The sequence below is a fragment of the Agrobacterium sp. Azo12 genome, assembly GCF_029193765.2.
In the GTDB taxonomy this organism is placed as follows: domain Bacteria; phylum Pseudomonadota; class Alphaproteobacteria; order Rhizobiales; family Rhizobiaceae; genus Agrobacterium.
The window spans coordinates 620,159-850,844 of sequence record NZ_JARFYO020000001.1 but is presented as its reverse complement, the minus strand read 5'-3'; the positions used below and the strand labels follow the sequence as shown (position 1 = coordinate 850,844).

The 230,686-nt window shown below is 55.1% G+C and carries 210 protein-coding genes, 5 tRNA genes, 1 pseudogene and 1 riboswitch (2 of these 217 cut by a window edge); of the genes and pseudogenes, 107 read left to right on the top strand and 109 right to left on the bottom strand.

What is annotated here, in order from left to right:
• From PYL13_RS03840 to PYL13_RS03825, 4 genes are all read right to left on the bottom strand, one after another.
• Positions 1 to 1,197 carry the 5' portion of an ABC transporter ATP-binding protein gene (locus PYL13_RS03840; protein WP_275640528.1) on the bottom strand. 315 nt of this gene lie to the left of the window's left edge, so the window shows 1,197 of its 1,512 coding nt (coding positions 1-1,197); the start codon lies at positions 1,195 to 1,197; its stop codon lies off the left edge, out of view.
• 71 nt (positions 1,198 to 1,268) lie between these two features.
• Entirely contained in the window at positions 1,269 to 2,261 is a 993-nt protein-coding gene (locus tag PYL13_RS03835) for a BMP family lipoprotein (protein WP_192486948.1), read from the bottom strand.
• 210 nt (positions 2,262 to 2,471) lie between these two features.
• Entirely contained in the window at positions 2,472 to 3,122 is a 651-nt protein-coding gene (gene msrA, locus PYL13_RS03830; RefSeq protein WP_275640527.1) for a peptide-methionine (S)-S-oxide reductase MsrA, read from the bottom strand.
• A gap of 67 nt (positions 3,123 to 3,189) precedes the next feature.
• A complete protein-coding gene (locus PYL13_RS03825) occupies positions 3,190 to 3,504 on the bottom strand; it encodes a hypothetical protein (protein ID WP_275640526.1) in 315 nt (104 codons plus the stop codon).
• A 215-nt stretch (positions 3,505 to 3,719) separates the two neighbouring features.
• Here PYL13_RS03825 and PYL13_RS03820 point away from each other — a divergent pair.
• Positions 3,720 to 3,809: transfer RNA gene (locus PYL13_RS03820), tRNA-Ser, on the top strand.
• 97 nt (positions 3,810 to 3,906) lie between these two features.
• Here the strand turns inward: PYL13_RS03820 and PYL13_RS03815 are convergent.
• A complete protein-coding gene (locus PYL13_RS03815) occupies positions 3,907 to 4,818 on the bottom strand; it encodes a LysR substrate-binding domain-containing protein (protein ID WP_275640525.1) in 912 nt (303 codons plus the stop codon).
• Positions 4,819 to 4,913: 95 nt separating this feature from the next.
• On the opposite strand from PYL13_RS03815, the gene PYL13_RS03810 reads away from it, so the two are divergent.
• The gene (locus PYL13_RS03810; RefSeq protein WP_275640524.1) at positions 4,914 to 6,200 is read left to right on the top strand and encodes an MFS transporter; all 1,287 of its coding nucleotides are present in this window, start codon (positions 4,914 to 4,916) and stop codon (positions 6,198 to 6,200) included.
• Here PYL13_RS03810 and PYL13_RS03805 read toward each other — a convergent pair.
• On the bottom strand, positions 6,192 to 6,641 hold the full coding sequence (locus PYL13_RS03805; RefSeq protein ID WP_275640523.1) for a GNAT family N-acetyltransferase: 450 nt from the start codon (positions 6,639 to 6,641) through the stop codon (positions 6,192 to 6,194). The two genes, PYL13_RS03810 and PYL13_RS03805, sit on opposite strands and share 9 nt — an antisense overlap.
• A gap of 165 nt (positions 6,642 to 6,806) precedes the next feature.
• Between PYL13_RS03805 and PYL13_RS03800 the strand changes: the two genes are divergently transcribed.
• The 3 genes from PYL13_RS03800 to glf all read left to right on the top strand — a co-directional run bounded on the left by PYL13_RS03800 (position 6,807) and on the right by glf (position 17,100).
• A complete protein-coding gene (locus PYL13_RS03800) occupies positions 6,807 to 8,849 on the top strand; it encodes an O-linked N-acetylglucosamine transferase, SPINDLY family protein (RefSeq protein ID WP_275640522.1) in 2,043 nt (680 codons plus the stop codon).
• A 329-nt stretch (positions 8,850 to 9,178) separates the two neighbouring features.
• Positions 9,179 to 15,724: a beta strand repeat-containing protein gene (locus PYL13_RS03795; protein WP_275640521.1), complete on the top strand. Its 6,546-nt coding sequence runs from the start codon at positions 9,179 to 9,181 to the stop codon at positions 15,722 to 15,724.
• A gap of 194 nt (positions 15,725 to 15,918) precedes the next feature.
• A complete protein-coding gene (gene glf, locus PYL13_RS03790) occupies positions 15,919 to 17,100 on the top strand; it encodes a UDP-galactopyranose mutase (protein WP_275640520.1) in 1,182 nt (393 codons plus the stop codon).
• A gap of 123 nt (positions 17,101 to 17,223) precedes the next feature.
• Here the strand turns inward: glf and PYL13_RS03785 are convergent, their stop codons facing one another.
• Entirely contained in the window at positions 17,224 to 19,152 is a 1,929-nt protein-coding gene (locus PYL13_RS03785; protein ID WP_275640519.1) for an O-linked N-acetylglucosamine transferase, SPINDLY family protein, read from the bottom strand.
• A gap of 318 nt (positions 19,153 to 19,470) precedes the next feature.
• On the opposite strand from PYL13_RS03785, the gene PYL13_RS03780 reads away from it, so the two are divergent.
• Entirely contained in the window at positions 19,471 to 20,382 is a 912-nt protein-coding gene (locus PYL13_RS03780) for a flagellin N-terminal helical domain-containing protein (protein ID WP_192486938.1), read from the top strand.
• 263 nt (positions 20,383 to 20,645) lie between these two features.
• The gene (locus tag PYL13_RS03775) at positions 20,646 to 21,566 is read left to right on the top strand and encodes a flagellin N-terminal helical domain-containing protein (protein ID WP_250983524.1); all 921 of its coding nucleotides are present in this window, start codon (positions 20,646 to 20,648) and stop codon (positions 21,564 to 21,566) included.
• A gap of 94 nt (positions 21,567 to 21,660) precedes the next feature.
• On the opposite strand, the gene PYL13_RS03770 is transcribed toward PYL13_RS03775, so the two are convergent.
• The 17 genes from PYL13_RS03770 to PYL13_RS03690 form a co-directional block, all read right to left on the bottom strand.
• Positions 21,661 to 22,113: a hypothetical protein gene (locus PYL13_RS03770; RefSeq protein WP_250983523.1), complete on the bottom strand. Its 453-nt coding sequence runs from the start codon at positions 22,111 to 22,113 to the stop codon at positions 21,661 to 21,663.
• Positions 22,114 to 22,250: 137 nt separating this feature from the next.
• Positions 22,251 to 22,931: a GntR family transcriptional regulator gene (locus tag PYL13_RS03765; RefSeq protein WP_275640518.1), complete on the bottom strand. Its 681-nt coding sequence runs from the start codon at positions 22,929 to 22,931 to the stop codon at positions 22,251 to 22,253.
• A gap of 152 nt (positions 22,932 to 23,083) precedes the next feature.
• Positions 23,084 to 23,803 (bottom strand): GntR family transcriptional regulator, encoded by a 720-nt coding sequence (locus PYL13_RS03760; protein ID WP_250983521.1) that lies wholly within the window; start codon positions 23,801 to 23,803, stop codon positions 23,084 to 23,086.
• Positions 23,804 to 23,938: 135 nt separating this feature from the next.
• Positions 23,939 to 24,676, bottom strand: coding sequence for a flagellar type III secretion system pore protein FliP (gene fliP / locus PYL13_RS03755; protein WP_250983520.1), 738 nt, complete (start codon positions 24,674 to 24,676; stop codon positions 23,939 to 23,941).
• Positions 24,673 to 25,176, bottom strand: coding sequence for a flagellar basal body-associated FliL family protein (locus PYL13_RS03750; RefSeq protein WP_259147625.1), 504 nt, complete (start codon positions 25,174 to 25,176; stop codon positions 24,673 to 24,675). Before PYL13_RS03750 ends, fliP begins: the two co-directional genes overlap by 4 nt.
• An 81-nt stretch (positions 25,177 to 25,257) precedes the next feature.
• The gene (gene flgH / locus PYL13_RS03745) at positions 25,258 to 25,974 is read right to left on the bottom strand and encodes a flagellar basal body L-ring protein FlgH (protein WP_192486931.1); all 717 of its coding nucleotides are present in this window, start codon (positions 25,972 to 25,974) and stop codon (positions 25,258 to 25,260) included.
• A complete protein-coding gene (locus PYL13_RS03740) occupies positions 25,971 to 26,507 on the bottom strand; it encodes a MotE family protein (protein WP_250983707.1) in 537 nt (178 codons plus the stop codon). Before PYL13_RS03740 ends, flgH begins: the two co-directional genes overlap by 4 nt.
• Before the next feature lie 2 nt (positions 26,508 to 26,509).
• Positions 26,510 to 27,589: a flagellar basal body P-ring protein FlgI gene (locus PYL13_RS03735; RefSeq protein ID WP_246787675.1), complete on the bottom strand. Its 1,080-nt coding sequence runs from the start codon at positions 27,587 to 27,589 to the stop codon at positions 26,510 to 26,512.
• A 38-nt stretch (positions 27,590 to 27,627) separates the two neighbouring features.
• On the bottom strand, positions 27,628 to 28,113 hold the full coding sequence (gene flgA, locus PYL13_RS03730) for a flagellar basal body P-ring formation chaperone FlgA (RefSeq protein ID WP_192486928.1): 486 nt from the start codon (positions 28,111 to 28,113) through the stop codon (positions 27,628 to 27,630).
• A 22-nt stretch (positions 28,114 to 28,135) separates the two neighbouring features.
• Entirely contained in the window at positions 28,136 to 28,924 is a 789-nt protein-coding gene (flgG, locus tag PYL13_RS03725) for a flagellar basal-body rod protein FlgG (RefSeq protein WP_192486927.1), read from the bottom strand.
• Between the two features lie 21 nt (positions 28,925 to 28,945).
• Positions 28,946 to 29,284, bottom strand: a complete 339-nt coding sequence (locus tag PYL13_RS03720; RefSeq protein ID WP_192486926.1) for a flagellar hook-basal body complex protein FliE — start codon at positions 29,282 to 29,284, stop codon at positions 28,946 to 28,948.
• Positions 29,281 to 29,700 carry a flagellar basal body rod protein FlgC gene (gene flgC, locus PYL13_RS03715; RefSeq protein WP_192486925.1) on the bottom strand — a complete coding sequence of 140 codons (420 nt, stop codon included), beginning with the start codon at positions 29,698 to 29,700 and terminating at the stop codon, positions 29,281 to 29,283. Before flgC ends, PYL13_RS03720 begins: the two co-directional genes overlap by 4 nt.
• Positions 29,701 to 29,705: 5 nt before the next feature.
• Positions 29,706 to 30,098 (bottom strand): flagellar basal body rod protein FlgB, encoded by a 393-nt coding sequence (flgB, locus tag PYL13_RS03710; RefSeq protein ID WP_250983518.1) that lies wholly within the window; start codon positions 30,096 to 30,098, stop codon positions 29,706 to 29,708.
• A 186-nt stretch (positions 30,099 to 30,284) separates the two neighbouring features.
• Positions 30,285 to 30,854 (bottom strand): hypothetical protein, encoded by a 570-nt coding sequence (locus PYL13_RS03705; protein WP_405049432.1) that lies wholly within the window; start codon positions 30,852 to 30,854, stop codon positions 30,285 to 30,287.
• A gap of 2 nt (positions 30,855 to 30,856) precedes the next feature.
• Positions 30,857 to 32,263, bottom strand: a complete 1,407-nt coding sequence (fliI, locus tag PYL13_RS03700; RefSeq protein ID WP_250983705.1) for a flagellar protein export ATPase FliI — start codon at positions 32,261 to 32,263, stop codon at positions 30,857 to 30,859.
• Between the two features lie 14 nt (positions 32,264 to 32,277).
• Positions 32,278 to 33,012, bottom strand: coding sequence for a flagellar basal-body rod protein FlgF (gene flgF, locus PYL13_RS03695; RefSeq protein WP_192486923.1), 735 nt, complete (start codon positions 33,010 to 33,012; stop codon positions 32,278 to 32,280).
• A 1-nt stretch (position 33,013) separates the two neighbouring features.
• Positions 33,014 to 33,793, bottom strand: coding sequence for a DUF1217 domain-containing protein (locus PYL13_RS03690; protein WP_192486922.1), 780 nt, complete (start codon positions 33,791 to 33,793; stop codon positions 33,014 to 33,016).
• A gap of 179 nt (positions 33,794 to 33,972) precedes the next feature.
• Here PYL13_RS03690 and motA point away from each other — a divergent pair, with 179 nt between their 5' ends.
• The 6 genes from motA to PYL13_RS03660 all read left to right on the top strand — a co-directional run bounded on the left by motA (position 33,973) and on the right by PYL13_RS03660 (position 39,107).
• Positions 33,973 to 34,845, top strand: coding sequence for a flagellar motor stator protein MotA (gene motA / locus PYL13_RS03685; protein WP_192486921.1), 873 nt, complete (start codon positions 33,973 to 33,975; stop codon positions 34,843 to 34,845).
• A 6-nt stretch (positions 34,846 to 34,851) separates the two neighbouring features.
• Positions 34,852 to 35,799: a FliM/FliN family flagellar motor switch protein gene (locus tag PYL13_RS03680; RefSeq protein ID WP_250983516.1), complete on the top strand. Its 948-nt coding sequence runs from the start codon at positions 34,852 to 34,854 to the stop codon at positions 35,797 to 35,799.
• Positions 35,800 to 35,863: 64 nt separating this feature from the next.
• Positions 35,864 to 36,385, top strand: coding sequence for a flagellar motor switch protein FliN (gene fliN, locus PYL13_RS03675; RefSeq protein ID WP_275640517.1), 522 nt, complete (start codon positions 35,864 to 35,866; stop codon positions 36,383 to 36,385).
• Positions 36,386 to 36,414: 29 nt separating this feature from the next.
• Positions 36,415 to 37,452 carry a flagellar motor switch protein FliG gene (fliG, locus tag PYL13_RS03670; RefSeq protein WP_192486918.1) on the top strand — a complete coding sequence of 346 codons (1,038 nt, stop codon included), beginning with the start codon at positions 36,415 to 36,417 and terminating at the stop codon, positions 37,450 to 37,452.
• A 111-nt stretch (positions 37,453 to 37,563) separates the two neighbouring features.
• Positions 37,564 to 38,661, top strand: coding sequence for a flagellar biosynthesis protein FlhB (gene flhB / locus PYL13_RS03665; protein WP_441296620.1), 1,098 nt, complete (start codon positions 37,564 to 37,566; stop codon positions 38,659 to 38,661).
• Between the two features lie 8 nt (positions 38,662 to 38,669).
• On the top strand, positions 38,670 to 39,107 hold the full coding sequence (locus tag PYL13_RS03660; protein ID WP_192486916.1) for a hypothetical protein: 438 nt from the start codon (positions 38,670 to 38,672) through the stop codon (positions 39,105 to 39,107).
• A 221-nt stretch (positions 39,108 to 39,328) separates the two neighbouring features.
• Here PYL13_RS03660 and PYL13_RS03655 read toward each other — a convergent pair whose 3' ends face one another.
• A complete protein-coding gene (locus PYL13_RS03655; RefSeq protein ID WP_259147638.1) occupies positions 39,329 to 40,543 on the bottom strand; it encodes a glycosyltransferase family 2 protein in 1,215 nt (404 codons plus the stop codon).
• Positions 40,544 to 40,792: 249 nt separating this feature from the next.
• On the opposite strand from PYL13_RS03655, the gene PYL13_RS03650 reads away from it, so the two are divergent.
• Positions 40,793 to 41,932: a M24 family metallopeptidase gene (locus PYL13_RS03650; protein ID WP_275640516.1), complete on the top strand. Its 1,140-nt coding sequence runs from the start codon at positions 40,793 to 40,795 to the stop codon at positions 41,930 to 41,932.
• 107 nt (positions 41,933 to 42,039) lie between these two features.
• Positions 42,040 to 43,080, top strand: coding sequence for an Ldh family oxidoreductase (locus PYL13_RS03645; RefSeq protein ID WP_192486913.1), 1,041 nt, complete (start codon positions 42,040 to 42,042; stop codon positions 43,078 to 43,080).
• Positions 43,081 to 43,125: 45 nt separating this feature from the next.
• On the opposite strand, the gene PYL13_RS03640 is transcribed toward PYL13_RS03645, so the two are convergent.
• From PYL13_RS03640 to PYL13_RS03605, 8 genes are all read right to left on the bottom strand, one after another.
• Positions 43,126 to 44,742, bottom strand: a complete 1,617-nt coding sequence (locus PYL13_RS03640) for a glycoside hydrolase family 43 protein (RefSeq protein ID WP_275640515.1) — start codon at positions 44,740 to 44,742, stop codon at positions 43,126 to 43,128.
• Positions 44,743 to 44,760: 18 nt separating this feature from the next.
• Positions 44,761 to 45,894: a Gfo/Idh/MocA family protein gene (locus tag PYL13_RS03635; protein WP_275640514.1), complete on the bottom strand. Its 1,134-nt coding sequence runs from the start codon at positions 45,892 to 45,894 to the stop codon at positions 44,761 to 44,763.
• Positions 45,895 to 45,915: 21 nt separating this feature from the next.
• Entirely contained in the window at positions 45,916 to 46,677 is a 762-nt protein-coding gene (locus PYL13_RS03630; RefSeq protein WP_275640513.1) for a sugar phosphate isomerase/epimerase family protein, read from the bottom strand.
• Positions 46,678 to 46,726: 49 nt separating this feature from the next.
• Complete coding sequence (locus tag PYL13_RS03625) at positions 46,727 to 47,815, bottom strand: ABC transporter ATP-binding protein (RefSeq protein WP_192486909.1); 1,089 nt, start codon at positions 47,813 to 47,815, stop codon at positions 46,727 to 46,729.
• A gap of 5 nt (positions 47,816 to 47,820) precedes the next feature.
• Positions 47,821 to 48,762, bottom strand: coding sequence for a carbohydrate ABC transporter permease (locus PYL13_RS03620; RefSeq protein WP_192486908.1), 942 nt, complete (start codon positions 48,760 to 48,762; stop codon positions 47,821 to 47,823).
• Complete coding sequence (locus tag PYL13_RS03615) at positions 48,755 to 49,657, bottom strand: carbohydrate ABC transporter permease (RefSeq protein WP_192486907.1); 903 nt, start codon at positions 49,655 to 49,657, stop codon at positions 48,755 to 48,757. Before PYL13_RS03615 ends, PYL13_RS03620 begins: the two co-directional genes overlap by 8 nt.
• A 164-nt stretch (positions 49,658 to 49,821) precedes the next feature.
• Positions 49,822 to 51,057: an ABC transporter substrate-binding protein gene (locus PYL13_RS03610; RefSeq protein WP_259147647.1), complete on the bottom strand. Its 1,236-nt coding sequence runs from the start codon at positions 51,055 to 51,057 to the stop codon at positions 49,822 to 49,824.
• A gap of 222 nt (positions 51,058 to 51,279) precedes the next feature.
• Positions 51,280 to 52,110 (bottom strand): tetratricopeptide repeat protein, encoded by an 831-nt coding sequence (locus PYL13_RS03605; protein ID WP_259147649.1) that lies wholly within the window; start codon positions 52,108 to 52,110, stop codon positions 51,280 to 51,282.
• Positions 52,111 to 52,237: 127 nt separating this feature from the next.
• Between PYL13_RS03605 and PYL13_RS03600 the strand changes: the two genes are divergently transcribed.
• A complete protein-coding gene (locus tag PYL13_RS03600; RefSeq protein WP_259147650.1) occupies positions 52,238 to 53,629 on the top strand; it encodes a leucyl aminopeptidase family protein in 1,392 nt (463 codons plus the stop codon).
• Between the two features lie 108 nt (positions 53,630 to 53,737).
• Here the strand turns inward: PYL13_RS03600 and PYL13_RS03595 are convergent, their stop codons facing one another.
• On the bottom strand, positions 53,738 to 55,225 hold the full coding sequence (locus PYL13_RS03595; protein ID WP_275640512.1) for an MFS transporter: 1,488 nt from the start codon (positions 55,223 to 55,225) through the stop codon (positions 53,738 to 53,740).
• 86 nt (positions 55,226 to 55,311) lie between these two features.
• Here PYL13_RS03595 and PYL13_RS03590 point away from each other — a divergent pair, with 86 nt between their 5' ends.
• Both PYL13_RS03590 and PYL13_RS03585 read left to right on the top strand, forming a co-directional pair.
• A complete protein-coding gene (locus PYL13_RS03590; RefSeq protein WP_275640511.1) occupies positions 55,312 to 55,866 on the top strand; it encodes a TetR/AcrR family transcriptional regulator in 555 nt (184 codons plus the stop codon).
• Positions 55,867 to 55,918: 52 nt separating this feature from the next.
• Positions 55,919 to 56,323: a RidA family protein gene (locus PYL13_RS03585; protein WP_275640510.1), complete on the top strand. Its 405-nt coding sequence runs from the start codon at positions 55,919 to 55,921 to the stop codon at positions 56,321 to 56,323.
• 163 nt (positions 56,324 to 56,486) lie between these two features.
• Here the strand turns inward: PYL13_RS03585 and PYL13_RS03580 are convergent.
• The 8 genes and pseudogenes from PYL13_RS03580 to PYL13_RS03545 all read right to left on the bottom strand — a co-directional run bounded on the left by PYL13_RS03580 (position 56,487) and on the right by PYL13_RS03545 (position 64,258).
• Positions 56,487 to 57,172 (bottom strand): annotated as a pseudogene (locus PYL13_RS03580) (class I SAM-dependent methyltransferase).
• Positions 57,173 to 57,297: 125 nt separating this feature from the next.
• On the bottom strand, positions 57,298 to 58,602 hold the full coding sequence (gene pncB / locus PYL13_RS03575) for a nicotinate phosphoribosyltransferase (protein WP_250983501.1): 1,305 nt from the start codon (positions 58,600 to 58,602) through the stop codon (positions 57,298 to 57,300).
• A 154-nt stretch (positions 58,603 to 58,756) separates the two neighbouring features.
• Positions 58,757 to 59,122 (bottom strand): hypothetical protein, encoded by a 366-nt coding sequence (locus PYL13_RS03570; RefSeq protein ID WP_250983500.1) that lies wholly within the window; start codon positions 59,120 to 59,122, stop codon positions 58,757 to 58,759.
• 105 nt (positions 59,123 to 59,227) lie between these two features.
• The gene (locus tag PYL13_RS03565) at positions 59,228 to 60,073 is read right to left on the bottom strand and encodes a C40 family peptidase (RefSeq protein WP_275640509.1); all 846 of its coding nucleotides are present in this window, start codon (positions 60,071 to 60,073) and stop codon (positions 59,228 to 59,230) included.
• The gene (locus tag PYL13_RS03560) at positions 60,070 to 60,435 is read right to left on the bottom strand and encodes a MarR family winged helix-turn-helix transcriptional regulator (RefSeq protein ID WP_275640508.1); all 366 of its coding nucleotides are present in this window, start codon (positions 60,433 to 60,435) and stop codon (positions 60,070 to 60,072) included. Before PYL13_RS03560 ends, PYL13_RS03565 begins: the two co-directional genes overlap by 4 nt.
• A 368-nt stretch (positions 60,436 to 60,803) precedes the next feature.
• Complete coding sequence (locus tag PYL13_RS03555) at positions 60,804 to 61,919, bottom strand: DUF475 domain-containing protein (protein ID WP_275640507.1); 1,116 nt, start codon at positions 61,917 to 61,919, stop codon at positions 60,804 to 60,806.
• A gap of 367 nt (positions 61,920 to 62,286) precedes the next feature.
• Positions 62,287 to 63,210, bottom strand: coding sequence for a DMT family transporter (locus PYL13_RS03550; protein WP_275640506.1), 924 nt, complete (start codon positions 63,208 to 63,210; stop codon positions 62,287 to 62,289).
• Between the two features lie 166 nt (positions 63,211 to 63,376).
• Complete coding sequence (locus PYL13_RS03545; RefSeq protein WP_250983495.1) at positions 63,377 to 64,258, bottom strand: LysR family transcriptional regulator; 882 nt, start codon at positions 64,256 to 64,258, stop codon at positions 63,377 to 63,379.
• Between the two features lie 106 nt (positions 64,259 to 64,364).
• Here PYL13_RS03545 and PYL13_RS03540 point away from each other — a divergent pair, with 106 nt between their 5' ends.
• The 3 genes from PYL13_RS03540 to PYL13_RS03530 all read left to right on the top strand — a co-directional run bounded on the left by PYL13_RS03540 (position 64,365) and on the right by PYL13_RS03530 (position 68,828).
• Positions 64,365 to 65,861 (top strand): CoA-acylating methylmalonate-semialdehyde dehydrogenase, encoded by a 1,497-nt coding sequence (locus tag PYL13_RS03540; RefSeq protein WP_275640505.1) that lies wholly within the window; start codon positions 64,365 to 64,367, stop codon positions 65,859 to 65,861.
• A 302-nt stretch (positions 65,862 to 66,163) separates the two neighbouring features.
• Positions 66,164 to 67,522 (top strand): glutamine synthetase family protein, encoded by a 1,359-nt coding sequence (locus tag PYL13_RS03535; protein ID WP_275640504.1) that lies wholly within the window; start codon positions 66,164 to 66,166, stop codon positions 67,520 to 67,522.
• 7 nt (positions 67,523 to 67,529) lie between these two features.
• The gene (locus PYL13_RS03530) at positions 67,530 to 68,828 is read left to right on the top strand and encodes an NAD(P)/FAD-dependent oxidoreductase (RefSeq protein ID WP_441296655.1); all 1,299 of its coding nucleotides are present in this window, start codon (positions 67,530 to 67,532) and stop codon (positions 68,826 to 68,828) included.
• Between the two features lie 96 nt (positions 68,829 to 68,924).
• On the opposite strand, the gene PYL13_RS03525 is transcribed toward PYL13_RS03530, so the two are convergent.
• Complete coding sequence (locus tag PYL13_RS03525) at positions 68,925 to 69,428, bottom strand: gluconokinase (protein WP_259147666.1); 504 nt, start codon at positions 69,426 to 69,428, stop codon at positions 68,925 to 68,927.
• 203 nt (positions 69,429 to 69,631) lie between these two features.
• Between PYL13_RS03525 and PYL13_RS03520 the strand changes: the two genes are divergently transcribed.
• Complete coding sequence (locus PYL13_RS03520) at positions 69,632 to 70,930, top strand: TadE/TadG family type IV pilus assembly protein (RefSeq protein WP_441296619.1); 1,299 nt, start codon at positions 69,632 to 69,634, stop codon at positions 70,928 to 70,930.
• 90 nt (positions 70,931 to 71,020) lie between these two features.
• Here the strand turns inward: PYL13_RS03520 and PYL13_RS03515 are convergent, their stop codons facing one another.
• Entirely contained in the window at positions 71,021 to 72,073 is a 1,053-nt protein-coding gene (locus PYL13_RS03515; RefSeq protein ID WP_275640502.1) for an AbrB family transcriptional regulator, read from the bottom strand.
• A 154-nt stretch (positions 72,074 to 72,227) separates the two neighbouring features.
• Positions 72,228 to 72,725, bottom strand: coding sequence for an iron-responsive transcriptional regulator RirA (gene rirA / locus PYL13_RS03510; RefSeq protein ID WP_250983489.1), 498 nt, complete (start codon positions 72,723 to 72,725; stop codon positions 72,228 to 72,230).
• A 159-nt stretch (positions 72,726 to 72,884) separates the two neighbouring features.
• Here rirA and PYL13_RS03505 point away from each other — a divergent pair, with 159 nt between their 5' ends.
• A complete protein-coding gene (locus PYL13_RS03505) occupies positions 72,885 to 73,949 on the top strand; it encodes a Fe(3+) ABC transporter substrate-binding protein (RefSeq protein WP_441296654.1) in 1,065 nt (354 codons plus the stop codon).
• 33 nt (positions 73,950 to 73,982) lie between these two features.
• On the opposite strand, the gene PYL13_RS03500 is transcribed toward PYL13_RS03505, so the two are convergent.
• The 7 genes from PYL13_RS03500 to PYL13_RS03470 form a co-directional block, all read right to left on the bottom strand.
• Positions 73,983 to 75,041, bottom strand: coding sequence for a M48 family metallopeptidase (locus tag PYL13_RS03500; protein WP_275641365.1), 1,059 nt, complete (start codon positions 75,039 to 75,041; stop codon positions 73,983 to 73,985).
• Positions 75,031 to 76,098, bottom strand: a complete 1,068-nt coding sequence (locus tag PYL13_RS03495; protein ID WP_275640500.1) for a YjgN family protein — start codon at positions 76,096 to 76,098, stop codon at positions 75,031 to 75,033. The genes PYL13_RS03500 and PYL13_RS03495 overlap by 11 nt, the downstream gene beginning before the upstream one ends.
• Positions 76,099 to 76,457: 359 nt before the next feature.
• Positions 76,458 to 77,705 (bottom strand): NAD(P)/FAD-dependent oxidoreductase, encoded by a 1,248-nt coding sequence (locus PYL13_RS03490; protein WP_250983485.1) that lies wholly within the window; start codon positions 77,703 to 77,705, stop codon positions 76,458 to 76,460.
• A 146-nt stretch (positions 77,706 to 77,851) separates the two neighbouring features.
• Positions 77,852 to 79,480, bottom strand: a complete 1,629-nt coding sequence (locus PYL13_RS03485; RefSeq protein ID WP_192487824.1) for an ABC transporter ATP-binding protein — start codon at positions 79,478 to 79,480, stop codon at positions 77,852 to 77,854.
• Between the two features lie 29 nt (positions 79,481 to 79,509).
• Positions 79,510 to 80,655, bottom strand: coding sequence for an ABC transporter permease (locus PYL13_RS03480; protein WP_275640499.1), 1,146 nt, complete (start codon positions 80,653 to 80,655; stop codon positions 79,510 to 79,512).
• Entirely contained in the window at positions 80,655 to 81,749 is a 1,095-nt protein-coding gene (locus PYL13_RS03475; RefSeq protein WP_250983483.1) for a microcin C ABC transporter permease YejB, read from the bottom strand. The genes PYL13_RS03480 and PYL13_RS03475 overlap by 1 nt, the downstream gene beginning before the upstream one ends.
• Positions 81,750 to 81,894: 145 nt before the next feature.
• Positions 81,895 to 83,739 carry an extracellular solute-binding protein gene (locus PYL13_RS03470; RefSeq protein ID WP_275641364.1) on the bottom strand — a complete coding sequence of 615 codons (1,845 nt, stop codon included), beginning with the start codon at positions 83,737 to 83,739 and terminating at the stop codon, positions 81,895 to 81,897.
• 203 nt (positions 83,740 to 83,942) lie between these two features.
• On the opposite strand from PYL13_RS03470, the gene mepA reads away from it, so the two are divergent.
• The 6 genes from mepA (at position 83,943) to PYL13_RS03440 (ending at position 89,940) form a co-directional block, all read left to right on the top strand.
• Positions 83,943 to 84,995 carry a penicillin-insensitive murein endopeptidase gene (gene mepA / locus PYL13_RS03465; RefSeq protein ID WP_441296618.1) on the top strand — a complete coding sequence of 351 codons (1,053 nt, stop codon included), beginning with the start codon at positions 83,943 to 83,945 and terminating at the stop codon, positions 84,993 to 84,995.
• 95 nt (positions 84,996 to 85,090) lie between these two features.
• Positions 85,091 to 85,468: a methylglyoxal synthase gene (locus PYL13_RS03460; RefSeq protein ID WP_192486880.1), complete on the top strand. Its 378-nt coding sequence runs from the start codon at positions 85,091 to 85,093 to the stop codon at positions 85,466 to 85,468.
• Positions 85,469 to 85,520: 52 nt separating this feature from the next.
• Positions 85,521 to 86,543, top strand: coding sequence for a glucokinase (locus tag PYL13_RS03455; RefSeq protein ID WP_275640498.1), 1,023 nt, complete (start codon positions 85,521 to 85,523; stop codon positions 86,541 to 86,543).
• A 125-nt stretch (positions 86,544 to 86,668) separates the two neighbouring features.
• Positions 86,669 to 88,441 (top strand): ABC transporter ATP-binding protein, encoded by a 1,773-nt coding sequence (locus PYL13_RS03450; protein WP_409515567.1) that lies wholly within the window; start codon positions 86,669 to 86,671, stop codon positions 88,439 to 88,441.
• A gap of 8 nt (positions 88,442 to 88,449) precedes the next feature.
• Entirely contained in the window at positions 88,450 to 89,274 is an 825-nt protein-coding gene (gene dapB, locus PYL13_RS03445; RefSeq protein ID WP_275640496.1) for a 4-hydroxy-tetrahydrodipicolinate reductase, read from the top strand.
• 30 nt (positions 89,275 to 89,304) lie between these two features.
• Positions 89,305 to 89,940: a 2,3-bisphosphoglycerate-dependent phosphoglycerate mutase gene (locus PYL13_RS03440; RefSeq protein WP_259147682.1), complete on the top strand. Its 636-nt coding sequence runs from the start codon at positions 89,305 to 89,307 to the stop codon at positions 89,938 to 89,940.
• An 88-nt stretch (positions 89,941 to 90,028) separates the two neighbouring features.
• On the opposite strand, the gene phnF is transcribed toward PYL13_RS03440, so the two are convergent.
• Positions 90,029 to 90,760 (bottom strand): phosphonate metabolism transcriptional regulator PhnF, encoded by a 732-nt coding sequence (gene phnF / locus PYL13_RS03435; protein WP_275641362.1) that lies wholly within the window; start codon positions 90,758 to 90,760, stop codon positions 90,029 to 90,031.
• A gap of 100 nt (positions 90,761 to 90,860) precedes the next feature.
• Between phnF and phnG the strand changes: the two genes are divergently transcribed.
• The 16 genes from phnG to PYL13_RS03355 all read left to right on the top strand — a co-directional run bounded on the left by phnG (position 90,861) and on the right by PYL13_RS03355 (position 104,904).
• The gene (gene phnG, locus PYL13_RS03430; RefSeq protein WP_250983478.1) at positions 90,861 to 91,322 is read left to right on the top strand and encodes a phosphonate C-P lyase system protein PhnG; all 462 of its coding nucleotides are present in this window, start codon (positions 90,861 to 90,863) and stop codon (positions 91,320 to 91,322) included.
• Positions 91,322 to 91,930 carry a phosphonate C-P lyase system protein PhnH gene (phnH, locus tag PYL13_RS03425; RefSeq protein WP_275640495.1) on the top strand — a complete coding sequence of 203 codons (609 nt, stop codon included), beginning with the start codon at positions 91,322 to 91,324 and terminating at the stop codon, positions 91,928 to 91,930. The genes phnG and phnH overlap by 1 nt, the downstream gene beginning before the upstream one ends.
• Before the next feature lie 3 nt (positions 91,931 to 91,933).
• Complete coding sequence (locus tag PYL13_RS03420; protein WP_275640494.1) at positions 91,934 to 93,055, top strand: carbon-phosphorus lyase complex subunit PhnI; 1,122 nt, start codon at positions 91,934 to 91,936, stop codon at positions 93,053 to 93,055.
• Between the two features lie 140 nt (positions 93,056 to 93,195).
• On the top strand, positions 93,196 to 94,098 hold the full coding sequence (locus PYL13_RS03415) for an alpha-D-ribose 1-methylphosphonate 5-phosphate C-P-lyase PhnJ (protein ID WP_192486872.1): 903 nt from the start codon (positions 93,196 to 93,198) through the stop codon (positions 94,096 to 94,098).
• Complete coding sequence (gene phnK / locus PYL13_RS03410) at positions 94,095 to 94,874, top strand: phosphonate C-P lyase system protein PhnK (RefSeq protein WP_275640493.1); 780 nt, start codon at positions 94,095 to 94,097, stop codon at positions 94,872 to 94,874. Before PYL13_RS03415 ends, phnK begins: the two co-directional genes overlap by 4 nt.
• Before the next feature lie 13 nt (positions 94,875 to 94,887).
• Positions 94,888 to 95,595, top strand: coding sequence for a phosphonate C-P lyase system protein PhnL (gene phnL, locus PYL13_RS03405; protein WP_275640492.1), 708 nt, complete (start codon positions 94,888 to 94,890; stop codon positions 95,593 to 95,595).
• Positions 95,592 to 96,221: a transferase hexapeptide repeat family protein gene (locus tag PYL13_RS03400; protein ID WP_275640491.1), complete on the top strand. Its 630-nt coding sequence runs from the start codon at positions 95,592 to 95,594 to the stop codon at positions 96,219 to 96,221. The genes phnL and PYL13_RS03400 overlap by 4 nt, the downstream gene beginning before the upstream one ends.
• Positions 96,222 to 96,318: 97 nt before the next feature.
• Positions 96,319 to 97,176: a phosphonate ABC transporter ATP-binding protein gene (phnC, locus tag PYL13_RS03395; RefSeq protein WP_192486868.1), complete on the top strand. Its 858-nt coding sequence runs from the start codon at positions 96,319 to 96,321 to the stop codon at positions 97,174 to 97,176.
• Positions 97,177 to 97,258: 82 nt separating this feature from the next.
• The gene (gene phnD, locus PYL13_RS03390; protein WP_192486867.1) at positions 97,259 to 98,164 is read left to right on the top strand and encodes a phosphonate ABC transporter substrate-binding protein; all 906 of its coding nucleotides are present in this window, start codon (positions 97,259 to 97,261) and stop codon (positions 98,162 to 98,164) included.
• A gap of 128 nt (positions 98,165 to 98,292) precedes the next feature.
• On the top strand, positions 98,293 to 99,213 hold the full coding sequence (phnE, locus tag PYL13_RS03385; RefSeq protein ID WP_192487822.1) for a phosphonate ABC transporter, permease protein PhnE: 921 nt from the start codon (positions 98,293 to 98,295) through the stop codon (positions 99,211 to 99,213).
• Positions 99,213 to 100,562, top strand: coding sequence for a phosphonate ABC transporter, permease protein PhnE (gene phnE / locus PYL13_RS03380; protein ID WP_275640490.1), 1,350 nt, complete (start codon positions 99,213 to 99,215; stop codon positions 100,560 to 100,562). The genes phnE (PYL13_RS03385) and phnE (PYL13_RS03380) overlap by 1 nt, the downstream gene beginning before the upstream one ends.
• 132 nt (positions 100,563 to 100,694) lie before the next feature.
• Positions 100,695 to 101,363, top strand: coding sequence for a DUF1045 domain-containing protein (locus PYL13_RS03375; RefSeq protein ID WP_275640489.1), 669 nt, complete (start codon positions 100,695 to 100,697; stop codon positions 101,361 to 101,363).
• A gap of 13 nt (positions 101,364 to 101,376) precedes the next feature.
• Positions 101,377 to 102,516: an alpha-D-ribose 1-methylphosphonate 5-triphosphate diphosphatase gene (locus tag PYL13_RS03370; RefSeq protein ID WP_275640488.1), complete on the top strand. Its 1,140-nt coding sequence runs from the start codon at positions 101,377 to 101,379 to the stop codon at positions 102,514 to 102,516.
• Positions 102,516 to 103,109, top strand: a complete 594-nt coding sequence (phnN, locus tag PYL13_RS03365) for a phosphonate metabolism protein/1,5-bisphosphokinase (PRPP-forming) PhnN (protein WP_250983468.1) — start codon at positions 102,516 to 102,518, stop codon at positions 103,107 to 103,109. The genes PYL13_RS03370 and phnN overlap by 1 nt, the downstream gene beginning before the upstream one ends.
• 156 nt (positions 103,110 to 103,265) lie before the next feature.
• On the top strand, positions 103,266 to 104,303 hold the full coding sequence (locus tag PYL13_RS03360; RefSeq protein WP_250983467.1) for an AraC family transcriptional regulator: 1,038 nt from the start codon (positions 103,266 to 103,268) through the stop codon (positions 104,301 to 104,303).
• A 262-nt stretch (positions 104,304 to 104,565) separates the two neighbouring features.
• Positions 104,566 to 104,904 carry a helix-turn-helix transcriptional regulator gene (locus PYL13_RS03355; RefSeq protein WP_250983466.1) on the top strand — a complete coding sequence of 113 codons (339 nt, stop codon included), beginning with the start codon at positions 104,566 to 104,568 and terminating at the stop codon, positions 104,902 to 104,904.
• Positions 104,905 to 105,273: 369 nt separating this feature from the next.
• Here the strand turns inward: PYL13_RS03355 and PYL13_RS03350 are convergent, their stop codons facing one another.
• From PYL13_RS03350 to exbB, 4 genes are all read right to left on the bottom strand, one after another.
• Positions 105,274 to 106,263 (bottom strand): Ldh family oxidoreductase, encoded by a 990-nt coding sequence (locus tag PYL13_RS03350; RefSeq protein ID WP_275640487.1) that lies wholly within the window; start codon positions 106,261 to 106,263, stop codon positions 105,274 to 105,276.
• Between the two features lie 135 nt (positions 106,264 to 106,398).
• The gene (locus PYL13_RS03345; protein WP_275640486.1) at positions 106,399 to 107,340 is read right to left on the bottom strand and encodes an energy transducer TonB family protein; all 942 of its coding nucleotides are present in this window, start codon (positions 107,338 to 107,340) and stop codon (positions 106,399 to 106,401) included.
• Complete coding sequence (gene exbD / locus PYL13_RS03340) at positions 107,337 to 107,831, bottom strand: TonB system transport protein ExbD (RefSeq protein ID WP_275640485.1); 495 nt, start codon at positions 107,829 to 107,831, stop codon at positions 107,337 to 107,339. The genes PYL13_RS03345 and exbD overlap by 4 nt, the downstream gene beginning before the upstream one ends.
• Before the next feature lie 5 nt (positions 107,832 to 107,836).
• Positions 107,837 to 108,973, bottom strand: coding sequence for a tonB-system energizer ExbB (exbB, locus tag PYL13_RS03335; protein WP_275640484.1), 1,137 nt, complete (start codon positions 108,971 to 108,973; stop codon positions 107,837 to 107,839).
• Positions 108,974 to 109,521: 548 nt separating this feature from the next.
• On the opposite strand from exbB, the gene PYL13_RS03330 reads away from it, so the two are divergent.
• Entirely contained in the window at positions 109,522 to 110,235 is a 714-nt protein-coding gene (locus PYL13_RS03330; RefSeq protein WP_275640483.1) for a YoaK family protein, read from the top strand.
• A gap of 16 nt (positions 110,236 to 110,251) precedes the next feature.
• Here the strand turns inward: PYL13_RS03330 and PYL13_RS03325 are convergent, their stop codons facing one another.
• On the bottom strand, positions 110,252 to 110,728 hold the full coding sequence (locus PYL13_RS03325) for a hypothetical protein (protein ID WP_441296617.1): 477 nt from the start codon (positions 110,726 to 110,728) through the stop codon (positions 110,252 to 110,254).
• 116 nt (positions 110,729 to 110,844) lie between these two features.
• Here PYL13_RS03325 and PYL13_RS03320 point away from each other — a divergent pair, with 116 nt between their 5' ends.
• Positions 110,845 to 111,480 carry a trimeric intracellular cation channel family protein gene (locus PYL13_RS03320; protein ID WP_250983461.1) on the top strand — a complete coding sequence of 212 codons (636 nt, stop codon included), beginning with the start codon at positions 110,845 to 110,847 and terminating at the stop codon, positions 111,478 to 111,480.
• A 29-nt stretch (positions 111,481 to 111,509) separates the two neighbouring features.
• Here the strand turns inward: PYL13_RS03320 and irrA are convergent, their stop codons facing one another.
• Positions 111,510 to 111,929 carry an iron response transcriptional regulator IrrA gene (gene irrA / locus PYL13_RS03315; protein WP_192486855.1) on the bottom strand — a complete coding sequence of 140 codons (420 nt, stop codon included), beginning with the start codon at positions 111,927 to 111,929 and terminating at the stop codon, positions 111,510 to 111,512.
• 305 nt (positions 111,930 to 112,234) lie between these two features.
• Between irrA and fabA the strand changes: the two genes are divergently transcribed.
• The 5 genes from fabA to PYL13_RS03290 all read left to right on the top strand — a co-directional run bounded on the left by fabA (position 112,235) and on the right by PYL13_RS03290 (position 116,258).
• Entirely contained in the window at positions 112,235 to 112,750 is a 516-nt protein-coding gene (gene fabA / locus PYL13_RS03310) for a 3-hydroxyacyl-[acyl-carrier-protein] dehydratase FabA (RefSeq protein ID WP_259147709.1), read from the top strand.
• Between the two features lie 78 nt (positions 112,751 to 112,828).
• Entirely contained in the window at positions 112,829 to 114,052 is a 1,224-nt protein-coding gene (fabB, locus tag PYL13_RS03305) for a beta-ketoacyl-ACP synthase I (protein WP_275640482.1), read from the top strand.
• Positions 114,053 to 114,057: 5 nt separating this feature from the next.
• On the top strand, positions 114,058 to 114,864 hold the full coding sequence (fabI, locus tag PYL13_RS03300) for an enoyl-ACP reductase FabI (protein ID WP_192486852.1): 807 nt from the start codon (positions 114,058 to 114,060) through the stop codon (positions 114,862 to 114,864).
• A gap of 223 nt (positions 114,865 to 115,087) precedes the next feature.
• Positions 115,088 to 115,681 carry a TadE/TadG family type IV pilus assembly protein gene (locus PYL13_RS03295; protein ID WP_192486851.1) on the top strand — a complete coding sequence of 198 codons (594 nt, stop codon included), beginning with the start codon at positions 115,088 to 115,090 and terminating at the stop codon, positions 115,679 to 115,681.
• 7 nt (positions 115,682 to 115,688) lie between these two features.
• A complete protein-coding gene (locus PYL13_RS03290; RefSeq protein ID WP_275640481.1) occupies positions 115,689 to 116,258 on the top strand; it encodes a TadE/TadG family type IV pilus assembly protein in 570 nt (189 codons plus the stop codon).
• A 76-nt stretch (positions 116,259 to 116,334) separates the two neighbouring features.
• On the opposite strand, the gene PYL13_RS03285 is transcribed toward PYL13_RS03290, so the two are convergent.
• The 3 genes from PYL13_RS03285 to PYL13_RS03275 all read right to left on the bottom strand — a co-directional run bounded on the left by PYL13_RS03285 (position 116,335) and on the right by PYL13_RS03275 (position 125,339).
• The gene (locus tag PYL13_RS03285) at positions 116,335 to 118,110 is read right to left on the bottom strand and encodes a sulfite reductase subunit alpha (protein WP_275640480.1); all 1,776 of its coding nucleotides are present in this window, start codon (positions 118,108 to 118,110) and stop codon (positions 116,335 to 116,337) included.
• A gap of 28 nt (positions 118,111 to 118,138) precedes the next feature.
• The gene (locus tag PYL13_RS03280) at positions 118,139 to 123,649 is read right to left on the bottom strand and encodes a glutamate synthase-related protein (RefSeq protein WP_275640479.1); all 5,511 of its coding nucleotides are present in this window, start codon (positions 123,647 to 123,649) and stop codon (positions 118,139 to 118,141) included.
• A gap of 394 nt (positions 123,650 to 124,043) precedes the next feature.
• Positions 124,044 to 125,339, bottom strand: coding sequence for an MFS transporter (locus PYL13_RS03275; protein ID WP_250983455.1), 1,296 nt, complete (start codon positions 125,337 to 125,339; stop codon positions 124,044 to 124,046).
• Between the two features lie 311 nt (positions 125,340 to 125,650).
• On the opposite strand from PYL13_RS03275, the gene cyoA reads away from it, so the two are divergent.
• From cyoA to PYL13_RS03245, 6 genes are all read left to right on the top strand, one after another.
• Positions 125,651 to 126,718 carry a ubiquinol oxidase subunit II gene (gene cyoA, locus PYL13_RS03270; protein ID WP_275641360.1) on the top strand — a complete coding sequence of 356 codons (1,068 nt, stop codon included), beginning with the start codon at positions 125,651 to 125,653 and terminating at the stop codon, positions 126,716 to 126,718.
• A gap of 70 nt (positions 126,719 to 126,788) precedes the next feature.
• Positions 126,789 to 128,792 carry a cytochrome o ubiquinol oxidase subunit I gene (cyoB, locus tag PYL13_RS03265; protein ID WP_250983454.1) on the top strand — a complete coding sequence of 668 codons (2,004 nt, stop codon included), beginning with the start codon at positions 126,789 to 126,791 and terminating at the stop codon, positions 128,790 to 128,792.
• A gap of 4 nt (positions 128,793 to 128,796) precedes the next feature.
• The gene (cyoC, locus tag PYL13_RS03260) at positions 128,797 to 129,423 is read left to right on the top strand and encodes a cytochrome o ubiquinol oxidase subunit III (protein ID WP_250983453.1); all 627 of its coding nucleotides are present in this window, start codon (positions 128,797 to 128,799) and stop codon (positions 129,421 to 129,423) included.
• Positions 129,423 to 129,815 (top strand): cytochrome o ubiquinol oxidase subunit IV, encoded by a 393-nt coding sequence (cyoD, locus tag PYL13_RS03255; RefSeq protein WP_250983452.1) that lies wholly within the window; start codon positions 129,423 to 129,425, stop codon positions 129,813 to 129,815. Before cyoC ends, cyoD begins: the two co-directional genes overlap by 1 nt.
• Before the next feature lie 105 nt (positions 129,816 to 129,920).
• On the top strand, positions 129,921 to 130,700 hold the full coding sequence (locus PYL13_RS03250) for an SURF1 family protein (RefSeq protein WP_275640478.1): 780 nt from the start codon (positions 129,921 to 129,923) through the stop codon (positions 130,698 to 130,700).
• Between the two features lie 202 nt (positions 130,701 to 130,902).
• A tRNA-Phe gene (locus PYL13_RS03245) sits at positions 130,903 to 130,978 on the top strand.
• 170 nt (positions 130,979 to 131,148) lie between these two features.
• On the opposite strand, the gene PYL13_RS03240 is transcribed toward PYL13_RS03245, so the two are convergent.
• Both PYL13_RS03240 and PYL13_RS03235 read right to left on the bottom strand, forming a co-directional pair.
• Positions 131,149 to 131,224, bottom strand: a tRNA-Thr gene (locus PYL13_RS03240).
• A gap of 245 nt (positions 131,225 to 131,469) precedes the next feature.
• Positions 131,470 to 132,426 carry an NAD(P)H-dependent flavin oxidoreductase gene (locus PYL13_RS03235; protein WP_275640477.1) on the bottom strand — a complete coding sequence of 319 codons (957 nt, stop codon included), beginning with the start codon at positions 132,424 to 132,426 and terminating at the stop codon, positions 131,470 to 131,472.
• Between the two features lie 228 nt (positions 132,427 to 132,654).
• Between PYL13_RS03235 and PYL13_RS03230 the strand changes: the two genes are divergently transcribed.
• Positions 132,655 to 133,827 carry a hypothetical protein gene (locus tag PYL13_RS03230; protein ID WP_275640476.1) on the top strand — a complete coding sequence of 391 codons (1,173 nt, stop codon included), beginning with the start codon at positions 132,655 to 132,657 and terminating at the stop codon, positions 133,825 to 133,827.
• 141 nt (positions 133,828 to 133,968) lie between these two features.
• Here the strand turns inward: PYL13_RS03230 and PYL13_RS03225 are convergent.
• Positions 133,969 to 134,043 (bottom strand) — tRNA-Thr (locus PYL13_RS03225).
• A 154-nt stretch (positions 134,044 to 134,197) separates the two neighbouring features.
• Here PYL13_RS03225 and PYL13_RS03220 point away from each other — a divergent pair.
• From PYL13_RS03220 to PYL13_RS03175, 10 genes are all read left to right on the top strand, one after another.
• Complete coding sequence (locus PYL13_RS03220) at positions 134,198 to 134,461, top strand: hypothetical protein (RefSeq protein ID WP_250983446.1); 264 nt, start codon at positions 134,198 to 134,200, stop codon at positions 134,459 to 134,461.
• A 104-nt stretch (positions 134,462 to 134,565) separates the two neighbouring features.
• Positions 134,566 to 135,858, top strand: a complete 1,293-nt coding sequence (gene murA / locus PYL13_RS03215) for a UDP-N-acetylglucosamine 1-carboxyvinyltransferase (protein ID WP_192486840.1) — start codon at positions 134,566 to 134,568, stop codon at positions 135,856 to 135,858.
• A 200-nt stretch (positions 135,859 to 136,058) separates the two neighbouring features.
• Positions 136,059 to 136,496 (top strand): DUF2948 family protein, encoded by a 438-nt coding sequence (locus PYL13_RS03210; RefSeq protein WP_275640475.1) that lies wholly within the window; start codon positions 136,059 to 136,061, stop codon positions 136,494 to 136,496.
• Positions 136,497 to 136,635: 139 nt separating this feature from the next.
• A complete protein-coding gene (gene hisD, locus PYL13_RS03205) occupies positions 136,636 to 137,934 on the top strand; it encodes a histidinol dehydrogenase (protein ID WP_259148028.1) in 1,299 nt (432 codons plus the stop codon).
• A 3-nt stretch (positions 137,935 to 137,937) separates the two neighbouring features.
• A complete protein-coding gene (locus tag PYL13_RS03200) occupies positions 137,938 to 138,411 on the top strand; it encodes a UPF0262 family protein (RefSeq protein WP_259147728.1) in 474 nt (157 codons plus the stop codon).
• Positions 138,412 to 138,419: 8 nt separating this feature from the next.
• Positions 138,420 to 138,899 (top strand): arsenate-mycothiol transferase ArsC, encoded by a 480-nt coding sequence (locus tag PYL13_RS03195; protein WP_275640474.1) that lies wholly within the window; start codon positions 138,420 to 138,422, stop codon positions 138,897 to 138,899.
• 118 nt (positions 138,900 to 139,017) lie between these two features.
• Positions 139,018 to 139,236, top strand: coding sequence for a translation initiation factor IF-1 (gene infA, locus PYL13_RS03190; protein ID WP_027673809.1), 219 nt, complete (start codon positions 139,018 to 139,020; stop codon positions 139,234 to 139,236).
• 120 nt (positions 139,237 to 139,356) lie between these two features.
• The gene (locus PYL13_RS03185; RefSeq protein ID WP_250983443.1) at positions 139,357 to 139,980 is read left to right on the top strand and encodes a Maf-like protein; all 624 of its coding nucleotides are present in this window, start codon (positions 139,357 to 139,359) and stop codon (positions 139,978 to 139,980) included.
• Positions 139,981 to 139,985: 5 nt separating this feature from the next.
• Complete coding sequence (gene yacG, locus PYL13_RS03180) at positions 139,986 to 140,189, top strand: DNA gyrase inhibitor YacG (protein WP_259147736.1); 204 nt, start codon at positions 139,986 to 139,988, stop codon at positions 140,187 to 140,189.
• Between the two features lie 27 nt (positions 140,190 to 140,216).
• Complete coding sequence (locus PYL13_RS03175) at positions 140,217 to 141,050, top strand: DUF6030 family protein (protein WP_275640473.1); 834 nt, start codon at positions 140,217 to 140,219, stop codon at positions 141,048 to 141,050.
• Between the two features lie 28 nt (positions 141,051 to 141,078).
• Here PYL13_RS03175 and galE read toward each other — a convergent pair whose 3' ends face one another.
• The 3 genes from galE to mscL all read right to left on the bottom strand — a co-directional run bounded on the left by galE (position 141,079) and on the right by mscL (position 144,023).
• Entirely contained in the window at positions 141,079 to 142,116 is a 1,038-nt protein-coding gene (gene galE / locus PYL13_RS03170) for a UDP-glucose 4-epimerase GalE (RefSeq protein ID WP_275640472.1), read from the bottom strand.
• 155 nt (positions 142,117 to 142,271) lie between these two features.
• A complete protein-coding gene (locus tag PYL13_RS03165) occupies positions 142,272 to 143,438 on the bottom strand; it encodes a pyridoxal phosphate-dependent aminotransferase (protein ID WP_275640471.1) in 1,167 nt (388 codons plus the stop codon).
• A gap of 156 nt (positions 143,439 to 143,594) precedes the next feature.
• Entirely contained in the window at positions 143,595 to 144,023 is a 429-nt protein-coding gene (mscL, locus tag PYL13_RS03160; protein WP_250983438.1) for a large conductance mechanosensitive channel protein MscL, read from the bottom strand.
• A gap of 220 nt (positions 144,024 to 144,243) precedes the next feature.
• Here mscL and PYL13_RS03155 point away from each other — a divergent pair, with 220 nt between their 5' ends.
• On the top strand, positions 144,244 to 147,753 hold the full coding sequence (locus tag PYL13_RS03155) for a PAS domain-containing hybrid sensor histidine kinase/response regulator (RefSeq protein WP_275640470.1): 3,510 nt from the start codon (positions 144,244 to 144,246) through the stop codon (positions 147,751 to 147,753).
• An 82-nt stretch (positions 147,754 to 147,835) separates the two neighbouring features.
• On the opposite strand, the gene PYL13_RS03150 is transcribed toward PYL13_RS03155, so the two are convergent.
• The 13 genes from PYL13_RS03150 to PYL13_RS03090 all read right to left on the bottom strand — a co-directional run bounded on the left by PYL13_RS03150 (position 147,836) and on the right by PYL13_RS03090 (position 161,464).
• The gene (locus PYL13_RS03150; RefSeq protein WP_275640469.1) at positions 147,836 to 149,686 is read right to left on the bottom strand and encodes a methyl-accepting chemotaxis protein; all 1,851 of its coding nucleotides are present in this window, start codon (positions 149,684 to 149,686) and stop codon (positions 147,836 to 147,838) included.
• 168 nt (positions 149,687 to 149,854) lie between these two features.
• Positions 149,855 to 150,601: a transcriptional regulator VisR gene (gene visR, locus PYL13_RS03145; protein ID WP_192486828.1), complete on the bottom strand. Its 747-nt coding sequence runs from the start codon at positions 150,599 to 150,601 to the stop codon at positions 149,855 to 149,857.
• Between the two features lie 10 nt (positions 150,602 to 150,611).
• Positions 150,612 to 151,391 (bottom strand): transcriptional regulator VisN, encoded by a 780-nt coding sequence (visN, locus tag PYL13_RS03140; protein WP_405049437.1) that lies wholly within the window; start codon positions 151,389 to 151,391, stop codon positions 150,612 to 150,614.
• A gap of 433 nt (positions 151,392 to 151,824) precedes the next feature.
• A complete protein-coding gene (gene fliF, locus PYL13_RS03135) occupies positions 151,825 to 153,507 on the bottom strand; it encodes a flagellar basal-body MS-ring/collar protein FliF (protein ID WP_250983435.1) in 1,683 nt (560 codons plus the stop codon).
• A 135-nt stretch (positions 153,508 to 153,642) separates the two neighbouring features.
• The gene (gene cheT, locus PYL13_RS03130) at positions 153,643 to 154,026 is read right to left on the bottom strand and encodes a chemotaxis protein CheT (RefSeq protein ID WP_275640468.1); all 384 of its coding nucleotides are present in this window, start codon (positions 154,024 to 154,026) and stop codon (positions 153,643 to 153,645) included.
• Between the two features lie 14 nt (positions 154,027 to 154,040).
• Entirely contained in the window at positions 154,041 to 154,586 is a 546-nt protein-coding gene (gene cheD, locus PYL13_RS03125) for a chemoreceptor glutamine deamidase CheD (protein WP_192486824.1), read from the bottom strand.
• Positions 154,583 to 154,972 (bottom strand): response regulator, encoded by a 390-nt coding sequence (locus tag PYL13_RS03120; RefSeq protein WP_192486823.1) that lies wholly within the window; start codon positions 154,970 to 154,972, stop codon positions 154,583 to 154,585. Before PYL13_RS03120 ends, cheD begins: the two co-directional genes overlap by 4 nt.
• Complete coding sequence (gene cheB, locus PYL13_RS03115) at positions 154,972 to 156,036, bottom strand: protein-glutamate O-methylesterase CheB (RefSeq protein ID WP_192486822.1); 1,065 nt, start codon at positions 156,034 to 156,036, stop codon at positions 154,972 to 154,974. Before cheB ends, PYL13_RS03120 begins: the two co-directional genes overlap by 1 nt.
• The gene (cheR, locus tag PYL13_RS03110) at positions 156,036 to 156,935 is read right to left on the bottom strand and encodes a protein-glutamate O-methyltransferase CheR (RefSeq protein ID WP_192486821.1); all 900 of its coding nucleotides are present in this window, start codon (positions 156,933 to 156,935) and stop codon (positions 156,036 to 156,038) included. Before cheR ends, cheB begins: the two co-directional genes overlap by 1 nt.
• Positions 156,936 to 156,947: 12 nt before the next feature.
• On the bottom strand, positions 156,948 to 159,179 hold the full coding sequence (locus PYL13_RS03105; protein WP_275640467.1) for a chemotaxis protein CheA: 2,232 nt from the start codon (positions 159,177 to 159,179) through the stop codon (positions 156,948 to 156,950).
• Positions 159,180 to 159,195: 16 nt separating this feature from the next.
• Entirely contained in the window at positions 159,196 to 159,561 is a 366-nt protein-coding gene (cheY1, locus tag PYL13_RS03100; protein ID WP_250983432.1) for a chemotaxis response regulator CheY1, read from the bottom strand.
• Complete coding sequence (locus PYL13_RS03095; RefSeq protein ID WP_192486818.1) at positions 159,558 to 159,857, bottom strand: STAS domain-containing protein; 300 nt, start codon at positions 159,855 to 159,857, stop codon at positions 159,558 to 159,560. Before PYL13_RS03095 ends, cheY1 begins: the two co-directional genes overlap by 4 nt.
• Positions 159,857 to 161,464, bottom strand: coding sequence for a methyl-accepting chemotaxis protein (locus PYL13_RS03090; RefSeq protein WP_275640466.1), 1,608 nt, complete (start codon positions 161,462 to 161,464; stop codon positions 159,857 to 159,859). The genes PYL13_RS03095 and PYL13_RS03090 overlap by 1 nt, the downstream gene beginning before the upstream one ends.
• 330 nt (positions 161,465 to 161,794) lie before the next feature.
• On the opposite strand from PYL13_RS03090, the gene PYL13_RS03085 reads away from it, so the two are divergent.
• The 9 genes from PYL13_RS03085 (at position 161,795) to pdeM (ending at position 171,818) form a co-directional block, all read left to right on the top strand.
• Positions 161,795 to 162,325 (top strand): hypothetical protein, encoded by a 531-nt coding sequence (locus PYL13_RS03085; protein ID WP_275640465.1) that lies wholly within the window; start codon positions 161,795 to 161,797, stop codon positions 162,323 to 162,325.
• Positions 162,326 to 162,440: 115 nt separating this feature from the next.
• Positions 162,441 to 165,356, top strand: coding sequence for a monovalent cation/H+ antiporter subunit A (locus tag PYL13_RS03080; protein ID WP_275640464.1), 2,916 nt, complete (start codon positions 162,441 to 162,443; stop codon positions 165,354 to 165,356).
• Positions 165,357 to 165,695: a Na+/H+ antiporter subunit C gene (locus PYL13_RS03075; RefSeq protein ID WP_192486815.1), complete on the top strand. Its 339-nt coding sequence runs from the start codon at positions 165,357 to 165,359 to the stop codon at positions 165,693 to 165,695.
• Positions 165,692 to 167,341 (top strand): monovalent cation/H+ antiporter subunit D, encoded by a 1,650-nt coding sequence (locus PYL13_RS03070; RefSeq protein WP_192486814.1) that lies wholly within the window; start codon positions 165,692 to 165,694, stop codon positions 167,339 to 167,341. Before PYL13_RS03075 ends, PYL13_RS03070 begins: the two co-directional genes overlap by 4 nt.
• On the top strand, positions 167,338 to 167,826 hold the full coding sequence (locus PYL13_RS03065) for a Na+/H+ antiporter subunit E (protein WP_250983428.1): 489 nt from the start codon (positions 167,338 to 167,340) through the stop codon (positions 167,824 to 167,826). The genes PYL13_RS03070 and PYL13_RS03065 overlap by 4 nt, the downstream gene beginning before the upstream one ends.
• A complete protein-coding gene (locus tag PYL13_RS03060) occupies positions 167,823 to 168,104 on the top strand; it encodes a K+/H+ antiporter subunit F (protein ID WP_192486812.1) in 282 nt (93 codons plus the stop codon). Before PYL13_RS03065 ends, PYL13_RS03060 begins: the two co-directional genes overlap by 4 nt.
• On the top strand, positions 168,101 to 168,460 hold the full coding sequence (gene mnhG, locus PYL13_RS03055; protein WP_192486811.1) for a monovalent cation/H(+) antiporter subunit G: 360 nt from the start codon (positions 168,101 to 168,103) through the stop codon (positions 168,458 to 168,460). The genes PYL13_RS03060 and mnhG overlap by 4 nt, the downstream gene beginning before the upstream one ends.
• Before the next feature lie 112 nt (positions 168,461 to 168,572).
• The gene (locus tag PYL13_RS03050; protein WP_275640463.1) at positions 168,573 to 171,083 is read left to right on the top strand and encodes a ligase-associated DNA damage response DEXH box helicase; all 2,511 of its coding nucleotides are present in this window, start codon (positions 168,573 to 168,575) and stop codon (positions 171,081 to 171,083) included.
• A 9-nt stretch (positions 171,084 to 171,092) separates the two neighbouring features.
• Positions 171,093 to 171,818, top strand: a complete 726-nt coding sequence (gene pdeM / locus PYL13_RS03045) for a ligase-associated DNA damage response endonuclease PdeM (protein WP_275640462.1) — start codon at positions 171,093 to 171,095, stop codon at positions 171,816 to 171,818.
• Between the two features lie 8 nt (positions 171,819 to 171,826).
• On the opposite strand, the gene PYL13_RS03040 is transcribed toward pdeM, so the two are convergent.
• The 4 genes from PYL13_RS03040 to PYL13_RS03025 form a co-directional block, all read right to left on the bottom strand.
• Complete coding sequence (locus tag PYL13_RS03040) at positions 171,827 to 172,267, bottom strand: universal stress protein (protein WP_250983426.1); 441 nt, start codon at positions 172,265 to 172,267, stop codon at positions 171,827 to 171,829.
• A 176-nt stretch (positions 172,268 to 172,443) separates the two neighbouring features.
• Positions 172,444 to 173,238: a TIGR02186 family protein gene (locus PYL13_RS03035; protein ID WP_192487815.1), complete on the bottom strand. Its 795-nt coding sequence runs from the start codon at positions 173,236 to 173,238 to the stop codon at positions 172,444 to 172,446.
• Between the two features lie 32 nt (positions 173,239 to 173,270).
• Positions 173,271 to 174,197, bottom strand: a complete 927-nt coding sequence (locus tag PYL13_RS03030) for a sulfite exporter TauE/SafE family protein (RefSeq protein WP_192486807.1) — start codon at positions 174,195 to 174,197, stop codon at positions 173,271 to 173,273.
• Between the two features lie 197 nt (positions 174,198 to 174,394).
• Entirely contained in the window at positions 174,395 to 178,267 is a 3,873-nt protein-coding gene (locus tag PYL13_RS03025) for an SEL1-like repeat protein (protein WP_275640461.1), read from the bottom strand.
• Between the two features lie 370 nt (positions 178,268 to 178,637).
• Here PYL13_RS03025 and PYL13_RS03020 point away from each other — a divergent pair, with 370 nt between their 5' ends.
• From PYL13_RS03020 to PYL13_RS03005, 4 genes are all read left to right on the top strand, one after another.
• Positions 178,638 to 180,434 carry an acyl-CoA dehydrogenase C-terminal domain-containing protein gene (locus PYL13_RS03020; RefSeq protein ID WP_275640460.1) on the top strand — a complete coding sequence of 599 codons (1,797 nt, stop codon included), beginning with the start codon at positions 178,638 to 178,640 and terminating at the stop codon, positions 180,432 to 180,434.
• Positions 180,435 to 180,502: 68 nt separating this feature from the next.
• The gene (locus PYL13_RS03015) at positions 180,503 to 181,711 is read left to right on the top strand and encodes an acetyl-CoA C-acetyltransferase (protein WP_259147759.1); all 1,209 of its coding nucleotides are present in this window, start codon (positions 180,503 to 180,505) and stop codon (positions 181,709 to 181,711) included.
• Positions 181,712 to 181,727: 16 nt separating this feature from the next.
• A complete protein-coding gene (locus tag PYL13_RS03010) occupies positions 181,728 to 183,941 on the top strand; it encodes an FAD-dependent oxidoreductase (protein WP_275640459.1) in 2,214 nt (737 codons plus the stop codon).
• A 131-nt stretch (positions 183,942 to 184,072) separates the two neighbouring features.
• Positions 184,073 to 184,279 carry a hypothetical protein gene (locus PYL13_RS03005; RefSeq protein ID WP_275640458.1) on the top strand — a complete coding sequence of 69 codons (207 nt, stop codon included), beginning with the start codon at positions 184,073 to 184,075 and terminating at the stop codon, positions 184,277 to 184,279.
• Between the two features lie 11 nt (positions 184,280 to 184,290).
• Here PYL13_RS03005 and PYL13_RS03000 read toward each other — a convergent pair whose 3' ends face one another.
• Positions 184,291 to 184,608 carry a BA14K family protein gene (locus tag PYL13_RS03000; RefSeq protein WP_275640457.1) on the bottom strand — a complete coding sequence of 106 codons (318 nt, stop codon included), beginning with the start codon at positions 184,606 to 184,608 and terminating at the stop codon, positions 184,291 to 184,293.
• Between the two features lie 387 nt (positions 184,609 to 184,995).
• Between PYL13_RS03000 and PYL13_RS02995 the strand changes: the two genes are divergently transcribed.
• The 6 genes from PYL13_RS02995 (at position 184,996) to PYL13_RS02970 (ending at position 188,901) form a co-directional block, all read left to right on the top strand.
• A complete protein-coding gene (locus PYL13_RS02995; protein ID WP_275640456.1) occupies positions 184,996 to 185,241 on the top strand; it encodes a hypothetical protein in 246 nt (81 codons plus the stop codon).
• On the top strand, positions 185,238 to 185,798 hold the full coding sequence (locus tag PYL13_RS02990; protein WP_275640455.1) for a DJ-1/PfpI/YhbO family deglycase/protease: 561 nt from the start codon (positions 185,238 to 185,240) through the stop codon (positions 185,796 to 185,798). The genes PYL13_RS02995 and PYL13_RS02990 overlap by 4 nt, the downstream gene beginning before the upstream one ends.
• 91 nt (positions 185,799 to 185,889) lie before the next feature.
• Positions 185,890 to 186,330 carry a PPC domain-containing DNA-binding protein gene (locus PYL13_RS02985; protein ID WP_275640454.1) on the top strand — a complete coding sequence of 147 codons (441 nt, stop codon included), beginning with the start codon at positions 185,890 to 185,892 and terminating at the stop codon, positions 186,328 to 186,330.
• A 57-nt stretch (positions 186,331 to 186,387) separates the two neighbouring features.
• A complete protein-coding gene (locus tag PYL13_RS02980; RefSeq protein WP_275640453.1) occupies positions 186,388 to 187,239 on the top strand; it encodes a TIGR02587 family membrane protein in 852 nt (283 codons plus the stop codon).
• A 6-nt stretch (positions 187,240 to 187,245) separates the two neighbouring features.
• Positions 187,246 to 187,653, top strand: coding sequence for a TIGR02588 family protein (locus PYL13_RS02975; protein ID WP_275640452.1), 408 nt, complete (start codon positions 187,246 to 187,248; stop codon positions 187,651 to 187,653).
• Between the two features lie 21 nt (positions 187,654 to 187,674).
• The gene (locus tag PYL13_RS02970; RefSeq protein WP_275640451.1) at positions 187,675 to 188,901 is read left to right on the top strand and encodes an NAD(P)/FAD-dependent oxidoreductase; all 1,227 of its coding nucleotides are present in this window, start codon (positions 187,675 to 187,677) and stop codon (positions 188,899 to 188,901) included.
• 39 nt (positions 188,902 to 188,940) lie between these two features.
• On the opposite strand, the gene PYL13_RS02965 is transcribed toward PYL13_RS02970, so the two are convergent.
• Positions 188,941 to 189,234 (bottom strand): hypothetical protein, encoded by a 294-nt coding sequence (locus PYL13_RS02965; protein WP_275640450.1) that lies wholly within the window; start codon positions 189,232 to 189,234, stop codon positions 188,941 to 188,943.
• A 186-nt stretch (positions 189,235 to 189,420) separates the two neighbouring features.
• Here PYL13_RS02965 and PYL13_RS02960 point away from each other — a divergent pair, with 186 nt between their 5' ends.
• The 6 genes from PYL13_RS02960 (at position 189,421) to PYL13_RS02935 (ending at position 194,871) form a co-directional block, all read left to right on the top strand.
• Entirely contained in the window at positions 189,421 to 189,825 is a 405-nt protein-coding gene (locus tag PYL13_RS02960; RefSeq protein ID WP_275640449.1) for a hypothetical protein, read from the top strand.
• Positions 189,826 to 189,843: 18 nt separating this feature from the next.
• On the top strand, positions 189,844 to 190,866 hold the full coding sequence (locus PYL13_RS02955) for a DNA topoisomerase IB (protein WP_275640448.1): 1,023 nt from the start codon (positions 189,844 to 189,846) through the stop codon (positions 190,864 to 190,866).
• 99 nt (positions 190,867 to 190,965) lie between these two features.
• Complete coding sequence (locus PYL13_RS02950) at positions 190,966 to 191,277, top strand: PepSY domain-containing protein (protein ID WP_192486793.1); 312 nt, start codon at positions 190,966 to 190,968, stop codon at positions 191,275 to 191,277.
• Between the two features lie 28 nt (positions 191,278 to 191,305).
• Positions 191,306 to 191,908 (top strand): general stress protein, encoded by a 603-nt coding sequence (locus PYL13_RS02945; RefSeq protein ID WP_259147771.1) that lies wholly within the window; start codon positions 191,306 to 191,308, stop codon positions 191,906 to 191,908.
• An 80-nt stretch (positions 191,909 to 191,988) separates the two neighbouring features.
• Positions 191,989 to 192,882, top strand: coding sequence for an SDR family oxidoreductase (locus tag PYL13_RS02940; RefSeq protein ID WP_250983410.1), 894 nt, complete (start codon positions 191,989 to 191,991; stop codon positions 192,880 to 192,882).
• A gap of 228 nt (positions 192,883 to 193,110) precedes the next feature.
• Complete coding sequence (locus PYL13_RS02935; protein WP_275640447.1) at positions 193,111 to 194,871, top strand: peptidoglycan D,D-transpeptidase FtsI family protein; 1,761 nt, start codon at positions 193,111 to 193,113, stop codon at positions 194,869 to 194,871.
• A gap of 6 nt (positions 194,872 to 194,877) precedes the next feature.
• On the opposite strand, the gene PYL13_RS02930 is transcribed toward PYL13_RS02935, so the two are convergent.
• Together PYL13_RS02930 and PYL13_RS02925 are read right to left on the bottom strand one after the other, a co-directional pair.
• Positions 194,878 to 194,951: transfer RNA gene (locus PYL13_RS02930), tRNA-Gly, on the bottom strand.
• 72 nt (positions 194,952 to 195,023) lie between these two features.
• Positions 195,024 to 196,118: a 2'-deoxycytidine 5'-triphosphate deaminase gene (locus PYL13_RS02925; RefSeq protein ID WP_250983408.1), complete on the bottom strand. Its 1,095-nt coding sequence runs from the start codon at positions 196,116 to 196,118 to the stop codon at positions 195,024 to 195,026.
• A gap of 77 nt (positions 196,119 to 196,195) precedes the next feature.
• A riboswitch (SAM riboswitch) is annotated at positions 196,196 to 196,274 on the top strand.
• Between the two features lie 43 nt (positions 196,275 to 196,317).
• On the opposite strand from PYL13_RS02925, the gene PYL13_RS02920 reads away from it, so the two are divergent.
• Complete coding sequence (locus PYL13_RS02920) at positions 196,318 to 197,502, top strand: O-succinylhomoserine sulfhydrylase (protein ID WP_192486788.1); 1,185 nt, start codon at positions 196,318 to 196,320, stop codon at positions 197,500 to 197,502.
• Positions 197,503 to 197,687: 185 nt separating this feature from the next.
• Positions 197,688 to 198,080, top strand: a complete 393-nt coding sequence (gene apaG, locus PYL13_RS02915; protein WP_192486787.1) for a Co2+/Mg2+ efflux protein ApaG — start codon at positions 197,688 to 197,690, stop codon at positions 198,078 to 198,080.
• Between the two features lie 68 nt (positions 198,081 to 198,148).
• Here apaG and PYL13_RS02910 read toward each other — a convergent pair whose 3' ends face one another.
• From PYL13_RS02910 to PYL13_RS02900, 3 genes are all read right to left on the bottom strand, one after another.
• Positions 198,149 to 199,153 (bottom strand): Hsp33 family molecular chaperone, encoded by a 1,005-nt coding sequence (locus PYL13_RS02910; protein WP_275640446.1) that lies wholly within the window; start codon positions 199,151 to 199,153, stop codon positions 198,149 to 198,151.
• Between the two features lie 396 nt (positions 199,154 to 199,549).
• A complete protein-coding gene (gene argF, locus PYL13_RS02905) occupies positions 199,550 to 200,467 on the bottom strand; it encodes an ornithine carbamoyltransferase (RefSeq protein ID WP_192486785.1) in 918 nt (305 codons plus the stop codon).
• Positions 200,468 to 200,519: 52 nt separating this feature from the next.
• Complete coding sequence (locus PYL13_RS02900; RefSeq protein WP_250983405.1) at positions 200,520 to 201,719, bottom strand: aspartate aminotransferase family protein; 1,200 nt, start codon at positions 201,717 to 201,719, stop codon at positions 200,520 to 200,522.
• A 440-nt stretch (positions 201,720 to 202,159) separates the two neighbouring features.
• Between PYL13_RS02900 and PYL13_RS02895 the strand changes: the two genes are divergently transcribed.
• Positions 202,160 to 202,681 carry a GcrA family cell cycle regulator gene (locus PYL13_RS02895; RefSeq protein ID WP_192486783.1) on the top strand — a complete coding sequence of 174 codons (522 nt, stop codon included), beginning with the start codon at positions 202,160 to 202,162 and terminating at the stop codon, positions 202,679 to 202,681.
• Between the two features lie 88 nt (positions 202,682 to 202,769).
• On the opposite strand, the gene PYL13_RS02890 is transcribed toward PYL13_RS02895, so the two are convergent.
• Positions 202,770 to 203,363, bottom strand: a complete 594-nt coding sequence (locus tag PYL13_RS02890; RefSeq protein ID WP_275640445.1) for an NUDIX domain-containing protein — start codon at positions 203,361 to 203,363, stop codon at positions 202,770 to 202,772.
• Positions 203,364 to 203,428: 65 nt separating this feature from the next.
• Between PYL13_RS02890 and PYL13_RS02885 the strand changes: the two genes are divergently transcribed.
• Positions 203,429 to 204,199 (top strand): DeoR/GlpR family DNA-binding transcription regulator, encoded by a 771-nt coding sequence (locus PYL13_RS02885; protein ID WP_259147776.1) that lies wholly within the window; start codon positions 203,429 to 203,431, stop codon positions 204,197 to 204,199.
• A gap of 66 nt (positions 204,200 to 204,265) precedes the next feature.
• Here the strand turns inward: PYL13_RS02885 and rhaI are convergent, their stop codons facing one another.
• Positions 204,266 to 205,558 (bottom strand): L-rhamnose catabolism isomerase, encoded by a 1,293-nt coding sequence (gene rhaI / locus PYL13_RS02880; RefSeq protein ID WP_275640444.1) that lies wholly within the window; start codon positions 205,556 to 205,558, stop codon positions 204,266 to 204,268.
• Positions 205,559 to 205,640: 82 nt separating this feature from the next.
• Between rhaI and PYL13_RS02875 the strand changes: the two genes are divergently transcribed.
• Positions 205,641 to 205,799: a YqaE/Pmp3 family membrane protein gene (locus tag PYL13_RS02875; RefSeq protein WP_148146741.1), complete on the top strand. Its 159-nt coding sequence runs from the start codon at positions 205,641 to 205,643 to the stop codon at positions 205,797 to 205,799.
• Positions 205,800 to 205,846: 47 nt separating this feature from the next.
• Here the strand turns inward: PYL13_RS02875 and PYL13_RS02870 are convergent, their stop codons facing one another.
• Positions 205,847 to 207,943, bottom strand: coding sequence for a bifunctional rhamnulose-1-phosphate aldolase/short-chain dehydrogenase (locus tag PYL13_RS02870; RefSeq protein ID WP_275640443.1), 2,097 nt, complete (start codon positions 207,941 to 207,943; stop codon positions 205,847 to 205,849).
• A 198-nt stretch (positions 207,944 to 208,141) separates the two neighbouring features.
• On the opposite strand from PYL13_RS02870, the gene PYL13_RS02865 reads away from it, so the two are divergent.
• The 7 genes from PYL13_RS02865 (at position 208,142) to PYL13_RS02835 (ending at position 215,510) form a co-directional block, all read left to right on the top strand.
• Entirely contained in the window at positions 208,142 to 208,972 is an 831-nt protein-coding gene (locus tag PYL13_RS02865) for a DeoR/GlpR family DNA-binding transcription regulator (RefSeq protein WP_275640442.1), read from the top strand.
• Between the two features lie 46 nt (positions 208,973 to 209,018).
• Positions 209,019 to 210,041, top strand: a complete 1,023-nt coding sequence (rhaS, locus tag PYL13_RS02860) for a rhamnose ABC transporter substrate-binding protein (protein ID WP_192486777.1) — start codon at positions 209,019 to 209,021, stop codon at positions 210,039 to 210,041.
• A 208-nt stretch (positions 210,042 to 210,249) separates the two neighbouring features.
• Positions 210,250 to 211,779 (top strand): sugar ABC transporter ATP-binding protein, encoded by a 1,530-nt coding sequence (locus PYL13_RS02855; protein WP_275641359.1) that lies wholly within the window; start codon positions 210,250 to 210,252, stop codon positions 211,777 to 211,779.
• 10 nt (positions 211,780 to 211,789) lie between these two features.
• Positions 211,790 to 212,791 (top strand): ABC transporter permease, encoded by a 1,002-nt coding sequence (locus PYL13_RS02850; RefSeq protein WP_275640441.1) that lies wholly within the window; start codon positions 211,790 to 211,792, stop codon positions 212,789 to 212,791.
• Positions 212,788 to 213,795 carry an ABC transporter permease gene (locus PYL13_RS02845; RefSeq protein WP_275640440.1) on the top strand — a complete coding sequence of 336 codons (1,008 nt, stop codon included), beginning with the start codon at positions 212,788 to 212,790 and terminating at the stop codon, positions 213,793 to 213,795. Before PYL13_RS02850 ends, PYL13_RS02845 begins: the two co-directional genes overlap by 4 nt.
• A gap of 3 nt (positions 213,796 to 213,798) precedes the next feature.
• The gene (rhaM, locus tag PYL13_RS02840) at positions 213,799 to 214,122 is read left to right on the top strand and encodes an L-rhamnose mutarotase (RefSeq protein ID WP_250983398.1); all 324 of its coding nucleotides are present in this window, start codon (positions 213,799 to 213,801) and stop codon (positions 214,120 to 214,122) included.
• Positions 214,119 to 215,510, top strand: a complete 1,392-nt coding sequence (locus PYL13_RS02835) for an FGGY-family carbohydrate kinase (protein ID WP_275640439.1) — start codon at positions 214,119 to 214,121, stop codon at positions 215,508 to 215,510. Before rhaM ends, PYL13_RS02835 begins: the two co-directional genes overlap by 4 nt.
• Before the next feature lie 65 nt (positions 215,511 to 215,575).
• Here PYL13_RS02835 and PYL13_RS02830 read toward each other — a convergent pair whose 3' ends face one another.
• From PYL13_RS02830 to PYL13_RS02765, 14 genes are all read right to left on the bottom strand, one after another.
• Positions 215,576 to 216,655: an ABC transporter ATP-binding protein gene (locus tag PYL13_RS02830; RefSeq protein ID WP_275640438.1), complete on the bottom strand. Its 1,080-nt coding sequence runs from the start codon at positions 216,653 to 216,655 to the stop codon at positions 215,576 to 215,578.
• 10 nt (positions 216,656 to 216,665) lie between these two features.
• The gene (locus PYL13_RS02825) at positions 216,666 to 217,499 is read right to left on the bottom strand and encodes a carbohydrate ABC transporter permease (RefSeq protein ID WP_275640437.1); all 834 of its coding nucleotides are present in this window, start codon (positions 217,497 to 217,499) and stop codon (positions 216,666 to 216,668) included.
• 4 nt (positions 217,500 to 217,503) lie between these two features.
• On the bottom strand, positions 217,504 to 218,439 hold the full coding sequence (locus PYL13_RS02820; RefSeq protein WP_192486770.1) for a carbohydrate ABC transporter permease: 936 nt from the start codon (positions 218,437 to 218,439) through the stop codon (positions 217,504 to 217,506).
• Positions 218,440 to 218,565: 126 nt separating this feature from the next.
• Complete coding sequence (locus PYL13_RS02815) at positions 218,566 to 219,825, bottom strand: ABC transporter substrate-binding protein (protein ID WP_275641358.1); 1,260 nt, start codon at positions 219,823 to 219,825, stop codon at positions 218,566 to 218,568.
• 48 nt (positions 219,826 to 219,873) lie between these two features.
• The gene (locus PYL13_RS02810; RefSeq protein ID WP_250983395.1) at positions 219,874 to 221,040 is read right to left on the bottom strand and encodes a PLP-dependent transferase; all 1,167 of its coding nucleotides are present in this window, start codon (positions 221,038 to 221,040) and stop codon (positions 219,874 to 219,876) included.
• Positions 221,037 to 221,756 carry a FadR/GntR family transcriptional regulator gene (locus tag PYL13_RS02805; RefSeq protein ID WP_250983394.1) on the bottom strand — a complete coding sequence of 240 codons (720 nt, stop codon included), beginning with the start codon at positions 221,754 to 221,756 and terminating at the stop codon, positions 221,037 to 221,039. Before PYL13_RS02805 ends, PYL13_RS02810 begins: the two co-directional genes overlap by 4 nt.
• A 258-nt stretch (positions 221,757 to 222,014) precedes the next feature.
• On the bottom strand, positions 222,015 to 222,998 hold the full coding sequence (locus PYL13_RS02800; protein WP_192486767.1) for a type II secretion system F family protein: 984 nt from the start codon (positions 222,996 to 222,998) through the stop codon (positions 222,015 to 222,017).
• 12 nt (positions 222,999 to 223,010) lie between these two features.
• Positions 223,011 to 224,024, bottom strand: a complete 1,014-nt coding sequence (locus PYL13_RS02795; RefSeq protein WP_192486766.1) for a type II secretion system F family protein — start codon at positions 224,022 to 224,024, stop codon at positions 223,011 to 223,013.
• 14 nt (positions 224,025 to 224,038) lie between these two features.
• Positions 224,039 to 225,523: a CpaF family protein gene (locus PYL13_RS02790; protein ID WP_192486765.1), complete on the bottom strand. Its 1,485-nt coding sequence runs from the start codon at positions 225,521 to 225,523 to the stop codon at positions 224,039 to 224,041.
• A gap of 30 nt (positions 225,524 to 225,553) precedes the next feature.
• On the bottom strand, positions 225,554 to 226,843 hold the full coding sequence (locus PYL13_RS02785; RefSeq protein ID WP_275640436.1) for an AAA family ATPase: 1,290 nt from the start codon (positions 226,841 to 226,843) through the stop codon (positions 225,554 to 225,556).
• Between the two features lie 35 nt (positions 226,844 to 226,878).
• Entirely contained in the window at positions 226,879 to 227,613 is a 735-nt protein-coding gene (locus tag PYL13_RS02780) for a CpaD family pilus assembly protein (RefSeq protein ID WP_259147790.1), read from the bottom strand.
• A gap of 14 nt (positions 227,614 to 227,627) precedes the next feature.
• Positions 227,628 to 229,223, bottom strand: coding sequence for a type II and III secretion system protein family protein (locus PYL13_RS02775; RefSeq protein WP_275640435.1), 1,596 nt, complete (start codon positions 229,221 to 229,223; stop codon positions 227,628 to 227,630).
• A complete protein-coding gene (gene cpaB, locus PYL13_RS02770) occupies positions 229,220 to 230,032 on the bottom strand; it encodes a Flp pilus assembly protein CpaB (protein WP_259147792.1) in 813 nt (270 codons plus the stop codon). The genes PYL13_RS02775 and cpaB overlap by 4 nt, the downstream gene beginning before the upstream one ends.
• Before the next feature lie 142 nt (positions 230,033 to 230,174).
• Positions 230,175 to 230,686 carry the 3' portion of an A24 family peptidase gene (locus tag PYL13_RS02765; RefSeq protein ID WP_259147793.1) on the bottom strand. It continues 1 nt past the right edge of the window, so only the last 512 of its 513 coding nucleotides appear in the window; only part of the start codon is in view: it crosses the right edge, with 2 bases visible at positions 230,685 to 230,686; it ends in the stop codon at positions 230,175 to 230,177.

Here is a 230,686-nt window from a genome sequence, read left to right as displayed (position 1 = left end):
CAGATGGGCATTCGGCGGGCGAATATCGTATCTCTCGATCTTCTCTTCGGCATCCTTGCGCATGGCTTCGGGATTAAGGAACGGGCCTTTGCCGTACCGCTCATCGCGGTGGTAACCGAGGATGGAGTTTTCATATTCCTCGAACTTCAACACCAGACCCATGTGGTGGCGGTCTTCTGGAATATGGGCAAGGCCAAGATCGCGAAGCAATGCCGGATCGGCCTTGTCGATCGTCTTGCCATCAAACAGGATTTCTCCCGAATGCGGTTTGCGAATGCCGGCGATTGCTTCTAGCAATTCCGATTGGCCGTTGCCAGCAACGCCGGCAATGCCGACAATTTCGCCAGCACGAACGTCGAAGGATACGTTCTTGACCATATCGACGCCGCGGCTGTCCTTGACCGTCAGGTTGCGGACCGACATCAGTGTTTGAGCAGGAGATGCCTCGCCTTTTTCTACACGCAGAAGAACGCGGCGGCCAACCATCAGTTCAGCCAATTCCTCGACCGAGGTTTCAGCGGTTTTGCGGGTCGCGACCATTTCGCCCCGACGCATCACGGATACCGTGTCGGTAATGGCCATGATTTCGCGCAGCTTATGGGTGATGAGAATTACGGTTTTGCCCTGATCGCGCAGCACGCCGAGAATCTTGAAGAGATGGTCGGCCTCGGCCGGAGTCAGCACGCCGGTCGGCTCATCGAGAATGAGGATTTCAGCGCCACGGTACATGGCTTTGAGGATTTCAACACGCTGTTGAAGGCCCACCGGCAGTTCTTCGATTACTGCATCGGGGTCGACTTCAAGACCGTAATCCGCCTCAAGACGTTTCAGTTCCGTGCGGGCTGCGTTAACGCCTTGCTTCAGCAGAGCTCCGCTTTCCGCTCCCAGAATAACGTTCTCAAGCACGGTGAAATTTTCGACCAGCATGAAGTGCTGGTGCACCATGCCAATTCCAGCACTGATCGCAGCCTGGCTGTCCTTGATGGACACCGGCGCTCCATTCATTTTTATCTCACCGGAATCGGCCTGATAAAATCCATAGAGGATCGACATGAGTGTGGATTTGCCAGCACCATTCTCACCAATGATGCCGTGGATGGATCCTTTGGCAACCGCAAGATTGATGTTTTTATTGGCGTGAACGGCGCCGAATTTTTTATCGATGCCAACAAGTTCGATTGCAAGCTGCGTGCTCAAATCGGAAAATCTCCAAATCTGGATATGGAAAGGGCGTATGGCACAAAGCCATACGCCCCTCAAATGTCATATCATTTCGGGCAGGAGTTATCCGACATATAGTCGTGGACCTTTACGGTACCGGCAATGATGTCAGCCTTTGCCTTGTCAACGGCCGCAACCATTTCAGGCGTGATGAGCGCCTTGTTGTCGTTGTCGAGCGCATAGCTGACGCCGTCTTGAGCAACGCCGAGCGCCTGAACACCACCGGTGAACTTGTCGTCCTGGGTGTCCTTATAAGCATTGTAGACGGCCAGATCGACGCGCTTGACCATCGAGGTCAGCACGGAGCCCGGATGCAGGTGGTTCTGGTTGGAATCCACACCAATCGAGAACTTGCCATTGTCAGCAGCTGTCTGGAGAACGCCGAGACCGGTTGCACCGGCTGCCGCGTAGATGACGTCCGCACCCTGGTCGATCTGGTTCTTGGTCAATTCACCACCACGAACTGGGTCGTTCCATGCAGCACCGGTGGTTCCGGTCATGTTCTGGAAAACTTCGATCTTGTCGTTGGCAGCCTTTGCACCCTGCACATAACCGCAACCGAACTTGCGGATCAGCGGAATGTCCATACCACCGATGAAGCCGACCTTACCGGTCTTGGAGGCCATGCCGGCCAGCAGGCCAACGAGGTAAGAACCTTCTTCTTCCTTGTAGACAACCGATCGGACGTTCGGCAGCTCGACAACGGAGTCAACGATCACGAACTTCGTGTCAGGATATTCTGCAGCAACCTTTTCCATGGCCGATGTCCATGCAAAGGAAACGGCAACAACAGGGTTGAAGCCCTTGCTTGCAAAGTTGCGAATGGCCTGCTCACCCTGCGTGTCGCTGGTTGGCTCGAAATCGCGGAATTCGATGCCGGTGTCGGCCTTGAACTTCTCAGCGCCGGCAGCGGCAGCTTCGTTGAAGGATTTGTCGAATTTACCGCCGGTACCATAAACCAGCGCCGGCTTGATATCTGCTGCCAATGCAGATGCAGACATCGCAGCCATGGCGAAGAGAGTCAAAATGGATTTTTTCATTCGTGCAGCCCTGTTGTTGCAATTGATCTTATCAGGTCCTCCCGCAAGCCCTTAACAGGCATGTCTGCGGAACCGCCAGCCCTTTTTGGAGGCTGTGCTTGTTTTTATCCTTGCATGCCTGCACGAAAAATTCATCCGGTTTTTTTACCCGGTGGAAAAACTCGTAAACGTCTGTTTTTTGAGCTTTCCGCCGGGCATTTTGATCAAAAACTAGCCGATATTGCAGCTGACGCCAGTGCCGCGAAGCCCGCAATATCCACCAGGATTTTTAGCAAGATATTGCTGATGATAGTCCTCGGCGTAATAAAACGTTTCTAGTGGCTCTATCTCTGTTGTGATAGGCGCCGGTTTTCCCGCATCCGTCAAAGCTTGCTGGAAAACGTCGCGCGCATGCAACGCTTCATCCAGTTGTTCCTGCGTTGTGGCGTAGATCACAGAACGATAGGTCGTGCCGATATCATTGCCCTGACGCATGCCCTGTGTTGGATCATGTTCCTCAAAAAACAGCTTCAACAGCGCGGAAAGCGGAACGACGGACGGGTCATAAACGACCTTTACCACTTCGGCATGACCGGTGCGGCCTGTGGTTGTTTCCTGATAGGTCGGGTTTGGGGTCAAACCGCCGGAATAACCAACAGCCGTTACCCAGACGCCGGGCACTTTCCAGAAAAGACGCTCAGCGCCCCAGAAGCAGCCCATGCCAAGATAAATAACCTGCGTCCCCTCAGGGTATGGTTCTTTCAGTGCATGGCCATTGACGAAATGGGTTTCCGGCACCGGCATAACCGTGTCGCGGCCGGGCATGGCCGAATCAATTGTCGGCATTGTTGTTTTCGATGCATAGCTATCGAACGTGAACATATCTCTTCTCCAGCAGATCAAACGATCCGTTTGCTTGAGGTTTCACATGCAGCGTGGAGCGGGACTGTCAGCCAAAGCGGCTGCGGATTTGCGGTTTGCGATAACCGGCCATCCAAAACAGCAATGCCAAAGCAAGAAACAGTGCGAAGGCAGGAAGACTGTTCAACCAGGCTACCAGCCATCCCCAGGCGTCGGGATGAATATAGTGCGTCACCGTGCCTTCTGCCATGGTCAGCGATGACGGATAAATATCCTTCCAGGCAGCAATTGTGCTGGTCATATCAACCGAAGAAGTGGCGACGGAGCGGATAGAATCAAAGGTCCCCGCAACAATGGCCACACACAGGAGCACGAAACTCAGGATTCTCGCCAAAGATTTCAATGCCGTATATCCTCACAGGCTGCACAGGGAAAATCATCTCGTCAGAACCTTAGAATTAAAGGCCGAAAAGGCGATTTGCAATCGCGCTATACACAGGCTTTTGCACCGCGATAAAAAAAAGTGTCAAATTGCGGTTGATCCTTTGAGATTCATCGGTATATATCGCGCCGTTCCAGTTGATTTGCAGGTTTCCAAAACATGCAGTCTCTCATGAAGGACAGGTGGCCGAGTGGTTTAAGGCGCACGCCTGGAACGCGTGTGTGCGTGAAAGCGTACCGTGGGTTCGAATCCCACCCTGTCCGCCATATGCTCTTCAAAAACTTCCCTTGAATGCATGCCAAGCGATAGATCGCTCTCGCTCCAATCAAGCTGCCGGCAGGATAGATTGGTTTTCTGAAAGCTCTATGACAGACCTTCTCCGTCTCCCGATTTGAGGCTACGCGCCACCCTTGTGAAATTCAGGGCCGATTGCGATGGCCGTGTCTTGAGATGCGCGACCGCAAGATCGACGGTTGGCTGTTCGTTGCGCAGCGTCAGGAATGCCACGCCCACGACATTGAACTGAGCCATGGAAGCCGGGACAAGCGAAAAACCCAACTCAGCGGAAACCAGAGACAGGATAGAAGCAATCTGCGGCGCAAACTGTCCGAGCAGCGGTTCAAACCCGGCGCTACGGCAGGCGGCGATGGCGGCCTCATGCAGGCTGACGCCGATTTCGCGTGGTGTAACAATCAGCGGTATTGTGGACAGTGATGCCAGTTCAACATCGGAACCTGCCGTAACCGCCGGATGCGCGACAGGCAGAACTGCGACCAGCGGCTCACGTTTCAGCAAATATTCGCGAATTTCTGGCGGATCTGCACTGTTGGGTCGCAGAATGGCGGCATCGAGCCTGCCTTCTATCAGGCCTGCGGTCAGGGCCACAGAATTGGCTTCCTCAAGCGTCAACTCCACCTCGGGATAGTTGCGATGAAAGGCACGAATGGTTGCCGAAACGATGGGGCTGAGCGCCGCCGTGCCGGTAAACCCGAGCCGCAACCGTCCGGTTTCCCCTCGGGATGCCCTCTGCGCTGCACGAATAGCAGTGTTTGCCTGCGCCGGCATTGTATGCACCGCGTCCCAAAAAGCCTGGCCCGCCTCGGTCAGTTCGGCACCGTGCGACAGACGATGGAACAACTGAGTGCCGACTTCAGCTTCCAAATCCCTGATCTGGATACTGAGCGGTGGCTGGCCTATGCCCAACTTGGCAGCGGCGCGGGTGAAGTTGCCTTCCTCAGCGACGGCGAGGAAATAGCGGATATGACGAAGCTCCATGGTATTTACATAACATATCACAAACGCCATTTCCATATATTGGACACATGACCGGTAACGTCAGAAAATGACTGCAACAAAGAAAGTTGCATATCATGTCTCAAGCTTCTGCACTCCAACTGGATGTTGGAACCGACCTATCTCCAAGAAATCCACCGGTTGAAATTCCGCCCGCATGGATCCGGCGCGGGACGCGAGACTATCGCAACGCCGGATATGCGCTGTTTTTTCTCGGTTTTGCGAGTTTTTCGCTGATCTACTGTGTGCAACCGTTATTGCCAGAATTTGCGCGATCATTCGGTGTCAGTCCGGCTGAAAGTTCGCTGGCCCTGTCCTTGACCACCGGACTGCTCGCCGTTTCAATCGTGCTGGCTGGTGCATTTTCGCAGGCGCTGGGACGACGTGGCTTGATGTTCGTTTCCATGTCACTGGCCGCATTGCTCAACATCGTGGCCGGACTGGTTCCCAGCTGGCACGGGCTGCTTGTGGCGCGCGCACTGGAAGGTGTGGTGTTGGGTGGCGTACCTGCCGTAGCCATGGCATGGCTGGCCGAAGAAATTGATCCTGCCCATCTTGGCAAGGCGATGGGCCTTTACATTGGCGGTACCGCCTTTGGGGCAATGATGGGCCGTGTCGGAATGGGTCTGGTGACCGATTATGCCTCCTGGCACGTCGCCATGATGGTTCTCGGGGTCTTGTGTCTTGCCGCTGCGGTTGCCTTTCTGAAGTTGTTACCGCCATCACGAAACTTCGTGCGTCAGCCAGGCTTTAATCCTCGCTTTCATATCGAGGCCTGGGGCATACACTTGCGCAATGGACGGTTGCTTAGGGTCTACGCACTTGGCTTCACGCTCACCAGTATCTTCAGCGCCTTGTTCAACTATACGACCTTTCGTCTTTCCGGCACGCCCTATGCACTCAGCCAGTCGCAGGTCAGCCTGATCTTTCTTGCCTTCGCGCTCGGGATAGTCTCATCCTCGGTGGCCGGTGGCCTTGCGGATAAGTTCGGCCGCAAACCATTGTTGCTTGCCGGTTTCGCGATCATTCTGGTCGGAGTGTTGCTGACCGTTTCAACGTCGCTCGTCATCATATCAGCAGGCATTGCGCTTGTCGCAACCGGCTATTTTATCGGCCATTCGGTGGCGAGCGGTGCGGTTGGTCCGGTCGCAGGCCGCCATAAGGGACATGCGGCATCACTTTACCTGCTGTTTTATTATCTCGGCGCCAGTGTTACCGGTTCTGCCGCAGGCTGGTTCTGGCAGCATGGCGGCTGGTCTGCCGTTGCTGCATTGACCGGTGGCTTTGCCTTACTCGGCACGGTGCTCGCTCTGACCCTGCCTCGCGCGAATGTAAAACCCAGGCCGAACCAGTTTTCACAATAAAAGCACCATATCATGGCGGTCGAGACCGGGACCGTAACCGTCCTTCTCGACCTTTTCAACGGAAAAACCAAACCGCGAATAGAAAGCGTGAGTGTGCTGGCTGGTATCGAGGCGAACGCGCTGGACAGATGGCTGTTTGCGGATGGCCTGTAAACGTGAGTCCGTCAGCAACCGGCCAAGTCCTTGGCCATGCATTGATTGATCGACCATGCCCCAGCAGAGGCCAGCGGTTTGGCCTTCATCTTCCATTACATGGCCACCGCAGGCGATGATCACGCCGTCGTTTTCGATTACCAGAAAAGCAGTCCTCAATGAAGGATCCTGCAGGAAAGTTGCAAAAGTCCTCCGCTCGGAAGGGTCGAAAAACTTCGGCACATTGCTGTCGAACAGACGCAGGCACGCCTGCCGGTCCAATGCTGTATAAGGCCGGATATTGGTCATGCGTTTTTTTAACGTTGGCCTGAGCTCGTGTAAACGGCATGCCCTTCCCTGCCGCGTCTTCCGGCAGCCTGTCCAGTCCAACGCAAGCTAGACAAATTAGGGAACGCTGACGACCTGTTACCAAATTCAAGCACTTTCAGTCTGCTTGCCTGTTGTGGAGTACTCATGTCCAACGATCCAGCTCTTGCATCCGCTGGCGCAGTAGCTCTCACAGGCGCTTTGCACAAGGCACGCCACGGGCAGCTTTCACTGCTCGAACTGTTCCAGATTACCGAAGCGTTGAATGCCGCCGGTCATCACGGGGCTGCCGGTGATTTCTACAAGACATGGGTTGCCTTTAACGACACAAACCCGCTGCTTCATCTTGCCTACTTCAACTATTCGGTCACGCAGAGCCAGATGGGCGATATTGCCGGTGCCGTGCAGTCATTGCGCGCCAGCGTCAATTTCAATCCGCAATTCGGCGCAGCCCACATCAATCTGGGCCGTGCGCTGGAAGATTCCGGCCTTGCCCGACAGGCGATTGAACAGTGGCGAACCTTTACCGAAGCCACCAACGACATCACCCCTGAACGGATCAATCATCGCCTGATGTGCCTGCAACATATTGGCCGCGTGATGGAAGGGGCTGGCCTGCTGGAAGATGCAGAAACCACCCTGTGGCAGGCAATGGAATTGAAGCCTGAAAGGACCGAGGCCGGTCAACATTGGTCGTCGCTGCGTCAGCGCCAGTGCAAATGGCCGATCCTTACGCCATCGGAACATGTACCTGTCGACCGACTGATTGATTCCATGTCTCCGCTGACACTGGGTTGTTATTCCGATGACCCACTATTCCAGCTGGCCAAGGCCTACCGTTATCACAAGTCGCTTGTCGGACGCCCCGATACCAGTGGTTTTGTTCGCAAACAGGTAAAGCAGAAAACCGGTACCGGGCAGCGTTTGCGCATCGGTTACGTATCGTCGGATTTGCGGGAACATGCCGTCGGTTTTGCGCTGTGTGAAGTGCTGGAACTTCACAACAAGGACAGTGTCGAAATCTTCGCCTACTATTCCGGCGACGACCGCCCGCTTGATGCCACCCAAAACCGTATCAAGGCAGCAACCGACAACTGGCGCGACATCACAGCCATTGCCGATGTTGACGCAGCGCGGATCATCTACAATGACGATATCGATATTCTCATCGATGTGAACGGCTACACCAAAAACGCCAGAACGAAGATTTTTGCATATCGTCCGGCACCGGTCATTGTCAATTTCTGCGGTTATCCCGGCACGATGGGCAGCCCGTTCCACAACTACATCATCGGTGATGAACACACCGTGCCTCCATCGAGTGAAATCTATTACACCGAGAAGGTTCTGCGCATTGCCTGCAATCAGCCGGTAGACCGCAAGCGCGTTATCGCACAACGTCCGGACCGCGCGTCCACCGGCCTGCCGCAGGATGCCTTTGTCTACGCGTCATTCAACGGCATGCAGAAAATCACCGAAAACTGCTTCGGCAGATGGATGGCCATTCTCAAAGCCACACCGGGAAGCGTATTGTGGTTGCTGGCCGGAGACGAGCCCGTCAATCAGCGCCTGCGCCAATTGGCAGAGCAGCAGGGTGTGGACCCGCAGCGTCTGATCTATGCACCGAAAGCTGCCAATCCTGATCATCTTGCCCGGATCGGTCTTGCCGACCTTTTTCTGGATACGTTCCCTTACGGCGCACATTCCACCGCCGCCGACGCCATCACCATGGGCCTCCCGGTCTTGACCATGCCGGGTAAAACCTTTGCCTCGCGTTTCTGCACAAGCATTATCAGCGCAGCGGGCATTCCAGAACTGGCATGCGCATCTCCCGACGACTACGTGGCGCGCGCCATTGCCTTTGCGCAGGATCCCCAAAGCCTGGCAGCAGTCCAAACATCACTGCAGGAACAGCGCGAAACAAGCACACTGCGCGACATGCCTGCACTGGCCGCACGGCTTGAGGAATTGTACTGGCAGATGCAGGTTGCAGGCGAGCGCGGTGAGACACCGGTTCCGGACCTAACAAATCTCGATCTCTATTATGAGATTGGCAGCGAAATCGTGGCTCAGCATGTGGAATTCGAGGACGACGAAAGCCTCAGGAATCGCTACCTCGAAAAACTGGCAACACGCGACAACTACAGCCCGGTTGCCCATGATTGCCGTTTGTGGCTACAGACGAAATAACGACGGATGGTCCTGCTTTTCAAACACCTTCTGCGGTTGTCGCAATGCGGCAACCGGCCAGTGTCCCATGCCGCCGTCTATCAGCCCCTGTGAATAATAAAACCGTGGGTTTTATCAATCGCCTCAGATCAGCCTCAGGCAAGCATGTTTCAGCATAAATCGCGGCAGTGTGCAGGTGTCAAATCGCATGCATTTTCAGGCTGAACAGGCGGCAGATGATATTGCCAGCCCGAAACTCACGAAAATGACAGTTACTGTTCTGACGTTTTCCTTTCGAAGGCCTGCAAAGCAGCACGTCAAGCGGTGAGATACATCAAAAGGCTTCGTTTATGATTTCGAATATTTCTTCACTGACCGTCAGCCAGATCAAGTTGCTCTCGACTGCCGATATTGCGGCGCTAAAAACAGACGATATTGCCGCCCTGTCGACGACACAGATCAAGGCTCTTTCCTCCACGCAGATTGCTGCGCTGGAGACCGAGGACCTGGCAGCCTTTTCGACAACCCAGGTCAAGGCGATTTCTCCCTCTGCCATTGTTGGATTGACGCTGGACCAGTTGGCTATCCTGTCGTCAGACAAGATCGAAAGTCTCGTTACTGCACAGGTCGCGGCACTTAACACCCAACAGATCGTCGGGCTAGATTCGATCCAGATCAGCGCCCTGACCTCCACACAGATTGCCGCCTTGACGGCGCTCCAGGTTGCCAGCCTGTCGAGTGAAGATATTGCCACATTTACACCGGCGGAAATTGCCGCTCTCAGCACATCGGCGCTTGCCAGCCTTTCAACCGCCAATATTGCCGCTTTGAGCTCCGAGCAGGTTGCTGCCCTCAAGACCAACCAGATTGCGGCGCTCAAGACAACGCAGATTGCCGCCCTGAGTTCAGGCCAGCTTGCAGCCCTTTCGACCACACAGGTCGCCGCATTCGGTTCTGCACAAATCAAGGTTCTTTCCACCGACAATGTGAAGGCTCTTTCCGCCGAGCAGGTTGCGGCGCTGAACGTCAAGACCATTGCGGGCCTAACGACCGACCAGATTGCTGCGTTTTCGACAACGCAGGCAGAGGCGTTGACCTCGGCGCAGGTCGCAGGGCTCAGTTCCGCGCAGATCGCCGCACTTTCCAAGGAAGATTTGGCCACCTTCTCGACGGCCGATATTGCGGCAATCAGCACCGCTGCCATTCTCGGTCTTTCCACGGCAAATATTGCGGCCCTGACAACCGCGCAGCTGGCGGCACTGAAAAAGACACAAGTGACGGCGCTGAGCGCCGCACAGATTGGCGCACTGACCTCAAGCCAGATGTCAGCCCTGTCCTCGACACAGATTGCCGCTCTGACCTCCACGCAGGTTCGCGCGCTGTCGACGGAAAGTGTGGCCGCCCTGTCAACCGACCAGCTGGCCGCGCTCAGTAGCAAAGCAACGCCTGGCTTTACGACTGAGCAGTTGCATGCGCTGTCGACATCCCAGACGGCTGCCATGACAACGCTGCAGATCGCGGCACTGACAACTGCGCAAGTTGCGGTTCTAAGCTCGGCACAGCTTCATGCATTGACCTCCGCCCAGGTGGCCGCGCTGACCGCTGCACAGGTCAAGGCAATTAGCACTGAGAGCCTTTCAGCTTTGTCGACGGACCAGGTCGCTGCACTCGCAACAAAGGCAATCCCTGGCCTGACGTCTTTGCAGATCAAGGCACTGACGACTGCCCAGGTTGAGGCCTTGAATTCGGCACAGATTGCCGCACTGACCAGCACGCAAACAGTTGCGTTGACGGGCGAATATCTGTCGAAATTCACAACGGCTGAAATTGCAGCTCTCAGTACATCTGCCATCTCGGGTCTTTCGACCGAAGCCTTGGCGTCGTTGAGCACGGCTCATACTGAAGCCTTGAAGACCACGCAGATTGCTGCCCTGAAAACATTGCAGATCGCAGCCCTGACATCACATCAGATCGATGCGCTGTCGACCACGCAGATTGCAGCATTGAGTTCCGCTCAGGTGCGTGCACTGACGACGGAAAGCATTGCAGCACTGGATGCCGACCAGATCCTTGCTCTGTCTGCCAAGGCTATTGTCGGCCTGTCGACCGCTCAAATCCAGACACTGTCAACGGCTCAGGCTGCGGCGTTGAACTCGACGCAGATTGCCGCGCTGACGGCTGCGCAGGCTGGCGCCCTGACCGGCGAATATCTGGCCACCTTTACAACAGCCGAAATTGCGGCCCTCAGCACAGCCGCAATTGCTGGCCTGTCGACCTCTGCGGTTGCCAGCTTGCGGCAGGAACATCTCAGCGCACTCAAGGCAACGCAGATTGCAGCGCTGACCTCCGGACAGATCACCGCGCTGACATCAGATCAGGTCGAAGCATTTTCGACGACGCAAATTGCCGCTTTGACATCGACACAGAGCAAAGCCTTGTCGACGGAAAGTGTGGCGGCACTGACTGCCGAACAGATTGCCGCGTTGAATGTAAAAGCCATTGCAGGACTGACATCGACACAGATTGCCGCATTGTCGGCCATTCAGTCGGAAGCGCTGACGTCGTCGCAGGTGGCAAGCCTCACCTCCGCGCAGGTTGCCGTCCTGCCGGGCGAATATCTGGCAACTTTTACCCCGGCCGAAATTGCCGCCCTCACCACCTCAGCCGTGTCAGGTATTTCCACCGACAGTCTTACCGCACTCAGCTCGGAACAAATCGCCGCCCTCAAGACCAGTCAGGTTGCAGCCCTCAATACAAAACAGATGGCTGCGCTGACCACAGGCCAGCTCGCAGCCCTATCTTCTTCCCAGGTCGCAGCCTTCTCCTCGACACAGGTCAAGGCGCTCTCGACAGAAGCCGTCACCACGCTGTCGACGGACCAGATTGCAGCCTTGAGCACCAAGGCACTTCCGGGCTTGAGCTCCGCGCAAATGACCGCGCTGTCGTCCACGCAGCTTTTTGCGTTGGGCACCGCACAGATCAACGCGCTCGGCTCCGCCCAACTGGCCGCATTGGCAACCGAGAAAATCACGGTTCTGTCGACAGACCAAATTGCTGCACTCAACACCAAAGCCATCTCCGGTTTGAGCTCGCAGCAGATAGCGTCACTGTCAACGGCCCAGGCTGAGGCCCTGACATCGGCGCTTGTTGGCGCCATGACATCGACGCAGATCGCCGCACTTTCCAGTGAAGATCTGGCGACCTTCTCGACCGCTGACATTGCCGCCATCAGCGCATCCGGCCTTGCCGGACTGTCGTCGGCCAATATGGCTGCACTCAGCTCTGAGCAGATTGCTGCACTCAAGACCACACAGATTGCCGCACTTAATTCTGCACAGATTACCGCACTGTCTTCGGAGCAGATTGTTGCTCTCGCCACCACCCAGATCAACGCATTAAGTTCGACCCAGATCGCTAACTGGTCGAACAGCATGATTGCGGCCCTGTCGACCGATCAGATTGCGGCGCTTAACACCAAGACGGTTGCTGGCCTTTCAACGGCACAGATTGATACGCTGTCGACCGCCCAGGTCGAAGCGTTGACGGCACTTCAGGTGGCAGCTCTTAGCTCGACACAGATTTCGATACTGACGCCTGAGGATCTCGCAACATTCTCGACGGCGGATATTGCTGCTATTGCCTCGTCGGCATTGGCCGGCCTGTCGACTGCCAATATTGCAGCCTTGAGTGCCGATCAGGTCGCAGTGTTGACCAGCGCGCAGATTGCAGCGCTTAAAACCAACCAGATTACCGCCCTGACCACCGGGCAGTTCAATTCGCTGTCGACCAGCCAGATATCGGCGCTGACCTCGGCGCAGGTTGCGGTTTTGCCAAACGACCGGATTGTCGCCCTGACAACGCAACAAATCGAGGCACTGAACACCAAGGCGATTGCCGGCCTGACAACGGCTCATATTGCCGCCCTGTCGACCAATCAGGCAGAAGCCCTGACATCTGTGCAGGTTGCAGCCTTGAGCTCGACACAGCTGGCAGTGTTGTCGAAAGAAAAGCTGGCAACATTCTCGACCGAAGATATTGCAGCCATCAATACCGGTGCCATTGCAGGCATTCCGACATCCAACATCGCATCGCTGAGCGACGAACATGTCTCTGCGCTGACGAGCGCACAGATCGCCGCACTGGGTTCAACACAAATTTCTGCCTTGTCGACCGGCCAGCTTTCGGCCCTGACCACGGCACAGATCAACGCGTTGAACTCCACGCAGATCAAGGCACTGTCGACGGATAGCATTGCGGCGCTGACCCCGGACCAGATTGCAGCGTTGAACGCCAAGGCAATTCCAGGCCTCACGACCGGCCAGATTACCGCCTTGTCGAGCGAACAGGCTGAAGCTCTGGTATCTTCACAGGTCGCAGCGCTCGGTTCCGCACAGCTGGCAGCGCTTAGCACGGAAAAGCTGGCAACCTTCTCCACAGAAGATATTGCCGCCATCAATGCGAGTGCCATTGCCGGTCTTTCGACCGCCCATATCGCGAAGCTGAGTGGCGACCAGTTGTCGGCTCTAACAAGTGCACAGGTTGGTGCGCTTAGCTCTGCACAGATCACCGCATTGTCTGCAAGTCAGGTCTCTGCCCTGTCGACCGCACAAGTCAACGCACTCGGATCGGCGCAAGTGAAGGTTCTGACCAATGAGAGCATCAGCGCTCTGTCGGCTGACCAGATTGCCGCTTTGAACACCAAAGCGATACCCGGTCTGACAACGGCGCAGATTGCTGCCCTTTCGATTGTTCAGGCCGAAGCGCTGAGTTCTGCGCAAGTGGCAGCACTTGCCTCGACACAACTGGGTGCATTGTCCAAGGAGAAGCTCGCGGTATTTTCGACTGATGACATTGCCGCCATCAACGCCTCTGCTATCCCAGGGCTTTCGACGGCAAATCTTGCGTCACTGTCCAACGACCAGATTGCAGCGCTGATCACCGCACAGGTCGCGGCGATGACCTCGACACAGGTCGGCGCCCTGACCACCGGCCAGCTGGCAACCCTGTCTTCGGCACAGATCGGTGCCCTGACCTCGACCCAGATCAAGGCGCTTTCAACCGAAGGCATCTCCGTATTGACGACGGGGCAGATTGCCGCCTTGAATGCGGCGGCCATTCCGGGTCTCACCACAACCCAGATTGCGTCACTGTCTACCGCACAGGCCGAGGCGCTGACCTCGACCGTTGTGGCGGTCTTGAGTTCGGCACAGATCAACTCACTGTCTACGGACGATATCGTCACGTTCTCGACTGCCGATATTGCCTCGATCAGCACAACAGCCCTTCCCGGCCTGTCGACCGCCAATGTCGCGGCTCTCTCAAGCGAGCAGATTGCGGCACTGACATCTGTGCAGATCTCAGCCATGAGCTCAGCACAGATTGCTGCGTTGACCAGCAGCCAGATCGGCACATTGTCCTCCGCGCAGCTTGGTGCGTTGAGTTCAACGCAGATCAAGGCACTGTCGACGGCGAATATCGCGACACTGTCGACCGATCAGATTGTGGCTCTGGGCACCGGCGCCATTCCGGGCCTGACCACGGCGCAGATTGCGGCGCTGACCACCGCACAGGCAGAGGCACTGACTCCGACGCAGGTCGCGGCCATGGGCTCAACGCAGCTTGGCGCCCTATCAAGCGAGGCACTGGCAACCTTCTCGACAGAAGATATTGCAGCGATCAGTGCGTCCGCACTGCCGGGAATTTCAACCGCCAATACGGCGACACTGAAACACGACCAAGTCGCGGCGCTGACAACCGCACAGATTGCGGCGCTCAGCTCTGCGCAGGTCTCCATCCTCAGCAGTGAGCAAATCGACGCCCTGTCCTCAACGCAAATCAACGCGTTGACCTCGACGCAGGTCAAGGCGCTGACAAGCGAACATCTGTCAGCCTTCTCGACGGCAGATATTGCGGCGATCAATCCGAATGCCATCGCCGGACTGACCTCTTCCAATATTTCCGCCTTGTCATCCGATCAGGTCTCTGCCCTGTCGTCGTCGCAGATCGCTTCGCTGACCTCCTCGCAGATGGAAGCCATTTCGAAAGAAAAGCTGGCAACATTCTCGACAGCGGATATGGCGGCGATCAGTGCCAGCGCAATTTCCGGTCTTTCCACAGCAACGATTGCCTCGCTGTCCAATGAGCAGGTTGCCTCGCTGAGCACCAGTGCCATTTCCGGCCTGACGCCAGCGCAGATTGTTGCACTGTCCACCGCCCAGATCGATGTGCTGTCGTCGGCGCAGATTTCTGCACTGACGGCATCGCAAGTTGCCGCTCTGTCCAGCGAGGATCTGGCAGTGCTTTCAACGGGGGACATTGCAGCGATCAGTGCGTCGGCGATCTCCGGCCTGTCGTCAGCGACAATAGCAACGCTGTCGAACGAACATGTCGCAGCTTTGACCACGGCGCAGATGGCGGCATTGAGCTACCTGCAACTGACATCGGTCACCTCGGCCCAAATCAGCGCCTTGAAGACTGGCCAGATTGCAGCGTTGAATGCCATTCAGGTTGCGGCTTTGGGAACGGCGAACATTGCCCAGTTCTCGACCGAGCAGATCATGGCCATCAGCCCCAAGGCGATTATCGGCCTGACAACAGCACAGATCGGCACATTGAACACCACACAGGTTGAGGCATTGACACCCGAACAAGTGGCTGGATTGAGCGCTGCACAGATTGACGCGCTGAAGACTGCGGATATTGCCACCTTCTCGACTGCAGACATTGCCGCCATCAGCACGGCTGCGCTGGCTGGCCTGTCGACCGGTGATATTTCCAGCCTGTCCACTGACCAGCTCACGGCAATCACCACATCGCAGATCGATGCTCTGGATGCCGGACAGATAGCAGCTGTCGTGTCCGCCTATCACGCCATCCAGTACGGCTTCAAAGCCTGACAAAAGCTCTGGAACTTAGAGTTTTAAGCCCCGCCCACCCGATTAAAGGTGGGCGGGGCTTTGTCATTCTAGACGTGGCGCGGCCCGCAAGCCTGAGAAAAGCTCGGCATGCCACGTGTAGAGCAGCGAAACGGGATTTTTTCGGCTACCTTGAACGCCGCCGAATGACCTTTTGATACGGACAAGCAAAAACCATGCATGATTTTCAGAATGTCGATCTCATCATTGTCGGTGCTGGATTTTACGGAGCAACGATTGCCGAGAGGGTAAGCAACGAGCTTGGAAAGAACGTTCTGATCATTGACCGCCGAAGCCATATCGGCGGCAATGCTTATAGCGAGTTCGATCAGGAAACCGGTATCGAAGTGCATAAATACGGCGCGCATCTTTTCCACACGCCGAATGCAACCGTCTGGAACTACCTCAACCGTTTCACCTCTTTCACCGATTACCGCCACCGGGTCTATTCCAGTTATAAAGATCAGGTCTATGCGATGCCGATCAACCTCGGCACCATCTGCCAGTTTTTCGGCAAGCGCATGTCGCCGGCGGAAGCACGGGCACTGGTCAGTTCGCAGGCTGCGGAACTGGGCGACCGCGTTCCTGAAAATCTGGAAGAAAAGGCAATCTCGCTGATTGGCCGTCCGCTCTATGACGCCTTCATCAAGGGTTATACCGCCAAGCAATGGCAGACCAACCCGAGGGATCTGCCAGCCAGCATCATCACCCGCCTGCCGGTCCGCTACAACTTCGACAACCGTTATTTCAACGACCCCTATGAAGGTTTGCCGACAGACGGTTACACCGCGATTTTCGAACGAATGCTTGATAATCCGCGGATCCAGCTTTTGCTGAACACCGACTTTTTTGAAGTGAAGAGTTCGCTGCCGGCTGGCGTCCCCATCATCTATACCGGACCGATCGACCGCTACTTCGATTACAGCGAAGGTGAACTGGGCTGGCGGACAATCAACTTCGAACAGGAAACGCTCGCCACCGGTGATTTTCAGGGCACCGCCGTCATGAACTATGCAGACGAAACCGTTCCCTATACCCGCATTCTGGAGTTTCGCCACTTCAATCCGGAGCGGCAATACCAGAATGAAAAAACCGTGATCGTGCGGGAATATTCTCGTTTTGCGCAGCGTCAGGACGAGCCTTATTACCCAATCGACACCCGAGGCGATAAGGAACTGTTCCTGCGCTACAAACAGCGTGCAGCGGCCGAAAAGAACATTCATTTCGGCGGACGTCTTGGCACCTATCGTTACCTCGACATGCATCAAGCAATTGGTGCCGCTCTCAAGGCTTACGATACCGTCGTCGTTCCGCATTTCGCATCCGGCAATCCCTTTGAGGCGACGCCAGACGCATGATACGCAAAATCAAAGGGCCAGTGATTTCACAGGCCCTTTTTTTATGGCGATTGTTCCTGATCTCTGGGCATAAAAAAACTGCCGGGAAACCCCGGCAGTTTTTGTCTTCTGTCTCTGATCCTGTCAGATCTTGGCGGGCGGCGCGAAGTCGCCTTCGCGTGCCGGGAATGCCGGTACGTCAAAGTGCTCAGGTGCACGACCTGCCTTGGCTTCTTCGACCATCATTTCGTAAGCGCGTTCCAGATGCTGGCAGAAACGCTCGGCATCGAACAACGGTGCTACAAAACGGTTGTCCATAAGGCGCTGTTTGTATTCAGCAGCCTTCTCGCGGTTTTCGTAGAGAGCAATTGCCTTTTCAAGATATTCGGCATCGTCCTGCGCAACCAGTTCCGGAAGGCCAATTGCATGCAGCAGGCTTTCACTGACGCGCGAGGCAAAGTTGGTGCCGACACGTGTCAGAACCGGCAGGCCAGCCCACAGCTGTTCCGAGGTTGTGGTGTGACCGTTAACCGGGAATGTATCGAGACCGACATCGGCGAGGTTCAGACGGTCAAGGTGCTCTTCGTAGCTTACCTTTGGAGAGAACAGCACGCGCTTGGCACTGATGCCACGGCTGTCCATTTCCTTGAGGATGTTGGTGCGAGCACGTTCATTGTCCACCATGATCCAGAGCAGGCTGTTTTTGCAGCGCTCGAGGATCGTACCCCAGATTTCGATATATTCTGCGGTGATCTTGCGGTTGGCATTGAACGACGCGAAAATGAAGGCATCTTCCGGCAGACCGAAGTCCTTGCGCGTTGCGCCACGCGGCGCAGGGCGATGAACTGGATCGTTCGGCTGATAGGTTTCGGGCAGACGGCAGAATTTTTCGTAGAAGTAAGGCTTGGAATATTCCGGAAGCACAAACCTGTCACCGATGATGTAGTCGATATCCAGATTGATCGATGTACCAGGAAAGCCGAGCCAGGACACATGAACCGGGGCAGTCTCGTGATTCATGATCTGGGTACGGTTACCCTTGGTGTGGCCCTTGAGGTCAACGAGGATATCAATGTTATGCGCGCGAATGGTGTTTGCTGCTTCTTCATCCGTCATATCAACGATACGAACCACATTGCCCCACAGGCTGCGGTCAAACTTGTTGAAGCCGAGGTGTTCTTCCGGTGTGTAGCAGAACAGGGTGATTTCAAAACGGTCACGGTCGTGACGCTCGAGAACGTTGCCCAACAGCTTCATTGTCGCGTGTGCATCCCACAGGTCGTAGGACAGGTAACCAACGCGGATCTTTTCATTCGACCAGTCGTGTGGCCGCGCACGACGGCGCTCTGGTGTACCCGGCTCGTAAGCGCGGGTTGCCATGGCGGCAATCTGGTTCAGCTTTTCATCGCCGCACCACATAAGGCTGTAGAACGGGCTGCCCGCACGGATGATATCGAGGTTACCACCGGCAACTTCGGCGTCCAGAATTGGCTGATGCTTGCGCATGGATTCGAATTCGCAGAACTCACGCGAGTGAATGAGATGCAGCAGGCGCACACCCTGATTGTCCGGGAAGAGTTTCAGCGTGCGGCGGATGGTTTTGAAGTTATCTTCATCATGAGGCGCGTCGGCCAGCAGATGCAGCGCAACGGCAAGATGATTTGGTTTTGCGCTTTCGATCAGAGGCTTTCTCAAGGCGCCCAGAATGTCCTTTTGGCCGCGCTTGATAAAGATGGACGCCATGACAAACGCCACGTCGGCATCCTTGTGAGCCTTGTGAAGGAATTTCTTGGCGATAACGAGCGCTTCATCCTCGTTGCCGCATTCGTAATGCAGCATCATGGCATTGTGCAGATGCCTTTCGGCGTCGGTACCGCCAGCATTGCCAGCAAGCGCGAAAGCAGAGGCAGCCTCTTCCTTCATATCAAGCTTCAGGAATGTCCTGCCCAGCAGCGCGTAGGTTCTGGTGTCCTGTCTGGTGTCCAGCAATCCGTTCAGAACATGCAAGGCGCCGATGTAGTTGCCTTTCTGGTATTCTTGGTTTGCAGTGAGAAAACTTGAATTGATATTCACGTTCAGGACTCCGATGAAGCGATGCTTCGTAAATAGACGGGCGATTCCTTCCAGTTTCCACCATGAAGCTTGCCTGTGGCGGGTGTGATTAACTGTTTACCCTTTGATAACCATAAAGATTGAGTGACCGGCATTTAGCTCAAATTTTAATAACTCAGCAAGTTTTGACTGCCAAATTACTTCCACACACAGCAGGTTTGGTTCTTCTGAGTAAATAGAAAGACCGAGTAGCATGATGTATAACTGCTGTGAACCGGTGAATATTTAAGTCCGGTATGTCCCCAAACTAGTATTTCGTATCAAAGGGACAATTCTACTATGGCAAGCATTCTGACTAACGTTTCCGCAATGTCCGCTCTGCAGACTCTGCGCTCTATCAACAGCAACCTCGAGAACACGCAGAACAACATTTCTACGGGTCAGCGCGTCTCACAGGCTTCCGACAACGCCGCTTACTGGTCGATCGCAACAACCATGCGTTCTGACAACGGTGCTCTTTCTGCCGTTGAGGATGCTATCGGTCTTGGCGCCGCCAAGGTTGATACCGCTTACTCCGGTATGGAATCCGCTATCGAAGTCGTTAAGGAAATCAAGAAGAAGATCGTTACGGCCCAGGAAGGTTCCGTTGACGGCAAGAAGGTTCAGGAAGAAATCGATCAGCTGCAGGATCAGCTGAAGTCGATTGCGGAATCTGCTTCCTTCTCCGGCAAGAACCTGATCGCTGGCGCACGCACTGAATCGGTTGTTTCCGGCTTCGTTCGTGACAGCAGCGGCAACGTAACTGTCAAGAAGACCGACTACGTCATGAAGGACAGCGGCACCGATGCCAACGTTCTGTTCGGCACCAACACTGCCGGCGCTCTGGTCACGACAGCAGGTATTCTCGGCGCAACCAGCGGTTCGCTCGGCATCTCGGTTATCGAACTGGACGTTACCAACACCTCGACTGGCTACCTTGATCAGGCTCTGAGCGCTGTTGAAACTGCTCTGACTGCAATGACAAGCGCCGGTGCTGAACTCGGTTCGATCTCCATGCGTATCGATCTCCAGGAAGACTTCATCTCCAAGCTGAGCGACTCGCTCGAAAGCGGTATCGGCCGTCTGGTTGACGCTGACATGAACGAAGAGTCCACTCGCCTGAAGGCTCTGCAGACACAGCAGCAGCTGGCTATCCAGTCGCTGTCAATTGCAAACTCGGACTCGCAGAACATTCTGTCGCTGTTCCGTTAATAGAAAAAAAGAGCGGCGTACGAAGGCTGATCGTACTGCAACTCTTGAAAGAAGGCCGCTCCGCAAGGGGCGGCTTTTTTTCGTTTTAAACAAATTTTCGCGCAGTTAGGTTTTCTTTAACCATATTGGTGTTTTCTAGCGTCAACGAAACGACAAGTTAACCATAATTATTAATATGTTAGCAAGCATGACGCTGTCTGTCGTTCACCGGTGATACCGGAATGTCCCTTCCTTAAATCAGCCAATTCAAGGGGCAACTTCCAATGACCAGCATTTTGACAAACATCGCAGCCATGTCTGCGCTGCAGACCCTTCGCAACATCAATTCCAACATGGAAACAACCCAGGGCCGCGTTTCGTCCGGCCTGCGTGTTGGTGAAGCATCCGACAACGCTGCTTACTGGTCGATCGCGACCACCATGCGTTCTGACAACATGGCTCTGGACGCCGTTTCCGACGCACTCGGTCTGGGCGCCGCCAAGGTTGACACCGCTTACACCGCGATGGAATCCGCCATCGACGTTGTTAAGGAAATTAAGAAGAAGCTCGTTACCGCGCAGGAAAACTCTGTCGACACCAAGAAGGTGCAGGAAGAGATCGACCAGCTGCAGGACCAGCTGAAGTCGATTGCAGAAGCTGCTTCCTTCAGCGGCGAAAACTGGGTTATCGGCTCCGGTACGCAGTCTGTTGTTTCCGGCTTCGTCCGTGACAGCAACAACAATGTTACCGTCAAGCACACCGAATACGTTCTGGACTCCAGCACATCTGGCACTGCAAACGTTCTGTTCGGCACCAACACAGTTGGTGGCATCGTCACTTCGACCGGTATTCTTGGTAACATTGGCACAGTGGGTGCAGGCACTGCATCTGTCTTCACGCTGGACGTTACCAACACATCTACCGACTATCTGTCCGACGCACTCACAATGGTTGAAACCGCTCTGAAGCAGATGACAAGCGCTGCTGCTGACCTCGGTTCGATCTCCATGCGTATCGACTTGCAGGAAGAGTTCGTTGCCAAGCTCAACGAGTCCATCGAAAGCGGTATCGGTCGTCTGGTTGACGCTGACATGAACGAAGAATCTACCCGCCTGAAGGCTCTGCAGACACAGCAGCAGCTCGGCATCCAGTCGCTGTCGATTGCAAACAGCAACTCGGAAAACATTCTTCAGCTCTTCCGTTAATAAACGGAGCAACGCTCACAAAAAGAAAGCCGCGCCAAAAGCGCGGCTTTTTTCATGGTTCATCCAGCGCTGTAACTACCCTGAAAACATGATGTCATTCAAACTCGGCGGAGTTTACCGTCACAACCCAGTTGAGACTTGCTGGTGACGCGCTTTCGCTACCGCGCATACGGAATGCACGGCATGCACTGTAACTTTCACCGGCCGCTATTCTGACATTGCTGCTCTGATAACCATCATAGGCGACTGAGGCACGGAATGCCGGTTCGAAGCCTTCAAGTGTATAACCTAGTTTCAGGATGGCGGAAGAATTGTCGTTCTTGAACGTGATCCGCAGAGGTAATTTCGGATCGGTACAGGTGGGATCGATTGCCGCCGTCGCGACAATCCTCGTCAGGCGCTCGCTGGCTTTCACAGTTTCCCAATAAATCATTGCCGCACTTGCCACCCAGACGATTACCAAGGCGGTCAGGACAAGTTTCATTCTCTGCGGGAATACGAAGGCAAAACCTGCCAACACAATGCTTGCTATGATTCCGACGATCATCTGGTTCTCCTCATCCGTGTGTTAGTGCCACGAACTAGCCGAAAATCATACCTTCTATCTGCCGAGCAAAGTGGTTGGGTGGGTTTTTCCCCTCAAAACAATGTTAGAACGTCACGTCATTTCGAGCTTTACAAAAGCTATTGCGCAGGTGCTGCTGCCGTCTCATATCTATCAATCACCGTCAGCAGATCTTCGCGTACCGTCTCGATATGCCCGCGCAAGAAATGTGCCGCCTTGTCAAATTCCCTGCTGCGGCAAAGGTTTATCATGTCCCGGTGCTCACGCATGGCGCGGCTCATCGCTTCAGGATTTGAGAGCTGCAAGGTGGTATAGCGCTCACTGGTTTGCAGCAGAGAGGCGACGATTTGTCGGCTTTTGGGCAAATTGGAGCGACGGTAAAGTGCCATATGCAGTTGAGCATTCAACTGGCCATATTGTTGTACGTCACCATTGGCAGTTGCCGTCATGAAAGCTTCGTGGATCTTATCGAGAGTGATGAAATCCTGTTGATCCAATTGTGGCGCCGAACTCAGCAACAGCCTAGGTTCCAGCAACGCCCGCAGTTCAAAAACATCATTGATTTCCGCGACGGACAGTTCCGACACCACCGCGCCCTTTTGTGGCACAATACGAACCAACCCTTCTGCTTCGAGCTGAAAAAGCGCCTCACGCACCGGAATGCGGCTTACGCCATAGGCGTCCGCAAGCGCATCCTGCCGTAACTGGCTTCCGGCGGGATATTGCCCTGCCAGAATTCCCTGGCGTATTTTTTCGACAATAGCACCTGAAAGGGTGCGCGGCTTCAGTGATGTCGGCATCAGGGTTGCCCCCTATCAAGTGAATTAAAAATTATTCAGTCTGACAATGCGTAAAACAGAAATCAGTTGCCGCATAAAACGCAACACAACCAAAAAGATGCAAGAGCTCACGGCCAATTGATACAGGAGGCAATCTTCCCCCTCGTGAAAGATCAGATACCCTGAATTTCGACCGCGTTATTCATATCACGGGCGACGTATTCCTGTATCTGACGGACAATCTGTGCGGCATGGGCAATCGCCAGTTCATCGGCCTTTTCAACATCACCGGCGGCAATAGCTGCAATCATTTCTTCGTGCTCATCAACATATTGGCGCGGCAAGCGGTCATCAAATGTCGAATAATAAAGCCGCAGTATCCGGCGGCCTTCATCCAGCAGCCTGGCAAAAAACGCGGTGTAATAGGCATTGCCGCCGAGCGCTGCAATTGCCACGTGGAATTCACGGTTTGCCTCGATCATCGCGTAGGCATTCCTGGCGTCCACGGCTTCGGCAAACTGTTTCTGGTAATCCAGAATGGTCTTCATGCCTTCAGCATTGGGATGTTTTGCTGCCTGCCGGGTGGTGACGCGGTACATCAAGGTCAGCGCATCGAAGTAAGTCGGCAGCGAGGCGAAATCAATCGTTGACACAATGGTGTTGCGGTTGGGAAGCGTGGTCACCAGACCATCAGCCGCCAGGCGCAACAAGGCTTCGCGCACCGGTGTACGTGACATTCCAAAACGTTCGGACAGACGAACCTCATCCAGCGGACTGCCCGGTGGCAGGGCCATGGAGAGAATTTCATTGCGCAACGTGCTGTAAACCGTCTGCGTGCCTGAACCTCTCACCTTTGCTGTATCGGCTGGCTCTTCAAGGTCTTTGGGCTGCATCGCAATCAAACTCGCCGTTTGCTGGTTGTCCGGGTAATGACTTCATCAAAATATGCTGTTCGACGCCGCTTGGCAGCATCAATCCAGATGTGTTTCCACTCAGACCAGATTGTTACAGCTTTTTCTGGAACGTTTTCAAGAAAACGATCGTATCAGACTGCCGACAAGCAGGTTCCAGCCATCAATCAGAACGAAAAATAATATCTTGAATGGCAGAGAGATCGATGTCGGCGGCAACATCATCATACCCATGGCCATGGTAATCGTCGCCACGATAATATCGATCACCAGAAACGGCACGATAATCAGAAAGCCGATTTCAAAACCGCGTCTGATTTCCGAAAGCATGAAGGCCGGCACCAGAACGCGGTAATCGATCAGGTTTTCGGCCATGACTTCCTGCCCGCGCTCACGGGCGATATCCACGAACAGTTTCAAATCCTTGTCGCGGGTATTGGCTGTCATGAATGTGCGGAAGGGTTCGGCAATCTTCACCACAGCTTCCTGTTCGGTCAGCTGGTTTTGCAGCAATGGCTGCACGCCTTCTGTCCATGCACGGTCAAAGGTCGGCGACATGACGTAGAACGTCATGAACATCGCCATGCTGACAAGGATCATGTTGGAAGGTGTTGTTGCCAATCCCATGCCGGAACGCAGGATGGAGAACGCGATCACGAAGCGCGGAAAGCTCGTGACCATGATCAGGATGCCCGGTGCTACGGACAGAACCGTCAACAGGCCGAATGTTCTGATGATCCATGCTGCGACAGAACCGTCAATCTGCGTATTCAGCAAATCAGTCGGGAATTGCTGGGCGTTAGCAAGGCCCGGCAAAACCAAGAGGACAGCAATGGTCAAAAAAAATCGAATCATTCGATCACAAAGGTTCGGAACATAACCTTCGATACTCGCCCTTCCGAACGCAGGTCAACACGTTCCTGTACGTCATCCCGTAGATATTGAAAGCCACGCGGCCCTTCGAGCTGCTGGAGTGAAACGGTGCGCAGATACGCCATCAGATCCTGATGGATATCTTCAGCCATTTTCACGTCCGGTTCGCCGTTGAACATCAACGCGACTTCAAGCCGGATCCAGTTGGTCGAAGGATAGGCTAGATTTGCCGTGACCGGATCAAGCTGCAGAATACCGTTTACCTTGGGATCGATCTTTGGAAGTCCGGTCTCTTCTTTGCCGCCTTCATGAGCCGCCGCCGCAGCATGTTCTTCCACGACCTTGCCGATTTTCGGCGCGATGAAGCCACCCAGGAACCAGCCCCCACCGGCGCCAACCAGCGTCAGGATTGCAACGCTTGCTATCGTCATGACAAGAGGCGACTTCTTGGGTTTTTCCTCGCCGGTCTGTGCGTTATCCATGACCTTGTCTTACTCCGGACTTTCTATTTGCTTTGAGCAATAACCGGCACCGCCCAAAGGCTATGCCGGTTTAGGACTGCATCAGATTGGCGAGAACAGATCGACGATCTGCTGACCGACCGGTGGCTGTTGTACTTCCGTCAGACGGCCACGGCCACCATACGAGATACGTGCTTCGGCGATGCGCTCATACGAGATCATGTTGTCTGCATCCACATCCTGCGGCCGCACGATACCCGCGACGTTGAGGATACGGATTTCATGGTTCACGCGGACTTCTTGCGAACCGCTGATGATGAGGTTACCGTTTTCGAGAATACCAGTAACCACGGCAGCGACGAGCAGTGTCAGCTTTTCAGAGCGCTTGGTCTTGCCCTTGCTCTGAGTGTCGGTATCGGAACCGTATTTGATGCTGGAGTCCGCGTTCGGCGTCCATCCAAGGATTTCTGCCTGTGCCTTCCAGTTCAGACCGCTGGCATTGGTGCGGTTACGCTCGGTTTCGTTATCGAAATCAGCCTTGTCGTTGATCTGGATATTTACCGTGAGAATGTCACCGATGTTCAGCGCGCGCAGGTCCTTGAACAACGCACCCTGGGAATCGCTCCACAGGGAGTAACCGCTGGCCATATGCTTCGGCTGCTTCGGATACATGCCCATCTGCGGCGTTTGGCTAAATTGCAGGCCGGTGCCAATCGGGCTCATGGCCGGCGCATTGCCAATTTCCTTCAGCGTCTGGCTGTTCTGGCAGCTCGCGAGCAAAATCAGTGGCAAGATCAGGGCCGGAATACGCATTGTCATGACGGATCCTTCGAGGTGTTCGGATCGGTTGCGCTTGACATGATCCCCGCGACAATCGCGGCTTTCTGCGCATCCATTTCACTTAAAATCAGGCCGGACTGACGTGCCGGCAATTGCATGATGATGGCGGCCGCGATTTCGACATGCATTTCGGCAAGCTGAGGAGCAGCGGCATCCGCCTTCATCGTTTTGTAGATATCGACCAGATTGGCCTTTGCCTGGGCCAGGAAGTGGTTACGGCGCGCCAGCCAGTCCTCATATTCCGTCTTGCGGTTTTCGAGGGTGGCGATGCGTTCATTGACTTCCGCCTGCAGCTTTTCCAGTTCTTGCTTCTGCAACAGGTAACGCTGGTCACGGGCAGCATCTGCAATGTTCGTGCAGAATTTCTGGATTTCTTCCTGCGTGCTCATTTCCGTCAGGATGGCCTGCTGGCTTTCGGCATTTGCGACCGGAACGAGCAGGATCAGACCGGCGACGGCGGCAAAGCGACCAAGGGTCTCGAACAGGGAGCGTTTTGGCGTTTCAGATAACATCGTCATTGCAGAACAAGCTCCGCCTGGAGAGCACCAGCCGATTTGATACCTTGCAGGATGGCAATGATACCGTCGGCTTTCAGCCCGATATTGTTGAGACCGGACACCAGCGTGCGCAAATCTGGACCTTCGATGATGGCCACCTGTCCACCTTCCTGCATCGCCATGATGTCAGTCTGGGGCTGGACAGCAGTTTCACCTCGTGAAAACGGCGCTGGCTGAATGATCTGCGGTGTTTCGGTGACCTGAACCGTCAGCGTGCCGTAGCTGACCGCCACTGGCGAGATGCGAACATCCGCGCCGATGACGATGGTGCCGGTGCGCTCGTTGATCACGACCTTTGCAGGCGTATCGGTTTCGACCAGCAGGTTCTCAATTTCGGCCATCAGCCGTGTGAGATCAGCCTCACGCGGCTTCTGCACGATGATTTCCTGAGAATCGCGCGGTTCTGCCACCGTGCCGCCGTAACGAGTGCGGGCAAAAGCGTTGACGACATCGGCCACACGCACGGCGGTCGAAAAGTCAGGATTGCGCAGCTGCAGAACGAGATTGACGCCATCCTTGAACTTGGATGGCAGTTCGCGCTCGATGATTGCGCCATTGGGTACCCGAGCAGCGGTGGTTACACCCTGAGTCAGCGTTGCCGCGTCACCTTGCGCGGAAAAGCCGTTGACGATCACAGCACCCTGCGCCACCGCGTAAATCTGGCCATCGGCACCGGAAAGCGAGGTCATGATCAGCGTACCGCCGCGGAGCGACGTGGAATCACCCAGCGAGCTGACCGTGACATCAACGCGGCTGCCGGGGCTGGCAAATGGTGGCAGGTTGGCAGTGACCATGACGGCAGCAATGTTCTTGGCATTTGCCTGGCCGCCTTGTGTGGTGATGCCGAGGTTCTGCAACATGGCGCGCATCGACTGTTCGGTGAACGGCGAGGAACGCAGGCTGTCACCCGTTCCCTGAAGGCCAACCACAAGACCGTAACCAATCAGCTGGTTGTCACGGCCCGACTGCAAGGACGCGATATCCTTGATGCGCGAAGTATTGGCATGGGCCGGCACGGTGGCAAGCACCTGCGTCATCAAAGCCAGAAAGAGTATCGCAATCGACTGCAAGGCTTTCATTTCGCCATCACCTGAATAGAGCCGTCCCGCATGACCGTGCCGTTGACGATCACGCCGGAATCAATGTTACGCACACGCACCACGTCGCCCACGCCACCGTCCTGCATGGGAGTACCCGCTGCAGAGATCGTCATATGTCCGATCGTAAAGGTCAGACGGACGCTTGCACCGCGGGTCACAGCATAGGGGATACGCAAGGCGGCAACCGGAATGGTGCGGCCTGGAAGCAGTGTCTGCTTGGAGATTAGGCCTTCGATCTGGCCGACTTCACTGGCATAACCGTTCGAAATATTGGGGTTGGTGACCTCAACCTCTTTCAAGGCATCGGCAGAAATCACCTCACCGGGATAGATGATGCGCGTCGGAACCAGCGCAACTGGTGCCTGAGCAACGGAGGATGTGGCGACCACGGACAAGACGGACGCGATGCATAACCGGACAAGTCCGTTATTAAATCTGCTATTTTTCCGGCTAAACCTCATGTTCGCCCATCCTTTCCCGTTTTTACTTCAGGTTCTTACTGACCACCGAGGCCATTTCGTCTGCGGTGGTGATAACCTTGGAGTTCATTTCGTAGGCACGCTGAGCCGTGATCAGGTCAGTGATTTCCTTGACCGGATCGACGTTGGAACCTTCGAGGTAGTTCTGCTTGATGTAGCCGTAGCCTGGATCTTCCGGCACGCCGACGATCGCATCACCGGATGCCGGTGTCTGAGCAAACAGGTTGTCGCCGAGCGGCTTCAAGCCGGCTTCATTGACGAAGTTCGCAATCTGTAGCTGGCCAACTTCGGTGAATTCGGTGGCGTTACCCAGGCGAACTGTCACCTGACCGGTACGGCTGATCACGGTTTCCGTTGCATCGATCGGAATGATGATGTTCGGGATAACGTTGTAACCATCAATGGTAACGAGCTGGCCGTCAGCGTTCTTGTTGAAGGCGCCGGCGCGTGAATACAGTGTCGAACCGTCAGCAGCTTCAATCTGAAACCAGCCGCGACCAACCAGAGCCACATCGAGATCGTTACCGGTTTCGATGAAGTTGCCCTGTGTGTGAATGTTACGTACCGCAGAGGTCTGTACACCGAGACCAATGTTGGCGCCTTCAGGCACGATAGCCTGGTTGGCGCGGTTGGCCACACCCTGCGCACGCTCTGTCTGGTAGAGAAGATCGGTAAACTCTGCGCGGGCGCGCTTGTAACCAGTCGTGTTGATGTTGGCGATGTTGTTCGCGATAACTTCAAGATTTGTCTGCTGCGCATCCATACCCGTCGCGGCGATAGCAAGTGCTCTCATGTCTACGTGTCCTTAATGGTGCTAAATCTGCATCTTCGATACTTCGAGATATGCGCTGACAATCTTGTCACGCAGCGCAATGGCAGTCTGGAGGGACTGCTCGGCACTCAAAACCGCATCGACGACTTCACGTGTGTTGGCTTTGCCCTGAATACCTTCAAAAGAGGCCACTTCGGCCTTCTTGAGGTTGTTCATGGCGTCGACAGACATGTTGCCCAGCACGCTGGCAAAGCTCATGCTGGTCTGTTCGCCAGGGGTCTTTTCACGCGTTGCACCGGTCAGATCGGTCGAGACGGAAGAAATACCGTCGAGATCACGCGTCAGCGAAAGAGAGCTTAATTGATTAATTTTATCGATCATTGCGAAGCTTTCAGAAGGTCAATCGTCGCGCTGACGAGTTCACGCGTTTGTTTGATCATTTGCAGGTTGGCGTCATAGCTGCGGTTTGCTTCGCGCATATCGGCCATTTCGATGAGGATGTTGACGTTCGGCATTTTGACGATGCCGTTGGCGTCTGCCGCAGGGCTGCCGGGATCGTATTCCTCGATGTACTTGCCACGATCCTCGCCGAGCTTCTTCACGGTAACGCGTTCAACGCCCGAAGCGCGGTCCAGCTCGGTCCCGAATGTCACCGTCTTGCGGCGATAAGGGTCAGCACCCGGAGTGTCGCCGGTCGAACGCGCGTTGGCGATGTTTTCCGAAACGATACGCAGGCGGGTGGACTGAACTTCCAGACCGCTTCCTGCGATCTTGCTGGCAGCGCTTAAAGGATCCATGTTCTTTACCTCTTCACAGTCATCAGCATCATGCGATGGAACGTCTTCACCAGATTGGCGTTGAGTTCGTACTGGCGCTTGATTTCACCGGTTTTCGTCATTTCTTCCGCAAGAGCGATCGTGTTTCCGGACTCTTGAACGCCGATTTCGTTGTTCACCTTGGAATTGCGAACCTCGATATTGTCGCTCAGCGTACTTGAGCCGAAGTGCGCAGCATGCGTCTTGGCCATTCCCATCGTGGTTCCGGTCGACTGCATGACTGCTTCGAAAGGACTGACGTCCTTGCCTTGGTATTTAGGAGTGTTGGCATTGGCGATGTTGGTCGCCACGACCTCCTGACGAATGCTGAGCCATTCCGCTTGACGGGATGCCAGTTCGAACAGTTGAATCGGTTCCATAGATTTCTCCATATTTTATGCTCAAAACCTATGCTGCTAATCTTGCGTCAGACTTACGGGAAATCCGTTGCGACAGCGGTTATGGCAAATCTCACGCCTTTGCGATTGGGGTTGCCAAAACGCAACAGGCGCAGCTGGTCAGCCGCGCCTGTATCCGTTGGAGATTATAGGTCTCCAGAATTGTGATCAGTGACTTTCGTTCTCGTAGATCTCGCCATTCGAGGTCACGATGACCCAGCGGCCGTCGCGCTGCTCGATCTTTGCCAGCTTGGTATTATCGGGCAGGACAGAACCAACCTTGACCATATACATGCCAGCACTGTCTTCGATCAGCGCACGACCATTGGCCACATGCAGCAGCCGGTAGTTGGCGCCGTGACCAGGGAATGGTTGTTCCTCACGTGCCGCGATGTTATTCTGCCGTTCCTTACCGGAATCCGATACTGTCGCGGTGGTCAGTGGATCAAACGGCAACGGTGGAATATCCGGACGGTCATCCTTGTTGCGGTTGACCATGGCCAGTGGCGAAACACTAAACACTTCCTTCGGGCCGGTGTGAGGAAGGTCACGGGTCATGTCGAAGTTCGGCGTCGTGACGCCAAACTTGTCTTCATTGAAAAAAACGTACCATGGGAAAAACGCAGCCGCCGCAGCAAGCGTCACACCACAGGTCGCAAGAATGCGATCGGTGCTGGTAATCGATGCCTTTGCCTTCTTGTCCATCTCGATACGTTCTTCTTGTTGCTTGTCGAGCATGGTTATCCTCTTGGTCTTTGATTATTTGCCTGCTGCGGCGCATTGCCGGTAATTGCATTGCGCAAGGCAATCGCAAGGTCGGCATAGGCATCTGCGGCTGGCGGTTCTGACGGCGTCTGTTTCAAGACATCGTAAATGATCGGGACCTGCTTGATCGCCATATCGAGATCAGGGTCTGTGCCGGGTCGATAGCCACCGATCAATCTCAAATCGCGGGTTTCCTCGAAGCGGTGCACCAGTGCTTTGAGACGTGAAACCAGCGTTTCCTGGTCCGGTGTCCATGCTTTTTTGGCAAGACGCGAAATCGAGGCCAGCGGGTTGATTGGAGGGTAACGGCCTTCTTCGGCCAGACTGCGCTCCAGCACGATATGTCCGTCAAGAATACCACGGGTCGAGTCGGCAATCGGGTCGTTATGGTTGTCACCATCGACCAGAATGGAAATGATTGCGGTGATGGTCCCGGTGCCTTCGACGCCCGGCCCTGCCCGCTCCAGCAATTTCGGAAGTTCGGTGAAAACAGATGCGGGATAACCACGTGCCACCGGCAATTCACCCGAGGCAACTGCGACTTCACGGATGGCATGGGCAAAACGGGTCACGCTGTCGATGATCAACAGCACGTTGTCGCCCTGATCGCGGAAATGTTCGGCAATCGTCACCGCAGACAGCGGCGCCATCTTGCGCAACATCGGGCTTTCGTCACTGGTCGCAACAACGGCGATCGACTTGGCCATGTTCTCACCAAGCGTATCTTCAATGAATTCGCGCACTTCGCGTCCGCGCTCGCCAACAAGTGCAATCACAACCTTGTCGAAGGCATCGGCTTTCGCCAGCATCGACAGCAGAGTGGACTTACCGACACCGGAGCCCGCAAAAATGCCAAGGCGCTGACCAAGACACAGCGGTGAGAAAATATCGATGGCGCGCACACCGGTCTTGAAGGCTTTTTCCACACGGCTACGGGTCATCGACGGCGGGGCGGTGTTGGAAATGGAACGCCGATCCGTGCCTGATGACAGTGGACCCAATCCATCGATCGGGTCGCCCAGAGCATTGATCGTACGGCCACACCAGCTGTTCTCGGGCGCCACGCGGAATGCGCCCTTGTAGATGACCGTGTCGTCAATGCCGATCGGTTCACCCGGTTCAATGGGGCACACAAAGATCAGATCGGACTCAACGCGAACGACCTCACCGAGATGAATGCCGGTTTCGCTGCGATGGGCGACAAATTCTCCCAAACGCACGTGCCGGGACAACCCGGACACCGTGTAATGGCCAGCCGCAATAGCCGTCACCCGCCCACCATGTGCAACGGCAACATCTGGGTCGGCATAACGTTCCACCAAGCTGGCAAGTTGTGCCAGCTTGGAGGTCGACGGTTTGGAAGGGGAACCTGCGTCAGCCATCATGGCCTTGATCCTTAACGGCTACCGCCGAGTGTCTTGATTGCTTCACCGAATGTGGATTCGGTTTCGCGCATTACGGAGGAGATGCTGTCGAAGGCCCGGTTGACCTGAATGAGCTGCATCATTTCAGAGATACCGTTGACGTTCGATTGCTCTGTGTAACCCTGCATGATGCCGGCATCACTGCGGTTCACTACCGGCTGCGGCGCGGCCACGGTGGTGATACCACTGTTGTCATGGCGCAGATAACCTTGCGAGATATCAGCGGTATAAAGGCCCATCAGAGCAATCTGGCGGTCATCCTGAACAATCGCACCGTCAGCGCCGATCTTGATTTCACCACCAGCGCGGTTGAGTTCGATCTGGCCACCGCCGGCATCCAATACAGGGTATCCATTCGTCGATACCAGAATACCATCTTCACGGATGGTCAGACGACCGTCACGGGTCAGAACCTGTCCATTCGGCGTGTCGATTGATAGCCAAGCATCGCCCTTTACGGCGACATCAAGCGGGTTGCCGGTTCTGTCGAGGGAACCACTGCGGGTCGAAAGGTAATCGTTACCTTGCGACACGAAGGCAACTTTTGCATTCATGTCGTTGCGGGTCTTGCTCAGCACCTCGTCAAACTTGACTTCCGTCGCACGGTAGCCAGCGGTGTTGATGTTCGCCATGTTGTCAGCGATGGTGGTGATACGACGCTCAAGCGCCATCTGTGACGACAGGGCCACATACAGTCCGGACTGCATATCATTTGCCTCCGAGTTTCAGGGTGTTGATTGAAAGAAGAAGGTCGGAAGAAATTCCAAAACCGGCGGACGAACCAAGAATGGTCGTTGAGGTATTGACCTGTGAGGGGTTTTCCATCTCCCACATGATCGTGAAACGCTCGAGCAGCTTGCCGACTTTGACCGGATCCTGCAGATCCTCCATCTTGATGGCCTTTTCGACCAGCGCTGCCTGCTTGTCGATGTCGGTGCCGGCAAACTCTGCCGGAAGTTGGAATGTGGTGCGGAAAACCTGCGACATCGCGTCGTCGGCAATAATGCCCATGCCGGACGTGATGGATGGCGCCATGCGTTCGAAATACAGCGCCAGACGCACACCGGTATTGTCGGAACCGGCTTCCTGCTCAAGCGTCTGACGGGTGTATTGAGCAACAACATCCTTTTGCGCGCGGTCGAAAGACGTCGCAGCTTCACCGTAAGCGGCAAAGTTCAAAGAGGTTGCCAGTTCCTTGTAACGGGTATCCGACAGCTTGTTGGCAAAGGCGTCATCCTTGGTGACACCTTCCGTCAACACCTTGCGAATAAAGGCTTTTGCGTAAGCCATGTCTTCAAGGCCGTGCGCTTTCAACGCGTAATTATAAAGCCTTGAATCTTCCATGAAGGCGTCGATGGATTTGATCGAGCCGATCTTGGAAAGGTAATATTCCGTCTCCCGCGCAACATCCGGTTGCTTCGATATACGATCAAGAGACTTGCCGATATCCTGGCTGATAAGCCGATAACTGGTATAGGTCGTTGTCACGCTATGTCCGCCGTTGCCGAATCCTGTTGCGCACGGATGTGCCTCGACAGGATGATGACGGTCATTGCTTGCGCGAAACTGTTTGTTCTGAATGTATTTTCCGCGGCTATCCTACAGGTTCACGCAAGCCACATTTTCTACAACTCGGCCACGAGACAACGGTCAGGTGCGAGTGTTCAATGAATATCATTATCGGGTTAATCATCACCTTCGGCTGCGTTATTGGCGGCTACATGGCTATGGGCGGCCACTTGGACGTTCTCGTTCAGCCGTTTGAGCTTGTCATCATCGGGGGTGCAGGTCTCGGTGGCTTCATCATGGCTAACCCCATGAAAGTGGTAAAAGATTCAGGCAAGGCACTGGGCGAAGCCTTCAAACATTCCGTTCCAAAAGAGCGCGATTACCTCGATGTTCTCGGCGTTCTCTACTCTCTGATGCGCGACCTGCGCACGAAGTCCAGAAACGAAATCGAAGCGCACATCGACAACCCGGCTGAATCGAGCATTTTCCAGACGGCGCCTTCTGTTCTGAAGAACAAGGAACTGACTGCATTCATCTGTGATTACGTCCGCCTCATCATCATCGGCAATGCCCGCTCACACGAGATCGAGGCGCTGATGGATGAAGAAATCGACACCATTCTTCACGACAAACTGAAGCCTTATCACTCGATCACGGCGATGGGCGATTCATTCCCTGCTATCGGTATCGTTGCTGCGGTTCTCGGCGTTATCAAGGCGATGGGCAAGATCAACGAATCACCTGCGGTTCTCGGTGGTCTTATCGGTGCGGCGCTCGTGGGCACCATGCTCGGGATTATCCTGTCTTACTCGATTGCCAACCCGCTTGCAGCGCAGGTCAAGATCGTTCGTACCAAGCAGCACCGTCTCTACATCATCGTCAAGCAGACCCTGATTGCTTACATGAACGGTTCTGTGCCGCAGGTTGCTCTCGAATATGGCCGCAAGACCATTTCCAACTACGAGCGCCCGTCGATCGACGCCGTGGAGCAGGAAATGATGAACCCTGGCGGCGAAAACAAGGCGGCTTGATAAATCATGACGACACCAGACACAGCTCCCGCAATGGACCACGCACTTCTTGCCAAGCTCACAGGTGGGCTTGGCGACCAAAAGACGATCCTCAAGATCGGCGCCGATGTCGGGCATCTCTACAGCGAGTTTCTGCCGGACATGTTCCACAGCGAAACCGGCATCCCCATTGAGGTCGATTATATCGGCTGCCAATCCGGCCTGATGACCGAACTCGTTCGCGGCATCGGTCCTGAATTCGCGGTGGCCGATTGCTCATTGCGCAACTGGTCTCCGAATTTCATTCTGGCCTGTGGCAATGCATTCATCATGACTTTGATGGAACGTATGCTTGGCGCGCTGCCAGAGACGATTTCCGAACCGGAAGTGCGCTCGCTGTCACAGATCGAGCTTGATCTTGCAGCTCTCGTCATTGGCCGCATGGCCGGCGTTCTTCGTTCGGGCGTCAACGCACCGGGCGGTTTTGAAGCCGCGATTGACCCGCCCTACAATTCGAAGGGCAAAAGCGGTTTCGATGAACAAATCACCGGTCAGTACGGTGTACTGATTCGTTTGAAAGTGGATCTTGGTAAGGTTTCCTCGGAATTTGCGCTGGTGATCCCGCAACGTGTCATGCTCAAGACGCAGATCGTTGCGCCAAAGGCATCGGCGAGTGCCATCAAGAAGCACGAGGAATGGGTTGCTCTGATCAAGGAACAGGTCAAACGTTCGCAGGTTACACTCGAGGCTCGTATTCGCCTTCAGAAGATGACCCTGCGCAACCTTGCCCGCCTGACAGAAGGTGATGTGGTTCCGTTCCGGGATATCAGCCGCGACGATATCACCGTCGAGGTCAGCGCCAATGGCAGCGACATCTACAATTGCGAGTTTGGAAAGGCGGGAGACCGCTACATGGTTCGCGTGAAAAACAACGTCAGCACAGATGATGAGATATTGAGACATCTGATGGGTTAAATCTTGTCGTGCTCAAATTGAGCGAAGGCAGTTTGACGCAAGTTTCAAAAGGAATAATTACGGCATGGCTACGAAGAAAACACCTTTGACTGAAGATGACGCGCTTTCCATCGGCGAACCTGCCGATCTGGATCAGGCGATTGGCGACCTGCGCGGTGTCCTGAAAACGGATGCAGACGGTGGCTTTGGCGATTTCGGTGATTTTGCCGACACGTCTGCGACAGATGCCGTCGACGCTATGAGCTTCGGTGGTGCTTCCACCGATTTCGGCATGGACGATTTTTCGGCGGCACCAGCTGCTGGCGCACCAATGCAGATCGGCAGCGGCCTTTCCGACAATCTCGACCTGATCATGGATATTCCAATCGATGTTCAGATCGTTCTCGGCACAAGCCGCATGCTGGTTTCCGGTCTTATGGGCCTGGAAGAAGGCGCAACAATTGCTCTGGATCGCAAAATCGGCGAACCAGTTGAAATAATGGTAAATGGCAGACGCATTGCACGCGGTGAAATTACTGTTCTTGAGAATGACGACTCACGTTTTGGTGTTAAACTCATTGAAGTGATGAGCATCAAGAAAGCCTGATCCCGGTTTTGGGGCAGAGAGGAAAGACCATGATGGACTTTGAAGATTTCGGTAACCCCATTGAAGGGAAACCGTTGTCTCAGGCAGATAAAGCTGCCGCCGTGCTGCTCGCCATGGGAAAAGGTGTGGCGGGCAAATTACTTAAATTTTTTACGCAGGCCGAACTGCAGCTTATTATTGCATCTGCGCAGACCCTACGGGTTATCCCACCGGATGAGCTTGCTGCCATCGTGAACGAATTCGAGGATTTGTTCACTGAAGGCACAGGCCTGATGGATAACGCCAAAGCGATTGAAAGCATTCTTGAAGAAGGCCTGACACCGGAAGAGGTTGACGGTCTGCTTGGACGTAGAACTGCCTTCCAGGCTTATGAAGCATCGATCTGGGATCAGCTTCAGGATGCCAGCCCCGAGTTCATCGGCAAGTTCCTTGCCAAGGAACACCCACAGACCATCGCATACATTCTTTCTATGCTGCCGTCCGCTTTCGGTGCCAAGGTATTGTTGACCATCCCGGATGAGCAGCGCGCCGACATCATGAACCGTACCGTCAACATGAAAGACGTCAGCCCAGCCGCTGCGCAGATCATTGAGAAGCGCGTTATGGCCCTGATTGCCGAGATTGAAGCGGAAAGAAACGCAAGTGGTTCTGCGAAGGTTGCAGACCTCATGAACGAACTGGAAAAACCACAGGTCGATACGCTGCTGAGTTCGCTGGAAACCCTCAACAAGGAATCCGCAAACAAGGTCAAGCCGAAGATCTTCCTGTTCGAAGACATGCTGGTCATGCCACAACGCAGCCGCGTCCTTCTGCTCAACGACGTCTCCGGCGATGTTCTCACCATGGCTCTGCGTGGTGCGACCAACGAAATCAAGGAATGTGTCCTTTCGGCGATCAGCCCACGCCAGCGCCGCATGATCGAATCCGACCTGGCCGTTCCGGTTGCAACGCTCAACACACGCGAAGTCGCGATCGCTCGCCGAGCTGTTGCGCAGGAAGCAATTCGTTTGGCAAGCTCCGGTCAGATCCTGCTGAAGGAAGCAGATGCGAATGCCGCAGCGGCGTAATTGCCAAAGCAGCGGTTGAAAACCCTGGCGGGGCAGGCTTGCGCTATTGCCCCGCAACGCACCACAGTCTAGCCTGACCTGACTATCCCGCCATTCTGGCGGGTTTGTTTTATGTCGGGGACCGACGTCTTGTCAGACGATCAGGATAAAGAGAGTAAAACAGAAAGCCCCACGGAGAAAAAACTTCGTGATGCGGTCGAAAAAGGCAATTTGCCTGTCTCGCGTGAAATTCCGCTCTTTGCGTCTGCTCTTGCTTTTTATCTGTATCTCGTCTTTTTCATGCCGACCAGCACGGCCCATATTAGCGAAACCCTGAAGGATCTGTTCGACCAGCCGGAGCAATGGCAATTGCTGAACCGACCGGATGCGTTTTCGCTGTTTACCCATTTGGGTCTGGCCATCGCATATATGCTGCTGCCAGCGATGTTGATGTTCATCATCTTTGGTATTTCATCGTCCGTCTTCCAGAATATGCCGTCTTTTGTGCTTGAGCGTGTGCGCCCGCAGGCCTCCCGCATTTCACCGATGAAGGGTTTCAAGCGGATATTCAGCGTTCCCGGTTTCGTGGAATTCGGCAAATCGATCTTCAAGATCATGATTGTCTCGATCATCATGTTCTTCGCGTTGCGGGGCGAATACTACAAATTGATCGATGCGATGTTCTCGGACCCGCAGACGATTTTTGTGCGACTTGTTACGATCGTCAAAAAAATGATGATCGTCATTTTGATCTGTACCGCGCTTTTGGCTGCCGTCGACCTTTTCTGGACGCGCCATCACTGGTTCTCGCAATTGCGCATGACCAAACAGGAAGTGAAGGACGAACACAAACAGACCCAGGGTGACCCGATCGTCAAGTCACGCCAGCGGTCGATTGCGCGCGACCGCGCTCGCCGCCGCATGATCAACAATGTGCCGCGCGCCACCCTCGTCATTGCAAACCCGACCCACTATGCCGTCGCTCTGCGTTATGTACGCGATGAAAACGACGCGCCGGTTGTTGTGGCAAAAGGACAAGACCTTATCGCGTTGAAAATACGTGAAATTGCAGAAAAAAACGGAATTCCCGTTTTTGAAGACCCACCACTCGCTCGCTCCATGTTTGCGCAAGTCTCGGTAGATAGTGTGATTCCACCAGCCTTTTACAAGGCTGTTGCAGAACTCGTTCATCGGGTCTTTGCACAACGGTCAGCGAAAAAGCGGGTCTAGTAATACGAATGAAAAAATGCCCCTACACAGAACAACGAGAACAAATTGTTGCTGAAGCCCTTAGCCCGGTCGCTTCGGAACTACGGCTCCTCGATCCAGCGGACTTGATCTCTCTGCTGCGTTTCGAATGCTACGGGAGCCTTGCCGATCTGGTTGCTTCTGCGGCTGAACTGTATTTCCATCCAGGCACAGTCAATTTCGGCGCGGGCGGGGAATACAAACTCGAGTGGGACGGCGTTCCTACAGTCGTTCTTGATCTTGAGCTTAAACCGCTCGGTGTGACAATTTACGCGCAACTGCATCTTGCTGATGAGTTTGCGGCGATCGATATCAACCATATATCGTTCCAGAATGCGTCGGATAATCCGGATATCAATACGGAGTTCCTGAAACGCAGCCTGCGTGAGGCACGTTTTGTGACGCGCAAAACCGGTCAATTGGCTTAACGCGGTTAAGCCCCGGTTTATCAACCGTTTGAAAGTGCCCTGACAACGTCTTTTTGGACATGAAACAGCGGCGCCCTCACCTCTAAACCTTTTTACGACCCGGAAATCATAGCGATTTCCGGGTCTTTTCGTTTTCTCTGGATACTCTCCAGACTGCTGGCATAAAAAAACCTGCACGGAGCTTTTCCGCGCAGGTTTTAATGTCTGAAAGATCGAAACGATCAGCCGAATTGGGCGATGTATTCTCGGATATCGAAAATACCGTCCTTTGGGCCGGGATTTTCCGGGAATGCCGGGTTAAAGCGCAGATAGGCGCGTGGCTCCTGCGACTTCGCCGCACCTTCAACCGGGTAGGTCATCCGTGCGCGAATATCCTGCGGCAGCAGGTTCAGCGTCGTGGTTTCGATCATTGGATCAAGAATGATCGGTTCATTCGAAAACTCTGTTGCTTCGCGCGCCGCCGTGACAACGCCGGCCAGTTTGCAGATCTGGCCAAATGCGTCTGGCGACAAAGGCATCTGCTCATGCGCCGCCATGCGGTGGTACATGATGTAGGCTTCCGGCCAGTTTCCTGCCTCGACATGAAGGCGCAGCGCAACGGCCTGACGCATCATCATGAATTTCAGAATACGTGCATTCAGCGATACCTTTTCATCCGGGCTGAACGGATTGACCTGTGCAGCGCGTGACACCAGATATTCGATGCCACCGCGATAGGTATCCCACAGGAACATGCATTCCTTGTTGCCCTGTTGCTGGCGCGGATCATCGGAGACAGCCGTTACGCGCGCAAATGGCTCTGGCACGAACATGATGTCGCCGCCTTCGAGCGCGCGGGTGGTATAGAGGAATGCCCAGAAGATAAATGGCGTCGGGCTGGAAATCGCCTTTGCCAGTACACTGCGACGAATGATCATGAATTCCGGGAAGACATGATAGTTGAGGATCATGTCCAGCATCGACAGGAAGTTGCCCTTGCTGTGGCGGATCGGGCCAGGCAGGCGGTAGAATGGGCCAATGTCGGTGTTGGCGTTGTTACGACCATCAACCAGCATCCACGGTGCCTGAATAACACCGAGCGCTGGATCCTGCTCCATCAGGCGCACATATTCGACAACCTTTTCCGGGATCAACAGATCGTCGTCCCCGAGGAACACGGCATAACGGCCGCGGGCGCGCTGCATGGCGAACGAATAGTTACTGACAAAGCCAGAATTCTTCACACGCCGGAAAGCGTTGATTTCCGGATTGTCGGAAATCGAGGCGATGTAAGCGGGTGTATTATCCGTCGAGCAGTCGTCAACGATGACGATTTCAAACGGAATTCCCAGTCTGCGAAACGAATCCAAATGGAATGTTACGTTGCGCTCAAGCAGAAACTGCCGGTTATATGTGGGGACACAAATCGACAAGATGATAGGTTGTGTCGAGGACATTTTTTTCTCCGCAGTCGCTCACAGTTCCAGCAAACGCAATGCATCCAGATGCAATACGCCCAAAGTTATCATTGTTAGCTACACCTATTCGCTTTCCCGAAACTGTCCTGTTCCATAGCTTGTTATTGAAATTGACCTGCCCCGCGTCTCAAGCAAAGACACTCGTTTGCTGTCGACAAAATGCGCACAACCGTCTAGTCTCCGCTGCATCTAACTACCCACCTGAAAATTCTGCCGGAATGGAATGTCATGTTTCAGAAAAACCCACCCGCCTTCATTCAAGATGACGAACGCCTGTCGAGACTGAAAAAACTTCGTGAAACCATGGGTGCGCACGGCATTTCCGCTACTTTGCTCGGCGCGTCCTATAGCCTGCTATATTTCACCGGTTTGCATTGGCACCAGAGTGAAAGACTGCTCGGCGCATTGGTGACGCGGGACGGGCTTTTCTACATCGTACCGGGCTTTGAAAAGAGCCGTGTTGAAACGCTGCCTCATCTGCCCGGCGAAATCCTGACATGGGAAGAAGACCAATCACCGTCAAAACTTGTTGCTGCACAGCTGAAGCCATCAGAAAAACTGGCACTGGACGATGCTCTGCCGCTGTTCATCTATCACGCACTGGCCAAGGCTGTTGGTGCCGAGCGGCTTGCCGATGGCGGACGGCTGATCCGCAATCTGCGTCTGTGCAAATCGGCCGCTGAAATTGCCATCATCAAATATGCGATGGATCTGACGCTGGACATTCACCGGCAGGCCCATGCGATCATGAAACCGGGCATTCGGGCCTCGGAAGTCATTCGGTTCATCGATGAGCGGCACCGCGAACTGGCCGGCTCGTCGTCTACCTTCTGCATTGTCTCCTTCGGCTTGGCCACCTCGCTGCCGCATGGTGCCGATGGCGACCAGACGCTTGCAGCTGGCGATGTCATTCTTGTTGATACCGGCACGCGCATTGACGGCTATCACTCCGATCTGACACGCACATACATGATCGATGAGCCAACCAAGGAATTTGCCGCGGGCTGGGCAATCGAGCGTGAGGCACAGCAGGCTGTTTTCGATGCGGCGAAGCTTGGCGCTTCCTGTGCAAGCCTTGATGACGCAGCCCGCGCGGTGATGGCCCGCCATGGACTTGGACCAGATTATCAGCTTCCGGGTCTACCGCACCGAGCAGGTCATGGACTTGGGCTTGAAATTCATGAAGAGCCCTACATCGTCAGAGGCAACCAGACCAAACTGGCAACCGGCATGTGTTTCTCCAATGAACCGATGATCGTTTTCCCCGGCAAGTTCGGCATTCGGCTTGAGGATCATATCTACATGGCGGAGGATGGTGCCCACTGGTTTACACAGCCGGCCAAGGGTCCAACAGAACCGTTTGCGTAAACGCAAATCAACAGGGAATGTGTTGCCGCTTCGCTTCCATTTGTGTGGCGAAGCGGTAGTGTACGGGCGCGAAAAACCTACCAAATTTTAGTCTGCAGGAGTGACAGATGACCCAAGCGATCGAGTATATTTCTTTTGAGGAAGCCCGTGCCCTGAGCCTGGAGTTGCTCACCCTTGCAGGCTTTTCGAAAGGTCATGCAGAAACGATTGCTGCTTCTGTCCTGAAAGCGCAGCAGGACGAGTGCCACTCTCATGGCCTCTATCGCCTGATGGGCTGTGTCAAAACCCTTCAGATCGGCAAAGTTGATCCGAATGCCGAGCCAACAGTGGATACGGAAACGCCCGGTATCGTGCGAGTCAATTCCCATTACGGGTATTCATTGATGGGCTTCCATGCCGGCCTGCCGCATTTCATCGAGAAAACCAAAAAGCAGGGCGTTGCCGCCATGGCGATCAACAACTGCTTCCACTTCTCCGCACTTTGGCCAGAGGTTGAAGCGCTGGCTGACGCGGGTCTGGTGTCCTTTGCCGTTACCCCCAGCCACTGCTGGGTGGCGCCGGCTGGCGGCACCAAACCGTCCTTCGGCACCAATCCATTTGCCTTCGGTTGGCCACGGGCTGGCAAACATCCGTTCATTTTCGACTTCGCGACCAGCGCGTCAGCGCGTGGTGAAATCGAATTGCACCGCCGGGCCGGAAAACCGATCCCGCTTGGCTGGGCCATCGACGCAGAAGGCAATCCAACCACGGACGCGGAAGCTGCCCTCAACGGAGCCATGTTGACCTTCGGTGGTCACAAGGGCTCTGCACTTTCGGCGATGGTCGAGCTGTTGGCCGGTCCGTTGATCAACGACATGATGAGTTCGGAATCGATGGAATTTGACGATGGTGCGGGCGTAACCCCGTGCCACGGCGAATTGCTGATTGCGCTTGATCCGCAGTCTTTCCTCGGCGCGAGCATGACGGAAAGCATGGGGCGGGCTGAAAAGCTGTTCAGCTCGATTACCGATCAGGGCGCACGCCTCCCATCGCAGCGTCGTTATGAAGCCCGCGATCGTAACAAGGACAAAGGCCTGCCTGTGCAAGCCGCTCTGTTGGTGGATCTGCGTGCGATGCTTTCCGAGCTGAAAGCCGCCGTTCCGGCCTGACAATGTAACGAGCGGGTAGCCTGTTTCGCAGACTACCTGTCCATGTCATTCCCTGCCGGTGATGCTGTAGGCAAAGCTTTCAAAATCAGCCGGCTGTCCGCGACCAGATGTATCGAAAGCGAACATGCCGACAAAAGCGCCGGTGAACGAGCCATGTTCACCGCGCCCGCCCTCATCCGAGACGACACCGGCATCAAGAACAGGCCCTACCGGCTGCCAGGCAGGAGCCGAATGGCTGCGCCAAAAGAACAGCAGATCGTTGCCTTCCACTTCCATCGCCAGATGAATTGGCCCCTCGGGAACAGTGACACCGCCGCCAATCGGAAAACTCAAGCGACCGTGTGGAAAGTCGCCTGGGCATGACAGGATGGTGACGACCCGTCCAAGCTTTTCATGGAGCGTGACAGCAAGCGCGTGAAACTTGTGGCGATTATAATAATGGGTGAGACCCGCCACCTGCTGGTAGGTATCGGGTGAGAACTCCACCACCGTTTCAGCCCGGAAGGAGTGATGTTGCTGGCGCCGAGCCACCAGCGACTGGTCAAACCAGGAGCCGATGCTTTCACGTCCGAACAATCGCAAATGCCCAGCACGCTCAGTCAGGCTAAAAAGCCGCTCAGGATAGGGCGACCGCAGCCACTGGAAATCCTGTGGCAATTGGGGTGTTTCAAAGCTGTAGTGAATATTGGCCTCTTCCCGCTTGCGGGTGGCTGAAGTGGGAGACGCCACCTCGACAGCGGGTACGACACCGCCCTGTGCGAGATAAAGCCAGTCATCGCGCCACACGCATTTCTGAATTGCTGTCTCACGGCCAAGTGTGCAACGTCGTTTTGGGGGTACAGGTCTGCCGCAGAGATGCGTGTGATAGGCCTCGCCATCTGGTGTTTCGACATATTGCCCGTGCCCTGCCCTTTGCAGCACCGCCTCCGGATTGTCTTTTGAGGTGATCAGATGGACATTCGGGTGCATCTCATAGGGACCATCCAGCGAACGGGACCGCGCCATGGTGACAGCATGATCGTAGCCTGTGCCACCTTCTGCCGTGGTCAAGTAATACCAGCCATTGCGCTTAAAGATGTGCGGCCCTTCCACAAGCCCGAGCGGGCTGCCGGGAAAGATGTTTTTGACCGGGCCGACCAGCTTGCCACTTGCAGCATCCCATTCCTGCAACAGGATGCCATCAAAGGCCGGATGTTTCGGTGCGCCACCGTAACTTTCGGTGCGGTGGTTCCACTGCATATTGAGGAACCATTTGCGCCCGTCATCGTCATGGAACAGCGTCGGGTCAAAACCGGATGAGTTGACGTAGACCGGGTCAGACCATTCGCCCTCAATGGTGTCAGAGGTGACGATATAGTTATGGGCATCCTTGAAGTTGCCGTCGTAACGTTTGACATCGGTGTAGACCAGCCAGAAGCGGCCATCCGCATAGGACAGGCACGGCGCCCAGATGCCGCAACTGTCCGGGTTACCGCGCATGTCGAGCTGGCTGGCGCGTTCCAGCGGTCTGCGTACCAGGGGCCAGTTGACCAGATCGCGTGAGTGGTGGATTTGCACGCCCGGATACCACTCGAAAGTGGATGTCGCGATATAATAATCCTCACCGACACGGCATATGGATGGGTCGGGGTTAAACCCCGACAAAACAGGATTGCGGATCATGTCTTCCTCCCCGCGAATTTAACGCAGCAGCTTTTGCGCTTCCTCGATACCAAGAGCAGCCGGTTGCGTGCATGTCGTTGTCATGTCGATAAAACGACCTTCCTCTCCCGACTTCAGGATAGAGGTCATGACATCGATGCCGTGCAGCGCACGCTCCAGCGAGCAACGGGCATCCCGCCCCTCAATCAGCGCCATGGCCATATCGGCAAGACCTGCGGTGCGATAATTGGCACGTGGCCCCTGCGGACTATCCTGATTGGCTATGCCAAATGGATGCTCCCAGTCATCAAGCGGCTCGATATCCTTGTTCTGGCCGCTGGCTTCCACCACGCCACCAAAGAAGTTGGGGTCCGGCACATAGAGCGAGCCTTCGGTGCCATAAAGCTCCATATTGGCGTGGCGGTGCGACCAGACATCCCAACTGGCCGAGAGCGTGATAGTCGCACCACTACCGAATTCCAGCAGCGCATGAATGTTGGTGGGTGTTTCCACCGGTATCGTCTGTCCGGCCAGCGGCTGGCTGGTGATTGTGCGGGTTTTGTTGGCCATCGATGTCAGGGCGGCAACGCGTTTTACCGGACCAAGCAGGTTGATGAGGTTGGCGATGTAATAAGGGCCAAGATCAAGGATCGGCCCGCCCCCGGCCACAAAGAAAAAGCCGGGATTCGGATGCCACATTTCCATGCCGGGGCTCATGACATGGCATGTGCCTGATGTGATACGCCCGACGCGACCTTCATCGATATATTTACGGGCAAGCTGATGTGAACCGCCCAAGAATGTATCCGGCGCGCAGCCAACAGACAGTTTTTTCTCAGCGGCAACTTTTCGAAGTTCTTCGCCTTCCTCCAGCGTCAAAACCAGCGGCTTTTCGGAATAGACGTGTTTTCCCGCTTCAAGAATGGCCTTGGAGACGGAAAAATGCGCGGCGGGAATGGTGAGGTTGACGATGACATCAATCTCACTGTTGGCAAGCAATTCGGGAATGGACTGTGCCTTCACGCCGTATTCTTCGGCTTTCAGTTCGGCTGCGTTGCGATTCAAATCCGCGCAGGCAAGAATTTTCAGCCCCTTGAACAGCGGAGCGAGAGAAAAATAGGTGGTCGAGATATTACCGCATCCAATGATGCCGACGCCAAGCTCTTTGGCCATGATGATGCTCCAGTATGAAAATCAGTAGGCATTGAAAGATGCAATCGACCGTTCCATCAGGCGGTCGATATCGGACGGATTGTCGTGCTCCAGCACGAAATGTTTGACCGAGGTGTTCTTCAGCGCCGCAATGAGCTTTTGCCATTCCACAGTGCCGTGGCCGAGGTCTGCCCAGCCGTCCTCATTAGCGTTCTGTCCTGACGGCGCAATGTCCTTGACGTGGACAGCCGTGATGCGTTTGCCGTAGCTTTCGATCCACGCAAATGGGTCAGCCCCACCCCTGATAATCCAGGCGATATCGGCCTCCCAGCTCAATTCAGGGCCACCGGCGAGAATCTGTTCCTGCGGTGTCGAACCATCCGCCAGCGTGTGAAACTCGAAATCATGATTGTGCCAGCCGAAGGTCAGGCCAGCATCACGGAATGGTTTGCCAGCTGCCTGCAAACGCTGCCCAAAGGCAAACCAGCCAGCCGCATCACTGGGGCGCTGGTCGGGCAGCAGATAGGGGCAATAAACGGCTTCAATGCCCAGAATGCGGGCAACGGCGAGCGCCCGGTCGGTTTCCTTTTCGAGCATGTCGATGCCGAAATGGCCGGTTGGCATGGTCAGCCCGTTGGCATCCAACTCAGCGCGGAATTGTGTGAGTGCTGCGTCATCCATGCTGGCGTAAATGCCACCATATCCTTCGACTTCACGATAACCGGCCTTGGACAGCTTTTTCAGAATTTCGGAAAGCGGCGGAAAATTGCGGGCGCTGTAAAGCTGAAAGCCAAGTGTTGTCATTTCCAAGTCTCCTCAATGTCATCAATATTTTCGGGTGTCGGGAAAGGGATCAGATGCGGTTTTCAGTGGCCGCGTCGAACAGCGATGCCATCGACATATCCACACCGAGCCGCACCTTGCTGCCCGGTGAATAACGGCGGTGACCACCGATCCGCACCGACAGCGTATGATCGGCAAGTTTCAGCCAGAGCAGATTGTCGGCACCCATCGGCTCCTCGATATCGACAATTGCCTCGTGAACTTCGCCGCCGGATATCTGCTCATCAACACGGATATGTTCAGGGCGAATACCCAGAATGACCGGGCGACCGGCGGCGAGCGGTTCCGATGTCTGATAGCCGGCAAGACTGAAGCTCACGCCGTTGGTGACAAAGGCCGTGCCTCCGTCTTTTGCCACCAGCTCGCCCCGCAGGAAGTTCATAGACGGCGAACCGATGAAACCGGCTACGAACAGGTTTTTGGGCCGGTTATAGATGGCAATTGGATCATCAAGCTGCTGGATAACACCGCTTTTCATGATGGCGATACGATCTGCCAGCGTCAGTGCCTCGATCTGGTCGTGTGTCACGTAGATCATGGTGTTCTTGAGCGACTGGTGCAGGCGTTTGATCTCGACACGCAACTCCGAGCGCAGCTTGGCATCGAGATTGGACAGGGGTTCGTCGAACAGGAACACATCAACATCGCGCACCAATGCACGACCGATCGCCACACGCTGGCGCTGACCGCCTGACAGGGCCGATGGTTTGCGTTTGAGTAGCGGCTGTATCTGCAGAATTTCAGCGGCCCGCGCCACACGCCGGTCGATTTCTGCCTGCGGTACCTTTGCCACTTGCAGACCAAAGGACAGATTCTTTTCAACCGTCATCTGCGGGTAAAGCGCATAGGACTGGAACACCATACCGATGCCGCGATCCTTTGGTTCCTCCCAGGTGACGTTGCGCTCCTTGATGAAAATCTGCCCGTCGGTCGGTTCCAGCAAACCGGCAATGCAGTTCAAAAGGGTTGACTTGCCGCAACCGGAGGAACCAAGCAGCACCAGAAATTCACCCTCGTGAATATCGAGGTTGAGATTTTCCAGCACAGTTACAGCACCGAAGGACAGAGAAAGCTCTTGGATGGAAACACTATAAGTCATGAAAATCACCCTTTGACTGCGCCTGCGGCAATGCCCCGCACAAAAAGCCTGCCTGAAATGAAATAGACGATCAGCGGAACGGCGCCGGTGAGCAGGGTTGCTGCCATGTTGACGTTGTATTCCTTCACGCCCTGCACCGAGTTGACGATGTTGTTGAGCTGAACCGTCATCGGGTAATATTCAGGTCGCGTGAACACGACACCGAACAGGAAGTCGTTCCAGATGCCTGTCACCTGAAGGATCATTGCCACCACAAAGATGGGCAGCGACATGGGCAGCATGATGCGGAAATAAATCTGCCAGAAGCCTGCACCGTCGATGCGGGCGGCCTTGAACAATTCCTCCGGCAGCGACGAGAAGTAATTGCGGAAAAGCAGTGTCAGGATCGGCATGCCGAAGATGGTGTGCACCACGATCAGGCCAGTCAGCGTGCCGTAGATACCGACTTCGCGCAACACGATGACGATGGGATAAATCATCACCTGATAGGGGATGAAGGCACCGATGATCAGGATGGAAAAGAACAGTTCCGATCCCTTGAATTTCCAGTTGGCCATGGCGTATCCGCTGACCGATGCAATAAAGATCGACACGAGTGTTGACGGAACCATGATGCGCACGGAGTTCCAGAAACCTCGCGAAAGCCCGTCACAGTTGAGACCGGTGCAGGCACTTGCCCATGCCTTGGCCCACGGCTCAAAGGTAATTTCCATGGGTGGCGCGAAGATATTGCCCAGACGGATTTCCGGCATGCCCTTCAGCGATGTCACAAGCATCACGTAAAGCGGCAGCAGGTAATAGAGTGCTGCGACAAACAGCGTGCCGTACAACACGATATTGCGGCGTGAGAGGGTTTTTCGCGGCTTCTTGCCACGCGGTCCCGACAATTGCCGGGCAACCGGATCAACGCCAGCAGCGACTGTATTCAAGGTGCTGATATTAGCCACGTTTGCGCCCTCCGAATTCAAGATAGGCCCATGGGATGATGATGATGGCGACGGTCAGCAGCATCATCGACGATGCCGCAAATCCCTGGCCAAGATTTTGCGCTTGGAACATGTAGTCGTAGACATATTTCGCCGGGACTTCGGATGCGATGCCGGGGCCGCCGCTGGTTTGCGCAACCACCAAGTCGTAAACCTTGACGATGCCACTGGCGATAATGACGAGCGTGGTTATGAAGACTGCGCGCATCATCGGGATCACCACAAAAATATATGTGCGCCACATGGGAATGCCGTCGACGCGTGCCGCCTTCCAGATATCTTCATCGATACCGCGCAGACCAGCCAGCATCAGGCACATGACAAGGCCCGTTCCCTGCCATAGACCGGCAATCAGGATGCCATAGATCACGATGTCAGGATTATAGAGCGGGTCGAAAGTAAAGCTGGTCCAGCCAAATGAGCGGACGACGGATTGCACACCAAATTCCGGATTGAGAATCCACTGCCAAACAAGACCAGTGACGATGAATGAAAGTGCAAAAGGATAAAGAAAGATCGTACGGAATGTATTTTCGAAACGGATTTTCTGATCCATCAGCGCGGCAAGCAGAAAGCCGATAACCAGACTGAAAATCAGCGATAGAATGCCGTAAATCGCCAAATTCTGAATAGAGATAATCCAGCGGGGTGCAGCCCACAGCCGTTCATATTGCTCGATGCCGACAAAGGTGGCGCGCGGCAAAAGCTTGGAGTTGGTGAAAGAATAAACAATCGTCCAGATCGTACCGCCGAGGAAGATGACAACCGCAGTGAGGATCATGGGTATGGACGCAATCTTCGAATTAAGATTGCGGAATAGCTGATTGGGGCGCTTTGAACGCGTTTGACCCGCCATGGATCACTCCTCATCAAACGTTGCCGTTGATCGCAAGGCGGGTGGCCCAATGGCCGCCCGCACCCGCGAGGTCACCGGCAATGTCAGAAAAGCACTCACATTACCGGTAGGAGTAAAGCAGCGGCCTGCAGCTCTATACGAAGTTCAACAGACCGCCAGTCAGATCAATCAGCCGAGCTGATGATACTTGCAAACCGCTTCTGCGCATCTTCGGCAGTCATCGACGTGCTGGCGAAAAACTCCGCCATCAAGTCTTCTTTCTGCTTTTGCGTATCGGCGGACACAAGCTGGTCGGTGCTGGTGAGAGCATGATCCTTGGCCAGAATTTCCAGGCCCTTCTTCATGCAATCATTTGCGACGCCGAGGTCCACGTCACCACGGATTGGCAACGAACCCTTTTTCAGGTTGAAAGCAACCTGTGTCTTTGGATCGACAATCGTTTCGGCCAGAACGTCCTGTGCCTTGGTTTTTGCCTCATCCTTCAACAGCGGGAAGTAGAAAGCGTCGCCACCTGTGGTGATGTAGTCGCTGACGCCAAGACCCGGCAGGCAGGAATAATCTGTTCCGGCCGTCTGGCCAGCCAACTGGAATTCACCCTGCGCCCAGTCACCCATGACCTGGCCACCGGCCTTGCCTGTGATGACCATGTTGGTTGCCTGGTTCCAGTCCTGCACATTTGTGCCGCGCGACATGTCGCGTGCCTCTACGGCAGCAGAAAAGATTTTGGCCATGTCAGGGCCGGCAGCGGCTTCCGCATCCTTGTCCTTGTAGACCTTTTCATACAGCTCCTTGCCACCCAGTGACAGGACCAGTGTGTCGAACAGACCGTTGGCCTGCCAGGCCTGGCCACCCAACGCAAGCGGCTGAATACCGGCCGTCTTCAATGCAGGTGCCGCAGCGACAAATTCAGTCCAGTTCTTGGGAACCTCAACACCGGCCTGCTTGAAGGCAGCGTTGGAAAGCCACAGCCATTGCCATGAGTGAATATTGACGGGTGCGCAGTAAATTTTCCCGTCGATAGTGCAGCTGTCGAGCAGGCTTGCGGGTTTGATAACCTCTTTCCAATTGCCTTTTTCAGCAACGTCGGACAGGTCACGCATCAATCCGGACTGAACAAGCTCTTCTGCCTGTCTGCCGTGGTTGAATTGGGTTGCAGCCATCGGGTCGCCACCGGTGATCCGGCTGATCATGATCGGTCGAGCGGTACTGCCGGAACCGGCAATCGCACCATCCACCCATTTGTTACCGGTCGCATCGAACGCCTTTGCCAGTTCGGCAACCGCGGCAGCCTCCCCGCCCGATGTCCACCAGTGTGTCACTTCAAGATCCGTTGCACCAGCCATACCTGCAGGCAACAAAACACTAGCCGCAAATGCAGCCACAATAGCACGCGTACGCATGAGTCTCCTCCCTCACTGAAACGTTGCAGGAGGAACGTAAGCGAATATTTTTAAACACGCAACGGCCTATTGCTTAAAAAGTCCTTACGACTTTTGGCTGTATAAATGCCGCTAAAGGCGGGAGAATATTACCCGAAAACAATCATGAGCAGAATTCAGCAAGTTATTGCTGTGATTTCACTTTCCAGAGAAATTGTCCACGGCCTGGAACACACAACAACCTTAATTGGTTGCGGTTTTTTCCTTGTCGGCAAGCTGCTTCCATGAACTTTGTTGAGACAACATGCCGCGCAGGTAAGCAAGATTTGCTTCTGCCTGCTGCTGGGTCAATTCCTGCCGGGCGATGTTATCGGCCTCGGCGAAACGTCCTTGGAGCCCCACGACCAGCGCCAGATTCTGGCGGATACGGCTGTCAGCGCCCGGTTGCTGCGAGGCTGATCGCAGATAGGTTTCGGCCGTTCTTGGATCACTCGACAGGACGTAGGACATTCCGAGGTTGGACAGAATACTGGGTTCGTTGGGCTGCAAGTCCAACGCCATGCGGTATTTGGTGCGCGCTTCTGGCGAGCGGCCGAGTTGATCCAGCACGGCACCTTCAGCAGAATACAGGCGCCAGTCCGGTCTATCCGGTGTCTGCGCGCGGGCGATTGTCGATAGAGCCTGCTCCAGCTGACCAGCACCGGCCTGCGCCTTGCCATAGGCTGCCAGCACGTTACGGTCTGCCGGGTTGGCAATGGCGATCTGCTGCATCACGGCCAGAGCCTGTGTGCTTTTGCCGGTCATCATAAGAAGATTGGCATAGCTCATGCCCGTGCGCGCATCCTTCGGATTGCGTTCATAGGCTTTGCCAGCTGCTTCTTCGGCCTGCCGCAGTTGAGACTGGTTGAGATTATCGTATGATTGCGCTGGCGCCGTTGTCGGGATAGAGCCTGTTGTCAGCCTGTCATGCTTGTTGGTAGAGGCGCATGCGGTTAATGCTAGCGCCAAAGCAAGCACGGCACCGCCGTTGATTATGGCTTTTCGCGCTGCAGATACAGAGTGAACAGCAGTCATGGCATTGCCCCTGCGTGCGTTGAACGGCTTTTGCACCTATAAGCGGCGCAATCTTCGCTCCAGCAATAATCTGTTAACCCTAACAGAGTGTTAATTTACTGATTCTCCAAGTTTACGAAAGCAGATCATGGCCCCGTATCAGTTCATCGAAAGAGCAACACCGTTCAGTGCCAAAGCGGGCAACACCCTGCCGGTTTTTGCGGTAACGCCAGCTCATATCGAGCAAGGTGCCATCGACCCCATTGCGCTCGATTGGGCGCGCAAGGCCGGTTTCAAAGCGGAAAGCGGCGCCATTCTGCTCATCCCTTCGGCCGATGGTTCGCTGGGTGGGGCGCTTTTCGGACTTGGCAGCAATCCGTCCGAACTTCCTTTCCTGACCGGCAAACTGGCCCGCGAACTGCCAGAGGGTGACTGGCACATTGAAACCGCACCATTGACGGTGAACCGTCTCGCACTGGGTTTCGGTCTTGGCAGCTACAAGTTCGACCGCTATCGCACCGTCAAATCTTCGTCGGCCAAGATGCTCATTCCGCAGGATGCCGACGCAACCGGCATCAAGCGGACACTGGCTGGCGTCTTCCTGGCACGCGACCTCATCAACATGCCAGCAAACGATATGGGGCCGGACCAGCTTGAAGTGGCTTTCCGTGCACTTGCTGCCCACTACAAGGCGGAAGTCACCGCCGTGACTGGCGACAAGCTGTTGAGTGAAAACTTCCCGCTGATTCATGCGGTGGGTCGTGCTAGCGAAGGCGAGCCGCGTCTTCTGGAAATGCGCTGGGGCAAAAAAGGCAATCCTGCGATTACCCTAGTTGGCAAAGGCGTGTGCTTCGATACCGGTGGTCTCGACATTAAACCTGCCTCTTCGATGGCGTTGATGAAAAAAGACATGGGTGGGGCGGCAAATGTGCTTGGCCTTGCATTGATGATCATGGAAGCCAAACTCAAGGTGAACCTGCGCGTCATCGTTCCTGTCGTCGAGAACTCGATTTCCGCCAATGCTTTCCGCCCGGGCGATATCTACCAGAGCCGCAAGGGTCTCACGGTACAGATCGACAATACCGACGCCGAGGGCCGGCTTATTCTGGCCGACGCATTGGCCTACGCCGATGAGGACGAGCCTGACCTGATGATTGACATGGCAACACTGACCGGTGCTGCCCGCGTGGCGCTCGGACCTGACATTGCGCCGTATTACACCGATGACGAAGATCTCGCTCATGACATCGCCGAAGCGGGCATGGACATGGACGACCCGATGTGGCGCATGCCGCTTTACATGGGATATGACAAGGATATCCGCTCCCGCGCTGCCGACATTACCAATGCGCCGGCTGGCGGCATGGCAGGCTCGATCACAGCCGCCTTGTTCCTCAAGCGCTTTGTGTCGAAAACCAAGAAATGGGCCCACTTCGACATTTACGGCTGGTCGCCGAATGAACGTCCGCACTCGTCGGTTGGTGGCGAAGCGCAGGCCATCCGTGCGCTTTATCACTACATTGCCAGAACCTACGGCTGATCAGCAAAAACTAACGGCTCAAAACAGACCTGCACAAACGGCAAAACAGCGGTGCGCAAACACCGTTGTTTTCTTTTGAGCCAGCGTGGCAAGTGTGACTGTCGGTGTTCAGTCGGCGTGTTTGTGCTGTGCCAGCATTCGCACCACGATGCTCGTCGCGCCAAGCAACACCACGGCAGTGATCAACACGGCCGCAAATGCATTGCCAAAGGCCGTTTCTGCGGCACTGCGAACTGCAATGGCAAGAGTGCCGCCAACCCGTTCAGCCAAAAGAAGTGCTGCATCAAGACCATCACGGGCGGAGGCCGCACCGTCGTTGATACCGATAGGCGTTTCAAACGAGGTGCTGTAGACCGCAGCAAGGACACTTCCAAGCGTGGCGATACCGATCGCACCGCCCAGTTCAAACGAGACTTCCTCGATCGACGCTGCCATGCCACCATGATGATCCGGCGCGTTGAGCATGATCGCGGTCGAGGCGGCGGTCATTGTCGCACCGAGACCTATGCCCATCAGAAACAGGGCAGCAACCTGCAAGGCGAGGCCATCGCTGATGACACTGTAGTAAAGCGCGAGGCTGGCTGCCGCGATTGCCATTGACAGCCACATGACGGCCCGTTCGCCCACTTTTGCCACCAATATGCCTGCCAACGGGCCGGCGATAAATGCACCAAGCGGAATGGGCAGCACCATCAGACCTGCCTCCAGAGGCGACATGTCGAGCACAAGCTGGAAACGCTGGGTGACCGCCAACTGAAAGCCCAAAAGAGCAGCCGAGGCGACGGCAGCAGCAATCACGCCGGCCAGGAAATTGCGGTTGGCAAACAGGCTGAAATCAATCAACGGAGATGCGATGTGACGTTGGCGACGGGCAAACAGCACTAGGAAGACCAATCCCAGCAGTGCCGAGCCGGCAAATGACGACAGAGAAATGTCCTGCTTTGCCAGTTCCTTGACGGCATAGGTTGAGGCAACCAGACCGATCATGATCTGTACGGCCGAAATGATATCGAATGATCGCGCCGGATTTCGCAAGCCGGGGCTAACAAACAGGATGGTTGCGACAAAGGCGACCACGACGATGGGCAGGTTGATCAGAAAAACCGAACCCCACCAAAAGTGTTCCAGCAACACGCCCCCGATGACCGGTCCGAAGGCCGCACCGCCGGAGGCAACGGCTGCCCAGACGCCTATCGCGAAGGCCCGTTCACCGGGCTCCGTGAATGTCTGGCGAATAATCGACAGCGTGGCTGGCATCATCATCGCTGCGCCAACGGCAAGCAGCGCCCGTCCGGCAATCAACATCTCAGGGTTCGGTGAAAAGGCGGCGAACAGTGATGCGGCACCAAAAATAATCAGACCGATCAGGAACAACAGACGTGCGCCGAATTTGTCACCAAGCGCGCCGGATGCCGGCAGTAAGCCGGCGACGGTCAGCGCATAGACATTTACGATCCACAATTTTTCCGAGGACGATGCCATGAGATCATGTGTCAGACGCGGCAATGCCGTGTACAACACCGTCATATCGATCACGATCATGAACAAGGCACTCGATACAGTCGCGAGAATACCCCATCGTGCTTTGGCCTGCATAAAAACTCCATGGCCGCTAAGAGCGAGTTGAACGATAGCTGTGAATTATTTAAATACATACGTATGGAATTAAAAAGAGGCAAGGCATGGGACGAAAGAAAACCATCGATCGGGAGATCATTCTGAATGCCGCCGAAGACATTGTGCGCTCACGAGGAGCCGCCGCCCTGACAATTGATGCGCTGGCAAAGTCACTTGGCGTAACGAAGGGCGGTATCCAGTACAGCTTTGCCAGCAAGGATGCGATTATCGACGCGATGGTGTCCCGCTGGTTCGTGACCTACGACCAGAAGTTCCAGGAAATTGCCGGCGAGGCTCCCGACCCGCAGGCCAAGGTCTGGGCGCATGTGGAGGCGACACGGCAGGCTGACGAGCCGGCAAACTACAAGGCCGCCGGATTGATGGCGGCGCTGATGCTGTCGCCCGAATATCTGGCCTCGACCAAAAAATGGTATGAGAGCCGCACGGAAGGTCTTGATGTGACGACGCTTGAAGGGCGCGCCGCACGGCTGGCATTTCTTGCCACCGAAGGGGCTTTCGCATTACGCTGGTTTGGCCTGATGGATATTTCCGATGACGAATGGGCTTCAATCTTTGCCGACATCAAGACAGTCCTGAACAAAGAGCCTAAGGTTTCATAAGGACATCGGCCGACACGTACGACGATCTTCGCTATTACTTGGAAACCCTTACATGTCCTCTTTCATTGATTTTCGTACGCCAAAAACCTTACCGCCGACCGCGAGTTACTCGCACACTGCGATTGTCCCGGCCAGCGCCAAGACAATTTTCATTTCCGGCCAGGTTCCCATGGATGTGACTGGTGCACTGATCGGTGAAGGTGACTTCAAACGTCAGGCCGAAAAGGTGTTCGAGAACATTGAAATTGCCCTTGCTGACGCTGGTACCACCTTCGACAATGTCGTTAAGCTGGGCATGTATCTGACAGATATGAATAACCTCGGCACCCTCAGAGAGGTGCGGGACCGCTTTATTCAGCTAAAGGCACCACCAACCAGCACACTTGTGCAGGTAACGGCATTCTTCAACCCGGCCATTCTGTTCGAAATGGATGCAATTGCCGTCATCGAAGGCTGACATAACACCGCGGACCCGCAACAGTGTGAGTGAGCACCGGACTGCCATTTTCCTGTTATCTCAGCCAGACAAATGAAGACGAACTGCATAAGTTGGCTGATTAAATTGGAAGATTTTTGTGTGCGGCACAGTCACCCCATTGGCAGGCTTGGACCACTGTAGGCTAAGCAGCGTAGGCCACCCAACCCTTGATGCTGAGCCCCGCATAAAACAGCGACACGTTTGAAAACCCCGCCTCCTGCATCATGGCGACGTCGTCGTCCGGCGAAAGGATTGAAAGCCGGGTGCCAATGGCCTGTCGCGCGCTTTCAACCTTTGCCGGGTCGGTGCCGTTTGCCAAACCATAGGCGACGTGACGCGCGATCCATTTCGAGCGCTCAGGTTCGCTTTGCGAAAGCTCAAATGCACCGCGAGGAACGGCGCGCCGGTTTTCAGGCGTTTGCGTATTTGCACGAGTGTTTCGAGACGTTGCTGCTCGGCGATAAAGTGGTAGGTTAGTATAGCCGTGGCTGCATCATAAGCCGCTAGTGGCGCATCTTCGATGTAACCTTCGAACAGGCGGACCCTGTTGTCATGAGCTGCGATCACCGTGTTTGCCAGCTGCAACATGTCGGCCGATGGATCCACACCATCAAAGCACCAACCGGCATGGGCATCGGCCAGAGCCTTGATTTCCTGTCCACCGCCTGCCCCCAGAACCAGCAATCGGCCATCCTGCGGCGTTACTTCCGTCAGTAACAGCGAGATCATCCTGTGCAAATCACTGTAGCCGGGGACCTGCCGTGGTGGCCCTTCATTATAGGAACTTACTGCCTTTCCCTTGAACGGGGGTTCCACTTTCTCATTCATGTCCTCACTCCATTCGCATAATGTTACTTTTGTTGTTACATGAATGGATATAGGCACAGAAAGATGCCTGCCAAGAGCAGGCGTCACGTCATGCGGGTCAATGGAGCAGATGGCAGGTGGCTGGTTTAAACAACCACTTCCTGATTTTTACGGTCTTCCTGACCGAAAAACTTCAGGTAGCGCTGCACTTCAGACGCTTCTCCGGTTGCCTTTTGTGGATTGTCGGAAAGCTTGACCGCAGGCCGGCCATTGGCATCGCTGACCTTGCAGACGATGGAGATCGGCTTCAGTCCGGCAATTTCTTTCGGGGCACAACCGGCAAAGTCGTTGGTCAGGTTGGTACCCCAACCAAAGCTCATACGGGCACGACCTTCAAAATGTTTGTAGGTATCGATAATTGCATCGACATCAAGACCATCGGAAAAGATCAGCAGCTTCTTTTTCGGATCACGGTTCATCTTCTCCCACCAGGCGATGATCCGTTCGCCACCCTCGATGGGTGGTGCGCTGTCCGGACGGAAGCCGGTCCAGTCAGCAACCCATTCAGGCGCATTTTTCAGGAATGCCGCGGTACCAAAGGCGTCTGGAAGAACAATCAGCAGGTTGCCACCATAAAGGCGGTTCCAGTCCTTCATCACCTGATAGGGTGCGGCGGCCAGTTCCTCGTCATTATTGGCAAGCGCTGCGACCACCATCGGCAGTTCATGCGCGTTGGTACCAACCGCTTCCAGATCGGAATCCATCGCCAGCAGAACGTTGCTGGTGCCGGTAAAGGCCGGACCAATGCCTTCCTTCAACGCGTCCACGCACCAGCGTTGCCACAGGAAACTGTGACGGCGGCGGGTGCCGAAGTCGGAAATGCGCAGGCCCGGCAATTCGCGCAGACGTTCGACCTTCGACCACATCTTAGCCTTGGCACGGGCATAAAGAACGTCCAGCGTGAAATAGCCGAGCGATTTCATGGCGCTGCGCGACCGCAGTTCGTTGATAATGGCCAGTGCCGGAATTTCCCACAACGTGGTGTCCATCCAGCGGCCATGGAAATTCAGCTCATACTGGCCGTCACGCTTGGAGAGTTCGTATTCCGGTAATTGGTAGCTGGACAGCCAGGACAGGAATTCCGGCTCAAAAATCTGCGAGCGTCCGTAGAAGGAGTTACCGGCCAGCCAGATTGTTTCCTTCTTGGTCAGACGAAGCGTGCGAGCGTGATCCAACTGATCACGCAGTTCCGCCTCATCGATTTCGTCGGCAAGGCGCACGGTCTTGGTGCGATTGATCAGGGAGAATGTCGCATCGACTTCCGGATAGAGTTTCCAGATCATCTGCAACATCAGAAGTTTATAGAAGTCCGTATCGATTAGGCTACGAATGATCGGATCGAGCTTCCAGGCGTGGTTATGAACGCGGGTGGCGATGTCCGTCATTGTCATGTCTGCGGCTTCCCTCTTCCGGCCGGTGGGCCGGTTTCCCTCTGCACTGTGAAAGCAAAACTGCCATCACAGTCACTACACAGAAACAGACATACTAAAGTCCATGGGCCGGAAACAAGCCACCAGTAAAGATAAATGGCATCAATAAATCATATCAATTGTAGGCGTCGGACGGATTGATGCCGGGGTACCAGTCTTTTGAGGTCGGATTTTGCGATCCCCAATAGGTCAGACCGCCGCCCTCGCAGCGATAACCACTTACCGGAAGGTCCTCTTCGAAAATGCTGCGATAGCGCCGCTTGTCGAATGAGCCGGTCTGCAATTCGCTGCGGCAGGTATAACGTACCTTTGGTTTTGCGGTGGCGGGATCTTTTACACCCGGCAGATCGCGGTAGGCATCCGGCGCACTTAACTCGAAGCCGTCCTGATAGATCGTCTGCGCGCTGGCGCTGCTCGATGAAAATCCAATGGTCGCCACAAGCGGCAGTATCGCCCAAACTTTCATCGATATCCCAGCCACGGCCACCACCTCTTACTGCTACGTCTACATCCGCAATATAGGATAGGCAGCGACCATAAACAGGCCGCCTGCAACAACGATTTCGTGAACGGTATAAGCCGCCTTTTACAGCCGCTTGTAGGAGGTCGGAAATTCGTAAAGCCAGCCAATGCGCTTGACGGCTTCATCGAAATTCTCGCGGGCCACTGTCATGCTGTGGCCGTTGGCGTGCAGCAGCGTTTCAGCATCTTCCATAATGCCGACATGTCCCTTCCAGAACACCAGATCACCACGACCGAGTTCGTCGCGCTCGATCTCAAAGCCCAGTGATTTGACCTGCATGTCGGTATCGCGCAATGAGGTCTTGCCGGTCATCGACAGGGACAGTTGGACAAGGCCAGAACAATCGATGCCAAAGCCCGAGCGACCGCCCCAAAGATATGGCGTCTCGATAAATCTGACAGCGACGGCCACATAATCATCAGACACAATTTCACCGATCGGCAGACAGTGCGCCGCAATGACCCCCTCACCTTTTTCAGTCAGAAGATACCGTGTCCCGCGGGTTTCTGCCTCACCGACAAAACGCAGCGTGTTGCCCATGGACAGAGCTGCTACCGGTGGCTTGCGCAGTTCTGCCTCCGGATAGAGAAAGGTTCTGGGTGCGATGATGCGGTGTGTTGCAGCCTCAAGCTGCCCCAGCGCCGTTTCCAGCAAATAACCGGTGTAACCATCCGTATCGGCCTGCACCCAGGCCCAGCCATTTGCGCGTTCAAAAACCCGCACGGTTTCACCGAGCAGAAGTTCGGTGTCGATACCCTTGGCAAGATCAGGCGATGGGCGCAAGGCACAGACAGGCACCGCGATGCGCGCCGGTTCACCCGCCACAAAACGGGTTGCTTCGACCTGCCCCTCCAGTCTTGTATCGGCGAGGTCCGGGCGAAATGCATGTAGGCGACGATCCAGTATCATGGGCGTTTTTCCGGCGTTGTTTGCAGTCTTGCCTGCTCGATAATCATATCGCCAAATTTTTCAAGGAAAAGAGCACCTGTTACAGTCCTTTTGATGACGACGTTGCGCCGGTCTTTTTCGTCGCGTACGCGGTCGATCAGCCCCATGTCGCCCATCGTATCCAAGGCGCGGGTAATCACCGGTTTGGTGACACCAAGTACTGCCGCCAGACCTCTGACGGTGTGTGGCGGAGGAACAAGATAGACATGCAGGAGAACGGCCATCTGCCTTAGGCTCAAATCACGGGCGTCGGTTTCAACCTGTTTCAGGGTTACCCTGTGCCACAGGCCCAAGGCCTCGGAAGCGGAAAATTCGACCGGCAAATATCCCTCCAACTCTCAGGGGTCATGGCTCTGCGCATCCGTTTTCCTTGATTGTGATGATAAACACAACACGCAAAAGCAAAACCGCCGCCGATGTTCTTGCTGACAGCAAGTATCGACGGCGGTCTATTTCACCCTTTTAGCGGGCGTTTTTCCGTCCCCTCTGGACTTGTTTCTTACAAAGCAGAAACCGTGCCAGTTTTGTATCAAAGTGAAAAGTGCAGTATTTTCAGCATATTGTGCTGATTTACGCCAAACCGACACCGAAATGGCATCGGGCAAAATTTGTGCAGTGCGAAAGCATTTGCCTAAAAAAATCCCGCCGGAGTGCGGCGGGATTTTCATACCAATCCGTTGCTTTTGAAAAATCAGACTTCCGCAGCCTGTTTTTCTTCCGCTGCCTCATGGGCACGTTCATTTCGGTTGTAGCGAATGGAAGACCACAGCGCGATACCGATCAGGGCCGCGCCACCAAGACCGGTGATGACTTCCGGAATGTGGAACAGGCTCTGCATGTACATGATCACCGAAAGGATGAGGATGGCATAGAATGCGCCATGCTCAAGGTAACGGTATTCCGCCAGCGTACCCTTCTCAACCAGCATGATCGTCATGGAGCGCACATACATGGCGCCAATGCCGAGGCCGATGGCAATGATGAACAGGTTCGAAGTCAGCGCGAAGGCGCCGATGACGCCGTCGAAGGAGAAGCTGGCATCCAGGACTTCAAGGTAAAGGAACGCGCCGAAACCGCCCTTTGCCGCACCCTGCATCATCTGCTGGCTACGGTCGAGCACGCCGCCGAGAACTTCCACCAGCAAGAAGGTCAACAGACCCCAGATTGCCGAACTGAAGAAGACGTTTGCTGCTTCAGGACCGAGTTTCGGATCACTGCTGTCAGCGATGATACGCGAAAATATCAGCATGATGACCAGAACGAAGGCGATCTCGATGCCCTTGATGGAAGAGTAGGTGGAAATCTTCTCTTCAACCCAACGCACCCAGTGCACATCTTTTTCGTGATCGAAGAAGAAGCTCAGGCCAACCATCATCAAGAAGGTGCCGCCAAATGCCGCGATTGGCAGATGTGCGTCCTGCATGATCTGCGCATAACGATCCGGTTCAGTCGCGGCCATGACCATGGCAGTCCATGGACCGACATTGGCGGCGATAACCACGATGAGCAGCGGGAAGACGATACGCATGCCGAAAACGGCAATCAGAATACCCCAGGTCAGGAAGCGATGCTGCCATTCCGGCGTCATGTCCTTGAGCTTGTTGGCATTGACGATGGCGTTGTCGAAGGAAAGCGAGATTTCAAGAACAGCCAGAACTGCGCAGATGAAGAAGATCGTTGCAGTGCCGCTGACGGTGCCTGTCATCTCCCAACCGAGATAGCCGCCAAGAATAAGGCCAACAACAGTGACGATGAAGGCCCACTTGAAGTAGGAAAGGGTCGATTTTTGGGTTGTGGAGAGGCTCATGTTCAAATCTCTCCGCGAATTGAGATGCTGACGTGCGCAGCAAGAAACGCCATGCCACAAATGGCACGCGCAGTAAGCGTGGTTGTTGTCTTCATGGGATAAAATCCGCCGGCTGCTTTGCAGGCGGTACCGACATCGCGAGAGCGCCGTAAAACTCTCGCCAGAGGGGCCCGGCACCATTGTTCCTCTTGCCCGATCATAAGTTTGTGATGCGAGCCTCTATGTACTCTGCCAAGTTTGGGATTTCGTCAAGTCCCCCGAGCGAGCGGCATATCATCAAAAACGGGAAACAAGCCGTTTTCCGATCTATTTCCCGTCAAAATTTGTCCGGCATTTCCCGTTTTACGGGTGTGGCTGCCAAATATCCTCACACGAGGTCATTTGGAAATTCGGCAATTGCCTTTTTGCGCTTCAGCGCATTTTCGCGGAAGAAGATGTAGAGGCCCGATACCACGATCAATGCTGCACCAATCACAATCGACATTTGTGGAATGTCGTTGAAGAAAAGCCAACCAAAGAACACCGCCCAGAGCAACAACGTGTATTGCAGCGGTGCAACGGCTGCGGCATCGGCCAGTTTAAGGGCGCGGTTGACGAGCACATGCGCGCCCATGGCGACAATGCCAAGCAGACACAACAACGACATATCGAAGGTGGATTCAAGCGGCACCCACCCATCCGAAGACACCAGCAGTGCTACGGCACCAGCAAGCAACGCTCCGACGATCTGCCAAAATGCCAAAGTGGTATCGGCGGTGTTTCGCAGCTGTCGTCCGGAAATCATCATGAAGGCGAAGGCTGCACTGCCAATAATCGACAAAAACGCAGCCGGCGTCAGGCTTGCCGAGCTTGGCTTGAGGGCAATGATCACACCGACAAAACCGATTGCGATGGCGGTCCAACGGCGCCAGCCGACCTTCTCGCCAAGAATGAATGGGGACAGTGCCGCAACATAGATTGGAGCTGCCAGCCAATAGGTCATCACATCAGCCAGAGGCAGTGAAATGACGGCGTAATAAAAACAGAAAATTTCGATCGTCGAGAAACAGACACGCGCAAACTGCAGGCCGCGCCGCTCGATGTTCACCAGACCGCTGACGCCGACTTTCCAGAGAATAGGCAAGAGTATGACGATTGCAGCGACGCTACGGATAAGGATGACCTGACCGAGAGAATAGGTGGAAACCAGCCATTTCCCCATTGCGTCATTCAGCGCAAACATCAGCATTCCCAGCAACATTACGCATACGCCAAGGCTGGATGGAGACAAACGTTGGAAAAGTGCGGTCATATCAGGGTCTTTTCATGCAGGAATGGTGTTTTTCTGCCCTACAAGTCTCTTTCCCTGTCGGTTGTGTCAAGGCAGTGATGATTGCCATTCGCAACAAAAGTAATATTTTTTATTTTCCGGCCCGTTGAATGCTAACGGACACTGATTTACTGGCAAAATGTCTGGATCAGGTGAAGTTTCTTTTCTCCTGGGCAATCAGTTCCTGCAAAAACTGCACAACAGTGCGCACACGAACCAGTTCACGTGCCGATTCATGATAGGTTGTCCAGTAGGACCGCAAAATGCTGTGCTGCGGAAACAGTCGGACAAGTTCAGGATATTGCCGCGCTATATAATCATGCAGAATGCCAATGCCTGCACCCGAGCGTACCGCTTCCGTCTGGCCAATGGCACTGGAAATTTCAAAGGCGGCATCCCAATCGCGCATGATCTCGCCAGTATAATTGAGCGATGGCGCGAAGATCAGATCTTCCACGTAACCAATGCGGGTATGGTCTTTGAGCGCCTCCAGCTGCGGAGGCGTGCCTTTCGTCTCCAGATAGCTGCGCGAGGCATAAAGGCCGAGTGAATAATCCGTTAGCTTGGCGGACACCAGTCGCCCCTGCTCGGGTCGTTCAATGGTGATGGCAATGTCCGCCTCACGTTGTGACAGCGAAAACGAGCGTGGAACCGGTACAAGCTGTACCCGAAGGGCTGGATAACGGGCGATCAGCGGCCCAAGCCTTGGGGCAAGGAAGGCGACGCCGAAACCGTCAGGCGCACCGATACGCACCGTGCCGGCCACCGCTGCATCCACCCGGCCAAGATCTGCCTGGGCGTTCATCATTTCCACTTCCATGCGTTCGGCAGAAACCAGAAAGCGGGCACCCTGCTCCGTCAGTTCGCATCCATTGGTACTGCGCAGGAACAGCTGGCTACCGAGCGAAGTTTCCAACGCAGATACCCTACGGCTCAGCGTTGCGTGGTTGACACCCAGCCGTTTTGCAGCGGCCAGAAACTGCCCGGAACGGGCCACACTCAGGAAACAGCGCACATCATCCCAATTCATCTGTCAGCCCTTATGTCGAAATTTGCACAACAGATGATTATTCCAGGCCATTGATTTGTGCAATTCAAAGCGTAATGCTGCCGCCAATTCAATTTGGAGGATCATCATGAAGGAAATCGGTCATTTCATTGGCGGCAAACATGTTGCTGGCACCAGTGGGCGCACATCTGATGTTTTCAACCCGGCAACCGGTGAAGTTCAGGCAACCGTGGCACTGGCCAGCGAAGCTGAAATCCGTGCGGCTGTTGAGAACGCCAAGCAGGCACAACCAAAGTGGGCCGCGACCAACCCGCAGCGCCGTGCCCGCGTATTCTTCAAGTTCGTTGAGCTTCTCAACACCCACCTGGACGAACTTGCCGTTCTGCTTTCCAGCGAACACGGCAAGACGGTAGATGATTCCAAGGGCGACATTATCCGCGGTCTTGAGGTCTGCGAATTCGTATGCGGCATTCCGCATCTGTCCAAGGGTGAGTTCACAGAAGGTGCCGGCCCTGCCATTGACATGTATTCCATCCGCCAGCCTGTTGGCGTTGGTGCCGGTATCACACCGTTTAACTTCCCAGGCATGATCCCGATGTGGATGTTTGCACCGGCCATTGCATGTGGTAACGCCTTTATCCTCAAGCCATCTGAGCGGGATCCATCCCTGCCGATCCGCCTTGCAGAACTGATGATCGAAGCTGGTCTGCCGGCAGGCATCCTTAATGTCGTCAATGGCGACAAGGGCGCCGTCGATGCCATTCTGACCGACCCGGATATTGGTGCAGTATCCTTCGTCGGCTCCACGCCGATTGCCCGTTACGTGTATGGTACCGCTGCCATGAACGGCAAGCGTGCCCAGTGCTTCGGTGGTGCGAAGAACCATATGATCATCATGCCGGACGCCGATCTCGATCAGGCTGTCAATGCGCTGATGGGTGCAGGTTACGGCTCTGCTGGCGAACGTTGCATGGCGGTGTCCGTTGCCGTTCCGGTTGGTGAAGAGACAGCAAACCGTCTGGTCGAAAAGCTGATCCCGCAAATCGAAGCCCTGAAGATCGGTCCTTACACTGATGACAAGGCCGACATGGGCCCGCTGGTCACCAAGGAAGCGCAGGCACGCGTCAAGGGTCTCATCGACAGCGGCGTTGAGCAGGGCGCAAACCTCTTGGTTGACGGCCGTAACTTCAAGCTTCAGGGTTATGAAGACGGTTATTTCGTCGGCGGCTGCCTGTTCGACAACGTCACGACCGACATGGATATCTACAAGCAGGAAATTTTCGGACCAGTTCTGTCGGTTGTCCGCGCCAAGAACTACGAAGAAGCTATCGATCTGCCGATGAAGCATGAATATGGCAACGGCGTTGCTATCTTCACCCGCGATGGTGATGCGGCTCGTGACTTTGCATCGCGCATCAACATTGGCATGATTGGCGTCAACGTACCAATCCCTGTTCCGCTGGCTTACCACTCCTTCGGCGGCTGGAAGGCTTCAAGCTTCGGTGACCTCAACCAGCACGGTACAGACTCCATCAAGTTCTGGACCAAAACAAAGACCATCACTGCCCGCTGGCCATCAGGCATCAAGTCTGGCGCCGAGTTCGTCATGCCGACAATGAAGTAAAACAAACGACATCACTGACTTTCCGAGCCCGTAGCATATCAATTGCTGCGGGCGTTGTTTTTGCAGCTGCAATTGCAGAGTTCGTGACCTCTCGCTCTCGTAATGCGCTTTATGGCTGGCCTTCTGCACGCAGTGCACGTAACATGCTCTCAATCAAGAAAGGTTGGGCCTAACCGGACCGGCCGATAATGGGGTGTTTGCGGGTTATGGTGGCGCGTTTTCTGATCTACCAGCAAAGAGATGTTTTTCGTTAGCGACAAGCGGACATGTCGCATGAACGGAAACAGACCTTTGGTGCCTGAATGGATAATATTGAATACGCAAAGACCTTTTTTAACGAAAATCCCGACATTGAAATTCTAGAAGCCTTTGTCATCGACGTGAACGGTGTTCCGCGTGGCAAATGGATTCCGCGCGAGCGCGCGCTGGATATTCTCGAAAAAGGCATGGCCGTGCCGCGCTCCGTTTATGCCCTTGATATCTGGGGCCGGGACGTCAACGCCGCCGGGCTTGCTGAAGGAACAGGTGATCCCGACGGGATTTGTTACGCCGTCCCGGAATCGCTTTCGCGCGTGACATGGCTTGGGCGTCCGACCGCGCAGGTTCTGCTGGCGATGAAAAATGCCGATGGAAATGGCTTTTTCGCCGATCCACGCCACGTGCTGGCGCAGGTGCTGGACCGCTACAAAAAGCTGGGTCTGACACCTGTTGTCGCAACGGAACTTGAGTTTTACCTGATCGACCCTGTGCGCTCTGCCCTTGACCCTGTCCGTCCACCGAAAAGTCGTGAAGGCCGCTGGCATACCGGCCAGACCCAGGTGCTTTCGATTTCGGAATTACAGGATTTCGAAAACGTCTTCCACGAAGTGGCAACGGCGTGTCGCGAACAGAAGGTGGCGGCCGATACGACATTGCGTGAAAATGGCCCCGGCCAATATGAGATCAACCTCAACCATGTCCCGGATGCCCTACGGGCCGCCGATTTTGCGGTGTTTCTGAAGCGTATCGTCAAGGGTGTTGCGCGCAAGCATGACCTTGATGCCACCTTCATGGCCAAACCCTATGGCACACAGGCCGGCAATGGCATGCATGTGCATTTTTCCGTCCTGGACGAAAACGGCAACAACATCTTCATCGGGCCTGATGGTCCGTCCGATGCACTGATGCATTCGGTTGGAGGACTTCTGGAAAACATGGGCGAAAGCATGGCAGTGTTTGCACCACACGCCAACTCCTACCGCCGCCTGCGTCCCAGCGAACACGCACCAACCTATGCCTCATGGGGTTTCGACAACCGCTCTGCTGCAGTGCGGGTAATTACTGCCAGCCGACCTGCCACGCGTATTGAGCACCGTGTTGCTGGGGCTGATACCAACCCCTATCTGGTGCTGGCAATGATCCTCAATGCAGCGTTGACCGGCATGAAGGAAAAGCGTCAGCCCGGCGGCGCTATTGCTGGCGACAGCCACGCAATCAACCACGAACCATTGCCGACGAACTGGGACTATGCGTTGCAGCGCTTTGCACGATCCAGCTTTGCCTACGCGACCTTTGGACAAAGATATCGCACGCTATATTCCGCCTGCAAACAACAGGAGCTTTCCGAGTTTTCGCTCCGCGTAACCGACGTCGAATATGACGCATATATCAGGACGGTGTGACATGAGCATGGTTTCTTCTGCGAGCACAAACCCCGGCCACACATCTTCCTGGTATGCGGCTTCCGCCAATGACAAACATGTCCGCCCTGCCCTTCAAGGCGATGTTGAAGCTGATATCTGCGTGATCGGTGCCGGCTTTACTGGAACGTCGGCTGCCCTTGAATTGAGTGAACGCGGTTACTCCGTTGTCGTGCTTGAGGCCGAGCGAATTGGCTTTGGCGCATCCGGTCGCAATGGTGGCCAGATCGTCAACGGCTACAGCCGCGACCTGCAAACCATTGCGGGGCGTTACGGAAAAGACAAGGCGCTAAAACTGGCAGCCATGTCGCTGGAAGGCGGAGAGATTATCCGCAGCCGTGTGGCAAAATATTCAATCGCCTGCGATCTAATTCATGGCGGGTTCTTCGCCGCCTTTACCGATAAACAAATCCGCGAAATGGAGGCGCACAAGGCGCATTGGGAAAAACACGGGCACACCGGCCTCGAAATGGTTTCAAAGGCAGAAGTGTCGAAATACGTCAAGACCGATCGTTATGCCGGGGGCATGATCGATAAACTCGGTGGACATATTCATCCGCTTAACCTGGTGCTGGGCGAAGCCGCCGCGGTCGAAAGTCTCGGTGGACGTATTTACGAAAACTCACGCGTTACTGCGGTTGAATTCGGTGCAAATCCAATTGTGCGGACGGCAACCGGCAAGGTCACTGCAAAATATGTGCTGGTCTGCGGCAACGCGTATCTCGGTAAATTACTGCCGCAAATTGGCGACAGGATGATGCCGGTGTCGAGCCAGGTCATGGCGACGGAACCGCTGGATGCCGATCTGATCGAGCAGCTTTTGCCTGCCAATTACTGTGTCGAAGACGCCAATTACATTCTCGATTATTACCGCCGCACCTCCGACAACAGGCTGCTTTATGGCGGTGGTATCGGCTATGGCGGGTCAGACCCTGCAGATCTGACCGGCGTTATCCGCCCCAATATGTTGAAGACCTTCCCGCAGCTGGAAAAAACAAAAATCGAGTTTGCGTGGAGTGGTAATTTTGCGCTGACTTTGACGCGTATTCCGCATATGGGCAAACTGGCCGAGAATGTCTACTTCTCGCATGGTGACAGTGGCCATGGGGTGACGACAACCCATCTTCTCGGCAAGATTCTCGGTGAAGCAGTGGCCGGTCACGCCGAACGTTTCGACGTGTGGTCATCCCTGCCAAATCTGCCATTCCCCGGAGGCAAGACATTCCGCGTGCCACTGACGGTCCTTGGCGCATGGTGGTACGGCCTGCGCGACCGTTTGGGCCTGTAAATTAACCCATAAAAAGCGCGTCCTGTTTGCAAGGGCGCGCTTTTCTCATGTCAGGGAATTGAAAGCCGCACCGGACAATGGCCGGGTCGCAAGGCTTTAAGCCTGCTTCAGCCCTTCAAGGGCATTTTCAACAATCACCTCAGGGCTATGGCTGATATCGACGGTCACCACACCCGGTTCACCGGTCGGGTCTTCCAAGGTTGCCAACTGGCTGGTGAGCAATGACAGTGGCATGAAGTGGCCGGTGCGGGCGCCCATGCGCTCAGTCAGCAGCTCAAGCGATCCATTCAGAAACACAAATGCGAGATCACCGTCGCAGGCGTTGCGCAGGCGCTCGCGGTAGGTCTTTTTCAGCGACGAGCACGAAATGACGATGCCGCCTTTGGCAATGCCTTTGCGCAGCTCCTCTCCAATCAAATCCAGCCACGGCCAACGATCGTCGTCGTTTAGCGGAATGCCTGCTGCCATTTTCTCAACATTCGACTGAGGATGAAGGCGATCGCCTTCCTGAAACTCAATGCCAAGCTTTGCAGCGATTGCTTCACCGACCGTGGATTTGCCGCAGCCGCTGACGCCCATGACGACGATTGCTTTTCTCATAACGCACCTGAATGGGAGGAAGGAAAATTTTCAATTTCGCCTAACACGTTCATAAATGATCGCAAACCTAAAAAAGGTCATTGCAGCAATCATTTTACCGCACGCTTTAATTGCTAAAAATGCAAGCGTCGTTTTTACCGTTTGTTGGCCTACACTCTTTTCAAAATATTAAAGCGTTGAAAATACAACAATTTTATAAGCGAATGATTTGTCTCGATATGAAACGACGGTTGAACATGATGTCCCGACTTGAAACAAAAATATTTAAAACAAAACAGATTTTACGTGGCTTGACTTCAGACCGCTCCGGAAATTTTGGTGTTATGGCCGCCGTGATGTTACCTGTTCTGCTGGTTGCAGCAGGTGGTGCCGTTGATATGTCGCATGCTTTTGCAAAAAAGCAGGAATTGCAGGAAAAAATGGATGCGGCCGTTCTGGCTGCCGTTTTGAAATCTGACGCGAAAAGCCAGCGCCAGGAAGTGGAAAACTTCATGGGCGCGTTTCTGCCGGAAGAAACGAAAGACGGCCAACCCGTTGAAATGAGTTCCGCAGCGGTGCTGACGGTCAGCAACAATCCCGATGGCAGCGTAACCGGCACATTCGCAGATAAATTCAAACCATCCTTCCTGGGTCTTGCTGGACTGAATGAACTGAACATTTCAGTCTCGTCCACCGCGATTGCCGACAAGGCAGACACGGGCGGCCCGTGCATTTACGTGATGGGTAAGCAGAGCCAGGCTGTACTCATCAATTCCGGAGCCAATATCAAAGCCACCAAATGTGGTGTCGATGTCCACTCCACCAGCAACCCCGCCTTTATCATGAATAGCGGCTCCACCATCAACACGATGCGGTTCTGCGTGAAGGGCACAAATTACATCAAGAATGGCGGTACGCTGACCAATCTCGAAGTGGGTTGCGCCGCAGCTGACAATCCCTATGCCGGCAAGTTGAGCGAGCCGACCGTTTCCTCCATTTGCACAACAAGCGGCACGCGCGACGGTCAGACGCAGGTGATGAAGCCGGGCGTTCACTGTGCAACGACATTTAACGGCAGCCCGAAAATTACATTTGAGCCGGGATTGCATATCATCAAGGGACGTATGATCATCAACAGCGGCGCGACCGTTGTGGCAGAAGGCGTGACCTTCTACTTCCCCGACGTTAACAGCGAAATTCGCGCCAATGGTGGACTAACCTTTACGGCAACCGCACCAACAAGCGGCACGTACAAGGGCATTCTGATGTTTGAAAACACCAGCAATTCCTCCAACAGCAACAACAAGCAGCAATATATCTTCAACGGCTCCAAGGGCGAGCAGCTGGAGGGCATCATCCATCTGCCGAACCGTGACGTGGTCTATAACTCGACCACCAATCAGTCCAACAAGATATCCATGGTGGTCAATTCGATGATCATCAACTCCGCCAACTGGCAGCTGGAGCCCTACGGCTCTGCCGGTTCCAGCGGCACAGTGGGCTCTGTGCGACTGGTTCGCTAACGCCAATAATCTGACAGTTTGATCCCCGGTCCAGCGCCGGGGATTTTCGTTTGCGACCAACCGGGCAACCGGATGCGACGTCGCAGCCTGTTATTTGCCAGCATCCCTGCCTTCCGGTCTGCTTGTTCTTTTGAGAACAGCCGGCATCAGGAATGATAAAAACAGCAGCCGCAAAATATGGTGCGAGCCAACATAGGTGGCATCGGCATGCATCATGATGGCCATGGCGGCCATGGTCTCCAGTCCACCGGGCGCAAAGGCAATCATCACGGCATTCAGGGGCACGCCAGTGAGATTTGAAATGGTGAGCGCAATGGCACCGGCAATGCCCACTACAACGATGGTCAAAACGCCACCGGCGATAAAGGCGCGTTTCAGTTCGCCAATCGAAACGTTGTAAAATCGTAGACCGATCAGACAGCCGATCAGAATATAGGTCGGCTGGATGGCCCATGGCGGCACAGCACCTGCGGTAAAGCCCGTAATATGGGTAGCAACGGAAACGACCATGCCACCCAAAAGCAGAGCAGCAGGAAAACGCCAGCGGATAAACAGCATGCCGAGCAGCAGTGCGCAGGCAAATGTCACGACAAGCACAACCGGGTTCATGGCGGCGGCCGGTGCGGAAATATCGGTGCTGACGAGATCGAAATATTCAACGATCAGTGGAACGGACAGCGTCAAAGCAAGAACGCGTACACTTTGAATGATGCTGATGCTGGCAAGGTCGCTGCGCGTTTCAGCACTCAGGCTGATGATGTAGCTGAGATGGCCGGGCGATGCGGCAAGCATGGCGGTGGTACGGTCATAACGGAACACGTAATGCAGCAGCCAGTATCCGCAATACAGTAGCAGGACAACGGTAACGACGACCGCGACGAAACTCAAAGGCCAGGATTTTGCGGCGTGGAATATTTCCGGCGTTACGCTGGTGCCCATGGAAATGCCAACAAGCACGAAGCAGGCATCACGGATGCGTTTGGGAATATCAAGTTTGAGGCCGAAAAGTCCGCACATTGTAACGGCAAGTGCGGGGCCGGAAAGAAATGGTGCAGGAATACCTGCAATTGCTGCAAGTGCGGCCCCGGCAGTACCAACGACAACCGTCAGCAGCAGGGTGAGGATCTCTGGTTTGGTAATCACGGCAGGAATACAATCGGTATGTTGCGATGCAAGACAGGCGGATATTCTGATATCAACCTAACGACTATGCCGGAAGATGCGAAGCAGGTTTTGCTTTTCGCCAAAAAAAACCCGCACAAAGTGCGGGTTTTTGAAAATCTCTGTCTACGAATTATCAGGCTGCAGGCGCGACAGGCGCAGAGGCCGTTGTCTTTGCCGCAGGGCGCCTGGCTGGCATGTCATCAAGACCAAGCAGGAAGCCAATCTGTGGACGGGCCTTGACCAGATCATCAATGGAATACTCTGCCAGCACGTCAAAGAAGGCATTCAGAGCCTTACGCAGCGCCGAGTTGAGCCCGCAGCTGTCAACAAGTGGACACTCGACGGCACCATCTTCAAAGCACTCCGCCATGGCAAAGCTGTCTTCGGTGACGCGGACAACGTCAAACAGGCTGATCTTGTCAGCTGGCTTGCCCAGACGCACACCACCGTTACGACCACGAACCGTCTCGACCAGACCTGCCTTGTTCAGTGGCTGGAGGATTTTGAACAGGAACAATTCGGATACGCCATAAGCCTTGGCGATTTCCGGGATACGGCTGAGATTGCCGTCATTCGCTGCGCAATACATCAACATGCGAACGGCGTAATTGGTCTGTTTTGTCAAGCGCATGCTGATCTCCTAACTCTCTTTGTGGAGTTATATAGTCTGTTTTTCAGTTTAGAACAATTCCAAGATTGGAAAAAATTCCATTAAATTTCAGAATTGCTGAAATAGCCGTGTTGACCATTCCCTTGAATCATGAACAAACAACTCAACAATGGCAATGTAATGGAGGCTAGGCCAATGGCAAGCGTGAAACCTCGCGTTTTTTGGGCTGCGTTAACAGGATGCTTATTTTGCTCCGGTGTTTCCACAGCTTTCGCCAACGGTGAAGTCAATGTTTACTCCTACCGCCAACCGGAACTCATTCAGCCGCTGCTGGACGCCTTTACCAAAGAAACCGGCATCGAAACCAATGTGCTGTTTCTGGATAAAGGGCTTGTCGAGCGCATTCAGGCCGAGGGCGTCAATTCGCCTGCCGATATTCTGCTGACGGTTGATATTGCACGTTTGGTCGAGGCCAAGGAGGGCGGCGTTACGCAGCCTGTGCTGAATGATCCGATCATTGAAAAGGACATTCCGGCCAATCTGCGCGACCCGGAGGGCGAGTGGTTCGGCCTGACGACACGTGGCCGTGTTGTTTACGCTTCCAAGGACCGCGTGACACAAAAGGACATCACCTACGAGGAGCTGTCAGACCCGAAGTGGAAAGGCCGCATCTGCATTCGTGATGGCCAGCATTCCTACAATATTGCGCTGTTTGCCTCGATGATTGCCCATCACGGTGTTGACTATACCCGCGAATGGCTGACCGGTCTGAAAAACAATCTGGCCCGCAAGCCTGACGGTACTGACCGCACCCAGGCGAAATCGATCTTTTCCGGCGAGTGCGATATCGCGCTTGGCAATACCTATTACGTCGGCCTGATGCTGACCAATGACAAGGAGCCGGAAGAAAAAGAATGGGCCGGTGCTGTGCGGGTCATTTTCCCCAACGCCAAAGATCGCGGCACACACGTCAATATCTCGGGCGTTGCGATGACGAAATATGCTCCGAACCGCGACAATGCGCTGAAGCTGATGGAGTTCCTGGCCTCTGGTGAGGCGCAGGAAATCTACGCAAAGGAAGTGTTTGAATATCCGGTTCTGCCGGGTGCGCAGCCTTCCGACGTCGTCAAAGATTTTGGCCCGATCAAGCCGGACCCACTGTCCCTGACCGAGATTGCCGCGCACAGAAAAGAAGCTTCGGAACTGGTGGACGAAGTCGGCTTCAACGAAGGCCCGTCGAACTGACAGGAAGCCTTGAGGCACCGCGCCTCAAGGCATTCAGCGGTTCTGTAATTCCTTATCGTAATTGATGATTGCCTCACGCCGTTCCGGTGTACCGGGATGGGTTGAGAGCATGCTTGTCTTGTCGTGATCACCGAACTCTTTTTCCATCAGCGCAAAGAACCGTTCAATCGCCGTGGCATCGAGGCCAGCAGCCCGCATCAATTCCACCGAGCGCCTGTCGGCTTCGGCTTCTGCATCACGTGAATGCGACAGGGCCAGAAGACCACCGCCCTGCGTCAGAATATCTTCCATGGCAGAACCAACGTCACCCGCCACCAGCATGACCAGACCGGCCAAACCGGCTGCGCGGTAAAGCTGGCGCAGACTGTGTTCATATTCGACATGGCCAATCTCGTGGGCCAGAACACCGGTGATCATCTGCAGATCGTCGCCCGCCACTGAAACCAGCTCATCGGTAACGACAAGTGTACCATCGGGCAGCGCAAAGGCATTGGGACCGATGACCCCGCCCTTACGGAAGTTTAGCTTGTAATCTTCAGGCGCCCCCTCGGCATGCGCGGCGATCTTGGCAAAGTCCTGCCGGATTTCATCCTGTTTTTCGTTGGTCAGTTCACTCGGCGAAAAAGCCGTACGATCCAGTGCTGCCATGGTGCTGGACGACATCAACTCCGGCACCATGGGCGGGGTGACGGCAACGGCAAGCTCCACCATGGCGGGCAGTGCCAGCCGATAGGTAGCGTAAGCAAGTAAAACTGCCGCAGCTGTAATACCGATCAGCCGGGGCCGAAACTGTTCCAGCCAATGGACAACGCCGACACCCTTTTTACGGTGATGACGCAGCAATGCGTCAATGCCGTCATTATCCGGTGTTTCAAACAGCGAGCCATCAGGAAAGGCGATTTCCCTGGGAATGGAGCCGACGCGCTGGCTGACCTCGACCAGTTCGATATCAGCCTGCACATAAACCCTGTTGTCGTTGGCACCATAAACCAGCAGCATGTGGCCACTGAGTTTGAGTTGTGCGGGGTTTGAAATGTTCGAGCGAGCGGCATGCCACTCGCCCGAAACCATGTTCCTGATATCAGAAACCAAACTCAAAGCCTTCCATGTCCATATATTCGGCGCTGACCGCAGCGCCCGTTGCTTCAATGGACGATAGAACTTCGCCTACATCGCCGTCAAAACGAATTGCCGTGTGTTCGACACTGTAACGTGCTTCGCGCACCGCCGCCCAAGGGCGCATCAGACCAAGGCTCAACACACTGACGACGAGGTTTGAAATAACGATCCACAAATAACGGCCGCGGCCAAGGTCACTTTGCAGCTGGTGTTTTCCGTCCAGCAACATGGACGACACGACAACATTGCGCACGCCAACGCGGTATATGATACCCGCGAAGCCATAGATGATGAAAGCACCGAACATTGCGAAATAAATCGCACCCAGAATTCCGGCGGCGGGAGGCGCATCGGTACCAGAGTAAACGGCCATAAATAACATTGTTACGAGCACGCCAAATACACTACCACCGACGACGACCATGACGGCAGGAATGATCCATGCCTTGTAAAGCTTGCCGATCTTCGGATCAGCTGTGAACGGACGGTCGCCATAACGCAGGTTGCCGAAAATATAATTGGTGGCCCAACGGCTGCTGAACGGTGCCAGAATGCCAAAAGACAGGAACGCAACCATGCTGCCAAGCAGGATCGATACAAATGCGCCACCTGCGGTGCCCACAAAGTCAAAACGAACATTACGATAGCTGGTGACGCGTGCGTTAAAACGAATGCTGCGCATGATCAGCCACGGCAGGAAAATAAAGATAACGATCGGTGAAATCAGAGCGGCAGGCGGGATAAGATACGCCAGAACGTTCATGACAATGATGAAACCAAAGGCAATCAGACGGCCTTTGAAAATCTGTCCGCCGGTGGCGTGGTAGCCAAAAGCGCGGCCGTGAAGAACGGTGTTACCATTGAAGTAACGTTTGCGGCGCACCTTTGCCCAGGCGGAATAAATGCCAATTGTCACGATCGTCAGGAGAATGTTGACGATCCAGATGCCGAAATATTCCTTGGCGCTGCCAGTGAAGCTGCCGCGTTCAAAAGCTGCCTGCCTTCCGACAGGAACAAAAGCTTCATTCATAAATTTGTCCTCTCATCCTTGTCTACTCATGCATCGGGCCGGAGAACAAAATGCTTCCCGGCGAGCGCGATGCAAAGATCAATCACTCTGAGTGTCGCTGGATAACAGCCATAAGGCTGAACGACGCTGTCATGTGGTTGCCTGACATTTATCGGGCCGGTCCCCACCACCACACGCTTAAGGTTAGTAAAACCCAAGACGGTTGCATTACTTGAGTGCTTCTGTCTTGTTTTCTTGCTGAATGCAAGAGCATTTTCTAAACGATCTTTTTTCAGGTAATCAAGTACAAGCTTAACGAAATCGACCAATCATTTGATTGAAAAATCAATTGATTGGTCAGATATTGATCCGCCCGATCTTCACGGGTTGAAGCGTTCCGGGCGGTAGGCATCGGCGGGAATGACTGTCGTTTCGCCATTCATCATCTCGGCCAGAATACGACCGGTAATTGGCCCAAGCGTCAATCCGTGGTGAGCATGTCCAAACGCAAACCACAGGCTTTTATGGCGCGGCGCTTGACCGATAATCGGCATCATGTCTGTGGTGCAGGGTCGCGCACCCATCCAGGGTTCGGCATCCAGCCTGTCACCAAGCGGCAGGATCGTCCGGGCAACCTTTTCGGCGCGGTCAAGCTGAACAGGCGTTTTCGGCGCATCGCGACGGGCAAACTCTGCGCCTGTTGTCATGCGAATGCCCTTACTCATAGGAGCGAGGAAATATCCGCGTTCACCGTCCAGAAGCCAGTTGTTCAGCTTGGCGCCATCACGCAAATTATAATGCATGTGATAACCGCGTTTTACGCCAAGCGTGAAACGATAACCCAGCTTACGTGTGACCTCACCCGCCCATGGTCCAAGCGCCAAAACCACTTCGGCAGCTTCAACCGCTCCATCCAGCGTGCGCACTTTCCAGCCGGTTGCGGTTTGCGCAAGGGTTGTTGCATCTCCTTTTATGAACTTGCCGCCAAGGCTTTGGAACAGAGCCAGATAAGCCATCGTCAGGCCGCGGGGATCGAGAACCGACCAGGGGTCTTCCCATTTCAACGCGCCGACAAAATCATGGCTGAGATGCGGTTCCGCCTGTTCCAGTTCCCCCTTGCTCAACCGGGTATAACGCACGCCATATTGCGCGGAAATGCGATCAGCCTCTGCATATTCGGCATCGCGCTTTTCAGGTGTTCGATACGCCTCCATCCAGCCATTCTTGGCGATGAGGTGCCCTGCGCCAGCCGCTTCAATCAATATCTGATGTTCGGAAATCGAATGTTCGATCAGCGGCGCATAGGCACGGGCGATCGCCTGATGACGCGATGCATTGGAGTTCCACCAGTATTTGGCCAGGAACGAGACCACCGATGGCAAGGCGGACAGGTGGTAATGCGCGTCGATACTATTGTTTAATGCGTAACGAAGGATTTTTCCCGGGTCCTGCGGAAAACCGTATGGCACAACACCTTCACGCTGGATAAGCCCGGCATTGCCAAATGAGGTTTCTTCACCCGGTTCACGCCGGTCAACAAGGACGACACTCTTGCCCTTGCGTGCCAGTTGCAGCGCCGTGGAAACGCCGACGATACCGGCACCCAATACGATTACATCTGCTGTCATTCCACCAGTCCCATTACCCGCATCATCTTCCCCTGATGAGAGGAACATGCGGCGGCCACGAACTGAAAGCAATGGCAAAATCACGCCCTAACGCGGGAATAACAACCGGCACGGGACAAAGCCCGCACCGTGCCGGGACTTTCCAATTATTGATTGACGGCTGGTGTTTCCACGGCCTCGATATTAAAGGCCGCTGCCATCAGTGCCTTGGTATAATCCTGCTGCGGGGCGTTGAATATCTGGGTGGATGGACCTTTTTCCACCACCTTGCCCTGCCGCATGACGATGACCTCATTGGCCAGTGCCTTGACCACTTTCAGGTCATGGCTGATGAACAGATAAGCAAGATCATGTTTGGCCTGCAGATCACGCAGCAAGTCCACCACCTGCGCCTGCACGCTCATATCAAGCGCTGACGTCGGTTCATCCAGCATCACGAAACGAGGCTTTAACACCATTGCCCGTGCAATGGCGATACGCTGCCGCTGCCCACCGGAAAACTCGTGCGGGTAACGCCAGCGGGTTGCCGGATCAAGACCCACCTCTTCCAGCACTGATGCCACGCGCCGGTCACGCTCTTCCGACGACAGTGCCTTTTCATGCACTTTCAGGCCTTCAGCGACGATCTCACCCACCGACATGCGCGGGCTCAGCGATCCATAGGGATCCTGAAACACCACCTGCAAGCGGTTTCTGAGCGGTTTCATATCTTCGAAGGAATAACCGTCGATCTGGTTTCCGAGAAAACTGATCCGCCCTTGTGACCTTATCAAGCGCGCCAGCGCCAGGCCGAGCGTGGTCTTGCCAGAGCCGGATTCACCGACAACACCGAGTGTCTGCCCTGCCCGTAGCGTCAGATCGATACCATCGACGGCCTTGACGTGATCAACGACCCTGCGCATCAGGCCAGCCTTGATCGGGAACCAGACCTTGATGTCATCGCCCTGCATCACCACCGGTTTGCTGTCATCCGAATGGGGCGGCTCACCCTTCGGTTCGGCAGCTAGGAGATGGCGGGTATAGGCATGTTGCGGTGTGTTGAACACTTGCTCGACAGGACCTGTTTCAACGATCTTGCCCTTGGTCATCACGCAGACACGGTCGGCGAATTTGCGAACAATGCCAAGGTCGTGGGTAATGAACAGCATGGACATGCTGTGCTGTTCTTTCAGATTACGCAACAGTTCCAGAATTTGGGCCTGCACCGTCACATCAAGCGCTGTCGTCGGTTCGTCGGCAATCAGCAACTTTGGCCGGTTGGCTAGCGCCATGGCGATCATTACACGCTGACGTTGGCCGCCGGACAATTCGTGTGGGTAGGCTTTCAGGCGTTTCTCGGGATCACGAATACCCACCTGCAACAACAGTTCCAGGATGCGTGCACGCGCCTGCGTGCCTGTCATGGCCTGATGCAGTTCCAGAATTTCGCCAATCTGCCGCTCAATCGTGTGCAGTGGATTAAGCGAGGTCATCGGCTCCTGGAAAATCATGGTGATGTCGTTGCCGCGCACGGCACGTAATTCGCGCTCCGGCAGCTTCAGCATATCCTTGTCTTCAAACAGGATTTCACCGGAGGGATGGCTGGCGGCCGGATAAGGCAGCAATTTCAAAATCGAGTTTGCTGTCACTGATTTTCCGGACCCGGATTCCCCAACGAGCGCCACCACTTCGCCCGGCATGATATCGAAGGACACGCCGTCGACAGCAATGCTTTGGCTGCCGCCCTGATGAAAGGCTACCGACAGGTTACGGACGGAAAGAATGGGTTTGGTCATTGTATCGGCCACTTTGTTCGACATCGCGCTCACCGGAATGTCTTGCGCGGATCAAAGGCATCGCGCACGGCCTCGCCGACAAAGATCAGCAGTGAAAGCATGATGGACATGGTGAAGAATGCCGTCAGTCCAAGCCACGGTGCCTGCAGGTTGTTTTTACCCTGAGAGATCATTTCCCCCAGTGAAGGCGAGCCCGGCGGCATGCCGAAACCAAGGAAATCCAGCGATGTCAGCGTGGTAATTGATCCCGACAGGATGAACGGCAGGAAGGTCAGTGTGGCCACCATGGCATTGGGCAACAGGTGGCGGAACATGATTGTCCAGTTGCCGACACCCAGTGCGCGCGCGGCATTGACATATTCAAAGTTTCTGGCGCGCAGGAATTCGGCACGCACAATGCCGACAAACCCAACCCATGAAAACAACAGCAGGATACCGAGCAGAATAAAGAAGCCGGGCGGCAAGATCGATGCGATGATCAGCAGGATATAAAGCACCGGCATGGACGACCAGATTTCGATGAAACGTTGCATCAAAAGGTCGGTCCAGCCACCAAAATAACCCTGCACGGCACCGGCCGTCACACCGACGATAGCCGAGGCAATGGTCAGAGCCAGACCAAACAAAACCGAGATACGGAAGCCGTAAATCATACGTGAGGTCACGTCGCGTGCCTGATTATCGGTGCCCAGCCAGTTCATGTTGCCAAGCGCGCAGTCCGGATCCTTGTCACCCAGCGGATAGGCACTGCAACGCTCCGCACTGTCCAGCATCCAGAAAGGTGCCGTGGGTGCCGAACTTGGAATGTTGGAATTCACCGTCTGATAGGAATAGCGGATCGGTGGCCAGATGATCCAGCCATTGTTCTCAATTTCCTCACGGATGAAGGATGACTTGTAATCCGTCTGTGCAAGAAAACCGCCGAACTTTTCTTCAGGATAATCCACCAGAACCGGTACCAGCAATTCGCCTTTGTAGGAGGCGAGGATCGGTTTATCGTTGGCGATGAATTCGGCAAAAAGGCTGCCGATAAACAGAAACAGGAACAACCAGAACGACCAGTATCCGCGTCTGTTGGCTTTAAAATTCTGCCAACGGCGTTTGGTGGTGGGAGAGAACCAAGGTTTGTCCGGCTTTGCAGCTGTAGTTTCGATGCCCGAGGTGACGTCGGCCATTACACGTCCCTCCGTTCGAAATCGATCCGAGGATCAATCCATGTATAGAGGACGTCGGACACCAGCCCGACAACAAGCCCCATCAGCGAAAAGATGAACAGCGTCCCAAAGACGATCGGATAATCGCGCTCGATGACCGCGAGATAACCGAGACGGCCAAGACCATCCAGCGAGAAGATATTCTCGATCAATAGAGATCCGGTGAAGAAGGCTGAAATGAAAGCGCCAGGAAAACCGGCAATCACGATCAGCATGGCGTTGCGGAACACATGGCCGTACAGGACCTTGCGTTCGGACAATCCCTTGGCGCGTGCCGTGACGACATATTGCTTCTTGATCTCGTCAATGAAGGAATTCTTCGTCAACAAGGTCGTTGTCGCAAAGGCCGACAGCGACAGCGCGATCAATGGCAGCGCCAGGTGCCAGAAATAGTCGATGATCTTTTCCCACCATGGAAGGGAATCAAAATTATCCGAGACCAAGCCGCGCAGCGGAAACCAGTCAAAGAACGAGCCACCGGCAAACAACACAATCAGCAGAATACCAAACAGAAAGCTTGGAACAGCGTAACCGATGATGATGATGCCCGACGTCCAGACGTCAAAGGTCGAACCATCCGATACCGCTTTTTTGATGCCGAGCGGAATGGAGATCATGTAGGAAATGATCATTATCCAGATGCCGAGCGAGATGGAGACGGGCATTTTTTCGATGATGAGATCCACCACCGAACGGCCCTTGAAGAAACTTTCGCCGAAATCGAAGCGGATATAATTCCACATCATATCAAGAAAGCGGGTCAAAGGCGGCTTGTCGAAACCGAACTGCTTTTCCAGCTTGGCGATCAGCTCTGGGTCGAGACCCTGAGCACCTCGATAGGTGGCGCCACCCTCATCAAACGCGCCAGCCTGCCCGAGCATGTTGCCACCACCGGAAAGCCTGTCCGCAGCACTGTCACCCGAACCGGAAAGCTGGGCAATAACCTGCTCCACCGGCCCGCCCGGGGCAAACTGGATGACGAGGAAGGAAATGCCCATGATGCCGACAATCGTCGGTATCATCAGGGCCAGACGCCGCAGAATATAAGCTCCCATCAGGTGCTCCGCTTCAGGGAGTTGGGTTCGGCTGTCATCGGCTGCGTCAAACCGTTTCCTTTCCGGAGTGCGGCAGATCCCGCACACTGTATGATTCGTAATTTGCTATGTGAATCAAGGCTTGGCTTATAAAGCAAGACCCGCATCATTTTCCGGCGCTGGCGGACCACCAGGCATTGGGGAAACCAAGCCCATATTCAGGCAGTTCTTTCGGGTGAACCAACGTGTTCCAATAGGCAATGGAACTGAAGCCGCGATAGAACTGCGGCACCACATAGGCGTTTGCCAGCAGAACACGGTCCAGTGCACGGGCAGCAGCCACCTGTTCATCACGGTTTGGCGCAAAAATGACCTTTCGTACCAAGGCGTCCACGGCAGGGTTCTTAATGCCGCCCACGTTCCCCGACCCTGGGCGGTCTGCTGCTGCCGATCCCCAGTAATCAGCCTGCTCATTGCCTGGGCTGGCCGAGGTTCCCCAAAGTTTGACAATCATGTCAAAATCGAAGCTGCGCACGCGGTTGGCGTATTGCGATGCATCTACCGTACGCAGCGTTGCGTTGACGCCGATCCTTTTCAGATTTTGGATGAACGGCGTGACCGTACGCTCCATGCCAACTGAATCGATCAGCAGTTCGATATCAAGCTGTTTGCCGGTTTGCGCATTGACCATCTTGTTGCCGCGCAATTCATAACCGGCCAGTTCCATCAGCTTCTTCGCCTCAAGAAGATTAGTCCGCTGTTTGCCGGGATCACCAGCAACAGGGTTTTGATATTCCGCGGTGAAAACCTCAGGTGGAACCTGATCCTTCAGCTCCGTCAGAATTTCCAACTCCCGGCCTGTCGGCAAACCGGAAGACGCCAGTTCGCTTCCCATGAAGAAACTGTTGATGCGCTGGAACTGACCGAATGCCAGCGTCTTGTTCAAATCCTCGAAATCGAAGGCGTAATTGAGTGCCTTTCGCATATTCGGGTTCTGGAATTTTTCCCGTCGCTGGTTCGGTACAAAGGCCTGCATGATGCCAGCAGCGCGATAGACATTCGGCAGCTCCTCTTTTGTTACGCGCCCATCCTTGACGGCGGGAAAATCATATTGCTTGACCCAACGGCTGGAGGACTGCTCCTGGCGGAAATCAATCGTGCCGGATTTGAAGGCCTGAAATTCCACATCCTGGTCGGTAAAGAAACTGTAGCTGATGGTCTTGAAGTTGTTTTGCCCGACATTGACGTTGAGGTCCTTGCCCCAATAATCGTCGCGCAATTCATAGGTCAACGTAGACCCTGACGAAACGGATGCGACCTTGTATGGACCGGACCCCATAACCGGCTCCAGCGTAACGCGAGAAATATCGCGTGGCTTACCATCCGGGCCGGTACCCTCCCACCAATGTTTGGGCACGATTGCCAATTGCCCGACAATCTGCGGTAATTCCTTGTTGTTTGCCTCATCGAAGGTGAAGGTCACTTCGCGTTCGCCTGTCACTTCGGCTTTGCTGACGTGGGTGTAATAATTCGCCTTACTGGTGCTGAGGTCCTTGGTTTTCTCAAAACTGAAAACGACATCTTCTGGCGTTACAGGCTGGCCATCCGCCCATTTTGCTTCTTTTCGCAGACGAAAAACTGCTTTCGAGATATCATCGGGGAAGCTCACAGCCTCCGCCAGCAGCCCGTAAGAGGCTGACAACTCCTCTTCGGAGCTTACCATCAGCGTATCGTAAACGAGGCCCAAACCGTTGGCAGCCTCACCTTTGTCAAGCAACAGATTAAGCGTATCGAACGTGCCATTAGCCGACAAACGCAACGTGCCACCTTTGGGCGCCTCGGGATTGACATAAGCAAAACGTTCGAACCCCTCGGGATATTTGAGTTCGCCGATCGCGGAAATACCGCTGCGCCACTTGTCGGCGTCCTGCGCCGAGGCTGAAAAAGGTGTCGACAACACCGATAATGCGCTCAAGGTGATGAGGCAGGGTTTCAGCCTGTTAAATAGCATGCAGTCCATCTCCGTTTTGTCATCGCGTGCCAGAAGCATAAGCGAAAGTGCGGCAAAATATAGAGGCGGGTGGCTCACAACCTTATTATCCGGATCGGTCTCCAGAGGCGTCAGAACCATTGTTTCACCAAAATGATGTTTCAGCTTGATGCGCTTTTCAGTTAGACTTGTGGGCAAATCACTTTCACATGCGGCAGACGAGAATGAAAACGACACTTGATGGCATCTGGCGTACCGGCGTTGTCGCGCTGGCGGTCCTCTCATCCAACATTGGCATGGGCGGCACTGCCTACGCTTTAGATGACAAACCTGCCAAGGAATTGTTTGGTGCAGCGCTCCTGCCCAATGCCAACGCCTCGTCGCCTTATGGATCTTATGCCAAGGGTTGCCAGTCGGGTGCCGTTGCCCTGCCCAAGGATGGGCCGGGCTGGCAGGCCATGCGTCCGTCGCGCAATCGCAACTGGGGTCAGCCGCAGTTGATTGCATTGCTGGAGCAGTTTTCACAGGATGCGCAGAAAATCGGCTGGCCGGGATTGCTGGTTGGCGATATTTCGCAGCCACGGGGTGGCCCGATGTTGTCTGGTCACGCATCGCACCAGATCGGCCTTGATGCCGACATCTGGTTTACACCGATGCCAAACCGCGTGATGACCCCGCAGGAGCGTGACAACCTGCCGTTCACCTCGATGCTGGACAAGAACAAGTTCCTGACCGTCAATCCGCATCGCTGGACCTCTACCCACGCACGTCTTGTGATGCAGGCGGCCAGCTATCCGCAGGTGGACCGGGTTTTCGTAAACCCTGCGATCAAAAAGAAGCTTTGTGAAACATGGACGGGTGACCGCTCCGACATGGGCAAGATCAGACCGATTTATGGTCATGACGAACATTTCCATATTCGTATCAAGTGCCCGGCCGGTGCTGTCGGTTGCAAACCGCAGGCGGCTGTTCCAGCCGGCGACGGTTGCGACAAGTCACTCGCCTGGTGGTTCACCAAAGAACCATGGGCTCCGCCGAAAAAAGACCCGAATGCAAAACCGGTCAAACCGCGTCCAATGATGCTGTCGGATTTGCCAAAGGCCTGTTCTTCGGTCTTGGCGGCTCCATCCATTGCGTCGGTCAATTCTGCACTGCCAAGCGCCTATTCCGCGCCATCACAGCCTTCTTCCCAGATCGAGGCGATTATTTCGCAAGATGCCGTAGGCGGCAGTGCGCCTGCCGGTGTCCCGATACCACTTGCCCGTCCGGTGAATTGAATTCAACGGATCGGGCAAACCCGGCTTTTCAAATGGCAACAAGCTGTTATAGAAGAAATCAAATCGATTGAATTCATGACATGAAAGTTGATGGCATGGCATCCGAACAGTGCATCGCCCTGATTGCCCACGATCAGAAAAAGGACGACATGGCGGATTTTGCCCGCCAGCACAGCGCGTCTCTGGCCAAATGGCGCATTGTCGCCACCGGTACCACCGGCGGCCGCGTGCAGGATGCCTGCCCTGACCTCAACGTCACGCGTCTGAAGAGCGGTCCCCTCGGCGGCGACCAACAGATCGGCGCGATGATTGCGCAAGGTGAAGTGCATATGCTGATTTTCTTTGTCGATCCACTGACATCAATGCCTCATGATGTCGATGTAAAAGCGTTGACGCGACTTGCAACCGTCTACGACATTCCCATGGCGCTCAATCGGGCGACTGCGGAAAAACTGGTCGATTTCCAGCTTTAATTAAATTCGTTTCCGGTCACTCCCTGTTTCAAATTCCACGGTGAGAGCATCCATGTCAAAAAATATCGAAAAAGATCATCTCCCGTTTCCTATTCTGATCGGTGATATTGGCGGCACCAATGCCCGTTTTTCCATCCTCCTGGATGCCTTTGCAGAACCTCGGCAGTTCGTCAGCGTCAAGACCGCCGACTTCGCCACCATTGATGACGCAATCCAGACATCGATCCTCGACAAGACCTCAGTGCAGCCGCGTTCGGCCATTCTGGCTGTCGCTGGTCCTATCGAAAGCGATGAAATTCCACTGACCAATTGCGACTGGGTGGTGCGCCCTCAGCAGATGCTGGAAAAGCTTGGCCTTGAAGACATCATCGTCATTAATGACTTTGAAGCGCAGGCGCTGGCGATTTCGGCGCTCGATAATGAAAACCGCGACCTTATCGGCCCTGACAACAAGGACATGATCGCCTCGCGTGTTGTGCTTGGCCCTGGCACCGGGCTCGGCGTTGCCGGCCTCGTCCATGCCCGCAACATGTGGTTCCCGGTTCCCGGTGAAGGCGGCCATGTCGACATTGGCCCAAGAAGCGAGCGCGATTTCCAGGTTTTCCCACATCTCGAGCCCATCGAGGGACGCATTTCTGGCGAGCAGATCCTGTGCGGCCGCGGGCTGGTTTACCTCTATAACGCGGTTTGCGCTGCTGATGGCGTCAAGCCCGCCTTCAAGGACCCGGCTGACATCACCTCGCATGGCCTGGCTGGTGACGACACACAGGCTGCCGAAACATTGACCCTGTTCAGCACCTATCTCGGCCGCCTGGCAGGTGACCTTGCGCTGATCTTCATGGCGCGCGGTGGCGTTTATCTGGCTGGTGGTATTTCCCAGAAAATCATCCCGGCCCTTAAACAGGGAGAGTTCCGCGCAGCCTTTGAAGACAAGGCACCACACAGCGCCCTGCTATCGACGATCCCTACCTACGTGGTAACTCATTCGCAGGCTGCACTCGCAGGGCTTGCGACCTTTGCTCGTTCGCCTGAAAACTATGGCCTTACGCTTGAAGGACGGCGCTGGGTGGTGTGACGGCGCATTAACTTGTCTATGGCCAAAAGCACCTCGACTGGTTATAGAACCGCCTCAAAAGCGGGAGGCCGCACACTAACAGGGCAGATCAGCGTTTGAACTCTACCGTACGCACAAAAAAGCCGATGGATTCCGAAAAGGTTTCGGGAATCCTGAAACGTATTATTGCTGAAAATGGCCGTGCGCATTTGCGCAATTACATTCTTGCCATTTCCTGCCTGCTAGTGGTGGCAGCAACGACGGCTTTTACGGCCTGGATCATGGAATCGGTGATCAACGAAGCCTTCGCCAACAAGCGTGCCGACCTCGTCATCATCATATGCTCCAGCATTTTCGCCGCTTTCGTGCTGCGCGGTTTTGCGACCTATGGCCAGTCAGTGCTGCTGTCAAAGATCGGCAACAACATTGTCGCCGGGTATCAGAAGCGTATCTATTCGCACCTGATGACGCTTTCAGTCGGTTTTTTCAACGAAGCCCGTTCGGCGCATCTTGCCGCACAGATCACCCAGAATGTCAGCGGCGTGCGTGATGTTCTCAACCTGACGGTCACCTCGATTGCCCGTGACCTGCTGACGCTAATCGCGCTGATCGGCGTCATGGTATCCAAGGATGCCCTGCTTTCGCTGGTCATTCTGGTGGTTGCACCACCGCTGCTGATTGGTCTTCGTTACATTTCCAAACGCCTGCGCAGTGCCACGCGTGACGCCATCGTGCTCAACAGCCGCGTTCTGGGCGCGACGCAGGAAACCATTCAGGGCATGGCCATCGTCAAAGCCTTCACGATGGAAAAGCAGCTGGAAGAGAAGGTCAACGAGGTCATCAAATCGGCTGAAGGGCGCGCGAACCGCATTGCCCGGCTGACCGAACGGACTGCACCTCTGACCGAAACATTTGCCGGTCTGGCGATTTCGAGCGTGCTGGCCTATGCCGCCTTCCGGTCGATTTACGGCGGCGTTGCACCCGGTGCATTTTTCTCCTTCGTCACCGCGCTGCTGATGGCGTACGACCCAGCCCGCCGTCTGGCTCGCCTGCAGGTCCAGATGGAACAGGCAACTGTCAACGCCCGTATGATCTACGAGCTCTTGGATTTGCAGCCGCTGCAGCGGGACAAGCCTGATGCCGGTGAGCTGACGGTTGCAAATGCGACAATCGAGCTGCGCAACGTGTCGTTCGGTTACAACAAGGAAAATTCCATTCTCCGTAACGTGTCCTTCGTGGCGGAAGGTGGGAAGACTACCGCGCTGGTTGGTCCTTCAGGCGCTGGCAAGTCGACCATCATCAGCCTCATCCCACGGTTTTACGACCCGCTGGAGGGTGAAATTCTGGTTGATGGGCAGAATATTGCCGATGTGAAAAAGGCATCGCTGCGCCACCACATCGCTTATGTTTCGCAGCAACCTTATCTGTTTGAAGGCACCATTCGCGACAATATCCGTTATGGCCGCCCCGATGCGACTGATGCCGAGATTGAAGATGCGGCAAGACAGGCCTATGCGCATGATTTCATCATGGCTCAGCCGATGGGGTATGACACACCGGTTGGTGAAAATGGCATGAGCCTTTCCGGCGGCCAGCGCCAGCGTCTGTCAATTGCCCGTGCGCTGGTTCGCAACGCGGCGATCCTGCTTCTCGATGAGGCGACCTCGGCGCTGGACACGGAATCGGAATCCTACGTGCAGAAAGCCTTGGAAACGACGATGAACGGACGCACCGTCATCGTGATTGCCCACCGACTTTCCACCGTTGTCCGAGCCGACAAGATCGTTGTGATGCATGACGGCCAAGTGCTTGAGCAAGGCACGCATGAAGAGCTTGCGAAGCAGGAAAACGGGCTTTACGCTCACCTCAATAATCTTCAATCGACCGGCAGCGGTCTGAAGTCATCTGCAGAAGAGTGAACTGACGCATGAGCAGCAACGACATGAAACTGGTGGTGGTCGGCGCTGCCGGTCGTATGGGACAAACCCTGATCCGTCTTATTCACGAGACCCCGGGTGTCACGCTGCATGCTGCCATTGAACGCGAAACCTCTGCCTTCATCGGCAAGGATGCCGGTGAAATTGCCGGCTTAGGCGTGAACGGTGTTGCGATCACCAGCGATCCGCTGGAAGCATTCGTGAATGCAGAAGGCGTTATCGATTTTACCTCCCCTGCCTCAAGCGTCACCTTTGCTGCACTTGCAGCACAGGCTCGTATCGTGCACGTGATCGGCACCACCGGTTGCTCGCCGGAAGACGAGGCCAAGTTTGAAGCAGCGGCCCGTCATGCCCGCGTCGTCAAGTCAGGCAATATGAGCCTTGGTGTTAATCTTCTCGGTGTGCTGGCCCGCCAGACGGCAAAGGCTTTGCCTGCCAATGCCTGGGACATTGAGGTGGTTGAAATGCACCACAAACACAAGGTCGACGCGCCATCCGGTACCGCATTGCTTCTGGGTAATGAAGCAGCAATAGGTCGTGGTATCGATCTGGCATCATCGTCGGTGCGGGTGCGTGACGGCCATACCGGTGCACGCGTCGAAGGCACGATCGGTTTTGCAGCGCTGCGCGGCGGTTCGGTTATTGGCGACCACTCAGTGATTTTTGCCGGCGAAGGCGAGCGTGTAACGCTGTCGCATTATGCCGGCGACCGTTCGATTTTTGCACGCGGCGCACTGGCAGCAGCCATATGGGCACGCGGCCAGAGGCCCGGTCTTTATTCGATGCTTGATGTTTTGGGGCTGTCTGAAGCCTGATAATTTTCATTTTTACGGAGGGAATTGACTATGAGCGGAACTCTCGTGCTTGTTCGCCACGGCCAGAGCGACTGGAACCTGAAGAACCTTTTCACGGGCTGGCGTGACCCCGACCTGACCGAGCTTGGCGTGCAGGAAGCCAATGCAGGTGGCAAGGCACTGGCAGATTACGGCATTAAGTTCGACATAGCTTTTACGTCGGACCTGACTCGTGCGCAGAAGACCTGCCAGATCGTTCTCAACAATGTTGGCCAGCCTGACCTGACAACGATCCGCGACCAGGCGCTGAACGAGCGCGACTATGGCGATCTCTCGGGCCTGAATAAGGACGACGCCCGCGAAAAGTGGGGCGAAGAACAGGTTCATATTTGGCGCCGTTCCTATGACGTACCACCTCCTGGTGGCGAAAGCCTGCGCGACACGGGTGCGCGCGTCTGGCCTTATTACCTCACCGAAATTCTGCCGCGCGTGCTGCGTGGTGAAAACGTGCTGGTTGCCGCTCACGGCAATTCGCTGCGTTCGCTGGTGATGGTTCTGGACCGCCTGAGCAAGGAAGAGATCCTCAAGCTCAACCTCGCGACCGGTGTGCCGATGGTTTACAAGCTGAAAGCGGATTCCACCGTTATCTCCAAGGACGTTCTCGGCGACATGTCCGCCGCGCATTAAGTCCTGGCAACACGCAATTGAAAAGGTCGGAGCGTTCTGCGCTCCGACCTTTTTTATGTGACATCGTTGAATGTGTAAGTCCTGAAAATCAGTTCTCCATCCGGAATTCCACCGTGTCTGCCGGAAAACGGCTGATGGCATATTGCACAGGTTTGCCATCCAGATCGGTGTTCAGCGCATGCGTCACCAAAAGGATCGCCCCCGGTGAAAGCTCAAGTGCGGCGAGATCATCGGCGCTGGCATGCATGGCAGAAATCTTTGTCGAGGCGCGCATATAGTCATTGAGGCCCACCGCCTTGAAAGCCGCAGTAATCGATCCGCTTTTTTCGTAGGCTGCGGCAATGCCTTCAAACCGGCCGGCAGGAAACCAGGTGGTGGAGCGTGATACCGGGCGACGGTCGGCCTTGCGCAACAGTTCGAGACAGATGACGGCCGCACCCTGCACCAGTCCCAGTTGTCGGGCAACTTCGATTGGTGCCGTCTCAATTGATGACGACAACAGCAGCCCCTGCATTTCGCGAACCTGATCGCCAACCCCTTCGGAAAAGCGGGTTCGTTTTGAAATCGGGAAACTCAGCCGATCCTTGCGCACAATCATCGTGCCACGACCTTGCAGTGGCTGAACGATCCCCTCATCCGCCAAGGCCGAGATGGCGCTACGTACCGTGTGCCGGTTGACGCTGAAGGTTTCAGACAGCACCATTTCAGGGGGAAGCATGCCAGCTTCATCATACTCACCGGCCAGAATAGATTGCCGAATGCGGTCGGCAATCTGCCGCCAGAGAGCGACGCCGTTTTTCCTGCGCACATTGGCGCCCATCGAGGCCGTTACAGTCATATGTCACACGCTTGTCATGTCATTCGGATAGCAATATCCTATCTTGTATGGTTGTCTATATCAATAGACATTTGAGGATAAGATGCAAACAAAGAACATACCATCGATTGAAGGTCGTCAGCGGGTCGCAGCCCTGCTTGCACGCGCCAGCATGGAAGAACTGATGAGCGTGTGGGGCGGACTGGAACAGTCGCCCGAAGCTGAAAAGGTGCGTGGGCCGGAAACCGGCCTCGTCATGGTACGCGGCCGCATTGGTGGCGGTGGCGATGCATTCAACCTTGGTGAAGCAACCATGACACGTGCCACGATCCGCCTGGCCTCCGGCACGGTCGGTCACGCACATGCACTTGGCACCAACAAAAAGAAGGCCTGGGTTTCCGCGATCTTCGACGCCCTTTGGCAGGAACCGGCGACGCGGGACATGATTGAAGCCAATCTGCTGTCGCCGGTTGAACAGCGCCTTCAGGCCACCGCCAACCAAAAGAAACAGGAGACCGCGGCAACGCGCGTCAATTTCTTCACCATGGTTCGGGGAGACGACTGATGGACCACAAGGGCGATATTTTGTCGGGCGGTTTTGCCGATCCCGTTTTTGAATCCCAGGGCGTGTTTCGCAAGCTGATGGATGGCATGGCGCAGCCCGGAACCATTCATGTGGCTGACGCCCGTGTCAAACCGCCAGCACCGCTGGGCAAGGCCGCAGGTGCCGTGTTGCTGACGCTTTGCGACCACGACACGCCATTCTGGATGAACGGTGAGCTGGCCAGGTCAGGCGTTCCCGGCTGGCTTTCCTTCCATACCGGTGCCGAACTGGAAACCGACAAAAGTGGAGCCCGTTTCGCGGTGTTTGAAGCAGGCGCGGCCCTGACCTCGCTTGGCTTGTTTTCAGTCGGCACGCAGGAATATCCAGACCGCTCGACGACAGTGTTGATCGAGGTTGCGGCGCTTATCGGTGGTTCACCTTTTCGGTTGACCGGTCCCGGTATTCGCGACGAGCGCCAGATTGCACCGCAAGGATTGCCGCAGGCGTTTCTGCATATGTGGGCGGAAAACCGACTGGCCTTTCCACGCGGTATCGATGTCATCCTGACAAGTGGTGACAGTTTCCTCTGCCTGCCGCGCAGCACGCGCATAGACCTGATGGAGAATTGATCGATGTATGTTGCCGTCAAAGGCGGAGAGACCGCCATTGCCAATGCCCATCGTCTGCTGGCCGACCGTCGTCGCGGCGACCGTTCCTTGCCAGCATTGACCATTGAGCAGATCGTTGCGCAGCTTGGCCTCGCGGTTGACCGCGTTATGGCCGAAGCTTCGCTTCACGATACTGCACTTGCAGCACTGGCCATCAAACAATCGCGCGGCGACATGATCGAGGCGATCTTCCTGCTGCGCGCTTACCGCACGACACTACCGCGCTTCGGCACATCAAAGCCGATTGAGACGGGCACTATGCGGGTCGAACGCCGCGTTTCCGCCACCTATAAGGATTTGCCCGGTGGTCAGTTGCTTGGCCCAACCTTCGACTATACGCACCGTCTGCTTGACCCATCGCTGCTGGAAGACGGCTTTGTTGAAGAAGCGGCGCTCGAAAGCGATGGCATCGACCCTGTTTCTAAAGTATCCGACATTCTGGCAGCCGAAGGCCTGATTGAAACCGATGGCGAAATGCCATTGGATCATAAGGCCGGTGACCTGACGCGCGAGCCGATGGAATTCCCGATGCCGCGCGACTTGCGTCTGCAATCGCTGGCACGTGGCGATGAGGGTTTTCTGCTCGCACTCGCCTACTCCACGCAGCGTGGCTACGGCCGTAACCACCCGTTTGTGGGTGAGGTGCGTATCGGCGAAGTCGAAGTGGAAATCGACGTGCCGGAATTGGGCTTTGCTGTCTCGCTTGGAGAAATCCGCGTCACGGAATGCCAGATGGTCAACCAGTTCAAGGGTTCGTCCAAGGCGCCACCGCAGTTTACCCGCGGTTATGGGCTGGTGTTTGGCCAGAGCGAGCGCAAAGCCATGTCTATGTCACTGGTGGACCGCGCGCTTCGCGCCGAGGAATTTGGCGAGGATATCACTGCCCCCGCGCAGGATGAGGAATTCGTCATTTCCCACGCGGACAATGTTCAGGCAACCGGCTTTGTCGAGCACCTCAAGCTGCCGCATTACGTGGATTTTCAGGCGGAACTCGCGTTGGTGCGAAAAATGCGCTCCGACTATCAAGCGTCAAAAAACAGCGTGGCTGCCAATATTATGGAAAGTATTGCCGATGCTGCTGAATGAGCTTGTTCCTGCTACGCAGGCTTTCCGCATACCAAACTGCACAAACAATGTTCAGCGCAATGAACAGTGCAAAGAACAAACCAATCAGAATGCCAGTATCCATGAGCTTGTACTCCTTTTACATGAAGGGATAACGCACAATGCCGCCTGAAGTTTCATTCAAGGATGATTTGGCCGGTTACAATTTCGCTTATCTGGATGAACAGACCAAGCGAATGATCCGCCGCGCTATTCTCAAAGCCATCGCCGTGCCGGGTTATCAGGTACCGTTTGCATCGCGCGAAATGCCCATGCCTTACGGCTGGGGCACCGGTGGTGTGCAGGTAACAGCCGCCATCATCGGACTGGACGATACGCTGAAAGTTATCGACCAGGGAGCAGACGACACCACCAATGCGGTTTCCATCCGCGCCTTCTTCCAGAAGGTGGCCAATGTCGCTGTCACCACCCATACCAGTGAAGCAACGATCATCCAGACCCGTCACCGCATTCCCGAGGAAAAACTGACGGCAGGTCAGGTGCTCGTCTATCAGGTACCGATTCCCGAACCGTTGCGTTTCCTTGAGCCGCGTGAAACGGAAACCCGTGTCATGCATGCGCTCGAAGAATATGGTCTCATGCATGTACGTCTGTATGAAGACATTGCCCATAATGGCCGTATTTCCCGCACCTATGCCTATCCGGTGAAGGTTGCCGGCCGTTACGTCATGGACCCGTCTCCGACACCAAAGTTCGACAATCCGAAAATGCACATGTCCGATGCCTTGCAGCTGTTTGGTGCCGGTCGTGAAAAACGCATTTACGCGGTCCCGCCCTATACCGAGGTTGTCAGCCTCGATTTCGACGACCACCCGTTTGAGATCCAGACATTCGACAAGCCCTGCGCGCTGTGCGGCGCTGACAATGTCTATCTGGATGAAGTCATTCTGGATGATGCGGGCGGACGTATGTTCGTCTGCTCGGATACCGACCACTGCGAGGACCGTCGTGAACACGGCCATCGCGGTCACCTTTCACCAGACATGCCGGAGGCAGCGGAATGAACAGCGAAACGCCTTTGCTGAAAGTCAGCAATGTCTCCAAGTTTTACGGCGGCCGGATTGGCTGCAAGGATGTGTCTTTCGAACTGTGGCCCGGTGAAGTGCTGGCCATCGTCGGTGAATCCGGTTCGGGCAAGACGACATTGCTCAACTGTATCTCGACGCGCCTTCTGCCGACCGCCGGCACAGTTGAATATCGCATGCGCGACGATGTGACCCGCAATCTCTACCACATCGACGAAGCAGAACGCCGCCTGCTGATGCGTACCGACTGGGGTTTCGTGCACCAGAACCCTGCCGATGGCCTGCGAATGACCGTTTCGGCTGGAGGCAATGTCGGCGAGCGGCTGATGGCGGTTGGCGCACGCCACTACGGCAACATCCGCGATACGGCGTCGGACTGGCTGCAACGGGTAGAAATCGGCATTGATCGCATTGACGACCAGCCTCGCGCCTTTTCTGGCGGCATGCGCCAGCGACTGCAGATTGCCCGCAATCTCGTGACCTCGCCACGTCTTGTGTTCATGGATGAACCAACCGGTGGTCTGGATGTGTCGGTGCAGGCCCGTCTGCTCGATCTGGTTCGCGGACTGGTCAACGATCTCGGGCTTGCGGTTATCGTTGTTACTCACGACCTGGCGGTTGCACGCCTCCTGTCACATCGCATGATGGTGATGAAGGATGGCCACGTCATCGAACATGGTTTGACGGACCGTGTGCTGGATGACCCTCGCCAGCCCTACACACAATTGCTCGTTTCCTCGATCCTGCAAGTCTGAAAGGCATACTCTCATGACAACGCCTCTCGTGGTTTCAGAAGTCTTCAAAAGCTTCACCATGCATCTTCGCGACGGCATCGTTCTGCCCGTGGTCGAGAATGTCAATTTTTCAGTCGCCACCGGCGAATGTGCCGTGCTGGGGGGGCCATCCGGTATCGGCAAAAGCTCGATCCTGAAAATGCTCTACGGCAACTATGCCATCGACAGCGGGCAGATCCTGATCAGCCATCAAGGCCGGGTGATCGATATTGCCATTGCACCGCCACGCACCGTGCTGGAGGTGCGCAAAAGCACCATCGGCTATGTCAGCCAGTTCCTGCGTACCGTGCCGCGTGTTTCCGCACTCGACGTTGTTGCCGAACCATTGCTGGCAAGACAGGTACCATTGGAAGATGCACGTGAACGGGCACGGGCACTGCTGTGCGCCCTCAATCTGCCAGAGGCATTGTGGTTGTTGCCACCTGCCACCTTCTCCGGTGGTGAGCAACAGCGCGTCAACATTGCCCGCGGCTTCATTACCGACCATTCCATCTTGCTGCTGGACGAACCGACGGCTTCACTCGATGCACGCAACCGCCGCGTTGTCATCGACATGATCCAGAAGAAGAAACAGCAGGGCGTCGCACTGCTCGGCATTTTCCATGACGAAGAAGTGCGTGAAGCGGTTGCCGACCGCATCATTGACGTGGCCCAATTCTCACCGAGAAAGATTGCAGCATGAGTGTAAAGGTCGGTCTTCAACCCGTTATCCACCCGACGGCCGATGTACAGAATTCGACCATTGGTCGCTACACGGAAATATCCGAACGCTGCCGCATCCATGAAGTGGAGATGGGCGACTACTCCTATGTGATGCAGGACGGCGCAATCTGGTGCGCAACAATTGGCCGCTTTGCCAATATTGCCGCCTCGGTGCGTATCAACGCCACCAACCATCCGGTGGAACGCGCCACGCTGCACCATTTTACCTACCGCGCCGCCAGTTACTGGGACGATGCCGAAGACGAAACGGAATTCTTTGAAGCCCGGCGACAACGGCGCGTCGTCATCGGCCATGATGTCTGGATTGGTCACGGTGTTACCGTGCTGCCCGGTGTCAAAATCGGCAATGGCGCGGTGATTGGTGCGGGTGCCGTGGTGTCCAAGGATGTCGCACCCTACACCATCGTCGGTGGTATTCCGGCCAAACCGATCCGCGAGCGTTTTTCACAGGAACTGGGTGAGCGCATGGACCGCCTGGCATGGTGGAACTGGGACCACCAGACGCTTCGGTCAGCGCTTGAGGATTTTCGTTCGATGGATGCGCAATCGTTCGTTGATCGATATGAGTACCGCGCGGCGGGCTGATCTGGCGTTTGTAACAATTTCTTCACCAAACTGACACTTCCGCTTCACAGGGTGGTGTTAGGTCCAAGTCCCGAAGCAATAGCGTACGGGACAGACAATGAGCCTTGAACTTCAACACGTCACACGCCGGTTCGGCAATCACGTTGCTGTAAATGCCGTGAACGTGGAAATTCCTCAAGGACAGATGGTCGGCGTCATCGGACGTTCGGGCGCCGGCAAGTCCACGCTGCTGCGCATGATCAACCGTCTGGTCGATCCGACCGACGGTTCCATCCGCTTCAACGGTACGGAAGTATCCAGCCTGCGCGGCTCCTCGCTGCGCAACTGGCAGCGCGACTGCGCAATGATTTTCCAGCAGTTCAACCTTGTGCCACGTCTCGACGTGTTGACCAATGTGATGCTGGGCCGCCTGAACCATCGTTCGACCGTGCTCAGCCTCCTCAGCATTTTTTCCCATGACGAACGCATCATGGCGATTTCCGCACTTGAGCGCCTTGGCATCGAACATGTCGCCCTGCAGGCCGCAGGCACGCTTTCCGGTGGTCAGCAGCAGCGTGTGGCGATTGCCCGCGCCCTGATGCAGTCTCCAAAGATGGTACTGGCCGATGAGCCAATCGCGTCGCTCGATCCGCTTAACGCCAAGATCGTGATGGACGCGCTGCGCGACATCAACGAGCGCGAAGGCATTACCGTACTGACCAACCTGCATACTCTGGATACAGCGCGCAATTATTGCGAACGCATCATCGGCATGTCGGCTGGCCGTGTGGTTTTTGACGGCACACCTTCGGAACTCACGGCTGCCGCCGTCAAGGAAATTTACGGTACGGATTCGCATGGGGCAGGCATCGACGAGAGCATGACCTCCACCAGCATCACCATACCAGGAGCTCGGCTTGAAGCCGATGCAAAGCAATCTGCCGGTCTGGAGCCTCTGGCTGTCGCCGGGGTTTGAAGACCGCACAGTATCGTTACGCCCGCGTCAAGGGCATCACTCATCAGCAAAACCGGGCAACCGGACATCAGGAGATGATCTCATGTTCAAGAAAGCTCTTCTCGCGGCGACTGCCGTTGGTATGCTTGCAAGTGCCGCTATGGCTCAGGACGTCAAGGTTCTGCGCATCGGTCTCGACGGTTCTGAAAACGAAGCCGACCAGATCCGCAACACCCAGTGCCTGGTTGAAGGCCTGAAGGCTGCGACCGGCGTTTCCGAAGTTCAGATCTTCCCATCGCCTGACTACAACGGCGTTATCCAGGGCCTGCTCGGCGGCACCATCGACATCGCTTCCATGGGCGCGTCTTCCTACGCCAAGATCGCTCTGACAGATCCAAACGCTGTTGACCCGATCCTTACCTACACCCAGGCTGACGGCTCTTCCGGTTACTACTCCATCATGGTTGCCCGCAAGGATAGCGGTATCAAGTCTCTGGCTGACGCCAAGGGGAAGAAGATCGGCTTTGCTGACCCTGACAGCACCTCTGGTTACCTTGTTCCAAACGTTGCCCTGCCAAAGGAAATCGGCGCTTCCGTCAAGGAATACTTCTCTGAAAGCGGCTTCGGCGGCGGCCATGAGAACCTCGTTCTCGCCGTTCTCGACAAGAAGTTCGACGTTGGCACGACCTTCGGTTCGGGCGTTGGCAAGTGGGAAGAAGGCTACACCGGTGGCAACCTTCACCAGATGGTCAACAAGGGCAACCTCGACATGGACGATATCGTCGAAGTCTGGAAGTCCCCTCTGATCCCTAACGGCCCGCTGATGGTTTCCAACAAGGTCGGCGAAGAAATGAAGACGAAGGTTGAAGACTTCTTCCTGGCTCTGCCAAAGAACGACAACGCTTGCTTCAAGGCGTTCACACAGGGCGACAACAAGGAATACATCAAGGTTGATGCTTCCTTCTACCAGACCATCATCGACGCCCGTAAGTCCGTTATCGGCGGCTGATTGGTACGGATAAAAACAGAGCGGCGGCTTCTAAGCCGCCGCTTTTTTTCGCAACAGGAAGATGCAGCATGAGCGGACATTCGACGACTTCGACACTGGGCGGGCTGGGACAATCCGCGTCCACCGTCATGCGTCATTATCAGCAGCAGTTGAGAACACGACGGATCTACACGGCCATTTCGATTGTCGTTTTCCTGATCGCGCTCGGCGCATCGCTGAACTTCGCGAACAATGCAAATTCGGGCAAGTTCTTTGAACGTCTTCCTTACCTGTTCGATTTCATCAAGACATTCGTGCCGGATAGTCCGCTGGAAATTTTCCGCGCCATGTTCGACCTGCCATCGCCCTATGATGATGGCTCACTCAAATACAACTACACGGCTGACCGGGTTTATGTGACGGACAATTTCTATATTCCGTTTTTCATCTATCAGCTGATCATCACCCTGAATATCGCGCTTGTTTCGACACTGATCGGCACTGGCTTTGCATTCATCCTGTGCTTTTTCGCCTCGACCAACCTGGTTGGTGCCGGAATTGTGCGCTGGGTTGTGCGCCGTATCATGGAAGTGATGCGCGCCTTTCCGGAAATCGTGGTCGCCGGCCTGCTGACCGCCATCCTGTCCATCGGTCCGATTGCCGCTATCGTTGCCATCACCATCCACACCGTGGGTGCGCTGGGCAAGCTGTTCTTCGAAGTGGTCGAGAATGCCGATATGCGCCCCGATGAAGGTCTGCGCGCCGCTGGTGCCAACTGGCTGGAACGCGTGCGTTACGCCATCGTGCCGCAGGTTCTGCCAAACTTCGTGTCCTACGCATTGCTGCGCGCTGAAATCAATGTGCGTGCGTCCACCATCATCGGCGCGGTCGGCGGTGGCGGTATTGGTGAGGTGTTCCGTCTGGCCATTGGCCGCGATCACGCTGCAAAGACCTACGCCATCATCATCCTGCTGCTGATCACAATCATCGCAGTGGACCAGTTTTCGTCATGGCTTCGCCGCCGGCTGATTGGCCAGCAGGCATTTGACAGCGCGCAAGGAACAGTCTGATGAAATCCACACCATCGATCCATGCCTCCGAGCGCGAGCGCCTGACAAAGACCTACCCTCACGTGTTCCACAAGAGCTTCATGCAGCGCTACGGCCTGCTCATCAGCCTAGGGGCCGTGGTGTCCTATCTGGCGCTGTGCTTCGTATTCTTCAACGTCGGCCCCGCGCTGATGCAGGGCCGCTGGGACCGTGCATCGTCCTATATTCAGGATTGGTACTCCTGGCGCGCGCAACCGCGCCTGCGCTTCCAGGATGGCGCGGTGGTGCCACAATGGTCGAGCCGTGGGCAGTATCCGGCGGGCGCTGACATCGACTGGTTGATCCCCGGTCAGAATGGCAACTATACGGTGACCTATGGCAGCATGGATGACCGGCTGGACATTACCACCGACAAGGTCGAGGTTTACGTTGCCGGCACGCCTTATACGGTCAACATCTCACAGGACATGGTCACTGCCCCGGTTGATGCACCTGCCGCCATCCAGCAGGACGGAAGCAAGGTCATCGTCAACTACGGTTTCGAAGGTCAGGCTGAAATTCGCAACAGCCAGGTTTACGTGCAGCGTCGTTTCATGGGCTGGGCCAACTTCTTCTTCGATACGCAGTCGGAATTCTGGGGCAAAAGCGTTGGTGAGTTGATTGCGCTGGCGACGGTTGGTGAACGGCTGGATCCGAACCAGTCCAACATCGCCAACATGACCGACGATTTCCTCAACAACAAGGTCTGGCAGCATGCGGACATTCTGTCCAAGCTGATGCAGACGCTGGTCATGGCTTTTGTCGGTACCCTGCTGGGTACTCTGGTCGCGTTCCCCTTCGCCTTCATCGCGGCGCGCAACATTACGCCAAACCGCCTTGCCAACTGGGGCATGAAGCGCGCTTTCGATTTCCTGCGCTCCATTGATATGCTGATCTGGGCACTGTTCTTTACCCGCAGCTTTGGTCCTGGGCCAATTCCCGGTATTGCGGCTATCTTTTTCACCGACACTGGCGCGCTTGGTAAGGTTTATGCCGAGGCGCTGGAAAATGTTGATGACAAGCAGCGCGAGGGCGTCAAGTCGGTGGGTGCGTCACCTGCGGTGGTCAATCGTTACGGCGTGGTGCCACAGGTGCTGCCTGTGTTCATTTCACAGTCCCTGTATTTCTGGGAAAGCAACACACGTTCTGCCACCATCATCGGCGCCGTGGGTGCTGGTGGTATCGGCCTCAAATTGCTCGAGGCCATGGGCACCAATGCCGACTGGGACAAGGTTGCCTATATGGTGCTGCTGATCCTGTTTGTGGTTTTCCTGTTCGACGGCATTTCCAACGCCATTCGCTCACGACTGATCGGCAAAACCGCACATTAACGATCGAGACGTAAACAGCATCATCATTCTGTCATGGAAATCATTTAGGCGCATGGCCTGACTTGCAGCGAACCCGGCTTTGGCTTCAAATGAGGTTCGCTGTAGTTCCCATGATGTTTGAAAGATCCCACAGTGCGATACGCTGTTTATTTCACACCTCCGCAGACACACCCTTTGAACCTTGCCGCAGCCCGTTGGTTGGGGCGAGATCCCTTCACCGGTGAGATCCACGCCGACAATGAAGCGCGCGAAGAGCTGACGGCCGAGCCACGACGTTACGGTTTTCACGCCACGCTGAAAGCGCCATTCGAGCTGTCGGAAAAAAAGACCGAAGCGCAATTGATTGCTGCTGTCAAAAACTTCGCTGAAACGCGCACGGCATTTGATATTCCGCAGATCGTGGTTGGTCAGCTCGGCCCGTTTTTCGCGCTTGTCCCGCATTCCGTGCACGGGCCATTGCAGGATTTTGCCGCTGATATCGTCGATTTTTTCGATGAATTCCGCGCACCGCTTTCTGACTCCGACATCGCCCGTCGCCGCCCACAAAATCTCACACCCAAGCAGCGCGACAATCTCATGCTGTGGGGTTACCCGCATGTGATGGAAGAATTTCGCTTCCACATGACCCTGACCGGTCCAACCGAAGAGCCGGATCGCCCTGATATTCATTCAGCGCTCAACGGGCATTTTTCAGAATTTATCAACCGTCCACTCCCAATTACCGGCCTTGCGCTTTTTGTTGAAGAACAGCGTGGAGAGCCTTTTAAAGTTCACTCCTGGCACTCGCTTGCCAACCGATAGAAAGACACCAGCAATGCGTTCCGAACAGGTTCTTTCCAACGCCCGTATCGTCCTTGAAGACGACATCATTTCAGGTTCGGTCCTGATCCGTAATGGGCTTATCGCTGATATCAGCGCTGGCCCTTCTACAACCGGTGAGGATTTCGAAGGCGATTACCTCATCCCCGGCCTCGTTGAACTCCACACCGACCATCTGGAGCAGCACTATTCGCCACGTCCAGGCGTAACCTGGAACAAAACAGCCGCCGTGCAGGCCCATGATGCACAGGTTGCGGCCTCCGGCATCACCACGGTGTTTGACTGCCTGCGCCTTGGCTCCGACGAGGATGGTGGTTTCAAAAAAGGCGAGATGCGTGAAATGGCTGATGCCATTGAACAAGCCGCTGGCCAGAACCGCCTGCGCGCCGAGCACCTTCTGCACCTGCGCTGCGAAGTGGCGTCATCCGACGTGCTGGAACATTTCGAGGATTTCGAAAACGATCCGAATGTGAAGCTGATTTCGTTGATGGACCACTCCCCGGGCCAGCGCCAGTTCCAGTCGCTCGATCAGTATATCCTCTACTACCAGAAGAAGCGTGGCCTAAGCGATGAGGCATTTGCCCGTTTTGTCGAACGTCGCAAATCGGCATCGGCGCAATATTCCGCCCCACATCGTGACTATCTGGCGGCGCGCTGTGCAGAACGCGGCATTACTGTCGCCAGCCATGACGATGCCACTACCGAACATGTGCAGGAAGCTATCGCCCATGGTGTCAAGGTTGCGGAATTCCCAACCAGCATCGAAGCCGCCCGCGCCTCGCACGAGGCCGGCATGAGCGTGCTGATGGGTGCGCCGAACATTGTGCGCGGACAGTCCCACTCCGGAAATATTGCCGCCAAGGATCTGGCAGAGCTGGGTGTACTCGATGTGTTGTCATCCGATTACGTTCCATTCAGCCTGCTATACGCGCCGTTTATCATCGCAGATTCGGTAGAAAGCATATCGTTGCCACAGGCACTTGCATTCGTGACAACCAATCCAGCCCGCTCTGTCAGCCTTGATGACCGTGGCGCTATACGCACCGGCCTGCGCGCCGATCTGGTACGTGTACACCGCGAAGAAGGCGTACCAGTGGTTCGTTCCGTCTGGCGTCACGGACGTCGCGTCGCCTGATGGACATCGACCCTACCGCCCAGTCCATGACACAAGGCAGACACGGCACTTTGGTTGCCGTGGTCGGCCCCAGCGGTGCCGGCAAGGATAGCTTGCTGGCGCTGGCCGCGCAGCATTTTCAAGGCTGCGCGGATGTGCACTTCGTGCGCCGGGTCATTACCCGCAGCAAGGATGCGGGTGGTGAGGATCACGACAGCGTCACATCAGATGAATTTGCGGCGCTTGAGGCGCAGGATAAGTTTGCCGTGTGCTGGAAAGCCCACGGCCTGAGCTACGGTGTTCCGGCTGACGTGTTTTCGCAGTTGGAGAAGGGCGATCTTGTCATCGTCAACGGATCGCGCTCTACCCTGCCCGATTTCCAGTCAGCCTTTGCTCGTCTGCAGGTCATCAACATTACGGCGCGGACGGAGGTTTTGGCGGAACGGCTCGAGAAACGCGGCCGTGAAAGCAAGGCCGACATTCTCTTGCGGCTGCAACGCAGTGTTTTTGACATCCCCCCCAACTTTAATGTTGCCACGATCGACAATAGCGGCAATCTTGAAACGGCTGGGCAAGCTCTCATTCGAATGCTGGAAAACTACCGTCAGAGATAAATCTCAAAGGCCTTCTTCAGTCCTCAAAACAGCTTGAGTGCAAGCCGGTGAAATTCAGGGCACTTCGCGAAAGAAAATTTCAAAACCACTCGACATCTAGCAATATCGCGATTACCATTTGGCGACGTTTGTTAAACATTACACGCCAATTGTGCTATGCCCCATCCAAGGCTCATAGACGAGATAACGATTGTGGCCGGTTTAGGATCGGCTATTTCCGGCTATGCGCAATCCTGTGGCATCGATATCAAGCCGATTGCTAAGTCCTTGGACATTGATCCTGACGTTTTGCAGAGTATGACAGCACGTGTCAGTCTCGATCGCCTGTGCCGTCTTCTGGAGACCTGCGCGACGCTGGCGGATGATGACACATTTGGTTTGCAGTGTGCGGGTTTTCTCACCCCTGGTGCAACTGGCCCATTCGGTTATGGCCTGATGAGTGCACCAACTGTGCGCGATTACCTGAAATTCGTGGACGAACATCTCTATTACGCGACCAATGCCAGCGATACACAGCTGGAGTTTGGCGAGAAGTTTGCCAGTCTCTCGTGGACTTTTGCGCCTGTGATTGCCAAACGCGACCAATATACCGATATGTCGCTCGCGATGGCGTTTAACCGGTTGCGGCAGATTACTGGCGACGAAATTGACACTCTTCTGGTCGAGTTGGAACGGCCTAAGCCCAAAAACACCAACCTTTTCAAAAAAGCTTTCTCCAAACACATCGAATATTCACGGCGTATCAACCGCGTACATGTGCCGGTACATCTACTGGACGCGGTGAACCCCAAAGGTGATATTCGCCTGTTTACGCTGATGGATTTGCAGTGTCGGGCCATGCGGCCGGAAATTTCATCTTTATCCGAGCAGAACTTTGTCAGTCAGGTTCGGCGTTACATGCAGATGCGCATGAATGAGCGCGATATTTCTCTTGAGGAGATATCACCCTACTTCAGCCTGTCGGCCCGTACATTCCAGCGGCGGCTTGCGGAAGCCGGGACCAACCTCAACACATTGCGGGACGAGGTCAGGCGTGAAGCCAGCCATACACTTCTGACCGAAAGCGAATTACCTATTGCGGACATTTGTTACCGACTGGGTTATTCGGCGCCAAGTGCCTTTTCGCGATCGGTGTCGCGCTGGTTTGGCATGACCCCAAAAGCCCTGCGCGAAAGTACGTCACGAAATTTTTGAATAACACAACCCGCTTTGACGCAGCAAAACATCGTAAAGTTGCTTGACATGTTCGATAAAAATCAGGAAATTCAGTGAATTGACCCAAATTGGGACAACACATTACTAAAAAATGTCTTTAGTGTACATTTTTTGGCGCCTGAGGTTATATATTTCCCATCTCCCTCTGTATATTAGGCTCCGCAACTGAATGACCGGACGCAACGTAGCGCCGTGCCTTTTCACTCATGACAGTCGCTGAAGTTGTGCTGCATTTGGCAGCATGCTTCCTAATTCTTGGAATAACGACAAAACCACCGACCCGCCCAAGCGGGCGATGAGCATGTTTGTCAGAATGGTATTGAAAAGAATGACCATGTCTCCGCATAAACAGCATGCGGGCGATTTTGCACGCCCTGAAACGCTGACCGACTGTGAAAAAACCTATCTCACCATGGCGGCGGAGGGCACTCACCCTTCGATTATCGCCAAAAATCTTGAAAAATCGGAAGATGAAATTCAGGCGGCACTTGCGAGTGCACGTCAAAAGCTTGGCGCGAACAATCTGTTGCACGCTATCAGTATAGCTCTGCTTAAGGGTATTATCGAGCGCGACATCTGATCCGCGACAAAAGTATTTTCCGCTCAACCCCGTTGTATTAGCGGAAAATAGCCGTTTTCTCTGCTTATTGCATGTGCCTACCCCAAAACGGTTAGTTGTGTTCGGTGAGCATGCTTTAGTTTTCGTATCGGATGCCCTCCACCCCGCATTGGGGAACCACTTTGGGGAGGGATGTTTTATCTTCGCTGCCAAGTTTTGCGTTTGCAGCGCAGCCCGTGTGGTGTTTCGAGGCGATGACGTCTTCGGTGCCATACGTAACCGCAGTGGCCGGGTTTACCCGGTGGCGGATCGCACTTGCGGTTGACGGCCTGGTGAGGTGAATGATTGCCTCACCAGGCCGCCTAGTTTTTGCAAACAGCACTTAACAGATCAGAGCGCGGCGATCTCTTCCAGAATGTCAGTTTCAATGATGATACCGTCATCATATGCGCGCTTGCGGTTTCCTTGACTGCGCCGCCCCGGCAAACGTGCCTCCGGTTGCGCCTCGATCTCTGCGGCAAACATTGCCAGACGGCGGGTAAACATATCTCCGGCCGTCACCGACGGATCAATGGCGATGATGGTGTGACCCAGCGCAACAGAACGGCTCTTTTCATCAAACAGCGATGGCGATTCAAATGCAAAGTCCCCCCCGGTTAGACCTGCCGCCATAATCTCCACCATGAAGGCGAGTGCTGCCCCCTTTGCGTCACCCGCCGGGATCATGGTGCCCGCCATTGCCGCCTCTGCATCGGTCGTTGGTTTGCCATCGATATCAAGCGCCCAGCCCTCGGGGATTTTTACGCCTTTCTGCCGGGCGGCCATGACCTTTCCGCGCGCCACTTTGGACAGTGCCAGATCGATGACCAAGGGGTCCTGACCGGAAACCGGCGCTGCAAAGGCAATCGGGTTGGTGCCAAATAGTGGTTTGGTGCCACCCCATGGTGCAATTGCCGCGGGAGCATTGGCGACCATCAGTGCCACCAGACCCTGCTCGGCAAAACGTTCGACCGTCAGGGCCATGACACCGGCGTGGTGTGAGCGCGAAATGGCAGCCAAGGCAATGCCCTGCTCCCTGGCGATAGCTGGCAGTTCCGCAACCGCTGCATCCAGCGCCGGATAGGCATAGCCATGAGCGGCATCAATGGCCAGAACGCCCGGTTTCAAACGTCTCGTTGTCACGACAGCCTTGCCGTCAACCTTGCCAGCGCGTGTCTGTTTGACATAGGCCGGAATGCGTCTGAACCCGTGACCGCCCTGCCCGGCAGCTTCTGCTGCAACAAGCGCTTTTGCGGTAGAGCGGGCGCTGGTGGAAATCACACCATTCTGTCCAAAAATATCGGAAACAAAATCTTCCGCATCGGAAATACTGAACTTCATAAAATGCTGGCCTTTTCTCAACTGCACCGCAAACAAACGTCTACGGAAAAGCACGTCATGACAAGCGATAGCAAGCTACCCTTGTCATGACCAGACAAGCATTCGGGATCATCCGTTGTAAATGCAGTTCACCACTCAGCGAATGGTGAACTGGACCGGTGCGACAATCGTCTTGCTGACGCCAGGTGGCGGGGCCGGAACCGGTGAGGCACGACGGACCATGGAAACGACTTCTTCGTCCAGTGCAGCAGAACCGGAAGAACGCGACAGCGAAACCGACAGGACATTGCCGCCCTCATCAATCTGGAACCGCACATAGGCCGTTCCCTGTTCCTTGCGGGAGCGAGCATCTGACGGGTAACGCTTGCGACGCTCGAGATGCGCCATTACTCGGTTCTGCCAACGGGCAGGTGAGACGGAAGACGAGGATGAACCAACACTGGTCTTCTGGGCCGCTGTCCGATTGGACTCGGTCGCATCGACCTTGGCCATCTGCGAGGACTTTGAAGCTGGCGGCGGTTTTTTAGGCTGCGTATCAGGCTTCTTTTTCTTGTCTTCGACCTTCTTTACTTCAGCCTTCTTTTCAACAGGTGGCGGCGGACGGCTGACCGGCAACGGTACTTCCACATTTTCAAGTGCAGCAACCATTTCCTGCTGAATTGGATCAATTTCTTCGATCGGTTCCGGCAGTTCTTCCGGCAGAGGTTCTGCAACCTCTTCTACCGGCTCAGGTGGTGTTTCCTCGACAACAGGCTCTGGCTCAGGTTGCGGCTCAGGGGGCGGAGGAACCTCGGTCACTTCTTCGACTGGTTCTACCGTGTCACTCTTGATATCTTCTGCTTCAGCCGTATCGGGATTGATGACATTTTCCGTCGTATCAACCGATTCTGGCAGGGCAGCCATTTCAATCATGATTGCTGCCGGAGGCGCATCCTGTGCCGCAGTCGGTACTGGTTCCAGCAACAGCAGTGCCGCAAGCCCTGCATGTGCCGAAAGCACAACGACGGCAGCGAAAGACCAGACCAGGATTTCTCCTACTCTGGAATGTCTTGCCTGCGGCTGACGGAGCGTTGTCATTGAGCCGTTCCCGTTGTTCCAGCGTTTGGCGCAGTTCCGGTTTCACCCGGCGCCGTTTGAGAAACCGGTGCGGGCAATGTTTCAAGCCCGACCAATGCGATCTTGAGATAACCCGCATCACGCAGTGCATTCATGACTTCCATGAACTGCCCGTAATCGACAGTTTTGTCTGCGCGCAGAAAAATGCGGGCATCCTTGTTGCCCTGCGTCTTGCCATCCAGCATCGAGGCAAGATTGTCCTTTTCGACGGGATCATTGCCAAGATTAAGGCTCAAGTCTTCCTTCACCGTCAGATAGATCGGTTCATCGGGACGCTCTGCAGGTTTGGCCGTCGAGGCCGGCAGGTCAACATTGACGTCGACCGTAGCCAGAGGTGCTGCCACCATGAAGATGATGAGCAGCACCAGCATGACGTCGATAAATGGCGTGACATTGATCTCATGGTTTTCGGAGAGATCGTCGCCGCTTTCTTCACGAATACCGCCAGCCATAGCCCTTATCTCCCAACAAGCGAAACGGAAGTTTTGTTGTCGCTGGGGGGCACGCGACGGAAATCGAGATCACGGCTAACGAGACGCTCGACACCTGCCGCAACGTCTGCCAGCAGGTGGCGATAACCGGTAATCGAACGGGCAAACACGTTATAGATCACAACAGCAGGAATAGCGGCGACAAGACCGATCGCAGTTGCCAGCAGAGCTTCAGCGATACCCGGTGCCACAACGGCAAGGTTGGTGGTCTGCGATTCCGAGATGCTGATGAACGAGTTCATGATGCCCCAGACCGTGCCAAACAGACCGACAAACGGTGCGGTGGAACCAATGGTCGCCAGTACACCCGTACCGCGCGACATGCGGCGCCCGCCGTGGCTTTCAATACGCGACAGGGCAGAGGCCACCCGCTCCTTGATGCCGGCACCATCGGTGTGTTCTACAACCGGATCGGAGACCTTCGTTTCGAACGATGCCACCTTCAGCATCAATGCTGCAGGGCCGCCCTTGTTTTCAACCGCCTGAACAGCTTCCTCCAGCGAACGGGCACGACGAACAATGCGCAAGGCGGCGCCAACGCGCACGCGCGCACCGGCCAGTTCGATAATCTTGGCAAAACCAACGGTCCAAGTGACGATCGATGCGAAAGCGAGCCCGATCATAACCGCCTTGACCACCCAGTCCGCTGCCATGAACATGCCGACAGGCGACAGGTCGTGCGGAATGTCGGAGCGTTCGCCTGGGCTCTGGAAAATCTGCTCCAGCATGGTAGCGGGCTGCTCAGGTTCTGCTGGCGCAGCTTCTGGTTCCTGCGCTGCTGGCTCGGACTGCGGAGCAGCCGCTGGCTGTTGTGCGGGAGCTGTCTGGGCCGCATTCGGCGCAGGTGTAGCAGCAGGTGGTGTCTGTTCGCTGCCAGTTGCTGGCGCGTTGGTTGATGGCTCGGCGGCCTGCGGTGCAGGTGTCGCTGCCGGTGTTGTAGGAGCCGCCTGAACCGGAATTGCTTGTGCAGGATTTTGCTGGGTCGATGTTGCCGGCGCCGGCGATACCGGGGCGGTGGTCGCTGCAGGTGCCTGGACAGCTGCCGGTTGTTCAGAACTTACAGAAGGAGCCTGAGTCTGCGCCGTGACACTACCCGCAGTCATAATAGCTGCTAAAGCGACAGCGTAAAAAGACGCAATGCATGTATTGCTGCGTCGCGCGCTTGTAGCAGATGAGGTGATGGACGTTTCGGCGAGCATGATATTGGTTTCCCGGTCTACCGTAAAAAAAGAGCACCCATGAATACCGTCAAGCCTTTGGCTCAATTGAGCGAGGATGCCCCGGCTCTCTTTCATAGCAGTCCGATAATAAACATGAGTACGTTTGGCAACTATATATTTACCGATTTGCAGAGTCTTGTACTTTTTGGATGTTTTTGTACGAAGCAGGACCTTGACCTACGGGGATTTGCCCACAAGCCCATGTGAAAATCACAAATTGGTGTAGCGCGACCACAACCGCAGGCAAGGTACATTGCGACCTTGTCCCTCGCGTACAAAGCGGATTGAGCGGGGAAGCTGCGTTGTAAAGTTGCAGTGATCAGGGGAATAAGCCTACAACAAAAGCTCAAGCACTCTATTTTGAGTCGGACCCGACCCGCGCATCACCACGGCTCGCCGGCCCGCGAAACCTATTCGCAGTCGAGCAGATCATGACACGACAAAGACGCCGCTCTCTTATCAAGGCCAAACGCACCGGCATGGGTATTGCCCTTGTCGCCACCCTTTCCTTTATCGCCGGCATGACGGACGCCATAGGCCTTCGCATGTCCGGCGACTTCGTCTCCTTCATGACAGGCAACACAACACGGGCAGCCATGTCATTGCAGGACGGTAACTGGGGCCATGCCCTGAAACTGTTGGGGGCTATTGCCACCTTTGTGCTGGGAAATGCGGTGGGGATTGTCATTGCGCACAGGGCCGACAACCGCATCTTTGCGGTGCTTGCCGCAGTTGGTGCAACATTGGCCGTCGCCTCGGTCATGCCGACCAGTGAACTGCCGCTTGTACAATTCTATTTGGTGGTTCTGGCCATGGGCATGATCAATGCCGCCGTCGAGCATGTCGAGGGCCTGCCGATCGGGCTGACCTATGTGACCGGGGCGCTGTCCCGCTTCGGGCGTGGCATTGGCCGCTGGCTGATCGGTGAGCGCAAGATGGATTGGACCATCCAAATTGTACCGTGGCTTGGCATGTTGAGCGGGGCTTTATGCGGTGCTGTTGTCGGGGCGTATATGGACTATGCGTCCCTTTGGATCGTTGCCGCTATCGTCACGCTACTGGCCTTCATCACCATGCTGATGCCGCGCTCACTGCGGCATCGTTACAATCAGCGCGTGACAATAAGAAAGATGCCTACACCCTGAAGCGGATGCAACCGGATCAGTTCTTGGAAATAGTCACAAAACGGGTGCCGCGCACGCGAACCGTCATCTCGCACTGGCGCTCATCTGTGCGTTCGCAATATTTTGGATGCATCTTGAATACGAAGACCATGTTTCCGAAACGCTTGATGAAGTCATAGCTGTAGAGCTGTGCCGTTGCGATCATGATATGACCGCCTTCCTGCACCTGGACATAGAAGTTGTAGGGGCAACCTTCGTCGGTGCAGTTCATGCCCTTCTCACCGTCGCAGGTGATTGCGCCGTGATTGGTAACCACATCCATCAGGCCATCATTGTTGATGTCCAGTTGCGCAATAAAGTCATCCCCAAACTCCACCTTCTCGCAGACCTTGCTGAAATGGGCCTTTTCATATTCGGCAGGATCCCGCACCAATTCCTGCTGCGCCAACGCACCTTGCGAAAAAAAGGGCAACATGAATAACAACTGAAGCAGGATTACGATTGGCAATCTCACGGCATTTTCCTTTGCATTGCTTTCCGCTATGGATGTCTGCGAAGCTTGGCCCAAGAAATTAAGCCATTGTGCTTGCGTGACACTGACGCCGTTTTGCTGAATTCGAGGTAAATTGCATGACCCTGCTCGGTTTTCTTGATTATGCAGGCGTTGCCGTGTTTGCCGCGACGGGCGCTCTTGCCGCATCCCGCAAACAGCTCGACTTTATCGGCTTCATGTTTCTGGCTGCCGTAACAGGTATTGGCGGCGGCACGTTGCGGGATCTGGTCCTTGGTCGCGCTCCGGTCTTCTGGGTCCTCAACCCGACATACATTCTCGTTTGTGTCTCGGTGGCTGTCCTGGTGTTTTTTACCGCGCACTTGTTCGAGTCACGGTACCGTCTACTGATCTGGCTAGATGCCATCGGTCTGTCGGCCTATTGCGTGATGGGCGCCGCCAAGGGCCTTGCCGCCACCGGCTCACCGACCGTTGCCATTGTTACCGGCACACTGACCGCAACATTCGGCGGCATCTTGCGTGATCTTCTTGCGGGAGAACCATCTGTGTTGCTGCGCCCTGAGGTCTATATAACCTGCGCACTGGCAGGCGCCTGCGTTTTCACAGCAGCCAATGCCATGGGCTTTCCGCTTTATGCTGCATCAGCCGCCGGCGTGACGACGGCCTTTGCGATCAGAAGCGGCGCGTTGATTTTCGGCTGGACTTTCCCGCGTTATCGCACACGTCCAGGCCGACCGCCGGAAGACGTTCTATAATAAAGACAAGAAAGTCGAAAATTCGCGGTTCAATCGCGGGTGCGGCGAAGCCTGATAACAACATCCACATGGGCGATTTCCATGCCCGGAGGAGGCTCCGGCAGATTATCGATCTGAATGTTGCTGACCGGGATGTCGAGCACTTCATTGTCGTCTTCGACAAAGAAGTGGTGGTGGTCAGACACGTTGGTATCGAAATAGGTGCGCGCACCTTCCATCGCCAACACACGGATAAGCCCCGCTTCGGTAAACTGGTGAAGCGTATTATAGACCGTAGCCAGAGAAACCGGCACGCCAGCCAACACGGCTTCTTCATGCAGTTCTTCGACTGTCAGGTGGCGGTCACCCTTGGCAAACAACAGGTCACCCAGCGCAACACGCTGCCGTGTCGGGCGCAAGCCATAACGGCGAAGCCGGGAACCGATATCGATATTTGCGTCTAGTGACATACAGGCCGTTCCTAAAAACCATCCAATTTCAGGTTAATCTCTTAAAGCATATAACTTTTACAAGAATACGTTTCAATAGCTTCTATGGCCTGCAGAAGCTGCAACACCTGTGAATTGGCCGTGTTTTTGATTTTTTCTCTGGTTCATAAGGACTGCTTCCTGTATGCGGACCGGAAAGAACATTAGGATTTGTTATTTGCATGCATCATGATGACGCGCCGCCGACCCCTTGCAACGCTTCATTTTGAACCTCACATGCTCTAGACAGATTTGAGTTGAATAGTATTGGGGAAACGGAAAAGAGCATGACGACGAGGCAATCAAGCTACAATTACGAGGAAATCCTGGCATGCGGCCGCGGAGAGCTTTTCGGCCCCGGCAACGCGCAGCTCCCTCTGCCTCCCATGCTTATGGTTCACCGCATTACTGAAATATCCGAAACCGGCGGCGCCTTCGACAAGGGCTACATTCGTGCAGCTTACGATGTCAGCCCCGACGACTGGTATTTCCCTTGCCATTTCCAGGGCAACCCAATCATGCCTGGCTGCCTTGGCCTCGATGGCATGTGGCAGCTGACTGGTTTCTTCCTTGGCTGGCTGGGCGAAGAAGGCCGAGGCATGGCGCTTTCCACCGGCGAGGTGAAGTTCAAGGGCATGGTTCGCCCACACACCAAGCTTCTCGAATACGGCATCGACTTCAAGCGCGTCATGCGTGGTCGCCTTGTACTGGGCACCGCAGATGGCTGGCTGAAAGCCGATGGCGAAACCATTTACCAGGCATCCGACCTTCGGGTTGGTCTTTCGAAAGAAAAGACTGCCTGAACCTGGCAGTTAGAGTCTGACAGGCGCCCGGCGGTATTTTGACCGCCAAGCGACAATCTAAAGAAAAGGTCCACGTTCATGAGACGCGTAGTTGTCACCGGCCTCGGCATTGTTTCTTCCATCGGCAGCGATGCCGCAGAGGTAACAGCATCCCTCAGAGGCGCAAAGTCCGGCATTTCATTCTCGCCAGATTTCGCCGAACACGGTTTCAAATGCCAGGTATGGGGCAAGCCTTCGCTCGACCCGACCGACCTGGTTGATCGTCGCGCCATGCGCTTCCTGAGCCAGGGCGGTGCATGGAACCATGTTGCCATGAAGCAGGCGATTGCGGATTCCGGTCTTGAGGACAAAGACATCAGCGAAAACGAGCGCACCGGCATCATCATGGGTTCCGGCGGTCCATCCACGCGCACCATCGTTGAAGCATCCGACATCACGCTGAAGAATAACAGCCCGAAGCGCATCGGCCCGTTCGCCGTGCCGAAGGCGATGTCTTCAACAGCGTCCGCGACACTTGCCACCTGGTTCAAGATCCACGGCGTCAACTACTCGATCTCTTCGGCCTGCTCGACATCCGCACACTGCATCGGCAATGCTGCTGAAATGATCCAGTGGGGCAAGCAGGACATCATGTTTGCTGGCGGTCATGAAGACCTCGACTGGTCGATGTCCAACCTGTTCGACGCCATGGGCGCGATGTCTTCCAAGTACAACGACACACCTGAAACGGCTTCTCGCGCTTATGACGCAAACCGCGACGGTTTCGTTATCGCCGGCGGCGCTGGTGTTCTGGTTCTGGAAGAGCTGGAACATGCCAAGGCACGCGGCGCAAAGATTTACGCGGAAGTCGTCGGCTACGGCGCAACCTCTGACGGCTACGACATGGTTGCTCCGTCGGGCGAAGGCGCGATCCGCTGCATGCGTCAGGCTCTGTCGACCGTTAAGGGTGACGTTGACTATATCAACACACACGGCACCTCGACCCCAGTTGGCGACAGCAAGGAAATCGGTGCGATCCGCGAAGTGTTCGGTTCCAACATCCCGCACATCCAGTCCACCAAGTCGCTCACGGGTCACTCCCTCGGCGCTGCTGGCGTACAGGAATCCATCTATGGCCTGTTGATGATGCAGGAGCGTTTCATCGGCGAGAGCGCCCATATTTCCGAGCTAGACCCGGAATTTACTGGCGTGCCGATCGTTCGCAGCCGTATCGACAATGCAAAGATCGATACCGTTCTGTCCAATTCCTTCGGTTTCGGCGGCACCAACGCCACGCTCGTATTCCAGCGCTACAACGGATAAAAGCCATGAATGGCATCATGCAGGGAAAACGTGGCCTCATCATGGGTGTGGCCAACAACCATTCTATTGCCTGGGGTATCTCCAAGGCGCTCTCTGCACAGGGTGCTGAGCTTGCCTTTACCTATCAGGGCGAAGCACTGGGCAAGCGCGTAAGACCGCTTGCTGCAGAGCTGAATTCTGATTTCGTGGTGCCATGCGATGTTGAAGACATTGCTTCTGTCGACGCGCTTTTTGCGACCTTGAAAGAACGTTGGGGCAAGATCGATTTCGTCGTTCACGCCATCGGCTTTTCCGACAAGAACGAGCTGAAGGGCCTCTATGCCGATACGACGCGTGAAAACTTCAGCCGTACCATGGTCATTTCCTGCTTCTCGTTTACGGAAATTGCCAAGCGCGCCGCTGAACTGATGACCGATGGCGGTTCCATGCTGACGCTGACCTATAATGGTTCGCAGCGTGTAATCCCGAACTACAACGTCATGGGCGTTGCCAAGGCCGCTCTTGAAGCGTCTGTACGTTATCTGGCTGCGGATTATGGTCCGCGCGATATTCGCGTCAACGCGATCTCTGCCGGCCCGGTACGCACACTTGCTGGCGCAGGCATTTCCGATGCACGCGCCATCTTTGCCTGGAACCAGAAGAACGCCCCGCTTCGTCGCACGGCCGACATCGAGGATATTGGTGGATCTGCACTTTACCTGTTGTCCAACCTATCACGTGGCGTGACCGGTGAATGTCATTACGTCGACTGCGGCTTCAACATCACCTCGACGCCAACGCTTGAGGTACTGTCGAAAGCCGATCACGACTGATCCAGTTTCAGACGACACGATCACAGCCTGCCGTTTTATCAACGGCAGGCTTTTTGTTTTGAAACCGGTCATTTCAGCAAAAAAAATGACCGTTAAAGCTACATTTGCGTCGCATTCTTCCGACCAGCGCAAGATATTTTAAACATTGAGCTTCTAACGTGACCGCGTATTGCCGTTGATGAGCATCGGCAGGCGCCATGCATCATGAAGATAGTCACGCCTCATGCGTTCAGTATTCAGATTTTTCGGACAGATCAGAAAACTGCGGAAATCGAGCGATGGCGCCGCCGCGATAGAATTCGCAATTCTTGCCATTCCCTACTTCATGATCATCTTCGCGATCGTTGAAACGTTCATTGCCTTTACCGGCGAACAGCTAGTTTCCAATGCTGTTGAAAACATGTCGCGCAAATTGCGCACGGGGCAGATCACCTACAAGATCGATTCCACGACGGACAAGGAAGCCGAACAGTTTCGCCAACTGTTCTGCAATGAAATTGCCATCATGATCACTTGCTCCACGACAGAGGCAAAGACACCACAAAAGCTGTTTATCGACGCACGTACCTTTACCAATTTTGCCGATATGCCAAGCTCAGTGCCCGTCAAGAACGGTGATCTCGACACGTCGGCATTCAAATACGAACCGGGCGGTCCCGGCACGATCAACATGCTGCGCGCCTATTACAAGTGGCAGGTCATTACTGACCTTATCCGGCCTTATATCAGCAATATTCGCCCGACGGATGCCTCCGTACCCTCCTATTTTCTGATTGTCGCAACATCGGCCTACCAGAATGAACCACGATTCAATTGAGCGGACGATGAAGCAACAACGTAGCTTTTCCGGAATATTCAGAAGACTGGCGAAAGATCGCGAGGGCATGGGTGCCGTCGAGTTTGCAATTATCGTGCCCATTTTGCTGATGGTCTACATCACGTCTTTCGAGCTGACGATTGGTTTGAGCGTGGCAAAACGTGCGACGCGTGCCTCCGGCTCAATCGCCGATATCGTGACGCAGCAGACCAGCGTCAACAAGGCCTATCTGAAAACCATGATCAATGCTGCCGACGGCATTTTTGAGCCTTACGGCATCACCGGGCTCAAGCTGAAAATTACTGGCATTTCCATTGATGCGTCATCAAAACCGACAGTCGCCTGGTCTTGGGCACAGGACGACTCGCGGCCTTATGCTGTGGGTGCAGCTGTGACCATTCCAAGCACCCTTGCCGTTGCAAATACGTTTCTCGTTCGCTCGGAACTGACCATTCCGCATGAATTGCTGATGTTCATGCCAAGCGTTATGCCGCCGCAGGTCAAGACGGTGAATATTTCGCGGGAAGACTTCTTCCGTCAGCGTGCTGGTACGACGCTTGCCTGCACAAATTGCTGATCAATCCAGGGATATCCGCAGCAACATTCCGTAAAATCCTCGAGGCCGCCCCCGAGGATTTTTTCTTTCGAGGCAATCAATAGACGTCGCGCAGATATCGCTTCGCGCGCTTCAGCCCATTGACGTAATCACCCGCTGCTTCCGCTGACAGGCCGCCATGGCTGGCAACGATATCATGCAAGGCATCGTCGACATCCTTGGCCATGCGCGTTGCATCTCCGCAGACATAGAAATGGCCGCCTTCTTCCAACCAGGCATAGAGCGCCTTGCCGTTTTCCTTCATGCGGGTCTGCACGTAGATTTTTTCTGCCTGATCGCGGGAGAAAGCCAGATCAAGGCGTGTCAAAACGCCGTTGCTGCTCATTTCGCCCAGTTCCTGCTCGTATATGAAGTCATTGGCACGATGCTGATCACCGAAGAATAGCCAGTTCTTGCCCTTGGCACCACGCTGCTGCCGTTCCTGCAGGAAGGCACGGAATGGTGCAATGCCGGTACCGGGACCAACCATGATCATGGGTGCGTCATTGTTGGCTGGCACACGAAAGGCCTTGTTCTGCGACACGAAGATACCGGCATTTTCCCCCTGCGCAACGCGGTCGGCCAGATAGGTTGAGCAAACACCACCATGATCACGACCCTGCGCGTGGTAACGCACGCTGGCAATGGTGAGATGTACGCTACCTTCGGCGGCAAGTGGGCTGGACGAGATGGAATAAGCGCGATGCTGCAGCGGCTTCAGCAGCTTCACAAAATCTGCCGCGTTCAAATCCATCGCCGAGTTAAGCGACAGGAGATCAAGTGTGTCCTTGCTCCATAGGAAGGCGTCCAGCGCCTGCTTGTCACCATTGCGCAAGATATGGTTCAGCTCTTCATGATTGGCACGCTTGCCAACATCCTGCACCAGTTCGCGAGACGGGGTCGAAATTTCAAACTGTTTCAGCAGGGCATCGCCAAGTGGCTGATCGAGGCCGGCAACGGCATCATCAGCTTTGGCACCAAGACGCTGGAGAATGGCGTCAACCAGTGCCGGGTCATTGAACGGGACAACACCCAAGGCGTCACCGGCTTCATATTCCAGACCACTGTCACCGAGATCGAATTCATAGTGACGGATTTCCTTGGCGGAATCGATACCCGACAGGCGACGATTGACCGAGACAACCGAAGAGAACGGGTTCTTGCGGTTCCATGCGGACTTCGCCCTAGCCGGTTCCGCAGCAGCGACTGGAACTGCATTCGCCGCGGCATCACCACCATCGATAGCGCCAGCGACGGGCAGTGCATCACCAATCCAAGCGGCAGCGGCATCTTCATAATCGATATCGCAATCAAGGCGGGCATGCAGACGCTTGGCACCCAGTTGCTCAAAGCGCGTATCGATCAGTTTGCCAGCCTGGCAGAAGCCGTCATAACCGGTGTCACCCAGCGCCAAAACCGCAAAATTGACGGTTTCCAACCGTGGCGCGGTATCGGCGGAAAGCGCATCCCAGAACAGTTGGGCATTGTCGGGCATTTCACCTTCGCCATAGGTCGAGGCAACCACGATCACCCGCTTCATAACAGCGAGGTTTTCCATGGAAATATCGTCCAATGCGGTGACAACTGGCTGCATGCCCTGTGTGCGGGCAGCGGCCGCTATGTCCATCGCCAGTCCTTCGGCATTACCTGTTTGCGTACCGTAGAGTACATTCAGTACCGCAGCTGCGGCCTTCGGAGACTGACCTGCGGCCACGGCTGTAGAGCCTTCACCACCAATACTGATGCGTGAGTGCAGGCCGGCCAGAAAACCGGACAACCATGCACGCTGGTCGCCATTGAACGGAGCATCTTCTGGAATGTAAGGTATCTTCATCGTTCTCACTCAGTTCAATCTGTCTCAGTCAGTTCTGTCTGGCTGCGAGGGCAAGGTCCGGCAACGCATTGGCTGCGAACAGTTCCTCGAAGCCCGGCAGGCGTCCGATCTTTTCAATGTTTCTGGCGTTCTGCTGAATGATCCAGCCATAGGTGCCCGGGCTGTCCATAGACAGGATGTTGCGCTTGGAAAGCGCCTGCCTGTAGTCGTCCAGTCGCTTGGCGGCGATCATCACAGCAAGCTGCTCGTCACTATGGCCAGCCAATGCTTCACGTGCATATTTCAGCAGACGTTGCATCAGCGCAAAATCTTCGGTCAGAATGAGATTGCGTACCGCCTTTTCAATCGCCGGGTCGGATGGGCCACGCGCAAATGGTACACGCTGCATGGCAATGGCCTGCGCCATGCTGAGCACCGTGTAATTGTTCAGAAGCGCATACATCTCCTCGGTATCGGTCTCGCCATAACCAGGTACCGAACCGTTCAACACCGCCCGCTTGTCACGATAGGCCAGCTTGAACTTGCGAACCTGATGGGCAGCAAGCGCCGTTGCCAGTTCCTCCAGCAGTTCCTTGCGGGGCTTTGCCTTCAGGATTTCGTTGCTGTCCTGGTAGAGCAGCAAGGCGCGCGGCATGCCGTACACGAAGTTATGCTGCTCGCTCTCCCAGTTTTCCAGAAGCCATGCGGCCTTGGCAGAGCCGGTTTCGGCAACATGCCAGCTCAGCAGCTGGTGAACGGCCTGATTGTGGATCGCGGCCTGTTCATCATCACCGGTGATCGAGCCCAGAAGAATGGAATCGTGGCTGACCTTCTTTGGCAGATCGCCATAGGGGTCATACTGGTAAACGAAACCGCCACTCATGCCGTTTCCGAAACCCTTGCCGAAGCTGCCGAGGTTGAGGACGGCACCATTGGTCATGTATTCGCAGGCAAAGTCGCCCACACCTTCAACAACCGCTGTCGCACCGGAGTTTCGCACCGCAAAGCGGTCACCCGCTTGCCCTTCAACAAAGGTGCGGCCACCCGTTGCACCGAACAGGGCGAAGTTGCCAACCAGAACATTGCCACCAGCCTCGGCCGAACCGCCACCTGGCGAACGCACGACAATGGTGCCGCCGCAGGCGCTCTTGCCAACACCGTCATTGCAGGTGCCGGTGTGAACCATGACCATGCCGTCATTGCAGAAGGCACCGAAGGATTGACCGGCAGACCCCGATGTGGCGATACGCACGGCACCGGGCTCCAGAAAACGACGACCACGTTCATCCTGACGGACGGCAGGCAGTGTCGCCACCTGTTCATCACTCAGTTCATGGTTCAGAATGCGCTCGATATCGACCGCAAGTTGACCGCCCACACTCTTGTTGCAGTTGTTGAGGAAGCGGTTGCCACCAAGCTCGATGGTGTCACGCTTGCCATCAACCAGGGCCGAACGCACCAGTTCGATGAAAGCATCATCGAGGGCGAAGTCCTTTTCCATGTAAACCGGGTTGGCGATCTTCACCTCCTCAACCACAGTCAACATTGCCCGGAGGTCAAGCTGGCCAACACTGGATGGGTGGTCGAGAAGGTGAAGAAGATCGGAACGGCCACGTGCCTGCGCCAGAGACTGCAGACCAAGGGCCGCCAGAATCTCGCGTGTTTCGTGGGCAATGTTCATCAGATACTGCGCCAGAGCGCGCGGGTCACCATTGAAAACTTCCTGGTTGGTGGTGAGACCAGCCGGGCACTTGATGTTGCAGTTCTTGGCCATGACGCATTTCAGCATCATCAGCGCCGTGGTGCCGAATTCGAAGCTGTCGCCGCCCAAAAGGGCTGACTTGACGACATCACTTGCGGTCTGGTGTGCGCCCGAGCACCGCAACAGAACCTTGGCACGCAGACCATTGGCGCACAGTGCCTGGTGCACTTCTGCAATGCCGATTTCCGCCGAACGCCCGGTATATTTCAGGCTGGTAACGGCAGCAGCACCCGTGCCGCCGGTGTTGCCGGCAACATTGATGACATCTGCACCGGCCTTGGCGACGCCAACCGCAATCGTGCCGATGCCTTCCGACGATACGAGCTTGACGATAACCCGCACACGCGCCGCCTTGGCATCATGGATCAGTTGCGCCAAATCTTCGATCGAATAGGTGTCGTGGTGCGGTGGGGGTGAAACCAATTCGACACCCGGTGTGCCGCCACGGGCTGCGGCGATTTCCACCGTGACCTTTGGCGAAGGCAGCTGACCACCCTCGCCTGGCTTTGCACCCTGACCGATCTTGATCTCGATTTCTTCCAGCATCGGGTCAGCAAGATACCCTGCCCAGACGCCAAAACGACCGGACGCGAACTGCTTGATACGCGAGGCACGGATGGTGCCGTAACGCGAAATATGCTCACCACCTTCGCCGGAGTTGGACATGCCGCCAACCATGTTGGTGCCATGCGCCACCGCTTCATGAGCGGCGGCAACCAGCGCGCCATGGCTCATGGCACCAGAAGCCAGAAATCTGGTGATGTCACTTGCCTTTTGAACATCCTCAAGCGGGATGCTGGCAGGGGCGGTGTGGATCAGCGACAGGTAATCCAGTGCCTGTCCCTTGACCTGAACGGCCAATGCGCCGCCTTCCAACCAATGACCGACAATATCCTGCCCGAAACGGATCACCAGTGATTGGCCAAGGGCTGCAAGCCGTGTCAGGTCAGCGCCAGACTGGCCGGTCAGACGCAGGCGAAACTCTTCATCACCAACGCTCTCAACGGTCAGCCCACGCACCATGAAGCTGTTATTGCCCTTGCGGGAAAAACGGCCCATTTCCTTGCGGAATTCTGCTGGCGAATTGGCAAAGGTGACGTCAGCCGGCAGGTCCAGCACATCACGCAACGCAGATGGACGGCGCATGCGTTCTTCACTCATCATGCGGGTAAAGGCACGATAACCCGGCGTGATCTGGAACTTGTCGATTGCCTCCGGTGTCAGACGGTCGAAGCTGTTGTGGTAATAGGCGGAATCGTTGAGGCCGAAGGCATCTTCCAGCCGGTTGAGCGGCAGCAGGCGCAACATGTCTTCGTTTTCGCCAACGCCGTTTTCGGCGTCCTTGTCGAACGCGATCTTTTCCTCGGTCATGTCAACGAAACCACGCACAGCCGTGGTGCCATAGGAATGGCCAGCACCTTCGGCACGTTCCTTGAACAAGCCAAGCAGCGGAATGTCGTTCTCACCCTTGACGGTCAACGCCTTGCGGTGCCAGTCGGCGACGGCCTGCGCGATAACGGCAAAGTTGACACCACCAACCGGCGTCTTGACGTTGGGGAAGTACTTCTTCAGCACCGGATCGCTGGTGTCGAGAAAGTTCGGTTCAAAGAACTCACCGCCGATATAGCTTTCAGCCGTGCAGAGCCCGACCTTGCCCATGGTCTTCATCAGAGACTTTTCAGCAGCCTTGGCGAAACGCTTGAAGGCCTTGTCGGCATCCGCACCAAACTTTTCCTCGGCGCGGAACTGCACACCGAGCGGATAAACGCCGGATGCACCAAAGCCGAGAGCCGCTGCAATGTGATGCGACGAGGAGAACTGACCGCTTTCGGCAATCAGCGACACGCGAAGGCGCAGGCCTTCCTCGATCAGCTTCTGGTTCAGGGCAGAGATCACAATGATCATTGGCAGTGCAGCGCGATCAGTCGCAACGTGGCGATCGGTGATGACAGCAATGCCACCCTCTTCTGCGGCGAAGGATGCGACCTTGTTGCAAACACTGTCGATACCCGCCTGCAACGCGGCCTCGTTGGCCTTGGGATCGTTGTAAACCGGGGTGTAGAGCATCTCAAAACGACGAACCGGCGTTTCCGTCTGTTCACGGATTTTCAGCATGTCGAGATGGGTCAGGATCGGCGAGCGCACGACGATCTGGCGGGCAGCCTTTGCGCCGATATTGGGCTTAGCGCCCAGCGCAACGCGCAACGTCATGCCGTCTGCTTCACGGATACTGTCAAGCGGTGGGTTGGTGACCTGCGCAAAACGCTGCGAGAAATACTTCGCAACGCCGCCTTCCTGATCCGACAGCGCATTGATGGCGTTGCCGTAGCCCATGGCGGAAATTTTTTCAGCGCCGGTCGCCAGCATCGGGTCCATCAGGAACTTGAAGCTTTCCTGATTGTGCGAATAAGCGACATAACGCTGATGGCGTTCCAGATCGCCATTGTAACGCTGGGGCGATCCCTGATTTTCAGCGGGAACCTCAGGCAATTCTTCCAGCGTGACACGGGCTTCACGCAGCAACGTTGGATAATCGCGGCGCGATGCCAGCATTTCCAACGCTTCGACGGTCGACCATGCACGGCGCTCAGCCTGATCGAAATACAGCATGCCGCCGGCTTCGATACGGCCGCGATGGATGACGCTTTCCGGCGGGAAGGCAATCTGGCCTGCTTCCGACATTACGCAGAGATACTCGTCTGTTTCGACCGTGCGCAGTGGGCGTAAGCCCAGACGGTCCAGGCGTGCACCGACGATGGTGCCATCGCCAAAGATCAGCGCGGCGGGACCATCGTTCTTCTCTTCGTAAAGGGAAAAATATTCAAACATCGCCCGCACTTGCGGCGACAATGTCTCGTCATTTTCCCAGGCAGGCGGCATCATCGAAACGACAGCCGTTACGAGGTCAAGCCCGTCTTCCATAACGCGGGCCTGCAGCGTCTGGTCGAGACGGCAGCTATCCGACTGCCCCTTGGGGCGGATGATGCTGGCATTGCGTGCCAAGGCGACAGCAGCTTCAGACAGGCGGTTCTTCTTGTCGGTGTTCAGTTCGCCATTATGCGCCATCAGGCGGAATGGCTGCGCCATGGACGGATGCGGGTCAGTGTTGGTAGAGAAGCGGGTGTGAAAGTACATCGTGTGTACTTCATGGCACGGGTCCACCAGGTCGCAGAAGTATGGCATGACTTCCGTCGAATTGAGACGACCTTTGAAAACCTGGGTGCGGGCACTCAGCGACAGTGGGTAAAAACCCGACAGTTCCGGGCGCGTGTAGGCAATGGCTTCGATGGCCAGCAAGGCCTTATGGATACGCCAGTCAAACTCGCCACGATCACGGCAACCTGCATGGGCCGAAAACACCCATTGGCGAATGGGAAGCTGGTAACGAACCGCAGCTTCACGAATGGCGCTGTTATCAACCGGCACATCACGCACCAGAAGCACGGAGAAACCCTGCTCCTCAAGCGCCTTTTCGATGATCTCTATAGCCTCATCATGGAAGGCGGCGTTTTGCGGCAGGAAGAAATTACCAACGCCAAACCGACCGGCTTCCAGTTCGACAGAGCCGGTCAGTTGACGAAAAAAAGACAGGGACAGATCCACCGAGATACCGGCACCATCACCAACGCCTTCTGCCGACATGCCACCGCGATGCGGCACGGCACAAAGCGCTTCGTGGCCACGCTTCAGCACGTCATGGGTCTGCAAACCGTCTTTGCGCGTAATAAAGCCAACGCCGCAGCTGCTCTTCTCGGCAGCAATGTCATAAAGGCCATAATCAGGGTCATTCACGCTCATCGGTCTCTCCCGTTCCGGCGCACTTGCGCAGCGAGGTGTCACCTTTTTCACCCGCAGGCGGAGCCGCAGGTGACCTGACTGCTCCTTTTCAGATTTCTGTTATCGGCGTTTCGCGGCGCGAATAATCGACGTGCGCGTATTGGCTGGCACCGCGGTGCCGGCAATCGCCGCTTTCATCGATTTTATGGTCGAAACGTATTTCATGACCCGCGCCAAACTGTGCTGTCGACACGAACATCGCGCCAATTTATGTCAGCATGACTTACATATCTATGTTGATTTCGGAAATCAAGATTAATTAACGTCCGCGCAATAAAAATACGAAAAGCCGTGAAATCCTTTACGAATTTCACGGCTTCAAGGTTACTCAGGTTAGTTTGTTGCTAAAAATCAATCAGGTCGCATCGAGTGTCGTGCTGAATGCAAGGGCAATAAGCGTCGCGACTGCGCCGGAGAGCAAATAAAGTCCGGCCGCTATGAGACCAAATTCTGACGAGAACCCAAGAGCCACCAGTGGTGCGAAACCGGCACCGATGAGCCATGAGATATCCGATGTCAGAGACGCACCGGTATAGCGGTATTCACGGCTGAAACGCGAAGCAAGCGCACCGCTTGCCTGACCGAAGGACAGACCCAGCAGCGAAAAGCCGATCAACACGAACAGGTAACGGCCAATATCACCCGAGTTAAGCAGCAGCGGTGTGACGAGACTGAAGAGCGCGATCAGAACAGCAGCCGCGCCGAGCAGTTTGCGACGGCCGAATTTGTCAGCCAGTACGCCGGACACGACAATCATGCCACCACAGATGATGGCGCTGACGAACTGTACGAACAGGAAGTCTGAAATCTTCTGGTTGGTGTTGAGCGTGACCCAGCTGAGCGGGAACACGGTGACCAGATGGAACAGTGCAAAACTGGCCAGCGGAACGAAGGCACCGGTCAGAACGATGCGTGACTGCGACCGCAGCATTTCGAAAACCGGCCTGGGTTCCAGCTCATGGCTTTGCACCATGGCCTGAAATTCCGGAGTCACAATCATGCGAAGTCGGGCAAACAGCGCCAGCACATTAAGTGCCAATGCCACGAAGAACGGGAAACGCCAGCCCCATGCCAGGAATTCAGCATGTGACAGCTGAGTGAAGAAAACGATGAAGAAGGCGCTTGCCAGACCAAAACCCATAGCCGCACCGATCTGCGGCATCATGGCATACCAGCCACGTTGTTTCGCAGGTGCGTTCATCGCCAGAAGAGAGGTGAGGCCGTCCCATGCACCACCCAGACCAAGTCCCTGCCCTATACGGAACACGGCGAGCAGGACTGGCGCCATCATGCCGGCGTCCGCAAAGGACGGCAGGAAGCTGATCGCCATGGTGGAACCACAGAGTGTAAACAATGCGACGGTCAATTTCGCCGCACGCCCGAACTTTCTGTCGATCTGCAGCGAGATCATTGAGCCGATGGGGCGGGCAATAAAGGCCAGTGAAAAGACCGCGAAGGAATAAAGAGTTGCTGTCAGCGGATCTGCATATGAGAAGAAGACGTAGGGAAAAACCAATGCCGATGCGATGGCGTAGACAAAGAAGTCAAAAAACTCTGTCATTCTTGCCAGAATGACCGCGATGGTGATGCGGTCCGGATCGACTGTCGCAGGTGTTTCAGGATAGGTCTGCGAACTATTGATATAACTCATTTTATTCCTCCTGCGTATGGCGCACCATGTTGGGTAACGCGCTGGCTCCTCTTCCGTTGCGTTACCTGCGGCGGATTGTCACACAGTCTGCGCACAGCCGTCAAATGAAGATTGCAGGAAGGACTTGCTCCAAGGGCCTTCTATGAGATAATGCACCCAGCCATGCCGTGGCTGTTGCGCTGCGGCGATCCCGCTGCACCGCGACAAAATACCTCATTACAATAATGACGTTTGGCAATTATTCGCGGTACAATTGAAACAGTACGAGTTTTAAGAACGTGCCCACGATCAAGAAATTTTCTTCTGCCTTCATGGCATTTTCGTCGTTGCTGCTGCTCAGCGGCTGCGATCTCGTGGTTATGAACCCTTCCGGGGACATTGCCATCCAGCAACGTGATCTCATCATCACCTCAACAGTGTTGATGCTGCTCATCATCGTTCCGGTTCTTGCATTGACGCTGTTCTTTGCATGGAAGTACCGTGAATCGGCGAAGGCTGAAGATTACGATCCAGAGTGGCACCACTCCACGCGCCTTGAAATGGTGATCTGGTCTGCGCCCGTTGCCATCATTCTCATGTTGGGAACCGTGACGTGGATCGCAACCCACCGTCTGGATCCGTACCGCCCGATCGACCGCATTGATGCGGACCGTCCTGTGACAGCCGAAACCAAGACCCTGACGGTCGAGGTTGTGGCCATGGACTGGAAGTGGCTGTTCTTCTACCCGGAACTGGGCATTGGCAGCGTCAATGAATTTGCTGCTCCGATCGATGTTCCGATCAACTTCAAGATTACCGGCACCACGGCGATGAACTCGTTCTACGTGCCTGCACTGGCTGGCCAGATTTACGCCATGGGCGGCATGCAGACCAAGCTGCACGCAGTCATCAACAAGGAAGGCGTTTATGACGGCTTCTCGGCGAACTTCTCCGGCCCTGGCTTTTCGCACATGCGCTTCAAGTTCCACGGTCTGAGCAATGAAGGCTTCGACCAGTGGGTTGCAAAGGTCAAGGACGGCGGCAAGGGCTTCGGCCGTATGGAATACCTCGAATTCGCTAAGCCGAGCGAGCGTAATCCTGTCGAGTACTTCGCCAGTGTCGACCCACAGCTGTATGACGCAATCCTCAACCGCTGTGTAGAGCCAAACAAGCTTTGCATGCGTGACATGATGCACATCGACGCCAATGGCGGCGGCGGCAAGGAAGGCATCGATATCGCCAAGGCGCTGAACTCCGTGATCTGCACCCCGCTTTCGCCTTACGGCATGGCATTCGGTTCGCAGTCCACGCCGGCGGCTATCGAAGGCCAGACATTCGTTCCTGCTGCTCTGCCTGACATCAAGGCTGCCCTGCCGGAAAGCAAACCGGTGGCCGGCTGACTGGCATCACTGACTTTCAACGGCGCGGAACCCCCGCGCCGACATTTGTTTTGAATCGCAAGAGGCTAAAATGGTCGTCAATTCCGATCAAACGTCCTTCCTTTTCGGGAAGCTGACGTGGGAGTCCATCCCGCTCCACGAGCCAATTCTCGTTGTAACTTTCGCGGCTGTTGCCCTCGGTGGCGCGGCACTTCTCGGTATTCTCACCTATTTCCGCGTTTGGGGCTACCTGTGGAAAGAATGGTTTACCAGTATCGATCACAAGAAGATCGGTATCATGTACATCATTCTGGCCCTCGTGATGCTGCTGCGTGGCTTTGCCGACGCCATCATGATGCGCATCCAGCAGGCCATCGCCTCAGGCGGATCCGAAGGTTATCTCAACCCGCACCACTATGACCAGATCTTCACGGCACACGGCGTGATCATGATCTTGTTCGTGGCAATGCCGATGATTACCGGTTTGATGAACTTCGTCATTCCCTTGCAAATCGGTGCGCGTGACGTTTCTTTCCCATTCCTGAACAACTTCTCGTTCTGGATGACGACAGCTGGCGCTATCATCACCATGATCTCGTTGTTCATCGGTGAATATGCACAGACAGGCTGGCTGGCCTATCCGCCGCTTTCCGGCATTGAGGGCAGCCCTGGCGTTGGCGTGGATTATTATATCTGGGGTCTACAGATCGCCGGTGTGGGAACGACGCTGTCAGGTATCAACCTGATCGTCACCATCATCAAGATGCGCGCACCGGGCATGACCATGATGCGCCTGCCGATTTTCGTCTGGACATCGCTGTGTTCCAACATCCTGATCGTGGCCTCGTTCCCGATCCTGACCGGAACGATCGCCCTGCTGACGCTTGACCGTTACGTTGGTACGAACTTCTTCACCAACGATCTCGGCGGCAACCCGATGATGTACGTCAACCTCATCTGGATCTGGGGCCACCCAGAAGTCTACATTCTGATCCTGCCTGCCTTCGGCGTTTTCTCCGAAATCGTCTCGACCTTCTCGCGCAAGCGTCTCTTCGGTTACGCTTCGATGGTTTACGCATCGGTGGTGATCACCATTCTGGCCTATATCGTTTGGCTGCACCACTTCTTCACCATGGGATCCGGCGCCAGCGTCAATGCCTTCTTCGGCATAACGACGATGATTATCTCCATCCCCACGGGTGCCAAGATCTTCAACTGGCTGTTCACCATGTATAAGGGCCGCATCAATTTCGATGTCCCCATGCTGTGGACCATCGGCTTCATGATCACCTTCGTCATCGGTGGTATGACCGGCGTTCTTCTTGCCGTTCCTCCAGCAGACTTCGTGCTGCACAACTCGCTGTTCCTGATCGCCCACTTCCATAACGTGATCATCGGCGGCGTGCTGTTCGGCGTTCTCGCCGGCATCGTCTACTGGTTCCCGAAGGCATTCGGTTACCGTCTCGATCCGTTTTGGGGTAAACTGTCCTTCTGGTTCTGGTTTGTCGGCTTCTACTTCGCCTTCATGCCGCTCTACGTTCTCGGCCTGATGGGCGTAACCCGCCGCCTCAGCCAGTTCGAAGACACGTCGCTGCAGATCTGGTTCATCATTGCCGCATTCGGCGCGTTCCTTATCGCACTCGGCATTGCCTGCTTCCTGATCCAGCTCTTCGTAAGCTTCCTGAAGCGTGACCAGTTGCGCGACGTGACCGGCGACCCCTTCAACGGTCGTACGCTGGAATGGTCCACGTCTTCTCCGCCACCGGCCTATAACTTCGCTTTCACGCCTGTCGTGCATGAAGTCGATGCTTGGGCCGACATGAAGAAGCGCGGTGCAGAACGTCCTGTGGAAGGGTTCATTCCCATTCACATGCCGAAGAACACCGGTACGGGCGTCATTCTCAGCGCCATCAGCATTGCACTTGGCTTTGCTCTGGTGTGGCATATCTGGTGGTTGGCTGCGCTATCATTGCTTGCCATCATCGGCGTCTCCATCGCTCATACCTTCAACTACAATCGCGACTACTACATTCCGGCTTCGGACGTGACCAAAGTAGAAGCGGAGCGCACCAAGCTGCTCGCAGAACAGGCGTAACAGAATGGCCCAGACACACGCACCAACCGCCGATACAGGCGAAGCGCCGGTCTTTTACCTGAAGGAAGACCATCACCCGGAAAACGGCACATCGCTGGGTTTCTGGCTCTACCTGATGAGCGACTGCCTCATCTTCGCAACCCTGTTTGCAACCTATGCCGTGCTCGGCCGCAGTTATGCGGCCGGTCCTTCCGGTGCAGACCTTTTCGACCTCAAGCTGGTTGCCATCAACACGGCGTTCCTGCTTCTTTCCTCGATCACCTATGGCTTTGCCATGCTGGAATCGGAAAAGAAGAATATCAAGACGACGTTGATATGGCTTGGCATTACCGGCGTGTTCGGCCTCGCCTTCCTATGCGTTGAACTTTATGAGTTCTACCACCTGATCCACGAAGGTGCGACACCGCAGCGCTCCGCGTTCCTCTCGGCGTTCTTCGCGCTGGTTGGTACACACGGTCTGCACGTGACCTTCGGTATCATCTGGCTGGTCACACTGATGTTCCAGGTTGGCAAGCACGGCCTTATCCAAGCCAACAAGCGTCGTCTGATGTGCCTGTCCATGTTCTGGCACTTCCTTGACGTGGTCTGGATCGGCGTATTTTCCTTCGTATATCTGATGGGAGTTCTGTGATGGGTTCCGAAACACACGCACACCACGATGATCATGAACACGATCATCACGATGGCGCAGATCACGGCAGCTTCAAGTCCTATATGATCGGCTTCATCCTGTCGGTTCTTCTGACAGCTGTTCCGTTCTGGCTGGTTATGGGCGACGTTCTTGACAACAAGACCTTCACCGTTCTGCTGATCATGGGCCTCGGCGTCATCCAGATTTTCGTTCATATGATCTACTTCCTGCATATGAACACGAAGTCTGAAGGCGGCTGGACCTTCATGGCGCTGATTTTCACCGTTGTTGTGGTGATGATCACGCTGATCGGCTCGCTCTGGGTCATGTACAACATGAACAAGAACATGATGCCGACCATGACAATCGAGCAAATGCGAAACTTGCCCTGATCTTTCAGGGCAATGTCAGCGCCGTGCATTCACCCGAATGCACGGCGTTTTTCTTTCCGGCACAGACATTGAGTGCAGGGCCGGAACAGGCAGGAAAGATCCCCCATGACCACCCCGACACCCCATTCCACGCCAGTTGCGCACCGTACCGGCCCTTCACGTCTGGCTGTTGCCGTTCTCTATACGCTGTCCGCCTGCCTGATCACCTCACTGTTGGCGCTCGGCACATGGCAGGTACAGCGGCTTGGCTGGAAGCTGGATCTGATTGAGCGCATCAATGCGCGTGTGCATGCCGAGCCTGTTGCACCACCCACACGCGCTGAGTGGGCGGCCTTGAAACCCGAAGATTATGAATATCGCCGCGTTCAGCTTTCTGGTGAGTTCCAGAATGAAAAGGAAGCGGCCGTTTATACGGTTACCGATTATGGCCCAGGCTACTGGATCTTGACGCCACTGCGGCTTGAGGATGGCTCCACAGTCATCATCAACCGCGGTTTTGTGCCAACGGACAAACGCTTGGCCGAAACGCGCCAGCAGGGCCAGATAACCGGTTCTACAACGGTGGTTGGCCTGATGCGTGCACCGGAACATGGCGGACTTTTCTTGCGCACGAATGATCCCGCCAATGCCCGCTGGTATTCGCGCAATATTGAAGAGATCGCAGCCGCGAATGGGCTGAGCGACACTGCGCCATTTTACATTGATGCCGATGCCACCCCGAATGATGGCGGCGTGCCGATCGGCGGCCTGACACAGTTGAAATTCCCCAACAGCCACCTCTCCTACGCCATCACCTGGTATGTCCTTGCGCTGATGGTTGCGGTTGCAACATGGTATGTGCGCCGGAATATGAACACCCGCCGCAAGCCAGCTGTGGAAGATTGAGAACGGAAAGCCCATATTTATCACGGGACTAGCGAAAACTTTGGCGGCTAATCAGCCGTCATTTTTTTTAACCGTGAAATTCCTCAAAAAAAATGCTTTCAGGCGCTGGACATGGCCGAACAAGATGTTATAACCCCGCTCACTTTCGGGAGAGCAAAACTCTCGGTGACCTGAAAAGGTCGAGCCTCATACGAGGTAAAGTGCCCGAATAGCTCAGTTGGTAGAGCAGCGGATTGAAAATCCGCGTGTCCGTGGTTCAAATCCGCGTTCGGGCACCACTTCTTTTCTCAAATACTTTCAGGTAGATGTGACACAACAGGCTGTCGATTATCCGATCGTTTGCTCTGAGCTCTTCCCATATTCAGCTCTACCATGCGCCTTGAACGCAAATGAAAAGCGCAGCAAAACTCGCGACTGCAGACATTCAGTTTTTGATATCAGGGAGAAATGGTGCCGCTTACGTGACTCGAACACGTGACCCCGTCATTACGAATGACGTGCTCTACCAACTGAGCTAAAGCGGCACTTTCGTTATCCGTGAACGGATAAACATCATGCGGGGGCTGATACAGATAATGACAGTGAATTTCAAGTGCTGAAATAACCGCAGGTCAATTTTCCATTGTCATGCCACCGCCAATTTGAGCGACGCAAAGCCCCATTTGCGCAACGTCAAATTTGCCAGTCGGCAGCATGCCTCCGTCAATGTTGGCGGCACATTCCGAGTGCATTTTTCGAGCACCATAAACCCCGTCAGAAGCGGCAAGATTCATAGCGCCAGACGCTGACGTGCCTCGTGGTATTCAGCCTCCAGCCGGTCAACAAGGGCGGCAACACTGCCCACACCATCAATGGAACCAACGCCTTGCCCAGCACCCCAAATGTCTTTCCAAGCCTTGGCGCCGGTGACGGCAGCGCCGAAATCCATCTTGGAGGGATCGGCGGAGGGCAGATTGTCTGGATCAAGCCCGGCTGCCGTGATCGACGATTTCAGATAGTTACCGTGAATGCCGGTAAAATAGTTCGAGTAGACAATATCACCGGCACGCGCCTCGACCAGTGCCTGCTTGTAAGCGTCCGTGGCGCGAGCCTCTTCTGTGGCGATGAATGGCGTGCCGATATAGGCCATATCAGCGCCCATGGCCTGCGCTGCCAGAATTCCGCCGCCTGTGGCAATCGCACCGGCCAACAGTAGTGGGCCATCAAACCAGCTGCGTATTTCCTGAACCAAGGCGAAGGGTGACAGCGTTCCCGCGTGACCACCGGCGCCAGTTGCTACCGCAATCAAGCCGTCCGCCCCTTTGCGAATGGCAGACTGCGCGTGGCGATTGTTGATAATGTCATGCAGGACAATGCCACCATAAGAATGAATGGCGGCATTGACCTCTGGAACCGCGCCCAGCGATGAAATCACAACCGGCACCTTATATTTCACGCAGAGCATAAGATCATGCTCAAGGCGCTTGTTGGAGGTATGGACTATCTGGTTCACGGCAAATGGCGCGGCCGGGCGTTCCGGATGCGCCGCATTATGTGCCGCAAGCTCTTCTGTCAGCTGGGCCAGCCACTCATCCAGTTGGCTTTCCGGGCGGGCATTCAAAGCGGGAAACGCGCCAATCACACCGGCCTTGCATTGCGCCAGCGTCAACTGTGGGTGCGAAATAATGAACAGCGGCGATGCCACAACAGGTAGCCTCACATTGTTTTTCAGCACTTCTGGCAGCATCCGTTTCCTCCGACTTACGTTTACGCACACGTCAATAATATAAGAGTGAACGTGCCACACAAGTCAAAATCATTGATAGCTTAGGTGTTTTGCGCGACCATCCAAAGGCCAGAGTGCTTGTTTTCCCGGGATCAATGATGCATTTGATTAGCTTGAAGCTTGTGATTGCCAAAATCTGACGGTAGCGATTGCAAAAGAATCAACTGTGACGTCAAAAAAGGACCCTTTGTGAGCGGACTGGAAACGGCAATTCGCAATGCGCTTGAGAAATCGGACCGGGCAAATCCTGAGGTTCGCGCGCGCATTTACCAGTCATCACGTCAGGCCCTTGAAGCGGGCATGCGTAAGCAAGGCATAAATGACGCGGAGGTCATTGCTCAGCAACGCCACCGTTTGGAAACACTGATCCGCGAGATAGAAACCCAGGAACGCGACAGGCTGCTCGACAAGATCGAGTCCCATATGGTCAGGCCTCCATCACCGGCTGCCCCTGTCGTCGCGCCAGCCGTCTCGGCGCAGAAAACCGCGCCAACCTTCACGGAATCCGTTGAGCCAGATATGCGCTCCGCTCCAGTGGATGAGTATGACGAGGCACCTAGTCTTGATGATCACGACAGGAATTATCCACAGCCTGAAGCACCATCCCGCGATGTTTACGCAGCTGAACCAGCGCAACAGCGCACAGCGCCGTCTGAGGGCGGCTCGCTGGCGTTCAAGCCAGAACGTGCAGTACGCCCTAGAAAACGACGCGGCTTTTTTGCACGTCTTCTGCTGACCTCTGTTACCCTTGCCTTTATCGGCATGGGGGCATGGTGGGTGTATTCCTCCGGTCTGCTGCTCAGCGAAGCGGAGCGCGACACCAGCGTGCCAAACCCGCCAGCGCAGGTCGAATCGGAAGATTTTCAGGGCAACGCCCCTACGCCTGCTTTTGATCCGGCACGTGGTTTTTCTGACGACTGGGTCGAAATCTACCACGCCGACAAGCGTGGGCAGGGCATGAAGGCCGGTTCCAACGCCAGCATCGAGCAGATTGCCACGGCCGCGGGCGTTGCCAGCCGCATCACGTCCAGAACGCCGTCGGAACAGGGCAACGTCAGCATTGAAGTGCCTGTCAATGTACTGCAGGAAATGGCTGGCAAGTCCTCAACGATTGCGGTGACGCTGCAATCCTCGACGGATCGCCAGACGCAAGTGGCCATCAGCTGTGATTTCTCAAGCCTGGGTGATTGCTCGCGCCACCGTTTCACGGCAACACCTGAAAAGGCTGACCTGCTGTTCCGCGCGACGTTTGAACGGTCACTGGTGCCGAACTCTCCCGGCCAGTTGCTGATCAACAGCGATATCGATGGCAACGGCTTGCCGATCAATATTTATTCGGTGCGTATTCTGCCGGGCCAATAAAACTTTTCCACATACTGAAAAGATTAGCTTTGACGTGAGGGGCGACTGCGCCTCTCTCAGCGAACGCAAAAACGCGTGATTTAACACAATAAACCGAATTCCGGTTAAACGGAAAATCATAAATTGTTTTAAGGAGGTAAATGGTGCTGCTAGAGAGATTTGAACTCTCGGCCTCTCCCTTACCAAGGGAGTGCTCTACCCCTGAGCTATAGCAGCATCTGGTGTCTGACTTGGTCTCGACACTTCAAGCGTGGCGCCTATTGCCATAGGTTTTTCCCGAGCGCAAGCAGCAATTTGATAGTTATTCACATAGTGGTGCAAAAAATAGCCGGCTCTATGGATTTGAGGATTTTTCCGATAATGTCGAAACATGACTGAAGACACCACAAAACAAGGGCTCGAGCCCATTTCCTCCGCCGCTGATGACACAGCAGATACCCTTGAGCAAAAAATTGCGAAAAAGGGCGACCGCAAAGATCAGGTGAAAGAACGTGAGGAGCAGCGCAGGGCGCGGGCGGCACAAAAGCTGCGTGAGAACCTGCAACGGCGCAAACATCAGGCCCGGGCAAGACGTTCCGGTGCAGAAGATGAAACAATCGGTTTGCCTGCCGCAAAAACGGACGAATCGTGCTGACAAGAAATCTGACTGCCAAAATTGCAACGCTGCAGGATTTCGTCTAAGGACACCAATCCTTCACAAAGGCACGAGAAAGGCGGGCGCAAAGCCCGTAGGGACGTATGGATCGCATCAAAGTAACCGGCGGCAACAAACTTAACGGCATTATCCCGATTTCGGGTGCCAAGAATGCTGCCCTGCCGTTAATGATCGCCTCGCTGCTTACCAGTGATACCCTGACACTTGAGAACGTGCCGCATCTGGCCGACGTGGAGCAGTTGATCCGCATTCTCGGCAACCATGGCGTTGATATTTCCGTCAATGGCCGCCGCGAAAGCCAGGGTGAATCCTACTCGCGTACCGTTCACTTCACCTGCCGCACCGTTGTCGACACGACAGCACCTTACGAACTGGTTTCCAAGATGCGCGCCAGCTTCTGGGTTATTGGCCCGTTGCTTGCCCGTGAAGGCAGAGCCCGTGTTTCGCTTCCCGGTGGCTGTGCCATCGGCACACGCCCGGTCGATCTGTTCATTGACGGCCTGGAAGCGCTCGGTGCAACGATGGAAATCGATGGTGGCTACATCACTGCCACTGCCCCCAAGGGTGGTCTTGTTGGCAACAGCTACACTTTCCCGAAAGTTTCGGTCGGTGCCACGCATGTCATGCTGATGGCGGCCACACTCGCCAAGGGTACGACAGTTATTCACAACGCGGCCAAGGAGCCGGAAGTTGTTGATCTCGCCAAGTGCCTGACCGCCATGGGTGCAAAGATTGAAGGTGCTGGCACATCTACCATCACCATCGAAGGCGTGACGTCGCTTTCCGGTGCGCGCCACCGCGTGCTGCCAGACCGCATTGAAACCGGCACTTATGCCATGGCTGTGGCCATGACCGGTGGTGACGTTGTGCTGGAAGGCACCACTGCTGCCCTGCTGGACACAGCCCTTGAGACCATTCGCCGCTCTGGCGCCACAATTACCGAGACGGAAAGCGGTCTGCGTGTGGTGCGCAACGGCAATGGCATTCAGCCGGTTGATATCGTCACCGAACCCTTCCCAGGTTTCCCGACCGACCTGCAGGCACAGTTCATGGCGCTGATGACCCGCTCGCAGGGCGTGGCCCATGTGACGGAAACCATTTTCGAAAATCGGTTCATGCATGTGCAGGAACTGGCGCGGCTTGGCGCAAAGATCACCCTCTCCGGCCAGACGGCCCGCATTGAGGGCACCGAGCGCCTGCGTGGCGCACCGGTCATGGCAACAGACCTTCGTGCCTCTGTTTCGCTGGTCATTGCCGGTCTCGCAGCCGAAGGTGAGACAATCGTTTCCCGCGTCTACCACCTTGACCGTGGTTTCGAGCGGCTTGAAGAAAAGCTGACCCGTTGCGGCGCGCTTGTCGAGCGCATCAGCGACTAATAACGGGCCGTATTTCCGGCAAAGCATGTGTTGCGCAGCTTCATTCCCCCGTTGCGCAACGCCGCCTGATTTCCTATCTCCTTGATAAAGCATTTTCTGTTTACACCGAGCCACCAGTGCGGCAGCACTGGGCTCGGCAGGATGTGCGCTCAAACAGGTGCGGCGCAGCACGGCGCCGCTATGCCACAAGGAATAGAACAATGGCTGATCTTAAACTTCTGGCACTCGACGGCGAGGATCTCGCGGTTATCTCCACCCATATGCAAGACAGTGTCTTCAAGTTGGTGGATGCATCCTATGACGCTAAGCGGGGCCAGTTTGCGCTTTCGGTCAACCGCTTTGTCTGGGAAACGGCGACCGTTAAAAACAGGCCTTTTGAGCGCTGCCGCGCTGTTCTCGTTTTAAAACGCGTTCAAGCCGTGCGATCTCACGACATCGATCGCAGCAACAAGGATCAGGTTCATTCGCTGCTGGCCATTCGTTTCACCGCAAAGGGAGATGGTCCGGATGGCACGATCGAGTTGACGCTGTCCGGTGGCGGTGCAATCGCGCTTGATGTGGAGTGCATCGAAGCGCAACTGGCTGATGCCAGCGGTTCCTGGGAAACGGCATCAAAGCCCCAGCACGTAGACGAGTAACATCTGGGCGAATAACACTCCGGATGTTGCACAAAACATCCGTTTCGATCTATGCCACAGCCCTGAAATCGCTATACACTTACTGCGATATGCAATACCCCGCCAATCGATGTGGCGGGGCATGAGAGGGTTATACGACGTGGCAATCTGGCTGGAGCAGACATCCGAGACGTTTGAAAAGACTTTTGCGGATTTCCTGACAACCAAACGAGAAGTTTCCGAAGATGTGAACGCAACCGTCCATGCCATCATTGATGATGTCAGGAAACGGGGTGATGCAGCGCTGGCGGAATATTCGCTGCGGTTCGATGGGCTCGACTTCTCCAAGGTGCCGATGCGCGTCACCAAACAGGAAATTGCCGCCGCAATCGATCTGGTCGATCCGGCCGTTGTCGATGCCTTGAAGCTGGCTGCAAAACGCATTGAAAAGCACCATGCCCGCCAGATGCCAAAAGATGATATCTACGAAGACGATATCGGCGTTGGTCTTGGGTCCCGCTGGACAGCCATCGAAGCGGTTGGCCTTTATGTGCCGGGCGGTACGGCAAGTTATCCAAGCTCGGTGCTGATGAACGCCGTTCCGGCCAAGGTTGCCGGCGTAGAGCGCATCGTCATGGTTGTGCCTGCCAATGGCGGTAGCATCAATCCTGCAGTTCTCGCTGCAGCGCATATTGCTGGCGTTGAAGAAATCTACCGCATTGGCGGTGCCCAGGCCGTGGCGGCCCTTGCCTACGGCACGGAAAGCATTGCCCCAGTTGCCAAGATCGTTGGCCCAGGCAACGCCTATGTTGCCGCTGCCAAGCGCCAGGTATTCGGCACGGTTGGCATCGACATGATTGCGGGGCCCTCCGAGGTTCTTGTTATTGCTGACAAGGACAACAACCCGGACTGGCTGGCCGCCGACCTGCTGGCGCAAGCCGAACATGACCGTGGTGCGCAATCCATTCTTATTACCGACGACGCGGAACTCGGTCATGCGGTGGAGGCGGCTGTCGAGCGCCAGTTGAAATTGTTGTCGCGTGCAGAAACGGCAACGGCAAGCTGGGCCGATTTTGGCGCCATCATCATCGTTCCGGATCTGGCAACCTCCGTTCCGCTGGCAAACCGTATTGCCGCCGAACATCTGGAACTTGCCGTGGAAGATCCGGACGCCCTGATCAGTAAGGTCAGAAACGCCGGAGCGATCTTTGTTGGTCGCCATACGCCTGAAGTGATCGGCGATTATGTCGGTGGCTCGAACCACGTTCTTCCGACAGCGCGCTCGGCACGTTTTTCGTCCGGCCTATCGGTCCTCGACTTCGTCAAGCGCACCTCTATTCTGCGGCTTGGCGCTGAACAATTGCGACAGCTGGCACCTGCTGCCATCACCCTCGCCCATTCCGAGGGACTGGATGCGCATGCCAAGTCAGTTGCCATACGCCTCAATCCTGAAGGGTGATGAATGGCCACAGGCGCTTTCAGGCTTTGTGACGTTATTCTGGATGAGAGCATTGGCCGCTCTACGCCAGATGTCGAGCATGAACGCGCCGTTGCCATATTTGACCTGATCGAGGAAAACAGCTTTGAGCCGCTTGGCCATGCTGGCGGCCCTTACCGGCTGTATATTTCGCTGGTGGAGGCCAAACTGGTCTTTTCCATCAAAAGCGAAGACGACAAGGATGTGGCAACACATATTCTTTCGCTGACGCCGTTTCGCCGGATCATCAAAGACTACTTCATGATCTGCGAAAGCTATTATGAAGCCATTCGGTCTGCGACCCCAAGCCAGATCGAAGCGATCGACATGGGGCGGCGCGGTATCCACAATGACGGCTCCCAAACTCTGATGGACCGCCTGTCCGGCAAGATCAAAGTTGATTTCGATACGGCACGTCGCCTGTTCACCCTTGTCTGCGTTCTCTACTGGCGGGGCTAGGTCGGGCGATGAGCGATCCTTCAGTCAGCCACACAGAGCCCAAAGCACCGCGCGCCATTCTATTTATGTGCGGTATGAATTCCATCCGCTCCCCCATGGCCGAGGTCATTGCCAAACAGCTGATTGTGCCGGGCATCTATATTCAATCGGCCGGTGTACGCTCAGGCGAGCGCGATCCCTTCGTCGATGCGGTGCTGGATGAGGTTGGTCTGACGCTTGGCAAACACAAACCGAGAACATTTGAAGAAATCGAGGATGATTTTTTCGATCTTATCATTACATTAACACCGGAAGCCCATCACTCCGCACTGGAATTGACCCGCTCCAATTCGCTCGATGTGGTCTACTGGCCGACCATGGATCCGACCGTCGTAACCGGCACACGCGAGCAGATTCTCGATGCATATCGTGACGTGCGGGATTACCTGACACGCATGATTACAGAGCGATTACCCACCCGTGGAAAACCGTTCTCAGAGACGGTTTGAAACAATTGAAGATTTCGTGAACTGCAAGGTTCACAAATGGGTGGCGATTGTGTAGTTTCCGCCCAATTTTCCCGGACTTATCTGTCCGGTATAGATAGAACAGAAAGAAAACCTCCACATGACAAAAGAAGAAGTCCTCGAATTTCCGGGTGTCGTCACCGAACTCCTGCCTAATGCGACCTTTCGCGTGAAGCTCGAAAACGAACATGAGATCATTGCCCACACCGCTGGTCGCATGCGCAAGAACCGCATTCGCGTTCTGGCTGGCGACAAGGTTCTGGTTGAAATGACACCATACGACCTGACCAAGGGCCGTATTACATACCGCTTCAAATAAGACGACAAGGCTGGCGCATCGATCCGGACATATGAAGCGATTTTCGGAAACAGCGTTGCGCCGATAAAACAGGGTTGAGCGCCGCAAGCGCACGACACTCGAGAAGCGGCTGGGGCATTCATGACGGCACTCACTCAAAAGCTGATACTGGCTTCCGGCTCTCCGCGCCGGCTGGATCTTCTTAACCAGATCGGAATCAAGCCTGCGCGTTTGATGCCGATGGACATTGATGAAACACCAGTACGTCTTGAGCATCCCAGAACCCTGTGCCGCCGCCTGTCTCTTCAGAAGGCACAAGCCGCTTATGCTGCCGTCAAGGGTGAGTTGAGCTGGAGCGATGCCTATGTGCTTGGCTCGGACACTGTTGTCGCCGTTGGCCGTCGCATTGTCGGCAAGGCGGAATATGTCGAGGAAGCATCAGCTGCACTGCATCTTCTTTCCGGACGCAGCCACTGGGTTTACACCGGCATCTGCCTGGTGACGCCCGGCGGCAAGATCCGGCAGAAAATTGCTGAAACAAAGGTGCGTTTCAAGCGCCTTTCCAGCAGTGAAATCGACAATTACATTGCCTCGGGTCAATGGCGGGGCAAAGCCGGTGCCTACGGCATTCAGGGCATTGCTGGCTGTTTCGTCCAAAAATTGACCGGTTCCTATTCCAATGTCGTGGGACTGCCACTTTATGAAACAGCAACATTACTGGCTGGAGAAGGCTTTGATGTCGTATCCGGCTGGGCGGAAGGCTGAGACGGATGACGACGACAGGAAATGTAACGCCCTTGCGCAAAACGCAGCCGTGCCCGGAATGCGGGCATCCATCTACGCGGGATAATTATCCTTTCTGTTCGGATCGCTGCCGGTCTCTGGACCTCTCACGCTGGCTTAAGGGCTCCTATGCCATTCCGGTGGCAGAGGATGAAAGCAAAGCCTCCGCCGAACGTCAGGGTGACGAATAAGACAAAGCGTTTCCGGAGGCAGTTCGGATGGATAATCATCCTCTCAAACGAAAAAGCCGAACGCTTCCAATCCTGATTTCCGTTGCATTGGCCTGCGCCGCGATTGGCACACCGTTACTGTTGGCCAATGACAAACGGCACCTGCGCGCCCTGCTCGACTACTTCCATATTGACTGGCTGCACCCAAAACCTTCAGTGGAAGTTGCGCCGGATCAAAAGACAGAGCGACCACAGGTCTCCCAGCTGCCGCCAGTGCCCGAGCGGTTGCTGCTGCACACACTCAACGATCTGCCTTCGGCTTTTGTGCGCCAGTTCCGTGTTCCCGGCCAGAGCCTGTGCGATGTCTTTGCGCAGAGCGGTTTTATCATTGCCGGTAGCGGCTGGCAGGCCAGCCCCTATGACGCCAATACCTTCGAATGCCTTGCGGAAGAAATGCATGAGGCAACCGATGGCACCACCGACTTTGCCTCGTTTTTTCTGGACATAAAGGGTGCGGCTGACGGACGGGTGACGTCACTGCGCATGAAAATTGCCAGCCCTGCGACTGACGACGGCAAACGCATGCGTGAGCAGCTGGACAAGGCTTTGACGCTTGCTGCCCAGCAATTGCGCTGGACGGACCTGCCCCAGACCATTCCCGCAGAAGACTATGATACCGACCATTTCGGCATGCGCGTTTCCATCAAACGGGAATTCAGCAATCAGGACCGCTACAATATTCTGATTGTGCCAACCGACCGGACGGCCGAATTGAAGCGCACGCGCAACTTTTTTGATACGGAGCAATGGCTTGTCGCTGCGGCACCGGAACGGGACATGCCTTTCCGGCATCAACCCGCCCACAAGGCGTCACCGGGCTGACACTTACAGCCCGGCTGTTTCGGTCGGTTTAACGATAGCCGGCGACCGCCAGCTTGCGCTGAATTCTGTCCAGATCGCCTGCACGCTGATCTTCCAAGGTTTCCTCCCAAGCCAGCGCTGTGCGCATGATCAGGTTCAGGTCATCATAACGCGGCTGCCAACCGAGTTCAGTTTTGGCTACTGTTGAATCAGCCATCATGCTGGCCACATCACCTGGACGACGCTGGCAATAATTCACCTTGATCGTGCGGCCGTATTCCTGCTGGACCGCAGAAATAACGTCCATGACCGAATAGCCGTGGCCATAACCGCAATTGGCAACCAGGGGCTGGCCACCGGCGCGCAGATACTCCAGAGCGCGGATATGCGCATCGACCAGATCGTTGACATGAATATAGTCCCGCACACCCGTACCGTCATGCGTGTCATAGTCGACACCATAAACGTCGACATGGTCACGTCTGCCGGTTGCTGCCTCACAGGCAACCTTGATAAGGTGTGTCGCACCTTCGGCCGACAGGCCTGTACGTCCCTGAATGTCAGCGCCCGCCACGTTGAAGTAACGCAGCGCCACATAACGCAGATCATGGGCGGCAGCGGCATCGCGCAGCATGATTTCCGACATCAGCTTGGAAAGGCCATACGGGTTTTCAGGGCTCAAAATGGCGGTTTCTGCGACCGGGCCATTTGCATGCTGGTTGCCGTAGACAGCAGCCGTCGAAGAATAAACGATGTTCTTCACGCCATGCGCCAGCGCCGCGGACACCAACTTTCCGGTTTTGCTGGTGTTGTTCTCGTAATAATCGAGCGGGCTGGAAATAGAATCCGGTACAATCACCGATCCTGCAAAATGCATGACCGTATCGATGTCATTTTCAGAGAAGATCTGGTTCAGCAGTTCGCCATCGCCGACGTCGCCCAGGTAGAAACGAGCCTGCGGTGCGACAACCCAGCGAAAGCCGGTCGAAAGACGATCCAGAACGATGACGTCTTCGCCTGCATCCAGCAGTGCCCAGACCATATGGCTGCCGATATAACCAGCCCCACCCGTAACCAGAACAGACATTTATGTACTTCCCTGTTTCTTTTTGTTGGAAGCACAAAACCATTCAACTGTTCACTATTCATTACGTTACGGGTGCGCCGGCAGAAAACGGCAAGTAATTCAAAAAACGTTACTTACAAGCCGTTTTCAAAACCGATAAAATTTTATCTGATCTCCTATCGGCTCAAAATATAGGACGACAGGCGGTCTGCGGCGTCGCGAATGTGGTCAGGATTGCGCAGGAAGCAGGCGCGCAGGAACAGTTCTCCACCCTTGCCAAACGCGGTTCCCGGAGCAAGGCCGACACCTGTTTTATCGACGATATCAAACGCCGCTTCATGGCTGTTGGTGACACCGTCAATTTTCAGGAATGCATAGAGTGCGCCATCCGGTTTCAGCGTTTCTACCCGGTTGGTAGCAATCAATGCGTCGCAGAGAATATCGCGTGATAACCGTGCACGCTCATAGTTTTGCCGTACAAAGTCATCGCCCTCATCCAATGCGACTACCGCACCACGCTGCATGAATTGTGCCACGCCCGACGTAGAATATTGGATGAGGTTCTCAATCACTTGGCCGATCTCTGGTGGTGCCACCACCCAGCCAACGCGCCATCCGGTCATCGACCAGTTCTTGGAGAAGGAATTGGCGAAAACAATGCGATCACCTTCGTCCATCACATCAAAAAACGATGGAGCGCGACCCTCGCCATAATAATATTGGGCGTAAATTTCGTCAGCAATGATCCACAGGCCATGTTTTCTGGCCAGCGCCAGAATATTGGTGAGGTCTTGATGGGTGGCGACCCATCCCGTCGGGTTGGACGGCGTGTTGATAAAAAGCGCTCGGGTTTTGGGTGTGATGGCGTCTGCAATTTTCTCGATGTCCAGCGACCACTTGCCATCGGCAAAATCGATGCCCACGCCAACGGCACTCGCGCCAGCAACACCGATGGCAGCGACAATATTCGGCCATGTCGGTGAGAGGTAGATCATCTCATCACCCGGTGATGTCAGAGCCTGCACGGCAAGCGCGATGGCCTGCATGCCCGAACCGGTGACCAGAAAACTGTCCTGCGGCAAGGAAACGGAGAAGTGGCGCTGGTAATAACGCGAAAGCGCATCGCGCAATTCCGGAATACCGCGCTGCCAGGTGTAGAAAGTTTCACCGGCATTTAATGCTGCTACGGTGGCGTTGCTGATGAAATCAGGTGTCGGCAGGTCGCCTTCGCCAGTCCACAAAGGCAACAGGCCTTCGCGGCCACGGGCATATTTGACGATTTCAATGATACCGCTGGCAGGCGCGGCGAGAGATCTGGCACTCAAGCTATTCAATAAAGACATAAAGGACACACTCCGTTTGTCCTTTATTACGCAATCACCCTGCCCTCTTCCATGGAAATTACGTGAAGATCATATCGCATTTTGTGATGGGTCGAGAACCGGCCAGCCCTGCAACTGGCCGGTTCAAAAATCGATGGACGCCTAGGCTGAAAAAGATCAGCGCGTCTTGAGAAGATCGCGGATTTCCGACAGCAGCTTGATGTCTTCCGGTGGTGGTGCCGGTACAGCTTCTTGCGCTGCTTCCTTACGTTCCACACTGGCGCGGATCTTGTTTACACCCTTGACCATCAGGAAGATGATCCAGGCAAGGATCAGGAAATTGATAGCGACGGTAAGGAAGCTGCCATATGCGAAAACCGCACCCTGCTCACGAGCGGCTGCCAGCGATACTGCTGTTACATTTGAGCTAAGTGGCAAGAAGTAGTTCGAGAAATCAAAGCCACCGAAGATCGCGCCGACAATTGGCATGACGAGGTCGTTGACGACGGATTCAACGATCTTGTTGAAGGCCGCGCCGATGATAACGCCGACAGCAAGGTCCATGACGTTGCCTCTGGCGATAAAGGTTTTAAATTCATTGAGCATTCAAGATGTCCCCAGTTAGATCAGTCCAACGAACGCCAGACTGCTTCATAATAACATGCTAAACCAAAGTTTAAATGCTTCTCTATCTATGCGCGTGATTATCTGGCCAACGCCAAACCATTGACGACCAAAGAGTAATTTCCAACCCTGCGCATTTGTCCTATGGTTTGCCTCGGAGGATCATGAAAGCCTGTCATTTTTGCCGGGCGATGGAGGACATGTGCTTCCCGGGTGGATTATTTTAGTTGCGGCATTTGCCTATATTCTTCTGCTGTTTGTTGTCGCCAGTCTTGGTGACCGCAACAGCCGCAGGACTAGTGTTTCCAAACGCGGCCGCCCGATCGTCTATGCGCTCAGCCTGGCGATTTATTGCACGTCCTGGACGTATTTCGGTGGTGTTGGACTTGCAGCAACACACGGATTGGAATTCCTTGCCATCTATATCGGTCCGGTGCTTGCCTTCACCATCGGCATGCCAGTTATCAGGCGTATCATCCAGCTGGCTAAGGCCGAGAAACTGACATCAGTCGCCGACTTTATCGCAGCGCGCTATGGCAAGAACTCAGCCGTCTCGATCATCGTGGCGTTGATCTCGCTGATCGGAGCTATTCCCTATATCGCACTGCAGCTGAAGGCAGTTTCCAACTCCGTTGCCGCCATGGTGAACCCGTCAGATTATGGCATTGGTAGCGGCAATCTCTATTTCCTTGACCTTGCCTTCATCGTCACCGTGTTGATGGCGGGTTTCGCAGTGATTTTCGGCACGCGCCATACCGATGCGACCGAACATCAGGACGGGCTTATCCTGGCCATCTCGATGGAATCGCTCGTCAAACTTCTGGCGATCTGCACGGCCGGCATCTACGTCATATTTTTCCTGTTTGACGGTCCTGTGCAGCTTTGGGAACTGACCCGGCAAAACGAGCAGGCCATGGCAGCGCTGACCTATCAGACGCCGATCAGCCGCTGGATCGTGCTGACCATGCTGTCATCCTTTGCGATCATCATGCTGCCGCGCCAGTTTCATGTCACCGTTGTCGAAAACCGTACCAGCGAAGAACTGCGCATGGCAGGCTTTCTGCTGCCGCTCTACCTCGTCGCCATCAATGTGTTTGTGCTACCCATCGCCATGGCGGGCGTGATCACACTCGGCAATACTGGCGAGGCAGACCTGTATGTGCTGCAACTGCCGCTGACGGGACAAATGCCTGTTGTCACGCTGATCACGTTCATCGGTGGGTTTTCTGCGGCCACCGCCATGGTAATCGTAGCTTCGGTCGCACTTTCCATCATGATTTCCAACGATATCGTGATGCCGATTTTCCTTCGCCACAAGCTGATGAGCCGCACGACGCACCGCGCCGATTTTGCCAAAACCCTGCTGAACATCCGCCGCACGGCGATTTTTGCCGTGCTACTGTTAGGATATGCCTATTACCGCGCTGCCGACAGCACCACCGGTCTTGCGTCGATCGGCCTTCTCGCCTTTGCAGCTATCGCGCAGATGGCGCCGTCGCTATTTGGTGGCCTGTTGTGGCGCAGAGCGAATGCGCGCGGCGCCATTGCCGGTCTGGTGTCAGGTTTTCTAGTCTGGGCCTACCTGCTGTTTTTGCCAAGCCTTGGCGGACCCGATTATTCACGGGTTGCGGCAAGCATTCTCGGTTTCGTTTTCCCTGGCCTGTCGCTGTTCAATCCGGAAAACCACGATCCGCTCGTCAACTCGGTTATCCTTAGCCTGATCGTCAACAGTCTGGCCTTTATCTTGGGGTCGCTGTCTCGCAATCCACGGCCGGTGGAACGCATCCAATCCGGCATTTTCGTCAAACGTCACTCCCGATCGCAGTTTGCGACACGTGGCTGGAAAACACGGGTCAGTGTTGGCGACCTTAAAAGTGCAGTGGCCCGTTATCTCGGCGAAGAGCGCATGCAGCGTTCACTGGCCACCTATGAAAAAACCGCCGGGCGAAAGCTGGATGACGATCAGCCGGCCGATATGGCCCTTATCCATTTCTCCGAACAGTTGCTCGGCAGCGCCATCGGCTCGTCATCCGCACGGCTTGTGCTGTCGCTTATCCTGCAAAAGGCGGAAGATACCAATGCCGATACGGCCTGGTTGCTCGATCAGGCCAGCGAAGCGCTGCAGTATAATCAGGACATGCTGCAAACTGCGCTTGCACAGATGGATCAGGGCATTGCGGTTTTTGACAGCTCCCACCAACTGACCATCTGGAACAGGCGGTTCCGAACCCTGCTTGATCTACCCGAGCAGTTTGGTCGTGTTGGTCTACCGCTTTCAGACATTGTCGCCATGCTGCAGGCGCGCGGTGATGTTACTTCGCGCGATTCCGATCAGCTTATCGGCAACTTCCTGACACTCGACATGCCATTTTCGATTGTCCTGTCGCAAAGCAGACGGATTATCGAAGTGCGCTCCAATGCGATGCCGGACACCGGCATTGTTGCGACCTTCACCGATATTACCGAACGGGTAGCCGTCGACCGCGCCTTGCAGCAGGCCAATGAGACACTCGAACAGAGGGTGGCGGAGCGCACCAGTGAGTTGACGCGGGTGAATTGTGAACTCGCCGAAGCACGCGCCCTTGCCGATGAAGCCAATATTGGCAAAACCCGGTTCTTTGCGGCAGCCGGCCACGACATTCTACAGCCACTCAACGCCGCGCGGCTTTATTCTTCGGCACTGGTTGAGCGGCTAGGCACGTCCGATGACAGCACACTGGTACAGAATATCGACTCGTCGCTCGAATCCGTGGAAACGATCCTCGGCGCAGTTCTCGACATTTCCCGCCTTGATACCGGCGCCATGAAGCCCCGCTTTGCGTCTGTGCCACTTAATGATCTGCTGCGGCGTATCGAGACGGACTTCGCACCGATTGCCCGCGAAAAAAATCTGAAGCTGGTTGTCATGCCGACCTCGCTTTCCGTGCGCTCCGACCCGAACCTGCTGCGTCGCTTGGTGCAAAACCTGGTTTCTAACGCCATCAAATATACGCTGTCGGGCAAAGTACTTGTCGGTGTGCGCCGTGACGGGAAGAATGTTGTGCTGCAGGTGATGGATTCCGGCATCGGCATTCCAGCCTCCAAATTCCGCACTGTCTTTAAGGAGTTTGCACGCCTTGAGGAAGGCGCCAGAACGGCAACTGGGCTCGGGTTGGGCCTTTCTATCGTTGATCGCATTTCGCGCGTGCTGAACCATCCTGTGCAGCTTTCCTCGACGCTCAGTAAAGGTACGACCTTCCGTATCAGCCTGCCGCGCGACAAGTCCGAGAATACCAGCGTCACCGCCCTGCCAATCGGCAATGCCGGGGGCATGCACGAACCGCTGGTCGGTTTGCGGGTTCTGTGCATCGACAATGAGCCGAAAATCCTTGAGGGCATGGCGCTGCTGATCAGCGGCTGGGGCTGCGAGGTGCTACAGGCCGATGCGATTGCCGCGCTTGATCTGTTGCCCGTGACATCACCACAGCCGCCAGACCTGATTATCGCCGACTATCATCTCGGCGATGGCAGTGGTGTTGGTGCCATCCTGCTTTTACGCGCACTCTATAAGGCGGACATCCCTGCGCTATTGATCACGGCCGATCGCACACCAGAGGTGCGCAACGAGGCCGAAAAACACAACATCACCATTCAGCACAAGCCGGTGCGGCCTGCGGTGCTACGCGCTTACATGACGCAGCTTTCAGCGCGTATTCGTGCAGCAGCAGAATAAGGTCCTGGAAATACCCTGCCAACAAAAATGCCCCGCAATTACGTGCGGGGCATTTGTTATTTTGGCGATTTCTTCGAATGGATCAGGCTACGCGTGCAAATTGCTCACGGCCGTAGGATTGCGATGCCTGTTCGATGCGGAACTGCTGCACAAGGGCCAGAAGCTCCTGCACCTCATTGGCCAACATCTGGCTTGCGGCACTGGATTCTTCTGCCATGGCTGCATTCTGCTGGGTCATCTGGTCCATCTGGTTGACGGAGCTGTTGACCTCATGCAGCGCAGATGACTGGTCCTGCGCAGCGGTTGCGATGGTTTCAACATGTTTGCTGACATCCACGATCTGCCCGCTGATTTCGGACAGAACTTCACCAGCCTGCTGCACCAGCAATGCACCGGTCTCAACCTCATTGCTCGACTGGTTGATGAGACCCTTGATCTCACGGGCCGCATCGGCAGAACGCTGTGCCAGTTCGCGCACTTCCTGCGCCACGACCGCAAAACCTTTACCAGCCTCGCCCGCGCGTGCTGCCTCAATACCGGCATTCAACGCCAACAGGTTCGTCTGGAAGGCGATATCGTCGATGACTTCGATGATCTGCTCGATCTTCTTGGAAGCGTCTTCGATACGGCCCATAGCGGCGACGGCATTGCTCACCACCGTGCCGGAACTATCGGCACTCTGGCGGGTGCGGTTGACAGCCTGATTGGCTTCACGGGCGCGCTCAGCCGACGATTTGACCGTGATGGTGATTTCTTCGACAGCGGCGGCGGTTTGTTCCAGAGACGCTGCCTGCGATTCCGTGCGACGCGAAAGATCGTTTGAAGATTGCAGCATTTCGTCGCCATTGTGCTGAATGGTCAGCGTACGTTCGCGGATTTGCTGCAAGACGTTTTTCAAATGAGCGAGCGACGTGTTGAAGTCCATGCGCAGTTGATCAAGACGGCCGGAGAATGGCTTGTCAAGTGTGCGGGTCAGGTCACCTTGTGACAGGCGCGCCAGACCAGACGCAAGTTCGGTCACCGCAAATTCGATCTGCTGATCGAGTGTGCGCTTTTCATCATCGTTGCGGGCGCGTTCTTCATCAGCGGCTATCCGGTCTGCCTCACTGCGACCTTCTATAACCAGCTTCTCATGCGCGTTGGTGCGGAACACTTCCAACGCTTTGGCAATATTGCCAAACTCATTGGATCGATCTGCATAGGGGATGACAGTATCGAGATTGCCGCTCGAAAGCGAATTGACGGCACCAGTGAGCACACCGAGGGGACGCAGTGCGCGACGGATGACGAAGTAACCCAACAGGCCCACGGCGCCCATGACAAGCGCGCTGGAAAGCAGGATCATAGTCTGAAGCCCAGCCAGATGATCGAAGAATACTTGCATTGGAATACCGACAAACAGGATGCCGACAGGCGCGCCCGACTTGGATTTTACCGGGATGTAGCCGGTCATGTATTCGCTGCCAAACAGGGTCGCTTTGCCAATGTAGACTTCACCCTTGCTGATTTTTGCATAGGCTTGGCTATCGGTTGCCAGCTTGGTGCCGATAGCACGCTCGCCGTTTTCCTTCTTAACATTTGTAGACATGCGGACGAAATCTTCGCCCTGCTTCTGGAACACTGTGGAAACGCCACCGATGATCAGTGCCGTGCGATCCACCAGATCCGTATCACGCAATGTACCGATGCTTGCACGATCAACACTGACAAGGTTTCCATTATCGATGTTCAACGTGGCACCACCAACCTTCAGCTCATAGAGAACCGCCATGGCGCGGGCTGCACTGTTCGTCTGGATCTCCGCCGTCTCCATGACGTCTTCTTCGAGACTGACATAGGTCGAGACACCGATGGCCGCGATACCCAAAAGAACGAGGCAGGCTGTCAAAGCAATGATTTGCACTGCGACGGGTGCAGAAAGGAGCTTCTTCATCTCGGAGTTCCCCAATTTTTTACGATTGAAGCATCGTAAGGGGAAATCGTTAAAATTGAAAAAATTTCAAAAAATAACTAATCCGCTAATATTCAAGGTGACTTGATTAGGTGACAAATATCAATTTCTAATATTCAGCAATACTTCAAAACGCAGATAATACTACAATTAATGAATGTAGCCCATGCGAATTGCTTTGGCGATTGCTTGAATTCGATTGACGGAATCAAGCTTGATTGTCGCTGAGCCAAGATAGGCGTTGACCGTGTGAACGGACAGGCCAAGCTTGACGGCGATTTCTTCACTGATCTTGCCATCACCTGCCAATTGCAAGCAGGCAATTTCGCGCTCGCTTAGCGCTTCTGTCGGAGTCGAGCGGCGCTCATCCAGCGCCAGAAGATCAATCATCACCTGACAGCACTTCAGGTGGTGATCAATGGTCGTGCCGCAGTCGAGCTCGAGAGCCGTGCCGCAGAAGACAACCAGACCATTACCGATGTTGCCGAGTTTGATCGGCAGGGCCACACCTGCATACGGCAGATCGGTATTGTCGGCCTGCTTTAACATCGGCACCATTTCAGGTGTTATGGAAATGCCCTTGCCCTGATCGGTAGACCAGATCAGTGGCAGCAACGAGCCGTCAATATGCTCCAGAAGTGTGGTGCCGAGTGCCGAAACCAGAGCATTGGTCTGCTCGGCTGCGCCCATTCCCCAGTTCTCGAGTTCACACACCAGCTTGCGCTTGTTGGGAAAGCTTGAAATCGCAGCACGGAAGACGGCAAAATTTCTTGCCCCCATTTCCTTCTGCATACCAATCAACATTGGAAAAAGATCTGATCGATTGGACGTGCGGCTGACGCGGACAATCTGTACTCCGCCTTGCTCATCCGTGGTGGTGTCTCTCGAATAAGCCATCAATCAACCATCAAACAAGATTGTTACGAACCGCGTAAGCGATTGCTTCGGAGCGGGTTTTCGTCGCGGTTTTACGCATGACGCTAGTAATGTAGTTGTTGATTGTATTACGCGAAATTCCAAGAATAGTCGCCATTTCGTCACTGGTCTTGCCTTCGGCAATCCAGTAGAGGCATTCAAGTTCGCGCTCGGTCAGATCAATGTCACGCTCGACCTTGAGATCATAGCCAATACCGAAGCTGGCGCTATAGCCGCACAACAAGCCGACTTCACGCAAACGCTCCATGGAAGGCACTGTACCTTCTGGGAACATCAGCAGAAGTGCAAAGCGTATGTTGCCGACGCAGAACGTCATTGCGCAATACTGTCGGTCCGTACCTTTGGGGATGCATCCCTCATCGGGCAGGATATGCAGTTGCGGCTGAAGGAGCGAGAGGCACTTTTCCATCTCACTCACGCGCGCTTGGCTGGCAGCAAGCGTACCACCAATCTTCTTGACGAGATCAAATGGCCAGTTGGATGTGATGACGAAGCTTAGACCATTCTCCTGAAACATATCCTCGCGGGCCAGCATATAATATGAAGCGCCCGCATAGGTGGCCAACACATCAAGAGAACCGGACATGTCCCCCGTTCCGGCTATCTCGCCCATCCAGCTGATGACTTGTACCCGCGATGAAGGTTGCACCGCTGGGTTCAGCGGTTTTACCGTCAGTCTGCGAATATCCACATCTGCCTTCAACTGATGAGTTTCCTTTAGGAAGGCCAGACCGGCCGGAGGTGCACGCATTGGTATCACCTCTGAGCCGCCCAAAAGCATTTTCAAATTTCAGCCTACGAATCACCTCATTCTAGGAGACGGTCAAGGAAATACCACTATCAGAATTTGGCATTTCCACTCCTTTCACCGGGCGACATGGAACAGACCATGAATGCTGTACCAATCTGGCATTGGTGTTTCATGTCATGGCACAGATCTGGTTTGTGATCTTCTGGAATACCGCTGGAAACCGAGACATCCTCACATTTTTCAGGCGGTTTTGAAGTCTGCCCTGCGTAAGCGTGGCTGGCGTCAGACGATTTGGTGATGGTGATAAAGCGCATCTCCCCGAAAAAGTTCCTTCGCTCCTATCATTAATGTCCGGCAAAACCGCGGCCGACAGTTGTCAATTATCGAAACAATGCCGGAATGGAAAAAGGCCGGGGAAAACCCGGCCTTGTTATCAAGCGGCCTTTTCGATGGCCCATTTGCGGAGGATCTTGGCAGCTCTTTCTTCGCTGATCTCCACCATACGCGACAGGCGACGTTCTGGCCCTTCGCGTACCCGGCGGTTGAAGCCGCCGTTGGGATCTTCGCCAGACAGCAGGTCGTCTGCGCTGTCGAAGCCGAAGTCTGCACCAAAGCCTTCCATGAGACCACCACCACCGCCGCCCATTGCTGGCGAGAAGTCTGGCAGTTCGAGGCCGGCTGCATCCTGTGCCAATTCCGCGTTTGCCGAACCATTGCCCATGACAGAGCGGACAACCGGGCGAATTCCAAGCCACACGATGAGGAAAGCCACAGCGATGAAGGCGAAGGAGTTGATGATACCTGCAGAGTTGCGTGTCAGGACTTCCATAAAACTTGGGCCGCTTGGTGCTTCATCAAGAAGCTGGCTTTCCAAGAAGGTCATGGCGGTCAGCGTTACATTGTCGCCACGGTCAGAGGAGATGCCCGCCGCAGAGGTAACGATCTTCTGCATCTCGGCGAGATAGGCGTCGATCTTGGCTTGGTCGACCGGTTCGCCAACCATACGGGCGATACGGTCCTTGTTGACCACGACAGCGACGGAGATTTTTTCGACCTGATAGCTGTTACGAACCGTGGCAATTGTCTTGCTGTTAATTTCGTAGTTGGTCTGCTCTTCCTTCTTGTCGGATTCGTCAGACGATTCAGGACCACCGCTACCACCTTGTGGGGCCGCCTGCGGAACGTTCTGTTCAACCGTGGCTGCCGTGTCAGGGGTACGTTCCTGAGACTTCTGTGCTTCCTTGATCGTTCTGACCGAACGCTCGACACGTGATTCAGGATCGTAGACGGTTTCCTGAATTTGCTGGCTGTCGGTGTTCAGCTGTGCAGTCACGCTGGAGCGGAAGTTGTCCATGCCAAGGAACGGTGCGAGCGCCTTGTCAATGTTGGTTTCAATTTCCTGCTGTACGGACTGCACAAGTGTCAGCGAACGGCTCATTGCGCCGTTGGCAGCATCGTCGCCGGAGGCCAGAAGCTGGCCGGTCGAGTCGAGGATGGTGACATCATCAACCTCAAGTCCAGGCACTGCCGATGCGACGAGGTGGCGAATAGAAGCCGCAGCCTTGCGACCTGCTGTCGCGCTGGCCCGGATCATAACGGAAGCCGTCGGCTTCTGTTCGCCACGGCGGAAGTTACCCACATCGGGCATAACGATGTGAACGCGTGCCGCAGTGATGCCGTTGATCTGCTGGATGGAGCGGCTGATTTCGCCTTCAAGAACGCGAACGCGGGTTACTTCCTGCATGAAGGAGGTAAGACCAAGCGAACCGACATTGTCGAAAAGCTCATAACCGGCATTGGCGCTGTTTGGCAAACCGCGTTCGGCAAGCAGTACGCGTGCGCGGCTGGTCATGCCAACCGGCACCTGGATGCTTGTGCCGTCGGAGCCGACTTCAAACTGGAAGTTGGATTCGGCAAGCGCAAGGCTGATCTTGTTCAGGTCGGCATTTTCGAGGCCGACATAAAGTGTTTCGTAAGCTGGCTTATTAACGTAAACAGCCGCCGCAATGACCAAGACCATGGAGACGATACCAACGCCACCAAGGAGCAACAAGCGCGTTTGGCCTAGCGCTGCAATATTTCTTAAGACCTGAGGGACTTGATTTAACAGATTCATTCTGTTCCGCACCGTCATTCATGGAGTCATAGACCGAATAGTCCTAGTGGCAACCTAGAAGACGAAGCTTGCGCGAGCGTTTCGCGCAGTGCGGTTTGTCAAATTGATGCTATTGGGGCTTTCACACCCGCCGTATCAGAACAGGTCGACGTCTCCGGAAACCTTGTCCAGCGGCTGCGAATGGCCGTGACGTAAGCCGGTGCCCAGCGCCTTTCGCATTTCGGCAAGCTTCACTAGGCTGAGCGCTGTGGTGACGTCAATCACCCACTCGGTTGGAATGGTACCGGTAATCGTGTCGATAAATTCCGCCAGGCCACGGGTTTTCTGGACTGCAAGGTCAATGCCCTGCAGCAGTTTCAGACCATCTTCGGAGATGGCGCCATCGGCCATTTCAAGCAATTGGGGTTCGATACGCTCAATCAGATAGGCAACGTCATGAAGTTCACTCACAATGCGCATCAAGACATCGGGCAGAGCTTCTTCCAATGGTGCCACCCGTGAATGCTCGGCAATATACATAAAAAACCCCGTTACTAGAAAAACTCGATATCGTTGGCCACCGGCTTGGGCGCCGGCTGCGGCCGGGCTTCCAAAGCGACGGTTTTTTGCGCTTCCGCACCGGTAAGCGGATGTTGGCGGGCCCGTCCGGAAACAGGCCAGTACTCAACCTTGCGACCATGATCCCCGCCCGTTGAGGAACTGATCACCGGTATGCCTTCATCCTTCAGAAACTGCATGGCAAACAATGCGTTCTGCTCACCGACATTGGAGAAGCTGGCAATGGTTTTTGCGCCGCCAAAGATCTTGGCTTCAAGCCTGTCCCTGCGCGCACCCTGCTTGAGCAGGCCGTTGATCAGCAACTCCATAAGATGGACACCGTAACGGGTGGCATCCCCGCCGCTCACTCCCCCCGTACCCGGCAAAAGGAAGTGGTTCATGCCGCCTACACCGGCGACAGGATCTCTCATACACGCAGCCACGCACGAACCCAGGATCGTCGTCAGAACCACATCGGGATCCTTGATGACCTTGTATTCTCCTTGAATGATATGCACGCGCTTGGCTGCAGCTTCCATCATTTAAGCGATCCGAATACGGCTTCGATAGCAGCCTTCATTTTTTCGATGGAGAAAGGCTTGGCCAGCACGTTGTTGGCACCCAGTTGTGCAGCCTTCTGTACCAGCGCGCGGTCACCCTGCGCCGTCAGAATGATGAAGGCAGCCTTCTTGGTGTTCGGGTTGGTGCGCACAGCCTGCAGGAAACCCAGACCGTCCATCTTCGGCATATTGAAGTCGGAGATAACCAGGTGGTGAGGTTGCTGCTCCATAATCTTCATGCCCTGCTCACCGTCACCGGCGGACGTGATCTGCTTGAAACCAAGCTGGGTCAGCGCGTCACTCAGCAACAGTCGGCTGGTTACCTGATCATCAACGATCAGAACTTTGATTTTCTCTGCGATAGACATTATTCAGAACCTTCTTTCCGGGCAGCAGTTAACTTCAAAATTTCCTCGCCAATCGCGGTTAACGGCAGCTGTTGCTCGACGGCACCCAGTTCGTAGGCCACTCTTGGCATTCCATATACGACACATGTCTTTTCATTCTGTCCGACGGTGCGCGCGCCGGCATGCCTCATTTTCAAAAGGCCTGCCGCACCATCACGCCCCATGCCGGTAAGGATGACCCCTACTGCATTTCGGCCTGCCAGTTCGGCAACAGAATCAAAAAGCACATCGACCGATGGGCGATGGCCGTTTACCGGCTCCCGCTCCAACAACCTGCAACTTGGCGCAGAGTGATTGACAACTTGCAAATGCCGCTCCCCACCGGGCGCTAGGTAAATTTTACCAATCTGCAATCGCGCGCCATCCGTTGCCTCTTCCACCACCGGTGCACACAGGCGGTTAAGCCGTTCTGCAAAGCTCTTGGTAAAGGTCGGCGGCATATGTTGGGTGATAACGGTCGGTGGGCAATTGGCCGGAAATTTCTGCAAGACAGTAATGAGAGCTTCCACTCCGCCGGTCGAAGAACCGATTGCCACGATCTTGCGACCACCGCGATAATCATTCACGGACATGGCCTTGGGTGGTGCTGGCCGCTCGGCAACCGGTGCAGGCGCGGTGCGATAGCTGACAAGTTGAGACCGTGCGGCAGCCTTCACCTTTTCGGCAAGATCGCCAAACGGATTGCGATCGCCAGGTGCTGGTTTGCCCACACAATCAAAAGCACCGATTTCCAGTGCGGTCAGAGATGCATTTGCACCGTGATGCGTTAGCGTAGACACCATGATCACCGGCATTGGTCTCAGGCGCATGATCTTTTCGAGGAATTCGAGGCCATTCATATCTGGCATCTCGATATCAAGTGTCACAACATCAGGATTAAGTTGCTTGATTGCCGCACGCGCTTCCATGGCATCGCCAGCCTGACCCACGACCTGAACGTCCGGGTCAGCTTTCAAGACAGCCGTGATCAATCCGCGCATGGTCGGAGAATCATCGACAACGAGAACTCTGGCTGGAGCACCCATTATTTCCTCCCCTTTCCGATATAGCGGTAGGTGGTGATACCGATATTATCGAACACGTTTTTGGCGTCGCCAGACACGCGTTCGGAATGACCGATGTAAAGATGTCCGCCTTCAGGAAAGAGGCCAGCAAAACGATTCCAGATTTTCATCTGGGTCGGCTCATCAAAATAGATCACGACGTTGCGGCAGAAGATGATGTCGAAATTTCCCTTGAAGGGCCACTGCGTCATCAAATTAAGTTCGTTGAACGTAATCAGACGTTTTACCTTGTCGCTGATCTGGTACTTCTTACGACCACCAGCATCGACCTCGGTAAACCACTGCTTGCGCATGGATGCAGAGACCGTCTCAAGCGCCGTTTCATCGTAAACACCAGCGCGCGCCAATGCGAGAATCTTCGGGTCGATATCGGTCGCCAGGATCTTGAAATCGTAATCCGTGACATTGGGGAACATCGCCAGGACCGTCAGCGCAATCGAATAGGGCTCCTGCCCGTCGGAGCATGCAGCCGACCATATACGAACGCGTCCACCGGCTTTCGCACGGTTGATCAGGCCTGGCAGCACTTCGTCACGCAGGTGGTCAAAGTGATGGTTTTCACGGAAAAAACGCGTGAAATTAGTCGTCAGATGCGACAGCATTTCACGACGCGGCTGCGCTCCCTCTGGAGAGGCGACAAGCGCGCAATATTCCTTGAACCCACTCAAGCCAAGATTGCGGATATGCTTCGACAGGCGAGAATAAACAAGCGACGCTTTGGAATCGTTGAGATAAATTCCTGCATCGGCGTAAATCATCGCCGCAATATCCGTCAGATCGCGCCTTGTCAGCGGATATTCTCCGCTGGCAAGCACTTCATCAGGCGACTGTCGTTGATCGTTCAACTTGAGCGACGTCATTCATCACCGCTTTCAACCGGTTGCAGCAAGAGACATCTCTTGCTTCAGGGACTGGCCACGCGATGCGCCAACTACGGCATCGACGTCGAGAATAAGAGCAACGCGACCGTCGCCGAGAATGGTTGCAGCAGCAATGCCCGGAACGTGGGTGTAGTTTGCCTCAAGCGACTTGATAACCACCTGGCGCTGGCCCTGGATCGCATCGACCATCAGGGCGCGCTGGCCGCCACCTTCAGATTCCACCAAGAGAGCAACACCTTCGACCGGGTTTGCCTGGGTTGCGCGGAAGTTGAGGATACGACCAACATCCACCAGTGGGCAGAAGCTGTTGCGGATCGAGATCAGACGCTGGTTGGCACCGAACGAATGGATGCTCTGCGCTTCCGGCTGTAGTGTTTCGACAATCGCCGTCAAAGGTACAACGAGCGTCTGCCCGGCAACCGTGACCACCATGCCGTCGAGCACGGCCAGTGTCAGCGGAAGGCTCATGGTAAAGGTAGAACCAAGACCCGGACGCGAGGTGATGCTGATACGACCGCCAAGCGCCTGAATGGAGCGCTTGACAACGTCCATGCCCACACCACGACCCGAAATATCGGAAATCTTGTCGGCGGTGGAGAAGCCCGGCATGAAGATCAGGTTGTCGATCTCTTCATCCGACAGGTTTGCGTCAGCGGCAATCAGATCGTTGTCGATGGCCTTCTGGCGTACGCGCTCGCGGTTGATACCGGCGCCATCGTCCTGCAATTCAATGAGAATGCGGCCAGAGCGGTGCTTTGCAGACAGCTTGACTGTGCCCTCAGGGTTCTTTCCGGCAGCTTCGCGTTTTTCTGGTGTTTCAATACCGTGGTCGACGGCATTGCGGATCATGTGGGTCAGCGGCTCGGCTAGCTTGTCGATAACCGTCTTGTCCACTTCGGTGTTTTCACCTTCGGTAATAAGACGGATTTGTTTGCCGATCATGTCGGCAACTTCGCGGACGATACGCGACATGCGCTGGAACACAGGCTTAACCGGCTGCGCGCGGATAGCCATAACGCTATCCTGAATTTCGCGGGTCAGTTGCTGAAGTTCTTCCAGACCCATGTTGACAGCTGAGGTGCCGGTCGTGTCGTTCTCGATCACGCTCTGCGACAACATCGCCTGATTGATGACCAGCTCGCCAACCAGGTTGATAAGGCGGTCAACCCGATCAAGGTCAACGCGGATTGTCTGGCCAGCACTGGCATTTGCAGCAGCAGCAGCGTTGGCAGGAGCAGCCGCTTCCTTGGCAACTTCTTTCTTTTCAACGGCAGCAGAGACTTTTCTCAAGACGTCGCTTGCAGCACCAGCGGTTGAAACGGCATCGTCAGCAGCAGACAGTACCGCAGGCTCTTCGATAACCTCTTCATCCAGGATAGAAAGGTCGAAAGGAACAGGCACCATTGGCAGTTCTTCAGCCGTGGCTTCCGGCTCCGGAGACGTGATTTCGAGATCACAATCCCACTCTGCAAACTCGAACACGCTGCGAACGTCTTCCGCGCTCTTGTCCGTCTTTACGGTGATAGTCCAGGAAAAATAGGCTGCTTCAGGATCGATATCTTCCAGCGATGGCAGCGTGGACATGTCGCAGTTGATGCCCATTTCGCCAAGACGCGAAAGGTCGCGCAACAGCAAAGCGGCCTCATTGCCCTTGGAGTAGAGCGATGCCTTTGGCTTGAACACGACATTGTATACCGACGGCTCCATGAGCGGCGTGATATCGTCTTCAAAATCACTGAAGGAGAATGCGACGGGCTGGAAACCGCTTTCATCGGTTGGTGCGGGTGCATCTGCGACTTTTGGCGCAGTAGCTTCCGGCGCACTGGACGCGCTTGGCATTTCACCATTCGCAAGTGCTTCAAGTTCTTTAACCAGACCACGGGTGCGGGTTGCCTCAACCTGACCACCATCGCGCGCTGCGTTGGTCAAATCGGCCAGAACGTCTGCCGACTTCAGCATGACCTTCAAGACGTCCTGATTGGGTTCAAGCTTGTTCGAACGCACGCAATCGAGCGTGGTTTCGAAAACATGGGCGAAGGCAACCAGATCGTCCAGACCAAACGCGCCTGCGCCACCCTTGATGGAATGAACGGCTCGGAAAACGGCATTGACTGTCTCGGGATCACGATCGCCGTCGTTCAGCTTCAAAAGACCTGATTCCAGTTCGGCGAGCTGTTCCTCGCATTCCTGGAAGAAGATTTCTTTGATTTCGTTCATATCCATTGTGAAAAATCCCGTATCAGGCAGTTACACGTTCAATGGCATCAATAAGTTTGGCAGGATCGAAGGGCTTGACGATCCAGCCGGTCGCTCCGGCCTGCCGCGCACGGTTCTTCTTTTCCGCATCACTTTCGGTTGTCAGCACCAGGATCGGTACTGCACGGAACTTTTCGTTCCGGCGCACACCTTCGATAAAGCCGAAGCCATCCAGGCGCGGCATGTTGATGTCGGTTACGATCACATCCGGATTGCTCTGCTCGAGAACCTCAAGGCCCTCAACGCCGTCTTCAGCCTGCACGGTCTCGAAACCGGCATTGTTGAGCGTTACCAGAAGCATGTTGCGGATCGTGCGGGAATCATCCACCGTCAGCACTTTTTTCTTCATTGCCGTATCTCCTTCGGGAGCAGATGATCTATGTTGACGCCGATCAATTGGAGCGTTTTTGCAAAAGCATCCGATGCTTTCGCGAATGTGATTGCCTTGCCGTCGGTTTCCCATGTCTTGATGCCGGCCATCAGCACCTGAACACATTGAACGCCAACCCGCTCGACTGCCGATGCATCAATGGCAAGCGCAGAGCCGCGCAACTCCATCAATTTACCGCGCAGTACCGACGCTTCGTTGAGGTCCAGCACCGCGCTCAACTGCAATGTTGCCTGCGTGCTTTTTCTGCCTGCCATCAATTCACTCCTTGCCGTCTGAATTGCTGTATCTGTTCTTGGAAATATCTCGGGCTGCTCACGACCGGCTCTGGTTGAGTTTCCGGAGCGGCAACCGGTGCAGCCTGATGGTAATTCTGGTGCGAAATGTGGAATTCGCGAACCGTGCGGCCTAGCTCCAGAATAACCGTGTGAAGGTCATCGGCTTTTGCCGCGACATTGACGGTGCGCTGCGCACTCGCGCTGGCTTCGGAACCCAAAGCATTGATTTCGCTGGCCGCTGATTTCAGGTGACCGACATTGTCGCTAGTCATGGTTGTCATGTCGGTAATCATGCCGCTGACGTCAGAGACCTGACGGACAACACCTTCGATGGCATTCTGGGTGCGGTTGACCGTTTTCACGCCGGAATCGACTTGCGTTTTCGTCTCGCTCACCAGAGTTTTAATTTCACGCGCCGCATCGGCGGAACGTTGCGCAAGGGCGCGAACTTCCTGCGCGACCACCGCAAAGCCACGGCCACTGTCGCCAGCGCGTGCCGCTTCAATGCCGGCATTCAATGCAAGCAGATTGGTCTGGAAGGCAATCTCGTCGATAGTGCCGATGATCTTGCCAATCTGTTCGGCGGACTTTTCAATGTCAGACATGGCATTGATGGCTTCGCCCACAGCCAGGCCACTTTCCTGCGCCGACAGTTTAGCTGAAGATACCGCCTTTTCAGCGGTTTCCATCTTTTCAGCGCCATGTCTGAAAGCCGAGAGAATATTTTCAATGATCGAGACGGCATCCTGAAGACGTTCGGTCTGCCGCGATGCATTGCCGGAAAGCGCCTTGCCTTCCTGAATGAAGTCATTGCTCAACGAATGGGCCTCGTCAGCATTTCTGCTCACCGCCGCAACAGCATCTTCAATGCGATCAAGCGCAAAGTTAAACAGCTTCACAAGCTCGCCGTAGGCTTCCGGCAGATCGTCATCGGCAACACGTGCCGACAGGTTGCCATCGGCGATCGCCCGCAATGTTGCTTCAAGAATGGTGACGGTGCGAGCCTGCTCTTCATTGCGCAAGCGTGCCAGTTCTTTCTGGTGGTTGATGCGCTGCTCATTAAAGCGCAGAGAAACCGCAATTTCCGTATCTGTCATGACCAAACGGACGACGGCTTTCACCAAATCTGCAAGTTCGTTGACCCGTTTGCGAGAACCCGGAAAAATCGAACGCGGCATGCCCTGCTGGATCAGGCCAACCAGCAGATGCTCCAGCACCACGGCGTGGCTTGCAACGTTCCAGCGCGGGTCGAGACCCATGCGCGTTTCACTGTCGGACAGAACCTTCACACGCTCTGCATAAAGCGCATCAAAACGGGCATCGGTCAGCACCCCCCAATGGGCAGTTTGCAGATCGTGCAGCCGGTCAAGCTGGTGTTCACTTTCGAATGACGGAGAACAGTCCGGCAGCGACTGGAAGCGCAGCATCAGATCGCGCAGGCCGCCACGAGCCAAGGGCTCAAGTGTTATGCGGTTACGGCGCAACAGCTCACACTGCTCTTGGTCGAGCCCAGCAAAGCGCAAACGTCCGCCAAGGCTGCTGCCCTGCGTCTTACGCGACTGATCTGACGGCAGTTCATGCCCCAAGAGACGACCCCAAATCCTTATACCGGCCCACGTTCCGGTATATTTGCCTGTTTGCAGTCAGTTTTGGCGGCATCCGGCCAAGCGAAACCAAATGGGTTCCCAAGCCGACACTCAAAACTGCTATAAATTTGAAACGAGAATACCGGATCAGTCCCGGTACGGCAGAGCGGCTTCATGCCTAGGAGGAGTTGGAAAACTCCCTTTTCGCCGTGAATACTGGTAATCTTTATGGTTAATTCCTTGCTCGAAGGTTAAGAAACAATAACCGCCGCGTCAAACGGTAAAATTTGTTTCGACTTTGACCTATTGGCCTCATAACCACATTCAAAATTGCGATTTTTTCTGAAAAGACAGCGCATTTCTTGTCCCTATGTGCTGGACAAGGCGTCCGCCCTTACCCTAAAACAAAATCAACGGGATATTACGAGCGGCGCGGATCGAACGAATAAAGGAGATGTAACCTTGCCATGGATGGGGAAAAGCCAAACAGCCCTGCGCCATCCTTACGGGTTCATCGTTCTTGCAACCACCTGCCTGTTCGTTCTTATCAGTGCTCACGTCGGGCTTAGCCAAGGCTCCCCGATAAAGCCTTACCGCCTTGAGCGGCTGCAGCCACAAGAATTAGCGCGCAAGTCATTTACCGATGACGGAACGTCGACCTGCGCAGCACTCAACCGGTTTGATACACCGTGTGATTTGCGAAAAAGCAATTCCGGCATAGAGGGTTTACAAACGGCTGTCATAGACAGCCTTGTCAAAGCCGGTAAAAAAACCCCGACGGGTCGTTACGCGCAGGGCATTCCTGAATCACCTTATTCAGTTGTCAGGGTTCCGCGCGGCCCCCCTTCCGGAGCGTCATAACCGTAAGGCATACTTTTCTACTGGTTCGCATTCAGCGAGGTTGCGGTTTGAAGAGAGCCCTCGGTTCAGAGACACCATTTGCCCCTGAAACCCGCTTGATGAATGACCGCCGCCTATGAATCCTGAATACCTTCTGCCACTGCTGATTTCCTTGCCCTTCATCGGCAGCATCGTCACCGGGATGATGCTGCGAACGAGTGCGGCAGCAGGTCCAGCATCGGTGGCAGGCGCAGTCGCCCTTTGCGGACTGCTGATCAGCCTGTTCCTGTACCCGACCGTCGCCGGTGGTGCCGTTCTGCGTTACGACGCCGAATGGCTACCGCAACTTGGCCTGAACTTCACGCTGCGACTTGATGGCTTTGCGTGGATGTTCTGCGTGCTTATCACCGGCATCGGCCTGCTGGTTGTGCTCTATGCACGGTATTATATGTCGACCGAAGATCCGATCCCGCGTTTCTTCGCCTTCCTGCTGCTGTTCATGGGCGCAATGCTCGGTGTCGTCGTTTCAGGCAACGTCATCCTGCTGTCGATCTTCTGGGAACTGACCAGCATCTTCTCCTTCCTGCTAATCGGTTACTGGCACCACAATGCCGCCGCTCGCGATGGTGCGCGTATGGCGCTGACTGTCACGGGCATCGGTGGTTTCTGCCTGCTGGCCGGTCTGCTTGTTCTTGGCCATATTGTCGGAAGTTACGATCTCGACGTTATCCTGAAATCCGCCTCCGTTGTGCAGTCGCATTCGCTTTATGTGCCGGCGCTGGTGCTGATCCTGATTGGTGCGCTGACCAAGAGCGCGCAGTTCCCGTTCCACTTCTGGCTGCCGAACGCCATGGCTGCGCCGACACCTGTTTCGGCCTACCTGCACTCGGCAACCATGGTGAAGGCCGGCGTGTTCCTTCTCGTGCGATTGTGGCCGGTTCTGTCCGGCACACCGGAATGGTTCTGGCTGGTTGGTTTTGCGGGTATCTCCACCCTGCTGCTGGGCGCCTATTTCGCGATGTTCCAGCAGGACCTCAAAGGTCTGCTCGCCTATTCGACAATCAGCCATCTAGGCCTGATCACAACCCTGCTCAGTCTTGGAAGTCCGCTTGCCGCCGTGGCTGCGATCTTCCACATGATGAACCACGCGACCTTCAAGGCGTCGCTGTTCATGGCCGCAGGTATCATCGACCATGAAACCGGCACTCGCGACATGCGCAAGCTGAGCGGCCTTTATACCTATCTGCCGGCGACAGCCACTCTGGCTATGGCGGCAAGTGCCGCTATGGCTGGTGTTCCGCTGCTGAACGGCTTTATTTCCAAGGAAATGTTCTTTGCCGAGGCGGTGGAAACCCACGCGGATTCCATTCTCGACAAGGCCCTGCCCTATGTCGCGACAATTGCTGGCGCCTTCAGCGTCACCTATTCTTTGCGCTTCATTCACACGGTGTTCTTTGGACCGCCGCCAACCGGCCTTCCAAACCCGAAGCCACATGAGCCACCACGCTGGATGCGTTTCCCGATCGAGTTTCTGGTGTTTGCCTGCCTTGTGGTTGGTATAGTTCCTGGTCTTTCTATCGGCCCTTACCTGCATTCCGCAGTGCTGTCGGTGCTTGGTCCGGAAACCCCTTATTACAGCCTGTCGATCTGGCACGGTTTCAATCTGCCGCTCATTATGAGCTTGATTGCACTGGCCAGTGGTGTGCTGCTTTACGTGTTGCTGAACGGTTATCTTGCCAAATGTGACGATGGTCCGCCGGTCTTCCGTCACCTGCGCGGCCAGCGTATTTTCGAGCGTATTATCGTTACCGTTTCCTGGAAATGGGCACGCTGGCTGGAAAGCACTCTCGGCACACGCCGCCTTCAGCCGCAATTGCGCCTGCTGGTGCTGTTTGCACTGCTGGCTGGTATCTCGCCGCTGATAATGTCCGATTTTGCACTGACCTTGCCACGCGTCACCTCTTTTGATCCGGTATTTGTCATCTTGTGGCTGATCGGCATGGTCGCCGCACTTGGTGCTGCGTGGCAGGCGAAATATCACCGTCTCGCTGCGCTGATCATGCTCGGCGTGACCGGCTTGGTGACATGTCTTACCTTCGTATGGCTGTCGGCGCCGGATCTGGCGATCACCCAGCTTCTCGTTGAAATCGTCACCACGGTCCTCATCCTGCTTGGCATGCGCTGGCTGCCAAAGCGCGAGGAAAAGGTGGACAACAGCACAGAATTGCCGGCCCAGCTTCGCCGCGCCCGCGACTTTCTGGTGGCCGTTTCGTGCGGAATTGCGATGTCGGTTGTTGCCTACGCCGTGATGACGCTGCCGGTGCCGAACACCATCGCCAACTACTTCCTCGAGCGTGCCTATTCGGAAGGTGGTGGCCGTAACGTCGTCAACGTTATCCTCGTCGACTTCCGCGGCTTTGATACGATGGGTGAAATTGCGGTTCTTGCCATTGTGGCGCTAACCGTGTTTGCGCTGCTGCGTCGTTTCCGTCCAGCCAGCGAGAGTATCGGTAAAACCGAACAGCAGAAGATACAAAACGCCTTCGATGCCGCCCGGCCGGAACGTTCGGCTGGCGATACCGCGCGGGACTACTTGCTTGTTCCATCAGTTATCATGCAGTGGATGTTCCCGGTAATCATTACCTTCGCTGTCTACCTGTTCATGCGCGGGCATGATCTTCCAGGTGGCGGTTTCTCGGCAGGCATCACCATGGCGATTGCCTTCCTGCTGCAATATCTGGCCGGTGGCACACGCTGGGCAGAAGACCGCATCCGTATTCTGCCACTGCGTTGGATGGGTTTTGGTCTGATCGTTGCTGCCATGACCGGCATGGGATCATGGTATCTCGGATATCCGTTCCTGACATCTTACTCGCAATATCTGGAGCTGCCTTATATCGGCAAGATCCCGCTTGCCACCGCATTGATGTTCGATCTGGGCGTGTTCTCTCTCGTCGTTGGCGCTACGGTGCTGATGCTCATCGCGATTGCCCACCAGTCGCTGCGTAACTACCGCGTCAAATCTGCGGACACGAAAGCGGAGGGCGCGTAAATGGAACTCATTCTCTCAATCGGCATCGGCGTCATCACAGGCTCTGGCATCTGGCTCATCCTGCGTCCGCGTACCTATCAGGTCATTATTGGCCTGTCGTTGTTGTCCTATGCGGTGAACCTGTTCATCTTCGGTGTCGGAGGCATCAAAAGCAATGCGCCGCCGGTACTGGTGGATGGGGTTGATATCTCAACCCTGACCGATCCCGTACCACAGGCACTGGTTCTGACAGCTATCGTCATCGGTTTTGCAACCACGGCGCTTTTCCTCGTCGTTTTGCTTGCGGCAAGAGGCCTGACCGGCACGGACCACGTTGACGGAAGGGAGCAGTCTAAATGAACTCCTTCCCTTCGCATATCGTCATCGCACCTATTATGCTGCCGCTTTTAACCGGTGCTCTGCTGCTGTTCTTTGATGAGCGTCAGCGTTTTGCCAAAGCGATGATCAGTCTGGTGTCCTGCTGTGTCTTGCTTTTGATCACCATCACATTGTTCCAGCAGGTCAATTCGACCGTCAACACGGAAGTCGCGGCTGTCGTTTCGACCGGCGTTTACCTGCTCGGTAACTGGCCGGCACCTTTCGGCATTGTGCTGGTGGCTGACAGACTTTCCGCGATGATGTTACTCTTGACATCGCTTCTGGCCATTCCGGCACTGATTTATTCGCTGGCGAAGTGGCACAAGTCAGGTGCACATTTTCACTCACTATTCCACCTGATGCTGATGGGTATTAATGGTGCATTCCTGACAGGTGACCTGTTCAATCTCTTCGTGTTCTTCGAGGTGATGCTGGCAGCGTCCTATGGCCTGTTGCTGCACGGCTCCGGTCAGCTTCGCGTCAAGGCCGGTCTACATTACATCGCCATCAACCTTGTCAGCGCGCTTTGCTTCCTGATCGGCGTCAGCATGATCTACGGCGTGACCGGCACGCTGAATATGGGCGATCTGGCTCAGCGTATTCCTACCCTACAGCCCGACCAGCGCATGTTGCTTGAAACGGGTGCCGCCGTTCTTGGCGTGGCGTTTCTGGTCAAGGCCGGTATGTGGCCTCTGAACTTCTGGCTGCCCTCAACCTACAGCGCGGCATCGGCACCGGTCGGCGGTATCTTTGCCATCATGAGCAAAGTCGGCATCTACGTGATCGCTCGCCTGTCCTTCCTGCTGTTTGGCTCAACAGCCGGAGAATCAGCAGGTTTCGGTCATGATGCGCTGTTGTATGGCGGTATAGCCACAATTGTGTTTGGCGCCATTGGTGTGCTTGCCTCGCAGGCGCTTGGCAGGCTTGCCGGTTTTTCGGTTCTTGTCTCGTCCGGCACGCTGCTGGCAGCCATGGGCACGGGCAATGCGACGGTCGCCGCAGGAGCCTTGTTCTATCTGGTCAGCTCGACGCTAACGATCAGCGCATTCTTCATGCTAATTGAATTGGTGGAACGCGGACAGGATGCCGGCGCGAACGTTCTTGCCGTGACCATGGAAGCCTATGGTGACGCGGAGGATGAAGAGGAAGACGCCGAAATGGGGGTGACGATGCCTGGAACCATGGCGGTTCTCGGCACGTGCTTTGCCGCCTGCGGTATTCTTCTGGCGGGTCTGCCGCCGCTCTCGGGATTCATCGCCAAGTTCTCGATCCTTTCCGCCATCCTCAACCCTTCGGGGCTTGGTGCAAATGACAGCATCCCGGCACTGTCGTGGTGGATCGTGTTTCTGATCGTGTTTTCCGGTTTTGCGGCCCTGATCTCGATGACCCGTGCAGGCATCAGAACCTTCTGGGCCTCGATTGAAGGCACCGTTCCACGAGTGCTGGTGATCGAAATTGCACCTGTGATGGCATTGCTCGGCCTGACACTGCTGATGACCATCCAGGCCGGTCCTGTTATGCGCTACATGGAAGAAACGGCCCGCATTCTCGACCTGCCGGAATCCTACATTCAGGGTGTTATTTCCGCACCACGGGCGACCAGCCCAGCCGAGGAGGCACGCCCATGATTGCGCGTATCTTTCCTTATCCGCTGCTGACGGTTTCGCTTGTGATCTTCTGGCTGGTGCTGAACACGTTTTCGCTTGGCCACCTTATTCTGGGAAGCATCGTTGCCATGATCGCCTCCATGGCGATGGCGGCGTTGCGACCGGTCAAACCGACGTTTCGTCGCTGGTATCTACTGCCCAAGCTCATCCTGATCGTGCTTTTCGATATTGTTCGCTCGAACATATCAGTTGCGCAGATTATCCTGTTCAAGAAGGAAAAAAATCGTCGTTCCGGCTTCTTGAATATTCAACTTGAGCTGAAACATCCGATGGGACTTGCGACGCTCGCAATCATTTTGACCAGCACACCGGGCAGTGCCTGGCTGGAATACAACTCCAGTCAGGGAACGTTGCTCTTGCACGTGCTCGACAATGTCGACGAGACGGCATGGACCGCTCTTATCAAAAACCGTTATGAAAAACTGCTGATGGAGATATTCGAATGAGTTCAATCATTCTGTTCTGGTCAATCAGCCTTGCGCAACTGTTTCTGGCCATCGCAATGGGAATATCGGTTTCGCGTATTGCACGCGGGCCCCGCGCACAGGACCGCGTGCTTGGCCTCGACACGTTATATGTCTGCGCAATGCTACTGCTGCTGACCTTTGCAATTCGCACCGGCAACGTCCTTTATTTCGAAGCTGCACTGGTGATCGCCATCCTTGGTTTTGTGTCGACTGTTGCCCTTTCGAAGTTCCTGATGCGTGGTGAGGTGATCGAATGAGCGAATATGGTGAGTTTCCGCTGTGGGCAGCCATCGCCGTTGCCTTTTTCATCCTGCTGGGCTCCAGCCTTGCGCTGATCGGCACTATCGGCTTTGCCCAACTCAACAGCTTTTATGAGCGGCTGCATGCGCCGACCCTTGGCACAAGCTGGGGAACGGGTGGCATTGTCATGGCATCAATCATCTATTTTTCGGTGTCTGAAGGACGATTTGCCTTTCACGAGATTTTCATCGGTATCTTCATGACGGTGACCACACCTGTCTCGCTGATGTTGCTTGGCCGTGCAGCGCTTTACCGTGACCGCACCGAGCAGAATACCGAAGTGCGCAACAGTCTGGATGACGAACAACCGTAATTTCCAGACTGCGCCAAGATTACCGTTGTTTTACGTGGCCCTGCAGCCCACATATTGAGCATGTTCCGCACATTGGCTGCGGGTTGCGGCAATACCTGCAAGGCGCGAGTGATTGAACAGCAAGGCACAAACCACGACACTTCCGGATGTTTTCAGAGGCTGGTTTAAGGATAAAGGCTGGCAACCACGCCCTCATCAGCTTGAATTGATGGCGCGGGCGCGTGGTGGCGAGAATATGCTGCTGATCGCTCCGACCGGCGCCGGTAAAACGCTTGGCGGTTTTCTCGCCTCTCTGACCGACCTTACGCTGCAACAGAAGTCTCGCAAGCTGCCAGGCGAAGCTTTTCGGGGCGTGCACACTCTCTACATATCGCCGCTCAAGGCGCTGGCCGTCGATATCGAACGCAACCTGATGAAGCCGGTTTCGGAAATGGGGCTTCCCATTACCGTTGAAACTCGCACCGGCGACACCCCGCAGGGCAAACGGCAGCGACAAAAACTGAACCCGCCCGATATCCTGCTGACCACCCCTGAACAGGTCGCGCTTCTGTTGGCCAACCGCGAAGCGGAAAGGTTCTTCAAAGACCTGAAATTTGTCGTGCTGGATGAGTTGCATTCACTCGTTACATCCAAGCGCGGGCATCTGTTGTCGCTTGGTCTAGCGCGGCTACGCAAACACGCGCCGGGCATGCGTACAATCGGTCTGTCAGCGACGGTTGCCGAACCGATGGAGCTGCGGCAATGGCTGGCACCCCAGCATTGCGATACCGGTCCTGCCGGTGTCATAACCGTGTCCGGTGGCGCGAAACCGGATATCGCAATATTACATGCGCAGGAGCGCATTCCCTGGTCCGGCCACTCGGCACAATATGCAATGCCGGAACTCTATGAGATCCTGAAACAGCATCAGACAACGCTGATCTTCGTCAACACACGCTCACAGGCCGAACGGATTTTCCAGGAACTCTGGAGCATCAATGACGACAATCTGCCGATTGCCCTGCATCACGGCTCGCTGGATGCCGGACAACGCCGCAGGGTGGAAGCGGCAATGTCAGAAAACCGGTTGCGTGCCGTTGTCGCCACCTCGACATTGGACCTTGGCATTGACTGGGGTGATGTTGATCTGGTCGTCCATGTCGGTGCTCCGAAAGGAGCAAGCCGTCTGGCGCAGCGCATTGGCCGATCCAATCACCGCATGGACGAGCCGAGCAAGGCAATCCTGGTTCCGGCCAATCGTTTCGAGGTGATGGAGTGTCAGGCGGCACTCGATGCGAATTACATTGGTGCGCAGGACACGCCACCGGTCAGTGCCGGTACGCTGGACGTGCTGGCGCAGCACATTCTGGGCATGGCCTGTGCCGAACCTTTTGATGCCGACATGCTGTTTGAGGAAGTGACCAGTGCCTATCCCTACGCGCCACTGGCACGCGGTACATATGATCGGGTTCTCGACTTTGTCGCGACCGGTGGCTACGCACTACGCACCTACGAGCGATACGCCCGCATTCGCAAGACGAAGGATGGCTTGTGGCGGGTCTCCAATCCGCAGGTCGCGCAGCAATACCGCATGAACCTCGGGACCATCATCGAAGCGGCCGAACTGAATGTGCGGATGGTCAAACGTAATGACCGTGGCACACTTGGCCGCGGCGGAATGTCACTGGGCAAGGTCGAGGAGTATTTTCTGGAACAGCTCGTTCAGGGCGATACATTCGTGTTCTCCGGCAAGGTGCTACGTTTCGAGGGTATCCGTGAAAATGAATGTCTTGCCTCGCAGGCCTCTTCCATGGACCCGAAAATTCCGTCCTATGCAGGGGGAAAATTCCCGCTATCGACCTATCTTGCCGATCAGGTCCGTTCCATGCTGGCAGACCCTGCCCGCTGGTCGCAACTGCCCGATCAGGTGCGCGACTGGCTGGAAATCCAAAAAGAAAGATCGCTCATTCCGGCGCGCAATGAGCTGCTTGTTGAAACCTTCGAACATCGCAAACGCTTTTACCTTATCTGTTATCCGTTTGAAGGCAGGCTGGCGCACCAGACACTTGGCATGTTGCTGACCCGTCGACTGGAACGTGCCGGTGCCAAGCCACTTGGTTTCGTGGCGACAGATTATTCGCTTGCCATATGGGGCATGGAGGACATGGGCCGGATGCTGGCCAACGATCGTCTCTCCCTCAATGAGCTTCTTGACGAGGATATGCTGGGCGACGATCTAGAAGCGTGGCTCAACGAATCCTTTTTGCTGAAGCGGACATTTCGCAACTGTGCCGTGATTTCAGGGTTGATCGAAAGGCGGCATCCAGGCAAGGAAAAGACCGGACGACAAGTCACTGTATCAACCGATCTGATCTATGACGTGCTACGCAGCCATGAGCCCGACCACATTCTGATGGAGGCAACACGCATTGATGCAGCCTCCGGACTTTTGGATATCGGCAGACTTGGAGATATGCTGAAGCGAATCAGAAGCCATATAACCCATCGGGCGCTTGAGCGGGTTTCGCCGCTGGCCGTGCCGGTGATGCTGGAAATAGGACGCGAGCACGTGGCTGGCGAAGCCCATGAAACGGTGCTTGAGGAAGCGGCAGAAGACCTTATTCGCGAAGCCATGAAGGAATAACGCAACAGCATGAACCGTATTGCCAGCTACCGCGATGTGACTGCACAGACACCAAGCCAGTGCGCCGAAATTGGTGTGCATGATGTTGCTGTGCTGTGCGATCCGCTTGGCGGATTGGTTATCCCCCAACATGGCATGCTTGTTGTCTCGGACCTGCATCTGGAAAAAGGCGCTGCCTTTGCGCGTCGTGGTCAGCTGCACCCACCTTACGACACACTAGCGACACTGCGACTGTTGCAAATCCTCATCGACCGTTACGCTCCCAAGACGGTGGTCACCCTTGGCGATAATTTCCACGACCGGAAAGGCTCTGCCCTGCTGCCCCCGCTGTTTCGCCAATCCATCAAAGATATGGCGAAAGGTCGTGACTGGCTGTGGGTCAATGGTAATCATGACCCTGATGGCGCGGTTGGATTGCCTGGGAACTCGGTCGATGAACTACATTGTTCCGGCCTTGTCTTCAGACATGAACCGAAACCAGGCCAAGCAAATGGCGAAATCGCCGGACATCTGCATCCGGCAGCCGTGGTCAGGCGACGTGAAAAGTCGGTACGCCGCGCCTGTTTTGCCACCGATGGCACACGTCTTGTGATGCCGGCCTTTGGCGTAACCACCGGCGGGCTGGACCTCCGGCATGCCGCCATGAACGGCCTGTTTAACAGGACGCATCTCGTGGCCCATTTGCTCGGCCGCGACAGGATTTATTCCGTACGTTTCGACAACCTGATCGGCTGACCTCCAAATTACTGGCGGTAGACCAGAACTGGAATGTTCGAATTGCTCAACACCTTCGAGGTGACGCTGCCCAGAACCATGGCACGGACGCCCTTGCGACCATGAGAGGCCATGGCAATCAGGTCACAGCCATTCTGGTTTGCAGCCTCGATAATAGCTTCATGCGCCTTGGTGGCGCGGGCAAACAGCGCGTCACACTCCAGCCCCAGTGTTCTTGCCCTCGCCTGCATATCCTTCAATACGTGCTCGGCCTCATCACAAATATGCGTCTCTTCCTGTTCGGTGATGATGGCAATGTTCTCCGCATCGGCCGCGACGATGTGAAACGGTTCAGCAACCGTGATGACCGTGACTTTGGCTCCGGCATCCTTTGCCAGCGCAAAACCGCTATCGATAGCGATCTGCGCCAAGGGTGATCCGTCGGTTGGAATGAGAATGTGCTTGAACATGGCATTTCCCCTTTCGCAGCAGAGGACCCATCAGGTTGCCGACCTGCCGCAACGCTTGAAAAACAGCGCTACCAGAACGGAACTATGCCAGTGCGCTGATAGGACATCATGCACCTGCACGGCAATTTGCAGATTGATCCGTATCAAGCAATCAAGCTGATATCACAGGGGGGATATCAGTCCTTGCGGAACAGGATGCTGGCGCTCCAGCCGGTAATGACGGCGATCAGAACACACAACATGCCATACGCAAGTGGTGTTTGATGGGCAGCATCGGTAATGGCCTGTTCGATACCAGTTTTGACGACACGCAGGCGCAGTTCTCGTTGCGCAATGAAGTCACCGCTCTTGAACAGATAGGCACGGGCGGTGTGTACGCCATTCGGTACGTTCGCTGGTAGGCGCAGCGTTGCCCAAAACAGGCCGGTACGCTCCAAACGCACGCCGGTTTCATCATTGCGATAAATACCATCTGACAGTTTGAGGCGACGATAGGCCTGACGGAACTCTCCGATATTGTCAGGCTCGCCCGCGTAGCCGGCCGTTACCAGAGGCAGGTGGTTTACACCAAGACCGATATCGTTGAGCACTTCGGGGCTGGCAATGGAATTGACATCGCGTGTGCTGGCAAGCGCATAGGATTCCGGCAGCGGCTCAAAGCTGATCGAGCTGGTGTTGACCCAAATGCCAAAGACACGTTCTTTCTTGCGCACCGTCGCCAGGTCCAGCGGGCCTGCCAGTGTGACGATGACATCATATTGGCCGATGGCCAGCAGCAGTTGGTCGGGATTGTTGAGCGCACCGAACATCGTAAAATCGGCACCACGGAAATCCGAGGTGATGGCGATTTCCGTCGTCGAAGCACCAATCTCGATAGTCTCACGCACCGTCTGTGGTTGGCCGTAAGGTGATGTCGTCAAGGCCGGTATCTGTGGCGGTGTTTGTGCCCATGCGGAACCACCCAGTACCATAGTGGCAAACAGCGCGCGGAAAAGTTTGCTAATCAAAAGCCCACCCCTCCCACGGCAACCGAGAACAGGTCCTCTGGCCGGACGACCAGCGCGATGGCAAGACGTACACCAACAGCCAGAACAAGCAATGCAAGAAGAGCGCGTAGCTGTTCGCCGCGCAGCTTCTGACCAACGCGTACGCCATATTGGGCACCGACTACACCGGCAATCATCAGGATGAAGGCCAGAACGATATCGACGGAATAGTTGGTCGCCGCCTGCACGATCGTCGTATAGGCGGTCACGAAAATGATCTGGAACAGCGAGGTTCCGACAACGACGTTGGTCGGGATACGCAGCAGGTAGATCATGGCAGGAACCATGATGAAACCGCCGCCGACACCCATGACCGAGGTCAGGACGCCGATAAAGAAACCAAGGCCAATCAGCGGAATGATGCTGAGATAGATCTTGGATTTCTTGAACCGCATTTTAAACGGCAGGCGGTGTACCCAGTTATGATGCCCCGGTCTTTTCAACGTGACCTGCTCATTGCGGGCAGCGCGGCGAAGCGCCACAATGCTTTCCATCAGCATCAAACCGCCGACGGTTCCGAGAAAAATCACGTAAAGCAGCGAAATGATAAGGTCGAGCTGGCCGGCCCGCCGCAGCAGCGAGAACAGCCAGATACCGGCCGTTGCCCCACCAATACCGCCAATAAGCAGGATACTTCCCAGCTTCACGTCCAGCGTACCGCGCCGGAAATGCGATATCGAGCCGGAAATCGACGATGCGACAACCTGATTAGCACCGGTCGCAACCGCAACAACGGGGGGAATATTGTAGAAAATCAGCAGTGGAGTGATCAGGAACCCGCCACCTACACCAAACATGCCGGACAGAAATCCAACAGCGGCGCCCATGCCCAGAATGATGAAAATATTCACCGACAGTTCCGCAATCGGCAGATAAACAGTCACGGTCGGACCTCAAGCAGGGTGGTTCAAGGCTGGAAGGCAAAGCGGTCGTTTGGAGTGTTTGCCTGATCTTAGCATTCCGGCAGTCAAGGAACGCGGCTTTACCGCATATCCTGAACTGTCATGCCTGCCGGGGGCAGGCAAGTCAATTCATCTACCGGAATTGCGTTGATAATTTGGAAACTTTGCTGCCGGAGCGATTACGCGTTGCGCTCCAGCAGGGCCTTAACCAGATTATCGGAAATGCGGCCGTCAGGTTCCTGTCCAATGGACTGCTGGAATGCCTTGATGGCGGCAACCGTCTTTTTGCCCATCTGCCCGTCGGCAGTTCCCGCATCAAAACCGTTCTTGTTCAGAATGGCCTGAATGTTGCGGATTGCCTTGGTCATGTCGACCGTGGAGGTTTTTACACCTTCCATGCCAGCCCACTCATCCGGCATGTTGACGGCATTGGTGTCTTCGTTGAGTGGTGTCGGCTTCCAGGCGGCAACCTTGGCGCGCGCGCTTTCAAGCTGTGCAGGCTGCATTGCCTTTGCAACTTCATCGCGCTTCTGGGCTGCGTCATTGTCTCCGCCATTTGCTGCAATGGCAAACCACTTGTAGGATTCTTCAATGTTCTGGCTGACGCCGCTGCCACGTGCATAGAGTATGGCAAGGTTGAACTGGCTGTCGTGGACACCAAGTTCAGACGCCTTCTGGAACCAGTTTGCCGCCTGTACGTAATTTGGCTGACCAATCGCATCAGAAGCCAGAAGCACCGCCAGATTATGCATGGCACCGGCGTTGCCCTGCTCTGCAGCCTTGGCGTAGTAGACGCTGGCTTCATTCAGGTCGCGCGGAACGCCGTTTCCTTTTTCCAGCATGTTACCAAGACGGTACTGAGCGGGCGCGAGACCACGGTCTGCAGCAAGTTTGTACCATTTCGCAGCTTCGCCGGCATTTTCAGCAACGCCACGTCCTTCGGTGTAACGTGCGCCAACTTCGAACAATGCAGCTGCATTGCCGGAAGCAGCGGCCTCAGACAGAGAAGCCGGCTGAATTTCCGACGGGATGGCAATCTTTTCAGCAACAACGGCATCTACCGGTGCACGCAATGTTTCCTGCGGCGGCTGGGCTGTCGTTTCAGCTTCAGGCAGCGGTGCACCACCGATGGTTCTTTCATCAATGGCATTTGGCTGCTGATTGGCGGTCATTGCCGCGTCCTGTTCAACGGCCTTGTCGTTTTCCAACAGAAGGTCGGACGGAATGGCCACCGGCTCATGTGCAACTTCCGGAGAGGCAGGGGGTGTGATCGCAGAGTTTTCACCCGGGGCCTGTGTTGGGGCCTGGGTTGGAGCCTGCTCGATAACCTGCGATGCAGGTTCACCTTCGATAGCCGACTTGACCAGCGGCAGAGCCATCATCACCAGCAGGATCGCACCGATACCCATCAGGATGGGGCGGCGGTAACGTGCAAATGCAGAGGCCTTGCCTTCCTGACCTGCGACATCTTTGTTGACAGCACCAGATGCCTTTTCAGGCATGGTTTCCTGTGCAGCGGCCTGCGCGGCGCGGCGGGCAGCAGCGATGAAGTCTGCCTTGCTAACTTCAGGACCGGCAGGTTTACCCGTGTCGCGCTGTGCATTCTGGCTGGCACGGACACGTTCAAGGATTTTCTTGACGTCCGGTACGCCAGAGCCTGGCTCAAGCAGCTCGTTTTCCTGACCGGCAGGCAGAACGTCGATCGGATCCAGCGATGGGGCAGGATTAATCTGGGTGCGCTGCTGTGGCTCGGCCGCAGTTGTGCGCGATGCCTCGGACTTGAAACGGCTTGTCAGGCTTGCGAGCAGACCACGCTTTTCCTTGACCGGAGCGGCTGGCTTGTCAGCGATCGCGACATCGGCAGACGGACGCGCTTCCGGAATGATCAGGGCCTCTGCCGCGGTTTCCAGTTGCTGGGCCGCCTCTTCCGACAGCTGGCGCTCAATTGCTGCGCTGTTGAACAGCGGCTTTGCAGGTGCAGCCTCTTCTTCACCGGCATAGGCAAAAAGGCTGCCGGATGCCATTTCGGAAACGGGTTCGCGCGCCGGGCGGTTTTCGACCGGTTCCTGCTGCCAGGATTGCTGGGCTGCTGCGAAATTTGTTTCCGAGAAAGAGCGGTTGTCGAAGCTGTCGAGACGACCGGCAATCTGCACGAGGGTTTCATGCAGCGCTTCGAATGTGCGATGGGTACGCTCTTCTGAAGAGCGGCTGAGGTTTTCCAGATTGCGCAGATCGCTGGCCAGGTCGTTCAGCATCGTCATGTCGGTCTGCTGGACATTGCCCGACAAACCCTTGCGGGAATAGGCATCCACCACGGCTTCTGCCGCCTGACGTGCCGCCTCGATGATATACTCATCGTTGGAAGCCATATAATCTTCGATTGCAGCCATGCGGGCATCAAGTTCCGCAGGCATTACAAACGGCTCAGGCTGCACCGGCTGGCTGATCAGCGAGGACAGGTTGGCAATCTGGTCTTCCAGATTTTGCAATGCGTTGTAATCGGTCGGTGATGACGACGAGGTTTCGTCAAGGCGGGCGGCGATATCGACCAGCCGCTCTTCCAACCGCAGGAAAGCACCATCATCAAAGGCGGCGACCGGCTGTTGCTGCTGTTGTGCCTGACGGTAGTCGAGGTCCTCGATACGGCGTGCCAGATCATCGAGACGCGAGGCCAGGGCATCATTGAACGTGCCATGATCCAATGCTTCGATCTTCCGCGAAATGTCGGTCAGAAAACCTGTCAGCTCCGGCTGGGCAACCGGTTTTTGAGCACGTTCCATCATCAGCGAAAGCTGATCGAGCCGCTCATCCAGATGGACGGCATTGCGCTCGGTTGCCAGTTCTTCGATCCGAAGGGTCAGTGCTTCCATGCGACCGGCAAGTTCGTCTGCCGGATTGCTGCGAGCGGAGGCATTGCTCAGCTCATCAATCTGCACAGCCAAACCGTTCAGGCGGCCTTCAAGACGCTGGAACAGCGATGTATCCAGAGCCGGCGCGGCATTGCGCGAGCTGGTTGCGGCAATCGCACGGCTGATTTCATCAAGGCGCTGGTCAAGATTGGAGAATTGCTCCGTAATTGCGCCACCGGAAGGCTGCATATGCTTGCCAAGATGTTCCACAGCTTCTGCGATGGTGATCAGCTTTTCTTCCAAAATGCGAACCGCAGGGCTATCGCTCATCGCACCAAGGTGGCCCTTGATGTCATCCAGCCGGTAGGCCAGCGAAACGATCTCTTCTTGCAGTGCAGATGTGTCGAACTTGCTGAGGTTCTCCTCAACGTTCTGCCAATGGTCTTCGATACGGCTGACGGTGTCCTGCCGCGCAAGCTGATCCATCAGGGCGCGCAGATCATCGAACTCCTCCCGCAAGCCATAAGCATTCGGCGAAGCACTGCCACCGAGTTGATCGATGCTGGCAGCCAAACGGTCAATGTCGGAGCGGATATCACCGACAAACTGATTGTCTTCAGCGATTGATTTGATGCTGCGGATTTCCGAGCGCAGGCCCTGCACTTCGCGCGCAATACCTTCGGAAAGATCCTGCTTCAGTTCCTGGCGCAGGCTGACAAGCGCCTGCGCGATATCACGCATGGCGGTATCGTTGGGCTGGGAAACGACTGGCGGCTGAGGCTGCCGTGGCTCGTAAGACTGATAGGCGCGCTGAGGAGCGTCTGCGGGCGGTGTAGCAGTCGAGCGCGCCAAAGGTGGGCGCGGCGCGGGCACGAATGGGGCGCGCTCCGGCTGGCGGGGCGCTGGGCGTTCTTGCCGCTCGAGACGTTCCTGGCGATCTTCCTGCCGTGGCGGTCTCGTCGCTGCATTGAGGGCACGCTGGCGCTGGCGAATCTCGTTGATTGGATCAAAACGCTCCGGCCGAGCAGCAAGCGGCGGCTGAACGTGGCGTTCTACCGGCTCTGGCCTGCGCTGAGGCTGTGGTTCCTGCGGAGGCTGACCCATGAGGCCCTCGATGCGAGCTTCCAGCCCCTCAATGGTCCGGCTCAAGGCATCAAGGGACGATCTGCCATCGCTATACCGATTTGGTCTCGATCCGTTCATGTTCCTGCTCACTTCGCGATGGTTGGCATTGGTCCGCCATAGCGTCGATCTGCATTGTCATCGAGAATGGGCCACCCCAATCCCGACTCGTTGCGATGCACGTTTGAGGTAAACGAGCAGACAACGCGAACAGACACCACGTTTCGAACAATTTACGAAACGTGGTAAAGAAGTGGTTAACCGACGTCGGTATTTTTTAACTTTTCCTTTAATTCCCTTAAAAAATTATGGATTCTCGCTTTTCCAACGCCAATAACCGCTCCTTGCTCCCGATAAATTTACCCACCTGAGCATTTTGACGTTTACGCAAACGTCAAAATTTGCAACTATGCTCTCATACGTGCTTGAACGATGCGGAGGAACATCGGTAATGCCTGTTTACAAGGCCCCTGTTAAAGATACGCTTTTCATTCTCAACGATGTGCTCGGTTTGGAGCGCTACAATAATCTTCCCGGTTTTGAAGACGCCACTCCCGATATGATCGAGGCGATTGCCGGTGAAGCGGCCAAACTGGCGGAAGAACAGCTTTTCCCGCTTAACCTGCCCGGCGACAACCAAGGCTGCAAACGCGCAGACGATGGATCCGTTTCCGTACCGGACGGTTTCAAACAGGCTTACGATGCCTATTGCGCCGGCGGGTGGATCGGTCTTGCCGTTCCCCAGGAATTTGGCGGGCAAGGCCTGCCTTACACCATGCATGCCGCCATCGGTGAATATATGTCGTCTGCCAACTTGTCGCTGATGATGTATCCCGGTCTGACGCAGGGTGCGATTGCCGCAATCCTCGTGCATGGCACCGACGAGCAGAAGCAGACCTACCTGCCCAAAATGGTGGAAGGCACGTGGTCCGGCACCATGAACTTGACCGAGCCCCATTGCGGCACTGACCTCGGTCTGCTGCGCACCAAGGCGGTTCCGCAGGGCGATGGCACTTACAAGATTTCCGGCCAGAAGATTTTCATCTCGGCTGGTGAACACTCCATGACCGACAACATCGTGCATCTGGTGATCGCCCGCATCGAAGGCGCGCCTGAAGGCACCAAGGGTATTTCCCTGTTCATCGTGCCGAAATTCCTGGTGAATGACGACGGAACACAGGGTGCCCGCAACGGTGTGGTCTGCGGAGCCATCGAGCACAAGATGGGCATTCATGGCAACTCGACCTGCGTCATGAACTATGACGATGCGACCGGTTATCTGCTTGGCGCAGAGAACAAGGGCCTCTCGGCAATGTTCGTGATGATGAACGAAGCCCGCCTCGGCGTTGGCCTTCAGGGTCTTTCGGTCGGCGAAATTGCCTATCAGAACGCCGTCGAATATGCCCGCGAACGAATTCAGGGCCGCTCATTGTCTGGTGCCAAGGCTCCTGAAAAAAAAGCTGATCCGATTATCGTGCATCCAGATGTTCGCCGCACTCTGATGACGATCAAGGCCTTTAACGAGGCTGGTCGCGCATTTCTTTTGTGGACGGCACTGCAGTCGGATATCGCCCATCGCTCTACGGACGAAAAAGAACGCCAGGCGGCAGACGATCTGCTTGGACTGGTAACGCCAATCCTCAAGGGCGTGCTGACCGACAAGGGCTTTGACCATGCGGTGATGGCACAGCAGGTGTTTGGCGGTCACGGCTACATCGAAGAACACGGCATGAGCCAGTATGTGCGTGATGCGCGTATCACCATGATCTATGAAGGTGCCAATGGCATTCAGGCGCTGGATCTGGTCGGCCGCAAGCTGGGCTTGAATGGCGGACGTGCTGTCATGGCGCTTTTTAAGGAAATTGGCGATTTCTGCGAGGACAACCGCGCGGATGAGGCGCTGGTTACCTACACCAAGGGTCTGAAAAAGGGCTTGAACGATCTGCAGGCGGCAACCATGTGGTTCATGCAGAACGCCATGGCAAAACCTGACAATGCCGGCGCCGGTTCGACCGACTACATGCACCTCTTCGGCCTTGTAGTACTGGGTTATATGCATGCCCGCATGGCCAAGGCAGCGCAGAGCGCTTTGTCATCCGGCAGTGCATCGGACGTGGACTATCTCAAGACGAAACTCGTGACGGCAAAGTTCTTCATGGAGCGTATTATGCCCGAAACCGTTCTGCGCAAGACCCGCATCGAGACGGGTGCCGACACGATGATGGAACTGGCTGCCGAGGCATTCTGAGGGGCAAACGCCCCTCTTTGCCCCTCCAAGATTTCGAAGACGCTCCATGCGTCACAGGGAGATAGAGAATGACCGAGGTTTATATTTACGATCATGTCCGCACGCCGCGCGGACGCGGCAAGAAGGACGGCAGTTTGCATGAAGTGCCATCCGTTCGTCTTGCTGCCAAGACATTGGAAGCAATCCGCGATCGTAACGGACTGGATACGTCAACCGTTGACGACATCATCATGGGTTGCGTCGATCCTGTCATGGATGCCGGTGCGGTGATCCCGAAGGCCGCCGCTTTCGAGGCGGGTTATTCGACCAAAGCACCGGGCATGCAGATCTCGCGCTTTTGCGCCTCGGGTCTGGACGCCGTCAATTTTGCCGCCGGCAAGGTTGCCGCTGGCTCTGACGATATCGTTATTGCAGGCGGCGTAGAAAGCATGTCGCGCGTTGGCATGGGCATGTCTGGCGGAGCCTGGTACATGGATCCATCAGTCAATTTCCCTGCATTCTTCATGCCGCAGGGTGTTTCCGCTGACCTGATTGCCACGAAATACGGCTTTTCCCGCGATGACGTGGATGCTTATGCCGTGGAAAGCCAGAAGCGTGCTGCCCATGCCTGGGAGAACGGCTACTTCAAGAATTCGGTTGTTCCGGTCAAAGACCAGAATGGCATCACCATTCTTGACCGTGACGAACATATGCGTCCGGGTACCGACATGCAGGCACTTGCCTCGCTCAACGCATCGTTCCAGATGCCGGGCGAAATGGGTGGGTTTGAAGCTGTTGGCATCATGGCGCATCCGGAGGTCGAGCGTATCAACTACGTTCACCACGCAGGTAATTCCTCTGGTATCGTTGACGGCGCGGCCGCTATTCTGGTCGGTTCGAAGGCCGGTGGCGAAAGCATGGGTCTGAAGCCCCGGGCGCGTATCAGACATTTTGCCAATATTGGGTCCGATCCGGCACTGATGCTGACCGGTCCCGTGGACGTGACGGAAAAGCTTCTGAAGAAGACGGGCATGTCGATTGCCGACATCGACCTCTTCGAACTCAACGAAGCCTTTGCTGCCGTGGTTCTGCGCTACATGCAGGCCTTCGACATCAGCCACGATAAGATGAACGTCAATGGCGGCGCCATTGCCATGGGTCATCCGCTCGGTGCCACGGGCGCCATGATCCTCGGCACGGTTCTGGACGAACTGGAACGCCGTGATCTCAACACAGCACTGGTCACGCTCTGCATCGGTGCCGGCATGGGTACGGCAACGGTCATTGAGCGCGTTTGATTTCGGGAGGAAACCGATGAGCTATACAAATTTTACCGTCGAAACTGACGCTGACGGCATTGCTCTCGTAACATGGGACATGCCTGAAAAATCCATGAATGTCTTTACCGCAGAGGTACTGCAGGAACTCGACGCCATCGTCGATGCAACCGTGGCCGATGCTGCCGTCAAGGGCGTGGTCTTCACGTCGGGCAAAAGCACCTTTTCCGGCGGCGCCGACCTTTCGATGATCAAATCGATGTTCTCGTTTTACCATGAGGAAAAACAGAAGAACCCCGATGAGGCCGCACAAAAGCTGTTCGATCTCGTCGGCAAGATGAACTGGCTGTATAGGAAAGTGGAAACCAACGGCAAACCATGGGTATCTGCTATCAATGGCACGTGCATGGGCGGCGCACTGGAGCTTTCCCTCGCCTGCCATGGCCGGGTTGCTTCCAACGCCAAAAGTGTCAAGCTGGCACTACCTGAGGTCAAGGTTGGCATTTTCCCCGGTGCAGGCGGTACACAGCGCGTTCCACGCCTGACCGATGCACAATCGGCATTGCAGATGATGACAACAGGGCAGTCGTTGACTGCCCAGCGCGCCAAGGCCATGAACCTCGTTCATCAGGTCGTCGAGCCGGATCAACTGATTTCTGCCGCCAAACAAATGATCAAGGACGGTCTGAAACCGGTCGCCCCGTGGGACGAAAAGGGCTTCAAGGCGCCCGGCGGCGGCATCTGGACACCAGCGGCAGCCCAGCTATGGCCTGCGGCACCGGCTATTCTGCGCCGTGAAAGTGCTGGCAACTACCCGGCAGCCCTTGCCATTCTCAAATGCGTTTACGAAGGCCTGCAATTGCCGTTTGATACCGCACTGAAGGTTGAGCAGCGTTATTTCACCGAAATCCTTCGCTCGAAGGAAGCCTTTTCGATGATCCGCTCGCTGTTCATCTCGATGCAGGAACTGGGCAAAGGCGCACGCCGCCCGGTCGGCCAGCCGAAGAGTGATCTGAAACATGTCGGCGTAGTTGGCGCCGGTTTCATGGGCGCATCCATTGCTTATGTCACCGCCGTTGCCGGCCTTGATGTCACCCTGATCGACCGGGGCGACGAAGCCGCAGCCAAGGGCAAAGCGACCTGCGAAGGTCTGGTCAAGGACAGCGTCGGCAAGGGCCGCATGACGCAGGATGAAGGCGCTGCCATTCTCGCCCGCATCACGCCAAGCGCCGACTACGCGACGCTCAAAACCGCAAACCTTGTTATCGAAGCGGTATTCGAAGATCGCGATGTCAAGAAAGCGGTCATAGAGCAGGTGGAAGCCGTGCTGTCGGAAGGCGCAATTTTTGCCTCCAATACCTCAACCTTGCCAATCAGCGGACTGGCGAAGAACTCCAAACGCCCAACCGATTTTATCGGCATTCACTTCTTCTCACCGGTTGAGAAGATGATGCTGACCGAAGTCATTCTGGGTAAGGAAACCGGTGACAAGGCTCTGGCTGTGGCACTGGATTACGTTGCGAAAATCAAGAAGACCCCGATCGTCGTCAACGACACGCGTGGTTTCTTCGTCAATCGTTGCGTATTGCGTTACATGGCCGAAAGCTATGAGATGCTGATCGAGGGTGTTCCGGCGGCAATGATCGAAAATGCTGCGAAATTTGCGGGCATGCCGGTTGGCCCATTGGCGTTGAACGACGAAGTTGCCATTGATCTTTCCTATAAGATTCTCAAGGCAACGGTTGCAGATCTCGGGGACAAAGCTGTCGATCCACGCCAGATGGCACTGGTGAAAAAGCTGGTGGAAGACGAAGAGCGTTTTGGCCGCAAGAACGCCAAGGGCTTTTATGACTACCCACCGAAGCCTGCAAAGAAGTCTCTGTGGCCGGGCCTTAAAAACCTCTACCCGCAAAAGAAGCCAGACGATGTGGACATGGACGTTCTAAAGTCTCGCTTCCTGGTGACCATTGCACTGGAAGCTGCACGAACGGTGGAAGAAGGCATTGTGACCGATCCACGCGAGGCTGATGTCGGCTCTATTCTCGGCTTTGGTTTTGCGCCGTATACGGGTGGCGCGCTGTCCTACATTGACGGCATGGGTGTGAAGACCTTCGTGGAACTGGCTGACAAGCTTAGACAGACTTACGGCCCACGCTTCACACCAACACCGTTGTTGCTGGACATGGCCGCCAAGGGAGAAACCTTTTATGGGCGGTTTGACCCTTATGCAGCACAAAAAGCCGCCGCGTAATTGAAAGGCGCCGTGCAGACCATGCACGACGCCTTCCTCTTCCCATAAAGATAAAATTTACCTTAAATTTTACTTATTTGAACTTTTGCTTATGCAGCACGTTAGCGCCCCAGACAGAAAGGGCGGCAACCATGATCTGCAACATTGCAAAACTTGAAAAAGAACGCGAAGACCTGATCGAGGTGATAACCGGGCTGGAACGGTGGAGGCGCTTTTCCATCGATGACAGAAATGCTATCGCTCTCCACATCACGTCGCACATGATGCGCCTGAGCGCGCTTGATGACGAAATCAATGAGGCAAAGACACAGTCATGCCGTTATGCGCTTAAGGCCTGATTTGGCGCCAATCAATGGGGTGACTGACATTCCAGACGCTTGCCTGATTTGTCCTGATAGGTGTTATCCACAGGATGATAAGACATGTAGCGTTTGGCGCACCATTGCACATGCTGCACTTCCTCCGCTGATAGCAGGAAGTTATCCTGGCCAGAATTCGAAGCGCCTTCTCCTGCAAAGGCTGCCAAAGGATAATGGCGTTTCGCTGTATTGCCGTCAGCCGCCTGATTTTGCTCTGCAGGAGCGATGATACTGAAAGCATGGGCAGGCATCGTAACAACGCCCAGCAGGCCAAGGCTCAAAGCAAACACAGAAGCGAATTTTTCCACTCTAAACATGGGAATTTCCCTCTCTTCGTTGCAAAACAAACGAAGGCTGAGGCTTTTTTGTTCCCGGATGGTTGGGCCACCAAGTCACGACGTGAACAATACTTGGTGAACGCAAGACAACAGGCATCCAATTTTTCAAGCTGATGAAGTTGATATTTCCGCCGTGATCACTGGCTGCGACCACAACCCTATTTTCGGGGGAACAATGCCCTGTCTGTCACGTTCACTTAACAGAAGCGCGCCGTGTCAAACGAACGTGACGGCGCTGAAGAACATCAGGATTTTTTCGTTTTCTCCTGATGGCCAACGAAAAGGCAGACGAGCTTCTTACCCGTCCGGCGCGCTTCGCCGAAGACATTTTCCATCCTGTTACGTGAGGACACGCATATGGAAAAGACTGAGACACGCACTCTTGCCGAACAGTACCTGAAGCTTGGCGGCACTCGACAAGTGATGATCGACGACAACAAGACATTCATTCGCCAGTACGAGGAAGAGCCAAGCAAAGCTGCTGAATTCTGGCAGGAGCATATTGAAAGTCTGGATCAGGCAACTCGCGAAGATGTCGAATTTTTTCTGCCGTCAATCAACGCTGACGGAAACACCGATACAACCGAAAGGACGAAAACATGACTGAAATTACTAACGCTAACATCGTAATTTTGGCGACTGATGGCTACGAACGTTCGGAATTGCGCGTCCCTTACGAGGAATTGCAGCGTCGTGGCGCGAATGTAAAAATCGCCTCCATCAAGTCAGGAAAGATCAAGAGCTGGGATAAGGCAGATTGGGGAGACACTGTCGATGTCGATCTTTCAGCTGAGGACGTCTTTATCCGTGACTTCGATGCTCTGGTGCTTCCGGGTGGCCAGATAAACCCGGACAAGCTGCGCGCAGATGCAAATGCCATGCGTGTGGTTCGTGAATTCACTGAATCCGGCAAGGTGGTCGCGGCGATCTGCCATGCTCCATGGCTGCTTATTGAAGCCGACGCCATCAGCGGACGAAAGGTCACGTCCTATGTCTCCATCAAGACGGATGTTCAGAATGCTGGCGGCATCTGGATGGATGAAAAGGTGGTTGTTGATCAGGGCATCATTACGTCACGCTCACCTGATGATCTTGAGGCATTTGTCGACAAGATCGTTGAAGAAATCGAAGAAGGGCGCCACCCGCGCCGCGCCGCTTGAGGCAGCAATCATAACGGGCCGCCAGTTATGCTGGCGGTCTTTTTTTTGAGCCATGAAGATGGCAGCCCGACATAATAAGGGAGAAGAACCGATGCAGAGCAAGCTGCTGTCCAACGACAGCGATCGCATTTTTATGCTCGTGATCGAACCCGGCGAAGAAGCATTTGGCATTATCAAGGATTTTGCCATTCAACACGACATCAACGCCGCGTCGGTGACGGCGATTGGCGCATTTGAAAAAGCCACATTAGCGTTTTTCGACCTTGCTTCACAAACCTACGATGACATTCCAATCGATGATCAAAGTGAGGTACTGAGCCTGATCGGCGACATCACTCTGGATGAAAGGGGCAAACCCAATCCGCACCTGCATGCAGTTTTAGGGTTCTCCGATGGGCACACGCGCGGGGGCCATTTCGTGAAGGGGTACGTCCGCCCGACGCTGGAAGTGATCGTCAAGGAAACCCCCGCCGAGCTTAAACGCACTTACCGTCCGGAATTTGGCATCGCGCTGATCGATACATCCGCCTGAGGCGGGAACAAGGTTCTGTACCGCACGTTATCGCTTGCAGAATGCTGGAGGCGATACATGGCAGCGGCAGCATCCGGTCAGTCCGGGGGTAACGAAACAGAACATTTCCTGACAGGTCTGGCCCGCGGTTTGGCAGGTGCCCTGCTATTTGCCCTGCCGATGCTGATGACCATGGAAATGTGGTTCCTGGGCCTTTACGTCAATCGCACGCGATTGCTGCTGCTTTGCCTTCTCAACCTGCCTTTGCTGATTATGCTTGCTCGCCGCATTGGCTTTGAAAAAACGTCTTCATGGCATCAGGCTATCCGTGATGCGCTCACCGCTTATGGGCTGGGCATCGCAGTCAGTGCCGGAATCTTGCTGCTCCTGGGCGTCCTCAACGACCAGCTGACCACAAGTACCATTGTTGCTAAAGTGGCATTGCAATCGGTCCCCGCCAGTATCGGCGCATTGTTGGGACGCAGCCAGCTGGGTGCGCATTCAGAAGAAAAAGAACAGAATAACGGCGAAGGCGAGACCGGTTATCTGCATGAGCTTTTCATGATGATGGTCGGCGCCCTGTTCCTTAATCTGAACGTGGCACCGACGGACGAGATGATCCTAATTGCCTACAAGATCACACCATTTCACACCGCCTGTATCGTGCTAATCTCAATCGCGCTGATGCATGGTTTCGTCTATGCCCTGCATTTCAAGGGATCGCACGGCTTGCCTGATGGAAGCCAGTGGTGGCACTCTTTCATTCGTTTCACCATGCCCGGCTATGTCATTGCGCTTGCTGTCAGCATCTATGCGCTGTGGACCTTCGAGCGACTGGACCACACTTCACTCTCTCAAATACTGACCGCGGCCGTCATTCTTGGCTTTCCCGCCTCGATCGGTGCTGCGGCCGCCCGTCTTATTCTGTGAGCAATCATGACAAAATCCGTTGGAAGCAAACACACGGAAACCGCAGATCCCCATTGGCTTGAGTGGCTGGTGGGCGGCGTTTGTACGTTTCTGGTTGTTACCCTCTTTGTCTGGCTCGGCTGGGACATCTACCGCTACGAGGATCAGGCCGCGCAGTTCGAGATTTCGGTACTATCGGTACAGGCGGAACACGACAATTATCGCGTCACATTCGACATTCACAACACCTCGCTTTCAACGGCTGCAGAAGTGCATGTGCGTGGCGACCTTGTCTCCCCTGACAGTCCTGAAAGCTCTGATGTCACATTCGATTATGTCGCTTCTGAATCCCATGAAACAGGCATCCTGTTTTTTAAAAAAGACCCCGCCTCCAGCGAGTTCAATCTCACTGTCATGGGTTACACCCAACCATGATTTCCCCGCCGAAAGAATGTCATGAAAAAAGCCAAACTTACAAAAGAGCGGGATCTGAGGGATTCACGACCACTGTGGATCGACAGTCCGCGCATTTCCGTGCGCAGCAAAAGCTTTATTGGTAAAAGCCATTATGACATTGTCATCATTGGTGCGGGCATCAGCGGCGCCTTGGTGGCCCAGGCGCTGGCGAAGCCTGGAAAATCGGTTCTGATTGTCGATAAGCGTAAGCCGGTTCGTGGCAGCAGCATCGCCAGCACCGCAATGATTCAGCATGAAATTGATGTGCCTCTTCACAAACTGCAAGGCATGATTGGCGAGGACAATGCCAATCGCGCCTGGCAACGCTCCGCCAAGGCCGTGTTGAAACTTGAAGATATCGTCCGATCGCTGGAGATTTCTTGCGCGATGCAACGCAAGCCAGCGCTTTATATAGCAGGCGATGAATTGGGTGCGCGCGGCCTGCAAACGGAAGTGGGTGCGCGCCTGAAGGCTGGCATTGAAGCGACGTTCATCGACAAGGCCGATCTCCAAAGCCACTTTGGGCTTGATCGCAGTGGTGCCATCTTGAGCGACATATCGGCATCGGCAAATCCCGGCCAGTTAACGGCGGGCTTGTTGCGCTACGCCGCTAAACAGGGGGCGGAAATCGTCAGTGGGGTTGAAATTACAGACCTCAAAAGTCTCGGTGATGACGTGGTCATGGCAACCGCAGAAGGAAAGCTTATCAGCACACAGCATGTCGTGTTCTGCACCGGCTACGAATTTCTGGAAAACGTTGCCAACAAAAAACACGAGATCATCTCGACATGGGCAATTTCCAGTAAAGCCGGTTTGTCCCTCCCGGATTGGTTGCACAAACATATTTTGTGGGAGGCCTCTGACCCCTATCTATATCTCAGGACGGATGAAGCAGGACGTCTGATTGTTGGCGGTGAAGACGAAAACAACTCCAATGCCTATCAGTCCGAGGCAAAGTTGCACAAGAAAGCCCAAACCATCCGGCGCAAGGTCAACAAGCTGCTAGGCCTTGATATCGGGCCGATAGACTATCAATGGGCTGCTGCATTCGGCTCAACCACAACCGGTTTGCCGTTGATCGGCTCCGTACCGGCTATGCAGAATGTCTATAGCGTGATGGGGTTTGGCGGAAATGGTATCACATTCAGCCAGATTGCTGCAGAACTTGTGGCGGCATACATTAACGGCACCAGCGACCCGGATGCCGCGCTGTTCAAACTCGATTGAGGTTTGCCTACCGCACGTATTCAGTTCCATGGCAGCCCGTCATGGGACGGGCTGACGGTCGGTACCTTCCGTTGCTGGTCTGCTGCCTTCGGGTGGATTGTCACTGAAACCGGCGCCGCTACTGGCACCTGGATTGTTATTGTCAGCAGGCGCAGAGGCGCTTGGCGGGTTTGGTATGCTTGGTTCGTTGACGCTGCCCCAGATTTCTGCAGCAAGCCAGACTGCTGCAACCAGAATAAGGCTGACAATCAACACCACAAGAACGGGACTTCCTCGCCACCCTTGTCGGGCTTCGCGGGCGCTAAAAACCGCAGGTTTGGGTTTATTTGCCATGTGAAACTCCTTCAAAAACTCAACCCATCGATCTGGGTCCTATGGCCTTGAACAAGTTGCATTGATTATCGTTCCATCGCTTTTGCGGTAGAGGGTGAAACACACGGCTGAGCGGGTAGCGCTTAAGGGCACGGAACCGGGAAGAACGGTACATCGTTGTGACCAATATGTACGGAGGTAAACTCAATGGATGACCCCAAGTTGGAAAAACCCGTCAAAAGTGACCTGACCTCGCAAGTCGACGCCCCGGTATCGACTGTTATTGATGGCCAAAATCTTCGTATTTACCGGCTTATCCCAACCGCTGCCAACGATGATCCTAACTGGCTTGATGCGACAACACATGATGAACTTGTCGTTTGCGCAGTGTCTGCTGGCGATGCGCGAATTGTCGCTGCGGACAGAGAGCTGGATTTTCTGGAAATCGATGCTGCGCCGGCAGAAGATGTCACAACTGTCAACGCCAGCATGTACCGCAACGAAAAGCTTTACAGCGTGGTAGATGATGGTCCGGCAATAGTCGGAATCGAACGTGGTATTATCGATGGCATAGTGCGGGTCGATAATATCAAGCCAAGCCAAACAAATTAACTCCTTACCGGTGCCCAGATGGATACGCTTGTAACGCGTGAGTTGAAGAAAAGTGGTTTGATATATGTCCAAGACAAAGAGCCGGGCATTACTAGGCTTCGGTCGGGTAGAGGTTTTCATTACAGATTTCCTGATCGAGAACCGGTCAGGGACACCACCATCATCCAGCGCATCAAGAGCCTTGGCATTCCGCCAGCCTACAAGGATGTCTGGATTTGCATGAAAGAGAACGGTCACTTGCAGGCGACCGGACTGGATGCGAGAGGCCGCAAGCAATATCGTTATCACCCGGATTGGCAGACTTTGCGGGGTGAACGGAAGTACGACCAGCTCCTGGAATTTTCACAGTGCCTGCCAGCGATCCGGCGGCGGTCAATTTCCGATATCGAGCGCAGTAAAAGCCCAGAAACCGTGACATTGGCAGCCATAGTGCTGTTGCTTGACGCCACATTTCTGCGGGTCGGCAACAAATCTTACCTGCGCGACAATGGCACATACGGCGCGACAACGCTGCTGAAACGTCATGTGAAATTTGGAAACACCATCGACCTCAAATTTAAGGCAAAGGGTGGCACCAAGGTGCAACGGACGCTGAAACAGCCACGCCTGCAGAAAATACTCGAAGAGATTGCTGATCTGCCCGGCAAGCAGCTTTTTGTATGGCAGGATGCCGACAATAAAATTCATCCCGTCGATTCCAGCCAGTTAAACGGATATTTGGCAGGTATTGCCGGCCAGAGCATTTCTGCCAAAACTTTCCGAACCTGGGGAGGGACGCTGGCAGCGTTCAGCTACGCGTTGCGGTGTCTCGCTACCAGCCAACCACTGACCCTCAAGGCCATGTGCCATGCAGCATCGCTAGAACTGTGCAACACCCCTGCAATCTGCAGGAAAAGTTACATCCACCCAGCGGTGCTGGCTCTAGCAAGCGATGAGACGACGCGTACCAAACTTCTAAAGCTGACTCGATCAGCGGCCAAACGCACCGCCCATATGCGCAAGGACGAAGTTCTGCTGCGGGATTTTCTAAGCTGTGTCTAACACCATATTCTTTGTCCGTTAGATGACAAAAGAGCATTCGACGGAACTATCTGCCATCTCAAAGGTTTAATCCACACTACAGCTCGAAAGGATCGAAAAATGAAAAATCTGGTTATCGCCGGAGCGGTTACTCTATTGTCTACGGTAGCCTTTGCGCAGCAGCCGGCCCCTACGCAGTCGGGAGAAACCCCTGCGGTTACCACACCGGATAGCACCAACCCGACAGCACCTGTTGCTGGTGAAAACAGCTTCACAGAAGCGCAAGCCAAAGAGCGCATCGAGGCTGCGGGTTATACTGCGGTGACGGGTTTGACGCTTGATTCACAGGGTATCTGGCGCGCCAAGGCCACCAAGGACGGTGCTGAAGCCGATGTTGGCCTCGACTATCAGGGCAATATTGTCACTCAGTAAAATTCAAAAAAATTTGGAGGAAACATCAATGCGTACAGTAACCGGACTTTTTGACACTCGTGATGACGCGCGCAACGCAGTGACTGCGCTGGAGGCAGCAGGTATTCCATCGAAAGACATCAGCATCGTTGCGCATGACGGCACAACCAAAGACGAGACATCTGAAACCAAAGCCGCTGAAGGTGCCGGAACCGGCGCAGGCGTCGGCGCGGTCGCCGGTGGCGGCGTTGGTTTGCTGACCGGCCTTGGTGTGATGGCTATTCCCGGCGTCGGACCGGTGGTGGCTGCAGGTTGGCTTGCTGCGACGGCGGCAGGCGCTGTTGCTGGCGCTGTAGCAGGTGGCGCAGCTGGCGGTATTATCGGTTCGCTGGTCAGCGCCGGTGTGCCTGAGGAACATGCCCATGTTTATGCCGAAGGTGTACGTCGCGGCGGTAGCATCGTTGTTGCGAAGGTAGACGAGGCAAAGGTTGATGAAGCCTCGGCAATTCTCAAACGCTCAAACCTGGTTGATCCGGTTGAACGTCGACGCACTTATGAACAAGACGGCTGGAGCCGTTTTGACGACACGCGTGACCCTTATAGCCACGACGAAATCGCAGCGGAACAGCGCCGATATCAGACCCTCCGCTAAAATCCATGCAGCTAGATGGAGCGCTCCCCACCGGTGGCGCTCCATTTGCCGTTTAAGCAACCGTATCAGGGAGAGCACACATGAATGACCGCCTCACCATTCAGGATCCACGCAAACAATATCCCGCGCCGCCCTTCGATGCGCAGCCACAACCTATGCCGGGCCTAGTGCAGAATATGGTTCCCTCTCCTGACCACGGCGAAGAAAGTTACAAAGGCTCGGGCAAACTCGCAGGACGCAAGGCTCTAATTACCGGCGGCGATTCCGGTATCGGTCGCGCCGTCGCAATCGCATTTGCCCGCGAAGGTGCTGATGTCGCCATTTCTTATCTCGAAGATGAAGAGCCAGACGCTGAGACAGTGATCGAACTGATTGAGGCTGAGGGACGCATCGGAGTTGCCTTGCCGGGAGACATCAAAAATGAAACTTGGTGCCGCGAGATGGTTGAAAAAGCGGTCAGCGACCTCGGCGGTTTGGATATCCTCGTCATCAATGCTGCTAGACAGCAATACCGAGAGAACCTGAGCGAGCTCTCCACTGACGATTTCGATCAGACCATGAAGACCAATCTTTATGCGTTGCATTGGATTGCCCAAGCGGCTGTCCCACATCTGCAGCCGGGTTCCTCAGTCATTACCACCGCCTCTGTTCAGGCCTATGAGCCCTCCCCCATCCTGCTTGATTATGCCACGACGAAAGCCGGTATCGTGGCCTACACCAAGGCGCTGTCAAAACAGCTGATTGAAAAGGGTGTGCGTGCCAATGTGGTGGCGCCCGGCCCCTTCTGGACGGTGCTGCAACCGAGCGGTGGCCAGCCTGACGAGAAGGTTCGGCATTTTGGTGAGAACAGCGATTTTGGTCGCCCCGGTCAACCGGTGGAACTTGCCCCCGTTTATGTCCTTCTCGCGTCACAGGAAGCAAGCTTCATCAATGGTGAGGTTTATGGTGTGACGGGCGGCAAGGGCATCGCCTGACGATTTAACACCCAGTGGCGGTTTCACGTTTAATGCTTCCGGCCGAAGGACAATCAAACGTTAACCGCCTCTCGGCAACTTTAGATGTATATTAATATAAATTTAATGGCGTCTTTAAAACAAACGCCACTTTCGTTGGCTTTCAGCCATTTTACAGACACACTTCCATTCAGCGGGTGATGAACCATCCAGGTGTCACCGTATTGAACGAATGTGGGTTTCGGCCGAATGATTGGTTTTATTGTCCGGCTTAGAAGCCGCGCTCACTTCCGCGTGGAAGTGAAAGGCAAGGCGCCGGGGGGAACCATCTCGGGCAGCGGAGCGCGTCGAACACGACAGGCCCGGCAAAGGCTTACTCTTTTGATTGCCGCTTTTGCCGTCATGTATGTGACGATCGGCGCACGCCTCGTCCAATATGGCATGGCCGACCACTCCGTTACCGGTGCCATTTCATTCAACACCCACGCGATGGCCTCACGCCCTGACATTCTCGATCGCAATGGCGAGTTGCTTGCAACAGACATCAACACAGTTTCCCTCTATGCCGAACCCCGAAAAATCATCGACGCTAACGAGGTCGTGGAAAAGCTGGCAACGGTTCTTCCCAATCTCGACTGGAAGGACACCCACAGAAGGCTGCAATCGGGAAGCGCGTTTCAGTGGTTACGGCGTCAACTTACACCGAAACAACAATCAGATATTCTGGCGCTCGGCATCCCCGGCATTGGTTTTCGTCCGGAGAAACGGCGTTTTTACCCCGGCGGCCCGGTTGCCTCGCATATTGTCGGCCACGTCAACATCGACAATCTCGGTCTGGCGGGAATGGAACGCTACATCGACCAGCAAGGTTATGCCGATCTCAGATCCGTCGGCTTGACCTCCGACACCCGTCTTGAACCCGTCCGGCTTTCCATTGACCTGCGCGTGCAGAATATGGTGCGGGAAATCGCCGCAAAAGCCATGGTCGATTATCAGGCCGAGGCGGCAGGCGCAGTTATTCTCGATGTCGATACGGGCGAAGTGATCGCCATGGCATCGGTACCGGATTACGACCCCAATCAGCCCTCCCGCACACTTGCCGATGGCAGTGTCGACAAGGAATATGAAAAGGGGTGGTTCAACCGAATGAGCAACGCCACATTCGAGATGGGCTCCACCTTCAAGAGTTTCACGCTGGCCATGGGCCTCGACGCCGAAAAGATAAATCTGAATACCGTTATTGATGCCTCCCGTCCGATCCGCATGGGTGGCTTCACGATCCGCGACTTCAAGGGCAAATACCGCCCGCTTTCGATCCCGGAAATCTTCCAGTATTCCTCCAATATCGGCACGGCGGATATCGCCGATCGCGTTGGCATTGAAGGCCATCAGGAGTTCCTGACGCGGCTTGGTCTTCTGTCCAAGATGGACACCGAAATGCCTGGTGTGGCCACGCCGACCCAGCCAAGGACATGGAAAAAGATCAACTCGGTGACGATCTCCTTCGGTCATGGCATTGCAACGACGCCTTTGCAGACCGCCGTCGCCGCAGCCGCGCTGATCAATGGTGGAAACCTGATCAGCCCAACCTTCCTGCCCCGCACCATTGAAGACGCAGCCATCGTCTCGCGCGCCGTTATCAAGGAAAAAACCAGTGCGGATATGCGTTATCTCTACACATGGAACGGCCTGAAAGGTTCAGGCCGCGCAGCCCAGGTTGAAGGTTTTAATGTCGGTGGCAAAACTGGCACCGCCGACAAGGTCATCAATGGTCGTTACGCCAAGGACATCAATTTCAACGCATTCGTCGCCGGCTTTCCAATGGATGACCCGCGTTACGTTGTGTTGACCATCGTTGACGCGCCCAAAACCGGCGTCAATGGCGGACGAACTGCCGCGGCCACTGCGGCACCGATGACCAAGGAAATCATTGCACGAACGGCAGCCTTGCTTGGCACCAAACCAAGCTTCAAAATTGAAGGCAAACCACAGATGATCGTGAATTACTGAAATTACTGGAGCGGGTGAAGGGAATCGAACCCTCGTATTCAGCTTGGGAAGCTGCTGCTCTACCATTGAGCTACACCCGCAATGGATAAAGAGATTCAACAGATCACCGCGGCTGTCAAGCCGCGGTCAGTCTTGGGTGGGCTGCGGCCCCATCACATCCGGAAATGTTTGGAAAGCTTGAGGCCCTGCGCCTGATAGTTGGAACCTGCGCTGGTACCATAAAGGCCCTGCGGTTTTTCCAACATGTGTTCATAGACCAACCGCCCGACAATCTGGCCATGTTCCAGAATGAAGGGCACTTCGTGGCTGCGCACTTCCAGAACAGCACGGCTGCCTGCGCCGCCAGCGCTGACATGGCCAAAACCGGGATCGAAGAAACCGGCATAGTGCACACGGAATTCACCGACCAGCGGATCGAAAGGTGTCATTTCCGCCGCGTAAAGCGGTGGCACATGCACGGCCTCTCTGGACACGAGAATGTAAAACTCGTCGGGATCAAGGATCAGTTCGGAGCGGCCACGGTTATAAAGAGGCTCCCAGAAATCAAACACATCATGCTGCGCCTTGATGTCGACATCTACCACCGAGGTGTGATGTTTGCCGCGATAACCGATCAGACGGTCCTCGCCAAAACCTTCTAGATCGATTGACAGCGCAATGCCGCCGCCGGATACGTTCGGGGTTTCACTGGCAACCAGGGTTTCAGCCGCGTGCAGTGACAGAAGTTCGGCTTCATTGAGCAGCGCATGGCCGATGCGGAAACGGATTTGCGACAGGCGCGAGCCACGGCGCACAACAATCGGGAACGTGCGCGGGCTGATTTCGAGGTAAAGCGGGCCCTTGTAGCCAGCCGGGATTTTGTCGAACTCCTGCGCGCTATCTGTGATGACCCGGGTAAAGATATCCAGGCGGCCAGTCGAGCTTTTCGGATTGGCAGACGCGGACATTCCGGCGGGCAGATCAACCGTTTCCATCAAGGGCACGATGTAGACACAGCCGGTTTCCAGAACGGCACCGTCACTGAGGTCAATAGCGTGCAACCGCAGGCGCTCGAGTTTGGACATGACTGTGCAATCAGGACCCGGCATGAAGCTGGCACGCACACGATACGCGATTGCACCAAGCCGCAGATCAAGGCTGGCAGGCTGAACCTGGTCGGCATCCAGTGCTGCCTCGCTTTTCAAATTGCCGCTTTCGAACAGGCCGCGGATGGCTCCATCCGTTAAAATACCGGTCGTTCTTTTCATGATACTCACCTGTTGCTTTTCCAACCGACAAAACCAAAACACCGGCATTGACGCAAGCCGTTAACGGGCGTATGCCAATTTTATCCCGTGGTGATTTGGCCGGTCGGCTTGCAGCCACGTTAAATAAGTGGCTAAAAAGACCGGGTGTTCGAAACCGGTCTGCTTTTGCGGCCGGTTTTTTTGTTTGAAGGTGATCGACATGAGCAATAACTGGCGCCCGGCAACGAAACTCGTTCACGGCGGAAGCCTGCGTTCGCAGTTCGGCGAAACATCAGAAGCACTCTACCTGACACAGGGTTTTGTCTACGAAAATTCAGAAGCCGCCGAGGCTCGCTTCAAGGGTGAGACGGAAGGCTTTATTTACGCCCGTTACGCCAGCCCTACCAATGACATGTTCGAAAAACGCATGTGCCTGCTGGAAGGCGCCGAAGAAGCACGCGCCACCGCATCGGGCATGGCTGCTGTTGCCTCCGCCATCCTGTGCCAGTTGAAGGCTGGCGACCATATCGTTGCCGCCCGCGCCCTGTTCGGCTCCTGCCGCTGGGTTGTTGAGACGCTGGCTCCAAAATACGGCATCGAATGCACGCTGATCGACGGTCGTGACCTTGCCAACTGGGAAGGCGCCATCCGCCCCAACACCCGTCTTTTCTTCCTGGAAAGCCCGACCAACCCGACACTGGAAGTGGTTGATATTGCCGGTGTTGCCAAGCTGGCCAACCAGATTGGCGCAAAGGTGGTTGTCGACAACGTTTTCGCCACACCGCTTTTCCAGAAGCCGCTGGAATTGGGCGCACATATCGTCGTCTACTCGGCGACCAAGCACATTGATGGTCAGGGACGCTGCCTTGGCGGTGTCGTGCTTTCCGACAAGAAGTGGATCGAAGAAGAGTTCCAGGAATATTACCGTCACACCGGCCCTGCCTTGTCGCCGTTCAATGCCTGGACGATGATGAAGGGACTGGAAACACTGGCACTGCGCGTCAAGCAGCAGACCGCCAATGCTACCCGCATTGCCGACTTCCTTGCTGAACAGAAGCAGGTTGCAAAGGTTATCTACCCGGGCCGCAAGGACCACCCGCAGGCAGATATCATTGCCCGTCAGATGACCGGCGGTTCGACCATGGTGGCCTTTGAGTTGAAGGGTGGCAAAGAAGCAGCTTTCGCGCTGCAGAACGCCCTTGATATCGTGAAGATTTCCAACAATCTCGGCGACGCCAAGAGCCTGATCACCCACCCTGGCACCACCACCCACAAGAACCTGACGGATGAAGCCCGTGCCGAAATGGGCATTGCCAGCGGTACGTTGCGTCTGTCCTGCGGTATTGAAGATACTGACGATCTGGTTGATGACTTCGCCCAGGCACTGTCCAAGGTCTCGGCCTGATACCAAACGAAGCCGTGCTCTCCGTCAAGCACGGCTTTTTACTTCGCCCTAAATTTACCTTCTATTTCAGCATTTAATCTACTATCCGACATTGTCAGCGTTCGGTAACGCCTGTTTTATGTCAATTCTTGACGAACACCGGATGTTATAGTGTAGAATAAAGCAGATCATTAAAGGTAGCGCGTATGTATCGTGCAACGACAAACGGGATCGAAGTTGCTGTCGACCCTTATTATCTTGAAGAACAGTCGGATCCGGACGATAGCCGCTACGTCTGGGGCTACAAGATTGTCATTGCCAATAATTCCCATGCAGCCGTGCGCCTGACCCACCGTTATTGGCACATTACCGACCAGAACGGTCAGGTCGACGAAGTTTCCGGTCCCGGGGTGGTTGGCGAAGTTCCACACCTGCAACCCGGTGAAACCTATGAGTATTCCTCCGGTTGCCCGCTCGATACGCCTTCAGGCATGATGTTTGGCCACTACCAGATGGAAACCGATGACGGCGAAGTTTTCGATGTCGCCATTCCAGCCTTTTCGCTGGATACGCCCGGCCTGACCCGCGTCCTTAACTAAATAAAAACGGGCGCAACTTTCGTCACGCCCGCCTTTGATAGTGTGGTGCTTATCGACCATCCGCCATGTCAGTTCTTGGCAGCTGCCAGAACGTCGAACTCGCTGGTTTCATAGCGGTAGGTCGTCGAGCAGAACTCGCAAGTTACCGAAACCATGCCGTTTTCTTCACTGTCGCGGATTTCCTCTGCGGTAAAGCCGGACAATACGCCCTTGATCTTGTCGCGCGAGCAATTGCAACGGTCAAATACCGGCTGTGGATCGTAGATCCGTACACCACGTTCATGGAACAGTCGGAACAGCAAGCGCTCAACAGGCACCTGCGGATCGGTCAATTCGTCGGTATCGACAGTTTCCAGAAGTGTTGCCGCTTCCGTCCATGCGTCATCATGATCGGTTTCGAAATCGCCTTCATCGCCATCTCCACCGTGCAGATCCTTTTGGCGCAGACGTTCCGGCGCCTGTGGCAGAAACTGCGCCAGCACGCCGCCAGCGCGCCAGCCGTGCCGCGGCTTGCCGTCTTCATCACGATCGAAGAACTCGGCAACGCCCAGACGGATGCGGGTTGGCAATTGTTCCGACTGACGGAAATAGGTGCCAGCAATTTCTTCCAATGACGATCCATCCATCGGCACAATACCCTGATAGGGTTGCATGCCCATGCCCTGATCGATGGTAAAGGCAAGAATACCCGTGCCCAGCAGTTCCGCCGGGCTGGTTTTTCCTTCGGCAAGGGCAGCATCCAGCCGTTCCTGATCGAAGCGGGCATAGGCGCGCATGCTTTCAGGGGCGGTGAAATCCGCAACCAGCAGATCAACCGGACCGTCGCCCTTGGTCTGCAGGGTCAACTTGCCCGAAAATTTCAACGACGTACCAATCAGCGCGGTCAGCACCGTTGCTTCGGCCAACAGGCGCGCAACAACAGGCGGGTAATCATGGCGCTGCAGAATGGTGTTCAGCAAAGGGCCAACCTGCACGGCACGGCCGCGCACATCCAGTCCTTCAATCTGAAACGGCAGCACGTTATCGTCACCCGCAAATTTCAGATCGTCCAGTTCTACGGTTACATCTGCCATACCAAATACTCCTTGCAGCACCCGTTCCACTTACAGGACACGCGTGACGTCATTGTGTTTTTTGCACAGGGGCACGCAAAGTGAAACCACCCGTGGCATACACGTTTCCCGCCAAAACCGGCCGGTGAAACGCTCAATTGGTTGTTTTTTGCATTTTCGGAGTGAAAATGCTGCATCTGGAAAGGTCACGACAGTGCCGTGCTTTTTAACAAAGCCGCATTGAGAGCGCTGTTGAACCTTTTCAAAGCTGCATGTTTTGCCGCAAAACCATACTGAGTTTGAGAATCCATGCAGTAAAACGCGCAAGTCCTGCCGTGATGGCAAAGCTTGCGCGCTTCGAAGACACCCAGATGGGAAGTCAGCAATAAAAGATCAAGACCCTTTCAGGCCTTGTGATCAGACAAGACCCATGCACCATGCAATGATGGACTTCTGGGCATGCAGGCGGTTTTCCGCCTCGTCAAACACAACGGACTGCGGTCCGTCGATAACCTCGTCGGTCACTTCTTCACCACGGTGAGCCGGCAGGCAGTGCATGAACAGCGCTTCCTTGTTGGCCTTTTGCATCAACGCACCATTGACCTGGTAAGGCTGGAAGATGTTGTGACCGCGTGCCTTGTGTTCCTGGTTCATCGACACCCAGGTATCGGTCACCACACAATCAGCATCTGCAACAGCACGCTCTGCGTCATGGCACAGCATGATGTCGCCACCATTGTTGCGCGCCCAGTTCAGGAACTTGTCATGCGGCTCAGAGCCCATCGGCACCGCCATGTTCATGCGGTAACCAAAACGGGCCGAACCTTCGACCAGCGAATGCAGAACGTTGTTGCCATCGCCAGTCCAGGCGATAGTTTTTCCTTTGACCGGACCACGATGCTCTTCAAACGTCAGGATATCCGCCATAATCTGGCAAGGGTGGGTGTCGTCTGTCAGGCCGTTGATGACAGGCACGGTTGCGTGCTCGGCCAGCTCCAGCAGACGGTTATGATCTGTGGTACGGATCATGATGGCGTCAACGTAACGCGACAGAACCTTGGCGGTATCGCCAATGGTTTCAGCGCGGCCGAGCTGCATTTCCGTGCCGGACAGGAACAGGGTTTCGCCGCCGAGCTGGCGCATGCCGACATCAAACGACACGCGGGTGCGCGTGGACGGCTTTTCGAAAATCATCGCCAGCATTTTACCGTCCAGCGGCTTGTCAGCCGTACCGGCTTTCGTTGCACCTTTGCGTGCTCGTGCGTCATCGAGAATTGAGCGCAGATCGCCGCTTGAAACAGCCGAAAGATCCAGAAAATGCTTTGGAGATGCCATTCTTTTTACCCTATTTCCGCAAGCTGCCCCGGGCCGCCTGCTTCTTACCCATTCAGGCGCTTTTTGCCTTTAGTGATGCCGAAAGTGCGATTGCTGCGTTTTCGATACGACGCAGCCCTTCTCTTGCCTCATCTGCCGTCACGACCAGTGGCGGAAGAAGACGGATGACGTTGTCGCCAGCCGGCACGCCCAGAACATGTTCCGTGCGCATGGCATGCAAGAGTTCCGAGGACGGCATTTTCGGCTTGATGCCGAGAAGAAGCCCTTCGCCGCGAATTTCTTCGATGACATCTGGGAAACGGTCCTGCAAGGATGCCAACCCCTGGCGGAATATCAGCGTGATGTCGCGGACATGATCCAGGAAACCATCAGCCAGAACAATATCCAACACGGCGTTGCCGACAGCCATGGCAAGCGGATTGCCGCCATAGGTCGTGCCATGTGTACCAGCGGTCATGCCGGAGGCAGCCTCTGCCGTTGCCAGGCAGGCGCCGAGCGGGAAGCCACCACCGATACCCTTGGCAACCGCCATGATATCAGGCGTGACACCGGTCCATTCGTAACCGAAAAGTTTGCCAGTACGACCAACGCCAGTCTGGACTTCATCAAGGATCAGCAGAAGGCCATGCTCATCACACAGATCACGCAGCGTGCGCATGAATTCTGGTGGAACGATACGAATGCCGCCTTCACCCTGCACCGGCTCGATCAGCAGGGCTGCGGTTTCCGATGTGATCACTGCCTTCAAGGCTTCAAGATCGCCAAACGGCACCTGATCGAAACCTTCGACCTTCGGGCCAAAACCTTCGAGATATTTTGCCTGTCCACCGGCTGCGATAGTGGCCAGCGTGCGGCCGTGGAACGCGCCTTCAAAAGTCACGATACGGAATTTTTCCGGATGACCCTTGGAATAGTGGTAACGGCGCGCCGTTTTAATGGCGCATTCCAGCGCTTCAGCACCGGAGTTGGTGAAAAATGCCTTGTCGGCGAATGTGGCATCGGTCAGGCGCTTGGCAAGCTTTTCCTGGCCGGGAATTTCATACAGGTTGGAGAGGTGCCAGACCTTTTCAGCCTGCGCCTTGATGGCTTCCACCAGATGAGGATGGGCATGGCCGAGCGAGTTTACTGCAACGCCCGCCGCGAAATCGAGATATCGCTCGCCACTCTCCGTAATGAGCCATACGCCCTCGCCTCGCTCGAACCGAAGCGGGGCTCTGGAAAAAGTATCGAACAATGGCGCGGCTTCGGCCATGGCAGTATCACTCCTTCGCGCATCTTGCGCTTAAAATCGTTTGTCAAGCGGCGCGGCAGGTTATCCAACGCCTGAAAATCAAAAATGCCGCCTTGCGGCGGCACCGGCACTATCATCACTTCACCCTGCGCTGTCAACAAAAGTCAGCGTTTTCCGGTACTTTCCGGTATTTTTAGATCCCGTTCAACCGCAGATAATTCTTTTGGCGACGCTTCAGGACTGCCGCATTTTCGCAGCAAGTTGGGGAAAACCGGAAAATCGATTCGCGATGATTCCCTCGACTCTTGTCACGGAGTCAGCCTCACACTAGGTTAATAGGCAATTACTAGACTGCAAGCGGCGGAACTAGTCACCACAAAATACCTGTTAGGGCGTGTTCGCGGCTTGCCGCGGCAAGGGTGACGGATTCTGCCTACAACACGCGAACAGCGGAGAGCGGCATGAACTGGACAGACGAACGCGTCGAAAAACTCAAGAAACTGTGGTCCGAAGGACTGAGTGCGAGCCAGATTGCCACTCAGCTTGGCGGCGTAAGTCGTAACGCTGTTATTGGCAAGGTTCACCGCCTTAGCCTGCCGGGCCGCGCAAAGGCTGGCGGCACAGCAACCTCCGCCCGCACACAAACCAAGCGCACGACATCTGCTCCGCGCGCTCCGAACTACGCTTCGCGCGTTGTTACCCGCACGGTAACCCGCGCTTCAGGCGCCAATCTCATCAAGGAAGAGATTGAAGTCGAAAGCGGTGAAGTTCTCGAGTTTGCACCAGCCAGCAACGTTGTTGTTCCAATTTCGCGTCGCCTCAGCCTGACGGAATTGACCGAACGCACCTGCAAGTGGCCAGTTGGCGATCCAATGGCGGAAGACTTCCACTTCTGTGGTTGTGACTCCCAGGATTCTTCGCCTTACTGCAAGTTCCACGCAAAGATGGCTTACCAGCCTGTCAGCGAACGTCGCCGAGCCTGATCAAACATCCAAGTCACCGAAAAGGCCGCTAATGCGGCCTTTTTGTTGTCTACGTTTCCCGCATTTAAGCGGCGAAGCCAACCCTTCCTCAGGCGGCACGCTCTTCCTGCAGAAGACGGATCGCCAGATGCTGCAACAGAATGATTGTCTTGGCATCGCGGATTTCACCGCTGGAAATCATCGTCATGGCGTTCGACAAGCTCACTTGCATGACATCGATGTCTTCGCCCTCGTCTGCGGATCCGCCACCATCACCGACCTTCTGCTTTTCTGAATATTCGCCAATAAAAAACGCCAGATATTCTGTGACAGAGCCGGGGCTCATATAGACATCAAACAGGTGGGTGAGCGCCGACACGTCATAACCGGTCTCCTCGATCAATTCTTCCCGCATTCGCACGGCCGGTTCGGCTCCCTCAAGCAGGCCAGCAGGCGCTTCGATCAGCGTCTCCAAACCGCCATTTAGAAAAACAGGCAGGCGAAACTGGCGGGTCAGCAAAACAGAACCCGTTGCCGAATTGTACAACAGGCAGGTTGCGCCATTGCCTCGATCATAGGCTTCCCGTTGCTGGCGTTGCCAACTGCCGTCCCTCAGCCGAAGTTGATATTCATATTTGGTCAATCGCCCCCAATCACTCGCCAGAACGCGCTCTGATATCGGCCGAAAAATACTATCACTCATAACGTCACCTCTTTGCAATTCCTGCATTTTCGTGCAAACTCGTGCAGAGTCAAGGATTGAATTGAATGTTGGTACAAGAACGAAAAGCCCATCTGCTGCGTCTACTGGCACAGACAGGTAGCGTGGTTGCAACGGATGCAAGCAAAGCGATGGGCGTGTCCGAGGACACCATCCGCAGAGATTTGCGCGAGCTGGCAAAAGATGGGCAGTTAAAACGCGTGCATGGCGGCGCGGTGCCGCTTTCTCCAGCGGTCGCGCCTTTTGCAAATCGTGTGACGATTGCCAATGATGAGAAGGCAGAAATTGGCAGACATGCGGCAAGGATGATCGAACCGGGCCAACTGGTGTTTCTGGATGGCGGCACCACCGCCCTGCACATTGCCCGGAACCTTGCACCGGATTTGCGGGCGACAGTCATCACGCACAGCCTGAATGTTGCGCTGGAACTGATGAACCATGACAACATCACCGTCGAAATTGTTGGTGGCCGTCTGTTTCGGCACTCCGTAGTTACAGTCGGCGCGGCCACTCTGGCGTGGTTATCGCGTTATCGCCCCGACATCTGTTTTATTGGCGCCACCGGCCTGCACCCGGATCAGGGCATCACGACGGGCGACAGCGAGGAGGCGGAGGTCAAACGGTTCATTATCTCGATATCTGGCGCCGCCTATATCCTCGCCTCATCCGAGAAAATTGGCGCAGTCTCCGCCTTCGAGATCACCGAACTCAAGAATATCGATGGGATTATCGCCACGGCCAAAGCCGAAAAAGCCACGCTCACTGGCTTGGAGCATCGTGGATGCCGGGTAATCCGCGCTGATGAAATGGCGACGTAACGAGCGCTGATAGGCCCAAGGCAATCCGTTAGAGACTGCCTTGGGTCAATTCATGGTCTGTTATTTTTAGATAATGCCACCGCTTCCGGCCTTGGAGGCCGGCCGTTCAGCGGCAATTTTTGCGCGGTAACCACTGGCACGATAGGTCGAAACCGGATCAATCGCACCACCGGCACGGCGGCGGGCTTCCGCCAGGATCGGCTCGACATCAGTGCGATAAGCACGCTTCAATGCATCAGATGCCATCAGCGCATCATTGTCCTGCTGATACCCTTCCAATGCCTTGCGGTCGACCAGCAATGCCTGTGCATAGGCGCGACGAATTTCGTTGGCGCTGGAAATCAGGCTTTCAATGGGGTCCGTGACGTTGTGCGACTGGTCGATCATGTGAGCGGGGTGGAAACCCTTCACGCCGCGATAGTCTGCATCCACCAATTCATTGAACACCAGGAACAGACGGTACGGCTCAATGGAGCCCGCATCAAGATCGTCGTCACCGTATTTGCTGTCGTTGAAATGGAAGCCGCCGAGTTTACCGAACTGGATAAGTCGGGCGACAATCATCTCGATATTGGTGTTGGGCGCATGGTGACCAAGGTCCACAAGGCAATAGGCTTTTTCGCCGAGCGTGTTGGCGATGAGGTAGTTGGTACCCCAGTCCTGCACGACGGTGGAATAGAAGGCCGGCTCATACATCTTGTGCTCGGAGAAGATGCGCCAGTCATCCGGCAGCGCCTTGTAGATATCCGCCATACCGCTGAGATAACGCTCGAAACTCTTGGTGAAATTGCTCTGGCCGGGGAAGTTCGAGCCATCACCAACCCAGACTGTCAGCGCCTTGGAGCCTAGCGCGTTGCCGATTTCGATACATTCGATGTTGTGATCGACGGCCTGCTGGCGGGTCGCCGCATCGGTGTGGCTGAGCGAGCCGTATTTGTAAGAGCGGGCCTGATCCGGCGCATCCGAGAAAGTATTCGAATTCATGGCATCGAAACCAAGACCCAATGCATCAGCGTGAGCTTTGAGGCGCTTTGGGTCTTCCTTGTCCCACGGAATATGCAGCGAGACATTCGGCGTAGCACGGGTCAGTTCATTGATCACCGAGCAGTCATCCAACTTGTCGAAAATGCCGCGTGGTTCACCCTGTCCCGGAAAACGGGCAAAACGGGTGCCGCCGGTGCCAACACCCCAGGAAGGGACGGCGACAAAAAACTCCGACACCTTTTTCGTGACGTTTTCGATATTAACACCACGGCGTGCCAGCTGGGCACCAAGGGCTGCATAATCGTCCTTCAATGCCGCAGCGTGTTTGGCATTTTCCGCCTCGATCACATCAGCAGCAATTTTCGTATCTGTCATCTTTTCCTCCCCGGCCTATTGAACCAATAGCCGTCAATCGCGTTTCAACAGTCCGGATATTTCAAAAACCAAAGGTTTAATCGTGGACGTTATTCGCATTCTTCTCGCCATCATCCTGCCGCCGGTCGGCGTGTTCTTGCAGGTCGGCATTGGCTTGCATTTCTGGCTGAATATTCTTCTCACGCTATGTGGATATGTGCCCGGCATTATCCATGCCATCTGGGTTATCCTGCGAAAGTAGCGACATCACCCCCGGCCTTAAGGGACCGAGGGTGAAAGCGTTTCGTACTAGCGGGTGAAGCTTTGTGCATTTCCGGCATCGACATTGATGATATTGCCGGTAGATTTTGCTGAAGCATCCGAAGCCAGGAAGTAAATCGCTTCCGCAATATCTTCCGGGAACACATTCAGCTTCAGCATCGAGCGCTTGCGGTAATGTTCTTCCAGATCCGTGACCTCGATCTTGGAGGAAGCCGCACGCTGTTCACGCCATTCGCCGTTCCAGATTTTTGACCCACGCAGAACCGCATCCGGATTAACGGTGTTAACGCGAATGCCGGCATCTGCACCCTCAAGTGCAAGGCAACGCGCCAGATGGATCTCAGCAGCCTTGGCCGTGCAATAGGCAGAGGCGTTTGGCGACGAGGCAAGACCGTTTTTGGAGGCCACGAATACGATGTTGCCACCGATATTCTGTCGACGGAACAGTTTGAACGCTTCCCGCGACACGAGGAAATAACCGGTCGCCAGGATGTCGATATTCTTGCTCCACATGGCAAGCGTGGTTTCTTCAACCGGTGCGGATGAGGCAATACCGGCATTGGACACCAGAATATCGACGCCACCAAATTCAACACTGGCTTCGATAAACGACGCAATCACGCCGTCTTCCTTGGTCACGTCAAGTTTGACACTGCGCACGGTATCTGCGCCAAAGCGCTTTTCAAAATCACCCTTTGCACTGGCAAGAGCTGTCTCATCAATATCCGCCAGCACAACGCAGGCACCTTCACCTGCCAGACGCTCTGCGGTGGCACGGCCGATACCACCCGCACCGCCGGTGACGAAAGCCACCTTGCCTGCAAGGCTCTTTGGTTTTGGCATGCGCTGAAGTTTTGCTTCTTCGAGCAGCCAGTATTCGATATCGAACGCTTCCTGCTCCGGTAGTCCTTGATATTCGGAAACCGTCGAGGCGCCGCGCATCACATTGATGGCGTTGACGTAGAATTCACCGGCGATACGCGCCGTTGCCTTGTCCTTGGCAAAGGAGAACATGCCGACGCCCGGAATCAGGAAAATGACCGGGTTCGGGTCACGCATTTTGGGTGAATTGTCGTGTTTGCAGGTCTCGTAATAACGCGTGTAATCGGCGCGGTAGTCTTCCAGTGCCTTGTCCAGACCGGCCAGAAGACCATCGACGTCAGGATTTGACGTATCGAGATCCAGAATGAGCGGGCGAATTTTGGTGCGCAGGAAGTGATCCGGGCAGGATGTGCCCAAGGCGCCGAGTGGCTTGAGGCTTTGCGAATTGACGAATTCGAGAACAGCATCCTGATCATCGAAATGACCGAGCTTGCGCTCATCACGGCCGATACGGCCACGGATTTCCGGCATAAGACGGGCGGCAATGGCGCGACGTTCTTCAACGGCCAGGCTTTTTGCAACGGCCCCACCAAAGATTGTCTTGCCTTCTGTCTGGGCAGCAAACCATTCAATGGCCTTGTTGATGATGGCCAGAGTCAGCTCATAGCACGTCTTGGCATCGTTATCCCAGGTGAACAGGCCGTGGCTTTCCAGCACAACGCCCTTTGCATTCGGGTTTGCCTTGACGAAAGCTTCGAGGTCGAGACCAAGCTGGAAGCCCGGGCGGCGCCATGGAAGCCAGCCAATGTCCGCACCAAAAATCTGCTGTGTCAGTTCTTTGGAGTTCTTCGCTGCGGCAATGGCAATGATGGCATCCGGGTGCATGTGATCGACATGATCGAACGGCACAAAACCATGCAAAGGCGTGTCGATGGAGGCGGCACGCGGATTGAGGTTGAACGTGCAATGCGGAAGGAAGCCGACCATGCGGTCTTCGTCTTCCACACCCTTGTAGATACCCTTCAACGCTTCAAGTTTGTCCATGTAAAGGGTAGCAAAGCCATCGAGCTTGATAGTACCGACGTCACCGCCAGATCCCTTCACCCACATGACACGAACTTTTTCGCCGGTTAGAGGATCAGTTTCCAGCACCTTGGCGGACGTATTGCCGCCGCCATAATTGGTAATACGCTTGTCACCGCCCAACAGGTTGGAGCGGTACAGAAGCTTGCCGGGCTCATCGAGTTTTGCGGCGTAAGCATCATCCCAGCGATTTTCGAGAAGGCGGGTTTGGCCCGTCATGTCTTCCTCCCTAGTGTTTCGTTCGCGAACCAAACACGGTCCGCCTCCCGTTGGGTGCAGATATCGCGCAATCAAAACCGCAATGTCAATCAAAAACGATCATAATTTTTCATTGTGCGACGCACCATTGATTAATTTGATCGATCTTGATTGACAACGTAAAGAGTTTGCGAATAATTGCCAATCAGGAGGACCCCAATGCACGAAAGCGAACGCCATCGCATTATCTTGAGCGCCATACAGGAGAAGCCTGTGGTGACGGTGCAGGATATTGCCGAACTGACGGATGCTTCCGAAGCAACCATCCGTAGGGACATTGCGTCCCTTCATGTGCAGGGTAAGTTGCGCCGGGTGCGCGGTGGAGCCGAAGCGGTGCACCCGCCACAGTTGGGAAATCTGGCCGCGCGACCATTCCGCGTTTCCGAATCAGTCAACATCGATAAAAAGCGCGCAATTGCGCGCAAAGCGGTCGATTTGTGCGACGATGGCGATGCAATCATCATCAATGGCGGTACAACGACGTTCCAGATGGTGCATTACATGTCGGCGCGTCGTCTGCAGGTCATGACCAATTCATTTGCGATCGCTGAACATCTCGTCAAACATTCCAAGTGCAATGTCAGCGTTCCCGGCGGCGCGATCTACCGCGACCAGAGCCTGATCCTTTCGCCGTTTGACAATGATGCAATCCGCAATTTTTACGCACGCCGTATCTTCATAGGTGCTCAGGGTGTGGGCGCACTCGGCATCATGGAATCGGACGCGCTGGTTATTCAAAGTGAACAGAAGCTGATGCGGCAGGCGGAAGAATTGATCGTGATGATCGATTCCAGCAAGTTCCGCAAACGCTCCAGTCTCATTCTCTGTTCGCTGGAAAATGTCTCTACCATCATTACCGACGAAGGCGTGCCCGACGACGCGGCACGCATGGTGGAGGATGCGGGCATAAAATTGATTGTCGCCGGTGCATCGGCGAGCGCGGTGGCCGATGTGCCGCCCGATAAAAGAGGTTCCACGTCGGTTGCTTGAGGAGCGCTGACGGGAGGGTTCAAGTTTTCAACTGGGAGGAAAAGGCATGAAACTTACACGTAGAACATTGTCCCGCGCTTTGATGCTGGGTGTCGCCATGGGCGTCGCCGGCATCGGAGCCGGTTTGAGCACGACGGCACAGGCTGCCGACATGAAGATCGCGCTGGTCGTTAAATCGCTCGGCAACGGCTTCTTTGAAGCTGCCAACAAGGGTGCACAGGAAGCGGCCAAGGAACTTGGCGGCGTTGAAATCATCTATACCGGCCCAACCTCGACCACGGCAGAAGGCCAGATCGAAGTGATCAATTCACTGATCGCACAGGGCGTTGACGCCATCGCAATCTCTGCAAACGACCCGGACGCTGTCGTTCCAGCCCTGAAGAAAGCTGCACAGCGTGGTATCAAGGTTATCTCCTGGGACAGCGGTGTGGCACCGGAAGGCCGTATTCTTCAGCTGAACCCGTCTTCCAACGCGCTGATTGGCAAGATGTGCCTGCAGCTGGCAGCAGCCCACCTTGAAGGTGGCAAGGGCGACTTCGCCATTCTGTCCGCTACCACCACATCCACGAACCAGAATATCTGGATCGAGGAAATGAAGAAGCAGCTGGGCGACTTCCCGGGCCTCAACCTCGTCACAACGGTTTATGGCGACGACCTTGCCGACAAGAGCTACCGTGAAGCACAGGGCCTGTTGACCTCGCAGCCAAATGTGAAGGTTATCGTGGCACCAACCACCGTTGGCGTTCTCGCAGCCTCACAGGCCGTCAAGGATGCCGGCAAGATCGGCCAGGTTTACGTAACCGGCCTTGGCCTTCCGTCCGAAATGGCCGGCGCGATCAAGTCTGGCGCCACCAAGGAATTTGCGATCTGGAACCCGATCGATCTTGGCTACTCCGCAACACAGATTGCCTATCACCTCGTCAAGGGTGACGCAGACGGCAAGCCGGGCTCGGAAATCGAAGCCGGCCGCATGGGCAAGATCAAGGTTGGCGAAAATAGCGAAGCCGCAATGTCGGAACCGTTCATCTACAACTCGTCAAACATCGATGAGTTCTCGAAGATTTTCTAATCTGCGACAGCCTATCCCGACGGCGAAAGCCGTCGGGACCTTAGACCGCAACTGCATACTCAACGTCATCGCCATCTGAGATGGATCGACTTCGTCCACGTGGTTGGATCCCCGGATCCAGCCTGAAGAGTGACGTCGGGTGTGAGGTGCGCTTTCGGCTCAATCATGAGCACCCGGATTCGTGACAATGACCATGGCAATTGAAAAAATGGCTGAACCCACTGCACCAGACATGTTGGCTTCCGCCAGCCAATCGCCCATTCTGGAGATGCGCGGCATCAGCCAGATATTTCCCGGCGTAAAAGCGCTGGATGGCGTCAATATCGCACTTTATCCCGGCAAGGTCACCGCCTTGATCGGTGAGAACGGCGCTGGAAAATCGACGCTGGTGAAAATTCTGACCGGCATTTACCGGCCCAATGAAGGGGAAATCCTGCTCGACGGTCAACCCGTGCAGTTTCAAAGTGCGCAGGATGCCATCGATATGGGCGTCACAGCCATCCATCAGGAAACCGTGCTGTTTGACGAACTTTCCGTTGGCGAAAACATCTTTCTTGGGCACGCGCCGAAAGGCCGCTTCGGTCTGATAGACTGGAAAACCATCAACAACCGTGCGCGGGTTTTGCTCGAAAAGCTTGAGAGCACCATCGACCCTTCGATCCGGTTGAAAGACCTGTCCATTGCCCAGCGCCACCTGGTGGCGATTGCCCGTGCGCTGTCGGTCGAAGCACGCATCGTCATTATGGATGAGCCGACCGCCGCACTATCCCGCAAGGAAATTGACGATCTGTTTCGCATCGTTGAAAACCTGAAAAGGCAAGGCAAGGCGATCCTGTTCATCAGCCACAAGTTTGATGAAGTGTATGAAATTGCCGAAAATTACGCCGTGTTCCGCGACGGTAAAATGGTAGGCGCTGGCCAGCTTGCCGACACACCACAGGAAAACATCGTTCGCCTGATGGTAGGTCGTGACGTCAAGGATGCGTTCCCCAAACAGGCCGTCAATATTGGTGCCACTGTGCTGTCGGTCAAAAACTATTGCCACGATACCGAGTTCCGAGACATCTCCTTCGATCTGCGCAAGGGTGAAATTCTCGGCCTTTACGGCTTGATCGGTGCAGGACGTTCTGAACTCTGCCAATCGCTGTTTGGTATCACCAGACCGGCGTCCGGCACCTTGTCGCTCAACGGCCAGGATATCCAGATACATTCTCCCGGCGACGCGATTGGTGCTGGCATCGTTTATGTTCCAGAGGAACGTGGGCGCCACGGTCTGGCGCTCGACATGCCTATTTATCAGAACATGTCGCTACCTTCTTTGGCGCGCACGTCCCGCAAGGGTTTTCTGGCAGCGGCCAACGAGTTCGCGCTGGCGCGCAAATATGCCACGCGACTTGATCTGCGTGCCGCGGCGCTTTCAGTTCCGGTTGGCACGCTGTCCGGCGGCAACCAGCAGAAGGTTGTTATTGGCAAATGGCTGGCAACACAGCCCAAAGTGATCATTCTTGATGAACCGACCAAGGGTATCGATATCGGCTCCAAAGCCGCCGTGCACGGTTTCATCAGCGAACTGGCCGCAGAAGGCCTGTCCATCATCATGATCTCATCGGAACTGCCGGAAATTCTTGGGATGTCCGATCGCGCGCTGGTGATGCGTGAAGGCCTGATGGCCGGCATGTTTGAGCGTGCCGAATTTTCGCCGGAAGCGCTGGTGCGCGCCGCAACTGGCAATATGTAGGAAATTGACGATGCAGCGACTTTTAAAAAACCGCGAAATTTTGCTGGCCGGCATCATCATCCTGATGATCATTGGCTTTTCGATGCGCGCTTCCGGTTTTGAAAAACCGGCCAATCTCGTCAATATCTTCAACGACACGTCCATTCTCATCATTCTGGCGCTTGGCCAGATGGGCGTGATCCTGACGAAATCAATCGATCTGTCCGTCGCCGCAAATCTTGCATTTACCGGCATGGCCGTGGCGATGACCAATGCAGCTTTTCCCGGTGTGCCATTGCCGCTGCTCATTGCCATGGCTGTTGGTATTGGCGCGTGTCTTGGCGGTATCAACGGCTTTCTCGTCTGGGCGCTGCGCATTCCACCGATCGTTGTGACACTGGGTACACTCACCATCTATCGCGGCATGGCCTTTGTGCTGTCGGGTGGTGGCTGGGTCAATGCACACCAGATGTCGCCGAGTTTCCTCAATATTCCGCGCCTGCCGATCCTTGGTGTTCCGGTCCTGTCCTGGATTGCGGTGTTTATTATCGCCGGAGCATGGCTGGTTCTGACACGCACCTCGTTTGGCCGCTCTGCCTATGCATCGGGCGGCAACCCCAACGCCGCAATCTACGCCGGTATCGATGTCGGTCGGACGCGGTTCCTTGCCTTCGTGTTATCCGGCGCGCTGGCCGGTCTGGCTGGTTATCTATGGGTCTCGCGTTATGCCGTCGCTTATGTCGATATTGCCGCCGGTTTTGAACTCGACAGCGTCGCTGCGAACGTGATTGGCGGCATCTCTATTGCCGGGGGTATTGGATCGGTCGCCGGCGCCGTTCTTGGTGCCTTGTTTCTTGGTGTCATCAAAAATGCCCTGCCGGTGATTGGCATTTCTCCTTTCGCCCAAATGGCGATTTCCGGCATCGTTATCGTCCTTGCGGTCGTTTTCAATGCCCGCGCCGAAGCCAAGAAGGGCCGCATCATCCTGCGGGATCAGGCCGCAAAAGACACAGCTAAGGAGGCTGCGGCATGAGTGTCTCGCAAACAGAAAACACGCCTGCACGCGTCATTCCGGACAAGCTCGGCACACCTTTCAAGCGCATCATGGCCAGTTGGGAAGTACTGCTGCTGGGTGTGGCCATCCTGATCTTCGTCGCCAACTCCTTTGCATCGCCCTATTTCCTTGATGCCTGGAACTTGTCGGACGCCACCTTCAATTTCACTGAAAAGGCGATGATTGCCTTTGCGATGGCGTTATTGATCATTGCGGGTGAGATCGATCTTTCGGTTGCCGCCATCATTGCACTTGCCTCCACCGCCATGGGTTATGCAGTACAAATGGGCGTTGGCACGCCGGGCCTGGTCGCCATCGGTATTGGCACGGGCCTTCTCTGTGGCGCATTCAACGGCTTTCTGGTGGCCGGACTGAAACTGCCTTCCATCGTTGTCACCATCGGCACCATGAGCCTGTTTCGTGGTATTTCCTACATGGTGCTGGGTGACCAGGCTTATGGCAAATACCCGGCAGATTTCGCCTATTTCGGACAGGGTTACGTGTTCTGGGTGATTTCCTTCGAATTCGTTTTGTTCATCGTGATGGCTGTCATTTTCGCCATCCTTCTGCATGCCACGAATTTCGGTCGCCAGGTCTTCGTCATCGGCACCAACCCCTTTGCCGCACGCTTTTCCGGCATCCCGGTCGAGCGCGTGAAATTCATCCTGTTTCTGTTGACCGGATTGATGAGTGGCATTGCTGCCGTATGTCTGACATCCCGTCTCGGGTCCACCCGTCCTTCGATTGCACAAGGTTGGGAGCTGGAAGTGGTCACAATGGTGGTGCTTGGCGGTGTTTCCATTCTCGGCGGCTCCGGCACGATCGGCGGCGTCGTTATTGCGGCCTTCGTGATGGGCCTTGTGACATTCGGGCTTGGGCTTTTGAACGTGCCTGGCATTGTCATGTCGATCTTCGTCGGTTTGCTTTTGATCAGCACCATTGCCCTTCCGATCATCGTTCGCCGCATTCGGACCATGAGGTAACCAATGTCAGAGCTTGAAAAACACGCTTTCAAGATGAAGCTGTTTCCCGGAATGGAAGCGGAATACAAAAAACGCCATGATGAGATTTGGCCCGAACTGGTGACGCTTCTTCGGGAGGCGGGGGTAAGCGACTATTCCATCCATCTCGATCATGAGACCAATATCTTGTTTGGTGTGCTGACCCGCTCGAAAAATCACGGCATGGCGGCGCTGCCCGATCATCCTGTGATGAAGAAGTGGTGGGCCCATATGGCCGATATCATGGAAAGCAATCCTGATAATTCACCCATCGCGACCGATCTTGTGACGGTGTTTCATCTGAAATGACCAATGCTACTCCATTCCGCCACGTCGTCGTTATCGATATCGGCAAGACCAACGCCAAAGTGGTTGTCCTTGATACGGCGAGTGGTGCCGAAATTGCGGTTGAACGCCGGCCCAATACCGTCATCAAAAGCGGGCTTTATCCGCATTACGACATTGATGCGCTCTGGCAATTCATCCTCGCAAGCCTCAAGACATTCGCCATTAAACCTGGCTTCGATGCCATATCGATTACCACCCATGGTGCTTCGGCAGCTTTGCTGGACGGGAACGGCGATCTGACGATGCCTGTTCTGGATTATGAACATGAATATCCGGCGGAGATCCGGCAGGATTATGCCCGCCTGCGCCCAGCCTTCGCGGAGACCGGTTCTCCACCGCAGTCCATCGGGCTTAATCTCGGTGCGCAGATCCACTATCAGAAAACCGCTTTTCCCGAGGCGTTTGCACCGGTTCGCAGCATTGTCACCTACGCACAATATTGGGCGGCACGTCTGACCGGCGTTTTGGCCACTGAAGTGACGTCGCTTGGTTGCCATACGGACTTGTGGAACCCGGGTGCCAACACCTTTTCATCCCTCGTCGATACGCTGGACATTCGCTCGCTGATGGCGCCGGTCCGTTCCGCTTTTGATGTTCTGGGACCGGTCAAACCAAAGATTGCTTCTGAGATTGGCCTGTCGTCAGACATACCGGTTTATTGCGGCATTCACGATTCCAACGCTTCATTGCTACCGCATCTTTTAAAACGGCAGGGCAATTTCTCTGTTGTTTCCACCGGCACATGGGTCGTGAATTTTGCAATTGGCGGTACGCTCGATCGGCTCGACCCAACACGTGATACGTTGACCAATGTCGATGCCTATGCCCGCCCCGTTCCGTCATCACGTTTCATGGGCGGCCGTGAATATGAAATGCTGAGCCAGCAGTTCGGCACTGTATCGGCCGTAGAGATTGAAGCCGCGTTACCCGCAGTCCTGACACGTGGCATGATGTTGTTGCCAAGCGTGGTCAAAGGGTCTGGTCCGTTTCCGAATGAGGATGCACGGTGGGTTGCCGACAAGGACGCCAACAGTGCTGAGCGGCATGCAGCGGCAGCGCTTTATCTCGCGCTAATGACAGACGTCAGCCTGAGCCTGATTGGTCGCAAGGGGCCGATCCTTGTTGAAGGACCATTTGCGAAAAACACCCTTTACCTCAAGGCGCTCTCCAGTTTTGCCAATACGGATGTGATTGCTATTGGGGGCTCCACGGGCACCAGCGCTGGCGCAGCCCTGCTAACGGGACCATCACCAACCACACAAGACAGTCGCGAAATTGTTGCAGGAAGGCTGGAAGTTGGTGATTACAAACGCCACTGGCATGCGGCAATGGAGCGTGTTCCCGGCTGATAAGAAATCCAGCAGTCGCTGAGATCAAGGGCTTCCCGATCAATGCACGGGAAGCCCTTTTTGTTTCAAGCGTCGAGGCTGATGGCGCGAACACCATCCTTGTCGAATACATGCAGATGCTGGCCCGGGAAATCGACCCGGATTTTTGGACCAGCTGACAGGGCAGCACGATCCAGCGTAAAGATTTTGAACGGCAGGCCGTGCAGCGACAGATGGATGATGATGCCAAAACCAGTTGGCTCGATCAGATCCACATTGGCTTCAATGCCACCGGTTTCGACCATTGTGACGTGTTCCGGCCGAATGCCGAGTGTCACGGATGTCCCCTCTTCCAGCTTCACCGGCTTTGCCAGTTTCATCACCATGTCATCGGCAAGGCGCACACCATGGGTGCCATCCTTGGCGACATAGGTTCCGGTCAGGAAGTTCATGCCCGGAGAACCGATAAAGCCGGCAACGAAGAGGTTTGCCGGAGTGTCGTAAAGTTCAAGCGGCGTACCAACCTGCTGCACCACGCCACCATTCATGGCAACGATACGATCGGCCAGTGTCATCGCTTCGATCTGATCGTGGGTCACGTAGATCGATGTGGCTTTCAGGTCGGCGTGCATTTTCTTGATTTCAGCGCGCATCTGCTCACGCAGACGGGCATCAAGGTTGGAAAGTGGTTCGTCAAACAAAAACGCCTTGGGCTGCCGCACAATGGCACGGCCCATGGCAACGCGCTGGCGCTGGCCACCGGAAAGGGCTTTTGGACGTCGTTCCAGGAAAGGTTCAAGACCAAGCTTGGACGCCGCACCGCTTACGGCAGAGGCAATCTTTTCCTTGGCTGTTTTGCGCAGGCGCAGACTGTAGCTCATATTGTCGGCAACCGACATATGTGGATAAAGCGCATAGGACTGGAACACCATGGCGATGTCGCGGTTCTTCGGTGCAACATCGTTGACCCGGTTTCCCTCAATGTGGATATCGCCAGACGAAATGTCTTCCAGGCCGGCAATCATGCGCAGCAGAGTGGACTTGCCGCAGCCGGACGGACCGACGAGAACGATAAATTCCCCGTCCTGAATTTCCAGATCGACCCCATGCAGCACCGGATAGTTGCCATAGGTTTTGCGAACATTTTGAATATCAATAGATGCCATAATAGAGCTCCTAGCCTTTCACCGCACCGGCGGTGAGGCCTTGAACAAGGTAACGCTGGATCAGCAGGAAGAAGACGCAGGCAGGAATAAGCGCAAGAACGCCCGCTGCCATCATCTGTCCGAAGTCCACCGAGAATTTTGAAACGAAGGTAAGAAGGCCGACCGGGAATGTCGCCGCGTCATTGCCAGAGATCAGCATCAGGGCGAACAGAAGTTCACTCCACGCTGCGGTAAACACGAAGCCGAGGGTTGCCGCCACGCCGGGAAGCGTCAGGGGCAGAATGATCTGCCGGAAAGCAACAAAACGGCTGGCGCCATCAATCATTGCCGCCTCTTCCAGATCCTTCGGAATTCCGTCGAAGAAGGACTGCATCAGGAAGGTTGCAAACGGCACGTTGAACGCGGTGTAGACCACGACAAGTCCGGTCAGACTGTTGGTCAGACCAAGTGGCGACAACATCTTGAAGATCGGCGCAACCAGCATGACCAGCGGAAACATCTGCGTCAGCAACATCAGGCCGACAATCCAGTATTTCGCCTTGAAGTCGAAACGTGACAAAGCGTAACCGGACAGCGATGCAAGGATCGTCACCACGACGGCTGTCGACCCGGCAACGATCAGGCTGTTCTTGAAGAACACCGGAAAGGCGCTGTGGGCGATAACGAAGCTGAAATGGTCGAATGTCATGCGCGATGGCCACATGCGCACGCCCTCGCTGTAGAGCAGGTCATTTGGCGTGACCGACACCTTCAACAACCAGAACAACGGGAACAGCGCAACGATGACATAAAGCAGGATCGCAATACGATGAGCGCCGATGGAGATAACTTTACTGGCTCTCATGGGATCAATCCTTCTTCAGCAGTGATTGGCGCAACAGGATAATCAGCATCGAATAGGCCAGGAGCAGCACCAACAACACCAGCGCAATCGCCGAGGCGTAACCAAAATCCAGCCGCTTGAAGGCTTGCGTGAAGATATAGCTGGCGACGATCTGCGTGCGGTCTGCCGGGCCACCGTTGGTCATGACAATGATGAGATCTGCGAAGTTAGAAATCCACACGGTTCTCAGCAGCACGGTGATGGCAATGGTCGGTGCCAGAAACGGCAGGGTAATCGACATGAAGCGCTGTACAGGACCTGCGCCATCAATTTCGGCGGCTTCATAAATATCACGCGGGATAGCCTGCAAGGCAGCTAGAAGCGTGATGGCAAAAAACGGAATGCCCCACCAGATATTGGCGACGATCGGTCCCCACATTGCCAGCTGAGGGTCGGAAAGGATGTTGTTTGGCGCATCCAGAATGCCGAGAGCATATAGCCAGTGCGGCAGCGGACCAATCAAAGGATTGAATAGCCATGCCCAGTTGAGGCCAGCCAGAAATGTCGGCACCGCCCAAGGCAAAAACACCAGCGCCTGTACAAGACCACGGCCATAAAAGGGTTTGTCCAATAGCAACGCCAGAATAAGGCCGAACAAGAACTGCAGAAACACCGAGGCGCCAGTCCACCACAGCGTATTTTTCAACGCTCGGTAAAAGGCCTGATCCTGCGACAGCGTTTTGAAGTGTTCAATACCGATAAAGCCACCGGAAAACGGGTTGAGAAGCTGCACATCCCGAAACGCATAGGACAGGCCGAGTGCCAGCGGCACCAGCATGACGGCGGCAATCAGGATGAGCGATGGCGCGCTGTAGAGCCAGGGCTCACTCTTATGCGCCAGCCGCTGCAGAAACGGTCGTCTGTCCTGGCGCCGCGTGTGCGGAAGGGCAGTGTTATTCATGGAAGGCAATCCTGTTCTGGCCTTTTGGCAGGCGCGCTGCACTGCCGCTATTTTCTTGGGCTGGCGCAGAACATTCCGGCCAGCGAGTTGCAGTGCGGGACATGAAGTCCCGCACCGCACTTTGTATTACTTCTTGGCGAGGTGCTTCTGCTGCGCCTTCGTCAGGTAGTCGGCCCACTGGTTGGCCAGATCTTCCGGGGTGATGTCACCCAAAAGAGCTTCCTGCGAGGTCTTGATAACCAGCGAATCCTTGAAGAACGCAAATTCTTCGAGATAGGTCGGCATGGTTGTCGGAACGGCGTTCTTGTCTTCCAGCTCGGCAAACCAGCCCTTGAACTGCTCGCTTGCGTAGAACGGATCTTTTTCAGCCGACTTGTGAACCGGAAGAGCGCCTGTCTTCTTGTTCCACTCGATGTTGCCTTCTGGGCCTTCGAGCGTCTCAATCAGCTTCCAGGAAAGATCCTTGTCCTTGGACGAGGCCATCATCGACCAACCGGCAAAACCGATTGTCGGGAAGGTCTTACCATCAGGACCCTTCGGCATGGTCATGATACCGTAGTCTTCCGACTTCATGCGCTCAGCGATCGCGATGAGGGCATCAGGATCCTGGTCAAGGAAGGCGCAAGTGCCGGTATAGAAGCCGGCAACGATTTCGTTGAAGCCCCAATTGACGCTGTCCTTCGGTGCATAACCGTTCTTGTAGAGATCGATCAGCCAAGTCAGACCCTTGACCCAGCCTTCGCTGTTCATCGTCGAGGTGCCGTCTTCATTGAAGAACTTGTTGGAGCCGGCCATGGAGGCGCCGAACATGATCCAGCCGTTCAGGCCACCGGGACCACCACGAAGGCAATAACCGTATTTACCGGGCAGAGCTGAAATCTTTTTCGAGGCCTCTGTGAACTCGTCCATGGTCTTTGGCGGCTCGGTCACGCCCGCTTCCGACAGAAGCTTTTTGTTGTAGAACATGGCGCGCAGATAGAAGCCGTATGGCAACATGTAGGCCGTGTCTTTCACGTCGCGGCCAAGTTCAAGCGCACGCGATGTCAGACCGTCTGTATGCTCCCACTTTGCGAGATATGGCTCAAGGCTTTCGAGCATGCCATTGTTGGCATAAAGCGACAGCCATGTATCCGGCATTTCGATGACGTCAGGGACTTCACCGGCCGATACCATGGTCGCGAATTTCTGGAAGGCCTCCCCCCAAGGAAGCGAAATGATCTCAACCTTGGTGCCAGGGTTCGCTGCCTCAAACTTGGCAACGATAGACTTCAAGGTTTCGGTACGTTCTGGGCTGGTAATAACCTCCACCAGCTTCAATGTCGTGTCCGCAAGTGCCGTGCCTGCCATCATCGAGGCAAAAACCGCAGCGGTCAGCAGCTTCTTCATCATTCCAGTTCCCCCTATTGTTGGGTTTCGTTGGTTGTCGTTACTCCATCAGGTAGCAGCAGCGATGGCCGCTTCCAGATCTCCCCAAAGCGCATCCGTCCCCTCAAGACCGACATGCAGACGCACCGAACGCGCGCTGATGCCGAAGGTCTGAGCCGAATTTGGCTGCGCTTTTTGTTCCAGCACCACCTCACCGGGAACGATCAGGCTTTCGTGACCGCCCCAGCTGACGCCGAGCTTGAAAAATTTAAGCTGATCCGCAAAAGCGCGCACATTCACGCCTTCCCGGAAAATGAATGAAAACAGGCCCGACGTGCCGTTAAGACCGGTCGGCAGGCGATTGGCCAATGCCGGATGGCAGACGGTTTCCACAACATCGAGTTCCTGAAGCTTGCGGGCAATCGCCAAAGCCGATTGCTCATGCGCCTTCATACGAATTGGCAGCGTGCGCATACCGCGGATCAACAACCAGGCATCAAATGGCGACAGCTTGCCGCCGAGATACGGGTAGGCTTCGCCACGAATGCGGCCAATCAGCTCCTTCGAACCGGCAACAACACCGGCAACCACGTCGCTGTGACCACCCAGATATTTGGAGGCCGAATGCAAGACGATATCGACACCCAACTTTAATGGCTGCTGGAAGATCGGGCTGGCCCAACTGTTGTCGATGACGCTGATGATGCCGTGTTTGCGGGCGATTGCTGCCAGTGCGCCAACATCATGTGCTTCCATGACCCAGCTTGTCGGGCTTTCCATGTAGAACAGCTTTGCACCGGGGAGGGCCTTGGCAACAGCCTCTTCGTCGCGGCCATCCACATAGGTGACCTCAACCTTCATGCGCTTCAGCAACGTGCCAAACAGACGGAATGCGTCCGGGTAGACGTGGCGCACGGCAACAATGCGGTCACCCGGCTCTACGAATGACAGGACAGTCGAAGAAATGGCCGACATGCCGCTGGCAAACCCGATGGCGTCTTCCGCACCCTCCAGCTTGGCCAGCATTTCCTCAAATGCCCGGACCGTCGGGTTCAGACCACGGGTATAGACCGGACGGGATTTTTCGCCGCGATAGGTCGAGACCATCTCGTCGTAGCTGGAGAAGGTGAACAGCGACGTCTGCACGATCGGCGGCACAACGGCTTCAAAAGCATTTGTTTCGTCATGGGCCACGATCTGTGATGCAAGATCGAACGTGCCGGCTACATCATTCATTTGGACATTTCCTTGATATCTTCCTCGACGATGTCGAGAATCTTGAGTGTTTCGCGCCGTGCCGCCTCGGTATCCTGGGCGGCGATGGCGTTAAATAGCGTGCGATGGAATGGGAATGAGCGCCTTGCAAAGTCCGGGCGGTCAAATGGCTGATCCCAAAACTGCTCGAAAGCCTCCCGCATCTGTTCCAGCAACTGGCGGAAAAGCGGGTTGTGGGTGGCATCATAGATGGCAAGATGAAACTCGAGGTCCTGGCGACCGGAGGTGCCTTTTTCGATATGCACCCGCTCCATTTCATTAAGTTTTTGTTCGATGTTGGCGACATCTTCAGCGGTACGACGGCGGGCTGCTACCATGCTGGCTTCGACCTCTATGCCGCGCCGCACTTCGAGCGTCTGCAGCAGGATGTCGCGCAGATTTACCGTCTCAAGGGATAGCGGCATATGAATCGTCGCGGTGGTGACGGGCTTTAACAGATAGGTACCGCTGCCTTTACGGGTTTCCATCACGCCGAGCGCCTGAAAATGCCGGATCATTTCGCGGATGGTCGAGCGGCCAACCGCGAGAGCTGCCATCAGCTCGCGTTCGGCAGGTAAACGGTCACCTGTCTTGAGGCTGGCTCTATCAATATAGTCCGACAATGCACTGGTAACCTGTGCCACACGATCGATCGGTGGCAGTGGCGCGATTGGCGGCCTCTCCTGTTTCAGCTTCACTCTTTCTTCCCCGACGACCTATTAATTGGTCTGACATCTTAGCATTATGCCGCATTGGCAATCTGTCAAGGCCGAGGTTGAGCGACTTTGTTCTGTTTTTAAGATCTTGGAAAATGGCTGGAAGGCGCCGACAGCTGTATATGACGACGCAAAAAATCAAACAATAACAATGAAAAAATACTATAGCGCACTATGGAACACGCGAACCAACCGCCACTCTCACGCAATTGAATTGCAGTGCCTGATCGGTAAAACCAATTAGAAGCGATCGGCGACCTGAATGCCTGCAGGCCCGAGAATAACCGCGATAAGCACTGGCAGAAAAAACAAGATCATCGGCACGGTGAGCTTTGGCGGCAAGGCGGCAGCCTTTTTTTCTGCCTCGTTCATACGCTCGTCTCGACCTTCCTGTGCCAAGACACGCAGTGCCTGCGCCAGCGGCGTACCATAGCGTTCTGCCTGAATTAGGGCTTGCGTAACGCTCTTGACGATATCGAGCTGTGTACGGATGCCAAGGTTTTCAAGCGCCGTGCGTCGATCCTGAAGAAACGACAATTCAGCCGTTGTCAGCACCATTTCTTCCGCAAGTTCCGGTGACTGGTCTGCCATTTCTTCCGCCACACGCCGCATGGCTGCTTCCATCGAAATACCAGATTCAACGCAGATCAACATCAGATCGAGTGCGTCTGGCCAAGCACGTTTGATGGAATGCTGACGCTTTTTCATTTGGTTGGAGATGTAGATGTTTGGCGCATAGAAACCGATATACGCCACAACGATCACCACCAGAATACGTATCGGCATCGCTTTTTCTGCCAGGTTCCCAAGTCCAAAAACCCAGAGGATAGCAAGGACCAGAAATACGAATGGCAGAATAAAACGGGCAGCAAGGAACGTGTTGAGCGCATTCTGTGAGCGATAACCTGCCGCCCGCAGCTTGTTCATGGTGTTTTCATCAACAAGGGCTTCGCGAAGGTTGAAGCGTTCCACGATCTTGCGCGCTGACTTGTTGTTGGAGGTGCGTAGTGAGCCCTTGTTGCTTAGCTCCGCTTGCATGCGCTCACGTTCACGGCTGCGAATCTGATCGCGTTCCGTGGACACAGCCTTCATGCGCTTGTTGAGATCACCCTTTTCAAAATAGGGAATGACAAGCGTGTAGAAAGTTGCAAATACGGCCAGCGCAACAAGCAGCGCGATGATCATCGTCGGATTGGTCAGGCTTTTTGCGAGTTCCTCAGACATGCGCTGCCACCCTCAAATATCGAAATTGATCATGTTGCGCATCACAAGGATGCCAATTGACATCCAAACACCAGACACGCCGAGGATGATGTGACCTCGAGGATCGGTAAACAAGTGCATGATGTAGTCGGGCGAGGTCATGTAGACGAGAAAGGCCACAATGAACGGCAAAGCGCCAATGATGACAGCGGAGGCTTTTGCTTCCATCGACAACGCACTGACCTTAGCCTTCATTTTTTTACGCTCACGCAGCACCTTTGCAAGGTTGGACAGCGCCTCTGAAAGGTTACCACCGGCCTGCGCCTGAATGGTGATGACCGTGGCAAAAAAGTTCACTTCGGAAAGTGGCATGGTCAGCGTCATGCGGGTCGCCGCTTCGGGAATACTCAGCCCAACTTGCTGCGCATCAAGAATGCGCTGGAACTCGGTTTTCACCGGTTCCTGTCCATCGGCAGCAATCAAACGAACAGCGTCATTCAGCGGCAGACCGGATTTGATGGATCGGCACATCACATCAAGCGAGTTTGGAAATTCATCCAGAAACTTGCGTTGCCGGCGTCCGACAAGAAAACCCAATATCCAGCGCGGCAACCCTAGGCCGCCGACGAAAGAAATGGCCAGAACGATCAAAAACGGCAAGCCCGAGATAAGAGTGAGCAAAAAGATAACCAAACCGAGCACAGCGCTCAGCATGTAAAATTTGCCAATGGTAATGGTTAAGCCGGCCTGCGTGATCTTGCCCTTCAGGGTGACATCACGGTTCTTTTTGGTTTTTTCCTGCTGTCGCTTTTCGAGGTCCTTCAGGTTGTCCTGAACGGATTTTCTCCGTTTGCTCAGTTCCTGAACCCTATCACGGGCAGCCTTTATTTTAACGCGGTCCGTTTCAGCCGATTTGACGCGGTTAACACGGGTTGCGGTCTTGTTTTCAACCTCAATGCGCTGGAAAAGAAACGCATAGGCAAGGGCGGCGGCAGAGATGCCGACCAGCGCAACAAGCATAAATATCGTCAGCCCATTTCCAGCCATTTATCGCTCAAATCCTATTGCGATTTCTTTTCCATCTCATCAAGGGCCGCCGCCAAACGGCGTTCCTCGTTATAGTAGCGCGCACGGTCCCAGAAATGCGGCTTGCCGATGCCGGTCGAGACATGGCGACCAATCAGCCTACCTTGCGCATCTTCGCCTTCGATCTCGTACCGCACGAGATCCTGGGTGATGATCACATCGCCTTCCATGCCGATCACTTCGGTGATGTGGGTGATACGGCGCGAACCATCCCGGAGGCGGGTTGCCTGAATGACAATATCAACGGAGCCAGCGATGATTTCACGCACCGTTTTCGCAGGCAAAGTAAACCCGCCCATCGCAATCATCGATTCCATGCGGCTGAGGCACTCTCGTGGTGAGTTGGAGTGGATCGTTCCCATGGAACCGTCATGACCGGTGTTCATCGCCTGCAACAGGTCGAAAACCTCTGGTCCGCGCACTTCGCCGACGATGATACGTTCTGGGCGCATACGAAGGCAGTTCTTGACCAGGTCACGCATGGTGATCTCGCCTTCGCCTTCAATATTTGGCGGACGGGTTTCCAATCGCACCACATGCGGCTGCTGCAATTGCAGTTCCGCGGTATCCTCGCAAGTGATCACCCGCTCATGTTTGTCGATGTAGCTGGTCAGGCAGTTGAGCAGTGTCGTTTTACCCGAACCCGTACCACCTGATATAACCACGTTACAGCGCACCCGACCGATGATCTGCAAAACTGCGGCACCTTCTGGGGTGATCGCACCAAACCGCACCAGTTGGTCAAGCGTCAGCTTGTCCTTCTTGAACTTACGGATGGTGAGCGCGGGTCCATCAATCGCCAGAGGCGGAGCAATAACGTTGACACGCGAACCGTCAGGCAGACGGGCATCGCATATCGGGCTTGCTTCATCGACGCGACGGCCAACCTGGCTCACGATACGCTGGCAAATGGAGAGAAGCTGCGTGTTATCGCGGAAGCGCACTTCCGATTCAATGGTTTTACCATCCACTTCGATAAATGTCTGACCGGAACCGTTGACCATGATATCGGCGATATCATCACGTGCCAGAAGGGGCTCCAGTGGACCATAACCGAGAACGTCGTTGCAGATATCCTCAAGCAGTTCTTCCTGCTCGGAAATCGACATGGCGAAATTTTTGATGGTGATGATATCGTTGACGATATCGCGAATTTCGTCGCGGGCGCTTTCATTATCCAGCTTGGAAAGCTGCGAAAGATCGATCGTGTCGATAAGGGCGGAGAACACCTGCCCTTTGGTCTTATAGTACTCTTCGGTGCGCGCCATTTTTTTGCGCTGAGGCGGTTGAGAATTCGCCTGGAGTGGTGGCGTCGGAACCTGCTGACGGGAGATTACCGGCTCGAGCGTTTCGATTTTTTCGGGTTTCGGCATGACAGGCGCAAGAATTGGCGCAGGCGCACTCACCTGCCCGATGCCAATACCCCTTCCAGCGTCTTCGTTTCCGCGTTTTCCAAACATGCCAGTTTTCCAGTTTCATCGAGCAGCGGTTTATTTCCGCTTCAGCAATTCCATAATCTTACCCAGCCCCGGTTTCTTGGCCTTCTTGGCGCTCGCACGCCCGGTCACGAGGTGGGCAATCTGCGAAAATGTCTCCGCAACAGGTGATTTCGCATCAATCTCGCTGATCATACGACCGCTATTGGCCGCATTGCCAAACAACTGGACATCAAATGGAATGATGGCAATCGGAGAGATTTCCAGCGGCTCGAAGAAATCGGCGGGCGCAATCTCCGGGCGTTTCGCCATGCCGACCTGGTTGAGGACCAGATGTGGCGGCTTGTCGTTCGGGCGCATTTTTTTCAGGGAATCCAGCATGTTCTTGGTGTTGCGCAGGTTGGCAAGGTCAGGAACGGCGGTGATCACCACCTCGTCTGCCTCTGCTAGAACGCTGCGTGTCCACTCACACCAGCCATGTGGAATATCCAGTACCGCGACAGGCGCGGTTCGCTGCAGCAGTTCCATCACCGGCTGGAATGCAGCGCGATCAAAATCATAGGCACGATCAAGCATTGACGGCGCTGCCAGCAGCGAAAGATGTTCGGAACATTTCGTCAAAAGGCGGTCAAGAAACATCTCATCCAAACGTTCCGGCGAAAACACGGCTTCGGCAATGCCTTGCGCAGGATCCTGATCGAAGTCGATATTGGCAGTCCCGAATGGAAGGTCAAAATCAGCAAGAATGGTTTCTGTCGAAAACAGGTTTGAGATGCCAAAGGCGCAGTTATGCGCAATGGTCGACGATCCAACCCCACCCTTCGCTCCGATGAAGGCGATATTGCGTCCCAAAGGTTCAGCCTCTGGATCGACAAAGATGGCTGAAATAGACGAGAGGAGATCCGACATCTTGACCGGAGCAACGAGATATTCGGAAATGCCGTTGCGGATAAGGTCCCGGTAGAGTGAGATGTCATTGTAATGACCAACAATGACGACACGCGTGGAGGGATCACAGACTTCGGCCAGCGGGGACAACTCATCCATCAGCTTTGATGGATCACATTTCGTTTCGAGAATGATCAGGTTGGGTGTCGGTGACGATGAAAACATGCCTGCAGCGGCTGCAATATCACCATTGGTAATACGCAGGCTGACTTTACCCATACGCCGGTCACTGCCCAGACGCTCCATGACGCGCAGCATAACTTCGCTTTCGCAAAAGCTATGGATGGAAATCCGCGGCAAGGGCCGCAGATTATCCATGTCGGAAGGCTTGTGCAGGTCCTCGAAGTTCACTTCGTCTTCACCACTGCCTTTGATCTCGTATTCTATCGCGCTCATGTTTCACCTGTCAGGAAATGGAGTACCGGCCCGCATTAGTCAGCGGAGGCGGTATTATCTCCGTTGCGGTACCCATCAATGACAACAGACCGGCGTTCAGCATCAATTGGCGTCATGCCACGGGGGGCTACAAGGTCCATCGGATTGGCGATCTGGGCCGCGAGGTTATTTTGCGTCGCGCAACCGAAATTATGCCAGTTGCGATTTTTGGACGTGTTACTGGTTAGATCTTCCGGCCACTCGCCGCACTGCCCTGTCATGGCCGTCACCGCGACATAGCTGAGACGGATTGGCGCAGCATCACCCTGTGGGCCAGCAGCGTAAACTGTTTCAACGATCTTGCCGGCAGGGACACCCGAGCCCGTCAAGATCGTGCGGATCTGCTTGCCCATGCGTGACGCGGCTGCTGAATTGGGCGAGCCAGATGGCAATTGTATCTGCACGATACCGGTCGACGTTCCCTTGTAGCTAGAAACGAACCCCCTGATATTATCGGCCGCCGGCGTGGTCAAACGGCTGTCGCCTGACGAGACCGGAATATCGATCGTGTGTTCTGCTTCATTCAGCGTGATTGGGTGGCGTGTACGGTAATCGTCCGGGATAGCGCCAGTGTTCATGCCATCCCGCGTGCCACAGGCCTGCAGCAAGCCGGCCATCGCAGTCACAGCAAGCGCAAAGGATACCCTGCGAAGCGGCGAAGCGTAAACTGTTGTCTGTGTTGCCAGCATGGTGGCCCCCCTCGTGCCGGGAGCAGCGGCATACGGTTTCATCTGAAGCTCCATCGTCATTTATAGATAAACCCAACAGTGCCCTGGTACGGTGCGGCAGGAGCCTTCTCCTTGCGGCCGTACACCTTGTTGACGCGGTTCATGAAATACATGGCGGCATCGTTTTCCGGGTTAAAGTTGTCATCCGGGCGAGCAATCTGATTACGCGCCACCGGGCGAACGAGATACGGCGTGGCAATGATGACCAGTTCCGTTTCGTTGCGGATGAAGTCCTTGCTGCGGAAAAGCGTGCCGAAAATCGGCACCTTGGAGATACCAGGCAGACCGGACATGGCCTGGCGAATGTTATCCTGCACCAGACCGGCAATCACAATCGAACCACCTGACGGTAGCTCTACAGTGGTTGACGCCTCACGTTTGCGAATGGACATATAGGTCGCGCCTGGCGTGCTGCGCATAGTGCTGCCGGTGACGACGCTACCTTCATAGGTCGGTTCGGAAACGTTGGTCTCAATCTTGAGGCTGATACGACCAGGCGACAGAACAACCGGGCGGAAGTTCAGTTCGATGCCGTAATCAACCGTGTTTGTCTGGCGGGTCAGAACTGGACGTTCAGCGCCGGTTACTCCATTTTCCTCAGTGGAAATTTCCTGAGTACCCTGCATGCGGAATTCACCGCCGACATAGAACTTTGCCTGTTCTCCCGAAATAGCGGTCAGGCTCGGTTCTGCCAATGTCCGCATGACACCAGCCTGCTCCATGGCATTGATGTAGGAGGAAAAACGCATTGAGCCGGATCCGATCGAGCCGGTGATCAAACCGGAGGATGGATTGACGGCAGCGCCCAGATTGGCCGGATTTGCAAATGAGAAGCCATTGCCACTGCTCGTGCTGCCAATAGAACCACTGAAACCAAGTTGCTTGAGGACCTGCCTGCTGACCTCGGCCACCGTAACCTTCAGCGTGACCTGATCCTCACCTTCAATCGTCAGCATATTAACGATCTGTGATGTCTGGCGCTGCTCGGCGAAAATTGCCGCGTCGCCACCATTATCGCCGCCTGTCAATGTTACATTGCGGGTGGTAGCTTCTCCGCCTTTGAGGAAGGCTTCAGCGAGTTGGACCGCACGTGCTGAATCCTGTGGTGTCCGCACTGTGCCGGTTAGAACAATGTTGTCCGAAACGATCTCAACCTTGATATCAGAATCGGTAATGAAGCGACGCAGATTCGCTTCAAGACCATTGATGTCACGCTCGACCTCGAGATCGAGGCTGACGATTTCCTCACCATGGGCACCGAAAATGAAGATGTTTGTCTGGCCGACAGATTTGCCAAACAGGTAGATGCGCCGGGATGTGCGTGTGACAGCGTCTGCCATGCTTGGATCTGCAACGAGAATATCATGCGCATCCTGTGGCAGGTCGACAACCAGCGCCTTGTTCAGGCCAAGTTTCAGACGCTTACGTGTGCCCTTGCCACTTTCGGTAATACGAATGATGCTTTCAGACGCGGCTTGCGCTTCAGCTTGCTGGAAGCCGCGAGGTGTAAAGTCACCCGGAATACCGGAAAAAGCCAGGCAGAATGCCAGGCTTGCCGTGACGGAGGAACGGAGTGTCCGTTTGATGTTTCTCACGTTACCTCTCCCGCTCATTGTGATGCACCTTGCTGTTGGCCGTTCTTGACGATCGAGCCGGATTTAATGACCTGAATTTCAGGTTGGCCAGTGCCGCCGCTCAGCAGGTAATCCGCGGAAACAGTGTCACTTTCTTGGGCGTCTGATACGGAACGCAGCGACAGGGTCAGCCGATCAGCCATCTGCTGCGCAACAGTAATGATGCGGGCCTGATCCGGTGTCAGTTCCAGCGTCGCGGTTGCACCGACAACGGATGACACACCATCTTCGCCCTCACGGATTTGCTGGTCGATTGCCAGAACCCGCACGTTGTTGAGAACATTTTCCGTCTGGAAAGAGCCTTCATCGCCCTTGCGAACCATGATGACATCCACCCGGTCGTTGGGCAGGACAAAACCACCCGCGCCGGTGGCGACCGATATTTCCGTTGCAACAGCGCGTTTGCCGGCTGGCAACAGGGCAGACATGATGCGGCTGCTGGAATCGACAACTTTTTCGGGACGTACGGGTTCGCCTTCAAACATTGGCAAACGCACGATAGCGCCGGTCAACTCGGTCAGAGCTTCCGGGCGATTGTCCTGCGTCACATATCCTTCAACGACGCTGCCTTGCGGCCAGGGCACCCAACGCACGGAATCAGGATTCAAGCGGCTGCCAACCGGCAGGTTGACCGACGATACAAGCACGTTGACCGTTGGCTCTTTCTGTATGATTGCTTCCGCCTTCTCCACGACTTGTGGAGTGCTGGCAAGGTTCATTGCAATCATCCCGGCGAGACCGGCAGCAACGACTGCGACGGACAGAATGATGATGCGTGCGGGTTTCATGACCAATCCTGAGGCTTTGAATTCGCCTTTTAGGATGGCCCGCAATTCGTGTAATTATGGTTAACGCACCACTTACATTCGTGGTTAACAAGAGATTTCCGAAAAATATTGTTGTAAACGGTCTATTTACTGACTGATAATCTCAGGAAAGGCTGGCAATCGCCGCTTTGACGATAGGCGCTTCGGCGTAGGTAATCAGGCCGGCGGCACCAATAGCGATGCCATATGGCACCTTATTCGCTGTCAGAAGCGAATTGGGAATTGGTAACCCAGTTGCAAGCAATGTCACCGCCTGCGAACGCATCAGCAGGATCAGCAGTGTCAAAACACCACCTGCATAACCGACAGCTGTCAGAAACAGAAAAAGTGATTGGTCAAATCCAAACCACACTGCAGCAGCCGTCAGGAGTTTTGCGTCACCGCCGCCCATAACATTCATGGCAAATAGGCAGAAACAGATTGCAAATACGGCAAATCCAGCCAGCAGGCTCATGCCGATTGCCGACCATTCCATGCCCGTAAAGGGTGCTACCACAAGGAATGCACCGAACAGGATCAACGAAACCCTATTGGGTATGGTCATAGTGAAAAGATCAGTGAATGCCGCTAGCGTGAGGCATAAAGGCAGGATCAGAAAAATCGCAGCAATAACCA

Excerpts from the sequence above, each read along its gene's own strand:
- PYL13_RS03835 (WP_192486948.1), bottom strand. The coding sequence starts at position 2,261 with ATGAAAAAATCCATTTTGACTCTCTTCGCCATGGCTGCGATGTCTGCA.
- msrA (WP_275640527.1), bottom strand. The coding sequence starts at position 3,122 with ATGTTCACGTTCGATAGCTATGCATCGAAAACAACAATGCCGACAATT.
- PYL13_RS03815 (WP_275640525.1), bottom strand. The coding sequence starts at position 4,818 with ATGGAGCTTCGTCATATCCGCTATTTCCTCGCCGTCGCTGAGGAAGGC.
- PYL13_RS03810 (WP_275640524.1), top strand. The coding sequence starts at position 4,914 with ATGTCTCAAGCTTCTGCACTCCAACTGGATGTTGGAACCGACCTATCT.
- PYL13_RS03805 (WP_275640523.1), bottom strand. The coding sequence starts at position 6,641 with ATGACCAATATCCGGCCTTATACAGCATTGGACCGGCAGGCGTGCCTG.
- PYL13_RS03800 (WP_275640522.1), top strand. The coding sequence starts at position 6,807 with ATGTCCAACGATCCAGCTCTTGCATCCGCTGGCGCAGTAGCTCTCACA.
- PYL13_RS03795 (WP_275640521.1), top strand. The coding sequence starts at position 9,179 with ATGATTTCGAATATTTCTTCACTGACCGTCAGCCAGATCAAGTTGCTC.
- glf (WP_275640520.1), top strand. The coding sequence starts at position 15,919 with ATGCATGATTTTCAGAATGTCGATCTCATCATTGTCGGTGCTGGATTT.
- PYL13_RS03780 (WP_192486938.1), top strand. The coding sequence starts at position 19,471 with ATGGCAAGCATTCTGACTAACGTTTCCGCAATGTCCGCTCTGCAGACT.
- PYL13_RS03775 (WP_250983524.1), top strand. The coding sequence starts at position 20,646 with ATGACCAGCATTTTGACAAACATCGCAGCCATGTCTGCGCTGCAGACC.
- PYL13_RS03770 (WP_250983523.1), bottom strand. The coding sequence starts at position 22,113 with ATGATCGTCGGAATCATAGCAAGCATTGTGTTGGCAGGTTTTGCCTTC.
- PYL13_RS03765 (WP_275640518.1), bottom strand. The coding sequence starts at position 22,931 with ATGCCGACATCACTGAAGCCGCGCACCCTTTCAGGTGCTATTGTCGAA.
- PYL13_RS03760 (WP_250983521.1), bottom strand. The coding sequence starts at position 23,803 with ATGCAGCCCAAAGACCTTGAAGAGCCAGCCGATACAGCAAAGGTGAGA.
- fliP (WP_250983520.1), bottom strand. The coding sequence starts at position 24,676 with ATGATTCGATTTTTTTTGACCATTGCTGTCCTCTTGGTTTTGCCGGGC.
- PYL13_RS03750 (WP_259147625.1), bottom strand. The coding sequence starts at position 25,176 with ATGGATAACGCACAGACCGGCGAGGAAAAACCCAAGAAGTCGCCTCTT.
- flgH (WP_192486931.1), bottom strand. The coding sequence starts at position 25,974 with ATGACAATGCGTATTCCGGCCCTGATCTTGCCACTGATTTTGCTCGCG.
- PYL13_RS03740 (WP_250983707.1), bottom strand. The coding sequence starts at position 26,507 with ATGTTATCTGAAACGCCAAAACGCTCCCTGTTCGAGACCCTTGGTCGC.
- PYL13_RS03735 (WP_246787675.1), bottom strand. The coding sequence starts at position 27,589 with ATGACGCAGGTGCTTGCCACCGTGCCGGCCCATGCCAATACTTCGCGC.
- flgA (WP_192486928.1), bottom strand. The coding sequence starts at position 28,113 with ATGAGGTTTAGCCGGAAAAATAGCAGATTTAATAACGGACTTGTCCGG.
- flgG (WP_192486927.1), bottom strand. The coding sequence starts at position 28,924 with ATGAGAGCACTTGCTATCGCCGCGACGGGTATGGATGCGCAGCAGACA.
- PYL13_RS03720 (WP_192486926.1), bottom strand. The coding sequence starts at position 29,284 with ATGATCGATAAAATTAATCAATTAAGCTCTCTTTCGCTGACGCGTGAT.
- flgC (WP_192486925.1), bottom strand. The coding sequence starts at position 29,700 with ATGGATCCTTTAAGCGCTGCCAGCAAGATCGCAGGAAGCGGTCTGGAA.
- flgB (WP_250983518.1), bottom strand. The coding sequence starts at position 30,098 with ATGGAACCGATTCAACTGTTCGAACTGGCATCCCGTCAAGCGGAATGG.
- PYL13_RS03705 (WP_405049432.1), bottom strand. The coding sequence starts at position 30,854 with ATGCTCGACAAGCAACAAGAAGAACGTATCGAGATGGACAAGAAGGCA.
- fliI (WP_250983705.1), bottom strand. The coding sequence starts at position 32,263 with ATGGCTGACGCAGGTTCCCCTTCCAAACCGTCGACCTCCAAGCTGGCA.
- flgF (WP_192486923.1), bottom strand. The coding sequence starts at position 33,012 with ATGCAGTCCGGACTGTATGTGGCCCTGTCGTCACAGATGGCGCTTGAG.
- motA (WP_192486921.1), top strand. The coding sequence starts at position 33,973 with ATGAATATCATTATCGGGTTAATCATCACCTTCGGCTGCGTTATTGGC.
- PYL13_RS03680 (WP_250983516.1), top strand. The coding sequence starts at position 34,852 with ATGACGACACCAGACACAGCTCCCGCAATGGACCACGCACTTCTTGCC.
- fliN (WP_275640517.1), top strand. The coding sequence starts at position 35,864 with ATGGCTACGAAGAAAACACCTTTGACTGAAGATGACGCGCTTTCCATC.
- fliG (WP_192486918.1), top strand. The coding sequence starts at position 36,415 with ATGATGGACTTTGAAGATTTCGGTAACCCCATTGAAGGGAAACCGTTG.
- flhB (WP_441296620.1), top strand. The coding sequence starts at position 37,564 with ATGTCGGGGACCGACGTCTTGTCAGACGATCAGGATAAAGAGAGTAAA.
- PYL13_RS03660 (WP_192486916.1), top strand. The coding sequence starts at position 38,670 with ATGAAAAAATGCCCCTACACAGAACAACGAGAACAAATTGTTGCTGAA.
- PYL13_RS03655 (WP_259147638.1), bottom strand. The coding sequence starts at position 40,543 with ATGTCCTCGACACAACCTATCATCTTGTCGATTTGTGTCCCCACATAT.
- PYL13_RS03650 (WP_275640516.1), top strand. The coding sequence starts at position 40,793 with ATGTTTCAGAAAAACCCACCCGCCTTCATTCAAGATGACGAACGCCTG.
- PYL13_RS03645 (WP_192486913.1), top strand. The coding sequence starts at position 42,040 with ATGACCCAAGCGATCGAGTATATTTCTTTTGAGGAAGCCCGTGCCCTG.
- PYL13_RS03640 (WP_275640515.1), bottom strand. The coding sequence starts at position 44,742 with ATGATCCGCAATCCTGTTTTGTCGGGGTTTAACCCCGACCCATCCATA.
- PYL13_RS03635 (WP_275640514.1), bottom strand. The coding sequence starts at position 45,894 with ATGGCCAAAGAGCTTGGCGTCGGCATCATTGGATGCGGTAATATCTCG.
- PYL13_RS03630 (WP_275640513.1), bottom strand. The coding sequence starts at position 46,677 with ATGACAACACTTGGCTTTCAGCTTTACAGCGCCCGCAATTTTCCGCCG.
- PYL13_RS03625 (WP_192486909.1), bottom strand. The coding sequence starts at position 47,815 with ATGACTTATAGTGTTTCCATCCAAGAGCTTTCTCTGTCCTTCGGTGCT.
- PYL13_RS03615 (WP_192486907.1), bottom strand. The coding sequence starts at position 49,657 with ATGGCGGGTCAAACGCGTTCAAAGCGCCCCAATCAGCTATTCCGCAAT.
- PYL13_RS03610 (WP_259147647.1), bottom strand. The coding sequence starts at position 51,057 with ATGCGTACGCGTGCTATTGTGGCTGCATTTGCGGCTAGTGTTTTGTTG.
- PYL13_RS03605 (WP_259147649.1), bottom strand. The coding sequence starts at position 52,110 with ATGACTGCTGTTCACTCTGTATCTGCAGCGCGAAAAGCCATAATCAAC.
- PYL13_RS03600 (WP_259147650.1), top strand. The coding sequence starts at position 52,238 with ATGGCCCCGTATCAGTTCATCGAAAGAGCAACACCGTTCAGTGCCAAA.
- PYL13_RS03595 (WP_275640512.1), bottom strand. The coding sequence starts at position 55,225 with ATGCAGGCCAAAGCACGATGGGGTATTCTCGCGACTGTATCGAGTGCC.
- PYL13_RS03590 (WP_275640511.1), top strand. The coding sequence starts at position 55,312 with ATGGGACGAAAGAAAACCATCGATCGGGAGATCATTCTGAATGCCGCC.
- PYL13_RS03585 (WP_275640510.1), top strand. The coding sequence starts at position 55,919 with ATGTCCTCTTTCATTGATTTTCGTACGCCAAAAACCTTACCGCCGACC.
- pncB (WP_250983501.1), bottom strand. The coding sequence starts at position 58,602 with ATGACAATGACGGACATCGCCACCCGCGTTCATAACCACGCCTGGAAG.
- PYL13_RS03565 (WP_275640509.1), bottom strand. The coding sequence starts at position 60,073 with ATGATACTGGATCGTCGCCTACATGCATTTCGCCCGGACCTCGCCGAT.
- PYL13_RS03555 (WP_275640507.1), bottom strand. The coding sequence starts at position 61,919 with ATGAGCCTCTCCACAACCCAAAAATCGACCCTTTCCTACTTCAAGTGG.
- PYL13_RS03550 (WP_275640506.1), bottom strand. The coding sequence starts at position 63,210 with ATGACCGCACTTTTCCAACGTTTGTCTCCATCCAGCCTTGGCGTATGC.
- PYL13_RS03545 (WP_250983495.1), bottom strand. The coding sequence starts at position 64,258 with ATGAATTGGGATGATGTGCGCTGTTTCCTGAGTGTGGCCCGTTCCGGG.
- PYL13_RS03540 (WP_275640505.1), top strand. The coding sequence starts at position 64,365 with ATGAAGGAAATCGGTCATTTCATTGGCGGCAAACATGTTGCTGGCACC.
- PYL13_RS03535 (WP_275640504.1), top strand. The coding sequence starts at position 66,164 with ATGGATAATATTGAATACGCAAAGACCTTTTTTAACGAAAATCCCGAC.
- PYL13_RS03530 (WP_441296655.1), top strand. The coding sequence starts at position 67,530 with ATGGTTTCTTCTGCGAGCACAAACCCCGGCCACACATCTTCCTGGTAT.
- PYL13_RS03525 (WP_259147666.1), bottom strand. The coding sequence starts at position 69,428 with ATGAGAAAAGCAATCGTCGTCATGGGCGTCAGCGGCTGCGGCAAATCC.
- PYL13_RS03520 (WP_441296619.1), top strand. The coding sequence starts at position 69,632 with ATGATTTGTCTCGATATGAAACGACGGTTGAACATGATGTCCCGACTT.
- rirA (WP_250983489.1), bottom strand. The coding sequence starts at position 72,725 with ATGCGCTTGACAAAACAGACCAATTACGCCGTTCGCATGTTGATGTAT.
- PYL13_RS03505 (WP_441296654.1), top strand. The coding sequence starts at position 72,885 with ATGGAGGCTAGGCCAATGGCAAGCGTGAAACCTCGCGTTTTTTGGGCT.
- PYL13_RS03495 (WP_275640500.1), bottom strand. The coding sequence starts at position 76,098 with ATGAATGAAGCTTTTGTTCCTGTCGGAAGGCAGGCAGCTTTTGAACGC.
- PYL13_RS03490 (WP_250983485.1), bottom strand. The coding sequence starts at position 77,705 with ATGACAGCAGATGTAATCGTATTGGGTGCCGGTATCGTCGGCGTTTCC.
- PYL13_RS03485 (WP_192487824.1), bottom strand. The coding sequence starts at position 79,480 with ATGACCAAACCCATTCTTTCCGTCCGTAACCTGTCGGTAGCCTTTCAT.
- PYL13_RS03480 (WP_275640499.1), bottom strand. The coding sequence starts at position 80,655 with ATGGCCGACGTCACCTCGGGCATCGAAACTACAGCTGCAAAGCCGGAC.
- PYL13_RS03475 (WP_250983483.1), bottom strand. The coding sequence starts at position 81,749 with ATGGGAGCTTATATTCTGCGGCGTCTGGCCCTGATGATACCGACGATT.
- PYL13_RS03470 (WP_275641364.1), bottom strand. The coding sequence starts at position 83,739 with ATGCTATTTAACAGGCTGAAACCCTGCCTCATCACCTTGAGCGCATTA.
- mepA (WP_441296618.1), top strand. The coding sequence starts at position 83,943 with ATGAAAACGACACTTGATGGCATCTGGCGTACCGGCGTTGTCGCGCTG.
- PYL13_RS03460 (WP_192486880.1), top strand. The coding sequence starts at position 85,091 with ATGGCATCCGAACAGTGCATCGCCCTGATTGCCCACGATCAGAAAAAG.
- PYL13_RS03455 (WP_275640498.1), top strand. The coding sequence starts at position 85,521 with ATGTCAAAAAATATCGAAAAAGATCATCTCCCGTTTCCTATTCTGATC.
- PYL13_RS03450 (WP_409515567.1), top strand. The coding sequence starts at position 86,669 with ATGGATTCCGAAAAGGTTTCGGGAATCCTGAAACGTATTATTGCTGAA.
- dapB (WP_275640496.1), top strand. The coding sequence starts at position 88,450 with ATGAGCAGCAACGACATGAAACTGGTGGTGGTCGGCGCTGCCGGTCGT.
- PYL13_RS03440 (WP_259147682.1), top strand. The coding sequence starts at position 89,305 with ATGAGCGGAACTCTCGTGCTTGTTCGCCACGGCCAGAGCGACTGGAAC.
- phnF (WP_275641362.1), bottom strand. The coding sequence starts at position 90,760 with ATGGGCGCCAATGTGCGCAGGAAAAACGGCGTCGCTCTCTGGCGGCAG.
- phnG (WP_250983478.1), top strand. The coding sequence starts at position 90,861 with ATGCAAACAAAGAACATACCATCGATTGAAGGTCGTCAGCGGGTCGCA.
- phnH (WP_275640495.1), top strand. The coding sequence starts at position 91,322 with ATGGACCACAAGGGCGATATTTTGTCGGGCGGTTTTGCCGATCCCGTT.
- PYL13_RS03420 (WP_275640494.1), top strand. The coding sequence starts at position 91,934 with ATGTATGTTGCCGTCAAAGGCGGAGAGACCGCCATTGCCAATGCCCAT.
- PYL13_RS03415 (WP_192486872.1), top strand. The coding sequence starts at position 93,196 with ATGCCGCCTGAAGTTTCATTCAAGGATGATTTGGCCGGTTACAATTTC.
- phnK (WP_275640493.1), top strand. The coding sequence starts at position 94,095 with ATGAACAGCGAAACGCCTTTGCTGAAAGTCAGCAATGTCTCCAAGTTT.
- phnL (WP_275640492.1), top strand. The coding sequence starts at position 94,888 with ATGACAACGCCTCTCGTGGTTTCAGAAGTCTTCAAAAGCTTCACCATG.
- PYL13_RS03400 (WP_275640491.1), top strand. The coding sequence starts at position 95,592 with ATGAGTGTAAAGGTCGGTCTTCAACCCGTTATCCACCCGACGGCCGAT.
- phnC (WP_192486868.1), top strand. The coding sequence starts at position 96,319 with ATGAGCCTTGAACTTCAACACGTCACACGCCGGTTCGGCAATCACGTT.
- phnD (WP_192486867.1), top strand. The coding sequence starts at position 97,259 with ATGTTCAAGAAAGCTCTTCTCGCGGCGACTGCCGTTGGTATGCTTGCA.
- phnE (WP_192487822.1), top strand. The coding sequence starts at position 98,293 with ATGCGTCATTATCAGCAGCAGTTGAGAACACGACGGATCTACACGGCC.
- phnE (WP_275640490.1), top strand. The coding sequence starts at position 99,213 with ATGAAATCCACACCATCGATCCATGCCTCCGAGCGCGAGCGCCTGACA.
- PYL13_RS03370 (WP_275640488.1), top strand. The coding sequence starts at position 101,377 with ATGCGTTCCGAACAGGTTCTTTCCAACGCCCGTATCGTCCTTGAAGAC.
- phnN (WP_250983468.1), top strand. The coding sequence starts at position 102,516 with ATGGACATCGACCCTACCGCCCAGTCCATGACACAAGGCAGACACGGC.
- PYL13_RS03360 (WP_250983467.1), top strand. The coding sequence starts at position 103,266 with ATGCCCCATCCAAGGCTCATAGACGAGATAACGATTGTGGCCGGTTTA.
- PYL13_RS03355 (WP_250983466.1), top strand. The coding sequence starts at position 104,566 with ATGCTTCCTAATTCTTGGAATAACGACAAAACCACCGACCCGCCCAAG.
- PYL13_RS03350 (WP_275640487.1), bottom strand. The coding sequence starts at position 106,263 with ATGAAGTTCAGTATTTCCGATGCGGAAGATTTTGTTTCCGATATTTTT.
- PYL13_RS03345 (WP_275640486.1), bottom strand. The coding sequence starts at position 107,340 with ATGACAACGCTCCGTCAGCCGCAGGCAAGACATTCCAGAGTAGGAGAA.
- exbD (WP_275640485.1), bottom strand. The coding sequence starts at position 107,831 with ATGGCTGGCGGTATTCGTGAAGAAAGCGGCGACGATCTCTCCGAAAAC.
- exbB (WP_275640484.1), bottom strand. The coding sequence starts at position 108,973 with ATGACTGCGGGTAGTGTCACGGCGCAGACTCAGGCTCCTTCTGTAAGT.
- PYL13_RS03330 (WP_275640483.1), top strand. The coding sequence starts at position 109,522 with ATGACACGACAAAGACGCCGCTCTCTTATCAAGGCCAAACGCACCGGC.
- PYL13_RS03320 (WP_250983461.1), top strand. The coding sequence starts at position 110,845 with ATGACCCTGCTCGGTTTTCTTGATTATGCAGGCGTTGCCGTGTTTGCC.
- irrA (WP_192486855.1), bottom strand. The coding sequence starts at position 111,929 with ATGTCACTAGACGCAAATATCGATATCGGTTCCCGGCTTCGCCGTTAT.
- fabA (WP_259147709.1), top strand. The coding sequence starts at position 112,235 with ATGACGACGAGGCAATCAAGCTACAATTACGAGGAAATCCTGGCATGC.
- fabB (WP_275640482.1), top strand. The coding sequence starts at position 112,829 with ATGAGACGCGTAGTTGTCACCGGCCTCGGCATTGTTTCTTCCATCGGC.
- fabI (WP_192486852.1), top strand. The coding sequence starts at position 114,058 with ATGAATGGCATCATGCAGGGAAAACGTGGCCTCATCATGGGTGTGGCC.
- PYL13_RS03295 (WP_192486851.1), top strand. The coding sequence starts at position 115,088 with ATGCGTTCAGTATTCAGATTTTTCGGACAGATCAGAAAACTGCGGAAA.
- PYL13_RS03290 (WP_275640481.1), top strand. The coding sequence starts at position 115,689 with ATGAAGCAACAACGTAGCTTTTCCGGAATATTCAGAAGACTGGCGAAA.
- PYL13_RS03285 (WP_275640480.1), bottom strand. The coding sequence starts at position 118,110 with ATGAAGATACCTTACATTCCAGAAGATGCTCCGTTCAATGGCGACCAG.
- PYL13_RS03280 (WP_275640479.1), bottom strand. The coding sequence starts at position 123,649 with ATGAGCGTGAATGACCCTGATTATGGCCTTTATGACATTGCTGCCGAG.
- PYL13_RS03275 (WP_250983455.1), bottom strand. The coding sequence starts at position 125,339 with ATGAGTTATATCAATAGTTCGCAGACCTATCCTGAAACACCTGCGACA.
- cyoA (WP_275641360.1), top strand. The coding sequence starts at position 125,651 with ATGGCATTTTCGTCGTTGCTGCTGCTCAGCGGCTGCGATCTCGTGGTT.
- cyoB (WP_250983454.1), top strand. The coding sequence starts at position 126,789 with ATGGTCGTCAATTCCGATCAAACGTCCTTCCTTTTCGGGAAGCTGACG.
- cyoC (WP_250983453.1), top strand. The coding sequence starts at position 128,797 with ATGGCCCAGACACACGCACCAACCGCCGATACAGGCGAAGCGCCGGTC.
- cyoD (WP_250983452.1), top strand. The coding sequence starts at position 129,423 with ATGGGTTCCGAAACACACGCACACCACGATGATCATGAACACGATCAT.
- PYL13_RS03250 (WP_275640478.1), top strand. The coding sequence starts at position 129,921 with ATGACCACCCCGACACCCCATTCCACGCCAGTTGCGCACCGTACCGGC.
- PYL13_RS03235 (WP_275640477.1), bottom strand. The coding sequence starts at position 132,426 with ATGCTGCCAGAAGTGCTGAAAAACAATGTGAGGCTACCTGTTGTGGCA.
- PYL13_RS03220 (WP_250983446.1), top strand. The coding sequence starts at position 134,198 with ATGACTGAAGACACCACAAAACAAGGGCTCGAGCCCATTTCCTCCGCC.
- murA (WP_192486840.1), top strand. The coding sequence starts at position 134,566 with ATGGATCGCATCAAAGTAACCGGCGGCAACAAACTTAACGGCATTATC.
- PYL13_RS03210 (WP_275640475.1), top strand. The coding sequence starts at position 136,059 with ATGGCTGATCTTAAACTTCTGGCACTCGACGGCGAGGATCTCGCGGTT.
- PYL13_RS03200 (WP_259147728.1), top strand. The coding sequence starts at position 137,938 with ATGGCCACAGGCGCTTTCAGGCTTTGTGACGTTATTCTGGATGAGAGC.
- PYL13_RS03195 (WP_275640474.1), top strand. The coding sequence starts at position 138,420 with ATGAGCGATCCTTCAGTCAGCCACACAGAGCCCAAAGCACCGCGCGCC.
- infA (WP_027673809.1), top strand. The coding sequence starts at position 139,018 with ATGACAAAAGAAGAAGTCCTCGAATTTCCGGGTGTCGTCACCGAACTC.
- PYL13_RS03185 (WP_250983443.1), top strand. The coding sequence starts at position 139,357 with ATGACGGCACTCACTCAAAAGCTGATACTGGCTTCCGGCTCTCCGCGC.
- yacG (WP_259147736.1), top strand. The coding sequence starts at position 139,986 with ATGACGACGACAGGAAATGTAACGCCCTTGCGCAAAACGCAGCCGTGC.
- PYL13_RS03175 (WP_275640473.1), top strand. The coding sequence starts at position 140,217 with ATGGATAATCATCCTCTCAAACGAAAAAGCCGAACGCTTCCAATCCTG.
- galE (WP_275640472.1), bottom strand. The coding sequence starts at position 142,116 with ATGTCTGTTCTGGTTACGGGTGGGGCTGGTTATATCGGCAGCCATATG.
- PYL13_RS03165 (WP_275640471.1), bottom strand. The coding sequence starts at position 143,438 with ATGTCTTTATTGAATAGCTTGAGTGCCAGATCTCTCGCCGCGCCTGCC.
- mscL (WP_250983438.1), bottom strand. The coding sequence starts at position 144,023 with ATGCTCAATGAATTTAAAACCTTTATCGCCAGAGGCAACGTCATGGAC.
- PYL13_RS03150 (WP_275640469.1), bottom strand. The coding sequence starts at position 149,686 with ATGAAGAAGCTCCTTTCTGCACCCGTCGCAGTGCAAATCATTGCTTTG.
- visR (WP_192486828.1), bottom strand. The coding sequence starts at position 150,601 with ATGGCTTATTCGAGAGACACCACCACGGATGAGCAAGGCGGAGTACAG.
- visN (WP_405049437.1), bottom strand. The coding sequence starts at position 151,391 with ATGCGTGCACCTCCGGCCGGTCTGGCCTTCCTAAAGGAAACTCATCAG.
- fliF (WP_250983435.1), bottom strand. The coding sequence starts at position 153,507 with ATGAATCTGTTAAATCAAGTCCCTCAGGTCTTAAGAAATATTGCAGCG.
- cheT (WP_275640468.1), bottom strand. The coding sequence starts at position 154,026 with ATGTATATTGCCGAGCATTCACGGGTGGCACCATTGGAAGAAGCTCTG.
- cheD (WP_192486824.1), bottom strand. The coding sequence starts at position 154,586 with ATGATGGAAGCTGCAGCCAAGCGCGTGCATATCATTCAAGGAGAATAC.
- PYL13_RS03120 (WP_192486823.1), bottom strand. The coding sequence starts at position 154,972 with ATGTCTATCGCAGAGAAAATCAAAGTTCTGATCGTTGATGATCAGGTA.
- cheB (WP_192486822.1), bottom strand. The coding sequence starts at position 156,036 with ATGGGTGCTCCAGCCAGAGTTCTCGTTGTCGATGATTCTCCGACCATG.
- cheR (WP_192486821.1), bottom strand. The coding sequence starts at position 156,935 with ATGACGTCGCTCAAGTTGAACGATCAACGACAGTCGCCTGATGAAGTG.
- PYL13_RS03105 (WP_275640467.1), bottom strand. The coding sequence starts at position 159,179 with ATGGATATGAACGAAATCAAAGAAATCTTCTTCCAGGAATGCGAGGAA.
- cheY1 (WP_250983432.1), bottom strand. The coding sequence starts at position 159,561 with ATGAAGAAAAAAGTGCTGACGGTGGATGATTCCCGCACGATCCGCAAC.
- PYL13_RS03095 (WP_192486818.1), bottom strand. The coding sequence starts at position 159,857 with ATGGCAGGCAGAAAAAGCACGCAGGCAACATTGCAGTTGAGCGCGGTG.
- PYL13_RS03080 (WP_275640464.1), top strand. The coding sequence starts at position 162,441 with ATGAATCCTGAATACCTTCTGCCACTGCTGATTTCCTTGCCCTTCATC.
- PYL13_RS03075 (WP_192486815.1), top strand. The coding sequence starts at position 165,357 with ATGGAACTCATTCTCTCAATCGGCATCGGCGTCATCACAGGCTCTGGC.
- PYL13_RS03070 (WP_192486814.1), top strand. The coding sequence starts at position 165,692 with ATGAACTCCTTCCCTTCGCATATCGTCATCGCACCTATTATGCTGCCG.
- PYL13_RS03065 (WP_250983428.1), top strand. The coding sequence starts at position 167,338 with ATGATTGCGCGTATCTTTCCTTATCCGCTGCTGACGGTTTCGCTTGTG.
- PYL13_RS03060 (WP_192486812.1), top strand. The coding sequence starts at position 167,823 with ATGAGTTCAATCATTCTGTTCTGGTCAATCAGCCTTGCGCAACTGTTT.
- mnhG (WP_192486811.1), top strand. The coding sequence starts at position 168,101 with ATGAGCGAATATGGTGAGTTTCCGCTGTGGGCAGCCATCGCCGTTGCC.
- pdeM (WP_275640462.1), top strand. The coding sequence starts at position 171,093 with ATGAACCGTATTGCCAGCTACCGCGATGTGACTGCACAGACACCAAGC.
- PYL13_RS03040 (WP_250983426.1), bottom strand. The coding sequence starts at position 172,267 with ATGTTCAAGCACATTCTCATTCCAACCGACGGATCACCCTTGGCGCAG.
- PYL13_RS03035 (WP_192487815.1), bottom strand. The coding sequence starts at position 173,238 with ATGGTACTGGGTGGTTCCGCATGGGCACAAACACCGCCACAGATACCG.
- PYL13_RS03025 (WP_275640461.1), bottom strand. The coding sequence starts at position 178,267 with ATGAACGGATCGAGACCAAATCGGTATAGCGATGGCAGATCGTCCCTT.
- PYL13_RS03020 (WP_275640460.1), top strand. The coding sequence starts at position 178,638 with ATGCCTGTTTACAAGGCCCCTGTTAAAGATACGCTTTTCATTCTCAAC.
- PYL13_RS03015 (WP_259147759.1), top strand. The coding sequence starts at position 180,503 with ATGACCGAGGTTTATATTTACGATCATGTCCGCACGCCGCGCGGACGC.
- PYL13_RS03010 (WP_275640459.1), top strand. The coding sequence starts at position 181,728 with ATGAGCTATACAAATTTTACCGTCGAAACTGACGCTGACGGCATTGCT.
- PYL13_RS03005 (WP_275640458.1), top strand. The coding sequence starts at position 184,073 with ATGATCTGCAACATTGCAAAACTTGAAAAAGAACGCGAAGACCTGATC.
- PYL13_RS02995 (WP_275640456.1), top strand. The coding sequence starts at position 184,996 with ATGGAAAAGACTGAGACACGCACTCTTGCCGAACAGTACCTGAAGCTT.
- PYL13_RS02990 (WP_275640455.1), top strand. The coding sequence starts at position 185,238 with ATGACTGAAATTACTAACGCTAACATCGTAATTTTGGCGACTGATGGC.
- PYL13_RS02985 (WP_275640454.1), top strand. The coding sequence starts at position 185,890 with ATGCAGAGCAAGCTGCTGTCCAACGACAGCGATCGCATTTTTATGCTC.
- PYL13_RS02980 (WP_275640453.1), top strand. The coding sequence starts at position 186,388 with ATGGCAGCGGCAGCATCCGGTCAGTCCGGGGGTAACGAAACAGAACAT.
- PYL13_RS02975 (WP_275640452.1), top strand. The coding sequence starts at position 187,246 with ATGACAAAATCCGTTGGAAGCAAACACACGGAAACCGCAGATCCCCAT.
- PYL13_RS02970 (WP_275640451.1), top strand. The coding sequence starts at position 187,675 with ATGAAAAAAGCCAAACTTACAAAAGAGCGGGATCTGAGGGATTCACGA.
- PYL13_RS02965 (WP_275640450.1), bottom strand. The coding sequence starts at position 189,234 with ATGGCAAATAAACCCAAACCTGCGGTTTTTAGCGCCCGCGAAGCCCGA.
- PYL13_RS02960 (WP_275640449.1), top strand. The coding sequence starts at position 189,421 with ATGGATGACCCCAAGTTGGAAAAACCCGTCAAAAGTGACCTGACCTCG.
- PYL13_RS02955 (WP_275640448.1), top strand. The coding sequence starts at position 189,844 with ATGGATACGCTTGTAACGCGTGAGTTGAAGAAAAGTGGTTTGATATAT.
- PYL13_RS02950 (WP_192486793.1), top strand. The coding sequence starts at position 190,966 with ATGAAAAATCTGGTTATCGCCGGAGCGGTTACTCTATTGTCTACGGTA.
- PYL13_RS02945 (WP_259147771.1), top strand. The coding sequence starts at position 191,306 with ATGCGTACAGTAACCGGACTTTTTGACACTCGTGATGACGCGCGCAAC.
- PYL13_RS02940 (WP_250983410.1), top strand. The coding sequence starts at position 191,989 with ATGAATGACCGCCTCACCATTCAGGATCCACGCAAACAATATCCCGCG.
- PYL13_RS02935 (WP_275640447.1), top strand. The coding sequence starts at position 193,111 with ATGATTGGTTTTATTGTCCGGCTTAGAAGCCGCGCTCACTTCCGCGTG.
- PYL13_RS02925 (WP_250983408.1), bottom strand. The coding sequence starts at position 196,118 with ATGAAAAGAACGACCGGTATTTTAACGGATGGAGCCATCCGCGGCCTG.
- PYL13_RS02920 (WP_192486788.1), top strand. The coding sequence starts at position 196,318 with ATGAGCAATAACTGGCGCCCGGCAACGAAACTCGTTCACGGCGGAAGC.
- apaG (WP_192486787.1), top strand. The coding sequence starts at position 197,688 with ATGTATCGTGCAACGACAAACGGGATCGAAGTTGCTGTCGACCCTTAT.
- PYL13_RS02910 (WP_275640446.1), bottom strand. The coding sequence starts at position 199,153 with ATGGCAGATGTAACCGTAGAACTGGACGATCTGAAATTTGCGGGTGAC.
- argF (WP_192486785.1), bottom strand. The coding sequence starts at position 200,467 with ATGGCATCTCCAAAGCATTTTCTGGATCTTTCGGCTGTTTCAAGCGGC.
- PYL13_RS02900 (WP_250983405.1), bottom strand. The coding sequence starts at position 201,719 with ATGGCCGAAGCCGCGCCATTGTTCGATACTTTTTCCAGAGCCCCGCTT.
- PYL13_RS02895 (WP_192486783.1), top strand. The coding sequence starts at position 202,160 with ATGAACTGGACAGACGAACGCGTCGAAAAACTCAAGAAACTGTGGTCC.
- PYL13_RS02890 (WP_275640445.1), bottom strand. The coding sequence starts at position 203,363 with ATGAGTGATAGTATTTTTCGGCCGATATCAGAGCGCGTTCTGGCGAGT.
- PYL13_RS02885 (WP_259147776.1), top strand. The coding sequence starts at position 203,429 with ATGTTGGTACAAGAACGAAAAGCCCATCTGCTGCGTCTACTGGCACAG.
- rhaI (WP_275640444.1), bottom strand. The coding sequence starts at position 205,558 with ATGACAGATACGAAAATTGCTGCTGATGTGATCGAGGCGGAAAATGCC.
- PYL13_RS02870 (WP_275640443.1), bottom strand. The coding sequence starts at position 207,943 with ATGACGGGCCAAACCCGCCTTCTCGAAAATCGCTGGGATGATGCTTAC.
- PYL13_RS02865 (WP_275640442.1), top strand. The coding sequence starts at position 208,142 with ATGCACGAAAGCGAACGCCATCGCATTATCTTGAGCGCCATACAGGAG.
- rhaS (WP_192486777.1), top strand. The coding sequence starts at position 209,019 with ATGAAACTTACACGTAGAACATTGTCCCGCGCTTTGATGCTGGGTGTC.
- PYL13_RS02855 (WP_275641359.1), top strand. The coding sequence starts at position 210,250 with ATGGCTGAACCCACTGCACCAGACATGTTGGCTTCCGCCAGCCAATCG.
- PYL13_RS02850 (WP_275640441.1), top strand. The coding sequence starts at position 211,790 with ATGCAGCGACTTTTAAAAAACCGCGAAATTTTGCTGGCCGGCATCATC.
- PYL13_RS02845 (WP_275640440.1), top strand. The coding sequence starts at position 212,788 with ATGAGTGTCTCGCAAACAGAAAACACGCCTGCACGCGTCATTCCGGAC.
- rhaM (WP_250983398.1), top strand. The coding sequence starts at position 213,799 with ATGTCAGAGCTTGAAAAACACGCTTTCAAGATGAAGCTGTTTCCCGGA.
- PYL13_RS02835 (WP_275640439.1), top strand. The coding sequence starts at position 214,119 with ATGACCAATGCTACTCCATTCCGCCACGTCGTCGTTATCGATATCGGC.
- PYL13_RS02830 (WP_275640438.1), bottom strand. The coding sequence starts at position 216,655 with ATGGCATCTATTGATATTCAAAATGTTCGCAAAACCTATGGCAACTAT.
- PYL13_RS02825 (WP_275640437.1), bottom strand. The coding sequence starts at position 217,499 with ATGAGAGCCAGTAAAGTTATCTCCATCGGCGCTCATCGTATTGCGATC.
- PYL13_RS02820 (WP_192486770.1), bottom strand. The coding sequence starts at position 218,439 with ATGAATAACACTGCCCTTCCGCACACGCGGCGCCAGGACAGACGACCG.
- PYL13_RS02815 (WP_275641358.1), bottom strand. The coding sequence starts at position 219,825 with ATGAAGAAGCTGCTGACCGCTGCGGTTTTTGCCTCGATGATGGCAGGC.
- PYL13_RS02810 (WP_250983395.1), bottom strand. The coding sequence starts at position 221,040 with ATGAATGATGTAGCCGGCACGTTCGATCTTGCATCACAGATCGTGGCC.
- PYL13_RS02800 (WP_192486767.1), bottom strand. The coding sequence starts at position 222,998 with ATGTCTGAGGAACTCGCAAAAAGCCTGACCAATCCGACGATGATCATC.
- PYL13_RS02795 (WP_192486766.1), bottom strand. The coding sequence starts at position 224,024 with ATGGCTGGAAATGGGCTGACGATATTTATGCTTGTTGCGCTGGTCGGC.
- PYL13_RS02790 (WP_192486765.1), bottom strand. The coding sequence starts at position 225,523 with ATGTTTGGAAAACGCGGAAACGAAGACGCTGGAAGGGGTATTGGCATC.
- PYL13_RS02785 (WP_275640436.1), bottom strand. The coding sequence starts at position 226,843 with ATGAGCGCGATAGAATACGAGATCAAAGGCAGTGGTGAAGACGAAGTG.
- PYL13_RS02780 (WP_259147790.1), bottom strand. The coding sequence starts at position 227,613 with ATGAAACCGTATGCCGCTGCTCCCGGCACGAGGGGGGCCACCATGCTG.
- PYL13_RS02775 (WP_275640435.1), bottom strand. The coding sequence starts at position 229,223 with ATGAGCGGGAGAGGTAACGTGAGAAACATCAAACGGACACTCCGTTCC.
- cpaB (WP_259147792.1), bottom strand. The coding sequence starts at position 230,032 with ATGAAACCCGCACGCATCATCATTCTGTCCGTCGCAGTCGTTGCTGCC.